The following is a 230,004-nucleotide window of genomic DNA, read 5'->3' on the forward strand; positions in this document are numbered from 1 at the left end:
GAACTACGACCTGGCCGAGGGAATGCTCTTCAACTCGCCCCGGGGCGATGTGGAGACGGGGCTCTGGTGGTTCGATGGGCTGCCCCAGTGCTGCGTGGTGGTGGAGGAGATGCGCCGGGCCCCGGTGGTGGGCCATCTCACCGGCGAGGTGCGCCGCTCCGACGGCCAGGCGAGCAACGCCCTGATGGACAAGCTGCCCGAGGGCACCGAGGCGGTGCTGACCATCGTGGCGACGCCCCAGGAGCCTCTGGAGGACCATATCAACCGCCTGCACAGCAAGGCGGTGGGTGACAGCGTGCTGGCTCGCCAGGTGCGCGAAGACTGCGACACCGCCCGCCGCTACCTGGGTCAGAACCACAAGCTCTACCAGAGCACTCTTGCCTTCACCCTGATGGGCGAGGACGAGCGGGACCTTCAGCAGCGCAGCATGGAGCTGGCGACTCAGCTGCTGCAGGTCAACCTCTCGCCGGTCGACCCGGAGGACGAAGTCGCCGGCCTGAACACCTACCTGCGCTGGCTGCCGATGAACTTTGACCCGGAGCAGGATCGCAAGAACCGCTGGTACACCCAGTTCAATTACGTCCACCACCTGGCCAATCTGGCGCCGGTGTTCGGGCGCGGCCGCGGGACCGGCCACCCCGGCGTGACCTTCTTCAACCGCGGCGGCGAGACCTTCAGCTTCGACCCGCTGAACCTCGAGGACCGCTCGGCCAATGCCCATATGCTGGTGTTCGGCCCCACCGGGGCCGGCAAGTCGGCCACCCTGAACGGCGTGCTGAGCCAGGTCATGGCCATGCACCGCCCACGGCTCTTCATCATCGAGGTGGGCAACAGCTTCGGGCTGCTGTGCCAGTATTTCGAGCGCAAGGGGATGAGCGTCAACCAGGTCAAGCTGTCGCCGGGCTGCGGGGCCCGGCTGCCGCCGTTCGCGGCGGCCACGCGGCTGCTGGAGAACGAGGTGGAGGAGCGGCGCCTGGCTCGAGACGCCGAGGACGCCAACCCCTTCGAGGAGGCGCCCCTGGAGGAGGAAGAGGAGCAGCCCGACGAGGAGCGCGACCTGCTGGGGGAGATGGAGATCACCGCCCGGCTGATGATCACCGGCGGCGATCCCAAGGAGGAGCGGGAGTTTCGCCGCGCCGACCGGCGCATGGTGCGCGACGCCATCTACCGGGCGGCGGAGCGCTGCCGGGCAGAGGGCCGCGACTGCATGACCCAGGACGTGCGTGAGGCGCTCTATGCGATCTCACGCGACACGGGGATCCCCGAGGAACGGCAGCGCCGCGCCTATGATATGGGCGAGGCCATGGGGCTGTTCTGCGACGGCTTCGACGGCGAGGTGTTCAACCGCCCTGGCACTGCCTGGCCCGAGTGCGACGTGACCATCATCGACCTGGCCCACTTCGCCCGGGAGGGGTACGAAGCCCAGCTCGCCCTGGCGGTGATCAGCGTGACCAACATGATCACCAACCTGGCCGAGCGCGATCAGTACAGCGGGCGGCCCATCGTCCAGGTCATCGACGAGTGCCACCTGCTCACCGTCAACCCGTTGCTCAGCCCCTACCTGGTCAAGGTGGGCAAGATGGGCCGTAAGCTCTCCCACTGGATCTGGATGGCCACCCAGAACCTCGAGGACTTCCCGGACGCGGCGCGCAAGCTGCTCAACATGATCGAGTTCTGGCTGTGCCTCTACATGCCGCCGGACGAGATCGAGCAGGTAAGCCGCTTCAAGGAGCTCACCGCCACCCAGCGCAAGCTGATGGCCTCCGCCACCAAGGTCTCCAAGAAATACACCGAGGGGGTGGTGCTGTCAGGTCGTCTGGAAGCGCTGTTCCGGGTGGTGCCCCCCAGCCTCTACCTGGCCCTGGCCGGCACGGAAGGCGAGGAGAAGGCCGAGCGCATGCGGGTGATGCGCGAGCAGTGCTGCTCGGAGCTTGAGGCGGTGCTGCACATCACCCAGCGGTTGGACGAGGCCCGGGGTATGGGGTCCGCGACGTAGGCACGGGTTTAGAAAATTCGCTGAGGTTGGCCTAATATTCCAATTCTGATGCTCAAATTAAACTGCTTTGGTTTATGATGAGCATCACAGTTAGCTGATTGGGCAATCTATGGCGACGAAAGTAAACCGGCTGTGGCAGCAGATCCCCCATGGCGCCGTGGTCACCACGGCGTGGCTGGAGACCCACGGCATCAGCGCCAACCATGCTGCCAAGCTCACAGAGGCCGGCTGGTTGAGGCGCCTTGGGCGCGGCGCTTACTGCCGGGCAGGCGACCCGCTGACCTGGGAGAGCGGGGTCTTTGCGCTGCAGGCACTGAGCGACCCCGCTGCACCGCCGTTCTGGCCGGGCGGCCAGACAGCCCTGGCTCTGCAGGGCTTTGCCCACTACCTGCCCATGGGGCACGACACCACTCACTTGTATGGGGCGGGGCGCCGCTTGCAGCTGCCGCTGTGGCTGAGCTCAGCCGACTGGGCCGGGGCGATCGATCTGCATCAGGACAAGGGGCTGCCGGAGGATCTTTCCGGCAGCCTCATGGACTACAACCCGCCCGGGGTGGGGTTTGCCCTGCGGATCTCGACGCCGGAGCGCGCTATCCTCGAGTGGATCGCCATTACGCCCAACGACCTGCTGTTCAGCAGCGAGCTGGTGGACACCTTCACCGGGCTCAATACGCTGCGCCCGCGCCGGCTGCAGGCGCTGCTGGCAGGGTGCCGCTCGGTGAAGACCAAGCGCGCTTTCCTGGTGCTGGCTCGTCATGCCGGCCACGCCTGGTACCATCGACTTGAAACCCACAGCCTCGACCTGGGGAAGGGCAAGCGGCAGCTCTGCAAGGGAGGGCGGTTGGACAAGGAATATCAGGTCACGGTCCCGGAGGCGTTCACGGATGAGCATTGAGGCCCGCTATCACGAACAGGTGCGCCTGTTGGTCGCGCTGTTGCCCTTTCTGAATGACGAGCCCTGCTTTGCCCTCAAGGGCGGCACGGCCATCAACCTTTTCGTCCAGCCCTTCCCGCGGTTGTCCGTCGATATCGACCTCGCCTACCTGCCGCTGGAGCCGCGTGACGAGGCCCTGCACCGCTGCCGCAAAGCGCTGCAGCGGCTGGCACAGGCCATCGGCACCCAACTGCCCGGGGTAAAGGCCGAGCTCCAGGATAACCGCCGCGATGAGCTGAGAATCCTGGTGCGCCGAGGCCGGAGCCAGGTGAAGGTCGAAGTCTCACCGGTGCTGCGCGGCACCGTGCATCCGCCCCAGTTGCTTGACGTGGTCGAGGCCGTGGAAGACGAGTACGGCTTTGCCTCGGTGCAGGTTGTGTCGCTGCCGGACCTCTACGGCGGCAAGCTCTGTGCCGCGCTGGATCGTCAGCATCCTCGCGATCTCTTCGATGTGAAGCTGTTGCTGGACCAAGGCGGCCTGGATCGCAGTGTCTTCGAGGGCTTTCTGGTCTACCTGCTCGGCCACCCCAGGCCAATAAACGAAGTCATCAACCCAAGGATGAAGCCGCTCGAGCCCATCTACCGCAAGGAGTTTGTCGGCATGGCCATAACCAACATCCCGCTGCCGCAGCTGGAGGAAGTGCGCCCTAGGCTGCTGGAACGGCTGGCCCAGCTGATTACCGACGATGATGCTCGCTTTCTACTTTCGTTCAAGCAAGGTATGCCTGATTGGTCGTTATTCCCTGTTCAGGGTGTTGGCCAGCTGCCCGCTGTGATGTGGAAGCTTGCCAATATCAGTAAGATGGGGGAAAAGAAAAATAATCAAGCACTGAGGGCGCTTAACGAGGCTCTGAGCAGTCTGAGGCCATAGAAGAGCCATCTGTTCTGGACAAACCATTATCTGAACAACTAGGGTTGATTAGATGTTTTTCAAAGGCTGCTGTCGACCCAAAGCAGACATGCCGTCAAAGGCAGCAGGCACGTTCATTGGGGATATGCAGCATGCATGGTGATTGGTATTATGCTGCCGAGTTATGCTTAATCCATAGTTTTTTCAATAGGGTAAGAGGTGAGCGAGCGCGCAGCATAACATTATTGAACGCGCGTGCGCGTTCAAGTGGAATATCAAGCGTGCGGTTTAATACCTGTTCAGCAGTCACGAGCGGAAGTGTGGAAGGAGGTTTGAATGCCAGAGAAATTTGTCAACATCAACGACAGATCACTTTGGAGTGAGTCAGCTGGCTCGAATCAAGCAGACACGATCCTTTTGGTTTCTGGTGCCAACGCATCGGCTCTGATGTGGCCGGGTGAGTTTGTCGAGCTGCTAATTTCGAGGGGTTATCGCGTGATTCGATATGATCATCGGGATACCGGGCGCTCCACCTTCATGGAATTTGATGAGGCTCCTTATACTGTTGAGAATTTGGCAGCAGATGCGATATCCGTCCTTGATGCGTGGCAAGTGGATAAAGCCCATGTTGTCGGCCTGTCGATAGGTGCGACTTTGGGCCAAGTTCTGGCGCTTGATCATCCTGAGCGACTTTATAGTCTCACGCTCATGTGTGGAGCTGCATTGGACGTAGACTTTGTTGGAAATATGAACCGTGCATTTTCAGGTGAGAGTTCTCTCGATGGCTTACCTCTACCCAAAAAGGAAGTGCTAGAAGCACTTTCACAGCGTGCCACGCCATCCAGAACTAAAGAAGAAGAGCTTGATCGACGTGTAAATGAATGGAGGCTGCTGTCAGGAAACAAGTTCGAGTTTGATGAGTCAGATTTCCGACAGCGCGAACAGCGTTGCATAGAGCACGCTGGAACTTGGGCGCAGCCCGGAAATCATGCCATAGCCACCCCGGTGTCGCTGTCGCGGGGCAAGGAGTTAAAAGATGTGTATGTGCCGACTCTGGTGATTCAGGGTTCTGAGGATCCGCTCAACCCGCCACCCCATGGCAAGCATATTGCCGATTTGCTGCCAAATGGCCGATTGGTAGAGATTGACGGGCTTGGGCATTGTCTACCAAAAGCGCTTCTATCTCGGCTAGCAGATGAAATCGGCAACCACGCTGAACAAAGCCATACAGGCGACGCTCGTACCTCGCGCGCCTGATGGCGGCGTTAGGTCATGAGGGCTTGGTCAGTATCATCTTGATTTTAAGGAAATATAATGATTGGATCAATTTGGAATAAATGGGATTTGCATATTCATTCTCCCTATACTCATCAAGCAAATGAGTTTGGCAACACCACTATTGATAATTATGTGGATAAGTTAATCTCATCAGAGATAAGTTTGATTGGCGTCACAAATTATTTCTTTTTTAAAGATGGTGAGCTGGATGAAGTCAGGGAAAAAATAAGAGAAAAGGGCGCCGAAATAACAGTTTTAGGGAATCTTGAATTCCGTATCGATCAGCAAAACAAAGACGGCGAGTGGATCAATATACATTGTATCTTCTCGGAGGAGCTTAGTACCCAGAAGATAAATGATATTCTGTCGACACTACCATTCTCTAATACTACTGCTGACAGGAAGAGTATATATTGCTCTCAACAATCTGTTGCTGATTCTAAAGCTAAGTTGTCTGAAATAGTAGTGAAATTTGATTCTTTGATTGAGCATCTGAACAAAAATCTAAAATTTGGAGTGGACTTTCTAATTGCTGCTTGTCCCAATGGCTATGGCGGATTTAGGCCTGATATGACAGAGGGGCGCTCATACGCTGTTGCTTTAGAAATAGAGAAAAGGTGCCAAATAATACTTGGTAGACCTCAGGACCGAGACTTTTTCTTAAATGAAGATAGATATTCCTTTGCGAAACAAAAACCCGTTTTCTATGCTTCCGACTCTCATGATATAGAAACGGTCGGATCAATATACTCTTGGGTTAAGGCTAAGCCGACTTTCGAGGGGTTGAGGCAATCTATTATTGAGCCAGATCTTAGAGTGCAACAAACAGATGATTTTGTGGAAAAGCAATACATAAAGCCATGGTTTAAATCTGTTGAATTAGGCGGAAAGGTATTTTCAGGAGAGGAGATTACTTTCTTTAGTCAAACGATTCCACTAAACCCAAGCCTAGTCACGATAATTGGCGGGAGAGGAACTGGCAAGAGCCTTTTTTTAGACGCAATGCATTCAAGATTTAATCATAAAGCTGAGCGCTCTAACGCTCGTAAAGTGAGCGGTGAAGGGCTTTGTGTTGAACTGGATCAAGGGGATGGAACAGTATTAAAGTTTAATTCTTCATCTAATACTTATTCATATTTACATGTATCTCAAGGCGATGTTCAACATTTTAGCCAGATTCCTGATGATCTGAGTGACGAAATAAAGAGAATGCTTGGAATTTATGGGGTTGATTTTGACTCTGTTAGTAGCTCGGAAATATCAAGAAATTTGAGCAAGTATCGAGCATTTGTTGAATACTGGGAAGATGTTGATCCTCAAGGGCAGCGTATTAATACGCAGCAATATCAGCAAGATGTTATTGAAAGCAACACCCAGCTAATCGGTACACTTACTAATCCGCAGAACAAGTTGCTAATTGAGCAGTATCAGAATAACTCCAAAAGTATTAACGAGAAAAGTAACTACATTCATGAGGCAAGAGGTTCGTTAGCGCTCATAAATCGTTACGTGAAAGAGATCAATCAAAGCGTCACAAAGTTAAACGAAAATATTTTCTCTCTAGAGAAATCAGCTTTAATTGATGAGTCTGTGCTAAAAGATCCAATTGATAAAAACATAGAATCTTGTAATGTCGAGATTGAAAAATTAAAAGATAGTAATGGTGATATTGCTGGCCAGTTTCGGCAGCAAGGTATCAATCAAGACATATCATCTTTGCTTAATAAAGTGACTGAGTATCAAAAATCTATAGACCAGGCGTCAGCGAAGTTAGAAGAAATAAATAAAAAGACCTCTGACTACCATGAGTATGTCAAAAAGCGTGGTGAGCTGGCCTTGTTATACAAGCAGTATTTGGATATCCAAAAAGAGAATATAGATCAAGCCTTTAAAAACCTTAAAGCTAAGCAGACGGGCTGGAATGATGAGCAGAATGAACTTGTCCAAAGCATGCTTTCTGATATACATATTAATGGGCGTATAATTTTTAATGTAGATCGTTTTTATCAAGGTATCGAAGAATGCGTAAATAGAGGTAAATTCAGGGGTACAAGTGAAAGGTCGACTCTTGAAAGATTACAAGAAACATTTTGCGTAAGTTCAGAGGAAGATTTCTTTAATCTCTTGGCTGGTGAGAAAATAATTAATTATGATGGCGAGCCAATTAACATAGAGGATTTCTTTTGGAAGTCTGAGTTTTTCAATAAGGGTGGGCGGTTCGAGTTATTAAACTACCTCTTTTCACCTGCAAATATTAAAAATTATCTTTATACTAATGCTGATTTTCAGTACAAGGGGAAAGCGGTCAATAAACTGTCAGTTGGTCAGCGAGGTACATTCTACGTCTGTTTGAAGTTAGCGACAGATCCATTTGGTAGTCCTTTTGTGTTTGACCAGCCAGAAGATGATTTAGATAATGATTTCATAATGTCGCAGCTTGTGCCTCTTTTTAGGAAAATAAAAAAGTACCGTCAAGTAATAATTGTAACTCACAATGCTAATTTGGTGGTTAATACAGATGCAGAGCAAGTGATTGTTGCTGTAAATCAAGGGGAGAATATTCATTACATGGCTGGCTCTGTTGAAGATGGTAATGTTAAAACGAATACAGGAATAAGGGCTGATATATGCAACATTTTAGAGGGTGGTAGCTATGCTTTTGAGAAAAGAGAGCGCAAATATGGCATACAGGAATTAGCCTAACAAGTCACTGCACTCGGAAATTTTACTCGCTTAGCTCTCAAAATTCCGGTGAGTGGGGCGTTAGCGACTGGTGCGGCAGCAGTCGCAAATGGGTAGCGCAGACATAATGATTCCAAAAAACCAAATCTCAGTACAAAGGCGAATTGCCGAGGCTGTTGCCGCGAAAATGAACTACGACTTCCTCTGTTTTCGCGGGTCTATAATGGGTGAGGCGTATCTTTGTCACAGTATTTCGGAGATTCTCGCGTCTTTCTTCGACCAGACGGCCTATAGGGCTAGGAATAACTTCGCGCATCCGGTGCTCTCTTCGGTGAAGCGGGGACGAAAACCGGAGATTGACTACGTCGTCGAGGATCTAGCTAAGAATCGGGTTGTGCTTGCAGCAGAAGCGAAGTGGGCTGGTAGCTCTCATTGTTCTGCAGAAAACATCCTCTGGGATCTTGTTCGCCTAAAAGCACTAAAGGATTCAGTCGATCACGAATGTGGAACCTACTTTCTTGTCGCAGGAAATAGGGAAGATGTTGATAAATTGTTTCGGGCGAAGCTGTTTCGGCAGGGGTCACATTCTCCGCTGATTGTCGGTAGTCGGCGAAAAAAAAGCTTTAGCCTTTCAGATAATCGGGATCATCAAAAGCTAATTGATAAGCAAAAGAAGAAGTGGTTGGAAGCTTATTCAAATTTTTCTATCCCCGAATGCTTGGAAACTAAACTAGAAGATGATTCGCGATCGGCGGCCAATAATATGCGATTTGTCGCGCGGGTTTGGGAGGTCCTATGAATCAAAGTATCGTGGCCGCTAACAATAGTGTGAGCTTGGACGCCCAACTGTGGTACGCTCCGTTGGGCTCCGGTTACGCTGTTCGTTAACCAAATTAAAGGATTCTCGTATGTTGCGAAGCCTTCGGAAAGGTAAGTCTAGCGTCTATTTTCAGCATGAGAATACCGGTCACAGCATCGGCGCTGAGAAATTTGAGTCAGCTGTAGACGATGGTGCTGCAGTGTTGAGGTTCATTCTTAAGCCCGTGGACGAAAATCAGCGGCAAGATGAAAGCTACTTACACGAGGAAGATCTCGTATCTATCACCATTGATGATGAAAGGATAGTGGATGGTTTCGTATCTCACGTAAAGGCGAGCGGGTCAAAAATTTCCAACTGTAAAATAGAAGTGCTTTCTCGTAACAAGATGCTTGTCTTTGAGGTCCAGCCGCAGTTTGTAGATCATGGTGCCGTCAAGTATCTGGAATTTCAGGTTGCATCGCAGTATTGTTAATAATTCACGTCACACGGATGTTCTTTACACGGCTTCGCTCTGTACAGGTCACCAGTACGCTCCGCATTATGTGTCGAGAACTCCTAATCAAGAAAAATATGCCGTTTAAGTCATGGGATAGCTTTAGAGGGGTAATCGGGGACGTGCCCCTATTTCTTCTGCTCACCGCGATTTTACTTTCAATTTAAGGCGTTATGCGTTATGAAAGACAGTGCCAAGGGGCGGTTCCTTCGCCGGTACACGGAGCTACCGTTTCTGATCGATTTTCTTGAAACAAAAAAGATCACACTTCTCAATCCGAAGTCTTGGGATGATCGTAATGACTCATATTACTTGCAGCAATATGGGGCAGCTACCGGGCTAAGGTCAATCTATTCACTGTGCCTAACCGAAACTAACGAAACCTATCATCACTGGAGGGTTTTTTCACATGGAGCCAGTGGTGTTTGCATTGAGTTTCATAAAGGAATGTTTTTGGATCGCGTGAAGCGAGTGGAAGGCTTACGAGCAGGACCAGTCATATACAGAACGTTGGATGATATGCGTTCGAAGCCGCCAGAAATCGAGGAGCTGCCATTTATTAAGCGACACGCATTCGGCGACGAAATGGAGTATCGGCTTTTCGTCGCTCGCACCAATCACGAGACGATCACACTCAAGGTTCCAGTTAGTCTCGATACAATCAGTCGAATCATGCTAAGCCCTTGGCTCCCTAAGGAGGTCGCAAACCAGGTCAAGTCGGCCCTTCGAGCCATTCGAGGATGCAGCAAGCTAAAGATCTACAGGTCTACTTTAGTGGAGAATGAAGCTTGGAAGAAGTTCGCTAAAAACGAACTATAATAATTGAAAAGTGGTTATTATTCGATTCGAACTTATATTTCCGTAAAGCTCTATACTTCGTAAAAAGCACCTGGGTATAGCGTTATATTAGAACTGGCTTAAAGACAGCTTCTGGCCGAAAGCAGCCGGCCTGCCAACTACTGTCAGGCCGGCTACGAGAGTATTAGTCCTCAGTCCTGACGAGCCAGCTTTCTACGGTCTCGGCACCATACTCCTCCTTCCACGCCTTCAGCGTCTTCTGATTGCCGCCGCGGGTCTCGATGACCTCGCCGGTGTTGGGGTTCTTGTAGATCTTCAGCTTGCGCTTGGCGCGGCCGGTGCTCGTGGTGCTGGCGGCCTTGGCGGTGGCCGGCTTTGGGTCCAGCAGTTTGATGACGTCAGCGGCTGACTTGTCGAACTCACGCATCAGCGCCTCAAGCTTGTCCTTGAACTCCAACTCGGCCTTGAGGCGGTCGTCGTTCTTCAGCTTGTCGAGCTCTTCCTGGAGCTGCTTGAGCTGCTGTTCCTTCTGGATATAGGTGTTGAGAATGGACATGCGTCTCCTCGCATTGGGTGAGTGTTGGAGGCAAGTATGGTGGCTTCCGTGATTTGAATCAATGGATCTCTTCAATTAACCGTGGCAGTGACGGTTGCCAGCAGGGTAGTGGGTGCGCTGAGATATTGATGGGTGCTGCTTAAGAAAACACCCCGCGGCCGAGTTAACATTTCCTGATGCAGCTCAAAGCTGACTTCGTAATGCTGTGCCAGTTCCTTGTTCTACTGGAGTGGCAAGCATGGAGAGACACCACCCGCGCCGCTGGCTGGCCGCCTTTGGCCTATCTGCCTGCCTGGTAGGCCCCGTACTCGCTGAGCCAGCCATCGAAGTCTTTACCACCGCTGGTGAGCCGGTCGTCAACGTGCCCTCGGGCGTAGCGGTCATCGAACTCGATGTGCCTGGACGACTGGATGCCCTGCTGTCTCAGCAGTTGCCCGCGGATCCTGACGTTGCTGCAGCCTTGATGCGCGAGCGCATGACCACGCCCGCGTGGCAGGAAACTGCTGACCGCTATGCCGATAGCTATCTCGGGCTGGCCAGGGCCTGGCAGCTGGGCGTGGAGAAAGTCCCCGCCGTGGTGATCGATGGCCGCCAGGTGATCTACGGCCAGCCGGACGTAGCCGAGGCGCTGAGAGAAGCCGAGCGGCTAATGGGGCAGGAGGGCCGCCGATGAAGCCCTTCAAGACGGCAGGGGCCGTGCTGGGCGGGGCGCTGCTGAGCCTGGGCGTGGTTCAGAAGCCGGCCCAGGCGCTGACCACGCCGCAGATCGTTGCCTCGTCGCTCTCCACCCAGTGCCTGGACTACCAGGTCATCGGTATCTGTGTCTGGCTCAACTGCTCCTGGTCGGGCTGCTCGATCCGCACTTCGGTGCAGGTGCGCCACTATATTCCCGAGCTGGTGGTCTCCAGCTACGAGAACACCGGTGATAACCCCTGGTGGGAGGTGGCGGCGCTGTCGCCGCCGCTGGGCGAGGCGCTGGCCGGAGGGCAGAGCACGTCCGATGTCAGCCGGGCTCAGCACGAGCACCTGCGCTTCAAGAATGTGGATGCCATCGGCCACCCGGCCGGCGAGGCCTTCAGCAGCTTCGCCAGCGCCTTCGGCATGACCTGCGCCGGGGCAGCGACGCCCTTCCAGCCCTACCACCTCTCGACCCTGGACGCCCTGGCGTGGCGCAGCGGCATTCCCGAGTCGCTCTACCCCGAGGCACTCACGCCCGGCATGCGTGAGCTGGGCCAGCCCGGCGACCTGTGGGGCAACATCTACCCGCGCAGCGGCTTCCTGACTCAGGTACACGACTACAAGACCGCGGCGACCACCGCCCAGCGCTCTGCCGATGTCGTCACCCGCACGGGGCAGCCCCACGTCTACACGCCGCTGGTGGCCGCCAGCCGCGACGGCTACTGGCCGCCCGGGCCGGTCAAGGAGGGCGATGCCTCGACCCACCGCTGGCAGCGCCTCACGCCCGGCATGAGCAAATCCTGTCGGGTGTGGCCGGACCGTGGCGTCACCGACACTTACGGTGACCGCCTGGATACCGGCGGTGACTACGCCTGGTCGTTGTGGCGCCCCTATCGTTGCTGCAAGCGTCGCGGCCAGACCCTGCTGTATGCAGTCCCCTGAAGGAGAGAAGCCGATGAAAGGAATTCGTATGCGACGCTTCGCCCTTGCGCCGCTGGCCGGCGCCCTGGTGGTGGGGCTGCTGTCTACCCATGCTGCCCAGGCTCAGGCGCAATCCGCCGATGCCCTTTACTACCAGATCGGCGGCGCCTCGCCTTTCAGCGTCTCCGCCGGACGGGGCTACAACCCCAACGTTCGCGGTATCGGCATCAGCTGGAACATGAATGCCACATGCGGCAACTTTGATATTGGCGCCACGGTCTCCAACCAGCTCAACGGCGTCACCGACGGCTTCCAGAACCTGATGGGGACGGTGGTTCAGAACGCCCAGGGTGCCGTGGCCTCGCTGCCCGCCATGGTCATCCAGCGGGCCAACCCGGGGCTCTATGACCTGCTAAGCAACGGCGTGCTGCAGGGGCGTGTCGACTTCGACCGGGCGTCGATGTCCTGCCGCCAGATGTCCGAGCGCATGGCCGACATGGTCACCGGGCAGGGGTGGCAGCAGATGGCCGCGGCCGAGAGCTGGCAGAGCGCGGCCCAGTCCAACGCCGACGTCGTCGCGGCTCAGGAGCAGGTCGACCAGTCGGGCGGCAACCAGGGCGTGACCTGGGTGGGAGGCCAGCGCCGCGGCGGCCAGGATCAGGCACCGATTCGCGTGGTGCAGGACACCGCTCGCGCCGGCTACAACCTGCTGCACGGCCGTGACGACACCACCAGCACGGCCCCCATTGCCGGTGGCGGTGGCGGCTGGGGATCGGTAGCCACCAACGAGGGCACCTGGATTGGCGGCGGCGGGCTGGCCGGTGCTTCCGGTGGGAGCGGTGGCGGCGCAGGGTCAGGCAGCGGGGCAGGGAGCTGCCTGGGCGGCATGTGCACGGTCTGGCAGAGCCCGGAGGAGGCCGCCGAGTGGACCCAGACGGTGATCGGTGAGCAGTCGATTCGCACCTGCGACGGCTGCGAGCGCAGCGAGACCCAGGCCGGCAGTGGCCTGGTCCGCGAGCTGGAGCGTGAGCAGCAGGAGGTCTACGGGCTGCTGCAGGGGCTGGTCGACGGCAGCGAGCCGCTGACCCCGGAGAACCTGCGCCAGGTCTCCGCCGGCGACGGCCTGACCGTCTCCAGAGGAGTGATCGAGGCGCTGCGCAGCGACCCCGAAGCCTCGCTGCTGATCCACCGCCTGAGCGGTGAGATGGCCCTGGCCAGGACACTGACCAAGGCGCTGTGGGCGCGCCGGCTGCTGCTGGCCGGCAGCAGTGACCCGGGCATCGCCGACAACGAGCAGGGCATGTCGGCGCTGGATCGCAAGCTGGTGGCTCTGGATCGGGATATCGAGTCGCTGCGCTCCGAGATGGAGATCCGCCAGGCGCTGGGCAACAGCGCTGCCGGCATTGCCCTGGAGCGCGCTTCACGGCGCAGCCAGGGCGCCTCTCAGGGCGAGACCTTCCGGCCGGATGCCGCCCTGGACGGCCGCGGCCGTCCAGCCGGCGAGGAGGGCGGCGACTGATGACGCGACGTGCTTTCTCCTGGATAAATCCGACCCGCTGGCCGTCGCTGCTGGTCGCCATGGCGGTGCTGGTCGTCATGTTCCTGCTGAGCGGCGCCATTCTCGCCGTCAGCGTGCGGCTGCTGGGCGGGCTCGAGGCCCACCATAGCGCCTGGCAGGCCGCCTGGCCGTGGCTGCTGGCCTGCCGGCTGAGCCTCTACGCCGCGCTGGCCCTGGTCTGGTGGCGTAAGGTGCGCCCCCGGGCGGTGGCGCGGCTACGCCGGGACCGCGACGATGGCCAACAGGCGCTCGCCAAGCTCCGCCGGCTCGAGCTGATGGCACTGGGCATCCTGGTCCTGTTGGAAGCCACCAACCTGATCAACCAGCTGGGAGGTGCCTGATGGGAGGCCTGCTGACCGCGCCGCTGGTGGTGTTCGACTACTTCGCCAACGCCATGACGCTATTGGGTTGGATCATCAACAACGCAATCTGGAACGTCATGGTCGGCACCGGCATCGCCGCGGTGCCGTTCATCACACTGGTGCTCTCCGAGTGGTTCAAGGCCCGGCAGGAGGGCGACGAGGCGGGGACCAAGGGCATCCTCACGGTCAACCGTATCGAGACCCGGCTCTACGCCATGATCCTGGCCTACGCCTTCACTTGCCTGCCGCTGCTCCAGGTCCAGCTGGCTACCGCCGATATCGACGAGAGCCGCTCGCTGGAGTGTGGAACCCGCCAGTTTGCCGCTGGCGGCTGGTCCGAGGGGGCGTTCGGCGCGACCGAGAGCTCGATCGGTGGCCAGCAGGCCAGGATTCCGCTGTGGTGGGCGGGGGTGCATGCGGTGTCCCACGGGCTCACCGCCGCAGCAATCCACGCTATTCCCTGCTCGACGGACTTTGAATCCGTCCGCATGGAGCTGGACCTACACAGCGTCGAAGATCCGGGGCTGCAACAGGAGGTCGGCGAGTTCCAGCGCCAGTGCTTCGGGCCGGCGCGCAACCGGCTGCTGCAGGAGGGCGGGACCATCGAGTCCACCCGCGCCATGGATGTGGACTGGATCGGCTCGAACTACTTCCAGGCCACGCCCGGCTACTACGACAGCTTCTACGCCGGGCGGCCCATCGCCGGCTTCCCCTACGATGCCGATCGGGACGTCTCCCGGCCCAATACCGGCCCGGGAATGCCGGGCTACCCCTCCTGTCGGGAGTGGTGGTCCGCCGAGAGCGTTGGACTGCGGGCCCGGCTGCACGAAGAGGTCAGCCCCAGGTTCTGGGACGACTTCCGCAGCATCTTCACCAGCAGCGACGCCGAGGACTACGTGATCCGTCGCCTGGTCAGCCCCCGCTCGGGTGCTGCCAGCGGCAACCTGGATCAGGCGGTGGTGGGCTTTCGTGGGTTGGACGGCGGAGGCTTCTGGGATGCTACCGTCACCGCCGGTGCCATGGTGGGCGGCACCCTGTCGATCCTGCCCTTCCAGGCCGGCATGGATATGCTCAAGCAGGCGCTGCCCATGGTGCAGGGCATCCTGGTGATGGCCATCATCATCTGCCTGCCGTTCGTGATGGTCATCTCCAGCTACAGCTTCAAGGTCGCCGGCATGGCCACCTTCGGGCTCTTCGCCATGTGGTTCCTGACCTTCTGGTGGGAGCTCGCCCGCTGGATCAACGCCAACCTGGTGGATCTGCTCTACCGCAGCGACGCCGCCAAGCTGAGCTGGCTCTCCGCCGCTAACAACCTCTACGACCGCATGGTGCTGCAGTTCGTGGAGGGAATGATGTTCCTGGTGCTGCCGACGATCTGGGTGGCCGTGCTGGGATGGGCTGGCCTGAAGTCTGGTGCTGCTGTGGCCAAGGGCATCGGCGATGGCGGTAATCCATCACGACAGTCGGGAGAGAAAGGCGGCGGGCAGATACAGTCTTCGGGTTCTGGAGGGAGGCTCAAGTGATGAGAGCGAGCCAGCTCAGCTGGCTCGGCTCAGTACATCCACTCGCCATCCTGATCGTAGACGGTGCCATAGCCGTCATCGTTGAGGCTAGCTGAGGCTTCTTGGGCTGCTTTGTCATCTATGCTGGCCGATAGCCCCTGAGCCACACCGCCTGCTACTACGGCCGCTCCTCCGGCTACCTTGCCGGCTCCCCGGGCGATACGCCGCCACCCCTCCTGGGTGGTGGCCGTTTGGGCAGTGGACTTGGCCATGCCAGCGGCGGAGTCGCGCAGCACGCGCAGCGACTCTGTCGTGCTCGCCCGGGTGTGCCAGCCGTCAGACCAGCCTTCCTGCTGTCCACCGTCGAGAGCCTTCCGCGCTGCCTGGCGGCCAGCGCTGGCGGCTCGGGTGAGAAGTGATTTCAGCGCCATGGGCGTCCCTCCCTGGGTACATCAGCCTTTTAGCATAGACGTAGCGCGAGGGAAGCTCCAGTGGGCTTAGCCGAGGGATGCGAGGTGCTCGATGGTCTCGGGGTACTTCTGGACCAGCCGGATGAGGGTCTTGGCTTGGGCGTTGGGCTTGGCGCGGCCCTGTTCCCAGTTCTCCAGCGTCCTGGGGTTGGTGCGCAGGTACATGGCAAACACCGGTCGCGACATATGCAGCTTCTCGCGCAGCGCGATGAGCTCATCGGCAGTGACGTCAGGGACCTCATCCAGAGCGACAGGATGCGAGCGCAGCGTGCGCTTGCCTTGGCGCTCCTCCGCCAAAGCGTCGAAGCCCTCGACGAGCTCGTCAAAGATGTTGCGGTCCATGGTCATGTCCTCGTAACGACACCAAAAAGTATACGCAATTTGCGTATGAATTTCGCTGCTGATCATTGCCGCCTTCGCTCGTTGCCAAGAGCCTTAGCAGGAGCGGAGCGGCAAAGGCTGAAAGGCAAAAAAGCCGGAAGGGAAGGGGGCTCAAGGGGAAGGGGCTTGCCCCTAAAGGCCGGGGAGAGTGCGGACGACAAAGGGAAAGGGCAAAGGCAAAGGGTTGCTGCCGGCGCTGGTCGTTTCTCACCCTGTCGTGGCGCCGCTTGCTTGAAGCGGCGCTGCAGAAAGAAACCGCAGCTTTTGCAGAAAGCCTCCTACCTAACTCACTGATTCTGCTGTTTTTGCACTATGCGCTTCCCCTACGTCGGCGCACCTGTGCAGAATGAAGCGCTGTCTGCATCTACCGACAAGGAGGTCGCCGTGGGATTTCGCTTCCAGCGCCGTATCACCCTCGCGCCGGGTATCCGCCTCAATCTGAGCAAGCGGGGCCTCGGGCTTTCGGTGGGCCCGCGGGGCGCGAGCCTCAGCGTGGGGCCAAGGGGCGTGCACGGCCACGCGGGCATTCCCGGCACCGGGCTCGCCTATCGCCAGAAGCTCAACGCCCGGAGCCGTTCGGCTGGGCGGGGAAGCAGCGGCGCCGGCCGCGCAAGCCCCGCGGGGAGCCTGGAGGCGCTGCTGGCTCAGGGCGAGTCGCTGCCCATCCGGCTGGATATCGACGGTGATGGCGGCATCCACTATGCCCACGGTGACGGCACGCCGATGAGCGACGACGAGGCCCGGGTGCTGCGGCGTCATGCCGGAGACTCTCTGCGCGAGCAGCTGGCTCAGCACTGCGAGCGCCTCAACGCCGACTTGGATCGCCTGGGGCGGCTCCACGAGGAGACGCCCCACCCGGATATCACCGGCTACGTCACCCGAGACTTCGCCGAGGCGCCGCCGGCGCCACCGGCGCTGCGTCAGCCCGCCGTGTGGCAGCGGCTGTGGCCCCCCGCCAGGCGGCGCGTCGAGGAGGAGAACCTGCGCCGGCAAGCGGCCTTTGATGAGGCCTATCGTGACTGGGAGTGGCGCAAGGCGACGCACGACGAAGCGGAGTTCGCACGCCACCTTCGTGAGGGAGAAGGCGTGCTTCACGACCCGGACGCCATGGAGCAGACGCTGCGTGAACGTCTGGAGGAGATCAACTGGCCCCGTGAAACCGCCATCGACTTCGACCTCGGCAGCGACGTTAGCACCATTGCCGTGGATATCGACCTCCCCTGTGAGGACGAGATGCCCGACCGCTACTGGACCATGCCCGCCAAGCAGATCAGGCTCACGCCCCGCCGGCTCAGCGACACCCGGCAGCGTGAGCTCTATCGAGATCACGTCCACGGCATCGCCTTTCGCGTGCTGGGCGCGGTGTTCGCACGCCTGCCCGCCGTGCAGGAGGCGAGAATCTCCGGCTATCGCCAGATCACCGACCAGGCCACCGGCGGTGAGCGCGACCAGTACCTGTTCAGCGTGAAGGTTACTCGCGAGCAGTGGAGCAGGATCCACTTCGACAGACTGGACCAGGTTGATCCGGTAGCGGCCATGGAGGCCTTTACCCTGCGCCGCGACACGACCAAGACCGGCATCTTCCGCGACATCGAGCCCTTCAAGCTGGTGTAGCACCCCGACTCTCAGTTCCCCTTACCCATCCGTCGCGGCTGGCGTAACATGGCGTGCAAAGAGCCATAAACGAGCCGGCCAGGGCTCCAGGCCTCGTGGAGGCAGCTCTGGCGCCACTGCAGGGAGCAACCGATGCGCGACGTTCTATCCACCTGTCAGCCACGCCCCGAGATCCTGGCGGGCACCTTCAACCCTGAGATCTTCACCGCCAGCCTGAGCAAGGTGCTGGGTGACTATCGTAAGGGGGAAGCTCGTGAGGGAGCCGTGTCGCTCTACTCCGATCCGGTGGCCTTTTTCCGCGATGCCACGCACCCGACCCAGGGGTTGTGCACCATCCTGGACAACGCCTTGGCAAGGCTGACCAACGGTGACCTGTCGCGCCCGGCCATGCAGCGTCTCGATACCGCCTTCGGGGGCGGCAAGACCCACACCCTGATCGCTCTGGCCCACGCCGCCATGCAGGGGCAGCCGCTGGCTGAGCACATGACCGGCATCCTCGCTCCCGAGCGCTTGCCGGCACCGGGCCAGGTGCAGGTGGTCGGCATTATCGGCGACACCGTGGATACCCTGCGAGAAACCGCCGGTGGCGCTTCGCCCAAGCCCAACACCCTGTGGTGGATGATCGCCCAGCAGACGCTTTCCACCGAGCAGCAGGCCTCCATCCAGTCGCGCCTGGATGACGCCTCGGCGCCGGCTTCAGATGAGTTCTTCGATACGCTGTTCGGCGACCGGCCGACGCTGATCATCATTGACGAAATCGCCCAGTACCTCTCGCGCATGGAGGCGGCCTTCCCGGGTGTAGGGGCCGAGCAGTCGGCGGCCTTCCTGATGTCGCTCTCCACCTATGCGGCAGGCAGAGCCAATGTCTCGGTAGTGCTGAGCCTGGCCTCTGCCACCAATGCCTTCGGCGATTTCAACAAACTGATCCGCAAGCTGCAGTCCACCCACAGCATGAGCTCGGCCGAGGCCGAGGCTGTGGTGCGCGAGGCGCAGCGTGGCGTGCTGGACGTGGTCAACCGAACCTCGGAGGCCACCACCCCGGTGCAGGAGGGGGATCTCTCTCGCATCATGGCCAAGCGCTTGTTTGTTTCCGTGGATCATGCGGCAGCTAGTGAAGTGGCCTCGGCATTTATCGAGACCTACCGCCAGGCTGGTACCGATCTTCCTGCCGGTGCCAATGACCCGCAGCTGCATGATCGTCTGGTGGCGCACTATCCGTTCCACCCCACGCTGATCGAGTTTCTCTCAGAGGAGCTGGCCCAGGTGGAGAGCTTCCAGGGCACCCGCGGCTTGCTGCGTACCCTGGCGCGCGCCGTGCGCCGTATCTGGGAGGCGAAGCTGGCGATTCCGCTGATCCAGACCGGCCATATCGACCTCTCGGACAGCACCATCCGCAACGAGCTGCTGGGCAAGACCGAGAACAGCGATCTCGTCCCCGTGCTGGATTCCGACATCAGCAAGGCCTCCGGCACCCAAGCCACCAGCCGCACTGTGGCTGGCGAGCTGGATGCCGCCAACCCTCATCCGGATGGCTACCCGGTGCATGAGTGGGCCTGGCGTGCGGTTTTCCTGCACAGCCTGATCGGCCGCGGCGGAGGCCTGCAAGATGAGAAGTTCGGTATCGACATCACCTCGGCGGTCTATGAAATGGCCTCGCCGGCCATCAAGCCCGCTACCGTGCGCTCGGCGCTGGAAACCATCGAGCGAGAGGCTAACTACCTGCGTGAGCGCAATGGGCGCCTCTACGCCGATACCGTGCCGACTCTCAACAACATTCTGCGCCGCATCGAAGGCAACGTCGCTCATGCCGAAGCGATGACGCGGGTCGAGCAGGTGGTGCGCAGCCTGATCAAGGGCTCCTCTGTGTTCGATGTTCACCCCAACATCGATGACAGCGAAGGCATCCCCGACAAGACCCCTAAGCCACAGCTGGGCATCCTCGCCTTCGAGGTGGAAGAGATGGACCCGGCGCGCTTCATCGAGCGGCGCGGTGACGCGGTGCGTCAGTACCAGAACCAGGTCTTCCTGCTGGCCCCCAGCACTACCCACATTGCGGGTACCACCTGGACAGAGTCACGCACCCACCAGGAGCACCGAACCCGGCAGAACATCCTCACCCTGGCGCGCAAGGCGATTTCCCTGGAGCGCCTCAAGGAGAACCCCGAGAACTGGGGCGTCAGCCATGAGCAGCTGCAGAAGGGCGAGTTCAAGGATCGCGCCGCCAAGAGTCCGGCCGAGCTGCGCACCGCCATCGATGAAAGCTACCGCTTCCTGATCTACCCGGGGCGTGAGGGCGGTCGCGTGGTGGTCCGCGATCTCGGTAAGCGGGGCACGGGCCCGACCGCGGGCGGCTCCGGCGGTATGCACCTGGAGGATGCCATTCTTAAGCAGCTGGCTGATGAGGGAGAGCTGATCACCGACGAGCGCGCCTCCACGGCAGAGGCCATCACTCTTTTGGGGAAGCTGTTCTTCGATAGCCTCAAGCAAGTCAACGTCAGCGACTTGATCGAGCGCTTCGCGACTCGCCGGAACTGGCCGATCCTGCAGCGACCGGCGCTATTGGCGACCGTGCTGGTAGAGGGTGCCAAGCGCAGCAGCTGGTGCCTGGGCCATATGCCCGACAAGAACAGTCACAAACCCGATGACCTTTACCACAAGGACAATCAGCCGCCTCTTACGGTGGAGCCGCTGGAGAACGGTGGGGAAGGCTGGATCCTCTGCACCAAGGAGCATGCCAAGCAGCTGGGCTGGCTGGAGAGCATTGTCCGCGACCCCAACACCGTAGGCCCTTGGGTAGAGCAGACCATCGAGAGCCGTGAGCAGGTAGATATCGCTCAATTGGAGCGATATCTGGAGCAGGACCATGACCGAGTCGATGGTCAAGTGCTTCAGCAACAGCTAAATAACCTGCTCGCTACGAAAAAGCTGGTCGCTTTTCCCAAAGAAGCTTTCGATGAAAATGGGGATGCGGACCCAGAGCAGGCAATGACCGGCGATACAGTGCCTCTTGGTGGCGTGTCAGACGGGATTGCTGTCACCTACCGATACGCGCAAGAAAGGGGGTGGTTGCTCCAACCCAAGGTTGAGGTGCGCAACTTTCTGCTGCGTACGCCCGAGAAAATCAAGCAGCTGTTCAACCTGCTCTCCGGCACTGGACTGGCCCAGTCGAAGACCGAGGTGCAGACTGTTCAGATCGGCGCGGAAACCCCTGATAAGGGCCGCTTTCAGCTGATCCTCGGCCCGACCACAGTAGGCGCCCTGGTCGAGAGCCGAGCGCTTTTTTCGGCGTTGAACAGCCGCCTGAAGTTCAACACCGAGCAGCATCAGGTACGCCTGACGCTGGGTGAGCTGGACCCGAACTGCAAGTTCACCAAGATGCTAGAGCAACTGGAAGGATAATCACCGCCGATGGCCACTACCGCAAAGAAGGCGGCCCCCCGCGCGCGCCGCAAGAGTCACCAGGCCGATGAGGCGCAGCTGGCTAAATTGGCCAAACGCTCACCCTATGTGCTGCGCCTGACGCGCCACAAGGACCTGCCGCCGCCGGTGCTGATCATCAAGGAGCGCATCGCCCCGGAGGACCGCGACGACATCGAAGGGCTCACCAACCCGCGCGCCAAGCACGTGGAGCGCGGCACCCTGCATGGTGATAGCGTGCGCGCCTGCCTGCCGGTGCTCAAGCGTATCCTGGAGGAGGTGAAGGATGAGCAAGGAATTCCTCTGGGCCTGGAGAGCTATATGTCTGCCCAGGGGCTCAAACGGAGTGATCTAAACTTCCCCCTGGATGAGGCCGCCGGCGCCCGCCTGGCGCTATTTTTCCGCCTGCAGAGCAAGGTGAAGGACGTCGACCGCATCGAGCTGATCGGCCGCCGGGTAGCGATGTTCTCCCGGGAGGAGGCCGTCTACTGGCTGGCCAACGTCACCACCGCCGACCCCGCGCTGCGCAGCTGGGCCACCAGCGGGCTGCGCATGCTGCTGTGTGGCGAGGCCGGCGACAAGCGGGTGCCACGCATCCTGGAGAAAGTGCGTGCCCGTGGCTGAGCACTGACACAGCAGCTGCTTGGCGGGTGTCGCCAGGCAAGCAAGGTAACTGGGCGCTTTGCGCCGCCGACATCATCAGCCAGGCCAGCCGCCTGGCTGTCGCTTTACAAGGAAGCAGCACCATGGATTTCAGCAACGACCAGCGCCTGATCGAAGCCGGCTTTCCCTGCCACCAGGTGGGGGCGGAGACGCGCCGTGAGCGCGATACTGGTAAGCAACCACCTACTTCTAGACTACATGTCTGGTGGGCGCGTCGTCCTTTAACCCCTAGCCGCGCAGCCATCTTGGCGTCCCTGCTGCCTGCCGATGCTGACCCCGAGCAGTTTATTCGTGATTTGGGGATCGTGCGGTGGCAGGCAAAGTTAGGCGAGCAGCGCTGGACTCTGGCGAGTGAAACCATAACCACGCGCATCCATCAGGAGGATAATGGCAGTTGGGTATTGCCCGTCGACAAGACTGTGCTCAAGGCAGTGGAAAAGGAGCAGCAGCGCCGTGAGGCCTGCCGCGAAATGGTCGATCAGCTGGAGCAGGCTAGCCCCGAATTTCAGCAAGACCCCGTGGTACAGGGCTGGAAATTAGATATCCAGGAGCTGCCCACCATGGGCGTCTATGTTGGAGCCAAGCTTGAAGTTTTGCCAGTTACAGCTGATCCAGCTGGCGTTACTGAAAAGCTTGAATTTGCCAAGCGAGCTGACGTCAAGAAAGCCCTTGGTAAAGCCATTCGCTGGGACCCGGAAGACTCCTACGGCTATTCCCGTGCCTTTGCCACGCCGATTCAGCCGCTGCCAGAGAGTGAGCGCAAGGTGGTGCTGGACCCCACCTCGGGTGGGGGGTCCATTCCCTTCGAGGCACTGCGCCTCGGCCATAAGGTCATCGCCAATGAGCTCAATCCAGTTGCCAGCGTTATTCTCAAGGCTACGTTGGATTACCCTGCTCGCTTTGGTGAAAGCCTGCTCGGTGATCTTGAGAAGTGGGGAGGCGAGCTGAAAAAAATAGTAGAGTCCAAGATGGCTCCATTTACCCCGTTTGGGAAAATTCCTGGCAATGAAATCTCCAAGCTGGAAGTGTGTTTGCAAAAAAACCCAGAACTAGTTGGGGAGTATACGGATGAATATGATCAGCAAGGGCTGCTTTATTGCAGACAGGTAGCCTGTCCTCACTGCGGAGGTGATGCGCCGCTGCTTAATTCCTTATGGCTGTCCAAGAAAGGGGAGTCATGTGGGGTGGCGATCAAGCCTCAGCCCGACAAGACAGTGCGCTTCGAGCCCTTTGAGGTGACAGCAGGCAACCGTGGACCCAACGGAGAAGACCTGGATGCTGGTACCGTAACCCGCGGTGTAGGCCAATGTGTTCACTGTCATCAGGCGATCTCGGGTGATGAAATCAAACGCCAGGCACGTGGCGAGTCTGAACATGGTAAGTGGCAGGATATTCTCTATGCTGTAGTGGGCGTGCGCATTGAACCTAAGCTGGACAAGCATGGCAATTTGCAGCGCTTTGCCTCAGGCGAGCGTAAGGGAGAGATCAAGACCCAGAAAGTACGCTACTTCCGTGCACCGACCGAAATAGATCTACAGGCACTGCAGTCGGCAGAGTGTGAGCTTGAAGAGCGGCGCGTGGATTTTGAGATGAAAGGGCTTGTGCCTAATGAGCCTTTTCCCCAAGGTAACGATATGCGTCCAATTAACTATGGGATGCCAACATGGGCGGATATGTTTACCCCGCGCCAGCTGCTTGGCCATCTGACTGCGATGGAGGCGCTACAGGATGCGAAGCCGAGGATTTTAGAGGAGCTTGGCAAGGAGCGAGGGTGTGCAGTTATTACATATTTGCAGCTCGGTATCGACAAGTTTGTTGATTATAATAGCCGGCAGACACGTTGGATTCAGCAGCGCGGCCAGGTCTCCGGGACTTTTGGGCGTCATGACTTTTCACTAAAGTGGACGTTTGGAGAGATGGTTTTTTCGGGGCCGTCATCGGGTTTTTCTTGGGCGCAGAAATCAGTTTATGAGGCTTTGAGTGAGATAATAAGGCTGGTTGATCCTGTCCATAAAATTCATGGTGGCGATACTGCTGGCGGCCTGATACAGTTTAAGGGAACTGCAGCTGACATTAGTGGATTGGAATGCTCTTCAGTCGATGCTGTTGTAATGGACCCTCCGTATTATGATAATGTCCAGTATAGTGAGCTTTCCGACTTTTATTATGTTTGGCAGAAGCGCTCACTAGCCGATCTCTACCCGGAATGGTTCGATGATGAAGTGACCGATAAAGCTTCTGAAGCTGTAGCCAATCCTGCGCGTGATGGTTCAGCCAAAAGTGCCAAGGCTCGCTACGAGGAGCTGATGCAGGGCATCTTTGCCGAGAGCAAGCGGGTGCTCAAGCAGGATGGCATCATGACGCTGATGTTTACCCACAAGAGCTCCGATGCCTGGGAAACTCTGACCAACTCCCTGATTCAAGCTGGTTGGGATATCACGGGGACTTATCCTGTCGATTCCGAATTCGGCGCGTCTACTCACCAACTCAATCTCGCCGCTGCGGCCTCCACCATCTTTATCGCCTGCCGCCCAGCGGATCGCGGTGATCGTGAACCCTCCAGTTGGGCCTACGAGGTCAAGGGCAAGCTGGAAGCTGCGGTACGTGAAGGTCTGGGCGAATTCGAGCGCCTCAAGCTCAACCCCGTGGACCGTATGATCGCCTCCTGGGGCCGTGCCCTGCGTGTCTACTCCGCCCACTGGCCGGTACAGGATGGCGACGATGAGGTGCCGCCCACCCGCGCCATGCAGGAAGCGGCTCGCGTGGTGGCAGAAGAAGAGGTCAGCCGCCTTTCCGGTGGCTTGGTCACCGTCGACGACCTGGACGCCGAATCTCGCCTGGCTGTGATCGCCCTCGGCATCAACGGCCTCGGCGACTTCGCCTTCGATGACGCGCTGCAGATGAGCCGCTCGCTCAACTTCCGCCTGCAGAATCGCAACGGCAACTACCGCGTCAGCGACGACATGGTGGCCTATGCCAACGTCGGCGAAGACGAGCGTGCCGCCCCGCTGGCCATCCGCGGCAACAAGTTGCGCTTGCTCAAGCCGGAAGAACGCGCCGCGGCCCGCCTGGAGAGCCCACAGACGCTGTGGGACGTGCTCGGTGGGCTGATCGTGACGCATCGTGAAGGTGGCATCGTCGCCGCGCGTAACTACCTCAGCGAGCATGGCAAGCGCGATAGCGACGCCCTGCGCGGCCTGCTCAAGGTGTGGGCCAAGGAGTGCCGCGACGATGAGCTCAAGCGCGAAGCCCAGCTGATCGACTACGAGCTGTAAGGAGAGAGGCCCATGCTCACTGAGCTGCGACTGCAGAACTTCAAGGCCTGGCGGGATACCGGGCCTATGCGCCTGGCGCCGCTGACGGTCATTTTCGGTACCAATAGCTCAGGCAAGTCGAGCTTGGGCCATCTGCTGATGGCTCTTAAGCAGACGGCGCTGCTGACCGATCGCAAGCGCTCCCTGCACCTGGGCGACGACAACTCGCTAATCGATCTGGGCACCTTCGAGGACTGCCTGCATGACCACGATCTGAACCAGGCGCTGGGCTTCTCGCTGAGCTGGAAGAGCCGCAAGCCACTTGAGCTGAACGACATCCTCAATCCTGACCAGACCTTTTGTGGCGATGAGCTCACACTGGAGGCGGAGATCGCGGCCAGCAAGGCACAGCAGCCCGAGACGCGACAGTTCTCCTACTCCCTGGGCCAAGGTGATGACGAGGTGCTCAAGGTTCGGCATGGGCGCCGTGACGGCAAGGCATTTCTCAAGTGCGATCCGCTGCGGCTGGTGCATGCCCAGGGCCGGAACTGGGGCGTCGAATCGCCGGAGAAGTTCTACCGCTTCTCGGACAAGACGCTGTCGCGTTACCAGAACGCGCACTTCCTGACCGACTTCGTGCTGGAAGCCGAGCAGCTGCTGGAGAACTTCTACCACCTCGGTCCACTGCGCAGCCCGCCCAAGCGTGTCTACCCCTGGTCGGGTGATACCCCGCCCGATGTGGGGGCCGAAGGTGAGCTGACCATTCCGGCGATACTGGCCGCCACCCAACAGGGGCGGCAGCTCAACCGCGGGCCCAAGCAGAAGTATCAACCCTTCGACGCCTTTATCGCCGGCTGGCTGAAGAACTTGGGCATCATCCATGAGTTCAAGGTCGAGCCCATTGCGAAAGGGCGCAAGGAGTATGAGGTGCTAATCCAGGCCCATGCCGGTGCGCCCTGGGTGAAGCTGACCGATGTCGGTTTTGGTGTCTCGCAGATCCTGCCGGCCCTGGTGCAGGCCTTCTATGCCCCCCCACACTCGGTGCTGTGGATGGAACAGCCGGAAATCCACCTCCATCCGCGCGTTCAGGCTAATCTGGCTGATGCTTTCATCAGCGCAATCCATGCGCGAGAGAACGGCGAGAACCGTAACACCCAGCTGATCATCGAAAGCCACTCCGAGCACTTCCTCAACCGCCTGCAGCGGCGCATCGCCGAAGGTGAGGTGACGCCCGATGAGGTGGCGGTCTACTTCGTGACGCGCAATCGTCAGGGTGCCCACCTGGAGCCGCTGCGGCTCAACGAGTACGGCGACATCGAGAACTGGCCGGATGACTTCTTCGGCGACGACATGGAGGACATCACCCAGCGGGCGCTGGCTGCGGCACGCAAGCGCAAGGCCAGGAAGGCACAGGAGGCCGGTGCATGAGGCGAGCCGTGGTCGATACCAACGTGCTGTTGGTCGCGAACAGTGACCATGCGGATATCTCCGAGGAGTGCGTGATCACCTGTATCGAGGCGCTCGATAGCCTACGCCAGGGTGGGGTCACGGTGATCGATGACGAGTGGCACATCCTGAGCGAGTACCATCACAAGCTGAACCCGAACCGGGGCCAGCCGGGGCCAGGCGATGTCTTTCTCAAACATCTGCTACGGCAGCAGGCTAACCCCAAGCACGTCGCCGAGGTGTCGGTTACCGAGAGCGCCGATGACTGGTTCGAAGAATTCCCCGACCATGCGCTGCAGCGCGAATTCGACCCGCCGGATCGCAAGTTTATCGCCGTGGCGGCGGCCGATGCTGAGAACCCGCCCATCCTCCAGGCCGCGGACTGCAAATGGCTAAACTGGTGGGAGCCGCTGTCTCAGGCTGGCGTGCACTTTCGCTTCGTCTGTCCCGGTGACGTCGAGCGCTTCTACGCGCAGAAGTTTCCCAACCAGACCATGCCCGAGTTTCCACCAGATGAATGACTTCTTCCGTTTCCCCCACACCCCGCACCTTGCCTGGCTGGGAGAGGGGGAGCCCCGCGACGATAAGCTGCTGGACCCTCCTGAGGCAGAGGCACTGCTCGCGGGCGAGGTGCTAGTGGAGGAGAAGCTGGATGGCGCCAACCTGGGCATCTCCTGGGGGGATAACGGCCTGCTGCGTGCCCAGAACCGCGGGGCCTACTTGGAGGCCCCGTTCCGCGGGCAGTTCTCGCGCCTCAACCAGTGGCTCATGCAGCACCTGGCCAGTTTCCAGGCTCACCTGCCCGAGCATGTCATCCTCTTCGGCGAGTGGTGTGCCGCACGCCACTCCCTCGACTACGCCAGCCTGCCGGACTGGTTCCTGGTCTTCGATGTCTACGACAGCCAGGCCCGGCGCTTCTGGAACCGGGAGCGGCGCAATGAGCTGGCCGCGCGGCTCGGCCTGGCTACCGTGCCCCTGTTGAAGAGCGGGCGCTTTACTGCCAGGGAGCTGGAAGCGCTGGTGCGCAATGGCCGCAGCGGTTACCGGGAAGGCAAGCTGGAAGGCATCGTCATCCGTCAGGATGGCCCCGAGTGGTGCGAGCGCCGCGCGAAGCTGGTGCACCCTGACTTCGTCCAGCAGATCGAGGAGCACTGGCGCTCCCGGGCGCTGGAGTGGAATGAATTGGCAGCACAACAATAGTTAATAATTGGATAAGGAGTACGCAAGGGATGAGCACAATCAAGGGAAGCGACCTAAAGCTGCACAAGGTCTTGTCTAGTGACTATGAGTTTCATATTCCGGAGTATCAGCGACCCTATGCCTGGGAAGTAGAGCAGGCAGAGGAGCTTTTCGAGGACCTATGGACCTTCATGGAACAGGAGGACAAGTCAGAAGAGTACTTCCTGGGTAGCATTGTGCTGGTCAAGGATGACAAGACCAATCGTGCTGATGTTGTCGACGGCCAGCAGCGGCTGACCACGTTGACAATCCTGCTTTCGGCTATTCGGGATCGGCTTCAAGGTAATGGTAAGTGGGGAGCCGCCTTCGACAAGTACATCATGGAGCCTGGCGATATTACATTGGATCTCGAAGAGAAGCCTCGGTTATGCCTGCGTTCCCGGGACAGCGAATTCTTCAGCCGCTATGTGCAAAACCCGGGCGGGATGGCCGAACTGGCCAGTCTTGATGTCAGTCGCTATCAGGATTCTCAGCTGAACATCATTCAGAACGGTAGCTACTATATTGATCGACTTGCCAACCTCGAGGAGGAGCAGGTGGGTCGCTTTGGTCAGTTTATTATAAGAAATTGCATCCTTGTCCTCGTCTCAACGGAGAGCTTCAAGTCAGCCTATCGGATCTTCTCCGTAATGAATGATCGAGGGCTGGACCTCGAGCCATCGGACATCCTCAAAGCCAATATTATCAGCGGTATCGGGGAGCGTGAGAGAACTCAGTATACCGAGCGCTGGGAAGATGCCGAGATCCGTTTGAGCCGCCGAGGCTTCAATGACCTGATAGCTCATATTCGAATGATATTCCGAAAAGAGAAATATCGTCGTTCAGTGCTTGATGAATTCAATGACTATGTGGTGAAGGCGGTTCCTGGCAGCAAGACTCTGATGGATGAAGTCATCCTCCCCTATGCCGATGCTTTCGAGGTGATCAGAAACCAGTCGTTTGTCAGCTCAGAGAGGGCTGAGAGCATCAATGAGCTGTTCAGTTGGCTTCATCGCGTCAACAACATGGACTGGGTTCCAGTTGCCATGGAATTTGTGCGTCGCTATGAGGGTAATACTGAGGCTCTAGAAAAGCACTTGGTCATGCTAGAGCGCTTGGCGGCCAGCATGTTCATTCGCGGCGTTTATGTGACTCCCAGGGTTGAACGCTACGGGCGGGTGCTGACCGAGTTAGAGGCTGGAGTGAACCTCCTAGATGAAGGCTCTTCCCTTGACCTCACCCCTCAGGCGCAGAGGGAGACCCTTGAGCGGCTGAATGGTAACGTCTATGACTACCCGGCACTGTTGCGCATGTACATCATGCTGAGGATGGACTCTTTCCTTGCGGCAACGACCGTCAGCTACAAACACAAGACCACGACGATCGAGCATGTGTTGCCTCAGAATCCGAGCGAAGGTTCCCAATGGTTGGAGAATTGGCCCGAGGAGGAGCGTGAGGAGTGGACGAACAGGCTGGGAAATCTGGTTCTTCTGTCACGTCAGAAGAATTCGGAAGCATCGAATTACGACTTTGATCTCAAGAAGCAGAAGTACTTCCAGACGCGCAATGGGGTCTCACTCTATGCCTGTTCGACGCAGGTCTTGAACCACCAGCGCTGGACTGAAAAAGAAGTGAAGACAAGACAGCACGACTTGCTGAATGTCTTTTCCAGCAACTGGAAGCTCAAAGGTCTGGATCTCGTCACCCGCTAGCGCAAGGAGGCCACCATGCCATTACGCGACTACCCCTGGGAGCCCAGCTACGCCACCTCTGATATCCGAGACGATGGCAAGCAGGTGGATGTGCTGCACGACTTCTATATCCCGGCGCTGAACCGGGCGATGCGCTACGACCGTGTCGCCGGCTACTTCAGCTCTTCGTCACTGGCGGCCGCGTCTCAGGGTTTTTCGCGCTTCATCGAGAACGGTGGGGAGGCGCGCTTCGTGGTCGGGATGCAGCTCGATCCCGATGATGCGGCAGCGATCCTGCAAGGCGACGAGCAGCGTGCCAGCCAGGCCATGCTGGCAGAGCTGGCATCGAGTCAACAGTGGCCTTCTGCCATGCGACATGGTGTCGAGCTGCTGGCGTGGATGGTGGCCAATGGCTACCTCAGCATTCGCGTTGGCCTGCGGGTGCATGCCAAGGATGGATCACCGCAACCTCTGGATTACGCCCAGGATGGCTACCTCCATGAGAAGTGGGCGATTCTCGGCGATGGCCAGGATGAGCTTTACATTTCCGGCTCGCTCAACGAGTCCAGGACGGCGCTGGCTATCAATGCCGAGAACATTAATGTGCATCCGTCATGGGAAGACTGGGGGAGAAAGGCGATCCCTCAGAAGCACCGTAACTTCAAGGCGCTGTGGCAGGGCAACCATCCGGCGATCAGGACCTTTTCACTGCCCGAGGCGGTCGAGGCCGAACTGGTGAAGATTGCCCGCAACGCCGGCAGCCTGTTTGAGATTGATGGCACGCCGATGAGTACTCACCCGAGGCAGGTGAGAGAGAAGGATGAGCTCACACCGAGCTTTGCCGAGAGGCTTCGCTTCGCCATGCTGCGACTCGCGCCCCTGCTGCCGGGCGGGGAGCGTGTCGCCATCGAAACCACGCCCATCGAGCCCTGGCCGCATCAGCGCTTCGTTGCCAATCGCCTGCTGGAGACCTACCCCCGCAACCATCTGCTGTGTGACGAGGTAGGCCTTGGCAAGACCATCGAAGCCGGGCTGGCCTTCCGGGCTCTGTGGCTGAGTGGCCGTGCCAGCACCATCCGGGTGTTTGCGCCGGCCTCGCTGACCTCGCAGTGGCTGGTGGAGATGGCCGAGAAGTTCTATCTGCCTTTTGTCAGGCGCACTAGCCGCAAGGGGCGCTGGGAGCGTATCGACCTGCTGGATGGCGAGCCGGAGCAAGGGCAGGGCCAGATGTTCGATGCACCGCTGGAGATCATCTCGACTGGATTGGTGATCAACCGCCACGGCGGTAGGCTGCTGGCCAATCTTCCCGAGACCGACCTGGTGCTGGTGGACGAGGCCCACAAGGCCCGGCGCCAGACGCCTGACAACCAGACCGTCATGCCGCGCTTCAACAAGCTCTACCAGGAGCTGCAGGGTGCGCTATATGGAAAGTCGCGTACTCTGCTGCTGGCCACCGCCACGCCGATGCAGCTCAACCGCGTGGAAGCCTTCGATCTGCTGAAGCTGATGCCTTCCGCCGGGGCTGTCCAGTTCTCCGAGGATCTGTGTGAAATCTTCTACCGGGTGCGCGACAAGCTGATCCACCAGGAGCCGATGGCTCATTATGAAGGCGAATGGCTGTGTCGCTACCTGAACAATGTGCGGAGCTCTTCTCCGGAGCAGTGGCACTTCGTCAATGAGCATGTGCTGAGCCCGTTCGGTAAAACTGGACTGGAGGACTTCACTGATCGTTCATTGGAGCCGATGATCTGGGATGAGGTGCAGCCGGCGCTGAGCCTGTTGGCACCGCTGGGGCGCAGCATGCTGCGGCACACACGCTCGCTGCTGCGCGCCTATCAGCGTGAGGGGCTGCTTAACGCCAACCTTGCCTGGCGTGAGGTTGCCCCCAGCATCATTCCGCTTGGCGGCGTCGAGCGGGAGGTCTACGACCAGCTGCAGGAGTACTGCGCCGACCTGGCAAGTCATATGGCTGCCAACATGGAGGAGGGCCGGCAGCGCGCCGCCATCGGCTTCTACCTGAGCTTCTTGCGGCTACGCTTCGCCTCGTCCTTCCATGCGCTGCACTGCTCACTGAAGCGACGCCTGGACAAGATCCAGCAGACGCTTGACCACAAGGCGCAGCAGGTCGCGACCACGGATGGCTCACGTGAAGAACTCGAAGAGCTGAGAGACGATGAGGTGGAAGGGTTGGTGCTTAAGCACCGCACAGAGAGTGACCTGACCTGGGAGCAGGGCGCCGTGTCGCGGCTGATTGCCACCATGGACAAGCTACCCGCCACGCCGCGCAAGATGCGTCAGCTGCTGGAGCATATCGACCAGCGGCGCATCAATAGCAGCGACCGAGTCCGTCAGCTGGTGCTGTTCACGCGCTACACCGACACCATGGATTACTTGCACGAGGAGCTGCGCCGGCGGCTGCCCGGCTGCCCGATCGGCACCTTCTCCGGCGCCGGTGGCACATTGCGTCGGCCCGGTGAGTTTCGGCCGGAACGGATGGACCGAACAACCATCAAGCAGCGCTTCGTGGCGGGCAACATCGATATCCTGCTGTGTACTGATGCGGCCGCCGAGGGTCTCAACCTGCAGAGTGCCGATCTGCTGATCAACTTCGACCTGCCCTGGAACCCGATGATGCTGGAACAGCGAATCGGCCGTATCGACCGCATCGGCCAGCATCACACGCAAATCCAGGTGCTGAACTACCTCTATCAGGGCAGCGTGGAGGAGGTGGTTTACTCACGTTTGGTCAAACGCTTCCGCGAGGCGCTGACCGTCTCGGGTGAGTTGCAATTCTCGCTTTTGCCCATCCAGCCCGAGGATTTCGAGGACTACGCCAAGGCCGAGGGGGAAGAGGGCAAGATAGACGAGGAGGAGCTGATTCGCCGCGCGCAGGAGCACGCGAAGCGGATCCAGGAGCGCCAACAGCTCACCGAGTTCAAGGCCGAGGAGCAGAAGGCCGCCTACGAGCACCTGGAGGCACAACAGCGGCGTGAGCCGCTGCCGGCTTCACTGGAAAGTATCTGGCGTATCATCAGCGAGAGTGACTACCTGAAGGCATTGGGTGGTGGGATCGAGAGCTTCGCTCATGGTGATGCCTTCCGTCTGGTGGACGTTCCAGGCGTACCGCGCGACGTGCTGCTGACTACTTCTCGTGAACTATTCGAGCATGGGCTGGGTGCCGACGACCGGCGACGCCTGCATTTCGCCACCTACGGTGACCCCGTCTTCGAGAACTTGCTCGACTACATGTTGCAGCCCTTCGCGGCCGTGCTGGCGGCATGGCATGCGCGCAAGCCACTCTCGGCACTGCAGCTCGGTGGCCAACGCTGGGCGACCACGGATGACCTTCTGGAGGGCGAGCTGCCTGAGAGTGGCGAGATCGAGCTGGTGCCTCGGGCGCAGCGGGTGCCGGGGCGTCAGGATGATCGTGTCGGCCGACAGCAGAAGGTGATGCTTGACGCCGCGGCCGCCAGCCTGGCCGAGCAGAAGCTCAAACCCACCCCGGATACTCCCAATAACCAGATAGCAGAACTGGACCGGTTCCGAGGCGATGTTAGCCAGCGCCATGGCCAACGAGTGCACCTCAAGTTCGATGCACCGGATCGCAATGGCATGCTGGCCTTGAAGGACACGTTGCTATGGCCCGTTCGTGAGAAGGCTGCCGGTCTTCAGGTCGATGCCGACCCTCTGCTGCTCACAGCAACGCGAGACGTGATCTACCGCCAGCTGGGTGATATGAAGAAGGACAGTCGCACGGGACATGAAGTGGCGAGGAGATTGAGAGAGTCGGCTGCCGGCATGCCGTGAGTTGAGGAGCGGTGGCCGATTATGGGTACTAGTATACATGCGAGCTATAGTTCTTCTCAAAATTGAAATATTGGAAGAAATTAATTGGCGTGATGAGCCATTGGAGGGGTGTAAGGTGTGTAGCGCTACTCCTTAGTTTTTAACTTGTGTGAGAAATCGAGGGTTTGGAAAAATGGAGTTATTTCATTATGCACTTTGATATTCCTGATCTTAGGCTTTTTATTTTTGTGGCAGAAGAGCTTAGTCTTACTGGTGGAGCTAGGAAGGCTAGTGTTTCCACTGCCGCTGCAAGTACGCGAATTAAGTCATTAGAAGGCCAGCTTGGTAGCAGGCTTTTTTATAGGGGTAGTCAGGGTGTAGAGCTAACGCCTGCAGGTGAGAAGCTTCTTAAACATGCTCGAACAATTATGCGGCAAGTGGAGTATGTTAAAAGTGACTTTTCGTCCTATTCTAATTCAAATGTTGGCCATATAAAAATATTTGCCAATACAACTGCAGTCACTGATTTTATGCCAGAAGTTTTAGCTAGGTTTTTAGGTGAGCGTCCTGCAATAAGTATCGATCTTCAAGAAAAGCTTACAAATGATATATTTAGAGGGGTTCTTGATGGGGCGGCAGACTTTGGGTTAACCTCGGGGGAGATAAAGATAAAGGGCTTAGAGGTTCTGCCATTTAGTTTTGATAGGCTGGTGGTCGTTGTTCCTTTGGGGCATGAGCTCGCAGGCAATGACATGGTGGATTTTTTTGATACACTCCACCATCCTTATGTGGGCTTGCACGAGGGGAGTACATTGCTTCAATTTATGAAGGCTCAAGTCAAGGAGGTAGGTGTTTCACTTCCATTAAGAATCCAGGTCTATGGATTTGAGCCGGCTTGCCGGATGATTGAGGCTGGTGTGGGCATCGGTATTCTTCCAGAATCAAGCGCAGCTCGCTATCAAAAGACAATGGACGTTCAGATTGTCCACCTAAGCAACGATTGGGCCTCTAGGGAAAGAGCTATTGTGGTTCGTGAGTATGAGACACTTCCAGAAGCTAGCAAAGAGCTAATTAAAGAGATAAAAGATTATTTTTCATGATTTTGGCTGTTTTTTGGCTCTTCGTCGTTTCATGTGGGTTTTGACTGAACGAAAAGGCAGCCCACCGGGCTGCCAGTCAGGTAGATCATAGCGATTAAGTTGGCCTTTCTCCGGTCGGCGCGTGACCTTACCACTTGGAGCAGGGGGTTCATCCCTTTCAGTCGTGCGCTCGTCAGTCCTGGTATCTAGCGCCTGACCACCGGTCGGAGTGACGCACCAGTATCTCGATGGCCTTCCCCATCGGCTTCAGGAGAAGCTTCTTAGAGCCCCCGCCTTCATGACATTGAGGTGGTTTTTGATGCGCCATTAACAAGCGCTCGTGGCTTGTATCCAGTATAGTTTCTCCTTGATCATCCAGGCATCGGAGTTGGCGCTCTGATCGGTCACAAGGTCCCGCGCTCCTTCTTGAGCACCTCCTCCAGACGCTTGGTGAAGGCCTACACGATATGGTGATCACGCCGACGACGGAGGAGAACGAGACCTCACACGCCACTGAACCTGTCCCGACGAATACAGACTGGTGGGTCATTTCTGATGGGCATTTACAGCATTGTCCGGGAGCTAAGGGAAAGATCATTACCAGTAATTCTTGACATTTCATGAGCACGATTTTTGCTTGAATGCAGGGCTTGTGTCTAGAGGCTGGGTGCTGCCATGGGTAAGCCGTCATCGCATAGGTCATTGATCCGTAAGAATAAAAATTAGGTTCATGATTGAGGGCAAGGGGGTTAGGGAAATCGGAAAGCCCCGTTACAAATTTATAAATTTACCTCTGTGAAAACTTTTAGCATTCTATACCTCAAGGTGGTTATAAAAATTGAGGATGTTATGGAATTGGCTGAAAATAAAGCTTATGAGATGTTTGTGGGTAGAAAAGAAGTTAGTTTCGATGATATTTCTCCTTCGCTTGTTAAGCGAGTAGAAAAAACCTTTGGTGAGGGAGGTGTTCGTGAAGGGGAGAGTCTACCTTATCTTTGGCATTGGGCATTTTTCCAGGAGCCTGTAGAAGAAAGCGAATTAAACGTAGATGGTCATCTGTCCAAAGGTCAGCTTTTCCCCGCTGTTACAGGGAAAGTTCGCATGTGGGCAGGCGGAAGAGTGAGTTTTCTAGAGCCGATAAAGGTAGGCCTGGCTGCAAGACGAAGCTCGACAGTTTTGTCAGTTGAGGAGAAGCGGGGAAAATCTGGCGATCTTCTGTTTGTTACAATTGAGCATGTCATATCTCAAGGTGAAAGTGTGTGCGTGCGAGAAGAGCAAGATATTGTTTACAGAAGCCCCAGTCCTCCTAGGTTAAACACCTCTCTTTCGATTCCTGAGATTGAATGGAAAGAAAGTTTTCACCCTTCATCGATCATGCTATTTCGCTATTCTGCAGTAACTTTTAACAGTCACCGGATTCATTATGACTATCCCTATGCAACGCAGCAGGAGAACTATCCAGGCCTTGTGGTTCAGGGGCCCATGGTCGCAACGCTGCTGTTGCGTAGCTTCACTCGCCGATTTCCCAATAGGGAATTAAGGTACTTCTCTTATCGCGGTCTCAGACCGCTCATTGCTGATGTTGACTTCGAGGTTGGAGGTGCAGAACAAGACGGTCAGCGGTGTACGCTTTGGGCTTTTAATGATCATGGGCCAGCGCATCAGGCGGATATTTACTATCAGGAGAGTTTCTAATGTTTTCTCATGACCAAGAGTCTATCGAAGCCATTCGCGATGGTGTGCGAGGACTTTGCGCAAATTTCGATGACGCCTACTGGCGCACCGTAGATGAAAAGAAGGAGTTCCCAGAGGAATTTGTTTCTGCCTTGACTGAGGCGGGGTGGCTAGCTGCTATGATCCCTGAGGAATACGGTGGCTCAGGCCTAGGGCTGACCGAAGCCTCTATAATTTTGGAAGAGGTCAACCGTTGTGGTGGGAACTCTGGCACGGTTCACGGCCAAATGTACAACATGTTTACATTGTTGCGCCACGGTAGTGAGGAACAGAAGAAAAAGTATCTACCCAAGATTGCCGCCGGCGAGCTGCGTCTGCAATCAATGGCGGTAACCGAGCCCACCACGGGAACCGATACCACTAAGATCAAGACTACAGCGGTACGTCAGGGTGATAAGTACGTAATTAATGGGCAAAAAGTTTGGATTTCTCGTATCCAGCACTCTGACTTAATGATTCTTCTGGCCCGTACTACCCCCATCGAACAGGTGACCCGTAAGTCGCTTGGCATGTCGATCTTTCTCGTCGACCTTCACCAGGCCATCGGTAATGGCATGACCGTTCAGCCGATCCCTAACATGGTCAACCATGAGACCAACGAATTATTCTTTGACGACCTAGAAATCACGGCCGATAGCCTGATCGGTGAGGAAGGTATGGGCTTTCGTTACATTCTCGATGGCCTCAACGCCGAACGGGCCCTGATCGCAGCCGAATGCATCGGCGATGGTCGCTGGTTCATCGAGAAGGCAAGCCGCTACGCCCGCGATCGCGAGGTGTTTGGCCGCCCTATTGGCAAGAACCAGGGCGTGCAGTTCCCTATCGCTCAGGCGCATATCGACGTCGAAGCGGCCGACTTGATGCGCTGGCGGGCCTGCTATGAATACGACCATGGTCAGAATGCAGGTGCGAGCGCGAACATGGCCAAGTACCTAGCAGCAGAAGCCTCCTGGAAAGCGGCGAACGTCTGCCTCCAGACACACGGTGGATTCGGTTTTGCTTCAGAATACGATGTTGAGCGAAAGTTCCGGGAAACACGCCTATACCAGGTGGCACCCATCTCCACTAACTTGATTCTCTCCTACGTAGCTGAGCACCTGCTCGAATTACCACGTTCTTTCTGAAGAAAGTTTTACTCCCGTAGGTCAGGGGAACAGCACTTCTGACGGTCATGTGCTTTCAAAGTGATAGGCTCTCTGTGGCCCGCGGGAGACTTTTAGTAATACTAGTAGAATAGCTAGACTAATTGTTTCTAGTGCGACGATATGGTGCCGAGCGTCCTAGGTCGTAGCTCGAGGAGAGTAGTCAGTATGCAACATTTATCATCCCCGTCTCGCCCCCTTGACGGCATCACTGTAGTCAGTCTTGAACATGCCATCGCAGCTCCTTTTTGCACCCGGCAATTGGCCGACCTTGGTGCTCGAGTGATCAAGGTTGAGCGTCCTGAGGTGGGTGATTTCGCCCGCGGTTACGACGAACGCGTCAATGGCCTAGCATCTCATTTCGTATGGACCAATCGTTCGAAAGAGAGCCTGACCTTAAACGTCAAGGCTGAAGAAGCCGACACTATCATGCAGAAGTTACTTGTGCGTGCCGACGTTTTGGTTCAGAACCTCGCCCCTGGCGCCGCGGCCCGTCTAGGCCTGTCATTCGAGGCCCTCCATGAGCGCTTTCCCCAGCTGATTGTCTGTGACATTTCAGGCTACGGTGGCGACGGCCCTTATCGGGACAAAAAGGCTTACGATTTGATGATTCAGAGCGAGGCAGGTTTCCTGTCTACGACGGGCCTGCCTGGTGAAGAGGGCATGGCCAAGGCGGGCTGCTCCATCGCAGATATTTCGGCCGGCATGTACGCTTACTCCAGTGTGCTATCAGCTCTGCTACTTCGAGAACGCACCGGGACCGGAAGCCATATCGATATCTCGATGCTGGAGAGCCTTGTCGAGTGGATGAGTTATCCGATGTACTACGCCTACAATAACGCAGAACCCCCAGCGCGTGCCGGCGCTTCTCATGCCACTATCTATCCGTATGGGCCTTTCCCAGCAGGTGATGGCCATTTCGTGATGCTGGGATTGCAGAATGAACGAGAATGGCAGGCTTTTTGTGAGATCGTCCTGGAAGATGCTGCCTTGGCCAACGATGCTCGCTTCACAAGCAACTCGAAGCGCTCGACCAACCGTGATGAACTGCGCGCGCTGATCTGCACGACCTTTGCAGCCCTCAGTGCCGAACAGGTCATCGCCCGGCTTGAACAGGCCAATATTGCTAATGCCCACATCAATAACATGCAAGGCGTGTGGAAGCACCCTCAGCTTAAGGCACGCCAGCGGTGGGTCGAGGTTGCGACTTCAGTTGGTAGACTCCCGGCGCTGCTTCCCCCGGGGCGGAGCAATGCTTTCACGCCGCAGATGGCCGCTGTACCTGCTCTTGGTGAACATAGCGTGCAGCTCCTTGGGGAGCTGGGCTTCAGTGATGAAGCCATTACTGACCTGAAGACCCGAGGCGTGATTTGAGAAACGAGGGGGATGCCATGCCCATAAAACAGTACCGCTCATTCCTATTCGTGCCAGCGACCCGGCCAGAGCGAATCGCTAAGGCCCACGCCAGCGAAGCGGATGTGGTCATTGTCGACCTAGAGGACGCCGTCGCTCCAAGTGACAAGGATGAGGCCCGCCGGCTATTGCGCGATTATCTTACATCTACGCGTGGTTCAGAGATTCTCGTTCGTGTCAATTCTACGCAGCCAGAGTTCGAGAAAGATCTGGCCATGTGCGCACAGTTCCCGAGTGTCACCGGTATCATGCTGCCTAAGGCTGAGACCAACCAGCAGATCGAACAGGCAGCAGCCTGCGGTAAGCCGGTGTGGCCGATCATCGAATCCGCGAAAGGTTTAGTATCCCTGCAAAGTTTAGCATTCGCCAGAGGTGTTGAGCGACTCACCTTCGGCGCGCTGGATTTAGCTACGGACTTAAATCTTGAACCGAGAACTTCTGGTGCGAATACCTTGCTGGATCAGTGCCGTTATCAATTAGTTGTGTGCTCCCGTGCGGCTAAGCTTCCGCCGCCGATCGAAAGCGTAGTGCCTGAGATCCACGATATAGAGCAGGTGGGGAGTGTGGCGCGAAGGGCAGTTGAAATGGGGTTCGCTGGCATGCTCAGCATTCATCCAAAGCAGATTCCAAGTATCCATAAAGCATTTACCCCTAGTGAGAATCTGGTGTTATGGGCTCGTAGAGTTCTCGAAGCTGCTAAAACTGTCGACGGTGCCTTCCAGCTCGATGGCCAGATGGTGGATGAGCCAGTGATAAGCCGCGCCAAGTCCTTGCTGGCACGCGCTCGTGTCTAACCCATAGTCATCTGTGGCCTAAGGACAAGATATTCGGGCTTGTCATCGTGACCCTGATGGATCTGTCCTGTGTTTACAGGGGGATCCGGAGAGCGATCGCCTAGAGCGTCGAGCACTGACCTTGTCATTAAATATTCACTACCTCGCCAATGATGAGTGCGGGTTCCAGTTAACCGAAGGACGGCTTGTCGGAGGTGGGGGTAGGGCTTTCTTCGATAAAGCAAGGCTGCTATCGGAAACCCATCTCATAGCCACTGCAACAGGATGCTTTTGGAGGCGGCATGTAGGCTCGGCCTCCTTGTCTTAAGTCACTGAAGCATAGATATCACCTCATGGGAGAGTCCAACATGAAAGTCTTCGTCGCGGTCAAACGCGTCATCGACTACAACGTCAAGATCCGGGTCAAGCCGGATCACTCCGACGTCGACCTCACCAGCGTCAAGATGGCCATGAACCCCTTCTGCGAGATCGCCGTGGAAGAGGCGGTGCGCCTGAAGGAGAAGGGCGTGGCGACCGAGATCGTCGCCGTGACCATCGGCCCCAAGGCCGCCCAGGAGCAGCTGCGCACCGCGCTGGCGCTGGGTGCCGACCGCGCCATCCACGTCGAGACCGACGAGCGCGTCGAGTCCCTGGGCGCCGCCAAGGCGCTGGCCAAGCTGGTGGAAGAGGAGCAGCCGGGCCTTGTGATCCTCGGCAAGCAGGCCATCGACACCGACAACAACCAGACCGGCCAGATGCTCGCCGCCCTGACCGGCCTGCCCCAGGGCACCTTCGCCTCCGCCGTGGACGTGGATGGAGAGAAGGTACAGGTGACCCGCGAGGTCGACGGCGGCCTGCAGACCGTCGAGCTGACCCTGCCCGCCATCGTCACCACCGACCTGCGCCTCAACGAGCCGCGCTACGCCAAGCTGCCGGACATCATGAAGGCCAAGAAGAAGCCGCTGGACGTCAAGACTCCGGCGGATCTCGGCGTGTCGGTAGGCAGCCGAGTCAAGCTGGTCAAGGTCGAGCCGCCGGCGGAGCGCCAGGGCGGCGTCAAGGTGGGCTCCGTGGACGAGCTGGTCGACAAACTGAAGAACGAAGCGAAGGTGATCTCATGAGCATCCTGGTACTCGCCGAACATCACGACGGCGCCCTGGCCGGTGCCACCGCCCATGTGGTAGCGGCCGCACAACAGATCGGCGGCGATATCGACGTGCTGGTAGCGGGCGAGAATGTGGCCGCCATCGCCGAGGCCGCCGCCAAGCTCGACGGCGTCAGCAAGGTGCGCGTGGCCGACAATGCCGCCTATGCCCACCTGCTGGCCGAGCCCACCGCGGCGCTGCTCGCGGAGCTTGCCGGCGACTACAGCCACGTGCTGGCCGCGGCCTCCACCACCGGCAAGAACGTGCTGCCCCGGGTCGCCGCGCTCAAGGACGTGGCGCAGATTTCCGAGATCATCGCCGTCGAATCTCCGGATACCTTCAAACGCCCGATCTACGCCGGCAACGCCATCGCCACGGTCCAGAGCGAGGACGCCCTCAAGGTGATCACCGTGCGCTCCACCGGCTTCGATGCGGTGGCCGAGGGTGGCAGCGCCGCCATTGAGGCGGTGGATTTTGTGGCCGACAACGCCCAGTCCACCTTCCTCAAGGAGGAGCTAGCCCAGTCCGACCGCCCCGAGCTGGGGGCGGCCAAGGTGGTAATCTCCGGTGGTCGCGGCATGGGTAACGGCGAAAACTTCAAGCTGCTGGATGGCATCGCCGACAAGCTGGGGGCGGCCATCGGTGCCTCGCGTGCCGCGGTGGACGCCGGCTTCGTGCCCAACGACATGCAGGTGGGGCAGACCGGCAAGATCGTCGCCCCCGAGCTCTACATCGCCGTGGGCATCTCGGGTGCCATCCAGCACCTGGCCGGCATGAAGGACTCCAAGGTGATCGTCGCCATCAACAAGGACGAGGAGGCGCCGATCTTCCAGGTGGCCGACTATGGACTCGTTGCCGACCTCTTCCAGGCGCTACCGGAGCTGGAACAGCGACTCTGATCTCAACTGAAGCTAGCCACATTCATTCCTCACTGAAAGCATGAGACAAAAAGTTCTCTCCTTGCCGGCGCGGCATGGTTGAACCCATGCCCGTCGGCTTTTTTCAGATACAGGGACTCTTCATGACATCAGTAACCGAACGCGATTCGATGGACTTCGACGTGGTCATCGTCGGCGCCGGCCCCTCGGGGCTGGCCGCGGCGTGCCGGCTGATGCAGCAGGCCAATGCCGCCGAGCAGGAGCTGACCGTGTGCGTGGTGGAGAAGGGCTCCGAGGTGGGTGCCCATATCCTCTCCGGCGCCGTCTTCGAGCCCCGCGCCCTGGCCGAGCTCTTCCCCGACTGGGAGGAGCGCGGCGCCCCGCTGACCACGCCGGCGATCCGCGACGAGCTCTACCTGCTCAAGGACGCCGAGAAAGCCCAGAAGCTGCCCAATGCCCTGGTGCCGAAGAGCATGCATAACACCGGCGGCGACATGCCCCGCTATGTGATCAGCGCCGGCAACCTCTGCCGCTGGCTGGCCGAGCAGGCCGAGGGCCTGGGCGTGGAGATCTTCCCGGGCTTCGCCGCCCAGGAGGCGATCATCGAGGAGGGGGTGGTCAAGGGCATCCTGATCGGCGACATGGGCGTGGGCGCCGACGGGGCGCCCAAGGACAGCTACATGCCGGGCATGGAGCTGCGCGCCAAGTACACCCTCTTCGCCGAGGGCGCCCGCGGCCATATCGGCAAGCGCCTGATCCAGAAGTATGACCTGGCGGCCGGCAAGGACCCCCAGCACTACGGCATCGGCCTGAAGGAGCTGTGGGACATCCCCGCCGAGCAGCATGAGCCCGGCCTGGTGCTGCACGGCTCCGGCTGGCCGCTGGACAAGTCCACCCACGGCGGCTGGTTCCTCTACCACGCCGAGAACCAGCAGGTGGTGGTGGGCCTGATCATGGACCTCTCCTACCAGAACCCCTGGCTCTCCCCCTTCGACGAGTTCCAGCGCATGAAGCACCACCCGGTGCTGGCGAAGCACCTGGAGGGCGGCAAGCGCGTCGCCTACGGCGCCCGGGCCATCGTCAAGGGCGGCCTCAACTGCCTGCCGAAGATGACCTTTCCCGGCGGCCTGCTGATCGGCTGCGACGCCGGCACCCTCAACTTCGCCAAGATCAAGGGCCTGCACACCGCCATGAAGTCGGGCCTGGTGGCCGCCGAGGCGGTCTTCGAGGCGATCGCCGGCGGTGACGAAGGGGGCCAGGAGCTTACCGCCTTCACCGAGAAGTGGGAGGCGAGCTGGGCCTACGCCGAGCTCAAGGAGAGCGCGAGCTTCGGCCCGGCGATCCACAAGTACGGCACCGTGGGCGGTGGCGCCTACAACTTCGTCAACCAGCTGCTGGGCGGCAAGCTGCCCAACGTCCACGACACTACCCCGGACCACGCGGCCCTCAAGCCCGCCGCCGAGTGCGAGAAGATCGACTACCCGAAGCCCGACGGCAAGCTCTCCTTCGACAAGCTCTCCTCGGTGTTCCTCTCGAACACCAACCACGAGGAGGACCAGCCCTGCCACCTGCGCCTGGCGGACCCGGAGCTGCCGATCCGCGACAACCTGCCGACCTACGCCGAGCCGGCAAGCCGCTACTGCCCGGCCGGGGTCTACGAAGTGATCGAGGGGGACGACGGCAAGCCGCAGTTCCAGATCAACTTCCAGAACTGCGTGCACTGCAAGACCTGCGACATCAAGGACCCGGCCCAGAACATCACCTGGGTGGCGCCGGAGGGCGGCGGCGGGCCGAACTATCCCAACATGTGAACCTGAGATCAATTGCCACGAGCATGTTCATGTGAGGGATCGTGATGACGCGCAGCATTTTTCTGTTCTCGCCATCGTTGTCAAGTGTTTCCTTCGGCCTGGCGAGGCGTATAAGACTAAGGTCTATTTAGAATGTGTGAAAGGGGGGTTCTGATATTTGAGATTTATTCCTGAGCAAGAATGTTGCAAGAATGGGCATATAAAGTGTAAAAGGGTAGAAACCTTATCGGGTAGAGATCGCACCGCAAAACAAAACATTGGAACCAATAACAAGTTATAGGTGATTTATGACAGTGATAGTGGCGTTTTTTACAAGGCTTGTGCATAAGTACATGCCAGATGCATTCGTAGTGGCAATTGCTCTCACCATCTTAACGGTTGTGCTCGCAGTTGTAGCTGAGGGAACCACGGTCAATGAGGCTACTAAATACTGGGGCGACGGGTTCTGGACGTTGCTCAGTTTTACAATGCAAATGACTGTGATACTTGTTACTGGCTACATTCTTGCAAAAACACCTTTAGTGAATGGTGTTTTAGAAAAGGTCACAAAAAAAGTTAAAACGCCACGTCAGGCAGTGGTTGTGGCGACTGTTGTTGGGATTTTAGGTTGTTGGTTTAACTGGGGGTTTGGGCTAATCGTTGGTAGCCTTGTGGCCAGGAAGCTTGCGATCAACGTTAAAGGACTGCACTACCCGCTGGCTATAGCAGCTGCTTACTCCGGGCTTTCTGTTTATGGAATCGGTCTGTCTGGCACTGTTCCTCTTGTAATCTCAACGGACGGCCACTTTATGGAGTCTGCGATGGGGATTGTGCCGCTAAAAGAAACTATTTTCTCCCCGGTTATGCTCGCCACATCAGTCCTCATTTTGCTTACCCTTCCATTTTTCAATGCACTTATGCACCCTAAAGACAAGGATTCAGTTCATGAAATAGATAGGAGTAAAATTAGCGAAGAAGTTGATTATAAAGCAAGTGACTTCCAAGCCCCTGTGACTTTTTCTCAAAAAATGAATAATAGTAAGGTGCTAGGGGTCTCTATTGGCCTTCTTGGGCTCTACTATATTTATATCTATATCGCAGACGGAGGGGCTCTTAACCTTAATATTTTGAATTTTGGATTCCTTTTCCTTGGCATCATCCTTTTTGCCTCGCCTGCGAAATTTCTTCAAGCCCTAAATGATGCGGTAAAAACTGTTGCGGGAGTGATCATACAGTACCCATTCTACGCAGGGATAATGGGTATCTTGGTTGGGTCAGGACTGATGGTCTCTTTTTCAAATTTCTTCACAGGGTTTGCAACGGCTGAAACACTGCCTTTCTGGTCCTTTGTAAGTGGAGGGATAATTAATGTTCTAGCTCCATCGGGTGGTGGCCAATGGGCTGTGCAAGGACCAGTGATGATCGAAGCTGCACGAGAGCTGGGAGCTTCTTATGCAGCAACTGCTACAGCTGTCCAGATCGGGGATCAGTGGACTAACATGGTACAGCCGTTTTGGCTGCTTCCGGCGCTTGCAATTTCTGGGCTGAAGCTCAAAGAAATTATGGGCTATCTGGTGCTAGTGCTAGTTTATCTTGGTGTTATCTTCGGTGGTGCGGTGCTTATTTGGGGCGGGGCCTGAGTCCAGCATCTTAATACATTGTCATGGAAGTGTTTAAATGAAAAAGCGTAGAGCTGCAATTGTTGCACCAGTCAGAACAGCCGTTGGTGCATTTGGTAAAAGTTTAAAAGATGTGCAAGTTGAGAACCTGGCGTCGGCTGTGGTAAAAGAGACTGTTTCACGGTCAGGTATTGACCCTAATCTTATAGAAGATGTTATATTTGCTCAGTCTTACTCAAATAGTGAAGTTCCCTGTGTTGGCCGGTGGGCGGCCTTGGAGGCAGGGCTATCTGAAGCAGTGCCTGGGATGCACGTTGACAGACGCTGCGGGGGAGGGCTTCAAGCTATTATTAATGCTGTAATGATGGTGGAATCAGGCGCCTGTGACGTTGTTGTTGCTGGCGGAGTAGAAAGTATGAGTAATATTGAGTATTACTCGACAAACATGCGCTGGGGGAAAAAGGCCGGTTCATTCATAATGCATGATCGTCTTGATAGAGGGCGTGAGAGATCACAGCCCGAGAGTCGATTTGGTTATATTTCGGGCATGATAGAAACCGCAGAAAATCTTGCAGAAAAATATAGTATCGGTAGGGAGGAGTCAGATAGGTATGCATTGATGAGCCAGGAAAGAGCTTTCCGCGCATGGGAAAGTGGGAGGTTTAATGAAGAGGTTGTACCTATTCATGTTAGGAAGAAAAATGGGGAAAGCCTTCTTTTTTCAAGGGATGAGGGTGTGCGCGAAAATGCTTCCATGGAGGGGTTGGAAAAGCTAAACCCAATAATTCCTGGCGGGACTGTGACTGCAGGCAATGCGAGCCAGCAGAGTGATGCAGCCGCCGCATGTATTGTTATATCAGAAGATAAACTTAGGGAGATTAAGTGTGATCCCTCAGGGTTCATGGTCGGGTGGGCTGCTTCTGGTTGCCACCCCGCGTACATGGGGATTGGACCTGTTCCTGCTGTAGAAAAGTTATTAAGAAAAATCTCTCTCAAACTAGATGATATTGACTTAATTGAGGTGAATGAAGCATTTGCTTGCCAGGTCCTTGCCGTTTTGAAAGAATGGAAAATCGATGATTTTAGCAAAATAAATGTTAATGGATCAGGTATTTCGCTTGGGCATCCAATAGGTGCTACTGGGTCTAGGATCATGGTTAGTATGCTGCACGAAATGCAGCGTAGGTCTCATTGTCAATTCGGCCTTGAAACAATGTGTGTTGGCGGCGGCCAGGGCGTAGCTGCGATTTTTGAAAAAGCTTGAGGAGTGTCAGTAGCTATGGTTATGCAAAACCACCTTTACAGCCTTGTTGAAACTGCGAGCCAAAAATTCCCTAGAGCTATAGCATTCTATGAAAAAGGCCAGGAATATACTTTTTCAGAATTCGAGGAAATGTGTAAGCGAAAAGTCCAGTGGCTAAGCGAGAAAGGAGTGAGAGAAGGGGACTTTATAGCTCTTTGGCTTGTGAATAGTGTTGAATGGCTGTCATGGTATTTTTCCCTATCTAGGCTTGGTTGCACCGTGGTGCCGATTAATACAAGGTATGGAAAAAAAGAAATTGAAGACATGTTTTGTAAGTCTTCCCCCAAGGCATTGTTAATGCAGAAGAAATTTCGTGCAAAGAGCTTCTTGAAGTTGCTTTCTTCTGTGGATTGCAGTGCTCTTGAAAGTATAGAGTTTATCTACTGCGCCGGGCTTGACCCTTCAGATTTTGACGAATTGAACGGGATGGTGTTTCTATCTGACGATTCGCTTTCGGAACGTTATGGTGAAAGTAAGGTTCCGTGCTATTTACCTGTGCCAAATGGCTCATTAACATCAATTCTTTTTTCGACGTCGGGGACTACTAGTGGGCCAAAGCTCGTAATGCAATCCCAGTCGAACCTAGTGACGCATGCAAATAATTGCGCAAGGTTTTATGGTCTAGATAAGCAGGGAATGACCTTGCTAGCTGTGCTGCCTTTTTGTGGGGCTTTCGGGTTAAATGCAGTGCTAGCTGCATTTTCTGGTGGGGCTTCTACCGTTATCATTGATGCGCTGGACGGTAAAGAAGCTGCTCTTTTGATGAAAAAACTTAAAGTCACACACCTCTTTGGTAGTGACGATATGTACAAAAAAATCATTGACTCATGCGATGAAGAAAAGCCTTTCCCTGATGCCAGGTTTTTTGGTTTTGGAGCATTTAATTCTAGTTTCCATGAGTATGCAATTAATGCGTGGTCTCGAGGAATACCTTTGTTTGGTTTGTATGGATCAAGTGAGGTTATGGCAATTTTTAGTGCCCAGGACGATAGCATGACGTTAGAAGAAAGGATTAAAGGAGGAGGAAAACCCACCGCCGGGGATTCGGCGAAAATAAGAATTAGGGATTTAGCAACAAGTAACATACTTCCAGCAGGAGAGCCTGGGGAGATTGAAATTCAATCTCCGACAAATTTCATCGGCTACCTAAACAATGATGAAGCTACCCGTAACGCTCTTACGGAGGATGGCTTTTTCAAAACTGGAGATCTTGGACATATTCGAGAAGACGGCTCGCTGGTATATGAGTCAAGGATGGGGGATGCTATTAGGCTTGGCGGGTTTCTTGTTAATCCATCTGAAATTGAAGCTGTAATTAAGAAAGTCCCTGATGTGTTGGATGTGTGTGTTGTCGCTATACAGAACCAAGGGGTAAATGTGGCAATTGCTTTTGTGAAAGAGTCTCAAGAGTCGGAAGACTTGGAGAATCAGGTCATAGATGCATGCAAATTGAGCTTGGCTCCTTTTAAAGTTCCTAAGTATGTCTTTAAGGTTTCGGAATTTCCGGCAACTAGCGGTCCTAATGGTTTAAAGATTCAGCGTGGTAGCTTGAGAAACATGGCTGAATCTGCGATAGGTAATTAACTTTACGTTGGAGGAAAAGGTGGGCACTTCTCTTTATTTCGATGACCTTGTGGAAGGTCAGTCCTTTGAGTCAACAGGAAGGACTGTGACAGAAAGTGATTTAACATTTTTCTCGATGCTTTCTGGGGACTGGAATCCAATTCATTGTGATGTTGGATTTAGCTCTAAAACCCGATACGGTGAAAGGCTTGTGCATGGGGCTTTTGGTATTGCACTGGCTACAGGCATGATTCACTCACTAGGGATTTTTGAGAAATCTGCCGTTGCAATGATGTCGCTAAAAGATTGGAAATTCAGGAAGCCTATCACTCTGGGTATGACTCTACGGCTCAAGTTGTTTATATTAGAGAAAGATCCCGGTAAAAGTGAGAGGGTAGGGCGTGTAAACAGGTTGCTACAACTGGTGGATGAGTCAGGCAGCATTATTCAGGAAGGTGAGTCTGATATGCTTATTCTAAAAAGCGGGCGTTAATTTATGGAGCTGTTTATGTCTAAATATATTCCTGAAGTTCTGCAAGGGCTGACGCTTCCTGTGATCTCTGCCCCAATGTTCACTGTGAGCTATCCAGAGCTTGTAAAGGCTCAGTGTAAGAGCGGAATAGTGGGCTCTTTCCCAGCACTAAATGCTAGGCAGCCAGAGATTCTAGATGATTGGTTGTATCAAATAAAGGAGGATCTCGCAGAGTTTTCCTCAAGTAACCCAGGGAAAGCTGTCGGCCCGATTGCAGTTAATCAGATATCCCACTCTTCAAATGTTCGGCTTGAAGAGGATGTTAGGACATGTGTTAAGCATCGAGTCCCAATTATTATTTCGTCACTTCGCGCTCCGGTAAAGGAGATAGTAGATGAGGTCCACTCATATGGGGGGATAATTCTTCATGATGTTATTAACTTGCGTCATGCGATGAAGGCCCTAGAAGCAGGTGTTGATGGCCTGATTTTGGTAGCCGCAGGTGCAGGTGGTCATGCTGGCACCTTGTCTCCGTTTGCTTTGGTAGGAGAAGTTAGGAAATATTTCAATGGGCCGGTAGTGCTATCCGGGTCAATTGCAAATGGAAGCTCTATACTTGCTGCTCAGGCGATGGGAGCTGATTTTGGCTATATGGGTACTCGGTTCATTGCCTCGAAAGAGGCGAATGCATCCGAAGAGTATAAAAGCTCCATCTTGAATGCTGGTGCCTCAGATATTGTTTATAGTAACTATTTCTCAGGTGTTCATGGCAACTACCTTAAAGAAAGTGTGAGGAATGTTGGTCTCGATCCTGATGATCTCCCAGTGGCAGATAAGTCTATTATGAGCTTCAAAGATGGCCGCTCTAAAGCTAAAGCATGGAAAGACATTTGGGGGGCGGGTCAGGGGGCTGCTGTCATTGATGATGTTCCACATGTTGGTGAGATTGTAGATAGACTAAAAGTTGAATATGAAGAAGCTTTGTCTAAAATTTGCGTGAAAAAAAAGTAGATCAGCATATTGCCCAAAAGGAGAGGATTTATGTCAGTCGCGATTAATAGTGGGAAAGTAGCCATTGTAACTGGCGGTGGGAATGGCATCGGGCGTGAAATATCAATTGCACTAGCAGCATCAGGTGCAAAGGTGGTGATTAACGATATTGGGGTGTCTTTAGCCGGCGAAGGAGGATCGGCTACTCCTGCCGAGGAAACCAAAAAAATTATTGAGCAAGCTGGTGGTGAGGCCCATATTAATACCGATAGCGTTGCTGATTGGGAGTCCGCAAAGAAAATAGTGAAATCAGCAATAGATTCTTATGGGAGGTTGGATATTGTAGTAAATAATGCGGGAATACTTAGGGATACTATTTTTCACAAGATGAGTGTCGATGACTGGAAGTCGGTAATTGATGTTCACTTGAATGGTACCTTTTATGTGAGCAGGGCTGCTGCTGAAATATTTCGTAAGCAAGGGTCCGGATCATTTGTTCATATGACAAGCACCTCCGGTCTCATTGGTAACTTTGGTCAATCAAACTATTCGGCAGCAAAGCTGGGTATTGTGGCGTTATCAAAGTCAATTGCTCTTGATATGAACAGGTTTGGCGTCAGGTCGAACTGTATCGCTCCGTTTGCATGGAGCAGAATGACAGATTCCCTTCCAACTGATACTCCAGAGCAAGTAAAGCGTGTTGCTGCAATGAAAGCTATGACGCCCGACAAAAATGCTCATATGGCTGTTTATCTTGGGTCTGACTTGGCAGCAGAAGTAAACGGACAGATCTTTGCAGTCAGGAATAACGAGATTTTTTTGATGGGACAAAGTCGGCCGCTGAGGAGTGTGCATAGGTCAGATGGTTGGACTCCAGATAAAATTCACGAACATGCAATGCCCGCACTTAAGTCGAGCTTCTACTCGCTTGAAAGAAGTGGCGATGTCTTTTCTTGGGATCCCATGTAATTGCTCTAGGAGTTTAATATGGATGCCTTTAGCCGTCATCTCATGACGAGAAAGTTCAAGAAGGTTGTTCATGAGTATTCGTTTAAGGATACTATTTTATATTCCTTGGGTGTGGGAGTGGGGTTTGACCCACGAGATAGTTCGCAGCTTAAGTTTGTATATGAGGATGGATTAAGGCCAATGCCAAGCATGGCTGTTGTTTTAGCCCATCCAGGCTTTTGGGCCAAGGACCCGGACACTGGGATTGATTGGGTTAAACTGCTTCATGTTGGGCAGGAGTTTGAGCTGCATGAGTCATTGCCAGAGGCTGGCAAGGTTTATAGTGTTACACGTGTGGTTGATGTTCTTGATAAGGGTGCGAATAAGGGTGCGATTATAATTACAGAGAGGGTGGTTAAAGATTTTGAGACAGATTCTAAGATATGTACCGTTAGAACAACTTCTTTTGCCAGAGGGAATGGTGGATTTAGTGAGGGCGGGAGAGTTGGTTCTAAAATAAAAAGTGTAATTCCCGATCGAGAGTGTGATATTGAATCAGAGCTATGTACTTTTCCAAATTCGGCTTTGATTTACAGGCTTTCCGGTGATCTTAACCCTTTACATGCTTCACCTGAAGTTGCTAAGTCTGCTGGCTTTGATGGGCCGATTTTGCATGGTCTGTGTACATTTGGTGTTTCCTGTCATGCGGTTTTAAGAGCAGTGCTTAACTATGATGATAAAGCAGTAAAGAAAATGGGGGCTAGCTTTACATCTCCAGTTTATCCCGGTGATACTGTTGTTACGAAAATATGGGAAGTGAGTTATGGCTATTCATTCCAGTGCTATTCTAAAGAAAGTGGGGCGAAGATAATTGATAATGGGTTTGTCGTAGTGCGAGAAGGTGAGATATGAAGCATGTTAAAATCAATGAAAGTGGTGGGGCTCTCTGGATAATTTTAAACCGCCCTGAAGTGAGGAACGCATTTTCCTCTGAAATGAGGGAGTCACTTAAAGAAGCTCTTGCTAAGGCTGATTCTGATGAATCTATACGATGTGTTGTGATTAAAGGTGCGGGAGGGAATTTCATCTCCGGGGGTGACCTGAAAAAATTTTCTGAACTGATTGAGCGCCCCAGTTGTGAAGCTAAGCATGCTTTTTATAATAGAGTTCAGGATCTCAACCAGTTGATTATGATGATCATGAACCTTAAGAAGCCTGTTGTTGCATGTGTAGAAGGGAAAGTGGCTGGTGCAGGCGTAAGCCTTGCACTGGCTTGCGATTTGGTTGTTGCGTCAGATAATTCTAAATTCATTATTTCATACTCAAAGGTCGGTGCAAGCCCAGATGGTGGGCTTTCATTCTCCCTTCCTAGGGCTGTTGGGATTAAAAAATACATGGAGTTAGTGCTGTTGGGAGGATCGATAAGTGCCAGTGAAGCCATGGATTATGGGCTGGTAAATTTTGTCTTTGATGATGCAGAGGTGTCTGGGAAAACTGAGGAGTTGGTGTCAAGGCTTTGCAATGGACCTACATATGCTTTTGGCAAGGTCAAGAGCCTGTCTGCTTATTCTGAAAGCTCCAGCCTGGTGGAACAATTGCATCATGAGGCTATTGCTTTTTCCGAGTGTGCCAGCACAGATGATTTTCGTGAAGGAGTTTCATCTTTTTTAGAAAAAAGAAAGGCCAATTTTTTAGGCTTGTAATCCCATCAGCTTCACATTATTTACCGTCAATCTTGCTGTGTCTTTAAGATGGGTGCCTCCGGTACTTATTTATTATTAAATGAGCTGGCTTGACATGCAGAATAAATGTCGTAAGCTCACCGATGCAAGTGCCGCCCATGGCGGCCCGGTGGTCTCGACCGGCACCAACCGAGGCACCCCGGCACCCAGGCGTTTCAAGGGTGCGCCGCTTGGCGGTACGCCACCTCCCAAGGCCTCGCGCATCCCGAGACGAGGCCGCCCATCCGGGCTGGATGCTGCACCTCTTCCTCGGCACTCATGTGCCATCACCCACCAGGGGATTCACATCCCCGGTGGGGAAGGTGTGTCCCCTGTGTGCATTACCGCAGGAGATCCACCATGAAGTCCTACGATATGTCGTTTCTGGCTCGCGATCACGGCTTTGCGGGCAAGATCCGCCTCAGCGAGCGGGTCATGAATGACTGCATGTTTGTCGCAGAGCACGTGGTCTCGGAGCGTGGGGTCACGCCCATCGAACGCTTCCACCTGCTGCTGCAGAGCCTGGCCGGCCAGCTGTCCGGGTACCCGGCTGGGACCCAGGCGGTGCGGTTGACGCATCATCGCATCCCGCCCAGCGGGAATCCCCACCAGCCTCTGGCTCTCGAGCTCGAGGCGTTGGTCGTGCAAGGCGACCGCCAGCACGGTGACTACCTGCTGGTGGCACGCCACGATGAGCTGAACCACGCGCAGCACTTCGCCGCGTAACCCTTCCTCACTACCCACCCCGACCGGGACATCGCTCCCGGAGGGGGCGGTCTCGGTCATGTCCGGAGGTTCTGGTCATGACACACACTTCAGCAGCTGCCCTCCCGGCAGAGTCTCGCTACTCCCCATCCAATGCGCCTCAGCTGTTCGTGCGCGACAGCGACGGCAACTACCTAGCAGCCCCCGATGACCGTGTCATCGATGCGGCGCGACAGGTGGTGGAGCGTTCCGTCTCCAAAGGCATGAAGCTCAACACGCCCAATCGGGTGCGTGAGTTCCTGTGGCTCAAGCTGGCCGGCTATGACCATGAGGTGTTCGGTGCCATCTTCCTGGACACCCAGCACCGCGTGATCGAGTTCAGCGAGCTATTCCACGGCACCCTCGATTCCGCCTCGGTCTATCCGCGTGAGGTGGTGAAGGCGGCGCTCCACCACAACGCCGGTGCGGTGATCTTCACTCACAACCACCCGAGCGGAGAGCCCGATCCGAGCGATGCGGACCGACGCATCACCCAGCGCCTCCAGGAGGCGCTGGGTCTGATCGAAGTGCGCGTGCTCGACCACATCGTGGTGGGCGGCTCGGACTCGGTCTCCTTCGCGGAGCGGGGTTATCTCTGACACCTCGGGCGCTGGCCCGTGACTTCTTAGACGGGTGCCGGCGCTGCCGGTCCCGTCCGCTCTTTTTCCATCCTGTCGAACAGGAGTCTGGTAATGATCAAGATCCCCGGGCGGCTCACCGTCCGCACCATTCATGGGCGCAACGGCCCCTTCAACGTCGGCCGGCTGGCGGCCTCGATCGGCGAGTTCGTCATCAAGGATCCTCAGCTGGACCAGTTCAGCGAAGGGGTGTTTGAGGGCGAGTTTCTGCTGCTCGAGATCCGCCCGGCGAGCTACTTCGCCGGCGGCCGGCTGGTGGTGGAGGTCCGCGCCAAGGTCGGCGAGATGCTGCTGACCGAGGACGGCATGCTGGTGAATCAGCACGGCCCGCGCTTCGACTCCGCGGAGATGGACCCGCTGGAGGAGGAGGCCACCCCTGTGCCACCCGTGCCTCCAGCCCCTCCTGCGTCTGGGTCGGGGGAGCCGATGGCACCGCCTGCGCCGCAGCCTCAGGTTGATGCTGGTGAGGGACCAGGGCCGCAAGCCCCGGATACCCACACCGCTGGCCATGAGGCCAATCCCGACGCCGAGCTCTTCGGACTGCTCTGGCCCCTGGGGCAGAGCGTCAAGCTCGATCCCACCGTGGACCGAGCGCTGTTCCGCCGTCAGGTGAGTCGACTGAAGGAACTGGGCTACCGATTCCAGGCGCCGACCCAGACCTGGCAAGCCGCTGCCTGAGGCAGCCACTCCCCACCGGGGCATCTCGATGCCCTGGGCTCGGGATGTCCCCATCGCTCTTCGCTAACCGATGGAGGCCATCATGCCCGAGCTCTACACCCTTGATGAGTGCCTGGACCTGTACGCCGACGCGTTCTGCCTTGGCCGGCAGCGTGAGTGCCTGTTTCTCTCCCTTTGGGGGCGGGATACGGCGCTGCAGGAGCTGCTGGCCAGGCTGACGCTGCCAACGGCAGACAACGGTCTGGATACCCTGCATCTCTGCCGGGGCGACACTCGCCACCCCATGGTCTTTGGCGACATGGACCGCTACTCCCGGCGCTCCGCCCGGCTGCGCCAGACGCGCTTCGGCACCCTGGTGCACGTGTGGCTCTTCGACCAGCGCTGCATTACGCCGGATCGGACCAACCTGCACAGCATCGCCCTGCTCGACGACGAGGAGGGCGTCTGCCCGGTGGATGACCAGCTGTGGCCCCGAGTGCGGGAGCTCTGCCCGCTGCCCCTGCTGGATCACTGGCAGGCGCCGGTGATGACGCTGCTGCATGCCCAGCAGGCGGTACTGCCGGCCTCGTTCTCACAGGGGCCGATCCAGGCCTGGGAGATCTCCCTCGATGAGAACGACCTGGCCCCACGCCTCAGCGGCATGATCCGCGCCGGCGTACTCACACCCGAGCCCTGAGCTCTCGCTCCACCCTGGTGCGGCCGTTCTGGCCGCGCCTACCACACCCAACCGACAGGAGGTGTCGCATGGCACTGATGTTTCAGCGCATCGCGCGCAACTTCGCCAGGAATGGCTACTTCCCCACGGATAAGGCGTCGCTTGAGCGGGTGCTTCAGGCGCTCCGCCCAGCCAGCACCGGCCGGATGCGGGTGCTCGACCCCTGTGCGGGGGAGGGCGCTGCCATCGCCGAGCTTGCCCACCACCTGGGGCGCGAACGCGTTCAGGCCTGCGCCGTGGAGTATCACGCCGAGCGGGCCGCCTCGATGCATGGCCTGGTGGATAGAGGCCTACAGGGCGACCTGATGGACACGGTGATCTCACCGCGCAGCGTGGGCTGCCTGTGGCTCAACCCGCCCTATGGCGACCTGCTGGCCGACCACGCCGGCTACGAGAGCTATCAGGGCAAGGGGCGCAGGCGCCTCGAGAAGCTGTTCTACCAGCGCACCGTTGGCACCCTGCAGTACGGGGGTGTGATGGTGCTTATCGTTCCCGACTACGCCCTGGACAAGGAGCTGACCGGCTGGCTGGTCAACCACTTCACCGAGCTGAGGGTCTTCCGCGCCGCCGTGGATGACTTCCAGCAGGTGGTGATCCTGGGCCGCCGGGTGCGACGCCGTGAGGCGCAGCGCAGCCAGGAGGCCAAGGCGATGCGCGCCCAGCTGCTGCGCGTGGGAAGCAAGGAGGTCATACCCGAGGTGATCCCGGAGGTGTGGCCCTTTGAACCCTACGTGGTACCGGCGGCTCAGGGCGAGCTGCGCCACTTCTACCGCGTGTCGCTCGATGCCGAGCAGCTGGCCGATGAGGTCGGGAAGCTGCAGGGGCTCTGGCCCGGGGTGGGCAGCGTGTTCGGGAAGACCGGCCTGTCGCCGCGTCCCCCGGTGCGTCGGCTCTCCTCCTGGCATCTGGCCCTGTCGCTGGCGGCCGGGGCGATCTCCGGCGTGGTCACCGCGCCCAACGGGCGCTGCCTGGTGGTCAAGGGCAACACCCACAAGGATAAGGTCGCCAAGACCGAGTTCACCGAGCGGGAGGATGGCTCCATCACCGAGACCCGCGTGCTCACCGACCGCTTTGTGCCGGTGATCCGCGCCTGGGAGATGACGCCTGACTCGCCTCGCTGTGGGCAGCTGCTGACCATTACCTCGACGCCGGCGGCCAATGATGGCGAGCCGGAAGAGGGTGATCAGATGGCAGACGCCGAGGCAGGCGATGCGCCTGCGCCGCTCAACCGGGTCGCCGAACGTGCCGCGAGGCCGGATCCACGCCGCTTCGAGGTGGGGCGAGTGGTGATGACCCGGGCCGTCAACGAGTTGGTGGAGCAGGGCGAGGTCTCGCCCATGGCGCTGCTCCGACGACACGTCACCGGCGACTGGGGTGACGTGCCTGAGGAGGACCGCCAGAGCAACGAGCAGGCCCTGGTTCACGGTGATAGGCTGCTCTCGTCCTACCGGATCGGTGAGTCGCTCACGGTCTGGATCATCACCGAGGCGGACCGCAGCGCCACCACGCTGTTGCTGCCAGACGACTACTGACCGGCGCCCCGGGCGCCATTCCCCACGGCGGGCCTTTCCAACCCGCCAGGGGAGGGGAGTGTCCGCCGTTTTCTTGTGAACAAGGAGACGGACATGAACGACATCACTCAGCTGCCGGCGCCGGCCGGCATGGCGCAGTCTGGCGAGGTCTTCGGGCCTCAGGTGGACCTCAACGCCTTCGTGGAGGAATTTGGCGATGGCCTTTTGGCCTCGCTCAACCGCTCCCATCCCCCAGTCTATGACGGTGAGGCCAACTCTCGTCGCCAGGCCGTGATGGCGTCCCTCAAGCGGGCGCCTTTCCCCGAGCAGGCTGAGGTGGTCCAGGCTATCTCGGCGCTGCTGCTCGACCGGCACGAGCCGGCGGGCATCATCAACGCCGAGATGGGCACCGGCAAGACCATGATGGCCATCGCCACCGCGGCGGTCTGTCACGGCGAAGGCTATCGGCGTTTCCTGGTGATCGCACCGCCCCACCTGGTCTACAAGTGGCGGCGGGAGATCCTGGAGACCGTCGATCAGGCCAGGGTCTGGGTGCTGAACGGCCCGGATACCCTGGTCAAGCTGCTCAAGCTCCGTGAGGCCCTGGGCCAGCCGTCCGATGGGCGGCCGGAGTTCTTTATCCTGGGGCGTGTGCGCATGCGCATGGGCTTCCACTGGCGACCCGTTGCCGCGCGCAAGCGCGTGCCGGGCGGCGAGCTGGCGGCCTGCCCCCAGTGCGGTGGCACGGTGGTCGACTGCGACAACGAGGTGGTATCGCTGTCGCAGTTTCTCCGTGAGGAGCGGCGCCACAAGTGCCGGCACTGTCACAGCCCTCTCTGGACGCTGATGCGGCCGCAGCGGGCGACGGGCAGCCTGCAGCGCGACCTGGTGCTCAAGGCGCTGCGCAAGCTGCCCACCATCGGCAAGGTCTCCTCGGAGCGCCTGGTGCAGCAGTTTGGCGAGGAGTTCCTGGCCACGCTGCTGGGCGACAACATCCACGAGTTCATCAACCTCATGGATGAGAACGGCGAGCTGGTGTTCTCCGACCGGCAGGCGGCCCGCATGGAGCGCGCCATGGCCACGATGGAGTTCGGCTTCGGTGAAGGCGGCTATCAGCCGAGCGAGTTCATCAAGCGGCAGCTGCCGGATCACACCTTCGATCTGCTGATCGTGGACGAGGGCCATGAGTACAAGAACGCCGGGTCGGCCCAGGGCCAGGCCATGGGCGTGCTGGCAGCCAAGGCGCGCAAGTCGCTGCTGCTGACCGGCACCCTGATGGGCGGCTATGCCGACGACCTGTTCCACCTGCTGTTCCGCATCCTCACGCCGAAGATGCTCGAAGACGGCTATCGCCCCAACGGGCGCGGATCGATGGGGCCTGCGGCCATGTCGTTCCTGCGTGACCACGGGGTGTTGAAGGACATCTACACCGAGCGCGATGGCGATTCGCACAAGACAGCGCGAGGCAAGAAGCTGTCGGTGCGGACCGTCAAGGCCCCGGGCTTCGGCCCCAAGGGGATCATGCGCTACGTGCTGCCCTTCACCGTCTTCCTCAAGCTCAAGGACATCGGTGGCAACGTGTTGCCGCCCTACGATGAAGACTTCATCGAGGTGCCGATGGACGACGAGCAGGCCTTTGCCTACCGGCGGCTCGAGGGTCAACTGACCGCCGAGCTCAGACAGGCGCTGGCACGCAAGGACACCACCCTGCTGGGCGTGGTGCTCAATGCGCTGCTGGCCTGGCCGGACTGCTGCTTCCGACCGGAGACGGTCAAGCATCCGCGTTCGGGCAGCCTGCTGGCGTTCGTGAAGAGCCTATACGGCGAGCAGCAGCCGATGCCCAAGGAGCGGGAACTGGTGGCGATCTGCCGGCGAGAGAAGGCGGAGGGTCGCAAGGTGCTGGTCTACACGACATACACCGGCAAGCGTGATACCAGCAGTCGACTCAAGGCGGTGCTCACCCAGGCCGGCTTCAAGGTCGCGGTGCTGCGCTCGAGCGTGGAGACCCAGCGACGCGAGGACTGGATTGCCGATCAGGTCGACCGCGATGTCGACGTGCTGATCACCAATCCGGACCTGGTGAAGACCGGCCTCGACCTGCTGGACTTCCCCACCATCGTCTTCATGCAGACGGGCTGGAACGTCTACACCCTGCAGCAGGCCGCTCGCCGCTCCTGGCGGATCGGCCAGCGGCAGCCAGTGAAGGTGCTCTACCTCGGCTATGCCGGATCGTCACAGATCGCCTGCCTGTCGCTGATGGCCAAGAAGATTGCCGTGGCCCAAAGCACGTCGGGAGACGTGCCCGAGTCGGGCCTGGATGCCCTCAACACGGATGGAGACTCCGTGGAGATGGTCCTGGCCAGACAACTTGTTGCATGACCTTAGCCCTCCTTCCGCACGGAAGGAGGGCTGATTGGGAGGGATCAGAATATTCTTATCCCAAGCTTGAAAGGTGTGTTATCTCCGCACTTGTAGTCTGAAGAGAGCTGTTGATATTCAGCTTAGGGGCTCGTAATGATTTAATTTTGGCAGCAAGCAGAATGGCGCTACTCTCCTTTGTATGCTGATCTCATGGAGTCAAGTCTTTTTGTAGGCTGCAAGCATAATGGCTGCGATTATAAAAAAAGAACCAAATGCGCGATTCATAAGTTTTATTCTTGATGTGGAGTTGACAAATCGCTTGAGCTGGCTAGCCAGTGCTGCATAGCAGAACATGACGATAATATCTACAGTGAGGAGCGTTCCGCCCATTAGAAAGAGCTGGGGTATATAAGATGACGTGCTGCTGTTGGATAGGAACTGGGGGAAAAGAGCGACCAGAAATACCGTGGCTTTAGGGTTGGTTAGGTTGACGAACGCAGATTGCCAGAACTGCTTCTTCTTTGTGTTCTCGCCATTATCGATGTTGCCCAAGGAGCCAGGTAATCTCCACTTCTGAACGCCTAACCAAACTAGATATGCAACTCCCATCCACTTGATAAGTGAGAAAATTGTGGTGGAAGATGCTAAGATTGCCCCAATCCCAATAGCAACTGCTAGAATCTGTATGCCATACCCAAGTTGCAAGCCCAAGATGGTTGGGAAGGCGGACTTAACACCATTATTAATTCCGCTGTTCATCGTGTTGATAGCTCCTGCCCCTGGAGATATGCTCACCAAAAACGAAGCCATTAGGAAAGTAAGCCAAACGCCAAGACTCATTACTCCCACCCTTATAATAAAAATTCTTAAATTTTCCACTAGGATAATCTGGAGGGTGTGATTATATCAGGATTCTTGTTACAGTTTTTGGTCAGTGTTGCTGGTATCATCTATCCGTATGCATTCAGCTCGGAGATTATTGCGAGAATGGTACTGTGTCAGTTTGGCTTGCTGCCCCTCTAACTTGATCTGGGAAGGTTATGAAAATCTCTCCATCACCTTGGTGAGAATCTCTCCCAATACCACTCTTTACATATAGTGATTATGTGAGGATGGGGTCGTGCTTTCCATAAGATCAGCGAGATACCCCCAGTGCGTCTTTGGATGGCCAAAGTGGCTTTCGCGAGGCTGGAAGTATCGAGCATTAATGGGTTCATGTGGTCAGGTGAAACCTATGTGCCAGTGGGAAGTCGGGATTTTGCTTAAAGTGACGATCACTTTGGATACGGCTTAGAAGGACGGTTTGCATGGTAAAATAAAGAGCCTGTCGACCATCTGCACTAACCCCATCATCTGTCCATATCCGATAAACTCAGGATTTGTTGATGACACGCCTTGCCCCCTCCCTTTCACTTGACCAGTACGCTTAAAAGCTTATCATGTTGCTCTGGCTTAGCTATGAGCAAGCTGTTCCACTCAGCGGGATTGGGGTTGCAAGAAAGGTCGGTGACCTTGCATCCTGCTTCTCGTGCAATGACGATTCCTGCTGCAATGTCCCATAGATCCAGTCGCGCGCCCTGAGACCAAAAAGCGTCAAACCGGCCGAGGCCAGTATATGCAATCTCGAGTGCAGCAGAGCCTGGGCTGCGAATCCCGGCCACGCGGGGCATCAGAGCGGAGAGTTGTCGCTGGCTTGTCGCGCAGTCGCCCTTGTCGTGATAAGGGAAGCAGGTGCCGACCAGCATCTCAGTGAGAGGGCGTGCTGGTAAAACGGGCATTCGCTGTGACCCCTGATAAGCCCCTTGGCCACGGATGGCCCAGAGCATCTCGTCCAGTAGCGGTTGATAGACCACACCGTGGGTCAGGACCTTGCCCTGGCGCACTGCAATAGAGACCGAGAAGTGAGGCACACGGTGCAGGAAGTTGTTGGTGCCGTCGAGTGGGTCGATGATTACAGTGAGGTCGCTGTCGCTGGCCGGAGTGGCGCCGGTTTCTTCGCCGAGAAAGCCCACATCGGGGTGGGCACGTCGGATGGTTTCAATGATGGCGTGTTCAGCCGCCTGGTCGTAGTGGGTCACGAAATCCGAGGCGCCCTTGCACTCAAAGTCGATGACTCCGACGTCATGGTAACCTTCGTGGAGGAGTTTACCGGCCGCCCGGGCAGCCTGCTGCAGGGTGTCGATCAGGATAGTGGTGGTCGATTTGGTCATGTTAGGGCTCCTGGAGGGGCGCGCACTACGTGCTTCGCGTAAGAACCACCCTGAGGGTGTGGTGTTGCAGGTCTATGACGCCCGGGGTGGAGCGTCGCAAGTAAGGCAGCGGGTGGCGACGCCAACCGCTGCACTTCCGCTCATCATATGATGGCGTGACGCACTCGGGCGGAGATCCACTCCGAGGCCAGCACGGTGGCGAAGATCATCACGAAGATCACGCTGACCTGGTTCCAGGCCAGGCTGTTGATGGCGGCGTTGAGCTGCAGTCCGATGCCACCGGCGCCCACCAGCCCCAGCACCGTGGACTCGCGGATATTGATGTCCCAGCGGTAGACGCTGATGCCGGCGAAGGCGGGCATCACCTGGGGCAGTACGCCGTAGCTCATCACCTGCAGGCGGCCGGCACCGGTGGCGCTGATCGCCTCCACCGGCGTGGGGTGGATCTCCTCGATGGCCTCATAGAGCAGCTTGCCGACGAAGCCGATGGAGCGCAGGGCGATGGCGATGATGCCGGCCAGCACTCCGGGGCCCAGGATGGTGACCAGCAGCATGGCCCAGATCAGCGAGTTGATGGAGCGGGACGAGACGATGACTACCAGGGCGGCGCTGCGCACCAGCGGATGGGGCGTGGTGTTGCGGGCGGCCAGGAAGGCCACCGGAAAGGCCATGGCGATGCCCAGCAGGGTGCCCAGGGTGGCGATGTTGAGGGTGTCCCACATGGGCTGCCAGAGCCGGTGGGCGATCTCCCACCGGGGTGGCAGCATGCGGCTGATGAGATCGCTGCCCTGGCGGCCGGCGTCCTCCACGAAGACCCACATGGTGTTGTCGGAGATCAGCTTCCAGCAGAGCAGGAAGAGGCAGGCGCCGGCCAGCCAGGCCAGATAGCCCAGCCACTGGGCGCGGGTGGTGCGCAGGCGCCAGGTAGGCGTGCCCTGCGGCGTCGTCGAAACGGGCATGGGGGTGTCCTATTGGGTCCAGCGGCGGATATGGCTCGAGCTGTATTCGCAGAGCAGCACGATGGCGATGATGATCAGCAGGATCGCCGCCGCGGTGTCGTACTCGTAGCGGCTGATGGAGGTGTTCAGGGTGGCGCCGATGCCGCCGGCCCCGACGATGCCGATCACCGCCGACTCCCGGAAGTTGATGTCGAGGCGATACATGGAGAGGCCGATCAGCCGCGGCATCACCTGGGGCTGCACGGCGTGGTTCATTGTCTGCCACCAGCTCGCCCCGGTGGCACGAACCGCCTCCACCTGGCGCCAGTCCAGGTCCTCGATGTCCTCGGCCAGCAGCTTGGCCATGAAGCCGATGGTGGCGAAGGCCAGAGTGATCATGCCGGCCAGGGGGCCGAAGCCGAACATCACCACGAAGAGGATGGCGATGATGATCTCCTGGAAGGTGCGCGACACCGTAATGATGCCCCGGCACAGGTAGTAGATCGGCCAGGGCGCGATGTTGCGCGCCGCCCCCAGGCCCACCGGAACGGCCAGGGCCACGCCGATCACCGTGGAGGTGAGCGTCATGGTGAGGCTTTCCAGGATGCCATCGAGGATGTCGCCGCGGCGGCTGACGAAGTCCGGCTGGGTGAAGGCGGCCAGGAAGTTCAGCCCGCGGCTGGCGCCCTCGGCGACCCGTGCCCAGTTGACGTCGATGGTGGAGAGGGCCAGCACCAGATAGACGGCCAGGCCCGCCGCCAGCCCCCAGCGCAGCCGGGGGGTCTCGATCAGCGGCAGGCGCCGCCAGCGGCCCGCCTGGGCCAGGGCCTGACGGCTCATCGGGCACCTCCGGTGGCCAATGTGAGCGGGGTGGCGGGCGCCGGGGCTGCGCTCGCGGCGGCGCTGGGTGCCTCCTCTTCCTGGACGCGGGTGTCCCACTCTTCCTCGCCATAGATGGTGGTGAGCGTCTCGGCGTCGAGCTCGCCGGGCTTGCCGTCGAAGACGATCTCGCCGGCGCGCAGTCCGACGATGCGGTCGGCGAACTGCTGGGCCAGGGCCACATCGTGGATATTGATGATGGCGGCCAGCTCCCGCTCGGCGCACAGCTCGCGGATCAGGCGCATGATCTGCCGGGAGGTCTTGGGGTCGAGGCTCGCGGTGGGCTCGTCCACCAGCAGCAGCCGGGGGCGCTGGATCAGTGCCCGGGCGATGCCCACCCGCTGGCGCTGGCCGCCGGAGAGCGCGTCGGCTCGCTTGTCCATGGCGTGGGGCAGACCCACCCGCTCCAGCAGTCGAAAGGCCTCGGCGATGTCGTCGGCGGGGTAGCGGCGCAGGAAGCTGCGCCAGAAGCCCACGTAGCCGAGCCGCCCGGAGAGCACGTTCTCCATCACCGTGAGGCGATCTACCAGGGCGTACTCCTGGAAGATCATCGCCATGGCGCGGCGCGCCCGGCGCAGGGCATTTCCGGAAAGCCGGGTCAGCTCGGTCTCCTCCAGGCGGATGCTGCCGCTGGTGGGTTCCACCAGGCGATTGACGCAGCGGATCAGGGTGCTCTTGCCGGCCCCGGAGGGGCCGATCAGCGCCATGACCTGGCCCCGCGGCAGGGTCAGGTCGATATCGGTCAGGGCGCGATCCCCGGTGGGATAGCGCTTGGTGACCTGGGAAAGCGTCAGCATGGTCAGTCTCCCTTCACGCACACGGGCCCGGAGAGCGAGGCCCTCCTGGCCCGTGCCTGGTCATGGTCGGTGGTATGAGGTGGAGGTCAGTCGCAGTCGTAGGTGACGCCGTTGGCTTCGGCGATGGTGCGGATTATCTCCCAGCGCTCAGCGTAATCGATGGGAATGAACTGGCTCTCACCATTGTTGGAAAACTCCGCCTGCAGTTGCGTGCCTTCCCAGTCGAAGCTAAAGAACGCTTCCTGGACCTTCTTCTGGAGATCAGGGTGCAAGTTATGAGTAGTGCCGTAGGGGGTCGTGGGGAATGTGGCGGAGGTGTAAATCACCTCGTAGTCATCTTCGCTGATTACTTCTCTTGCCTTCATCCTTGTGATAACAGAGTTGGCAATTGCTGCAGCCTCGTAATCTTTGTGAATTACGCCTAGAATTGAGTTTTCATGTGTGCCAGCGAAAGGGGTTTCAAAATCCACTCCAGCTTCCAGGCCGAACTCTGACTTTATAATTGCTGAGGGGGCTCTGTAACCAGAGTTTGACGTCTGAGAAGTAAAGGCGAGCTCTCTTCCGGCCAGGTCTGCTACAGAATTGATACCGCTTCCCGGGTAGGTGATGATTTCCATTTCGTAGCCGAAGCTGCCGTCCTCTCCTGCCATCATGGCGAAAGGACGGAACCCTCCACAGTTAACCGCCATAGGTACGCCGCCGGTATTAAATCCTGCTACATGAACTCGCCCGGCTCGCAGCGCCTCCTGTTGAGCAGCGTTTGACTGAACGGGGAAAAAACGAACGTCTTTCCCAGTCACTTGGCCTAGATGATCGAGAAAATCAGACCAAACATCGGCATAGACAGCAGGATCTTCGACAGGAGTGTAGGCGAAAACCAGAGTGTCAGGATCTATCCATTGGGTCTCATCTGAAGGGATATCAGCAATCATGTCGCCATCTGCATCAGAAAAACGATCAGAAAGATCGGCACTGGCTTGAAAAGAAAGCACAGAAAATATTCCAGCAAGAGCAGTGGCTGCTGTCTTTTGATATATGCTAGACATAAAGGCCTCGGTCTATAGTTGAAAAGTGATTCTTGGTTGAGGTCAGTATGCTTGCATGCTGTAGGTTGCATTTCCGTTGCATTGTTAATAAGGTTTTCTTTCACTAATTTTGCAGCATTATAAAGTCCTGGTTTGTTTGATGGGTGGAAAAAGGCGGGAAGTGAAAGATCCGGAAAAACCAAGCCTTTTCCGAAACTGTGTTGGTCAGGCTTCGGTATCCTGGGCTACACAGGAAACTGGCTCCCTCGGCCATTGATGAATGGGCCTCGCGGTGAGGTGGTGGTGCTCAAATTGAATACTCAAGGCCCCTGAAGATCGCTGTGATTCAGAACACGTCGCGAGATATCTCAGAGTCTGGACAGGATGCCCTCAATACGGACGGAGACTCCGTGGAGATGGCTCTGGCAAGGCAGCTGGTTAGCTGACCGTTACCCAGCGTACGCCCCCTCTCGGAGGGGGCATTCTTTTCAGTCTGGCAAGATTTTATCTTGCAATTGCGACTTTGGTCGTAAGTCATGTCTTCTTTGAAAATAAGAGTTTTCTTAGAAAAATATGAGAATGTTCTCAGTGTAATATTTTGCATGTTAAGTAAATTTGTTCGCGCTTGGGTTGCATTCCATAGCTATTGCACTAGGGCAAGGAGCGCTCAAGGGTAAACCTCTCACATCGCATTTAACGTTTCTGCTGGTGCCCGTCAGGGTCCACCGTTGTGATGCACGGACTGCATCCAGAGGAGCGAACATTGCGGATTCTCAACATTCTACGTGGCCGCCGCAGCGCGACCGACAGCGACAACGTCCAGGATGACGCCGGCTGGGAAAGCCCGCGTACCGGCGCGGAGCTTCTAGCTACGCCCTATCGACAGCAGCTGCTCAGGGCGATCCAGGAAAGCACCTCGCTGACAGCGCCGGTGTTCGAGGCCTACGTCAAGGAGCCGCTGCAACGATACGCTGAGCGTGTCCAACTGCTGCCGGCTTCGGAATCCCACCATCACAGCTATCCGGGCGGGATGCTGGATCACGGCCTCGAGACCTGCGTGTTCGGTCTCCGGCTCCGACGACAGCACCTGCTCCCGCCGAAAGAGTCCCCGGAACGGCAGTCCTCTACCGGGGAGCTGTGGAGCGTGGCGGTCATCTATGCCTGCTTGCTGCACGATATCGCCAAGGTCATCGTCGACGTCGATATACACCTGAAATCCGGCCGAAGGTGGTGCCTGTGGGAGGGCATCATTCCCGACCAGTATCGCGTTCGCTATATCAAGGGGCGAGACTACTTCCTTCACGCTGCGGCCAACCCCCTCTTGTGCAAGGAGGTGATGGGCAATGCCGGCCTCGAGTGGCTGAAAAGCCAGCCGGAGCTGTTTGGACTGGTGATGTACGCCATCAGTGGGCACGCGGAGCGCTCCGGGGTGATAGGGGAAATCGTCAGCCAGGCCGACAGGGCCAGCGTCGCCAAGTCGCTGGGTGGCAAGGTCTCGAATATCGACAAGGCGCCCAGGGAATCTCTACAGAGCAAGCTCAAAGGTGCTATTCGCCACATCGTCACAGAAAAGATCCGCCTGAATGAAAAAGGGGCTCAGGGGTTTGTCACCTCCGAGGCGCTGTGGCTGGTGACGCCGCTGGTACCCCGAGAGATCAAGAGCTACCTGCTTTCCCATGGTATCGAGGGCGTGCCATCCAATGAGTCTCGCCTCTATGACGAAATGCAGTCCCATGGCCTGATCATGGAGAACTCGGAGGGTCGATCGGTCTGGAAGTGCAGCGTCGAGGTGGGAGAGTGGCGGACCGAACTCTTCATGCTCAAGGTTCACAAGTCCCTCGTGTGGAGCGGCGAAGAAGCGCCAGAGGTTTTTTCGGGAAGCGTGGAGGTCTTGGGCGCTGACCAAGGTGGCGATAGAGGTGAGCAAGATAGTAAAGAGGTTGCCAGGTCGGCTCCTGAGGTGAGGCATTCGACTGTGGAAGCCGCCGGTGAGGTGAAGGATTCAATTAGTGACAAAAAATCCCAAGAGGACCTGGAGGCTTCCATCATCAACATCGCTATGGGTGGTGCTGAAAAGGCATCGGAAAGTCAGGCCGTCCAGCAGGATAATCGGACTGAAGAGAGTCCAGATAGCCTGCCGGATCATGTGTCGGACAAGCAGCATGAGCCCGGTGGAGCGTTTTTAGCCTGGCTGCGAGACGGGCTGAAGACCCACAAGATATTGATGAACGACTCCAAGGCCCTGGTGCATGCCGTGGATGGCATGCTGCTGGTGGTCAGTCCCAAGGTATTCAAGCGCTATTGTCAGGAGGTGAAAGGAGAAGAGAGAAGCTGGAAACAGGTTCAGGATTCATTCCAGAAGCTGAAGCTGAACAAGAAAAACAAGGATGGTGGAAGTTTTCACAAGGTAAAGGTGGTCGGTCCAAACAAGAAGTCGAGCACGCTTTCTGGGTATCTTGTGGGTAAGGATGACCTGATACAGCGGGGAGGGGAGGTGTTGGATAACCCCTTCATTGAACTGATTGATGGGAAGGAAGAAGAATGAAAACATTTACCTTTGACGACTTGCTTCAATCCTATTTTTCTGAGCGGTGGCTGACTGAAAGGAGCCGTATTTCCTACAGCGTGCCGGTGAAGCTGTTTCGGCGATTCGCGGGGCAGGATAAACTGCCTGAAGAAGTGACTCGTGACGATGTCAGAGAGTGGAGAGAGTTCTGCTTCTCCGAGGAGGGGCGAAACCTGGCACATTCAAGCTGGAACAACTACTGCAGGCATAACCGGATCCTCTTCAAGCATGCGATTGACCATGCGCTGATCGATATCTCCTTCAACCCCTTCGCCAAGATGGAGGTTAGCTCTCCCAAAAAACGCAAAAAGACGCTGAGCAAGCGGCAGGTCGAGATGGCACGCGAGGCCATCAGCCTGTATAAAAGGATAGAGGTTCACCAAGGAAAGCCCTCCATGCTGCATCCCGTCTGGTTCTGGGAAGCCGTGTTCGAAACGTTCTACCATACCGGTATTCGACTGACTCAACTGCTGCTGATGAAGCCCGAAGATGTCAACCTAAAGAGCCGCGTTCTCACCGCCGCCTGGCAGGGCGCAAAGAATAACCGGGAGCACTTTGTTCCCATCTCCAATGCCCTCTATCCGCATTTGGAAAACCTGCTGAATTCTGCCAGAGCGGTGGGTATCCAACGGGGCGAGCAGCTTTTCAACGTGAACCGATTCAGCGTTCGCCACCGAATGGAGACGATGGACTCCTGGCAGGTAGAGGGCTTCTACCAGAAGCTGTCCAAGATCTGTGGCTACCAGATGAGCCCGCACCGATTCCGTCATACCCTGGGCACTGAGTTGATGAAGGAGCCAGACCGCAACCTGCACATCGTCAAGGCGCTGCTTGGCCATAGCAACATCAGCACGACGCTCGAGTATGTCGAGGTCGATATCGGCAGCCTGCGCAGCGCCATCGAGGGGCGCCTCTAAACTCGGGCGCCCTCTGGCAATTCCAGTCACGACGCAGGCGGTGCCGGGCTGACTCATCAGCCCGGCACCGCTTTTTGCTTCCCTCGAGAGCCGCTCCGCGCCCACCTGCCTTAGACGATCGTCTGAATTAGTCCGCCCTGATGCAGGTTGACAGCTGGGGCCTCGTCCTCTTCAATAGCTACTCGATGATGCCGTGTGATGCTGGTGGTAACTCCTGATCCCTCAGGCTGTCCCTATACGCATTTCACGAGGCCTTGTGCTAGGCGTAATGCACTGATTTTTCTACTATTTTTGGTGGTGTGACTTGTAATCAGTAGGTCCCGGGTTCGACTCCTGGTGCCGGCACCATTGCAAACAGTATGATACAGCGATATTTCAGCCGCCCTCGAGGCGGTTTTTTGTGCTTGCCGGACGGCAGTCGGCGAGCCTTGAAAAGTGCCAGGCCCATCCCGATATGACTTTCGCGGCTCCTTGCCAGGGGTCGCCCGCGGCTGTCTCGCCGTCGGAATGCTTGCTGAAACTGATCACGGACACACAGGAGGTGATTGGATGTCAGTCAAGACGTCTGACCGTATGCTGCATGAAACCGTTTCCCATCAGGCCGTTGTCGACTCGCCCGACCCGCAGAGTCGGGTCAGGAGCGCCCCGCGCCCCGGCCAGGACCCTTACCCCACGCGCCTTGCCGAACCTCTCGACATGCCCTGGCTCAACCGCCGCGAAGAGGTGGTGAAGGGGCGCGCCGAGGAGGGCCCCCTGAGCCAGGCGCAGCTCGACGAGTTCGATCGTAAGGGCTTTCTCTTCGAGCCGAACTTTATCAGCGGCGAGGAGCTCGACGAGCTGCGCCGGGAGCTTGCCGCGCTGCTGGAGCGCGATGACTTCCGGGGGCGCGACTTCGCCATCACCGAGCCTTCCGGCAACGAGATCCGCTCGCTCTTCGCGGTGCACTTCCTCTCCGAGCGGCTCGGCCGGCTGGCTCGGGACGCGCGCCTGGTGGGGCGTGCCCGTCAGATCCTCGGCGGCGAGCCCTATGTGCACCAGTCGCGCATCAACTACAAGCCCGGCTTCGAGGGCAAGGGCTTCAACTGGCACTCCGACTTCGAGACCTGGCACGCCGAGGACGGCATGCCCGCCATGCATGCGGTGAGCGCCTCCATCGTGCTCACCGACAACCACCACTTCAACGGCCCCCTGATGCTGATTCCCGGTTCCCACCGGGTCTTCGTGCCCTGCCTGGGCGAGACACCGGATGGCAACCATCGCCAGTCGCTGAAGCAGCAGGAGCTCGGCGTGCCGAGCCGAGAGGCGCTCACTGCCCTGGTGGAGCGCCACGGTATCGAGGCGCCCACCGGGGCCGCCGGCGGCCTGCTGCTGTTCGACTGCAACGTGCTGCACGGCTCCAATGCCAATATGTCCCCGGACCCGCGCAGCAACGTCTTCTTCGTCTACAACCGGCGTGACAACCGCTGCGTGGCGCCCTTCGCGGCGCGTCGGCGCCGCCCGGAGTTCCTGGCCCATGAGCCTGACGAGGCCTGGGCGCCGGCGGGCTGAGGCAATCTGCCCGGCCGCCGGAGGTGGTACGGGGCGCATGGTGCGGTAGACTGTGTGGCTTGTCGCCGAGATGCGGCACGCAAAACGAGAAGGAGAAGACCCGCCATGCGCTTTGTTCCACGTTTTACCGATGGCCAGGAGTTTCCCCACGCGCTCGGCAAGATCGTCTGCGTCGGCCGCAACTATGCCGATCATGCCAGGGAGCTCGACAATCCGGTGCCCAGCGAGCCGCTGCTGTTCATCAAGCCGGCCACCTGCGCCGTCCCGCTGGAGGAGCCCATCGACGCCCCCTTCACCCGGGGCGAGGTGCACTACGAGACCGAGCTGGCGCTGCTGATCGGCGAGGAGCTCTCCCATGCCACCGCGGACGAGGCCGAGCGCGCCATCGTCGGCATCGGCCTGGGGCTGGACCTGACCCTGCGCGACCTGCAGACCCGCCTCAAGGAGAAGGGGCACCCCTGGGAGACCTCCAAGGCCTTCGACGGTGCCTGTCCGCTGTCGGTCTTCCTGGCGCTCTCCCAGGTGCCCAACTGGAGCGCGCTGGCCTTCACCCTGGAGATCGACGGTGAGCCGCATCAGCGCGGCGAGGGCGCCGACATGCTCTTCTCCGTGCCGACCCTGGTGGCGGAGATGAGCCGCCACTTCACCCTGCAGCCGGGCGACGTGGTGCTGACCGGCACGCCGGCGGGCGTGGGGCCGTTGCCCCGCGGTGCCCAGCTGCACTTCACCCTGACCGGCGGACTCGAGGTCACCACCCGCGTGGTGGAGTAGCGCGCAGGCTCCGAATGCTAGACGCCCCGCTCGATGCGGGGCGTCTTGCGTTCAGGATGCCGGGCAGGCTACTCCAGGTAGGTGTAGCCGGAGAGCCCCTCCGAAAGGTCGTCGAGGAAGCGCTGCTGTTCGGCCTCCTCCAGGCCGCTGGCGGCCAGCTGCTCGGCCAGGTTGTTGCGCAGCACCTCGGCGTCGAAGTTGACGTAGCTGAGCACGTCGGCCACCCGGTCGCCCTGCTGGATATGGCTGAAGGTCCAGTTGCCCTGCTCGTCGAGCATTGCATCCACCGAGTCGGTGTCACCGAAGAGGTTGTGCAGGTCGCCGAGGATCTCCTGGTAGGCGCCCACCAGGAAAAAGCCCAGCAGCTGCTCGTCGCCCTCCTGCCACTCCGGCAGCGGGAGGGTGGTCTCCACCCCCTGGCCGTCCACGTAGCCGTCGATGCGCCCGTCGCTGTCGCAGGTGATGTCCTGGATCACCCCGCGGCGTACCGGCTCCTGGTCGAGGCCGGTCAGGGGCAGCACCGGGAAGATCTGCTGGATGCCCCAGACGTCGGGTACCGACTGGAACAGCGAGAAGTTGACGAACAGCTTGTCGGCGAGCTTCTCGGCCAGCTCGTCATCGATCTCCCGATGGACCCGGTTGCGGGTGTCCAGGCGCGCGCGCAGCCGAGCGCAGGCGGCGAAGTAGACCGCCTCGCCCTCGGCTCGGGCGGTGATGTTGGTGAGTCCCATCACGAAGCGCTCATGGAGGTCGCCCATGGCCTGCACCAGGTCGTGCCACGCCTCCACCAGGCCGCGCTGGTCGGGGGAGTTGCCCAGCAGCTCGTGGACACGCCACAGCTCGTCCACCTGGGGGTCGCCCTCGACCCGCCGCTCAGGGGCGGCGTCGCTGACTCGCTCCTCGCCGATCACGTTGGTGATCAACACCGCATGGTGGGCGGTCAGGGCCCGGCCGGACTCGCTGATCAGGTGGGGCTCCGGCAGGTCCTGCTCCCGACAGGCCAGGCGGAAGGCGTAGACCACGTTGCGGGCATACTCGAGCATGGAGTAGTTGGCCGAACAGAAGCTGCGCGAACGGGTGCCCTCGTAGTCGACCCCCAGGCCGCCGCCCACGTCCACGGTATCCACCGGCGCCCCCAGCTCCACCAGGCTCTGGTAGAAGCGGGCGCACTCGCGCAGGCCGCGCTGGATATCGCGAATATTGGCGATCTGGGAGCCCAGGTGAAAGTGCACCAGCTGCAGGCTGCCCAGGGCGTCGGCCTCGCGCAGCTGCTCCACCACGGCCAGGATCTGGCTGGCGGTGAGGCCGAACTTGGACTTCTCGCCGCCGGTGTTCTGCCAGCGCCCGCGGCCCACGCTGGCCAGGCGGGCGCGCAGGCCGATGCGCGGCTTGACGCCGAGCTCGGCGGCCTCCTCGAGGATCAGCGGCAGCTCCGAGAGCTTCTCCACCACCAGGTAGACCCGGTGGCCGAGCTTCTCGCCCATCAGCGCCAGGCGCACGTACTCGCGGTCCTTGTAGCCGTTGCAGACGATCAGCGAGGGGCCGTCGCCGGAGAGCGCCAGCACGGCGAGCAGCTCCGGCTTGCTGCCGGCCTCCAGGCCCACCCGGTCGCGGCCGCGCTCGGGGGTGGCCAGGATCTCCTCCACCACGCGGCGCTGCTGGTTGACCTTGATGGGGTAGACCGCCGTATAGCCGCCGCCGAACTCCTCTTCCGCCATGGCGGTGTCGAAGGCGGCGCAGAGCTGCTCGACCCGGTCGTGGAGAATGTCGATGAAGCGCACCAGCACCGGCAGGCGCAGGCCGGCACGCTTGAGGTCGGCCACCAGGTCGTCCAGCGGCAGGGCGGGGCCCTCGATCTCGCTGCCCAGGGGGCGCACCAGGGCGTGCCCGGAGTCGTCCACGTCGTAGTAGCCGCTGCCCCACTGGTCGATGTTCCAGATGCGCCGCGCGCGCTTGGCGGGACTGCCGGCACTGGCCATGGAGAGACTCATGCATTCACCTCCGGAAGGGGTAGGGCGCCGTGTTCGAGGCGTGCCCTGAGAATGGTGCGGAACTGCTCGGGATCATGGGGCGTGAGGTCGTGGGCCGGCGGGTCCACGTAGACCACCAGAAGCCGCGAGAGCCAGTAGCGCAGGGCGGTCATGCGCAGCATCATCGGCCATACCTGGCGCTCGGCGTCGGTCAGGGGGCGGCGCGCCTGGTAGGCGGTGAGGATGGCGTCGTGGCGCTCGGCGTTCAGGCGGCCGTCGGGTTCGGTGGCCCAGTCGTTGATGACGATGGCCAGGTCGAACAGCAGATCACCGGTGCAGCCGTTGTAGAAGTCGATGATACCGCCGAGCCGGTCACCCTCGTAGAGGGTGTTGTCGCGGAAGAGGTCGCCGTGCAGGGTGCCCTGGGGCAGCTCGAGGCTGCCGCCGAAGACCTCCTGGTAGATCTCCACCTCGTCCTTCATCAGGGTCTGGTCCTGCGGTGAGAGGTAGACCAGCACCTTGTGGTGCATCGGCAGCAGCCAGTTGATATCCCGGGGGTTGGGGCGGTGTCCGGGGAAGTGCTTCGAGACCTTGTGCATATGGCCCAGGGCGTCGCCCAGGGCGCGACACTGGGCCAGGTTGGGATCCCTGGGGTGCCGGCCCGGCAGGCGCGGGAAGAGCAGCGCCGGCTTGCCCGCCAGGCGGTGCAGCGCCACGCCTTCACGGTCGTGCAGCGGCCCGGGCACCGGCAGGCGGTGCTCCTCGAGGTAGTCGAGCAGGTCGACGAAGAAGGGCAGCTCGCCGAACTCGCCCTGCTCGAACAGCGTCAGCACCAGGGCGCGCTGGTCGGTGGTGACGAAGAAGGTGCTGTTCTCGGTGCCGGCGGGCACCCCTTCCAGGGAGACCAGCGAGCCAGCGTCGAAGCGTGCCAGAAAGTCCGCGACCTGGGTCTCGGTAAGCGGTGTGAATACGGCCATGTGTCTCTCACCCGGGAATGCCAAGCCGCCTATTGTAGCGACTTGACAGTGCGATGCACGCGTCCGGATTCGGGGCAGGGCGATTGATGAGGATCGAGGGCCCGGGGTGCTGGCTCAGAAGGTCCGCAGGATCCACTGGGGCACGGCGATACGGTCGCCTTCCTGGCGCTCGAAGTTGCCGTCGCCGTCGTGGTCGACCAGGTAGTAGGCGGGGCCACGGGAGGGGCGGATCTCGATGGCATAGAGCTCGCCGTTGATGCGGTACTCGCGGATGGTGCGATCCTCCTCCTGGCGGATGGTGATATCCGGTTCCAGGTCGGCGGAGGACTGGGCCAGGGCGGGGCCAGTGGCGACCAGGGCAAGCCCCAGCAGCAGGGCGGTCAGGGTGCGGCGTGGCATGATGGCCTCCAGGCTGCCTATGGCAGGGTCGATGGGGATATCCGCAGTGTAAGGCGGCGGGCCGCTCCTTGCCCACTGCCGCGGCAAAACCCGTCGGCAATGCGTATCATGGATGACCAGAATCACGCTTCCCCGCACCTTCCGGGTGCCCAGACCCAATGGATGCCCCCATGGCCGATACTCCCATCGTACTCGTCGACGGTTCCTCCTATCTCTACCGCGCCTTCCATGCCCTCCCGCCGCTGACCACCTCCAAGGGCCAGCCTACCGGGGCCATCAAGGGTGTGCTCAACATGCTCAAGCGGCTGATCAAGGACTATCCGGACAGCCCCATGGCGGTGGTCTTCGACGCGCCGGGCAAGACCTTCCGCGACGAGCTTTTCGAGGAGTACAAGTCCCACCGGCCCCCCATGCCCGACGACCTGCGCTCCCAGGTGGCGCCGCTGCACGCCTGCGTGAAGGCGCTGGGCCTGCCGCTGCTCTGCATCGAGGGGGTGGAGGCCGACGACGTCATCGGCACCCTGGCCCGCCAGGCCACCGAGGCGGGGCGTGACGCCGTGATCTCCACCGGCGACAAGGACATGGCCCAGCTGGTCAACGAGCACATCACCCTAGTCAACACCATGAAGGACGAGACCCTGGACGTCGAGGGCGTGAAGGGGAAGTTCGGGCTGCCGCCCGAGCTGATCATCGACTTCCTGGCGCTGATGGGCGACAAGGTGGATAACATTCCCGGTGTGCCCGGCGTCGGGGAGAAGACGGCGCTTGGCCTGCTGCAGGGCATGGGGGGCGGCCTCGAGGCGATCTACGCCGATCTGGAGCGGGTCAAGACGCTGGAGTTCCGCGGTGCCAAGACGCTGCCGAAGAAGCTCGAGGCGCATCGCGACCAGGCGTTTCTCTCGTATCGGCTGGCCACCATCAAGACCGACTGCGAGCTGCCGGTGGGCCTCGACGACCTCGATATCGCTCACCCGGATCGCGAGGCGCTCCTCGAGCTCTACCGCGAGTTCGAGTTCAAGGCCTGGCTTGCCGAACTCCTGGAGGGCAGGGACGAAGGGGTGGATGACGTGGCCGGGGGCAGTGCGGCCACGGAGGCCGTCGAGGAGGCACCAGGCGCCGGCAGCCCTCCCCGCGAGGACCAGGTGATCCTCGACCAGGAGGCGCTGGATGCCTGGCTCGAACGCCTTCAGGCGGCCGAGGCCTTCTGCTTCGATCTGGAGACCACCAGCCTCGACTACATGGAGGCCCGGATCGTCGGCGTGGGGCTTTCCCTCGAGCCGGGGGAGGCGGCCTATATCCCGCTCGCCCACGACTACCTGGACGCTCCCGATCAGCTCGACCGCGACACCGTGCTGGCTGCCCTCAAGCCGCTGCTGGAGGATGCCGACAAGACCAAGATCGGCCAGAACCTCAAGTACGACATCTCGGTGCTGGCGAGCCACGGCATCGCGGTGGCCGGCCCCCTGGAGGACACCATGCTGGAGTCCTATGTGCTGGACTCCACCGCCACCCGCCACGACATGGACTCCCTGGCGCTCAAGTACCTGGGCGAGAAGACCGTCTCCTTCGAGGAGATCGCCGGCAAGGGGGCCAAGCGGCTCACCTTCAACCAGATCGCACTCGAGCAGGCGGCCCCCTACGCCTGTGAGGACGTCGACATCACCCTGCGCCTGCACGGCGAGCTGCGCCCGCGGTTGGCCAAGGAGGGGCGCCTGGTCGAGGTGCTGGAAGAGATCGAGCTGCCCCTGGTGCCGGTGCTGTCGCGCATGGAGCGCACCGGCGTGGCCCTGGACCCGGCTCGCCTCCACGACCAGAGCCGGGAGCTGGAGGTAAGGATCGGCGAGCTGGAGGCCCGCGCCCATGAGCTTGCCGGGCGCGAGTTCAACCTGGGCTCCCCCAAGCAGCTCGGCCAGATCCTCTTCGAGGAGCAGGGCATTCCGGTGCTCAAGAAGACCCCCAAGGGGGCCCCCTCCACCGCGGAGGCCGTGCTCGAGGAGCTGGCGCTGGACTACCCCCTGCCCAAGGTGATCATGGAGCACCGGGGGCTCGCCAAGCTCAAGTCCACCTACACCGACAAGCTGCCGCGGCTGGTCAACAAGGCCACCGGCAGGCTGCACACCAGCTACCACCAGGCGGTCACCGCCACAGGACGCCTCTCCTCCTCCGATCCCAACCTGCAGAACATCCCGATCCGCACCGAGGAGGGGCGCAAGATCCGCCAGGCCTTTATTGCCCGGCCGGGCTACCGCATCGTCGCCGCCGACTACTCCCAGATCGAGCTGCGCATCATGGCGCACCTCTCCGAGGACAGGGGGCTGCTCGACGCCTTCGCCGAGAGACAGGACATCCACGCCGCTACCGCGGCGGAGGTGTTCGGCGTGCCCCTGGAGAAGGTGTCCCCTGACCAGCGGCGCAGCGCCAAGGCGATCAACTTCGGGCTGATCTACGGCATGAGCGCCTGGGGCCTGGGCCGCCAGCTGCATATCGAGCGCAACCAGGCCCAGACCTGGATCGAGCGCTACTTCGACCGCTACCCCGGGGTGGCCCGCTACATGGAGCGCATCCGCGCCCAGGCCGCCGAGGATGGCTTCGTCGAGACGGTGTTCGGACGGCGTCTCTACCTGCCGGAGATCCACTCCCAGAACCGCGCCCGCCGCCAGGGAGCCGAGCGCACGGCGATCAACGCCCCCATGCAGGGCACCGCGGCGGACATCATCAAGCGGGCCATGATCGACGTCGACGCCTGGCTGCAGGCCGGCGAGATGGACGCCTGGATGGTGATGCAGGTCCACGACGAACTGGTCTTCGAGGTGGCGGAAGCCCAGGTGGAGGCCTTCATCGAGCAGGTGAAGGAGCGCATGCAGGGCGCCGCCGAGCTCAGCGTGCCGCTGATCGTCGAGGCGGAGAGTGGGGCGAACTGGGACGAGGCCCACTGACTCTCCCTCATAACACAAATCTCTCCTTTTCCTATCTACTGAGTGGAATCCATAGTAAGAACGCCACCGTCCTGTCTACTGGCTGAAAGCCGAAACAGGAACGCCACCGCAGCTGCGGTGGCGTTCCTGTTTGCGCGGTAGGTGCCGCTGGCTAGTCCCTGAGCACCGTGGCGGTGCGCTGGGGCTCCAGGCTGACCTGCTCGCCCACCTTCCACAGGCTGTGGCTGGGGGTGATGGCGCAGAACTGCTGGCCGTGCTGCTCCAGCAGGTAGAAGCAGTCGTGGCCGCGGAACTCGCGCTCCACGATGGTGGCGCCCTGGCCCTCGGGGGCCGAGGAGAGGGAGAGGTATTCCGGGCGCAGCGAGAGGCGTACCGGGCCGCGGCGGTGGCTGTCGATGGCCACCGGGCCGAGGGCGGTGCGGGCGATCTCGCCGTCGGCCTCGCCCTCCAGCAGGTTGGTGTGGCCCAGGAACTCCGCCACGAAGGAGGTGGCCGGTGCCTGATAGATACGCTCGGGGCGGTCCACCTGGATCAGCTGGCCATAGTGCATCACCCCCACCTTGTCGGCGAAGGAGAGCGCCTCTGCCTGGTCATGGGTGACCAGGATCACCGAGGTGCCGGCGGCCTTGAAGAGGCGGCGCACCTCCTTGCGGGTCGACTCGCGCAGGGCGGCGTCCAGGTTGGAGAAGGGCTCGTCGAGCAGCACCAGCTCGGGTTCGGCGGCGAGCGTGCGGGCCAGGGCCACGCGCTGCTGCTGGCCGCCGGAGAGCTGATCGGGCATGCGGGCGGCAAGGTCCGCCAGGCCCACCAGGTCGAGCCACTCCCGGGCGCGGGCCGCGCGCTTGGCCTTGGGCACATGGCGCATGGCGAAGGCGACGTTCTCGCCCAGACTCATGTGCGGGAAGAGGGCGTAGTCCTGGAAGACGATGCCGATGCGGCGCTGCTGGGGCGGCAGGCGGGTCACGTCCTGGCCGCGCAGCATGATCTCGCCCGCATCGGGGCGCTCGAAGCCGGCGATCATGCGCAGGGTAGTGGTCTTGCCGCAGCCGCTGGGCCCGAGCAGGGCGAGGATCTCGCCGTTGTCCAGGGAGAAGCTCACGTCCTCCACCGCCAGCGGATCCTGGTGGCGATAGCGCTTGTGCAGCCCGCCCACCGAGAGCAGGGGTTCCGGCAGCCGGGTCGGCACGCCCTGGGGGGCGGCCTTGAGGTTGAGGTTGGACATCATTTGCCCTCCTTGGTGAGCAAGAGGCCCACGGACAGGCTGGAGAACACCACGATGGCGGCGGCAAAGGGAGCCGCTTCGGCCAGCATGCCTTCCGAGGTGCGAGTGAAGACGGTCACGGCCAGGGTCGTGTAGCCGGTGGGGGCCAGCAGGAAGGTGATCGGCAGCTCCTTCATGCACAGCACGAAGACCAGCACCACGCCGGCCAGGATGCCGCGGCGCAGGCGCGGGAAGATCACGTGGGTGAAGGTGCTGATGGGGCCGTGGCCCAGGGAGTGGGCGGCCTCCTCCATGCTCGGCCGGGTCTGCAGAAGGGCGCTGCGGATCGGGCCCAGCGCCAGCGCCAGGGAGGCCATGGCCCAGGCGATGATCAGCATCGCCAGGGTCTGGTAGAGGAAGGGCGCGGTACGCAGGGAGAAGAACACCATGGCCAGCGCCAGGGCCAGCGGCGGAATCGCATAGCCGATATAGGCGGAGCGCTCCACCAGGGTGGCAAAGGGTGAACGGTAGCGCACCGTCAGGAAGGCGATGGGCAGGGCAAAGGCCGCGGCCAGCAGGGCCGCCGGCAGGGCCGCGCCGGCGGAGCGCAGCAGGGTGCCGGGCACCCTGGCGAAGAAGCTGAGGTCAGGCGGTGCCAGCAGCAGCCAGTAGGCCAGGATCATCACCGGCAGGCCGATGGAGGCGGTAAACAGCGCCACCAGGTAGGGCCAGGCCAGGAAGCGTGCCCGGCCGAGCGGCTGGGGCGTCAGCGGGCGGGCCACGCCGGTGCCGATGCGCGCCAGCTTGCGCTTCACCACCAGGCTGTCGAGCATCACGAAGCAGGTGGCCAGCGCCAGCAGCATCAGCGCCAGCCAGGCGGCGTAGACGCGGTCGAAGGCGCCGGAGTACTGGGTGTAGATGGCGTAGCTGAAGGCCTCGTAGCGCATCAGCGCCACGGCGCCGAAGTCGCCCAGCACGTAGAGGGTGATCACCAGCCAGCCGGCCATCAGCGCCGGCATCAGGTGGGGCAGGGTCACCCGGCGGAAGATCTCGCCGCGGGAGTAGCCCAGGCTCCGCGCGCTCTCCTCGAGGTTGCCGTCCAGGCCGCCCAGGGCAGCGCGCAGGTTCAGAAACAGGTAGGGGAAGGTATAGAGGGCCAGGGCCAGGGTGGCGCCCCAGTAGCCCTGGAGGCGTGGCAGCTGGAAGCCGGTCAGCTGGGCCAGCACTCCGTAGTTGCCGCCCAGCCCGATCAGCGCATAGGCCATCACATAGCCGGGCACCGCCAGAGGCATCACCCCCAGCACGGTCAGGGTCCTCTTGAAGCGGATATCGGTGCGGGTGACCAGCCAGGCCAGCGGAAAGGCCATCAGGGTGGTCAGCGCCACCACCCCGGCGGCCAGGGCCAGGGTGTTGATCAGCAGCTGCAGGTTGCGGGGGCGGAACACCAGGTCGACCAGGGTGGCGCTGTCGGCCTCGAAGGCCCGCAGTCCCAGATAGACCAGAGGCACCAGCATGGCCCCTGCCGCGATCAGCGAGGGCAGCAGGATATGCAGCGGAACGCCGCGCGGCAGCAGCCGGGGAAAGCCCGGTGCGCGGCGCGGCGAAGTGGTCGGGTGCGTCTGGTTCATGATGTCTCGTCAGTCAGGACCTGCCGCCCATGGGCGGCAGGTCGCGGCAGGGCTTACAGCAGGCCGGCCTCGCGCAGCAGGTTGAGGGTGCCCTCGAGGTCCTCGAGGTCGTCCAGGTCGATCTGCGGGGAGACCTCCAGCAGGCGGTCGAAGTCCTCGAGCACCGGGTTCTGAATCACGTCGCGGGTGACCGGGTACTCATAGACGTTGCCGGTGAAGTACTGCTGGGCGGCGGGGGAGAGCAGGAAGCGCACGAACTCCACGGCGGCCTCCTGGTTGCTGCTGCTCTCCAGCACCGCGATGCCGGCCACGTTCACCAGGTTGCCGATGTCGCCGTCGGCGAAGAAGGCCTGTTCCACCGGGAACTCGGCGTCGGAGCCCAGGAAGCGGGGCAGGTAGTAGCTGTTGACCAGGGCGAAGTCCACTTCACCGTCGGCGATGCCCTGGACCTGGGTGGTGTTGTTGCGGAAGGTCACGGCGCCGTTGTCCTTCATGCCCTCGAGCCATTCGAGGGTGCGCTCGTCACCGTGCTCCACGCGCATGGCGGTGATAAAGGACTGGAAGGAGCCGTTGGTGGGCGCCCAGCCCACGCGGCCCTCAAAGCGCTCGTCGGTGAGGTCGAAGACGCTCTCGGGCAGCTCATCCTCGCTGGTCCGCTCCGGGGAGTAGGCGACTACCCGGGCGCGGCCGCTGGCGGCGACCCAGTTGCCGGTTTCGCTGGTATAGATGCCGGGCAGGCCTTCGTAGATGTCCTCGGGCAGCGCGGCCAGCAGGCCGGCCTTGCTCAGGGCCCCCATGGCGCCGGCGTCCTGGCCCCAGTAGAGGTCGGCGGGAGAGCGGCTGCCCTCCTCCTGCAGCAGCACCGCCAGCTGGGCGGTGTCGCCGTAGCGCACGGCGACGCTGATGCCGGTGTTCTTCTCGAACTGGGAGATGATCGGTTCGACCATGGACTCGCCGCGGCCGGAGTAGAGGGTCAGGTCGGCGGCGGATGCCAGGGGCGCGGCCAGCAGGGTGGCGGCAACGGCGGCGGAGGCGAACAGAGACTTCTGCATGTCTGGATGATCCTGTCGTTGGCGATTTTGGATCCGCTCTGCGGCGGTTAAGGTTCCACTGCCAGTCTTGGTCTATCGGCACGATAGCAAAATTCTTGTCTGCTGCAAATGATAATGATACGCAAAAGGGTTTTCATGACATGCGTCAACACTTCTTGCTGCCGACTCGTTCCCTGCAACAAAGGGCGCCCGCCGTGCATGGCACGGCGGGCGCCCTTATCGACGGCAGTGAGCGGCCTCAGTAGCCGAGCAGCGCCGACGGCAGGCCGGTGACCAGCACCGGGAAGAAGGCCATCAGCAGGCAGGCGAGCACGATCAGCGCCACGAAGGGCAGCACCGCCTTGTAGAGATCGACGATCTCCACCCCCTTGGGCGAGACCCCCTTCATGTAGAAGAGCGCATAGCCGAACGGCGGCGTCAGGAAGGAGGTCTGCAGCACCACCGCCACCATCACCACGAACCACAGCACGTCGACGCCCATGTCGGCGACGATCGGCAGCATGATCGGGAAGCTCAGCAGCACGATGCCGGTCCAGTCCAGGAACATGCCCAGCAGGAACACCAGGAACAGCATGAAGATCAGCGCCCCCACGGTGCCGCCGGGCATCGCCATGACCAGGTCGTTGATCACCGTCATGCCGCCGCCCCGGGAGAAGACCCCGGTGAAGGCGGTGGCCCCCACCAGCACCAGCATCACCATGGTGGTGGTCTTGCCCGCCTCGATCAGGGTGCGAAAGCAGGTCGTGAGCTTGCGGTCGCCGAAGATCAGGAACAGCAGGAAGGCGATACCGACGCCGATGGCCGAGGCCTCGGTGGCGGTGGCGATACCGGTGAACAGCGAGCCCAGCACGCCGAGGATCAGCGCCATGGGGGGCAGCACGTACTTGGCCAGCATGACCAGCAGCTGCCCGGTCGAGGTCTCGGCACGCTCCTCGGCGGGCACCGGCGGGCCGTAGCTCGGCTTGATAAAGCAGATCGTCAGCACATAGAGGGCGTACATGGTGCCCAGCATCACCCCCGGCACCAGGGCGCCGGCGAACAGCGCGCCCACCGAGACCGGCGAGTAGCTGGCCATCAGGATCAGCATGATGCTCGGCGGAATCAGGATGCCCAGGCAGCCGCTGGCCATGATCACCCCGGTGCTGAGCTCCTTGTTGTAGCCGTGTTTGAGCATCGGGACCAGCGCGATCATGCCCATCACCGCGATGGAGGCGCCGACGATGCCGGTGGTGGCGGCCAGCAGCACCGAGACGATGACCACGGTGAGCGCCAGGCCGCCGCGCAGGTTGGCCAGCAGCAGGCGCATCACCGCGAACATCTTCTCGGTGACCCCGGAGTCGTTGAGGAAGCGCGCCATCAGCACGAAGAGGGGAATGGCCACCAGGACATAGTTGTCCATGGCGTTGCCATAGATGTTGTTGATGATGGTGCCGAGCACGCGCTCGCCGGGGCCCAGGTAGGCGCCGATGACGGCGACGCCGCCCAGCACGAAGGCCAGCGGGTGGCCCATGAACAGGCCGATCAGCAGCCCGCCGAACATCACCAGGGTGAGCAGTTCGGGACTCAGGTTCATGCGCTCTCCTCCCGCAGCTGCTGGATGGCACGGATGACGATGGCAATGGCCTGCAGGCAGATCAGGAAGGCCGCCACCACGATGACGCCCTTGATCGGGTAGACCGGAATCGACACCACCCCGTAGGTGGTCTCGCCGCGGCTGTAGGAGCGCATGAAGAAGCTCCAGCCGAGCGTCAGCAGCATGTAGATGAAGGGCACGAAGAAGATCAGGTAGCCGAGGATCTCGACGACGGCCTGCTTCTTGCGCGAGAGCAGGCGCTTGAGCACGTCGACCTCGACGTGGGCGTGATGGCGCAGGCCGTAGGCGGCCAGCAGCATGAAGTGGGCGCCGAACAGCATCTTGGTGATGTCGAAGGCCCAGTCGCTGGGCCGCCCGGTAAAGAAACGCAGGGCGATATCGTAGAGCACCACCAGGGTGATGACGGCGATCAGCGGCGCGATGATCCGCCCGAACACCTCGTTGAGCGTATCGATCGCCTTGGCAATCGCATTCATGGGAACAGTCTCCGGCGTCGGAACGCAGGCCGCCCCGGGCGGGGCCGGGGCGGCGGCAGGGGCCTTACAGGCAGGCTTCGATCTCTTCCAGGGACGGCAGGTCGTCCATGACGCGGCTCATGTTGAACGGCGCGGAGATATCACGCCAGGTCGCGTAGTGCTCCAGATAGCTGATCATGGAGTGGTAGACCTTGGCGTGATCCGGGTGCTCGCAGGCGCCGCGCAGGATCACTTCGTTGGTGATCCCCTGGATGCGCTCGAGCTCCTCCTCGGAGAGCGGATGGATCTGCACGCCCGCCTCGATGAAGTTCTCGGTGCCCTCGGTGGAGCCGCGCTCGGACCAGGCCAGCGACCAGGCCATGGTGGCGTCGGCGGCGATCTTCAGCTTCTCCTGGGTCTCCTCGGAGAGGGCGTCCCAGGCGTCCTTGTTGATCATTACCCCGAAGACGCTGGCGGACTGGTGCCAGCCGGGCACCGACCAGTGCTCGACCACTTCGGCGAAGCCGGCATTGTAGTCCACGCCCGGGGTAGAGAACTCGGCGGCGTCGACCACGCCGCGCTCCACCGCCTGGTAGATCTCGCCGCCGGCCAGGTTGACCTGGGAGCCGCCGAGCTGCTCGAGCACGCGACCCTGGTCACGGCCGGAGAGGCGCAGACGCTTGCCGTCCAGGTCGGCCAGGCTCTCGATGGGGGTGCGGCCCATGAAGCCGGATTCGTTGTTGGTGATGCCGTAGGGCAGGTAGACCATGTTGTACTGGCCGTAGATCTCCTGGTAGAGGTCCCAGCCGCCCCACTGCTGGATCCAGTTCAGGTAGTCCACGCCGTTGAAGAGCATGGTGGTGGTCGCCAGCGGCGAGAAGGCCGGGTTGCGGCCCGCCCAGTAGCCGGGCCAGTCGCCCGCGGCCTCGATGCTGCCGGTCTCGGTGGCGTCGAACACCTCGGTGCCGGGCATCAGGGTGCCGCCGGCGCGGAATTCGATCGTCAGCTCGTCACCGGCCAGCTTGTTGACCATGTCGGCCCAGTGGCGGTCGATCTGGATCAGGTCCAGGCTGTCCGGCCAGGTGGTGGTCATGGTCCAGCGTTCCTGGGCCTGGGCGGTAGTGGAGAGGGCGGCCAGGGCCACGCCGGCGGCCAGGCCGGTGAGGGCGAACTGGGTCATCTTCTTCATGTGGTGCTCCCTGTGCGGGCTATTGGTGTTGGTCGAGAAGACGTTGCGGGTGCCGGGCCACCCCCTGTTGTGTCACCTTGGTGGGGCGGCGGCGCCTGCGTCCGGCAGTTGACCGGTCGGGCAGGCGTGGCAGCCTAGCCAAGCTAGCACGCTGCCACTGTCATAATCGATAGCCTGCTGGAGACGCCTCCTGGGGTGCCAATACGGTGGGGGCGATGCCTCGGGGAGTGCTGATTATCATTTTTTATCAGTGTGTTAAGAGCTTGCTGGGGTGCCGGAGATGAGGCCGGCAGCGTTGAATGAGGCGAGCATTGCGACCATGGTCGTAGATGCTGTCGGGAGGAATGCATGGGGAAAGCCGCTGAGGGTGAGCCTCTCCTGAGGGAGCGGGTAGCAGCGCTCGTTGATCGGGCCGGCGCGCTGGCGCGTCAGCGCTGGCGCGGCCTGATATGGCTGACCGGCGAGGCCCCGGCCTGCCGCGCCGCGGCCCTGGCGCTGTGGCAGGCCGGGGTCTGGCGAGCTCCGCTCTGGGTGGCCCCCGAAGCGCCGCCGGGGCTGGCCGACGGGGAGCGCCTGGCACCGGGCAGGGCTCGCACTCGCCTGGGCGGCGAGCAGGACCTGCTGGTGGTGGATGCGGTGTCCGAGGGTGCCGGCTTCGACCCCGACGCCTTCGGTGCCCTGGCAGGCACCCTGCGCGCCGGCGGGCTGCTGGTGCTGATGACCCCGCCGGACTGGGGCGCGCGCCCCGATGCCGACTACGCCCGCCTGGCCGAGCACCCGTTTCTGCCGGAGCGGCTCAGCGCCCGCTACCTGGCGCGCCTGGCGCGTCTGCTGGGCGATGCTGCCGAGGTGATCCGCTGGCGGGCGGGGGAGGCACCTCTCCTGCCGCCCCTGTGCGAGGCGGCCCCGGCGGTGCTGGCCCCCGCTGGGGATCCCGACTGCCTGACCGCCGATCAGGCCGAGGCGGTGGCGCGGCTGGTGGGGCAGCGTCGGCGGCGCCCGTTGGTTATTACCGCCGACCGCGGTCGCGGCAAGAGCGCGGCCCTGGGCATTGCCTGTGCCCGCCTGCTGGCCGCCGGCGAGCGCGAGGTGCTGGTCACCGCCCCGCGCCCCTCGGCGGTGGAGAGCCTGTTCGAGCGCCTGGCGGCGCTCTGCCCCGAAGGGCAGCGCCAGGGCACCCAGTTCTGCCTGGCAGAGCGGCGGGTGCGCTTCGTGGCGCCTGATGAGCTCACCCGCCAGGCTCGCCTGGGCGAGGTCGGCGGTGCCGGCGCCCGGCTGCTGGTGGACGAGGCGGCGGCGATCCCCGCCGCTCTGCTCGGCGAGTGGCTGGGCGCCTTCCCGCGCATCGCCTTCGCCACCACGCTGCACGGCTATGAGGGCTCCGGGCGCGGCTTCGCGGTGCGCTTTCTACCGCGGCTTACGCGGGAGGCGCCCGGCTGGCAGGGCGTGCACCTGGGCGAACCGATCCGCTGGGCGGCGGATGATCCCCTGGAGAGGCTGATCAACCGGCTGCTGCTGCTGGACGCCGAGCCGTTGGCGCCGCCGCCGGAGGCTGAGGCGGTCTGGCAACGGGTGACGCCCGCCGAGCTGGCGGAAGATGAACCCCTGCTGCGCTCGCTCTTCGGCCTGCTGGTGCAGGCCCACTACCGCACCACGCCTTCGGACCTGCGCCGCCTGCTGGATGGCCCCGGCGCCGGCATCGGGGCGCTGATGGCCGATCGCTCCCCGCTGGGTGTGGTACTCACCGGCGACGAGGGGGGCTTCGATGCCGAGCTGGCCGAACGGGTGGCCCGCGGCGAGCGCCGCCCCCGCGGGCACCTGATGGCCCAGTCGTTGGCCGCCCACGCCGGCAGCCGGGAGGCGCTGACGGCCAGGCTGCGTCGCGTGGTGCGTATCGCCGTGGCGGAGCCCCAACGACGCGCCGGGCTTGGCTGGCGGCTGATCGAGGCGGAGGCGGAGCGGTCTGGCCGGGAGGGCATCGACCTGCTGGGCTCGAGCTTCGGCGCCGAACCCGGGCTGCTTGCCTTCTGGCGCTCCCTGGGATTTGTCACCCTGCGCCTGGGGCTGACCCGGGAGACCGCCACCGGAGAGCATGCGGTGATGGTGGCGCGCCCGCTGACCGAGCAGGGCGAGGCGCTGGTGGCAGGGCTCGCCGCGCGCTTCCAGCGAGCCCTGCCGGGGCTCTTGGCCTTCGAGCTGTGCGAGCTGGAACCTGAGGTTGCTGCCGCCCTGCTGGCGGAAGGGGCGGGCTCGGCGCCGGGCGCCGATGACCGCCGCGACGCCGAGGATGTGGCCTTCGCGCAGCGAGAGCCGGCCTTGGCCCGTCCGGCACTGCAGGCGCTGGTGCGCCACGCTCTGGCCCGCGGCGTGCCGGCAAGCGATGCCTCGCTCTGCCTGCTGGTGGCCTGGGGGTTCCAGGGCTCGAGCGCCGAGCGGCTGGCCGCCCGGCTCGGCGTCTCCGGGCGCCGGGAGGTCACCGCCCGGCTGCGCCAGGCCGTGGCGGCGCTGGTTGAGGCCACTTCCCCTGCCAGCATGGGCTGAGTAAGGTAGGCCGGTTATCGTGGAGCAGACATCTCATGAACGAACATCTCGAACGGCTCGAGCCGCAGCCGCTGTGGCGTCACTTCCGCACCCTTTGCAACACGCCGCGCCCCTCCGGGCACGAGGCGGCGCTGGTGGCGATTCTCGAGCAGTGGGCCGACGAACAGGGGCTCACCCACGACCGTGACGCCTTCGGTAACCTGCGCCTGTGCAAGCCGGCCACGCCGGGGTGCGAGGGCGCCCCCGGGGTGATCCTCCAGGCCCACCTGGATATGGTACCCCAGGCCAATGCCGGCTCCAGCCACGACTTCACCCGGGACCCGATCCGCACCCGCATCGGCGACGACGGCTGGCTGCGTGGCACCGACACCACCCTGGGCGCCGACAACGGCCTGGGTGTGGCCGCGGCGCTGGCCATCCTCGAGGATGACACCCTGACCCACGGCCCGTTGGAGGCGCTCTTCACCCTGGAGGAGGAGACCTCCATGGGCGGGGCCCTGAACCTGGCCGAGGGGTGGCTTGCGGGACAGTTGCTGCTCAACCTGGACTCCGAGGACCGCGGCGAGGTCTATATCGGCTGCGCCGGCGGGGCCGATGTGGTGGTGGAGGCCCAGCTGCCTACCGCTCCTGTCGCCGAGGAGGAGGTCGTGATGCGGCTCGCTCTGACCGGACTGAAGGGCGGTCATTCGGGCATGGATATCCACAAGGGACTGGGCAGCGCCAACCGCCTGCTGGTGCGGGTGCTGCGCGCCCTGGAGGGCTGCGAGGTGCGCCTGGTGGACTATCATGGCGGTACCCTGCGCAACGCCCTGCCCCGGGAGGCCTTCGCCGTGCTGGCCCTGCCCGTCGACCAGCGCGAGGCGGCGTTGGCGCGGGTGGCGGCCCTGGAGGCGGAGCTGCGCGCCGAGCTGGCCGGGGTCGACGAGGGCCTGACGCTGGCGCTCGAGCCGTCGGGGCAGGCCGCCGAGGAGGCGCTTACCGCCCAGGCGAGCCACCTGCTGGTGGCGGCGCTGCACGCCGCGCCCTGCGGGGTGGAGCGCATGAGCAGCGAGGTCCCTGGGGTGGTGGAGACCTCCAACAACCTCGGGGTGGTCAACCTGGAGGCGGGCCGTTTCTACCTCTGTGCCCTGGTGCGCTCCCTGCGTGACAGCGCCACCGCCGACCTGGCCGAGCGCCTCAAGGCGCTCTTCGAGCTGATCGGCGCCCGGGTGCGGGTGGAGAACGCCTACCCGGGCTGGACGCCCCAGCCGGACAGCGAGCTGCTGGGGCGCTTCTGTCGCCTGCACCGCGAGCGGCTGGGCAGTGACCCGGCGGTCAAGGTGATCCACGCGGGTCTCGAGTGCGGCATCCTCGGCGGCAAGTACCCGCACCTGGAGATGATCTCCTTCGGCCCGCTGATCCGCGGCGCCCACTCCCCCGACGAGCGCGTTGAGATCGCCTCGGTGGCGGAGTTCTGGGACCTGCTGCGGGCCCTGGTCGGGGACCTGGCCCGCTGAAGGGGCCGCCGTCGAGGCATGAACGACGACACCGCCCGAAGGCGGTGTCACGCGGTGCCGGATACTGCCGGCTGCTGCAGTGGCTCAGCCGAGGTAGGCGTTGAGCATCCAGACGGTCTTCTCCTGCTCGCGGATATAGTCCCCGGCCTGGGCGGCGGTGCCCTCGTCGTCGGCGTCGGAGGCCAGCGAGAGCAGCTCGCGCTGCAGTTCGATCAGGGTCTGGAAACCCTGCAGGGTGCCGCGCACGCAGGCCTCGCCGTCGGTGACATTCTTCTCCTCGGCGATGCGTGACATGGTCACGTAGTCGCTGTAGGCGTGCACCGGCTGATGGCCCAGGGTCAGGATGCGCTCGGCCACCTCGTCCACCTTGGTCAGCAGGTCGGTGTAGAGCTCCTCGAACTTGGCGTGCAGCTCGAAGAACTGCGGGCCCTTCACGTTCCAGTGGTAGCCGCGCACGTTCATGTAGAAGATCTGGTAGTTGGCCAGCAGCTCGTTGAGCTTCTCGGCCAGCTGGCTGGCGCTGCCTTCGTGCAGGCCGATGGTATTGGTGTTGCTCATGCGGATACCTCCTTGATCGCGATGGGAAAAGTGTACTCCGGCGCCCATACTTCGGTGGAGTCACTGGTGAACATGACCACCATAGCCGATTTTGATGAGATGCAGGTGAGCGAGGCGGATTTCAAGTGAGCTGGGTCAGGGCTTGCCCGCGGTGAAGAGTCGCACCGTGCTCTCGGCTCTGTCGGCGAGCAGCTCGGCGCAGCGCGCCAGCGCCTCCTCCAGTGGCATGGGGCCGTCGGCCAGGGCGAAGGCGGCGGTGATGCCTTCCTCGTAGGACGCCTGCCAGCCCGGCGCCAGGCGGCCGGCCAGCACCGCCACGGGTACGCCCTGGGCGCGGGCCGCCCGCGCGACCCCGATCGGCGTCTTGCCGGCCAGGCTCTGGCCGTCCAGCTGTCCTTCGCCGGTGATCACCAGGTCGGCATCGGCCAGCAGCGCCTCGAAGCCCGCCTGAGCCATGATCAGCTCGATGCCGGGAGTGAGCTCGGCGCCCAGGAAGGCCCGAGCAGCAAAGCCCATGCCGCCGGCGGCGCCCGCGCCGGGAAGGTCGCGATGGTCCTGGCCCAGGGCGGCGGCGCTGACGTCGGCGTAGCGTGCCAGGGCGGCGTCCAGTCGTCGGACATCCTCGGGACCGGCGCCCTTCTGGGGGCCGAACACCGCGCTGGCGCCGCGCTCTCCCAGCAGCGGGTTGTCCACGTCCACGGCGGCTTCCACCCGAAGATGGGACAGTCGCGGGTCCAGCCCCGAGAGGTCGAGCTCGGCCAGCTCGACCAGGGCCGCCCCGCCGGGGGGCAGGTCGCGGCCGGCGCCGTCACGCAGCCGGGCGCCCAGGGCCACCAGCATGCCGGCGCCGCCGTCATTGGTGGCGCTGCCGCCCAGGGTCAGCAGCAGCCGCTCGGCGCCGGCGTCCAGCGCCGCGCGGATCAGCTCGCCCACGCCATGGGTCGTGCTGTGCAGGGCGGTGCGCTCCTCCGGGGCCAGGGCCTGGATGCCGCTGGCCTCGGCCAGCTCCACGAAGGCGATGCGCCGCTTGGGCAGCCAGCCCCAGTCGGCGCGAGTGGGGCGGCCCAGGGCGTCCTGTACGGTGATGCTGCGGCGTTCGGCGCCGGTGGCGGCCAGCAGGGCGTCCAGGCTGCCCTCGCCGCCGTCGGCCAGAGGGCACTCGATGAGCTGGAGGCCGTCTCCCAGGCGGCGAATGCCGCAGGCGATGGCGCGAGCGGCGGCGGCGGCGGGAAGGGCGTCCTTGAAACTATCCGGGCAGATGAGAATCTTCATGGAAGGCTCGCGGCAGGGGGTTGCCCCCAGCTTAGCGCCGAGGTGCGACGAGCTGAAGCAGCGGCGTTCCCAGCGGCGGGTCGTCTGCGTACACTGCACGCCAGTGCACCCACAGGAGAGAGACCATGCGCCTCAGGCTGTGGCCCCCCGTATGGAACAAGGTGAGGGGCAAGGCCCTGGTCGGCGGCCTCGCAGCGCTGCTGCTGGCCGGTTGCCAGACCACCCCCTCCACGCTGCCGGTGGCGGAGCCCCGGCCCGCGGCGGCGTGCACCTGGCCGCTCGGTGACCAGGAGCCCAGGGCGCTGTTGCGTGCCTCCGTGGATGCGCTGGAGGCCGAGGGCTTCCTGATCCGCCATACCGACCTGGCCCTGGGCCTGGTGAGCGCCGAGCGCACTCGCATCCTGCCGGGCTACGGCGACCGCCATGATCGCTGGGACAGGGGCGGGATGTTCGGCGGCATCGGCATCGGCGGTGGCCGCGGCGGGGTGAGCAGCGGCGTGATGATCGGCTTCGGCGGCGTGGGCAGCCTGACCCGGGATGCCACCCAGCTGGAGCGCGTCTCGCTGCTGGCCGGTGACGGCGAGGTGCGGATCAGCCGCGATATCCAGGTGATCGACTGGCGCGGCGAGCTCGCCGAGGCGCGCAGCGCCAGCAGCGCCGACTTCTGTCAGCGGCTGCGCGATGCCATCGAGGCCGGAGGTCGGCCATGAGTCGCTGGCTTGCCATGTCGCTGCTGGCTCTGCTGCTGACCGGCTGTGCGGCGCCTGCGGTGCAGGAGCCCCCTCGGGAGCTGGACTTCGCCTATGCCCCGGAGGCGACGCTGCGGGCGTCGGCCCAGGTGCTGATGGCCAACGGCTATGTGGTGCGCCACGCCGACGCCGAGCTGGGCCGCCTCGAGGCGGTATTCTCCCGCTGGCCCGGCTACCGGGTGCTGGTGGAGGTCTCCGGTGAGGGTGAGCAGAGCCGGGTGAGCCTGACGGCCAGTCGCGGCGGGAGGCCCCTGCCCCCCCAGACCCTGGACCTGCTGCTGGTGGAGATGCAGGAGCAGCTGGGCATGTGGCGCTGATGCCGTCAGCACATCCTGATGAGAAGAACCTTGAGAGATGCTGAAATGATGGACGACCTGCGACGCTATTGCCGCACGGCCGCCTTGGCCCTGCTCTGCCTGACCGCCAGCGGCCTGGCCCAGGCGCACCCCCACGGCTGGATCGATCTGCGCATGCGCCTGGTGGTGGACGACGAAGGGCAGCTGACCGGGCTGCATCAGTCCTGGCTGATGGACCCTTTCTACAGCCTGGTGGTCATGGAGGAGCTGGGCCGAGCGGGGGGAGAGGGCGGGCTGGACGCCGCCCTGGATCAGCTCGGCAGCGAGATCCGCGACAACCTGGTGCCCTACGGCTACTACACCGAGCTGCGCCTGGGCGATGACAAGCTGACCTTTGACCCGGTCAACGACTATACCGTGCTGGAGCGCGGCGGCCGGGTGGAGTTCATCTTCCTGCTGCCGCTGGCGGAACCCCAGCCGCTGGCCGGCCAGGCGCTGAGCTACCAGGTCTTCGACCCCACCTACTACATCGAGATGGTGCACGAGGACGAGAACGGCGTACCGGCCGAGGACTCGCTGCGGGTGGGCGGCGAACTCGACTGCGAGACCCGCATCCATCAGGCCGACCCCGACCCCGAGATGGTGATGCGCGCCGCCATGCTCGACGTCACCGACGAGGCCGAGCCGGGGCTGGGCCGCCACTTTGCAGAGACCGGGGAGGTGGTATGCCGGTAACGTTCAAGCGGCTGCTATGGCTGGCAGGCGCCCTGCTGCTCACCCTGCTGGCCTGGCAGCTAGTGCTCCAGGAGGCGCTGCAGAGCCTCAGCTTCCAGCTGGTGGCCTGGCAGCGGGACTTTCACCGCGCCCTGACCCTAGCCATCAGCGAGTTCTCGGGCACGCCCTCCTCCACCGCCTGGTGGGGGCTGCTCGGTATCAGCTTCGGCTACGGGGTCTTTCACGCCGCGGGGCCCGGCCACGGCAAGGCAGTGCTCGCTACCTACCTGGTCACCCAGGGCGGTGCGCGGCGCCGGGCGCTGGGGCTCTCCTTCGCGGCGTCGCTGCTGCAGGGGCTGGTCGCCATCGCCCTGGTGGTGGTGCTGGTGCACGGCCTGGGCTGGCTGACCCGCCAGGCCATGGGCAGCGTGGTATGGGTGGAACAGGCCAGCTTCATCATGGTGGCGCTGCTGGGGCTGTGGCTCTGCCTGCGGGCGGTTCGGCAGCTGCGGCGGCGACCGGCGCTTGCCGGGCATGCCCATGCCGTCGATTCCCATGCTTTCCATGCTCATGGCCATGAGTCCTCCCACGGTGAGGGGCGCCAGCATCACGATCATCGCCATGGTCATCAACACGACCATCAACACGGCCATGACTGCTGTGGCGGCCAGCACCATGTGGACCCGGCGCAGGCCGCCGACTGGCGCACCGCCCTGGCCACGGTGGTGGCCATCGGCATCCGCCCCTGCAGCGGCGCGGTGCTGCTGCTGGGAGCGGCGACCCTGCTCGGCCACTTCCTGGTGGGTGTCGCCGCGGTGCTGGTGATGTCCCTGGGCACGGCGCTCACCGTCTCGGCGCTGGCGCTGGCCAGCGTCTATGCCAGGGATTGGGCGGAGCGCCGCCTGGCCCGCCAGGAGCGGGCGGCACGGGCCGGACGGCTGCTGCACTGGGCGTCGCTTGCCGGCGGTATTGCCATCCTGGCGCTGGGGATATCGCTCAGCGTGACCGGCGCAAGCCAGCCGTCCGGGGTGCCCCTGCTGGGGGACCCCGCGTCCCGCGGCGCCCCGGCGGCAAGCCCTTCCAGCGAGGGAGCGCCTCCTCGCCACCCCCTGGGCGGCTAGTCGAGGTCGAGCCCCTCCACCATGGCCAGCACCCGGTCACGCATGGCGGCCAGGGAGTCGAGATCGTGGCGGCGGGGCTCTCCCTGGCCCCATACCGGCCCGGGCCAGGCTTCGTCGTCCTGGTGACGTAGCACCAGGTGAACATGGAGCTGGGGCACCACATTGCCAAGGCTCGCCACGTTGAGCTTGTCGGCACCCAGCATCGCCTTGAAGGCGCATCCGATGCGGCTCGTCTCCCGCCACAGCTGTTGCTGGTCGGCCTCGTCCAGGTCGAAGACCTCGCTGACGCCCGGGCGTCGCGGAATCAGCAGCAGCCAGGGGTAGCGGGTATCGTCCATCAGGCGCAGCTGACACAGCGGCAGCTCGGTGATCGGGTAGCTGTCGTTTTCCAGGCGTTCATCGAGTCTGAGATCGGCCATGTCCTTTCCTCATGCCGGGTCGTGGACCTCCATCATGACACAGCGGCACGGCTCGAGTTCTACCCTGACACCGGCTATGCTGGCGCTTCTGCCCGGGCATCGTGACAAGGAGGTCCCATGACCCTGCTCGAAGCGCTGGCCCTGCTCGCCATCGGCGTAGTGGCCGGCTTCATCAATGTGCTCTCGGCGGGGGGCTCGATGCTGACCCTGCCGCTGCTGATGTTTCTGGGACTCTCCCCCCAGGCGGCCAACGGCACCAACCGGGTCTCCATCGTGTTGCAGAGCGTCGCCGCGGTGGCCAGCTTTTTCCGCGCCGGTGCCCGCCATGTGGGGCTCTCGCTGCGTCTTGCGGCGCCGGCGGTGGTGGGCTCGCTGCTCGGCGCCTGGCTGTCGCTGCAGGTCAGCGATGCGCTCTTCGAGGCGATCCTGATCAGCGTCATGGCGGGGTCGGCGGTGCTGATGCTGCTGCCCCAGCCCCGGCTCGATACCCGGCCGCTTACCGCGGAGCGCCTGACGCCGGCGATCTATCTGGCGATGTTTGTCATCGGGCTCTACGGCGGCTTTATCCAGGTCGGGGTGGGGATCCTCTTTATCGTGGTGCTCTACCGCATGCTGAAGATCGACCTGGGCCAGGTGAACGCCTTCAAGGTGCTGATCGTGCTGCTCTACACCCTGCCGGCGCTGCTGGTCTTCGTCTTCAACGACCAGGTGCGCTGGGGCTATGGCCTGGTGCTGGCGGCGGGCAGCATGCTGGGGGCCTGGCTTGGGGTAAAGGTCAATGTGAGCCCGCGGGGGGCGCTCTGGGTCAAGTGGCTGACCATCGGGGTGATCGGCGCCATCATCCTGCGGCTGCTGCTGGGGTAGCGCGGCAGAGCCCGGCCGGCAGTGCTAGATTGCAGAAGGGCATTTCCTGAAAAGAGGCACGGAGGCAAGTCATGAAACGCACGATTGCGATACTGCTGCTGTCGCTGTTCGCTCTCTCGCTGCTGGCCGGCTGCAACACCATTCGCGGCGCCGGCGAGGATATCGAGGCGGGCGGCGAAGCGATCCAGCGCTCCACCTACTGAGCAACATCATGCTGTTATAGCGTCCGGAGTGGCCAGGCCGCTCCGGCATTTCGTCATGGAAAGATATGCAAAGATCAGGAGACAATATGCCTTTCAAGGCACTTTTTCCGGCCCTGGCCGGCCTGCTGCTGGCCGGCTGCGCCGGAATGACTTCCCCGCCGGCTCATGAATCGGCGCCCCCTCCGCCCCGGGTGGAGGCCCGCGCCGAGTGCGGCGCCGCCCAGGTCCAGGACCGCGTGGGGCGCGAGTACAGCGAGGCGCTGGGGGAGTCCATTCGCGCCGAGAGCGGTGCGGCGCCCATGCGGGTGATCCGCCCCGGCGAAGCCGTCACCCTCGACTACCGCCCCGACCGCCTCAATGTGCGCCTGGATGACGATGACGTTATCAGCGAGATCGGCTGCGGTTAGCAGCCAGGCCACCGTCATTCAGGTGACAGCGGGATAGGAAAAGGCCCCGGCAGCACAAGGTGCCGGGGCCTTCTGTCGAGGCGGTGGGATCAGCCGTAGGTGACCGAACTCGCGCCGGAATCGTCCTCCTCGGAAGTGGAGAAGCCGTCCATCGGCAGGCCGATATCCTCCATCGGCTCGGCGGCGAGAGGATCATCGTTCTCTTCTGTCTCTGCTTCGGTTTCCAGCAGGTCGTCTTCACCTGTCAGCAAGATTTCGTCATCTTCTGCCTGGGCGAAGAGGCTGGTGACTTCTCCGAACTCTTCCTCCTCGGTTGAGCTGTCCCCGCTGTCGATATCGATCGTGTCGTCGGCAAACATGGCCATTATGAACTCGGCATCCGCGCTGCTCGCCGATTCGCTATCGACGCCGGCACCGGAGGGCCGCACAAACACCGTCAGCTCGGCCTCCTCCACGCGGCCGTCCGGGTACGCTACCTGATAGGTAAAGGTCTCGGACAGCAGCGTGGTGAAGTGATCCAGCTCATTCGGCGTATAGAGATAGCTGCCGTTGGCCTCGACCACCAGGGTGCCATGCTCGCCATCCAGGGTGACCGGGCCGCCATCGGTGCTCTCGAAGTTCGCACCATCGGTGGAGACGCTCAGTTCGAAGTCGCTGCCGCGCAGCACATCGTTCTCAAGCAGGTTACCCTCGGCGGTGGATACGCTATCCACCGCAAATTCATCCAGCAGGGTCACGGTGGAGCTAAGGTCGATGCTGTAGCCACCAGCCACACTCAGACCCGTCACTTCGACCTCAAGGCGGTATTCTCCCTCCTGCAGGCCCGGGATCGTGAATTCCCCGCCTCCGCCCAGACCCAGCAGCCCAACCAGCTGGTTGGCCGAGAAGTCCTGAACTGTCTCCCAGTCCGAATCGGGGGCATCACGGGATTGCAGGGAAATGGTAGTTCCATCCAGCAGCCCGAGCAGATTCCCCGAAGAGAGATCCAGCGTCACATCCTGAGTAGTGCCCGGCTCTACCGTAAAGGGATCGCTGGTTGCCGTGCGCGATGTCACACCCAGCAGCCAGCTATCGCTGACAAAGCCTTGCTCATCGAGGCCCGGCTCGGTGGCAAAGTCATACTCCACGCCGGCGAAGGCGATATCCCCCGCCGTACCCTGGCCATCGATCTCGATGGTCAGGGTCGCCTCCGAGGTTACGCGGGAACCGTCAGGGTTGAAGGTGCCGTTGGTCACCGTATAGGTGAACACCTCCTCCTGACCCAGGCCGGCACGGGCGCCGGTGGTGTCATAGCTGTAGCTGCCGTTCTCGAAGATCGTCAGCACGCCGTAGAGTCCGGCAATGGTGACGCCCTCACTGCCGCTGCCCAGCACCTCGACCATCTCGCCGTTGGCGTTCTCGACCCGGGTGACCACGCCACCCTGGGCGATACCGTCCTCGACGTTGCCGTCGCCCTCGCCGGTAATCACATTGCCGCTGAACGAGAGATCGCCATCGAAGGCATACTCGGTCAGGGTGGTGGTGATGTCGGTAAACTCCAGCACTGACAGGGTGTTATCGACAAGGGCGGCGGCCACGTCGTCCAGCACATCGTCCAAGAGAGAGGTAAGACCAAGGACGTCGAGCGCGTCTGTCAGAACGCCGACCAGGCTATCCACACCCAGCCCGTTTACGGTATTCAGTAGCGGCTCGACAACGGTACGCACCAGCAGTGGACCAACCAGCGGCCCCAGAGCGGACTCCAGTGTATCGAGCACGACTGCCTGGTTCTCCGGCCCCAGAACGAAGCCCTGATCCCCCAGCTCTTGCAGGCTAAGCCCCGTCAACAGGCTTTCAAGCGCGCTGCCGTCGCTGCGCACCACGACCGTATAGTTCCCGCTCTCCAGGCCTTCGGCAGTGGTGGTCAGACTGTTGGGCCCGGTAGCACCCAGGACTCCGATGCCGGCGATATCCGCCAGTAGCGGGTTGTCCTCATCGGTGGCGGCCGCAAAGACAACCTCCCCGCTCTCGTCCAGCACTTCGACAACAAAGCCGCTGGCTACCGCAGCGAGGTTGGTCTGGCTGACCTCGATCTGAACGTCTCCGATGAAATCGTCCGTTACACTCAGCGGTACGCTAGCATCGGGGTCGCTACCGACCAGCGCGTCTGCCTCCAGCACCGACACATTACTCTCCGTCTGCGGCTCATTGACCACAGCGGACTGATTGCCCATATCCAGTGCGACGCTATCCGGCTGAGCATCAAGCTCCGGCAGCGACTCGCCGTCGATTTCGATGGTCAGGTTGGCGGTCGCTTCGTTGAGGCCATCGGATACCGTATAGGTAAAGGTATCGGACTCGCCCAGGGAGTCACGGTCGCCGTTGGCGGCGTAGCTGTAGCTGCCGTCGGCGGCAATGGTCAGCACGCCGTAGAGGCCGGCGATCTCCACCGAGCCGCTCTCGGGCACCATGACCGGATCGCCGGAGGGGTTGCCCTCGGCATCGAGGAGCTGAACCTGGGAGATCTCGCTTCCCGGCACCAGCTGGTCGGCTTCGTTGCCCTCGCCTTCTCCAGTGATCACATTGCCCTCGACCGGCTGATTGGCAGCGAAGCTGTACTCGGTCAGCGTGGTGGTGATGTCGGTGAACTGGAAAGCCGTCAGCGTATTGCTAAGCAGTGCCTCGGCTAGGGTGTCGACCACGGTATCGAGGGCGGCAGAAAGCCCCAGCGTGTTCAGGACATCCGACAGGACTCCGACCACCTCTCCGACGCCGAGTCCGTCGACTGTGCCGAGCAAGGGTTCCAGCAGGGCCCTGACGCCGCTACCCAGCCCAAGATCAAGTCCTTCTGCCAGTAAATACTCGTTGAGGCCATCCTCCACGGCGTCGAGTATCAGTTCCTGGTTTTCCGGGCCCAGCACCACGCCAGCATCGCCCAGTTCCTCCAGAACAAGGCCGCCATCCTCCGGGTCGCTGACCAGCAGGTTCTCCAGTGCGCTCTGCTCATTGCGCACGACCACGCTGTACTCGCCCGGCACAAGGCCGATCAGCACCGCGGTCAGGGTGTCATCACCGGTCAGGCCGAGGATTTCCAGGCCGCCGACATCCCCCACCATGGAATCGTCGGTGCCCCCCTCATAGACCAGGTTGCCACCTTCGTCATAGACCTCGACGCGGAAGGCATCGGCCACTGCCACCAGCGCCGTCTGCTGGACCTGCAGTGCCACCTCGCCGGTCTGCCCTTCTGCCACGGTAAAGGTGGTGCCGGAGAGTTCGCCACCTTCGCCCTCGGCGACACCCAGCACCTGAACGTTTTCCTCGGTTTCAGAGGGGTAGACGGTGACGGACTGCTCGCCCAGATCCAGCGCGGCGGCATCGTCGACGGCATTCAGCTCGACGATCTCGACGGCGCCCAGCGCGCCCGGCGGGCTGGTCAGCTCACCCACTGTCTGACGGGCGATCACGGCGCCGTCGGCATATTCGTCAGCGGAAAGCTCGAAGCTGTCGCCGTCGCCTTCGATCCAGTTATTGCCACCGTCGATGGAGTACTCCCAGGTGGCGCCGGCTATCAGGCCGCCCACCTCGACGGTGCCGTCGCTGGTGATGCCATCGCCATCGATACCGGTATCGTTGGCCAGCGTCAGGGAGAGTACCGGAGGGGCCTGGGGCGCAGTGGCCTCCGTGGGCGCCGACTCGTTGCCCGCTTCGTCGGTGGCGGTAACGGTCACCTCTTCCCCATCGGTCAGCGGCTCGTCCAGCTCGATGGTGTAGCTACCGTCTTCATCGGCCGTAGTACGGCCCAGCTCGTTGCCGTCGTCATCACGCACGATCACGGTGCTGCCCGGTTCGGCCTCGCCACTCACGGCATCGCCGGCGTCATTGAACGCCGCCGTCGGAGCGTCCGGGGCGGTGGTGTCCACGCTCACCGCGCCCAGCTCGCCGTTGTCACTGGTGTTGCCGGCTTCGTCGGTCTGGCGGGCCAGGACCTCGCCGTCGGCGTAGTCGCCTTCCGGCAACTCAAAGCTGTCGCCTGTGCCCTCGGTCCAGCTGGCACCGCCATCGGTGGAGTATTCCCAGGTGGCGTTCTCTTCCAGGCCGCCCACATTGACGGTGCCATCGCTGGTCACGCCGTCGACGTCACCGGTGTCGTTAGCCAGCGCCAGGGTCGGAGCGTCCGGGGCGACAGTGTCGATGGTCAGCGTAAAGCCGGTGCTGTCCGCGGAGACGTTGCCGGCGGCATCGGTGGCCGTGGCGGTAAACGTGACGGTGTCATCCGCCAGCGCCGGCACCTCGAAGCTCCAGTGGCCGTCTGCATCGGCCGTAGTGGTACCGATCTCGGTACCGTCCTGGAACACGGTCACGGTGCTGTCTGCCTCGGCGGTCCCTTCCAGGGTCGGGGTGTTGTCGTTGGTGACATCGCCGTCGGCCAGATCGCCGGCCGGCTCTACATCATCCACGGCGCCTGTGATGACCGGAGCGTCCGGGGCGGTGGTGTCCGGCGCGGTGGCGGTGGTCGGGTCGGACTCGTTGCCGGCCGCGTCGGTGGCGGTGACCTCGACTTCCTCGCCGTTGGTCAGCGGCTCGTCCAGCGTGACGGTGTAGCTGCCGTCCTCGTCGGCGGTGGTGCGGCCCAGCTCATTGCCCTCGTCATCGCGCACGATCACGGTGCTGCCCGGCTCGGCCTCGCCACTCACGGCATCGCCGGCATCATTGAACGCCGCCGTCGGAGCGTCCGGGGCGGTCAGATCGAGCTCGACGCTGGTGCTGGCGGTCAGCTCGTTGCCGTTATTATCGGTCGCCACGGCTTCGATGGTCAGCGGACCATCGGTCAGCGTGCTGACGTCGATATCCGTCACGCTGAAGTCACCGTTTTCATCCACGGTGGCCGTTGCGGTGACGCTGTCACCGTTCTGGTCGGTGATGGTGATCGCCACCTCACCGCCTTCAGCCACATCGGCGCTGGTACCGTCGATGTCTACGCTGGCGGCGTCGTTATCCACGCTCGCATTGACGGTCAGGTCCGCGTCCAGCGCATCCAGTTCAGCGGTGACCGTGGCGGTCAGCTCGTTGCCGTTGTTATCGGTGGCCACGGCCTCGATGGTCAGCGGACCATCGGTCAGCGTGCTGACGTCGATATCCGTCACGCTGAAGTCACCGTTTTCATCCACGGTGGCCGTTGCGGTGACGCTGTCACCGTTCTGGTCGGTGATGGTGATCGCCACCTCACCGCCTTCGGCCACATCGGCGCTGGTACCGTCGACGTCTACGCTGGCGGCGTCGTTATCGACCTGAGCGTTGACGGTCAGGTCCGCGTCCACCGCATCCAGCTCGGCGGTGACCGTGGCGGTCAGCTCGTTGCCGTTGTTATCGGTGGCCACGGCCTCGATGGTCAGCGGACCATCGGTCAGGCCGCTGACGTCGATATCCGCGGCGCTGAAGTCACCGTTTTCATCCACGGTGGCCGTTGCGGTGACGCTGTCGCCGTTCTGGTCGGTGATGGTGATCGCCACCTCACTGCCTTCGGCGACAGCGGTGCTGGTACCGCTAATGCTGATAGTTGCCGCATCATTATCGACTTCGGCTTCCACGGTCAGATCGCCATCAGCATCGGCGTCGGCGTCCGCATCGGCATCCGCATCGGCGTCGGCATCCGCGTCGGCGTCTGCATCCGCATCCGCGTCGGCATCGGCGTCGGCATCCGCATCGGCGTCCGCGTCGGCATCCGCATCGGCGTCCGCGTCGGCATCCGCGTCGGCGTCCGCATCGGCGTCCGCATCGGCATCCGCGTCGGCATCGGCGTCGGCGTCTGCATCCGCATCCGCATCCGCATCCGCATCCGCATCGGCGTCTGCGTCGGCATCGGCGTCCGCGTCGGCATCCGCATCGGCGTCCGCATCGGCGTCGGCATCGGCATCGGCATCGGCATCGGCATCCGCATCGGCGTCGGCATCGGCATCGGCATCGGCATCGGCATCGGCGTCGGCGTCGGCGTCTGCATCCGCATCCGCATCCGCATCCGCATCCGCGTCGGCATCCGCGTCGGCGTCTGCATCCGCGTCGGCATCCGCGTCGGCGTCGGCATCCGCGTCGGCGTCCGCGTCTGCATCGGCATCCGCGTCGGCATCGGCATCCGCGTCGGCATCCGCATCGGCATCGGCATCCGCATCCGCATCGGCATCCGCATCGGCATCCGCGTCGGCGTCTGCATCCGCATCCGCGTCGGCGTCCGCATCGGCGTCTGCGTCGGCATCGGCGTCCGCGTCGGCGTCGGCGTCAGCATCAGCGTCCGCATCCGCATCAGCATCGGCATCAGCATCAGCATCAGCATCAGCATCGGCGTCGGCATCGGCGTCGGCATCGGCGTCCGCATCCGCATCGGCATCCGCGTCGGCGTCGGCATCCGCGTCGGCATCGGCATCCGCGTCGGCATCCGCGTCGGCGTCTGCGTCTGCATCGGCATCCGCGTCGGCGTCCGCGTCTGCATCGGCATCCGCGTCGGCATCCGCATCGGCGTCCGCATCGGCGTCGGCATCCGCATCGGCGTCGGCATCGGCATCGGCATCCGCGTCGGCATCCGCATCGGCGTCCGCATCGGCGTCGGCATCCGCATCGGCGTCGGCATCGGCATCCGCATCCGCATCCGCATCGGCATCGGCATCCGCATCGGCGTCGGCATCCGCATCGGCATCCGCATCGGCGTCCGCATCCGCATCGGCATCCGCGTCGGCGTCGGCATCCGCGTCGGCATCGGCATCCGCGTCGGCATCCGCGTCGGCGTCGGCATCGGCATCGGCATCGGCATCCGCGTCGGCATCCGCGTCGGCATCAGCATCGGCATCGGCATCCGCATCGGCGTCCGCATCCGCATCCGCGTCGGCATCGGCATCGGCATCCGCATCGGCATCCGCGTCGGCGTCTGCATCCGCGTCGGCATCGGCATCGGCATCGGCATCGGCATCCGCGTCGGCATCGGCGTCTGCATCCGCATCATCCGCTGCAGAGCTGCTGCTGCTGGCGACTGCTGCTATAGCAGCGGCGCCTAGGCCTGCTGCTGCAACCGCGAAGGGTAGGGGGATCGGGGCGGCACTGCTGTCAGCTGTCTCATCAAGGAATATGTACTCAACCGGCTGAAGGCCGTTGCTCATCGGCTGTGGGAAGGTGGCTGCGACTAAGCGGTCGTTGTCATCCAGGAAGTAGAGCTCGCTGGCTTCTTCGTCCTCCAGGTAAAAGTTCAGAACCCTGAAGGTTTTGCCTGACTTGGTCTCGACCAGGAGGTCCTGGCCCTCCCTCACGATGACATGCACTTCACGAAAGGAGAGCTCCAGCAGCACCTTGCTTGGTTCGCTCAGGGGAAGGGCTTCGCTGAACTCATGGAGCCGCCCATGCGCTGAGGGGTCGCTCTGCAGGGGGCTGATGCTGGCGCGAATGGACATGGTGGACTCCTTGAGCTGGGGATCTTCGTATCCCGATGGTAACTGCTTTATTGTTAAATGTAATGCTCGGGTTGGGCAAAATTGCTGCCCTTTCAAGCTAGCACAGCCAGCACAAGGCTCTAGGCACCTTCATTCTCTTCAGGAGCGTCATGCGGCTCTAAGAGCAGGGTGAGTGGCGGCGAAGCTGCGGTGATTGTTCTGGTGCCAGATAAAGTCATTAAATTGCTTGAAATTGTTAAAAGATTTATTTTTTGGTTATTTTAGATCGCAATTTATGTTTCTATGTAATATTACTTTGTTGCTGGTGTTGTTTGGCAGAGCCTTTCAGTTCAATACTATGCGCTTTAATGTTCCATGTTACGTTACATTTATGAGAGGTGTTCCTTTTCGCATGAAACATGGCTTGGTTGAAAAGATGGCCCATGGTTATTAGACAGTGGGCAAGGCAATGAGGATGTTTTGTTTTTTATAATAAAAACAATGTCTTGCCACTTCTCATTCAAGCTTTTGGCGCATTACAACCCTGTTGATAAGGTGATGCCCTGATTTTTTTCTTTTTGGCATGAAGCTTGCTTGCTTATGAGTGGGGTTGGTGAAAAACTTCTCCTTGCCCCAAACGGTAATTAAACGAAACGATCGAGGATTTAGACATCATGGCGATTTCGACTCTGACCGGTCTGGTTGATGGTCTGGTAGGCGGCGGCGAAGAAGGTGGCCTGCTGGGCGGGCTTGTAGGTGGAGAAAGTGGTCTGCTGGGCGGCCTGCTTGACCTGGGCGGACTGGGCGGTGGCTCCAGCGTTGATGCCGTGGCGGTTGGTAACGCTGCTGCACTTAACGCGGACGGCCTGGTCAACAGCGTGATTGATGGCATGAATGGCCTTGTCAACACCACGCTCAACACCACCTTCGACGGCGTGCAGGGGCTGGCCGAGAGCACCATCGTCAGCAGCGCCGGCGCCATGAACTCCGTTGCAGAGAGCGCCATTGCCTTTACCGAGCAGAGCAGCACCAAGGCTTTTGACTCTGCAGGCAACCTGGTCTCTGAAAGCGCTACTCTGAGCACAGCGCCCGGCGCCGAGATCATGCAGAGCTATGCTGCCGAGACACTCGGTCCGCTGACTGCCGGCGTTGGCAATGGCATCGACGGCATGCTGAGCGGCGTTGGTGAAGGGGCCGGCCAGGCCATGGCTAACCTGGGCAGCGGCATTCCGGAAATGCTGCCGGGCACCGTGTCTGCGCTGGGTGCCGACATTGTCAGTGCATCCGACAGCGGTGGTCTGCTGACCAACCTGCTGAACGTTCTGATCTAAGCCAGACAGGGCTCTCTCGGTTTACGAGAGAGCCCTGATTTAACAATGGCTTATAGCTAAAAGCCGTTATTTAATTTAATCATTTTCAAAAAATGCTGAGGCATTACGGTGGCCAAAACTGCCCAGCCAGACATTTTTACAGCTAATTCTTGACGTTCCTGGTTAGCGACTCTCCTCACCCACTCAGCCTCCAGCTCAACGGCTTCCATATTGCTGCCAAAACCATGCCTGGCTCTGGCTCGGTGTAGCTCCATCGCTTCACGAGCACTGGCTTCAGAGTTTTTTATAATTTCAAGCTCTTGCCGGTTCGCGCGCAAGTCGCTCAATGCCTCTTGAGCTAAATCGATAAGTTCGTGCTGTAGCTCATCATACCGCAACTGGGCCATGCGTAATGCTGATTGCGAAGAATCGATGTTTGCTCGTTCTGATGTAAAAGGCCCTAATGGCTGTTTCAAGGATAGCCCAATAATAAAGTTGTCTCGCCCCATGTCATCTATAGCATTCATTGCGCTTTGCGAGTCAACACCGATAAAGGAGTAGTTTGCAATCAGAGAGACCTTGGGGAGGATGGTTCCCCGCGCAGAATCCAGTTGCCGATGCGCAGAGTCTATGCGATTTTTTGCTGCTTTAAGCGACGGATGTTCTGCAATATGAGCCTTAGGTTGAACAAGGTGCATTACAGGAGGTGTGGGTATGGTGCCTATGTCTGCATAAATTGTATTTCTTGCTGTTCCGATGCCGGGAGTGCCAAGATGGCGCAGGAGGCGGGCAGAAATATGCTCTTGTTGCATCTGGCCTTGAAGAAGCTCTGACTGTGCGTCAAGCCAATCCGCTTCCGCTGATTGTACGACAGTCTTGGCTAAGCGGCCTTCTTTGAAACCCTCTTTTGCAAGTGACAGCCTTTTTTCAAAGAGAGCTGCCCGATGTCTACTGGAGCGTGTGAAAACTTCTGCACTAGCCAGATCAACATATAGCTTTAGTGCTTGTAAAAACTCGTTTACTACAATGGCGTCTAACTCTGCTTCGTTGGCGGCAAGATCCGAGGTGGCCGCGCGAAAACTGGCTTGATGCTGCCCTCCATTGAAGAGGCTAAGCTCAGCGGAAAGCGCAGCATAGCTGTTGTAGAAGCTCTCGCTGGCGTCAATGACGCTGCCGCCAACAATAGTGCTGCCACTGCCGGAATAGTTTTGTGACCTGAGTGTTTGAAGCGACAGATCCAGTTGTGGAAGGAAGGCACCCCTAGCTTGGCTTTTGCGAGACTCTGCCTGAATGATTAGCTCTTGCTGCTTCAGCATTGCCGGGGTGCTAGACGCTACCTTATCAAGCACTTCTTGCAGCGCTATACGATGAGCCGGTTGCACCTGTGCCTGAAGTGTAGTGTTCGCACTAGCACTGATCGCACTGGCTACGGCCGGGGCTGAGTAAAGCGGAAAAAACGCCAGCAACAGGGCTGTAAATCTTGGCTTGATGCCTTGTGTCATACGAAAGAAACGTCCAAGTCCGCAGGGGAAGTCATTTCTAACAATGATAGTGTCTGTAGAGGTATCTGATTAGCGAAAGCAGGCATTTCGGTTGAAATCAGGTTTCCTGTGTCTTGAAGAAGTGCTTGAATGTCATTTGCAGACTGTTGTGCATCAAGGCCAATTCGATTGTCCAAGCCGTTGTTGATTCTGTCGATGGCATGATCATAATGGAATCGTTCTTCAATAATGACTCCACCATCTTCCTGAGGAGTGATGCTTGTCTCCATGGTGCCCCGCTGCATGTTCGCACCTAGCAGAGCATGTAATGAGACTGCACTACTTGAAATTCCGCCTAGGCTGATGAGGTTGGCCTCCAATAAGCTTTCGCTTATGTCTTGATTGAACTGCATAGCCATGCGGTCAATGGTGGAGTTAATTGTTTGAGTAGTCAGTGAGGTCAGGCTGTTGCCAAAACCATGTGAAATAAGTATTGACATGGAAGCTCCTCGGTAAAGCAGAATTGGTCGGCGCCAATTGATGGCGCCGACCTCGTTGGGAAGCCCGTGTTGGGAAGCCCGTTAGATCAGAACGTTCAGCAGATTAGTCACCAGGCCACCGCTGTCGGATGCACCGACAATGTCGGCACCCAGCGCAGACACGGTGCCCGGCAGCATTTCCGGAATGCCGCTGCCCAGGTTAGCCATGGCCTGGCCGGCCCCTTCACCAACGCCGCTCAGCATGCCGTCGATGCCATTGCCAACGCCGGCAGTCAGCGGACCGAGGGTCTCGGCAGCATAAGTTTGCATGATTTCGGCGCCGGGCGCTGTGCTCAGAGTAGCGCTTTCAGAGATCAGGTTTCCGTTGCTGTCAAAAACCTTGGTAGCGCTCTGCTCGGTAAAGGCAATGGCGCTCCCTGCAACGGAGTTCATGGCGCCGGCGCTGCTGACGATGGTGCTTTCCACTAGCCCCTGCACGCCGTCGAAGGTGGTGTTGAGCGTGGTATTGATCAAGCCGTTCATGCCATCAATCACGCTGTTGACCAAGGTGTCTGCGTTAAGTGCAGCAGCGTTGCTGACGTTAACGGCTTCACTGGTGCCTTGGCCGCTATTTCCGCCGAGCAGGCCACCGAGAAGACCATCAAGATTAAGAAGACCACCGAGAAGTGCCATGTTTTATTTCTCCTGGAAATAAATTAAGCTTAGCTATTCTAGCTTTTTTGATGCTGGTTTTTTGATGCATGGCAAAGGCCGTGCTTTGCCGGTTTTTCCTGATTTTTCCCCGAAGGCAGCAGCTGCACACCACAGGGTCCTGTCATCATTTTAAACCGGTACAAAAGCAATTGAAATATAGCAACAAAGCCATTGAGATAAACCCTTTCATTTGTGAATAATTGATGCATGTGTTATGAGATCAAGCCTCTGATGTTCTGTTTTGTTTCAAAGTTTTTTTAAACGTTTATCTCACGCTTATGCCTTCGCTGATGTTGCGCGAGAGGGGTGAGAGGAAAAACTCAAGAATCCTTCTCTCTCCTGTGTTGACATCGACTGACGCAGTCATGCCAGGGCGTACCGTGACGCGCTCGTTACCCCGCTCAAGGTAGTGTTTGGTAGGTTCAACCCACGCCCGATAGTAGCCTTCCTGGCCGCTGGCTTGCGCGTCTGCGCTGATCCATACCAGTTTGCCTGGCAATACGCCATACTGGGTGAAAGGAAAAGCTTCAACCTTTATTTCTACATGCTGGCCTACTCTAACAAACCCAGAATCCCTATCAGAAAGCTCTAGCTCAACAAGCAGTGGCGCCTCATCAGGGACAATCTCGATAATGCTGGATCCGGCTGTAACAACCTCACCAGGCGTTGAAACATTGATGGATTTTACTGTGCCAGCAACAGGGGCATGAAGGTTTCTGCTCTCTAGAGCGTGGACCGTATGAGATTGCTGTTCAGTTAGCTGATATGACTCACTGATGGCCCTTTCCAAGCTGGCCAGTAGATCAAGGCGCCGCTCAGCTTCAATCTGTTCGAGCGCCTCATGTGCGTTAACTAGGCGTTCTCGCAAGATTTTTATCTTTTCTCTAGATGAGTCTATATCACTCTGCAGAGCGATGCTGTCTTCGCGAAGCATGATATATTCATTTCGAGCGATAGCGCCAATTTCAGCCAGTCGGCGAGCACTTTCTGTCCTCTGGTCAACCAATTCCTGCCGCTCCAGTTGGCGGTGAAGCCGCGACTCACTGGATCGTAGCTCAGCCTGAACTTCACGGATGCTGGAGTTCATCGTCTTGCGAAGGCTGGCATGGCGAGCTTCTTCGGTTTTCCATATGTCCTGGTTCAGTGAATATATTTCGTCTGCTTGATGACTATTAGGAGCGTTGCCGCTCAGGCTGCTTTTAAGTCTGTGCTGCCGGGCCATGTTAAGCCTTGCTGCCTTTTCAATTGACTCGTTACTTGCTGCTGCCAGCGTTTCGTCGAGCCTCACCAGGAGCTGGCCGGCCTCAACGCGCTGCCCGACCTCGACCAACACTTCCTCGATAGCGCTAAGCTCCATATTTTGTACCACCTTGTTGCGGCCGTCAGGTATAAATCGACCATTGGCAGTGGCTACAACATCAATGCGTGAAAACCAGGACCATACAAGTGCCAGTAGCAATAAAATCAGTAGTGCCCATAGCACTCGTCTCCTTCCGGCCGGAGGCTCGGTTTCTTGAATGGACCTCAGCGGGTCAAGAAACTCTCGCTCAAGCTCATTAAGTTTCTCGATTCTGCGTCGCTTTGTGTTCTCGCTATGCCGTGAAGATAAAATGCGGGCCAAGCGAGAGAGCAAGCTCATGGTTTTAGCCAAGCCTATACCTCCTGGAAAAGGTTATAAAACATACCTTTTCTTTCCATGAGTTCTCTGTGACTTCCCGACTCGACGATCCTTCCATTATCCATGACTAGTATCGTGTCGGCATGCTGAATGGCTTCCAATGAATGTGCAACCATGAAAACGGTTCTACCTTGGCGGACCTTTTGAATGCTAGCCTCAATGGTGCGCTGCGCAGCTTTATCAAGTGCGCTAGTTGCCTCGTCGAATATTAGTATCCGGGGATTTGCCAGCAGGGCGCGCGCGATAGCTAGACGCTGCCGTTGGCCTCCGGAAAGTATGGCGCCACGTTCGCCAATCGGTGTGTCATAACCTGCTGGCAGATTTTCTATGAATTCTTCCGCTCCTGCAAGTCTTGCAGCGGCGATAACGCTGCTCATGGGGGCGTCAGGAAGGTGAATTGAAATGTTTTCGCGAACAGTGCCTGCGAAAAGGCTACCCTCTTGTGGCACGACTCCTATCTGGCGCCTGAGCCAGCGAGGATCTACTTCGTTAAGATCTATATTGTCAAAGCGTATTTTCCCAGAGCTAGGAAGGTAAAGGCGCTGCAGTAGCTTTGCCAGAGTACTTTTTCCCGACCCGCTGCGCCCCACAATACCGACAAAGCTTCCTGGTTGAATGGTAAAGCTGACGCCCTTTATTACAGGCTCTAGGTCAGGGCGGTAGCGGTACTCGACACCTTCCATCTCCACTTTTCCCTGCAGCGGCTTGAGGTTTTGCCGGCCAGTGTTAAGTATGGGCTCTTTGGGGGTGTTCATTAAGTCACCCAGCCTTTCAATCGACAGCCCAACCTGCTGAAGTCCTTGCCAGGTTTGCACCATGCGAAGTACTGGGCTAGTGACTTGACTTGCAATCATGTTGAATGCAATTAGCTGGCCGGCAGTAATGGATCCATCAAGCGCAAGATTTACACCGTACCATAGAATGGACAGTGTTATTAGCCTTTGCATGACTTGTCCGATAGAGCCGACAATGCCAGAAAGAGAGTCGCTTCGATATGAGGCAGTAGCGTAGCTGGCGAGCAGGGAGTCCCACCGTCTTGCCATCTGTTTTTCAGCAGCAAGGGACTTAATGGTCTGTATGCTGCTTATGGTTTCTGTAAGAAACGACTGATATTCCGCGCTTTTCTCAAGGCGGTCGACCATGCGCTTTCTTATGGTAGGGTAGGTGATGACAGATAGCCCAACCAGCAGTGGCAGCATAGCAATAACCAATAGCGTGAGCTGATAGCTGATCAAGAACATGACAAGCAGAAAAACACCTACAAAAAGTAGATCAATTATCGCCATCATGCTGGAGCCAGTAAGGAATTGGCGTATTGTTTCCATTTCCTTGACTCTGGCAACTGTGTCACCCACTTTGCGCTGTTCAAAGTATCGCAGTGGGACGCTGAGAAGGTGTTCGTAAACCTTCATTCCTAGTGTTGCATCTACGCGATATGTCGTGCGCGTCATCAACTGAGCGCGAAGCACGCCTAAAACTGCCTCGAAAAGAAGAATAGCCAGCATGGCGCCAGCTAATACGTTAAGAGTAGAGATAGAACGGTGGACCAGTACCTTGTCAATGATAAGCAAGGTAAAAAGGGGGGTGGCCAGAGCGAATATCTGAATAACAAAGGCAGCTATTCCCACTTCTGTCAGGCTGGACCTGTACCGTTTCAGCATGGGAAGGAACCAGGCAAATCCAAATCGTGGATTTTCTGTACTCCACCCGATCTTAGGGCGCATCAGTACCAGGTTTCCGGTCCAGATTTCTTCCAGCTGACTACGCGTTGCAATAAGTGGCTTCCCTTGGCGGGGCTCCACCAGAACAGCTTGCTCTGACTCAACGCGGGCAATTACCAAGAATTGCCCATTTTTCAGTTCCACTATTGCAGGAAAACTTTGTCGTTCAAGGTCTTCCCATGTGAGATTTACCTGCTTTGCCTTGAAGCGGTGCCTAGATGCTAAATTTATAAGGTCTTCCGTTCCGACTGTTCCTCTATTGATTCCCTCTGTGATTGCGAGTTGCTCAGGATCTAGTGGAGAGTTATGAAATGCCGATACAAGGCAAAAAGCATAAACTGCTGAATGTGACTTTTCAGCATTGGCATTGCCCATTCCAGAGCCTTGCTCCTGAGGTTGAGCTTCTATTGCGCTCACTTTGCCCTCCGTTGCCTGGGGCGTTTTCCTACGTGATCGGGGTGGTCATATAGTTGATGCTTGTGCATTTTTTCCCATAATACCTTTCGGCTTATACCAAGGTCCATGGCAGTCTTTTTGCGAACCCAGTTATTTCGCTGTAGTGCATCCAGTATTTCATCTCTCTCCATAGATAGGCTATGGTTGGTTAAGTTCGAAGCTTCTGGTGCCTGTGCTTCTGATTCCTTTTCTATAATTGGAAGGACTGCTTTTTTGCTCCAAGTTCCACTTACGCGATACTTGAGGAATACTCTCTCTGCGGTGTTCATCATTTCCCTTATGTTTCCTTTGAACACCCTGTTGCCGACTGCGTTCATCAGCCAGTCAGGTAAGGTTGCAAGGTTTATTCCCTCTTTTTTTGCAATAGAGGATAGGAGGTGGAAGAATAGCTGGCGTTTTTCCATCCTCCCTCTTGCTTCCAAGTCGGGAAGATCGAGTACGGCGACTGCGATCCTATAGTATAAATCGGAGCGAAATTTTCCTTCACGCACCATGGTATATAAGTGGCGGTTAGTTGCGGCAACTAGCCTGAAGTCAAGCGGTATTCTTCGCCGTGATCCCAGCGGAGTAATGGATTGCTGTTCTATGACACGTAGTAACTTGACCTGCTGATATAGGGGTAGGTCACCAATTTCATCCAGAAAAATGGTTCCACCGTTTGCCTGCTCAAAATATCCAGCATGGCTGCGAGAGGCGCCAGTGAATGCCCCTGGGGAGTAGCCAAAAAATTCTGCTTCAAAAAGGCCTTCAGGAATAGCTCCACAGTTTACGCATACAAATGGTCCGCTGCTTCGCTGATTGTTGTAATGGTGAAGTAGTCTGGCTACCATCTCCTTTCCGGTTCCAGTTTCACCTAGGATGAGCGTATTTACTTCAGAGTTTGCATATAGTAGTGCCTCTCTATAGAACTCGCGCATTATTTTCGAAGAAAAATAGATGTGCCCATTGTTACAGCCCATCTTGATACATGTGCCAAGTGAAGCCGCTTTTTTTATCCCCTGTTCCAGTTCCTCAGTAGAGAATGGTATGTCAAGGTGTAGTGAGGCATCTGAACACGAGCTGCCCCCTAGCCGAAGGGTTGGTATTTTTATGCCGTGTGGTTGGGGAATAGGGTCTTCCTGCATGACTATCAGGCAGTCAGGCAGTATAGAGGTACGTGAATGTATGCAGCGTGAGCTGTTATACGAGATCAGGTTTTCAACTCCAGCCTTTCGGACTTGGGTCTCAAGCCATTTTTCGTTCTCACTGCATTTGCTGAAAATAGCGACATTGATGTCGTTTGGCTCAAGGCTCATTCCTGACTGACCAAGAGGGTGATTTTGTGTGCGTAGGTAGGATCATGAATAAGGTGTGGCAATTTTGGCTCCATGCCTAGCTGTTGACAATGAGCAGTCCTTCAGCGGCTGCTATGCCAGCATGAAACCATACTGGCATATGCGCTCATAAACAGAGAGCCCGGAATGCAGCCTCACGCGGTGCTTTCCGGACTCTGTTTTCATACCGTTGTGATTAGCCGTGGACCATGTGGCTCATTGCGTCATTTGCTAGCTCATCTTGATGCACAGCCAGTACCGAGCCTACATCCATGTGTAAGTCCGTTGCCATTGTGCCGACGCCCTCCATCTCGGCCTTGTCAAATGCGTCTCCTGATTCATCAATCAAGACGTCATCGGCGCTGGATAGTGAAAGCGTTTCATCTTCTCCAGCATCAAAGGTCGAGCTGTACTGGCTTTCTTTCAGCTCGTTATGCTCAGTGTCTGCTTCCATAAGGTCGAAGCTGTCACTGAGGTCATCAAAGCTGAACATTTGCCGGGCGGCCATCTCGTTAATGCTGGGAGCCGCGTCCTTCAGCTCAACTTGTAGGCTGATAATTTCGCTGCGACCATTAGCATCCTCAAGCCTATAGCTAAGGCTGTCTCTCTGGCCAATATTGTCAACGTTAGCATCAGGCTCATAGCGGTAACTGCCATCGCTTTGGACAAGGAAGGTGCCAAATTGTCCCGCAATGCTGGTCTCGCCATCCACTTGAACCCAACTGCCACCTTGGCTGACAAATATGTCAGTTGCGTCAGGATCAATAGCCATGAGCTCTCCCTTGCTGTCCAGCAGCAGGTTGCCTTGGGCAGCACCTGTCGTGGGGTCCCCAGCATCAGGAATGGAGACAGTTTTTACATTGATGTCACTGACTTCAATCCTCTGCAGGGCCCCTACAGCGCCTGGGCGGTAGCTGATGGCCAGCTGATAATTTCCCGGCTCAAGGCCTTCGAAGCTGGCTTCTGCTCTGTTTTGAGACAGCAAGGCAATAGACAGAAGCTGAGAGCTGCCGTCAACAGTGCTATCGACCACTTCAAACTGACCATTGCTGCCTTGTTTGAGAAGGCTGATGTTCAGCTTAGGCTGTGCGCCAAGCAAACCGACGTCTGCCAGCTGCGTACCTTTCAAGGAAAAGCTGACCTCCCCAACGCCTTCTTCTATGGAGAAGGAGCGACTCAGCGAGGTGCTGCCTAATGTAATCCCGAGTAGGCCAAGCAGAATATTCACTGAGCCGTCATCCAGGGTCTCAACACTTTCCTGGGGCTCGCCGAGTTCTGCAGGGGTAATTTGTGCCTGAGCTTTTCCGTCCTGGCCTACGATGGAAACTTGTGCTTTTGCCGGCTCCGAAACATTACCGCCGGTATCCCGCTGTGTAACATTCAGCGTTGTGCCCAAGGCCTGAGCAGGAACCAGGCTGATTGCAAATTCACCATTTGCATTGGCGTGACCAGCACCGGCGAATACGCCTGCTTCAGTCTCTACATGAACTGTCGAGAAGGGCTCTGCTTCACCGGTAATTATCTTGCCGTCAATAACGGCGAGGCTGCCCGGAGCATCGGGAACGTCGGCATCCGCATCCGCATCCGCATCTGCGTCCGCATCGGCATCGGCATCGGCATCCGCGTCTGCATCGGCATCCGCGTCTGCATCCGCATCGGCATCCGCATCTGCGTCGGCGTCCGCATCTGCGTCGGCATCCGCATCTGCGTCGGCATCCGCATCTGCGTCGGCATCAGCGTCCGCGTCGGCATCGGCGTCCGCATCAGCGTCTGCATCGGCATCGGCGTCCGCGTCAGCGTCGGCATCGGCATCTGCATCCGCATCGGCATCCGCATCGGCGTCCGCATCAGCGTCGGCATCCGCATCGGCATCTGCGTCGGCATCTGCGTCGGCATCTGCGTCGGCATCCGCATCTGCGTCGGCATCAGCGTCCGCATCCGCATCGGCGTCCGCATCGGCATCCGCATCGGCATCTGCGTCGGCATCTGCGTCGGCATCCGCATCTGCGTCGGCATCAGCGTCCGCATCCGCATCTGCGTCGGCATCGGCGTCCGCATCAGCGTCTGCATCGGCGTCCGCATCTGCGTCGGCATCGGCGTCCGCATCAGCGTCTGCATCGGCATCGGCGTCCGCATCCGCATCTGCATCGGCGTCCGCATCAGCGTCTGCATCGGCATCGGCATCGGCGTCCGCGTCAGCGTCGGCATCGGCATCCGCATCGGCGTCGGCATCCGCATCGGCGTCCGCGTCCGCATCGGCGTCCGCATCGGCGTCGGCGTCGGCGTCTGCATCCGCATCCGCGTCGGCGTCCGCATCGGCGTCCGCATCGGCATCGGCGTCCGCATCGGCGTCGGCATCCGCGTCTGCATCGGCATCGGCGTCTGCATCTGCATCGGCGTCGGCATCCGCATCGGCATCCGCGTCGGCGTCCGCATCGGCGTCGGCATCGGCATCGGCGTCCGCATCTGCGTCGGCATCGGCATCGGCATCTGCATCCGCATCGGCGTCTGCATCCGCATCGGCGTCGGCATCCGCGTCGGCATCCGCGTCGGCGTCCGCATCCGCATCCGCATCGGCGTCCGCATCCGCATCCGCATCGGCGTCGGCGTCGGCGTCCGCATCGGAATCGGCGTCCGCATCGGCATCAGCGTCCGCATCGGCGTCGGCGTCCGCATCGGCATCCGCGTCGGCATCGGCATCGGCGTCGGCATCCGCATCGGCATCTGCATCCGCATCGGCGTCGGCATCCGCATCGGCGTCGGCATCCGCGTCGGCGTCCGCATCCGCATCCGCATCCGCATCCGCATCGGCGTCCGCATCGGCGTCGGCGTCCGCATCGGCATCGGCGTCCGCATCGGCATCAGCGTCCGCATCGGCGTCGGCGTCCGCATCGGCATCCGCGTCGGCGTCGGCATCCGCATCGGCGTCGGCATCTGCGTCGGCATCGGCATCCGCATCAGCGTCGGCATCCGCATCTGCGTCGGCATCCGCATCCGCGTCAGCATCGGCGTCCGCGTCCGCGTCTGCGTCCGCATCGGCATCCGCATCCGCATCGGCGTCGGCGTCGGCGTCCGCATCGTCTGCAGGGGTGTCGCTACTGCTACTACTACTGCTGTTGGCGATGGCAGCAATGGCTGCTGCCCCGAGGCCGGCAGCCGCAAGAGCGGGAAGGATATCTGATGCGCCATCGCTTGCCGCCACGAATCCGGCTGGTTCGTGCAGCAGGGTATATTCGACCGGCTGCAGGCCGTTGCTCATCGGCGGCGGGAAGGTGGCAGATACCATGTTGCCATTGTCATCGACGAAGAAAAGCTCGCTGGCTTCCTCATCATCCAGATAGAAGTTCAGGATGCGTATTGCCTGGCCATCGCGCGTCTCCATGATCAGGTCACTGCCTTCGCGCACGATGACGTGGACTTCTCGGAAAGAGAGGTCAAGGAGTATCTGGCTTGGCTCACTCAAGGGGATGGTGCTGCCTATTTCGAACAGCTGCCCCTGTTGAGGCGCGCCTGCTGAAAGCGGACTGATCTTGGCTATCGTGGACATGAGGTGTTCCCTTCCCGGCACTGAATAATAAGAAAAGATGCTTGGTAACGTTCCGTCGGCCTGACAAGAGGCCCAGAGTTTTTTTCACTGTGGATCTTAATGCTCTGGTGAGGTCTAAAGGGTGTGTTTTGGTTTTTCTTGTCTGCGTTTTGGTTAGTGTCTGGGGTTTCGGGTGGCTTTGGTTTGGTTTTTTATGGTCTTTTGTTGTTTTTTTTGGGCCATATGAAACGAGTGGCGTCGGACTGTTTCGGTCGTTCACAGTGGTTGGAAGGGGTTTTTTTGTTTTTCCGAAAGTTGCTGTTTTGTTTTTTTGATCTTATTGTTTGTTTTTGAAATATTTGCGCGATTTATTGTTCTGGGTTTGGCAGGCAAGGTTCAACTGGACAAGCGCTTGAGCTACTCGACGACCTGAAAGGCATCGCATGTGACCCATGAGACCCCTTGACGGCTATCCGGTCCCTGTCCTTGAGCCGGCCGATCAGCTGCTCCGAGAGCTGCTGAGGTTCTTCGAAGGTGTGGGCGCTGATACCGTGCTTCTGAAGGCGCGGTATCAGCTTCGGCATTTGCGACCCTAGGGGGACTGTTGGGTTTCATGGCTTCTTTCTGCTAGAGCCACCTCTCTGCCTCGTTCCACATAGCGCAGATACGCCACGTAACCCGAGAGGTAGTGCTCCACATCGTCGATACGAACCCGGAAGGCGTGGTGGCGGATATAGAAACTGCCCAGAATGCGCGCGGGGTTCTGGAAGTACATGGCGACCTCGGGGAAGAAGTGGCCGTTGAGCAGGTAGTGGGCGCGGAATTCCAGTGCCTGGTAGAAACGTTCCAGGTCCAGGCCTTCCAGTAGATGGGCTTGCTCCGCTGAGGCCTTGAGTCGCTGCACCATCTGCTCGGCGGCCATCATCAGCTCGAGCAGGGTGGGGAAGGTGGTAATTCGGCTGGCCACGAACCCCAGGTGGTCAGCCACGTTCTGCAGGCCGAATCGGTAGTAGCGCTCATCGTCGCGGTAGCGGGTTAGCTCGTTGACACAGTAGCTGAGCCAGTGATCGTGTGCCTTCCAGTGCTCGGCATCGATGAAGTGGTCGAAGGCGCGCTCGACCATGGCGAGCCAGCGTGGGTCGCCGGTCAGGCCATACAGCCGCATCAGGCCGAAGGCGGCCTCGCCGTCGTAGTAGATGATGCGGAAGGGCTCCTTGACCGAGAGGTCCGGGTAGTTCAATACATGCACGAAACGACCACTCTGCGGATCCTGCATATGGGCGATGCCCAGCGCCAGCTTCTCCAGAAGCGGCAGATGCTCTCGGGAGCCGGTGGCTTGGCTGTACTGCACCAGGGCAAGCAGGCAGACCGCGTTGCCGCCAAGCTTGATCTCGTCCTGAGCGTCGATCAGGAAGGCCGCCGGCTGGCCGTCGGGCAGCGTCACCTCCTGGATCAGGCTATCGGTCAGCAAGCGTAGTGAGCGGTCGATGGCGGCCTTGAGGTCGGCATCGCCGGTGACCTCCCACGCCTCCACCATGGCGTAGGTGGTGCTGGCGTGGCGCAGGCTGTTGTAGGTGCGGATGGGACGATCGAAACAGGCGTGCCAGCCGTAGTGAAACCGGCCGGAGGCCTGAACCTGGCTGGCCAGGTAGCGGCTGCTGGAGGCGACCAGGCCATGCACGTCGGCTGGGGTCAGTCGTTCGATGACGCGCCGGCCGGCATTGCGCCCAGCGCCATGCAGAGCCAACGGGGAGCTGCCGGTGGTGCAGAACACGCCGGCCGTCGCCAGCTGGATGACCTGAGCATCGTCGGAGAAGTCCAGCGCCGGGTTGCGATAGCGCAGCCCGGCGTAGCGCCGAAAGTTCTTTCCATTGAGGATGGCGTGAGCCACCTGGTTGCCGCCATACAGCATGGCGTTGGCATTCAGCTCCTGTTCCAGAAAGGCGTGCTTCAATTGGCTGTCCAGGGCCAGGCCAAACCGGAAGTAGTTTCTTTTTGTGTTTTTCAGTATCTCTTTGAGCGTCTTCCAGTCTCTTTGCGTGGCGCTGGTAGGCCAGTCGGCCCTTAGCCAGCGCACCTGGAGCTTCTCACGTTCCACCAGGCGCCGACAGCGGGCAGCAGCGGTCTTCCAGGCTTCATCGAAGGTGGCGTGGCTGGCGTGTACCACCCGGGCTCGCTGGTTGCCGTCGCTGACGGAGAGAAAGATCGTATGAGCCGGATAGGGCGCCTCTAGCGGCGCGACCTTCTCGAGTGCGTATCGTCTGGCCTGTACCAGTAGTTCGGATAGCGACATGAAACGACTTCCCTGGCGGTAGCGCAGTGCCTTGCGATTTAGCGGATCTGCCGGTGCCGGCTTGGCGCTGACGCTCTGGCTCTCTAGAATGCGGAGTTCCGCATAATATCGCATAATTGCGCGAGTCGCTGCGCTGCACCGTTGGCGGGCCGGCCTCTCCGCAGACGGACACCAAGGGATAATATATGAGCATTACCGTACAGGTCGCTGGCATGCGGCAGAGCCTGGAGACTGCCGAGCCTCAGCAGGTCTCTGACTTCATTGCCCTTACCACCCCCAGCAAGGTGCTGGTCGATATCACCCCCGATGAGATCGCAGGGCTTAGCCGGGAGGGCACGAGCCTGATGGTCGAGCAGATGGGGGGAGGCTCTCTGGAGGTTCTCGGGTTCTTCAACGGCTCGGGGCAGAGTCAGCTCTACCTGCCGAGCGGAGATGGCCCGCTGCTGATGGCCTCGATAACTACGGCACCCGGTAGCAACAGCCTCAGCACCATCTTCGTGGCCGCCACGGACGAAGCGCTGCGCTTCGACCCCGACGCCCTGCTGGCCGAGGCCGAGCAGGCCTCTCCGTCTGAGGCTCCCGCTGCGCTGGATTGGTGGGAAGACGACGAGGTTGCCGAGGAGGACGTCACCGCAGGGAGCATCGCCGCCGAGCCTGAAGCCGTTGCCATGGCCGATGGCATCAACATCGAGGAGGTCTTCCTTGCCGAAGAGGTGCCTGTCCGGGAGGCCGCGCCCGCCGAGGAGGTCATGCGGGGCTCTACCGCTGCTGAAGGCAGCTGGCTGGATGGCATAGGTCCCGACCTGATGGGCTTTCTGGCGTTCGGGGCGGCGCTCGGTGCTCGGGCGGCTCATAACCAATCCTCCTCCTCATCGAGCGGCAGACGTTCCGAAGATGTCGAAGGCGACGAAGAAGCTCTTGACGACGGCGCTCAGGTCGCCGCGGCGGACGAGGAGCTTTCGCAGGAGGAGGGCGAAGCGTTGCTGCTGCAGGAAGACGAAAGCATGCTCGTGCTGGACGGCGATGAGGAAACCTGGGAAGCCGCCATGGCCGCTGCGCCCATGCCTGAAGAGATTACCGATATGCCGGAGTTTGCCAGCATTTCCGACGCCTTCGGCAACGCCGATGAGCTGGCAGCGGCCGGGCCCGAGGTCATGGCATGATGATGGCTCGCGCTGGATATCGCTGGATCGCCTGGCTGGGCGTGGCAGGGCTGCTGCTGCCCGGCCTGGCCAAGGCTACCTCCCTGGAGGAGGCGGTCATGGCGGGTCTGGCTATCGATCCGGCGCTACGTTCGGCGGAGTCCGAGATCGCCAGGGCAGATCAGGGAGTCAAGGTGGCGCGCAGCGGCTATCTGCCCAATGTTCAGGTTTCGGTGGGTCCCGAAAACAGCTTCGTCGGTGATCTGGGCTACGAGATTCGAGCCTCTCAAGTGCTCTACGACTGGGGACGCGTCGGCAGTGATATCGACTCCGCTACGGCCGAGCAGCGCCGCCGCATGCACGACCTGCGCCAGGTGCGCGAAGACTCGGCGCTGGATATCGCCGAGCTCTATCTAGACATGCTGGCGTCCCGGCAGCGCGTGCGCGCTGCCGGAGAGCACCTGCGGCGCATCGGCGGCGTCCAGGACCTTGCCGAGGAGCGCAGCGCCGCCGGCTTTGCCGACCGTGCCGATACCGATCGTGCCGCTCTGGAGGTGGATCGCGCCCTGGAGCAGCGCGCCATCGAGCAGGGCTCGCTGCGCGACCTGGCCATGCAGTATCAGCAGGTCGTCGGCCGCTTGCCACACGACCTGGCCTCACCCGAACCGCTGGGCCTGCTCGCCGAGCTGCGTGATATCGAGCGCCGTGCCATATTGCTGAGCGCCGCGCCGGAAATGCTCAAGCTGCAGGAGGATATCTCGGTGGCGCGGGCCGAGCTTGACGGTAACCGCGCCTCCTTCTGGCCTCAGCTCAACCTCGAGGGCTCCATGCTGCGCCGCGAGATCGGCGGCGACCTTGAAGACGATGCGACCATCGGCCTTCGCCTGCGCATGGATGCTTTCCAGGGGCTCTCCAACTTCCAGCGTGCCGAGGGCTCCCGTCAACGGGTAGAGGCTGCCGAGTGGAGCCTGCGCTCCGGGCGCCGCGATCTGGAGCGTCAGATTGTATCGCTGCTCGACCAGGATGAGGTCATGGCGTGGCGCGAGGAGTCGCTGCAGCAGCAGCTGGCTCGCACCGGTGAGCTGGCCGAACTCTATCGCGACCAGTTTCAGGCCGGTCAGCGCGATATCACCGACCTGCTCTCCATCGCAGTCGAACATTTCGAGGCGCAGCGTCAGCTGATCGATCTGCGCCTCAATCGAGAAAAGCTTAGCTATCGTGCCGCCTCCCAGGCTGGTGTGCTGAGCGAACTGATCTTGCGCCGCCTGGAGCAGGGAGAGCAGGGCAGCCAGCCGCCACTCGGAGAGTTGATTGATGACATCATCGAATAGCCAGGAGCAGGACCCTCTCCGGCATGGGTTGGTGGCGCTGTGCCACCGCCTGGGCAAGACCGTCGGGGTCGCCGAGCTGGGCGATGGCCTGGCGTTGGAGCAGGGGCGCCTGCCTCTGGAGCTGGTGCCCAGGTCCCTGCGTCGCGCCGGCATTGCCTCCAGCGTTGTCAACAAGCCCCTCGGTCAGCTGCCCGAGCGCCTGCTGCCGGCGCTGATGCTGCTGCGTGACGGTGGCAGCATGGTAGTGGTGCGTCGTGACGGTAAAAGCGTCACCGTGGCGCTGCCGGAAACCGGCGGCACCCGGGAGCTCCCGCTGCAGGAAGTCGAAGCGCTGCAGGATGAGGCCGGTACGCTGATCCTGGCGGCCCACCGCGACCACGTCGATGGCCGTGCCGAAGGCTTTGCCGTACCCCGCGAGGAGCATTGGCTGCTCGGGCCGGTCAAGCGTGCCTGGCGCGCCTACACCGAGGTGGGCGTGGCGGCGATGATGGCCAACCTGCTGGCCATTTCCGTGGCACTGTTCGCCATGCAGACTTACGACCGCGTCGTGCCCAACGCCGCCTTCGACACCCTGTGGATCCTGGCCAGCGGCGTCTTTATTGCGGTGCTCTTCGAGTTCGTGCTGCGCACCCTGCGCGCTCACCTGCTGGATGTGACCGGCAAGCGTCTCGATCTGCAGCTCTCCTCGCTGCTCTTTTCTCGTGTGGCGCAGATGAAGCTGGGTGCGCGCCCCGGCTCCACCGGTGCCTTCAGCAGCCAGATACGCGAGTTCGACTCGGTGCGCGAGTTCTTCACCTCCTCCACCGCCGGCGCCATCAGCGATATTCCCTTCGTGCTGCTCTTTCTGGCCATCATCGCCTATGTGGGCGGGCCGGTGGTCTGGGTGCCGGTGGCCGCCATCGTGCTGATCGTGCTGCCGGGCATCCTGATGCAGGGCACGCTGGCCCGGCTGTCGCGGCAGAACCTGCGCGAAGCCGCGGTGCGCAACGGCGTCCTGCTGGAGACCATCGAGAACCTGGAGACCGTCAAGGCGACCCGCGCCGAAGGGCGCCACCTGCGCCTCTGGGAGGGGCTGTCGGCTCAGTTGGCCGAGGCGGGCGTCAAGTCGCGCAGCATCTCGGCCATGCTCGCCAACGGCGCTACCCTCGTGCAGCAGCTCGGCTATGTAGGCGTGGTTACCGTGGGCGTCTACCAGATCAGCGCCGGCAACATGACCATCGGCGCCCTGATCGCCTGTACCATCCTGACATCGCGCACCATCGCCCCCATGGGGCAGGTCGCCGGCCTGCTGGCCCGCTGGCAGCACGTCAAGGTGGCCGTCGAGGCGCTGGATGAGCTGATGAAGGCGCCGCTGGAGCGCGAGCCGGGTCGCAAGTACGTGCGCTGCCCGCGGCTCAGGGGGCACTACCGCCTGGAAGAGGTCAAGGTGCAGTACTCCGAAGATGCGCCGCCCTCGCTGGACATCAAGGCGCTGGAGATTCAGGCCGGCGAGCGCATTGCGCTGCTGGGCGGCAACGGCGCCGGCAAGACCACTCTGCTGCGTCTGCTCAGCGGCCTGGGGACACCCAGCAGCGGCAGCCTGCAGGTGGACGGCATCAACCTGGCCCAGGTGGACCCTTCCGACCGGCGCCGGGATATCGGCTATCTGCCTCAGGATATCGCGCTGTTTTACGGCACTCTGCGCGACAACCTGACCCTGGACGGCGAGGCGCACAGCGACGAGGAGCTGATCGAAGCGCTGGAGGCCGTGGGGCTTGGCAACTTCGTGCGCCGCCACGCTCGGGGCCTCGACATGCAGCTGACGGGCAACCGCAGCGTCTCCGGCGGCCAACGTCAGGCCATTGGCCTGGCCCGCCTGCTGCTGCAGGACCCTGCCGTGGTGCTGATGGACGAGCCTACCGCCGCCTTCGACCAGAATAACGAGGTGCGGGTGATCCGCTATCTCCAGGAGTGGCTCAAGGGGCGCACCGTGCTGATCTCCACCCACAAGAAGGCTGTGCTGGCGCTGGCCGAGCGGGCCCTGGTCCTAAAGGATGGCCGCCTCTCCCTGGATGGCCCCTGCGAAAGCATCGTCAGCGGCAACCGTGTCAAGACCACGCCGAAAGCCTCCAGCGGAGAAGCGCGTCATGGCTGAACCGAGCAGCTGGGAGTGGCGCATTCGTCGCCAGCTCCGCAATCCCGAACACACCATGCATCACCCCGCGGCGCGCCCCATTCTCTGGGTCATTCTGCTGGTGATCCTCACCTTCGTGGCCTGGGCCGCCTGGGCCGAGATCGACGAGATCACCCGCGGTGAAGGGCGGGTCGTGCCGGCCAGCCGCATGCAGACCATCCAGAGCCTGGAGGGCGGCATCATCGAGGAGCTGCTGGTCAACCGCGGTGACCGCGTGGAGGCCGGCCAGCCGCTGGTGCGTCTGGACGACACCCGCTTCCGCAGCGCCTTCCTGGAGGCGGACAGCCAGGCGCGGGTGCTGCGTGCCTCCATCGCCCGCCTGGAGGCCGAGGTGCTGGAGCGGCCGGAGATCGAATTCCCCGACGGCATCGATCCCGACGGCGAGCTGGCGCGCTCCGAGCGCTCCCTGTTTCAAGCCCGCCGCAGCAGCCTGCGCGAGGCGGAGCAGTCGATCAACGAGGAGATGCGCCTGGCGCGCCGCCAGATCGAGCTGACCGAGCCTCTGGTTCAGCGCCGCGCCGTCAGCGAGATGGAGCTGCTCAAGCTCAGCCAGAGCACGGCCTCCCTGGCGGGGCGCCTGGCGGATATTCGCAACAGCTACGTGCAGGACGCCTACACCGAGCTGACCCAGAAACAGGCCGAGCTGGTGGCTCTGGAGCAGTCTCTGCTGCAGCGACAGGACCAGCTGCGCCGCACCGTCATCACCTCGCCGGTCAACGGCCGCGTCAACAATGTCCTGGTCACGACGCGCGGCGGGGTGGTGCAGCCCGGCGAGCCGATCATGGAGGTCAGCCCGGTGGAGGATCAGCTGCTGATCGAAGCCAGGGTCAGTCCCCGCGACGTCGCCTTCATCGCCCCCGGCATGCCCGCCAGCGTCAAGATCACCGCCTACGACTACACCATCTACGGCGACATCAAGGGCGAGGTGGAGCAGATCAGCGAGGACACCATCGAGGAGGAGACGCCCAGAGGCAAGGAGGCCTTTTACCTGGTGACCATTCGCACCGACCAGGCCTACCTGGAGCGCGAAGGCGAGATCCTGCCGATCCGCACCGGCATGGTGGCTCAGGTGGATATCATGAGCGGCAAGCGCACCCTGCTCAGCTATCTGCTCAAGCCGATCATCAAGGCGCGCCTCTACTAGTCAGCAGACCCGCGCCGCGGCGAAGGCGCCTCGCGGGGCGCCTTCGACAGCAACTTCCTAACAGCAACTTCCTAGGCGCCGTGCTCGTCCTGAGTGCGGCGCTCCTCTTCCTCGGCCTGCTTGCGCAGCTTCTTGCGCAGCGCCGCCTTCTCGAAGCGCAGCCGCTGCAGCCTGGTGTCAAGTTTCAGCGGGGGTACCCGGGCGGGCTGACCCGCGTCGTCCACCGCGACCATGGTCAGGTAGCAGCTGTTGGTGTGGCGGATCAGCTTCTTGCGGATATCCTCCGCCACCACCTTGATGCCGATCTCCATGGAGGAGCGCCCCACGTGGTTGACGCTGGCCAGAAAGGTGACCAGCTCCCCCACGTGGATCGGCTGCTTGAACAGCACCTGATCCACCGAGAGGGTTACCACGTAGTGGCCGGAGTAGCGGCTGGCGCAGGCGTAGGCCACCTCGTCGAGCTTCTTGAGGATGGCGCCGCCATGCACCTTGCCGCTGAAGTTGGCCATGTCGGGGGTCATCAGCACGGTCATGGAGAGCTCGTGCTGACCGGGCAGGTCGGTGTGTTCCATATCAGTCTCCGTGGCGATGGGGCAGGTCCGGTTCGCCGTTCTTCATGTGGTGGTCGCGCCGCTGGGGCGGGTGGGGCGGTTGCCAGGGCCAGTGACCCTCCACCTCCACGTGCAGGGTGAAACCCAGGAAGGCGCGAATCAGCACCACGGCGGCCAGTGTCACCACGCTCTCGCCGCTGTTGAGCACGATCACCGTCTTGATCAGGTCGCCGGCGATCAGGAAGTCGAGCCCCAGCAGGATGGAGCGGCCGATGCCGTGGCGGTACTCCAGATAGGCGTGGCGGCTGTCGTAGAAGTTGCGATGCTGCAGGAAGCGCCGGGTCGCCATGGCAAAGCCGGCGACGATGATCATCACGCCCAGGCCCTCGATGATCAAGGCGACGGTGTCGATCAGCTGCAGGAACCAGTTCACTCGCTTCGCTCCATGAAGGCAAAAGCATGAAAGAAAGAGCGCCCCCGAGTCCGGGGGCGCAGGTGGTTCAGAACCAGGTCAGGCCGATGGCGATGACCGCCCCGGTGATGAACAGCTGGATCAGGCAGAAGCCCATGATGTCCTTGGCCTTGAGGCCAGCGATGGCGAGCACCGGCAGGGCCCAGAAGGGCTGCAGCAGGTTGGTCCAGGCGTCACCCCAGGCCACGGCCATGGCCACCCGGGAGACATCCACGCCCAGCGCCTCGGCGGCGGGCAGCATGACCGGCGCCTGCACGGCCCACTGGCCGCCGCCGGAGGGCACGAAGAGGTTGACGATGCCGGCGCTGATAAAGGACCAGAAGGGCAGAGAGGTCTCGGTGGCGAACGACACCAGCGCCTCGGACATGCTGGCGGCCAGTCCCGACTGCACCATGATCGCCATGATGCCGGCATAGAAGGGGAACTGAATGACGATGCCGGCGCCGCCCTTGATCGCCTCGTTGAGGCTGGTCAGCAGGCTGCGCGGGGTGCGATGCAGCACGATGGCCAGGAACAGGAACAGGAAGTTGACGATGTTCAGGTTCAGGCCGCCGCCGCGCAGCAGGAAATGGTCGAGCAGGAAGAGCAGCCCGGGGATGCCCACCAGCCAGGCCAGAGTCGTGCTGTTCTCCAGGCGGTCGGCGGGGCGGTGGATGCGCACCCGGGTCTCCTCGTCATCGGCTAGCAGCTTGGGGTCCACGTAGACGCTCTCCTTGTCGTCGGGAAGCATCAGGCGGTTGACCAGCGGGATGACGATGAACAGGCAAACCACGATGGCCAGGTTGAAGAAGGCGAAGATGGTGGAGCCGGTACCCACCACGCCGATCTGGTCGGCGCTGAAGTGGCCGTCGGTGGCGATGGTCAGGGGGATGGAGCCGGCCAGGCCGCCGTGCCACACCACGAAGCCGGAGTAGGCGCTGGCCACCAGCAGGCGGTAGTCCACCTTCACCAGGCGGGCGAGCTCCTTGGCGAACAGGGCCCCTACCACCAGGCCGAAGCCCCAGTTGATCCAGCTGGCCGCCAGCGACACATAGGTGACCAGCAGGATGGCCCCCCCGGGCCCCTTGGCCAGGGCGGCCAGGCGCTGCAGCAGCTTCTTCACCGGCGGGGAGCTCGCCAGCATGAAGCCGGTGACCAGCACCAGCAGCATCTGCATGGAGAAGGTCAGCAGTCCCCAGAAGCCGTCGCCCCACATGCGCATCACCGCCAGCGGCGTCTGGCGCTCCACGGCGATGGCCGCCACGGCGGCGATCACCGTCAGCAGCAGTACGAAGATATAGGGGTCGGGCAGGTAGCGTTCGACCAGCTTGACGGCCGGTCTCGAGAGGGCCTTGAGCATGTGAGTTCCCTTCTTCTGTTGTCGATCTTCTTATGGATGGCGTGCCACAAGGAAAGTAGCGCAGCCTCAGGGGGTTGCGCTAGCCGGCTCGCCAACGCGCCGGCCCGGCCGGGTCGCACTCGCACCAGCGGGTGCGGCGATAGCGCAGGTAGTAGGCGGCCAGCACGCCGGAGCGCACCGCGGCAAAGAGCGTAAAGGCGAACCACAGGCCGTGGTTGGTCAGCGCCTCGGGCAGCAGCGTCTGGGTGAGCCACCAGGCCGGCAAGTAGGCCGCCAGGGCGATGAAGATGCTGTTGCGCATCTCGCGGATCGCCGTGGCGCCGATAAAGACCCCGTCCAGCAGGTAGCTCCACGCCGCGATCAGCGGCATGGCGACCATCCAGGGCAGGTAGGCGCCCGCCGTGGCGCGCACCTCCGGCAGGCCGGTGAGCAGGGCGATCAGCCACTGGCCGCCTAGGGCGAAGGCCAGGGACGCTGCCCCGGCGGTGGCAAGCGAAAACCAGGCGGCGCTCTTCACCGCCTGGCCGAACTCGTCCCAGCGCCGGCGCCCCACGGCGCGGCCGGTGATCGCCTCGGCGGCGTGGGCGAAGCCGTCCAGGGCGTAGCTGGTCAGCATGATGAACTGCAGCAGCACGGCGTTGGCGGCCAGCACGGTATCGCCCTGTGCCGCCCCCCGGGAGGTAAAGAAGGCCATGGCGAAGAGCAGCCCCAGGGTGCGCACGAAGAGATTGGCGTTGACCGCGAAGAGCTCGCCGTAGGCGGCAAGGGCCAGCAGCCGGCTGCGCAGGAAGCGTCCATCCAGCAGCCTGAGCTGGCGCGAGACCAGCCAGAGCCCGAAGGCCAGCGCCGTGTAGTCGGCGATCACCGTGGCCCAGGCCACGCCGTCGCTGGTCATGCCGAGCCCCACCACGAAGAGCAGGTCCAGGACGATATTGACGCTGTTGGTGAGCACCAGGATGGCGAGCGTCACCCGGGAGTTCTGCTGGCCCAGGAACCAGCCCAGGATGGCGTAGTTGGCCAGTACCGCTGGCGCCGAAAGAATGCGGATGGCGGCGTACTCCGCGGCCAGCGCTGTGGCCGCCTCGCTGCCGTCCAGCAGCCAGAGGCCCAGCGCGATCATCGGCCCCGAGAAGAGGATCAGCAGGGTGCCGATCACGCCCGCCAGCAGCAGCGACTGGCCGAGCAGGTTGCGCACCTCGCCGTCGCTTTCGCGGCCCACCGCCTGGGAGGTGAGCCCGGTGGTGCCCATGCGCAGAAAGCCGAAGCCCCAGTAGAGAAAACTGAAAAGCGTGGCGCCCAGGGTCACGCCGGCCAGGTAGCGGGAGTCCGGCAGATGGCCCATCACGGCGGTATCCACCAGCCCCAGCAGCGGCACGGTGATATTGGAGAGGATGATTGGCCAGGCCAGCGCCCAGAGGCGCGGGCTGGGGTCTTGGCGTGATGCCCCGGCCTGGCGGGGTGTGCGGGGAGCGGGGCGGGGTGGCGTCACATCGGACCTGGCTGCTGGCGGTGAAGGGCGAGAGGGTGAATGGGTGAAAGCGGCCTATCCTCGCCGCGCCGTGGCGATAACGCAACCGCGGCCCGCGACCCGGTGCGACACCGCACCGCATGAGTCGCATAGGGGCGAAGTGTAAAGGGCGGAGGCCGATATCATGTAAACAAGAGCGCTCAATGACCCTTTTTCCTTATCAATGTCCCGATTTTTGTTGGCTGGAAGTCCTGCTTTGTTTCAATGATTTTTAATCGTTGTTTTTGTGTGAATATTTGCGGTCGCCCGCTTTAAAGGCGCACAGCGGGAACCTTGATATACATCATCATTGCGACGCCAAGCCTTACCTATAGTGCTGAAAGCAGCGCCTGCCATGTCCCGTCTCTGGCTGCCTGCTGTGATATCCGCCCATTTCACGGAGTCGCACATGGACATCGTTGAACTATCCAGGTTGCAGTTCGCCTTCACGGCGATGGTGCATTTCCTGTTTGTACCACTCACGCTGGGTCTCTCGATCCTGCTGGCGATGATGGAGACGGTCTACGTGATGACCGGCAAGACCATCTATCGCGAAATGACCAAGTTCTGGGGCAAGCTGTTCGGCATCAACTTTGCCCTGGGGGTCACCACCGGCATCGCCATGGAGTTTCAGTTCGGGACCAACTGGTCCTACTACTCCCACTATGTCGGCGACATCTTCGGGGCGCCGCTGGCCATCGAGGCGCTGATGGCCTTCTTCCTGGAGTCGACCCTGGTGGGGCTCTTCTTCTTCGGCTGGGACCGCATGTCGAAGCAGAAGCACCTCGCCGTCACCTGGCTGATGGCCCTGGCCACCAACCTCTCCGCGCTCTGGATCCTGGTCGCCAACGGCTGGATGCAGTACCCCATCGGCTCCGAGTTCAACCTCGAGACCATGCGCATGGAGCTGACCAGCTTCAGCGAGGTGCTGCTCAGCCCGGTGGCCCAGGTCAAGTTCGTGCACACCGTCTCCGCCGGCTACGTCACCGGTGCCGTCTTCGTGCTGGCCATCTCCAGCTGGTACCTGCTCAAGGGCCGCGAGGTCGCCTTCGCTCGGCGCAGCTTCGCCATTGCCTCCGCCTTTGGCCTGGCCGCCGTGCTGTCGGTGATCGTGCTGGGCGACGAGTCCGGCTATGAGCTGGGCGACGTGCAGAAGGTCAAGCTGGCCGCCATCGAGGCGGAGTGGGAGACCCAGCCGGCGCCTGCCGCCTTCACCCTGGTGGGGCTGCCCAACGAGGCGGAGCAGCGCACCGACTTCGCCATCCATATTCCCGCCGCCCTGGGGCTGATCGCCACTCGCTCCCTGGACCAGGAGGTGACCGGTATTCGCGAGCTCAAGGAGCAGCACCGCGAGCGCATCATCACCGGCCAGGAGGCCTACGAGCTGCTCTACCGCCTGCGTCGCGGCGAAGGCAGCGAGGCCGACGAGGCCCGCTTCGAGGAGGTGCGCGGCGACCTGGGCTATGGCCTGCTGCTCAGCGCCTATACCGACGACGTGCCCAATGCCACCGCCGCCGAGATCGAGCGCGCCGTGGAAGCCTCGGTGCCCAAGGTGTGGCCGCTGTTCTGGACCTTCCGCATCATGGTGGCCGCCGGCTTCATCATGCTGGTGCTCTTCGTGCTGGCCTTCTGGCACAGCGTGCGTCGCCAGCCCGAGAAGTCCCCCTGGCTGCTGCGCTTCGCTCTCTACAGCCTGCCGCTGCCCTGGATCGCCTCCGAGGCCGGCTGGTTCGTGGCCGAGTATGGCCGCCAGCCCTGGGCCATCGGCGAGATCCTGCCGATCCATATCGCCGTCTCCCACCTGACGGTCAACCAGGTGCTCTTCACCCTGATCGCCATCGCCGTGCTCTACACCATCTTCGTGATCATCGAGATCTGGCTGATGCAGCACTTCGCTCGCAAGGGGCCCTCCGGCAGCGGCTATCACGCCGGCCCGGACGACCTCGATGCGCCCGACACCGCGCTGGCAAGCAAGCCTCAGGAGGCATGACATGGACTACGAAACGCTCAGATTCATCTGGTGGGTGCTGATCGGCGTGCTGCTGATCGGGTTCGCGGTCACCGACGGCTTCGACATGGGGGTGGCCAGCCTGCTCAAGGTGGTGGGCCACAACGACGAGGAGCGCCGGGTGATGATCAACTCCATGGCGCCCCACTGGGACGGCAACCAGGTGTGGCTGATCACCGCCGGCGGCGCGCTCTTCGCCGCCTGGCCGCCGGTCTACGCCGCCGCCTTCAACGGCTTCTACCTGGCGCTGATGCTGACCCTGTTCGCGCTCTTCCTGCGCCCGCTGGCCTTCGACTACCGCTCCAAGCTCGACAGCCCCGTGTGGCGCAGCCGCTGGGACTGGATGCTGACCATCGGCTCGGCGGTGCCGGCGCTGATCTTCGGCGTCGCCTTCGGCAACCTGCTGCAGGGCGTGCCCTTCCAGTTCGACGACATCCTGCGCCTGGACTACCAGGGCGGACTGCTCGGCCTGCTCAACCCCTTCGCGCTGCTGGCCGGGCTGCTCAGCCTGCTGATGTTTGTCACCCATGGCGCCGCCTGGCTGCAGATGAAGACCGAGGGCGAGCTGCGCGCCCGCAGCGCCGCCATCGGCACCCTGACCGCCCTGGTCTGCGCGGGGCTCTTCCTGGTGGCGGGGGTCTGGCTGATGTTCGGCGTGGACGGCTACCAGGTGACCAGCGTCATCGACACCCAGGGCCACAACGCCACCACCGCCAAGCTGGTGGAGGCGAGCGCCGGCGGCTGGATGGCCAACTATGCGCGCTTCCCGGCGCTCTGGCTGCTGCCGCTGCTGGGCCTTGCGGGCTTCTTGCTCTGCTCGCTGACCATGAAGGCGGGACGCCACGTGCTGGCCTTCGTCAGCTCTTCGCTGGCCATGGCCATGGTGATCGTCACCACCGGCGTCACCATGTTCCCCTTCGTGATGCCCTCGTCGCTCAACCCGGCCCACAGCCTGACCATGTGGGACGCCACCGCCAGCTACATGACGCTGATGATCATGTTCGTGGTGGTCTGCATCTTCGTGCCGCTGGTGCTCGCCTACACCGCCTGGAGCTACTGGGTGATGCGCGGCCGGCTCAACGAGCAGTACATCCGCGACAACGACAAGGCGCTCTACTGAGCCCGGCCTGAAAGGAGATTACGACGATGTGGTACTTCGCCTGGATTCTCGGCGTCACCCTGGCCGCCGCCCTCGGCATCCTCAACGCCATGTGGCTGGAGCTCAACGGCTATGAAGGCGAAAGCGCCGGAGAGGACCATGAGCGCGACGGCTGAGTCGCCCACCCCGCGGCAGCGGCTAGCCCGCTGCCTCGCCCCTCAGCGCCACTGGCTGCGCGGTGCGCTGCTGCTGGCGCTGTCGGGCGCCGTGCTGCTGGTGGCCCAGAGCTGGCTGATGGCGGCCCTCTTTTCCTACTGGCTGCTGGCCTGGCAGGGGCTGGCACCCGCCGAGGCGCCGGCGGCCTGGTGGCTTCCCGCCCTGGCCGCCTGCCTGGCCCTGCGCCCGCTGCTGCACGCCGGCCGCGAGGCGCTCTCGCGCCGGGCCAGCCGCGACGCCCGGGCCGCGCTGCGCCGCACGCTGCTCGAGCGGCTGGGCGCGCTGGGCCCGGCGCGGCGGCGCTACGGCAGCGACGGCGCCCTGGGCGCCAAGGTGCTGGAGCAGGTGGACGCCCTGGACGGCTATATCGCCCGCTACCGGGTGCAGAGCCGCCTGGCGGTGCTGGTGCCGCTGCTGCTGGGCGGCATGGTCGCCCTGCACAGCCCCCTGGCCGCCGGCCTGATGCTGCTCACGGCCCCCCTGGTGCCGCTCTTCATGGTGCTGGTGGGGCGCGCCGCCGCCGGCGCCAGCCGCCGTCAGCTCGAGACCCTGGCGCGGCTGGGCGGCCACTTTCTCGACCTGGCCCGGGGCATGGGCACCCTGCAGCGCCTGGGCGCCACCGCCCAGGCGGGGCGGCGCATCGCCGCCGCCAGCGAGGCCTACCGCGGCCGCACCATGGGGGTGCTGCGCCTGGCCTTCCTCTCCAGCGCCGTGCTGGAGTTCTTCTCCGCCCTGGCCATCGCCCTGGTGGCGCTCTACCTGGGGCTTGGCCTGCTCGGCATCCTGCCCTGGGCCAAGGGCGAGGTGCCGGTGATCTATCAGTCGGCGCTCTTCATCCTGCTGCTGGCCCCGGAGTTCTACGCGCCGCTGCGCCAGCTGGGCGCCGACTACCACGCCCGGGCCGAGGCCGAGGGCGCCATGGACGAGCTGGCGCCGCTGCTCGACGCGACCCCCTGGCGCCCCGAAGCGCGCCGGGCGCCCGCCTTGGGCGCCAGCCCGCCCCGGCTCGACTGCCGCGAGCTGGCCCTGTTCGGCGACGGCGGCCGCTGCCGCCTGGCACCGCTCACCCTGAGCCTGGCGCCCGGCGAGCGGCTGCTGGTGCAGGGAGAGAGCGGCAGCGGCAAGTCGAGCCTGCTGGAGGCGCTGCTCGGCTTCTCTCCCTACGCGGGCTCGCTGCGCGTCGACGGCGTTGAGCTGGCCGAGCTCGACCGGCAGGCCTGGCACCGCCGCCTGGGCTACCTGGGCCAGCAGCCGCCGGTGCTGCGCGGCAGCGTGGCCGACAACCTGCGCCTGGCCGCCCCCGCCGCCGGCGATGCCGAGCTGGTGGCCGTGCTCGAGCGGGTCGAGCTCTGGCCGCTGCTGGCGAAGCGCCAGGGCCTGGCCACGGTCCTGGGCGAGCGCGGCCGCGGGCTCTCCGGCGGCCAGCTGCAGCGCCTGGCCCTGGCCCAGCTGCTGCTGAGCGAGGCGCCGCTGTGGCTCTTCGACGAGCCCACCGCCCACCTCGACCCGGACGCCGCCCAGCGCCTCCACGGCCTGATCGAACGGCTCAGCCGCGGGCGCAGCGTGCTGCTGGTCAGCCACGAGGCCGACGGCCTCGACTGGGTGGATCGCCGCCTGGCGCTGGCCGCTCCCGCCGCCGCCCGCGATCCATCCGCCGCGTTTGATCTGCCCGCCGCGGCGCTCGATACCGCTGCCGCCGCCCCGGCCGTTGCCGCCCCGGCGGTCGCCACCCATCGTCAGGAGACGCCGGCATGTCAGAGCTGAAGCCCGCCATCCGCCTGGTCGACCTGCTGCGCCTGCGCCGCGGCGGCTGGGCGCTCGCCTTTACCATCGGCGCCGCCACTCTGCTGGCGGTGGTGGCCCTGCTGGCCATCTCCGGCTGGTTTATCACCGCGGCGGCCGCCGCCGGGGTGGCCACTGTGGCGCTGCTGGGCTTCGACTACTTCCGCCCCGCGGCGCTGATCCGGCTCTGCGCCATCGTGCGCACCGCCGGGCGCTACGGCGAGCGCCTGGCCTCCCACCACGCCGCCCTGGGGCTGCTCAAGGACCTGCGCTGCCGGCTCTTCGACGCCCTGGGGCGCCGCGCCCCCAGCGCCGCCCGCCCGGGCCCGGGCAGCGCCGCCGCCATGCATCGCCTGGTCACCGATATCGACCAGCTCGACCGCTTCGCCCTCAGCGCCCTGCTGCCCTGGGCCTGGGCGGGGCTGCTCTCGCTTGTGGTCATGGGGCTGCTGGCCTGGCTCGATCTCACCCTGCTGCTGGTGGCGCTGCCCGGCCTGCTGCTGGCCTGGCTGGGGCTGCCGCTGCTCACCCTCTGGCAGGGCAGCCGCCTGGCGCGGCGCGACGCCGCGCTGGCCGAGGCCCGCCGGGAGGCCCTGGTGGAGCCCCTGAGTGCCATCACCCCGCTGCTGCTCTGGGGGCGCTGGGGGCAGATGCAGCGCGAGGTGGTCGGCCGCGACGAGCGCTGCCTGGCCAACCAGGAGCGCCAGCAGCGCCTGGCGAGCCTGGTGGGAGCGCTCCAGCAGGGGGCCCTGGGGCTCGCTATCGTGGCGGTACTCTGGTGGGGGGCGCCGCTGCTGCTGGCCCCCGAGGCGGCGGACTCACGGCTGACGGTGGCGCTGCTGCTGGCCGCGGTGCTGGCGCTGCTGGGCCTCGGCGAGATCCTCGCCCCCCTGGCGGGCAGCTTTGTGTCGCTGGGCGCCAGCCTGGCCGCCCGGGATCGTCTCAACGCCCTGGTGGCGGGCACCCCCGGCGAGCCGGCGTCGGCATGGGCGCCGGCAGAGGTTGGGGGAGAAGCAGGGGGAGAGTTAAAGGCCGAGGCCCCCGCGGCGCCCTGGTCCCTGGAGCTCTCTGGCGTCGGCGCCCGGCTGCCGGGGGCCCTCAACGGCCCCGAGGGGGTCTCCTTTACCCTGGCGGGCGGCGAGGTGCTCTGCCTGAGCGGACCCTCAGGCTGCGGCAAATCGACGCTGCTGCAGGTGCTGGCCGGGGAGCTTGCCCCTTCGGCGGGGGAGTGCCGCCTCAACGGCCGACCCCTCGAGGCGTGGCGCCTCGACGAGACCATCGGCTACCTGCCCCAGCAGTGGGACCTCTTCGACATGAGCCTGGCCGCCAACCTGCGCCTGGGCGACGCCGGCGCCAGCGACGAGGCGCTCTGGGCGCTGCTCGATGAGCTGGCCCTGGGCGACTGGGCCCGGGCGCTGCCTCGGGGGCTGGACACCCCCCTGGGGGAGTATGGCGCCGCGGTCTCCGGGGGCCAGGCCCGGCGCATCGCCCTGGCCCGGCTGCTGCTGGCGCGCCGGCCCGTGCTGCTGCTGGATGAGCCCCTGGCGGGGCTGGACGCCGCCACCCGGGCGCGGGTGGTCGAGTGCCTGCTGCGCCGCCAGGGGCAGGGGCTGCTGGTGGTCGCCAGCCACGTGCCGCTGGGCGCGGCGGCGCAGGCCCGGGCGGGGCGGGTCAGGATGCTGCGGCTGGGTGAGGAGGGCGAGACGCTGCCTTGATAGGGAACAAGGTGTTGCGGGTTAGATTGTGTCTTTTCGTAATTTGTGTGTTACATTTTGGGTGTGGGGCCGGTGCTAACCCCTTGGAGGGAGGGTGCTCCTCCCACTTTGTGGGTAGCTGCTTACACCTTGTAAGTATGAATCTACAACGCCGTTGGCTATCATGCCGACAAGGCCCTGCGCCATGGAGTGAGCCCTCAGGCGCCGCCTGAGCTCTCCCACCCTGTTTGACGCCGCCGCCGGGTGGCGGTCGCAACCTAACGCCCACCGGGCAAGGAGTCACACATGTCCCCGATCCAGCGCATGACACAGCTGATCCAGCGCGGCCACGCCGAGGCCAGCGCCACCCTTAACACCGCCGCCTCCCGCCGCCAGCGCGGGGCTAGTGCCATCGAGTATGTGATTATCGCCGCGGTGATTGCCTTTGCGATCTTTGCAGTTGCGGGTATAGGTGATGACAGTCTGATTGGTTCAGCATTCAAAACATTCTTTGATCAAATCGCTGACATCGTTACAGACTCAACTGGCGGCGAGGCGGGGGGCACCTGAGGTTAATCCGGAGCTGCCTAGCTCCTAGCTTTTCCGTCCAGCTTTCCGGCCCGATGCCCTTCATCGGGCCGGAACTCCCGGTTACCGACAATCCAACGGAGACACCTTAATGTCCCCCACTCTACTGCGCCTGCTGGCCGGCCTGCTGGTGATCGTGGCCGCCGTGCTGGCGGTAATCGGCTGGCGCATCAGCCAGCAGCCCGAACCCGCCCCGGCGGTTCAGACGCCTGTCTCTCCTGAGGCGCTCGCCCCCCGGGAGCCTGAGGAGAGGCAGGCGCCCAGCCACGCCGTGGTGGTGGCCGCCAGGGATCTCGCTCTTGGCCAGCGCCTCGACCCCGAGGCCGAGCCCGGCGCCCTGCGCCTGGTAGCCTACCCCGAGCCGGTGCCGGGAAGCTTCGCTGAACTCGAGGAGCTGGCCGGGCGCCGCCTGACTCGCCCGGTGCCCGAGGGCGAGATCTTGCGCCCCCGCCACTTTTCCGCCGGCGGCGTAATGGCCCAGGCGGTGCCCGCGGGCAAGCGCGCCGTGGCGGTGGGTGTGGACGAGGTGATCGGCGGCGGCGGCTTCCTGGCCCCGGGCGACCGGGTCGATATCCTCTACCAGGCCCGCGCCGGCGACGGCGACCAGCCCCAGCTGGCCCGTCGGCTGTTCGCGAACGTGCAGGTGGTGAGCTATGGCGAGTCGCTGCAGGGCGCCGAGGAGGAAGAGGAGACGGTTCGCCGCAGCGGCCGCACCGCCGTGCTGGCCCTGGAGGGCGAGCAGGCCGCGGCGCTGATGCTGGCCGAGACCACCGGGCGCCTGCGCTTGGCGCTGATCGGCGCCGAGGAGCACCGCGGATTGATCGAACGCGAGGCCCAGGCCCGGGAGGCCGCCGCTCCGCAAGCGGCTCCGGATGGCGTGATTCCGGCCATGGCCGGGCTGCCCCAGCCGGCCCCCGCCGAGGCCGAGCCGGCGGCCCCGGCCTCGCCCCTGCCCGCCCTGGGGCCGGCGGTGCTCTTCAACGAGCTGACCGTGCTGGACGCTGCCACGGCCAGCGGCGGCGAGCCCGCCCCTCGCCGCCCGCGGAGCGAAGAGGCGCCGACGCGCCGGGTCATTCAGCACGTGGGGGGCGAAGTGCGCGTGGTGGAGCTGCCCCAGAGCCGGTAGCATGAAGAGCGCCGGCGCGGCCGGCCATAACGCATAACAGTATCAGCGCGTGGGGAAGCGGCATGAGACGAAACGCAAGGGAGTGGGCGCCGGGCGCCCGGGCATTCGGGTGGTTCGCCGGCCTGCTGCTGGGCATGACGCTGGCGCTTGGCGCCGCGGCCGACGACGGCGTGCTCGAGATCGTGGTGGGCGACCAGGAGCTGCTGGGGCTGCCCGGCGAGGTTGCGCGCACCGCCATCGGCCGCGGCGACGTGGCCAGCGTGCAGGTAGTCGACGAGCGCTCGCTGCTGATCACCGGCCAGAGCGCCGGCAGCACCTCGCTGCGCATCTGGTTGGAGGGGCGCTCGCGCCCTCAGGAGCTGCGCCTGCGGGTGCTGCCTGACGGCTCCGTGGGGCTGGAGGAGGAGTACCTCTACAGCCAGCTCTCCGCCGTGCCGCGTATCTCCGGCGACACCGAGTCCCTGGAGCGCCACGCCCAGGCCCGCCAGCGCTTCGGCGACGGCGTGATCGACGCCACCCGCCAGGTGGGGGCGGTGCAGGTCCAGGCCGATATCCGCGTGGTGGAGGTCAACCGCCGCAAGCTGCAGGCTTCTGGCTTCTTTATCGGTCGCGATGGCGGCAGCTCTTCCGGCAGCTTTGCAGTGGGCAACCGCAGCAACGCGCTCTCCTTTCTGGGCGGCAGCAACGTGGCCCCTGGCAGCGAAGGCTTCTCGATTATCCGCGCCAATACTAGCGGCGTTTTCTCGGCGCTCACCGCTCTGAGCAGCAACGGCTTCGCCTATACCCTGGCCGAGCCGAGCCTGGTCACCCTCTCCGGTCAGACCGCCACCTTTCTGGCCGGCGGCGAGTTTCCCTTCCCCTCCAGCAGCAATGACGGCGGCGATATCTCCATCGACTATCGGGAGTTCGGGGTGCGCCTCAAGCTGACCCCCACGGTGCTCGACGAGAACCGCATCATGATGAAGGTGGCGCCCGAGGTGAGCGAGCTGGACTTCTCCCAGGGGGTGACCACCGGCGGCGTCTCGGTGCCGGCGCTCAACGTGCGGCGCACCGATACCACCGTGCAGCTGGGCCATGGCGAGAGCTTTATCATCAGCGGCCTGGTCAGCCACAACGTGATCCAGAACGTCGACCGCATCCCCGGCCTTGGCGATATTCCGGTGCTGGGCGCCTTCTTCCGTAACACTCGGCTGGAGCGCGACGAGAAGGAGCTGGTGATGATCGTGACCCCGCACCTGGTCTGGCCCATGGCCGCCGGTACCGAGCTGGAGCTGCCCGGCGAGGCGCTGCGCCGCCACCGCCCCAGCTACCTCGAGCTGCTGCTCGACCCGCGGGATGTCTCGGCCATCGAGCGTGACACCGAGGTGGGCTTTGCTCGCTGATGCCGGGAGGCGCTGATGGTCTTTCGCCCCCGGCGCCGTGAGGGGAGCGCCGCCGAGCGTGCGCCGCCCCCGGACGATGCGGAGTTTATCGGCCAGCTGCATCGCGCCCTGATCGACCGCCTGGAGGATGACCAGGCGCTGCTGGGTGACGACCCCACCCTGATGCGCCGGCGCGTGGAGACCATGGTGGAGGAGTATCTCGACCTGCGCGGCTACGCCGCGCCGCCGGCTCGGGTGGCGAGCCTGGCCGGGGAGGTGATCAACGAGCTGCACGGCTACGGGCCTCTGGAGCCGCTGCTGGCCGACGATGACATCACCGATATTCTGGTCAACGGCCCCCGGCGGGTCTTTATCGAGCGCGGCGGTCGGCTGGAGCGCGCCGAGGTGCGCTTTCTCAACGACGCCCATGTGCTGCGGGTGGTGCGCCGCATGCTGTCGCCCCTGGGGCGGCGCCTGGACGAGGCCAGCCCCATGGTAGACGCGCGCCTCCCCGACGGCTCCCGGGTCAACGCCATCATCCCGCCCCTGGCCCTGGATGGCCCCTGCGTCTCCATCCGCAAGTTCCGCGAGGATGCGCTGACCGCCGAGGACCTGATCGCGTTCGACTCGGCCCCCGCCGAGCTGATGGCGGTGCTGCAGCGGGCCGTGGTGGAGCGGCGCAATATCCTGATCAGCGGCGGCACCGGCACCGGCAAGACCACCCTGCTCAACGTGCTGAGCGCGGCGATTCCCGAAGCGGAGCGGGTGGTGACCATCGAGGACTCCGCCGAGCTGCAGCTGGGCAGCCAGCACGTGGTGCGCCTGGAGACCCGCGCCCCCAACACCGAGGGGGAGGGCGAGGTCACCGCCCGCCAGCTGGTCAAGAACTCCCTGCGCATGCGCCCGGACCGCATCATCCTGGGCGAGAGCCGCGGCGACGAGGTGCTGGATATGCTCCAGGCCATGAACACCGGCCATATGGGCTCCATGAGCACGGTGCACGCCAACTCGGCCCGGGACTCCCTGGTGCGCCTGCAGATGATGGTGCGCCTCTCCAGCTTTCAGGGCACCGATGCGCTGGTCAACCAGATCATCGCCACGGCGCTGGACATGATCATCCAGGTGGACCGCGACGCCAGCGGCCACCGCCACGTGGGCGAGGTGCTGCGGGTGACCGGCCTGCGCCGCGGGGCCATTACCCTGGCGCCGCTCTATCGGCGCCACGAGGCCCTGGCGGACGTGGAGAGCATCGACTGGAGCAAGAGCGTGGAGGAGATCTCATGACAGAGTGGCAGCTGTGGTCCCTGACCATGCTGGTGCTGGCCCTGGCGGTGTGGCTGCTGATGAAGGGGGCCCGCCAGCAGACCGAGCAGGCCATCGGCGGCGACCCCGCCCTGGCCGCGCCGCGCCGGCGGCGCGCCCTGACGCCCCGGGAGTCCCTGGTGGAGTGGCTCTATGACAGCCTGGTGGCGGCGGGGGTTTCCACCACGCCCAAGGCGATTACCCTCTGGGGCGGCGCGCTGGTGATGCTGGTGATGCTGGCGCTGACCCTTGCCGGCTCGCGCTTCGGACCGCTCTTGATCGTGGCCGGCCTGGTGCTGATCAACGCCCTGCTGCGCCTGCGCGCCGGGCGACTGCGCGTGCAGGCGCGCAGCCAGCTGGCCCCCTTCATGGAGAGCGTGATGCGCGACCTGGGCGGCGGCCAGAGCCTGGAGCTGGCCTTTCGCCACGCCGCCCGGCGGGTGCCCGCCCCTCTGGGCGATGCCCTGCAGCGCATCCTGATGCGCCGCGACCTTGGCCTCGAGCTTCACGAGGGGCTGGCCCGGGAGGCGCGCCTGCTCAAGCTCTTCGAGCTGCAGCTGCTGGCCACGGCGGTGCAGATCAGCCAGGTACACGGCGGGAGCCTGCGCGACATGCTGGCCAGCTTCGTGACCCTGCTGCATCAGCAGGAGCGCGGCAGGCGCGAACTCAGCGCCATGACCGGCGAGACCCGGGTCACGGCGTTCGTGCTCGGGGCTATGCCGTTGCTGATGGCGGGCTACATGTTTTTCTTCAACCGCGAATTCATGCAGCCGATGCTGGAGAGCAGCGGCGGCCAGCTGGCCCTCGGGGTGGCGGCGGCCATGCAGGTGGCGGGCGCCCTGGCGCTGTGGCGCATGCTCAAGTCGGTATAGGAGAAGCGAATGTCACCTGCGGTCTTGATGGTTCTCTCGGCAGTGATGATGGCGGCGGCGGCGGCGGTCCTGCTGGCTTCGGTCATGGCCGAGCGCCTGATGCCGGAGCCGTTGCCCGGCGACCCAGACCCCCGGCGCCAGGAGACGCGGCTGCTGCGCGGCGGGCGCAAGCTGTGGCGGCGCCAGGCCCAGCAGCGAAAGCGCGTCGCCAGCCTGGCCCTGATGCTGCGCCAGGCCGGCTACGTGGGCTCCCGGGCTCAGGTCTCGGTGCTGCTTTCGCTGGGGCTGGTGGCCCTGGGGGTAGCCTCGGCGGGCGCCCTGCACGGCCTGCGCGAGGGCGGCGGCCTGGCCGGCGCCCTGGGCAACGGCCTGGCCGGGCTGCTGCTGGGGGCGGTGCTGGTCTGGTTCTGGCTCAAGCGGCGCATCGCCGCCCGCCGGGAACAGCTCGAGGAGGAGGTGGAGCTGCTGATTCAGGTCACCCGCATGCTCTGGGAGACCGGCATGACCCTGGAGGGCGTGCTGCGCAGCCTGATCGTCAACCTGGGCGAGGTGGTGCCCGCCTCCAGCCTGGAGCTGCGGGTGGCCCTGGCGCGCATCGAGGCGGGCCAGGAGCGCAGCGAGGTGCTGGAGACGCTGGCCGACCTGCAGCCGAGCCCCGCCAGCGAGTCCTACTTCAACCTGCTGGCTCAGGTGGCGGCGACCGGCGGCGGCGCGCGTAGCGCCCTGCAGTCGCTCAGCGAGCTGCTCAACGACCGCCGGCGCACTACGCTACAGGAGAAGGTCACCAAGATGTCGGGCAAGATGTCGCTGGTGATGATGGTCTTTCTCTTTCCGGTGCTGCTGATCATTGTGGCGGGGCCTGCGGTGGTGAATCTGGGGGGGCTGCTGCAGTCCCTCTCCGGCGCTGGCCCATAGGAGTTTGACGATGCGCATGATGACAAGATGGCCAGGTGCGCTGCTGGTGGGGCTGCTGCTGTCGGGCCTGGCCGGCTGCACCACCACCCGCGAAAACCTCGGCAGCGACGTGACCGGCACCCTGCAGCCCTTCGAGCAGGAGAGCCGCCGAGGCCCCTGCGGCGAGCGCTACAGCGCCGACGAGGGGATGGAGCTCTCCATGGTGCGGCGGATGCTGGACGAGGAGCGGCCGCGTTCTGCGCTGGCCTACCTGGAGGAGCTCGACTACGCCTACCCCGAGGCGAAGCTGATGCAGGCCGAGGCGCTGCGCGAGATCGGCCACCTGGAGGGCAGCAGCCTGATCTACCAGGGGCTGGTGGATGGCTGCCTGGCCGCCGACGCCCTGCGCGGGCTGGGGCGCAACGCCTTCGAACAGCAGCGCCATGACGACGCCCTCGGCTATATGCGCCTGGCGCGGCGCGCCAGCCCCTCGGACCCGCGCATCCGCAACGACCTGGGCTACCTGCTGATGCTGCGGGGCCACCACGGCGATGCCATCGAGGAGTTCATGACCGCCCTGGAGCTGGACGACGGCCTGGGCAACGCCGCCAGCAACCTGGTGCTGGCGCTGCTCCAGGACGGCCAGGCCCACCGCGCCGAAGCCGCGGCACGGCGCTATCGCGTCAGCCCCGAGGCCTTCTCGGCCCTGCAGGCGGCGGTGGAACGCCGAGCGGCGCCGCTGCCCATCCCCGAAGACCCCGCCCTGGAGATCGACGATGAAACGACCTGAGCGCCTTTTCGCCCTGCCGCCTCTGCTGCTTGCGGCCGCCCTGCTGGCGCCTTCCGCCGCCCTGGCAGGCGACATGCCCACGCCCGAGCGGCCCGCCGCCGAGCCTGTCGGCGCCCCGCAGGCGGCGTCACCCGCCCAGCAGCGCCAGGCGCCCCCGCCCGGCGGCACCACCCGCCGCTTGCTGGAGCAGCAGCGCGCCGGCCACCACGCCTCGTCCAACGACCAGTGGCTCTCCGGCGACGTGCAGCGGGAGGTCTACCGCCGCTATGTGAACAGCTTCTCGCGGCCGATTCCCGAGACCTTTATCGACGACGACTTCAGCAACTGATCCGGCCGGCCGCTCAGGGCCGGCGAGGAGAGCGCCATGCGCCTGCCACGCTTTGACTATCCGCTACCGCCGCGACAGCGCGGTGTTTTTGGCCTGATGGCGGCTGGCCTGATGCTGTTGATGGTGATCAGCGTCGCACTTGCGGTGGATACCGGGCGGCTCTTTCTGGAGCAGCGGCATATGCAGCGGGTGGCGGACCTGGCCGCCCTGGAAGCCGCCGGCGCCGTAACGCTGATCAGTCAGGCTTCAGATGCAGACCTTGCCTCGGCAGCTCAGGATTCAGCCAAGCGAAACGGTCACGATATCGGAGACAGTGAAGAGAGCAAGCGGGCATTGAGTGCAGTGGGAGGCGGCGTCTGCCGTGCGCCCGAGGATGACGGTTGGGCTCGCGTCTTCTTTGCCCACGCTCTTGGTGAAGGAACGGTGGAGTGCAGCACACTGGACGGCAGCTACAGCGGCACTCTGGAGCGCCATGCGGTGGAGGTAACGGCCAGCCATCAGGTCCGCCCCAGCCTGTTCGGCAGCCTGCTGGGCGAAGATGAGATCACCATCTCTGCCACGGCCATGGCGCAGCGCAGCCAGGCGGAAACGGTGGGTGTGCTGGAGATTCGGAATACGCTTGCATCCGCTAACCTACTGAGCCAGCTTTTCGGTGATGATCTAGGGGTGACGGCCATTGGCTATGAGGGGCTTGCCGATCTATCTATTGGCCTTCTGGGTCTTGTGGATCTCGCAGGGGGAGTCGGTGCCACAGACGGTTTGCTCAAGGACGTCACCCTAGATGTGGCGTCTCTGGTCAGCGCCGATCTGGAAGGTTTGGTACAGGGTGAAAGTTCCAGCCTTATATCGACGGGCCTGGAAGTGTTTCAGGATACGCTAGAAGTTATGCTGGACTTGGGGCTAGGTACTATACAGCTGGGCGATATTCTGGCGGTAGATCCAGAGGCACCAGCGAGCTCGCTGGATGTGAGCGTCAATCTTCTTTCACTTCTAGATGCCTCTGTTTTTCTGAATGATGGGAACTTTATTAATGTGGAAAAACTCGGCCTTTCCCTGGGGCAATTGGGGGGGGTAGAGGTTGAGCTGGGGGTGATCGAGCCGCCACAGATTGCTGTTGGGCCAGTGGGTTGTGCAGACGGCTCCTTCGTTGACTGCAAAGGAGATTGGAAAACCGAAGCGCGTACCGCTCAGGTTAGGCTAGGTTTGGGGGTAGATTTACGCATTCCGGTGATTGCTGACCTAGGCGTCAAGCTTGGCCTAGTGGCTGGCGGTGCTAGAGCCGGCATCGAAGGTGCACGGCCCGCGGGTCATGAGGAGAGTCATGAATGGGATGTCGATGTGGCGGCCTACCAGTATCCACTTGCCACAAAGCTTGATCTGAAACTTGCCCTTCTCGACTCTCACCTTCCATGGTTGGATGAGGATGAGCCATCATCACGAGTTGGTGAGATTATAGGTTTTCTTCAGGGTACTCTTGGCATAGTCGCTAGTATCGTGAATGGCTTGGTCGATGTACTTTCGACAGTGGTTGGGGGGCTCCTCAATTTTCTTATAGGTGGTATTCTTGGTACGGGGCATGAAATTAGCGAAGATGGTACGGAGGTGTGCTGGAAGGTCTTGCATATCCCTGCTGGTTGCAAGGCAACTGATACTTTGAAAGACGATTTAGAAACTGACGGGGGGGAGACTTCAGGCTGGGATGAAGATCTGGGTAGCTGGATGGAAGGGTTTGAGTCTGAAACCACTGGAGAAGCCATGAGTCCGGGCGTACACTCCCTTCAGTGGTCTTCCTCTATGGAATCACTCCCATTTACAGGCTCGGTTAGAAATACAGTCTCTGGGCTTTCGAAAAATTTGCAGAATGATATCAATTTGAGGGTGGAGCTTTTTGGCGTTCCTTTGAGTGTTAGTGATCTTTTGGAGCCTGTTCTCGACATTGTGGACGTAGTAGTGATGGGTGTAGTTGCAAACCTGGCAGGTACGGTTGTGGACCCACTGCTTCAGGCTTTGGGGGTGAAAGTTAATGAGGCAGTCGTACGAGTCGAGGCCATCGACCACCGCACCGGCCCCCCGGAGCTGCTCTAGTCATGGCTTTTTTCGCCAGGCAACGCATGCATGGCATGGCGCCCCGCCAGCGCGGTGGGGCGGCCATCGAGATGATTCTGATCTTCCCGATTCTGCTCCTGCTGCTCTATACCGCCGTTAGCTACGCCATTCTATTCTGGGCCTACCAGGGGTTGAACGGTATGACTTCAGAGCTGGCAGGGCAGATTATTCGCCAGGAGTGGTATGAGGAGGATAGCGGCAGCCATACGCTGGATATTGATGAGATAAATCTCGCGCTGGCTGCTTTGCGAGATAATGCCACCGGGCCGGCGGCAACCGCGGGCTGGTGCAGTGGCTCTCCCAGTATCAGCAGCGATGGTGACATCGATAGGCTATCGGTGTGCCTGGTCGCCGAGGAGAGCTTGCTGCCGCAAATTTCTCTGCTGGGCGTCAAGCTGCCCCATGAAACCAGCGTCAGCGTGACCGCGACGCTCAGGGTGCCTCAGTGATGAACCGTAGAGCGAGAGCAGCAGCCAGGGCGCGACAGCGAGGAGGCATCTCCATCGAATTCGTGCTGCTGTTCCCCCTGTTTCTGGTGGTCTTCTACGCCATTCTCAGCTACGGCGTCAGCTTTGCCCAGCTGCATGCCCTCAACGGCCTGGCGGCGGAGGCAGCCCAGGCCACCAGGGCGGTGGTCATCGAGGGAGACGAAAGTGATATTCGCAGCGCGCTCGACAAGCGGGTAGACGCCGCCGTAGACCGCTATGGAGGAGTGCTGAGCGTCCGGGGCTGCGCCAACGGCAGTAATCGCTATGCCTATAGCGCCAGCGAAGGTGAGCTGACGGTCTGCCTGGAGGCAGACTTGCTGCTGCCTAGTCTGACAATCTTCGGGCTGCGAGTGCCCGATATCGAGGGCCCCTTGAGAAGCCGTTCAAGAGTGCGCCTGGCCGTGCTTGAAGAGGATGAGACGTAGTTGAGCGCCTGATAGCGCAAGCCACAACGCCTGGCGGCGTCATATGGTTGATTAGGCCTCACACTGTGGCAATCCACCTCGCATCAGCCACGCCCGGTTAGCGTATACTGTCGAGTAGTCATGATAGACATGACGGTCCTCCGCCCGCCGAGGCGGTAGAACACTCTCTACTTTGCTTTATTCCTGCCGCCTTGCATGGCGGTCAATTCCGTGTGCGCGGAACACTGATACATGAGATTACGCAACTTTCATTCAAGTTACGTTAGGCGCAGTGAGTCAGGTGCCGTTGCGATTTCGTTCGTTATTATATCCAGCCTGGTGCTTTTATGTATTGTGATCGGCCTGGATACCGGGCGGCTCTTTCTGGAACAGCGGCGCCTGCAGACGGTGGCCGACAATGCCGCCATGGAGGCAGTCGCGCGCAGCGGGTCGGGGGGTGGGGGCGATGCGGGTGCCCTCGCGCAGCTTGCCGAGGAGAGCGCGGCCCGCAACGGCTTCGTCGTCGGCGACCGCAGAAGCCTGCAGGTCGAGCGCGGCAGCGTAAGCCAGCAGGATGGCCTGCGCGTCTTTGCTGCCGACGCTGAAGGCGGCGCGGTGCGCGTGGTGGCGAGGCACGAGGTCCGCACCAGCCTGCTGGCCAACCTGGCGGCCCTGATGCCGGGCAGCGAGGTGCCCGCCTGGACGCCGCTGCGCGCCGAGGCGGTGGCCAGTCGCGGTGCCTTTGCCGCCTTCAGCGCCGGCACGCGCCTGCTGGGCCTGGATACCGAAAGCTCGCCGCTGCTGGGGCCGCTGCTGGGCGGCCTGCTGGGCACCCATCTCGACCTCGACGTGCTGAGCCCCGGCGGGCTGCTGGATGTCGGGCTGTCGCTGCTGGAGCTGGTGGAGGGTATGGCCCTGGTGGGGGTCGATCTGACCGCCGTGGGGCTGGACGGCGTGCTTCAGGCCGGTGTAACGGTCGCCGAGCTGCTGGATGTCTCTGTGGCGGTGCTGCAGCAGCGGGTGGAGAGCGGAGAGCTGGGCAGTGCCGACCTGGCGCTGTTGCGCGACCTGCAGAGTGCGGCCCGCAACGGCTCGACGGAGCTGCAGCAGATCTCTCTGGAACAGCTGCTGCGCCTGCGCAACGCGGAGGGTGAGGTGCCGAGAGGGGCGCTGGATGTCGACCTGCGGCTGGGCGACCTGCTGGGGGTGGCGCTGATGGCGGCCAACCGCGGCAACGGTCTGTCTCTGGAGCTGGGGGCGGGGCGGGTGCTGAACAGCCTCGGCAGCCAGGCCGACAACATCGACTCCATGGGGCTGGTGGTGCGCCTGGGCATTATCGAGCCGCCGCAGATCGCCATCGGCCCGGCAGGCCGCCTGCAGGTGCCTGAGGGCGACCGGCACTGGAAGACCGAGGTCACATCCCCCCAGTTGAGTCTGGTGGTGGGCGCCAGGCTCAACCTGGTGCTTGCCGAGCTGGACCTGGGCCTGAGGGTAGATGCCGGCTCCGGCAAGGCGGTGCTGGAGAGCCTGCAGATGGGCGCGGATGGCCAGCAGCAGGCCAGCCTGCTGGCCAAGCCGGCCCTGGCGGCGGTGCATCTGGGCTCTCTGCAGTCGCTGCAGGCGCCGTTTTACGCCGGCGGCAGCCTCGATGCTGCAGGCATCGAGAGCGCCCCCATCGAGCCCATCGCCGTGCGCCTGCTGGGCAGTGAGAGTACCGGCTCCCTGGTCGCCGTGACCATTGCCGCCAGCAGCGTGGCCGGTCAGGGCGGCGACATGGTGGTGCGAGAGAGCGATCCGCAGGCGCTGTTCGAAGGCCCCCCCTGGCCCGCCTCGCCTACCACCGTGACCGGCGCTTCCGGCGATGCGCTGGGGGGCCTGATCAGCAGCCTGCTGGGCAACCTGGATATTCGCATTCATCTGCTGGGCGGCGACAGGCAGGGTAGCTGCGGCCTGCTGGGGCTTGGCTGCGTGCTGGACTGGGTGGTCAACGAAGTGGTGCTTGGCGTGCTCGACCCGGTGGTCAACCTGCTGAGTGCGCTGCTGGCGCCGCTGGTAACGGCGCTCGGCAACCTGGTGGTCGACCCGCTGCTGCGACTGCTGGGTATCCAGCTGGGCAGCATGGAGCTGCAGGTGCTGGATGTGCAAATGACGGAAGTGGAGCTGGTACTGTGAAGACGATGATGATGGCCGGCGCGCTGGCCCTGCTGTTGGCCGTGGCGCCTGCGCAGGGGCAGGACGCCTGTGACGAAGCGCGCCTGCAGGTATTGCAGCAGACCATGGAGCAGCGGCTCCGGCAGTGGTCGGCACAGCAGCCCGGTGAGGCGCTGGCGTGGGCCGAGCAGCTGCAGGAGCGGCGTGGGGAGTATCTGCTGGGAGGGCATCACGGCTGCAGCCTGCTGGAGTCCCTGCATGAGGATCTGGATACCCGAGGGGTGGCGCGATGAACCGTGAACAACTGAGTACTCGACAGCTGAACCGCAGACGACAGAGCCGTGGACAACAGAGGGGCGCCGTCTCTATCGAGTTCGTGCTGCTCTTCCCGCTGCTGCTTGCCATCTTCTATGCGATCATCAGCTATGCGATCAGTTTCGCTCAGCTGCACGTGCTCAACGGCATGGCGGCAGAGTCCACCCGAGCCGCGGTAGCGGTGGTGACCACAGGGGGCGGCGCTCAGGAGCGCATCGATGGGCGCATCGAGTCGGTGGTCGAGCGCTATAATGGCATCCTGCAGGTGGCGGGCTGTGGCGTCGATGGCGACAAGTTCGACTTCGACACCGACACCGCGGAGCTGACGGTCTGCCTGGAAACCGCGGCGCTGCTGCCCAGCCTGAACATCTTCGGGATTCGGATTCCGCAGATCGACGGGCCGCTGAAGAGCCAGTCCAGCATCCGGCTGGGGCAGCTGGACATCTAGCGGGATGGCAAGGGCTTCTCGCATCGTAGGCAATCAAGCAACTCAAGGAGAAACAGGGATGACTTTCTACAAGCGCATGGCAACCTGCAAGCGCCTGGCAGCAGGTACGGTGGCGGCACTGCTGATGAGCGGCGCGGCTCAGGCGGCTGGCCCCTATGCCGGGTTTAGCGTGGGCTATCAGGATATCGACGTGGGTTTCAGCGAGTCCAGCGCGGAGTTCGGTGATGTGCGCGTCGATGGCCTGGGCGGCAGCGGCGCGCTGTTTCGTGCCGTGGTGGGCTATGACTCCATGAACGTGGCGGCGCCCTACCTGATCGGCGTGGAAGCCAATATCGCCCAGGGCGGCGCCGATGCCCAGGTGGATGCCGACGGGCTGCGCACCACGCTCTCCGCGGAAGAGAGCTACGGCATCGCGGCGCGCTTCGGTGGCCATGTCAGTGATGAGGTGGCGGCTTTCGGCCTGCTGGGCTATCAGCGCACCAGCTTCGAGGCGCGCACCGGCGTGTTCAGCGAGGATCGCAACTTCGATGGCCTGCGCCTCGGCGCCGGCGCCGACTTCCGGGTGGCGCCGCAGCTCGATCTGCGCGCCCAGTATGCCCGCACCTGGTACAACAGCCGCACCTTCAATGATGTGAAGTTCGATCCGGAAGAGTCGACCTTCGAGGTAGGCGTGATCTATCGTTTCTGAGCTGAGCCCGCGCGAGGTGGTGCCGAGTGGATAGCCTGACCCTGTTGCTCAAGGATCTTCCCGTGCTGCTGTGGCTGGTGCTGGCGGCGCTGGTGCTGGTCGGCCTGCTGGCCGCCCTGCTGCTGCGGGAGCTGCACCTGCTGAAGAAGGTGCAGGTCTGCGAGGAAGCGTCGCTCGGCCGTGATGCCACCGCAGGCGGGAGGGCCGGCGATGGCGATATCTCGCTGCCGATGTTCAGTCCCCGGGAGCAGCAGCTCTGGGAGGCCCTGGGAGAGGCGCTGGCGGTGCGCGGTACGGAGCCATTCTTTCAGGTGTACGTACAGCCTCTCTATCGGCTGGGTGACGGCCGCCTGCTGGGCGGCGAGGCGCTGATCCGCTGGCAGCACGCAGAGCTGGGCCCCATCTCTCCGGGGGAGTTCATCCCCGTGGCCGAGATGACCGGCCAGATCCTTCAGCTTGACCGCCTGGTGCTGGCCGAGGTGATCGAGTCCCTGTCGCAGGCGCCGCGGGGGCTGTTGGGGGCGCTACGGCTGAGCGTCAACGCCTCCATCCAGCACTTCTACAGCGTCTCGCTGGTGCACTATATCCGCGAGCTCTGCGACCGACACGGCGTGCCGATCTCCTGCCTGGAGCTGGAGGTGACCGAGCATGCCAGCTGCGATGACCTGGAGCGCATCCAGGCCAGCATGCGCCTGGTGCGCTCCTACGGCATGGGGCTGGCGCTGGATGACTTCGGGACCGGCTACACCTCGCTGCGTTTCCTGCAGAGCCTGCCCTTCGACCGGGTCAAGCTCGACCGCAGCTACGTCAGCCGCATCGATCACGACCAGCAGACCCGGCGGCTGCTCTCCTGCCTGGTGGAGATGGCTCATACGCTGGAGATGAGCTGCGTGGCCGAGGGCATCGAGCGGCGCGAGGAGCTGGAGCAGCTGCGCCGCATGGGCTGCGATGCCGCTCAGGGCTATCTGCTGGGTCGTCCCATGCCCTGGTCGGAGTTCATCGCCCTGGCCGAGCGCAGCCTGCTGATCAACGGCGAGCCGCTACGGGACCCGCTCAAGGCGATGGCGCGCTAGCCTACCGTTTTTCCTGAAAGCATTTCACGCCGCGGTGATGATGCGGTACTTCGCCATCAGCTCGTCGCGGCTCTCTTCATGCTCCGGGTCCAGGGGGATGCAGTCCACCGGGCAGACCTGCTGGCACTGGGGCTCGTCGTAGTGGCCGACGCACTCGGTGCACAGGTTGGGGTCGATGACGTAGATCTCCTCGCCGGGCGAGATGGCCCCGTTGGGGCACTCGGGCTCGCACACGTCGCAGTTGATGCACTCGTCGGTGATCATCAGGGCCATGGGGGTACCTCGCGGAAGTCGCTGGCCGTGGCCGCGGGTGAGCGCCTGGCGCAAACCCGAGACGGCGGGTCAGGTATTGTAATGGCTCTTCAGCGCCGCGGCGACCCTGGGGTGCACGTGCTGCGAGACGTCGCCGCCCAGCTTGGCGATCTCGCGGATCAGGGTGGAGGAGATATAGGAGTTCTCCACCGCGGGGGTCAGGAAGACGGTCTCGAGCTCGGGCATCTGGGCGCGGTTCATGTTGGCCAGCTGCAGCTCGTACTCGAAGTCCGAGACCGCGCGCAGGCCGCGCAGCAGGATGCGTGCCTCCTGCTGCTTCATGAACTCGGTCATCAGCCCCGAGAAGCCGACGACCTTCACGTTGTCCAGACCGGCGACCACGTCCCGGGCCAGGGCGATCCGCATATCGAGCTCGAAGGCGGGCCCCTTGCCGGGGCTCGAGGCGATGGCGACCACCACCTTGTCGAAGAGTCGGGCGGCGCGCTCGATCAGGTCGAAGTGACCGTTGGTGATGGGATCGAAGGTGCCTGGGTATACCGCAATGTTCATCTGTCAGCGTCCGAGAGTCGTCCGTAGGGATTGTTCACCGCCAGCGAGACGGAGCGCGCATAGCCGGGAATCTGCAGCTCGGTATCGCTCATGCTGAGCTCGGGGCCTTCCAGCACGCCTTCGCCGAAGCGGTAGCGCGCATCGAACTGGCCGCGGTCGGCCCGGCGGTGGTAGCCGGCGGCGACCTCGCGGGTCGCCTCGCGGCGTGCCTGCCAGGCGGCCACCGCGGTTTCGCCGTGGCGCGCCGTCAGCAGCCGTTCGGTAACGGCGGGGGAGAGCACCACCCCGGTGGCGTTGTTGCCGCCGAAGCCCTTGGCGTTGATAAAGGCGGCATCCGCGTCGAAGGGCTGCGCCTCTCGGGAGAGCCGCAGGCGCTCGCCGTGGACGTCGTCGGCCACGGTATCAAGCGTGGGGATGCCGGGCAGCAGACCGTGAGCGAAGCTGCCCAGAGCGCTGGCGAGCTGGTCGCCGGCGGCGCTGCCCTGGGAGTGTCCGATGAAGGCCTTCACCGCGACCACCGGCCAGGCGGTGATGCCGTAGGCGCGCGCCACCAGGTCGAAGACATGGGACTCGGTGGTGCGGTTCTTGGGGGTGCTGGTGCCGTGGGCGTGGAGGAAGGTGCGCTGGCGCAGCGCTTCCTCGCCGAGTATCTCCCGCACCAGGGAGGCGGCCTTGCCAAGGGTGATGTAGTTGCCGATGCCGGGGGCAGAGATGGAGCGTTTCCAGCCGTCGGCGTTGACGAAGACGCCGGGCACGCTGCCGAGGATCTCGGCGCCCACTTCCATGGCCAGGCTGTCGTCCATCAGCATCACGAACTGGCTGGATTCGGCGATGGTGAAGCCGCAGTTGCGGGCGAAGGGGCGGCAGGCGCGCTGATAGTCGGCGTCGGTGAGCAGGCTGAGGGCGTCCAGGGCCTTGAGGCTGTCGTCGTCGGCGAGCGCCCCCATGGCGCGAAAGCCCTCGATGATCTCCGGGGTGACCGGCGCATCCGCGGTGCCCACCATGACCACCCGGCGGCGACCGGCCTGGATGTCGTCGACTCCCAGGCGCAGGTTGTAGAGGAAGCTGGCGCAGGCGCCCAGCGCTGCGCCGGTGCCGCCCACGCTGCCCAGCACATAGGCGTTGAGGAAGTCGGCGGGCATCTGGCCGTAGCCCAGCGGCATCTGCTTGGAGGTGGCGCGGTTGCCGGAGACGAAGCTCTTGAGCAGGCCGCCCCAGCCCTCGTCGTCGAGCTGGCCGATGGAGTTGCCGGCATAGACGGCTACCTCGTCGGGGTCGAGGCGGTCGCGGAGGCTATCCCACTCCAGGCCGCTGTCGCCCAGGCAGTCGCTGGCGGCGAAGATCGCCATGGAGAGCCCGCGGGGGTGGTGCACGCTGCGGTAGAGCTGGCTCGGCTCGAAGCCCGTGGGCAGCTGGCCTGCGGCACGCACCTGGGCCGGGCGGCGTTCCGGTAGCATCACCTCCATCTCGCCGGCCGGTACCGTGACCTCCAGGGTCTGGCGATCGAGTTCGCTTACCTGCCAGGTGGGCGGCAGCGCTTCCGGCAGCTGGCGGCGGCGAATGCGGAAGGTCAGGGGAGCGTCCAGGGCCAGGTTGGCCCGACGGTTAGCGGGCAGGCCAGCCTCGTTGAAGCGCGGGTCCTCGATACGCCGGACCAGGGTGTGGTCGAGCACCTGCTGGCGGGTCAGGGCAACGATCTCGGTGGCGTCCAGGGCGTTGCCCTCGGCGTCGTGCCAGCTGCCGTCGTTGCCGACGCTGGCCAGGCGCATCATGGCCGCCAGCCCGAGCAGGGTGCGGGCCTGATCGTCGTCGGGCAGGGTGTCGAGCACGGTGCGTCGAAACGCCTGGTGGCCCGAGGTTCTGCCGGCAGGGTTCACGCCGCCCATGCCGACGATCACCGGTAAATGTGACAAGCCGGGTTCCTCGTTGTGCTGTTGGTGTCTACGAGTGGTGTCGAGTCGTTATAGGTATCAGGGCATGGATCATAGCACCCGCCCTGCGGCGGCGTCATGCGGCCGCCGCGGCTTGTCGAACGAGCCGGAATAAAACATTTGTTTGAATGTGCCGTCTGGCTATGCCAGGATAAAACGGCTGTTTGAGTCATACGAGTGGTCATGGGCGTGCCTCGCTGGGGGCGCGCCCTTTTTTTTCGAGTCTGCTTCGAGTTTCCGGACGTTACATGGGGTTTCAGCTTCCAGTGGCGGACGGCCGGCGTCGCGGCTAGGGTAAGGAGTGGGTCGCCCCTGGCGGCTATTGATCGGAACCTTTCTCAGGAGGAGAAGAGATGACCCATGACGTGCTGAAGAAACTCGGACTGGCGCTGCTGGTGGGGCTGCTGACGGCGGGACTGGTGGGCTGCCAGGATGATCCTGGTCCCGCCGAAGAGGCCGGCCAGGAGATCGACGAGGCCATGGAAGACGCCGGCGAGGGCGTGGAGGAGATGGGCGAGTCGATCCAGGATGCCGCCGAAGGCGACTGATCCTCGGTGTCCGCTCAAGGACCCATGACAAGAGAGGCCGGGCGCCAGCGCCCGGCCTCTCTGCGTTCACCCGTTCTGCTCGATGCCCTGGACGTACCAGGGGGCGCCGTCGCGCAGGTCGCGCACCAGGTGCCAGGTCTCGTTGAACTCGTTGTGCTCGCCGTTCTCGTCGAGGATGCCGTGGAAGATCACGGTGGCCTCGGCCTGCTTGCCGACCTCCTGAACCATGCCCAGCTCGGCAAACAGGCGCACCACTTCGGTGCGGTTGTTGGCCGGGTGCTTGTCACGCTCGGCGCGCAGCAGGTTGTAGAGCTCCGGCGTCACGTACTCCTGGATGCCGGAGAAGTCGTTGTTGTCCCAGGCCCGCTGCAGGGTCATGAAGTGCTCCTTGGCACCGCCCAGGAAGCGTTCGCGGTCGAACCACTCCGGCTCGCTGGCGAAGGCGGCACCGCCTCCGACGGGAGCGTCGGCCTGGAAGGCCTGGGCAGTGGCGGCGGTCTCATGCTGGGGAGGCTGCTCGGTGCGCGCCTGGGGCGCCGCGCCACCGGCACCTGCGCCAGCACCGGCCATGGCGGCGCGGCGGCGCAGGAACCAGATCACCGCGAAGGCCAGGCCGGCGATCAGCAGGATATCCATCATGCGCAGCTCGTCGAAGGCGCCGCCGAAGAAGAGCGCGGCGAGCAGGCCGCCGGCGAGCAGGCCGCCCAGCATGCCACCCATGCCGCCGCGGCGGGCGCCGGCAGCAGCGCCCTGCTGCTGGCCCTGGCTGGGGGTGGCCTGCTGCTGGCTGGGTGAAGAGGAGGGCCGGTCGGCGGAGCGGGAGAAGCTGCCGACGTTACCGCCGCCGCCCATGCGGCGGGCTTCGGCGAATTCGAGGGCCGGGCCGAGGGTAAAGAGGCCGACGACCAGCATGACCAGGAGGTGTCGCATCAGAGGGTCTCCAATGGTGAGTGATTCATTGTGATTGAGTGGTGAGGAGTCGAGTCGGTTCATTCTACCGGCTATGCTGGTGGCCACCACTACAAACCGACGTTGATAGCCGAAAACCGACAACGATAACGAAAGGAGTAACGCCATGCGCCTGACGCGAGAAGAGAGTCTGCTGCTGATCGTCGACCTGCAGGCGGGGCTGCTGCCGCTGATTGAACACGGCGACCAGGCGGTGACCGAGGCGGCCTGGCTGGGCGGCCTGGCCGAGTTCCTCGAGGTGCCGGTCTGGCTCACCGAGCAGTACCCGGAAGGGCTCGGCGGCAGCGAGCCGCGCCTGCTGGAGGCGCTGCCCGGCCACCGGCTGTGGCAGAAGCTGACCTTCGACGCCTGCGCCAACCCCGAGTTCTCGGCCGCCCTGGCCGAGGGCGGCCGGCGCCAGGTGGTGCTGTGCGGCACCGAGGCGCATATCTGCGTGATGCAGACGGGGCTCGGGCTGCTGGCGGCGGGCTATGAGGTCTACTGGCTGGTCGAGGCCTGCGCCAGCCGCCGTGCCGGCGAGGCGCGCCTGGCCCGAGAGCGCATGGTGCAGGCGGGGGCCGTACCGGTCAGCGCCGACATGGTGGCCTACGAGTGGCTGCACCGCTGCGATGACGAGCGCTTCAAGCAGGCCCATCGCCGTTTTCTCAAGGGCCGCTCGGCGCGGCCGCTGGTGTTTGCCTAGGCTCTGGCGGCGGTAGGCGTGGCATCTATCGCCGGATAAATCCGGCTCCTACGGGGTGATGGCGTCGGCCGTGGGCGTGGCATCTATCGCCGGATAAATCCGGCTCCTACGCCTCGGTGTGGGAGCCCGAGTGGTCGGCGATGGAGGGCGCGCTCTGTGCTCCTGAAGCGAGTCAGGCGGCGCCTTCCGGGCGGGTAAAGACCAGGGTGTCGCCCTCGCTCATGGCCGGGCTGTAGGCGTAGCCGGCGACGTTGAAGTCCTTGAGGTCCTCCGGGTCGTCCAGGCGCTCGCGGATCATCCAGGCCGCCATCAGGCCCCGGGCCTTCTTGGCGTAGAAGCTGATGATCTTGAGCTTGCCGTTCTTCTCGTCCTTGAAGACCGGAGTGATCACCCTGGCCTTGAGTGCCTTGGCGTCGATGGCCTTGAAGTACTCGTTGGAGGCGAGGTTGACCAGCACCGGGCTGCCGCTCTCGGCCACGGCGTCGTCCAGGGCCTGGGTCAGGGCGCCCTTCCAGAAGGCGTAGAGATCCTTGCCCGCCGGGTTGGGCAGCTTGGTGCCCATCTCCAGGCGGTAGGGCTGGATCAGGTCCAGGGGGCGCAGCAGGCCGTAGAGGCCGGAGAGGATGCGCAGGTGCGCCTGGGCGAAGGCGTTGTCGTCGTCGCTGAAGGTTTCGGCGGCGAGCCCTACATAGACGTCGCCCTGGAAGGCCTGGACGGCGGGCTTGGCGTTGTCGGCGGTGAAGGGCGTCTGCCATTCGCCGAAGCGGGCGGCGTTGAGGGCGGCCAGCTTGTCGCTGATGCCCATCAGCTCGCTGAGCCGCTGAGGGGAGTAGTCGCGCAGGATCTCGATCAGCTCGCGGCTGCGGTCGAGGTAGTCCGGCTGGGTGTGGATGGCGGTGGTGGCCGGGGTCTCGAAGTCCAGCGACTTGGCGGGCGAGATCACGCTCAGCATGGGGGCGCTCCTGATCCGAGGTAAGTGCTGCCGAGTATATCAAGAGCGCGGTACTCCCGGGGCTATGGCGGCGATAGCCCCGGGGCGAGGGGGCCGGACCTCAGGGGGCCGGGTTGGGCTGGCGCCGATGCACCGCCTCGATGGCCTCGAGCACCTCGCTGTCAAGCCGGAGCCCCTCGCTCTCCAGGTTGCTCTCGAGCTGCTCCATGCTGGTGGCGCCAATGATGTTGCTGGTCAGGAAGGGGCGCGAGTTGACGTAGGCGAGCGCCATCTGAGCCGGGGCCAGGCCGGCATCCCGGGCGATCTGCACGTACTCGGCGGCGGCGGCCTCGGCCTCGGGGTTGGTGTAGCGCTGGAAGCGCTCGTAGAGGGTCAGGCGCGCCCCCTCGGGTCGAGCGCCGCCCAGGTACTTGCCGGAGAGCACCCCGAAGGCCAGCGGCGAGTAGGCCAGCAGGCCCACCTGCTCGCGGTGGGCAATCTCGGCCATCCCCACCTCGAAGGTGCGGTTGAGCAGGCTGTAGGGGTTCTGCACCGAGGCGACCCGGGGCAGACCCAGGGTCTCGGCCAGGTGCAGGGCGCGCATCACCCCCCAGGGGGTCTCGTTGGAGAGCCCGATGGCGCGCACCTTGCCGGCGTCCACCAGCTCCTTGAGGGCGGATAGGCTCTCCTCCAGGTCGGTGCTCTGCTCCTCCTCGTCATGCTCGTAGCCGAGGCGGCCGAAGTAGTTGGTCTTGCGGTCGGGCCAGTGCAGCTGATAGAGGTCGACGTAGTCGGTCTGCAGGCGCTCGAGGCTCGCGTCGACGGCCTGGTGCAGCTGCTCGCGGCTCAGTCGCGGACCGCCGCGGATATGGTCGAGGCCCGGCCCCGCCGCCTTGGTGGCAATGATCACGTCGTCGCGGCTGCCGCGCTGCTTCAGCCAGCTGCCGATATAGGCCTCGGTGCGGCCCTGGGTCTCTGCCTTCGGCGGGACCGGGTACATCTCGGCGGTATCGATGAAGTTGATGCCGAAAGCCACGGCGCGGTCGAGCTGCTCATGGGCCTCGGCTTCGCTGTTCTGTTCGCCGAAGGTCATGGTGCCAAGGCACAGGCGGCTGACTTCGATGCCGGTGGTGCCCAGCGGACGCGTCTGCATTCTCTCTTTCCTCTTGCCGGGTGCCCTGAAGGGTAGGGGCATGGGGTAAATGCATGGAGTAAAGGCATGGTAGGGGAGGCCGGCGGGGGCGGCAAATCCCCCCGGGGTTGAGTCCCGGGCGGGGCGGGCGTATGCTGGCCGCCGCTTGCGCGCCCCAGGATCTCGGGGCGTTTTGCTTTCGCAGATGACAGACGCCGTGCACAGGGTGGTGCCGGGTGTCTCCACCTTGCGTCAACAGGACTCGGTTACTGGCCATGACACAGGCATCATCACTGTTCACCCGGCTCGAATACCGCCTGGCGGAGCAGCTCTTTCATACTCGTTGGCTGCCGCGCTCTCCGCGCACCCAGCGGCTGACCATGCATCTCTTCCAGCGCTGCGCCGAGGCCGGCCATCCGGTGGCGCTCTCGGTCTATGGCCATATGCTCTTCCACCGCGGCCTGACCCCCCAGGACAAGGCCCGCGGCGCCCGCTACGTGCTGGAGGCGGCCCAGGCCGGCGACCTGCGCGCCCAGTACCAGGCGGGCCAGATCCACGAGCACGGCTGCGCCCTCTATCCGCGTCGCGACGACCATGCGGTGACCTGGTATGCGCGGGCCGGGGAGGCGGGACATCCCCTGGCGGCCCAGCGCCTGGCCCGCGCCTACCGCGAGGGGCAGCTGGGGCTGCCGGTGGACGCCGAGCGCGCCGCCCACTGGCAGCGCCGGGCCGATCAGGCCCTCGATCTCGGCGAGGCGCTGGACAGCGGCGAAGCCGAGACGCGACACTAGCCCCTGGCCGCCGGCTGGCGGCTGGCGGCGTCCCCTTTTCCCGTAACGGCCTCGAGGAGCCGCGCTCTCGTGACGCTACCGACACTGCTCGACATCGAGGCGTCCGGGTTCGGGCGCGGCAGCTATCCCATCGAGGTCGGCCTGGCCCGTCCCGACGGCAGCCATTGCGCCTTCCTGATCCAGCCCCTCGAGGAGTGGACCCACTGGGATCCCAAGGCGGAGCTGCTGCACGGCATCAGCCGTGCGCGGCTCCGGCGCGAGGGGCATCCGGTGGTTCAGGTGGCGCGCTGGCTCAACGACGAGCTGGGCGAGATCGGCATCTGCTACAGCGACAGCTGGGGGTATGACAACACCTGGCTGTCGCTGCTCTTCCATCACGCCGGCATGCTGCCGGCCTTTCGGCTCGAGGCGCTGCGCCTGCTGCTCAGCGAGAGCCAGCTGGCGCTCTGGAAGCAGACCAAGGAGGCGCTGATCGAGGAGCTGGGCATCTGCCGGCATCGCGCCGGGGAGGATGCCCGGCTGCTGCAGCTCACCTATCAGCGTACCCGGGAGCTGACCGGCCAGGCGTGACTCATCGGCCCAGCCGGGCCTCCAGCAGGTCCAGCAGCTCCGCCGGCTCGGCGGCATCCAGCAGCTCGTCGCGGGTATGGGCGTTGAGGAAGCCGTGTTCCACGGTGCTGTCGAGGAACTCCAGCAGCGGGCGGTAGAAGCCGTCACAGTCGAGCACGCCGATGGGCTTGTCGTGCAGCCCCAGGTAGTGCCAGGTCCAGGCCTCGAAGAACTCCTCCAGGGTGCCGATGCCGCCCGGCAGCACGATAAAGGCGTCGGCGTGGGCGGCCAGGCTGGACTTGCGCTCGTGCATGTTACGCACCCGAATCAGCTCGGTCAGCCCGTGGTGGGCCTGCTCCCTTGCCACCAGGTGGTCCGGCATCACGCCGATCACCTCGCCCCCCGCGGCCATGGCGGCATCCGCCATGGCCCCCATCAGGCCGATACGGGCGCCACCGTAGACCAGGGTATGGCCGCGGCCGGCCAGCTCGCGGCCCAGGCAACGGGCCGTTTCGATGAAGCGCGGGTCGTTGCCTTCCCTCGCCCCCAGATAGACACAGAATCTCGGCATGCTCTTCTCCTTGGCGGGTGCCCTATCCTCGCCTCGCGAGGGGGTGGTCGCAAGTCCTGCGGGGCGCTCCAGAACGCCGAAGGGCGCCATGATGGCGCCCTTCGTGGCGGTCTGCCGCGGCGGCTCAGCGTGCGCCTTCGGCGTCGCGCTTGATGGCCTGGCGCAGCAGCTTGATGCCGACGCCGGTGATCACGATCATGCTGGCGATCAGGACGAGACTGGCAACCACATGGGTATCAAGGTACATCGGGGGCTCCTTGGTCGGTGCATTGTGGGTCAGGGGGGGAAAGGGGTCGGGCACCGCCGGGCAGGCAGTCGGCCACGCCGTACTCGGCGTCCATCCACCGGCCGATGACGTTGTCACCGCACAGGTGGTGGGCGTACTGGGTGTGCAGGCAGCGCACCTGATCCCAGTTGGCGATACCGCCGATGCCGCGCTCGGTCAGCACGCCATCATAGCCCAGCCGCATTACCTCAGCCTTTTGTGCCTCGCTCATATGGCGCCAGCGGGCGGCCACATAGTCGCGGTGGCTGGCATGGTAGGCGGCGAGAAACTCGGGCTCCTCCTGCAGGCGGGCCTCGAGCCGCTTGATCACGCCGACCGCCTCTATGCGCGAGATCTCCACCTTGAGCCGCTCCGAGCAGAGCCAGTAGAGGGTCGGAAAGGGCCTGCCGTCGACGATGGGCGCCATGCGCAGCACCAGCGGGGTGCCCTCGCTGTCGGTGGCCGCCACGGCCTCGAGGCCGCGAGGCGCACGCCCCAGCTGGGCGGTGATGATCGCCAGCTGGCGCTCGTCAGGAGTCTGATCGGTGCGGATCACCATCGTCGGGGTCCCGTAGAAACTTGTTGGACTGGCCGACGGCCAGGAAGAAGGCGCGGTTGAGCTGCTCGGGGGTGGGCACATAGCGCCACTCCCGCTCGCAGTACTCCGCGGCCCGGGCCATCAGCACATCGTGGAGTCGATTGAACGGGGCATCATAATCGTAGGGGTCGGCGCCGAACAAGCGGATGTGGGGATAGTCGGCGAAGCGCTCGACGAAGTAGCGGATCAGGTCGGCCTCCACGGCGCGGTGGCGGGCGACGTTGTCGGGGTCCAGCCAGAGGGTGTAGCGAATGGCCATGCCGGGCTCCTTCGGGGTGGGTGGCCGGCGCTGCCGGAAAGGGGGTGCCTGGGGCTGAGACAGGTGCGGCGGCCATTCGGCTCAGCGCCGGGCCAGCGGCGTCAGTCGGGCGCCGGTGAGGCGCACCAGGTCGGCGGGGGCCAGGCGGATCTCCAGGCCGCGACGGCCGCCGCTGACGTGGATCGCGGGCAGGGGCTCGGCGCTGGCGTCCAGGAAGGTGGCCAGCCGGCGCTTCTGCCCCAGCGGGCTGATGCCGCCCACCAGGTAGCCGGTGGCGCGCTGGGCCTCATCGGCCTCGGCCATGGCGGCCCGGCGGGCACCGGCGGCCCGGGCCAGGGCCTTGAGGTCGAGCCGGCCCGAGACCGGCACGATGGCTACCGCCAGGCGGCCGTCGTCGAGCCTCGCGAGCAGGGTCTTGAACACCTCGTCGGGAGAGAGCCCAAGCGCCCGCGCCGCCTCCTCGCCGTAGGCGGGGCTGCGCGGGTCATGGGCGTACTCGGCCAGGGTGAAGGCGATACCGGCCTTCTCCAGCTGCTTGATGGCAGGGGTCATGCGGTGGCGGGCTCCTCGCGGACGTGGGCTTCCAGCGCCTCGCGCAGCTCGCCCTCGATGGGTACGGCCCTCTTGGCCTGGTGGTCGAAGTGGACCATCACGGTGCGGCCGATGTTGGTCATCCGGCCCTCCTGGTGGGCCTCCTGGGTGACGGTGAAGGAGCTGTTGCCGAGCCGGGAGACGTAGGTGCGGATCTCGATCTCGCTACCGTACTGGAGTTCGGCGAGGTACTCCACCTCCATGCGGGCCATGATCAGCCGCCACTGGCGCGGGTCCAGGTCCGGGGTGAAGAGCCGGAAGAGGTCGTTGCGGGCCAGTTCGAACCAGGCGGGCAGCCGGGTGTTGTTGATATGGCCCAGGGCATCGGTGTCGTAGAAGGCGGGCTCGACGGTGCGGGTGAACATGGCGGGGGCTCCTTGTTGTCGTTTCGGTTGTTGTGATCCGGGCAGGACAGCTTTGCCCCAAGCAAGTGCTTGGTCAAGTTCGCGCGGTGCGCCTGCCCTGCTGCCATGCCTGCAGGCGGGTCCAGCCCAGCAGCCAGAGGGTGGCCACGGCGAAGCCGGCCAGGGTGCCGAGGCCCAGCCCCAGCACCGGGTAGGCCAGCGACACGCAGAGGGTGTAGCTGAGCAGGGAGCCGAGACCCGCCGGGTAGTGCTTGATCACCGTGGCCACCGGGCCGGGGCCGTGGGTCAGATGCAGGATCACCAGGAAGGGGAACATGGTGACCGGGAAGGCCGCCATGACGCCTGCCCAGGCCGCCGGCAGGACGTGGGCGAGGCCGGTGATCACGAAGATGATGGCGGCGGCGAGCAGGGCGCGCACGCCCAGTGCCGCCCAGGAGAAGCGCCCGCCGGGGCGCGCGGCGCTGTCGGGCACCCGCCGGTAGAGCCAGGTGAAGAGCAGGATGGCCGCCAGGGTGGTGAGGGTGCCGGTGAGGCGGTCGAACCCCACCCGGGTGAGCAGCAGGCTCACCGCCAGGAAGGCGGCCAGGCCCGCGGCGGTACCGGCCAGCACCCCGGGCAGGCCCGGGCGGCGCCCCGCCAGCAGGTAGCCGCCGCCCAGCGCCAGGGTGGCGGTGAAGCCGGCCAGGGTGTGCACCGCGCTCTCGGCGGCAAACCCGGTGGAGAGCTCCAGGCCGATGAAGAAGAGCGCGATGGCGGTGCCCAGCGGATAGCCGGCCAGCAGCCCGGCGACCCGGGGGCTGACGCGCACGGCGATGGCGCCGAGGCCCAGCACCATGCCGATCGAGACCAGAAGCTTGGCCAGCTGCCAGCTCAGGGGAACGTCCATCCTGTCTTCCTTGTGTGGTCGTGTAGGGCCGGGAGTCAGATCAGCCGCAGGCCCTGGCGGTCGTGCCAGGCGGCCTTGAGAGCGGCGGCCAGGGGCTCGCGCAGGTGGTCCGGCAGAGCGGCGTGTGCGCTCTGGTGGTCGGCGAAGTCGCGGTTGCGCAGCCAGCAGTAGGCCCAGGCGCAGGCCTCGTCGTCGCCTCGGGGCTTGGGCCGTGCCGGCATCTGGATCAGCAGGAAGGCGGCGGTGCGGGCCGCCCAGAGCGGCACGTCGTCGCCGGCCTCCGGGGCGCTCCAGGCGTCAAGGGTCGCCCCCTCCGGGGTCGCCGCCGGCTGCCCCAGGCCGGCCACGCGGGCGGTCTCGGCCAGGATCAGCGCCAGGCGGTCGGGCTCGCCCTGGCCCAGGGCGAGCCACTGGCCGATCAGGGCGGGCAGGCCGCGGCGTACCTTGGCATAGAAGTCATCCTGGGGCATCGTCTTGGTCATCAGTGATCCCGATCATCGAGGAGTAAGCGCATGGCCTTCGATTTTGCCACGCCCGTGGAGCGGCGGCACCCCGGCGCTGGCCTGCAACACGGTGGGCCGTCCAACAGGCCGTCCAACTGGCCGTCCCAGAAGTGGCACCGCTACGGCGAGGAGGTGCTGCCGCTGTGGGTCGCCGACATGGACTTCATCTCGCCCCCGGCGGTGCTCGAGGCGCTGCGCGCCCGGGTCGATCACGGGGTGTTCGGCTACGGCCTGGTGCCGGACTCCCTGCGCGAGACCCTCTGCGCCTGGAGCGAGCGCCACTACGGCTGGCCCATCGAGCCTGACTGGCAGCTGTGGCTGCCCGGCGTGGTGCCGGCGCTGCATCTGGCCAGCCTGGCGCTGACCGAGCCGGGCGACGGGGTGCTCACCGTGACGCCGATCTATCCGCCCTTCCTGCAGGTGGCCGAGCGTACCGGGCGCACGCCCCAGCAGGCGGCGATGGCCGAACCCGCGGCCCCGGGCGAGCCCTGGCGGCTCGACCTCGCGGCACTGGAGGCGGCGATCACCCCGCGCACCCGGCTGCTGCTCTGGTGCCATCCCCACAACCCCACCGGCCGGGTCTGGCGTCGCGACGAGCTGGCCGGCCTGGCCGAGCTGGTCGAGCGCCACGGCCTGTACGTGGTCTCCGATGAGCTGCACTGCGACCTGCTGCTGGAGGAGGGGGCGCGCCATGTGCCGCTGGCGGTGGCCTTTCCGGAGCTTGCCGCGCGCACCCTGACCCTCTGGGCCCCCTCCAAGACCTTCAACCTGGCCGGGCTCACCACCGCCTGCGCGGTGATTCCCGACGCGACCCTGCGGCGGCGCTTTGCCGCCGCGATCAAGGGGCTGGTGCCGGACGGCAACGTGCTGGGGCTGGTGGCGGCCGAGGCGGCCTACGGCCAGGGAGACCCCTGGCGCCAGGCGCTGCTCGAGGTGCTGCGCAACCATCGCCGGGCCCTGGCGGAGCGGGTGGCCCGCTGGCCGGGCGTCACGATGAGCGCGCCCGAGTCCACCTACCTGGCCTGGCTCGACCTGCGGGAATCCCCGGCGCTGGCCGGGGAGGACTCGCCCCAGCGTGCGCTGCTGGAGCGTGCCGGAGTGGCGCTCTCCGACGGCGCCGACTTCGGCTGGCCGGGGTTCGCCCGGCTCAACTTCGGCACCACGGCGACCCAGCTGGAAGCGGCGCTGGCGCGGCTGGATGGGGTGCTGGGCGGGTAGCTCAGTAGAGCAGGGCGAACAGCTTGCGGCGGTAGGTGACCGTCAGCGGGTGGTCGGCGCCCAGGGCGTCGAAGACCCGCAGCAGGGTCTTGCGGGCGGCATCGTCGCCCCAGGCGCGGTCGGCCTTCATCAGCGCCAGCAGGGCCTCGAGGCCCGTCTCGTAGTCGCCGTCGGCGACGCTGCGCAGGGCGCGCAGGTACTGAGCCTCGCTGTCGTCGCGATCGCCCAGGGCGGCCAGCGCCTCGGCGTCGGGGGCCTCCTCGCCGAACTCGATGCTGGCGCGCACCCCGCGGGCCGGCGCGGCGTCGCGCTCCTCCGGGGGCAGATTGTCGAGCAGGGCGCGGGCGTCGGCGGCGCGACCCTCGGCCACCAGGGCCCGGGCCAGCTCCACCTGGTAGGGGTAGTGCTGGGGGTTCTGCTGCGCGAGCTCTTCGTAGAGGGCCCGGGCCGTGGCGGCATCGCCGGCGGCCAGCGCCTCGGCGGCCTGCTCCTCGGGGCTGGCCGGGGCATCTTCGGGGGCCGGGAAATAGCGGCTCAGCCATTCGCGGATCTGCTTCTCGGGCAGGGCGCCCTGGAAGTGGTCGACCAGCCCGCCCTGGCTGATCAGCTTGACGTCCGGGACCGAGCGCACGCCGAGCTGGGCGGCGATCTCCTGATTCTCGTCGATGTTGAGCTTGGCCAGCAGGAAGGTCCCGCGATATTCACGGGCCAGCTTCTCCAGCACCGGCATCAGGTTCTTGCAGGGCTCGCACCAGGGCGCCCAGCAGTCGAGCAGCACCGGCACCTGCATGGAGAGCTCCAGCACCTGCTGGATATTGCCGGCGTCGACGTCGAAGATCACCTCGGGCATCGAGGCGTCGGCGGCTTGGGCGGCTTCGCTGGTGGGGGTGTCGGCGGCGAGAGGCTCGCCGGTGCGCGGATCGACGATGGGCATGGTCGGGGTTCCCGGGATCGAGTGGATGTGTCCAAGAGATGCGGGTGACGAGGGCGGGATTCAAGGGGACGTGTGGAAAACGGGAGGGAGTCGGCGAGGGGGGATCGCCCACGAAAAAGCCGGCTCCCTGAGGAACCGGCTTCTTGCGATGTTTGGTAGCGGGGACCGGATTTGAACCGATGACCTTCGGGTTATGAGCCCGACGAGCTACCAGACTGCTCCACCCCGCATCAACGTGAGGCATATTCTACAGGGATTACCCCTTTAGTCAAGAGGCGTGTTCAAACGCTCGTCCCGGCAGCGGTTCCTGGTCCATACTCGGTCGGGTTGTCATCAAACTGGCAACGTTCCACAGAACAATTGGTGACCCGGCCCAGCCGGCCGGGCACAGCGTCATGACAATCAGGGAGGTTACAATGGCCAACAACGCAATCGTTGCTTGGGTGACCGGGGGAACCGGCGGGATCGGCAGTGCAATCTGCCGCTCACTGGCCGATGAGGGCTATCAGGTGGTCGCCGGCTACCATAACCCGGAGAAAGCCAAGAGCTGGCTCGAAGCCCAGAAGGCGGATGGCTACAGCAACATCGATATCGCCGGCGTCGACCTGGTGGACTACGAGGCCTGCGTCAGCGGTGTCAAGGAGATCGAGGCGAAGCACGGCCCGATCGGGGTGCTGGTCAACTGTGCGGGCATCACCCGCGACGGCACCATGAAGAAGATGACGCCCGAGCAGTGGCACGAGGTCATCGACACCAACCTCAACAGCGTCTTCAACACCTGCCGCAGCGTGCTCGATTCCATGCTGGAGAAGCAGTACGGCCGGATCATCAACATCTCCTCCATCAACGGCCGCAAGGGCCAGTTCGGCCAGGTGAACTACTCGGCCGCCAAGGCGGGCATGCACGGCCTGACCATGGCGCTGGCCCAGGAGACCGCCACCAAGGGCATCACCGTGAACACGGTGTCGCCGGGCTACATTGCCACCGATATGATCATGAAGATCCCCGAGAAGGTGCGCGAGTCCATCCGCGAGACCATCCCGGTCAAGCGCTACGGCAAGCCGGAGGAGATCGGTCGCCTGGTGGCCTACCTGGCCCACGAGGAGTCCGGTTTCATCACCGGTGCCAACATCGACATCAACGGCGGCCAGTTCATGGGCTGATCGTCCGGCTCTCTGCCTCCCTGGCCACCGATCGGCCAGGGAGCAGCCGCCATCCCGGAAGCGCGAGGTGACCCCTCGCGCTTCTGTTGTTCTGGCCTAAGGGTTCTGGCCTCAGGGCGGCGGCAGGCGGGTCAGGCGCTCCAGCATGCGGTCGAGCTCGCCCACCTCACGGCTCCACAGTTCGGGGGGCACCGGCCCCGTGGCCAGCAGGTCACGCAGTACGCCATGCACCTCCTCGGCCCGGGAGAGCTCGCGGCCGAGGTTCTCGTTGAGGCGCTCTACCTGGATCGCCAGGCGAAGCGGCTCGTCTCGATGGCTGACGCTGCCCACCGCCAGCAGCGAGAGGTGCACGCGTACCCGGGCCAGGCGCTCTTCCACCTCCTCAACGCCCGGTGGATCCTGGCGGGCCGCATTGCGCCTCCGGTGGGCGCTACGCATGTCGTCGTCCAGGGCGAGGCCTTCCGGCAGCGGCACCTCGCCCGGGGGGCCTCCACCCAGTCGCTCGGCATCGGCCTTGAGGTGGGCGAGCAGCAGCGGCTGGGTATCGCGCCAGGCCCGGACCTCCTCGATCACGGCGAGGCGCTCTAGGCGTTCGCGACGCGCACGAATGATGCCCGACCAGCGGCGCCGCATGCCCTCGGTGCGGCGGCCGCCGGGGAGTGGCTCCAGCGAGGCCGCTTCGGCGATGGCGGCATCCAGGGTCCCTTCGTCACTGCTGCCGGCCGGCTGCCAGGCATCCAGGCGGTCGATCAGCGCCTGCATGGCGTCGAGGCGCTCCCGAGCCTGTCGGGCACGGCTGTCTCGCTCGGCCTCGCGGGAGGCGAAGACCTGGTCGCACAGGTGGCGAAACTCTCGCCATAGCGCCTGCTCCTCCCCCCTGGGTGCCCGGCCCAGCTCGCGCCATTGGCGCTGCAGGGCCTTGACCTGCTCGGCGCGGCGCGCCGGTGGCCCCTCCTGGGCGAGCAGGCCGCGGGCCTGCTCGATAAGCTCGCGTTTGGCTTCGGCGATCTCCCGGGCGCGGCCGTCGATCAGCGCCTGGAGGGCGTGGCGGATGCGCCCGAAGCGGCGGCCGATGGCCTCGGCCCGGTCACGGGGTACCGGTGAGGCGCGTCGCCACTGGTCCCGGGCGCGGTCGCGGATCTCGCGCAGGGCATCGGGGTCGGCGCTTTCCGCCGGCTGGGCAAGCAGGGTCTCGAGCTGCTCGCAGAGGGCTTCTCGGGTGGCCAGGTTGGCCTGGCGCTCCTCGTCGAGCCGGGTGCGCCAGGGAGCCAGGCGTTCGTGAATACGGTCGGAGGCGGCGCGGAAGCGGGTCGCCAGCTCGCGGTTGGCGGCGGCGTCGCCCAGAGCCTTCCACTCCTTGATCAGCTGGCGGTGGCGGCGGTCCAGCGGCGCATCGGCCACGCTCTGGTCGTCGGCGAGGGCCTCGATGGCCTGAAGCAGCTGGTCGCGCTTGGGGCCGGCGACAAAGCTGCGCCAGTCGCGCAGCTCGGCCAGCCTGGCACCGAGCTGCCTGAGGCGCGCTTCGTGGGGGCGGCGGCTGGCGGGGGCGAGCGACTCGGCGGCCTGGCGCAGGCGCTGATGGAGACGGCTGGCGCCCTTGAAGGCGCCTCGCTCCAGCAGCTGCTCCAGTTCGTCCAGCTCCTTGCCCAGGCGAGCGGCCTGCTCTCCCTCGTCCTCGCTGCGGGTCGCGCGTCGCTCCAGCTGCTGTCGTGCCCGCTGCAGCAGCGGCGCCGGTGGGAGCTCCTCAGGCCACTCCAGAGTCTCTACCAGGGCGCTGAGGCGTTCGTCGTCGCCGTCGGTCAGGGCGCGCTGAAGCTCCGTGCTGCGCTCATCGAAACGTACCCAGCTCTGGCTGACCCGGTCGAAGCGTTGACGAGCCGTATCGTAGCGATGGCGCAGCTGCTCATCGGCCAGGTGGTGGTCGGAGAAGGCCTGCCAGCGGTGCGCCAGCAGCTGCTTCTGGGCGCGCAGGCTGGCGATATCCTGAGCCGTGACAACTTCGCTGCGGGCCAGGGCGTCGAGGCCCTCCTCGAGGGCCTCGATCAGGGCCTCACGGGCCTGGTCGGCGCTCTCGCGGCGTGCCTCGGCGGCCTCGCTGGCGCGCTGCTGAGCTTCATGGTCGCCGACCACCTTGCGACAGCGCAGGCAGGCGTCCTGGTAGCGCCGCTCCTGGGTGGCGTCGGGCTGGTCCTTGAGGGAGGCCCACTCCCGCATCAGGTGGCGAAAGCGGCCGGCATAGAGGGGCTCCCAGGGGGCGGCAGCATGCCGTTCCAGGTCGCTCAGCAGCGCCTCGCGCTGCTCTCGGGCGGCGGCCAGCTCCGCGGCATCGGCGCGCAGCCGGTTCAGGCGCTCCCGGGCCTGGCGCATCACCTGGCGGTCGCGGCGGGCCTCCTGGGCCAGCCGGGCCAGCCCCTCCTCGCTCTCTACCCTGGCAGCGGCGGCATGGCGCACCGCGGCGATGCCGTTGTCGCAGGCCTGGCGGATCAGCGCCTGTTCGTCCTGGAGCCTGGCCAGGGCGGCCAGGCGCAGCTGCTGGTTGTCGCCGTTCAGGCAGAGCTCGGCCAGCAGGGCGGGGGCCTCGATTCGCTCGACCAGGGCGATTCGCTGGTCCAGCTCCGTGCTTCCCTCCCGTCCGGCCAGCAGGGCCACCAGGCGCTGGGTAAGCTCACGGGAGGCGCCGCCGCTCTGGTAGAGCCCCAGCAGGGTTTCGGGGCTATCCAGATGGCTCAGGGCGGCGGCGCGCACCTCGGGGGCCTCGTCATGGGCGAGCCGCTCCAGGGCCTGGCGGTGGTCGTCACGGCTGGCGTCGAGGCGCGCAGCGGCCTGGCAGCGTACTCGAGGGTCGGGGTGCTGCCAGCGGGGAGCGAAGAGGCGACGAAAGAGTCCGGACATGGGCGATCCTGATAAAGGGCGCATCACGCACCGGGACGCGCCGGCCTGTTGTTGTCGTGCAGTCTAGCCTGGCAAGGGCCTTGGACGAAGGTCGTGCCGAGGCTCAACCGGTATCTAAGCATGCGCTGCCGCTGGGGAAAAGTCCGGACTGTGGCCAACTGGAGACACTGACAGGGGCGTGCCGCTGGGCGTATCATCAGTTGCAGGGGGAGTGGGACTCGCTTAGCTTTGATTTCTACCCCGACCAACACCGAGTGGAGTTCGGCAATGAGCCTCAACGTGGACAGGGATAGCCTGGCCTTTACCTTCAAGGGCGGCATGCTGCCGATGATGGTCATGGAACTGACCAGCGCCGACCCGGAGCAGATTCGCGACCAGCTCGCCGGCAAGCTCAGCCAGTCGCCGGCCTTCTTCCAGCACACGCCGGTGGTACTCAGCGTCGAGAGGCTCGATGAGCCCCACCTGGCCCTGGAGCGGATCTGCGCGGTATGTCGCGCCCACAAGCTGCTGCCCGTCGCGGTGCGCGGCGGGGCCGACCCGGTCAAGCAGTCCGCCTGGGCGCTGGGGCTGGGCTGGTTCCCGCCTCTCGATGCGGGTCGCCCCCGCTCCCTGGAGAGCGTGGCCCCGGTGGAGCCCGACGCCTCGATCGAGGAGGGGCCGCTGGCCTCCCCCCCCGGGGTCGGCAGCGGCGGCAGGATCTTCCGCGGCACGGTGCGTTCCGGCCAGCAGGTGACCGCCCCCGAGGGCGACCTGGTGGTGGTAGGGGCCGTCAATGCCGGCGCCGAGGTGCTGGCCGCGGGCAGCGTGCACGTCTACGGCGCCCTGCGCGGCCGCGCCCTGGCCGGTATCCACGGCGATCCCCTGGCGAGCATCTTCTGCCGTGAGCTCCACGCCGAACTGCTCTCGGTGGCCGGCAACTACAAGCGTCTCGAGGATGTCGACCCCTGCCTGCTGGGCAGTGCGGTGCAGGTACGCCTCGACGGGGATCAGCTCGGCATCACCGCGCTCTCCTGAGTCCTCGGCGGACCGGGCGCTACCCCAATACCATTCAACGACAGACAGGAAGCGACTCTTGGCCAAGATCATCGTTGTGACCTCCGGGAAGGGAGGCGTCGGCAAGACAACCAGCGCGGCAGCCATCGCCACCGGTCTGGCGCTGCGCGGCAACAAGACTGCGGTCATCGACTTCGACGTGGGGCTGCGCAACCTCGACCTGATCATGGGCTGCGAGCGCCGGGTGGTCTATGACCTGGTCAACGTGATCCAGGGCGAGGCGGGGCTCAGCCAGGCGCTGATTCGCGACAAGCGGGTCGACAACCTGCATATCCTTCCGGCTTCCCAGACCCGCGACAAGGATGCCCTGACCCTGGAGGGCGTGGAGAAGGTGCTCGAGACCCTGGCCAAGGATTTCGACTTCATCCTCTGCGACTCCCCGGCGGGGATCGAGCGCGGCGCCCAGCTGGCCATGTACTTCGCCGACGAGGCGATCGTGGTCACCAACCCCGAGGTCTCCTCGGTGCGCGACTCCGACCGCATCCTCGGCCTGCTCGCCTCCAAGACCCGGCGCGCCGAGCGCGGCGAGGAGCCGATCAAGGAGCACCTGCTGATCACTCGCTACAACGCCTCGCGAGTCGACAGCGGCGATATGCTCAACCTCGAGGATATTCGCGAGATCCTGGCCATCGACCTGATCGGCCTGATCCCGGAGTCCGAGGCGGTGCTGCGGGCTTCCAACCAGGGGATTCCGGTCACACATGACGCGAACAGCGATGCCGGCCAGGCCTATAACGATACGGTAGCGCGCCTGCTGGGTGAGGAGGTGCCCCTGCGCTTCCACGAGTATCAGAAGAAGGGCCTGCTGAGCCGCATGTTCGGAGGAGGTCGTCGGTGAAACTGCTTGAATTCCTGAAGCGAGAGCGCAAGAAGTCTGCGTCGGTCGCCAAGGAGCGGCTGCAGATCATCGTGGCTCACCAGCGCAGCCAGCGGGGGCAGCCCGACTACATGCCCCTGCTCGAGAAGGAGCTGCTGGAGGTGATCCGCCGCTACGTTCAGGTGGATGATGATGCCATCAACATCAGCCTGGACAGCGAGGACAACTGCTCGGTGCTGGAGCTCAACGTGACCCTGCCCAAGGGGTCCCCCGGCTGAGTGCAGCGCGGGGCTGTGCTAGGCTGTGGCCTCCATGCTGATTCGCCGGAGAGACCTTGCCCATGGCGCCGCCTGACGCCCCGCAGACCTTCCTGTGGCACGACTACGAGACCTTCGGTGCCGACCCGCGCCGGGACCGCCCGGCCCAGTTCGCCGCGATTCGCACCGACGCCGACTTCAACGAGGTGGGCGAGCCGGTGGAGTGGTTCTGCAAGCCCGCCGATGACTTTCTGCCCCATCCCCAGGCCTGTCTGATCACCGGCATCACGCCCCAGCAGGCCCGCCGTCGCGGCCTGCCCGAGGCGGAGTTCGCCGGCCAGATCGAGGCGCTGATGCGCGCGCCCGGCACCTGCGCGGTGGGCTACAACAGCCTGCGCTTCGATGACGAGGTAACGCGTCACCTCTTCTATCGCAACCTCATCGACCCCTACGCCCGGGAGTGGCAGAACGGCAACTCCCGCTGGGACCTGATCGACGTGGTGCGCGCCTTCCACGCCCTGCGCCCCGCCGGCATCGAGTGGCCGACCCGCGATGACGGCGCCCCCAGCTTTCGCCTCGAAGACCTGACCGCGGCCAACGGGATCGCCCACCAGGGCGCCCATGACGCCCTGGCCGACGTGCGCGCCACCATCGCCCTGGCCAGGCGCCTGCGCGAGGCCAACCCGAGGCTCTTCGACTACCTGCTGGGCCTGCGCGGCAAGCGCGCGGTCGGCAAGCTGATCGACGTGGCGGGGCGCAAGCCGCTGCTGCATATCTCGCGGCGCTATCCGGCCAGCCGCGGCTGCGCCGCCCTGGTGGTGCCCCTGGCCGAGCACCCCACCAACCCCAACGGGGTGATCGTCTACGACCTCTCCGTGGATCCGACACCGCTGTTCGACCTCTCCGCCGAGCAGATCCGCCAGCGGGTCTTCGTCAGCAACGACGACCTGGCCGAGGGGGAGACGCGAATCCCTCTGAAGGTCGTTCACATCAACAAGTGCCCGGCCCTCTTCCCCGCCTCGGCGCTCAAGGACGTGGAGGGGCCCCACCGGGGCGAGCATGGCGAGATCGTGGCGCGGCTGGGGCTCGATATGGCCGCCTGCCGCGAGCACTGGAAGCGGCTGCGGGAGCATCCGGAGGTGGCGGCCCGGGTGGCGGAGGTGTTTGCCGCCCCGCCGCCGGCCGGGCCCGAGGACCCGGACCTGATGCTCTATGCCGGCGGCTTCTTCTCGCCGGCGGACCGCCAGCAGATGCAGCGGGTGCGCGACAGCGACCCCTGGGATCTGGTGGGAGCGCGCTTCGCCTTTCAGGATCCGCGTCTGGAGGAGATGCTCTACCGCTATCGGGCGCGCAGCTATCCGGAGACCCTGGAGGGCGAGGAGCGTGCCCAGTGGGAGGCCTATCGCTGGGCGCGCATGAACGACGGTGCCGTGGCCGGCCTGACCCTCAAGGGGTTCGCCCGGGAGATCGAGCGGCTCAACCAGGTGGCGCTCGGCGATCGTGAGCGCCAGATCCTCGAGGAGCTGGTGATGCATGTGGAAGCGATCATGCCCGCCCAGGCCTTCGATTGATCCCCGTCCGCCGCCCCCGAGATGAAAGCGCCCGGCCATAGGCCGGGCGCTTTCGCTGTGGCGCTGTCTCGAGGGCTGTGGCGCTGTCTCGAGGGCTGTGGCGCTGTCTCGAGGGCTGTGGCGCTGTCTCGAGGGCTGTGGCACTGCCTCGAGGGCTACTCCTCGGCTTCCGGCATCGGCTCCAGGTGCTGGGCGAGGGCCAGGACGTCGTCCGGCTCGGCGCCCGGGTCGAAGGCGACCCTGGCCACCGCCGCCCGACGCAGCTCGGGCCACAGCGCACGCAGCTCGTCGGCGCCGACCGCCAGGGCCCGTTCGGCGAGCCGCTCGCGGCGGTCGAACTCCACGTCACCGAAGGACATCGCCTGCCAGAGGCGGCCGGCGCGGCCGGACAGGCTGGTGTCGCGCCGGGTCAGGCGGTCGTGGACCGCCTGGCGATAGGGCGCCAGGGCCTCGTCCTCCAGGCCGGCCAGGGTGGCCTCGAAGTCGTCGAGGAAGGCGTCGATGCGCGCCTCGATGGCGTCGCTTTCGGTGTCCGGTGACTGCACCAGCAGGGCCAGCCCCGGCGCGTCGAGCATCGGCGAATAGCCGGCGTGGACCACGTAGCCGAGCTGCTCCTCGGTGCGCAGGCGCTGATAGAAGGGGGTGTCGATCAGCTGGCCGAGCACCGCCAGCCGTGCCTGGCTCTCCAGCGTCCGGTCGGGCCCCTGCAGGTAGCGCAGCACCACCGACTCCTCGCGGCTGGTGTGGGGAGTCAGGCTCGGCAGGTCGGCGTCGGCGCGCAGCGGGGTGAGGTCTGGAATGGCCGCTGCCGCAAGGCTCGGCGCCAGGCGGTCGGCCACCTGCCTGCCCAGCGTCTCGGCCTGCTCGGCCGCGAGGTTGCCCACCGCCATGGCCTCCAGGCGCAGCTCGGCCAGCAGGGTGTCGCGGAAGTCGCGCAGGTCCTCCAGGGTCAGCTCGCGACTGGCGTCCAGCAGGGCGGCGCTGGGCCACTGGGGACGCACCAGGGCCTCGGCAAGGGTGCGGCCGGCCTGGCGGTGCAGGGCGGCCTGGGGGGCGTTGCGCCACTCTCGCTGCAGGCGATAGCGCACCCGCTCGAAGCTGGCGGGCTCGATCTCGCCGCTCTGCAGCTGCTCCAGCACCCGCTCCACCATGCGCTCCTGGCGGTCCCGCCAGCCGGAAAAGGAGAGCGTGATGCCCCGGGCGTGGGCGTAGGCCTCGAAGTGCTGGCCGGCCAGGCGCGCGGGGTAGAAGGCCTCGTTGAGGCTGTCATCCAGCCAGCCGGCGAGCAGGCGGGCCAGGGCGGCGTCCCGGGCGGAGCTGGCCGCGCCCGGGTTCTGCAGGCTGAAGCGCCACTCCACCTTGGGGGTGCTGAAGCTGGCGTCTGCCATGTGCCAGAGGTCGAAGGCGGACTCCTCCACCAGCCGCCGCGGGCGCTCGTCCTGGGTGTCGAGCAGCTCGAGGTCGTCGGCGATATAGGGGTTGGCCGGCGGCAGGGCCAGGCCGGCGAGCGCGGGGGCCTCGCCGCCGTGGTGATCTTCCCGCTTCCCAGCCTTGTCTTCAGCCCAGGGGGCGTGGAACCAGGGGGAGCTCTCTTCGCCCTCCACGTCCGGTGCGCTGTAGAGACGGATCAGGTTGTCGGGGACGAGGGCGTCGAGGTAGGCCTCGCTGCGCTCGCGGTCGAAGCCCTCCATGCGGTAGGCGGCGTACTGGACGTCCTCCACCGGGAAGCGCGAGAGGTTCATGGCGAGCCGCATGGCGCCCTGCAGCGGGGAGCCGTGCTGCTGGAAGCGGAACTCCTGCTCGGCGAGGCTCGCCTTCTCGTCGTAGCGCCACGCCTCCAGCCCTGCGTCGCGGATCAGCTCGATGGCGGCGAAGAGGGTCGCCTCGATGGCATCGCGGGCCTCGGCGCCATCCGGCGTCAGGCTGACGTTCACGCTGAACAGGGCGTGCTGGCCGTCGCCCCGGGAGACGCCGGCGGAGAGGCCGTCGGCCCAGCCCGCCTCGCGCAGCAGCGCCAGCAGGCTGCCGTCCCCCTCGTGGCCCAGCAGGTGGGCGATCAGGTCCGCGGGCTTGTGGCGATACTCGGCGATGGGGTCGGGGATCGGGAAGAGGAAACGCAGCTGGCGGCTGTCGCGCACGGACTGCAGGGCGACCCGCCGGGGCAGCGTCTCGGACCGCGCCAGGGGCGCGGAGATCTCCGGTATTGTCAGTCCGCGGTCGGGGATGGCGGCGAAGCGCTCGGCCACCAGCGCCTCCAGTTCGTCCAGGTCCTGCGGGCCGATCAGCGCCAGGTGCATGACGTTGGCGTCGTAGTGGCGCTCATAGAAATCGATCACCCGCTCGCGCAGGCTGGGTTCGCCCTCCGGGCGGTCGGCCAGGGTCTCGCGGCTGCCCACCGAAAAGCCGGTGGTGGGGTTCTCGGGGTTGAGCAGCAGGTTGAGCACGTCGTTCTCGCGGCGGGCGTCGTCGCGGATACGCGCCATGTACTCGGAGTGGACGATATTGCGCTCGCTCTCCAGCTGGTCGGCGTTGAACAGCGGCGAGATGAAGAACTGGCTGAAGCGGTCCAGGGCCCCTTCCAGGGCGGCCGGGTCGATATCGAAGAAGTAGTTGGTGTCCTGGGGGGCGGTGAAGGCGTTGTGGCTGCCCCCGTGGCGCGAGATGTAGCCCTGGTAGGCGTCGGCCTCCGGGAAGGGCTCGGTGCCAAGGAACAGCATATGCTCCAGGAAGTGGGCCAGGCCGGCGAGGTCCTCCGGGTCCTGGGCGCTGCCCACCGAGACGTTCATGGAGGCGGCCGCCTTGTCGGCCTCGGGGTCGCTGACCAGCAGGACGGTGAGGCCGTTCTCCAGGCCCAGCACCCGATAGTCTCGAGTGTCGTGGGGGCTGACCAGCGGCGTGGTCACCTCGGCGACGGGGTCGGGGCGTGCCTCGGCCAGGGCGGGGCCGGCCATCAGCAGGCCGGCGGCCGCGACCAGGCCGCAGCGGTGTGTGATCGGGGTGCGGGACATCCTTTCTCCTGATGGGGCTGGGCCCAGGTCAGGCGCATCGGCGTCACTCCGGCTGACGCAGCATGGGGCCGACCGGATGGGCGCAGGTGGCGTCCTGATGCGCGGGGTTGTTCACTCGTCTTGATACCGGGAAAGCGCCCAACAGTTCCCCGGGTGCCGGTTTCAGCAGGGCACGTACCTCTGTCAGGGGCGTCTGAGGGTCGAGCCAGCGGCGTGCCTGGTCCGGGGCGATCACCGCCGGCAGGCGGTCGGTCAGCGGCGCCAGCAGGGCGCTGGTGGGCACCGTGATCAGCGCCAGGGAGTCGGTGTGTTGCGCCAGGGTGGTATGGAAGCGGCACCAGAGGCCGGCCAGCAGCAGCGGGCCACGATCGACCCGGGTGATCAGGAAGGGCTGCTTGAAGCGCGGCTGTGCCTTCCAGGCGTAGATGCCGCTGGCGGGGACCAGGCAGCGCCGCGCCTGGAAGGCCTCCCGGAACATCGGGCGCTCCTCAAGGGATTCGGCCCGTGCGCAGTGGGGGGCGTGGTCGAGCACCTCCAGCCAGGGCGGCGTCAGCCCCCAGAACAGCCGGCCCAGCCGTGGCCTGCCCGCCTCCAGACGGATCGCCGAGAGCATCTGCCGCGGTGCCAGGTTGGGGCTGGTCAGCAGGGGGGCGTCGATGGCCAGCTCCGGCAGCAGGTGCGGCAGGTCGATGGGGGCGATATGGAGTCGTCCGGCCATGGGGGCTCCGCAGGCGCAGGCAGTGGGTCGCTCAGGGTACCCAAGGGGAGCGGGCGAGGAAAGGGGTATCGAAAACAGTGTTCGATCTGCGCTATCCTAGTGCATCAGATTGGCGCCACTCTGCGCCGACCCTGCCTTTGCAACCGCCCGCTCGAGGCTCGTGAGGAATCGATGGCCCGTCCCAGACAGCATGCCCCCGAGGCGCTCCATGCCCAGGTGATGGCCGCCTGCGATGCCTGGCTGCAGGACAATCCGGTGCATACCCTCTCCCTGCGCGCCTTGGCTCGGGAGGTGGGCTGTGCCCCAAGCACCCTGCTCAAGCTCTACGGCAGCTTCAACAATCTGCTTCAGCACGTCAATATCGAGACCCTGGCGCGACTGCGCGAGGTGATCGAGCCGTTGACCAGCCAGGCCACGCCGAAGGAGCGGCTGCGCGCCCTGGCCCGGGCCTACTGGCAGTTTGCACAGCGCGACGCCTACCGCTGGCAGCTGCTGTTCGACTACCCCCTGGCCCAGGAGGGTGAGCTGGACCAGCGCCAGACGGATATGATCGAAGGGCTCTTCCTGCGGGTGGAGGCGACGCTCAAGGAGTACCAGCCGGCGCTGGGGGATCTCGAGGCGCGCCGCCTGGGGCGCACCCTCTGGGGCAGCGTCCATGGCCTGGTGCTGCTGGGGCTCAACGAGCGCCTGGGCTACTGGCAGGGCCAGCAGCTGGAGGTGGGCGAGCTCCTCGACCAGCTGCTCTGCACCATCCTGGCCGGGCTCGAAGCGAGGCCTGACGCCACGTGAGCGCGCTGCTGTGGGGGGCGCTGGCCGGCCTGGGGCTGGCGCTGATTGGGTCGGTGGCTCGCCGTCCGCGTCCGGTGGTGCGCTGCCTGGTGCACCTGCTGGTGCGCCTGCTCTATCGGCTGCGGCTGAGCGGTACCGAACACCTTCCCTCCCGCGGGGCCGCGCTGGTGGTCTGCAATCACGTCAGCTTCATGGATGCCCTGGTGATCGGCGGCGCCAGCCGCCGCCCGCTGCGCTTCCTGATGGACAAGCCCATCTACGATTCGCCCTGGCTCAACTGGCTGTTTCGGCTGGTGGGTGCCATTCCGGTGGAGTCGGAGCGCCGTGATCCGGCCAGCGTGCGCCGAGCCCTGAACGAGGTAAGCCGTGCCCTGCGCGAGGGGGAGGTGGTGATGCTCTTCCCCGAGGGGCGCCTGACGCCGGATGGCGATATCCATGCCTTCCGCCGGGGCATCGAGTCGATCCTGGCCCGGGACCCGGTGCCGGTGATCCCGGCCGGGCTCTCGGGGCTCTGGGGCTCCTGGACCTCGCACAGTCACGGGCCGGCGCTCAGCCGTCCGCCGCGGCGCTTCCGGGCGCGGGTGGCGCTCTACTTCGGTGAGCCGCTTGCCCCGCAGCAGGCTCGTCGTCAGGTGCTGGAGTCTCGCGTCAGGGAGCTCAAGGCCGACGCCGACCGCTTTGCCGAGCCGGCGGTGGCCACGGCGCTGCCGCGGCGCTGAGCGTCAGCGCCGCCGCGACACCTGCCAGCAGCGCGCGGCGGTGATCAGGTTGTCACGCACCTCGAGGATCTCCATGCGCACGCTGCCTACCTGCAGGCAGGCGGGGCCGTCGGGGAAGGCCTCCAGGTGCTCCAGGATCAGCCCGTTGAGGGTCTTGGGGCCATCGGTGGGCAGCTGCCAGCCCAGCGTCTTGTTGATGTCGCGAATATTGGCGGTCCCGTCGATGAGGTGGCTGCCGTCCTCCTGGCGGTGGATCTCCTGCTCCATGCCCGCCACGTCGGTGGTGAACTCGCCGACGATCTCCTCGAGGATATCCTCCAGGGTCACCAGGCCCTCCACGTCGCCGTACTCGTCCACCACGATGCCGATGCGCCGCTTCTGCTTCTGGAAGTTGAGCAGCTGGGTGTGCAGCGGGGTCGACTCGGGAATGAAGTAGGGCTCCCTCGCCTCCTGGACGATGGCGGCCTTGGTCACCTCGCTGCGGGAGAGGAAACGCGCCGCATTGCGCAGGTGCAGCATGCCGATGATGTTGTTGATGTCGCCCTTGTAGACCGGCAGCCGGGTGTGCTGGCTGGTGCGGATCTGGGTCAGGATCTCTTCCAGGCTGTCATCCAGGTCGATGCCCACCACCTCGTGGCGGGGCACCATGATGTCGTTCACGGTGACGTTCTCCAGGTCGAGGATCGACAGCAGCATCGCCTGGTGGCGCTGGGGAATCAGGGTGCCCGCCTCGTGCACCACGGTGCGCAGCTCGTCCCGGGTCAGGTGGTCGCCGCTGCCGTCGATGCTCTTCACGCCGAGCAGCCTGAGCAGGCCGTTGGAGATGACGTTGACCAGCCACACCAGCGGGTAGAGCAGCTTGAGCAGCGGCTCCAGCACCCGGGAGGCGGGGTAGGCGATGCGCTCGGGCGTTACCGCGGCATAGGTCTTGGGCGTGACCTCGGCGAAGATCAGGATGGTGATGGTCAGCAGTGCCGTGGCCACCGCGGGGCCGGTCACCTCGCCGAAGTAGTGGATGGCGATGATGGTGGCGATGGAGGCGGCCAGGTTGTTGATGAAGTTGTTGCCGATCAGGATCACGCCGATCAGGCGGTCCGGGCGGGCAAGCAGGCGTACGACGCGCTGGGCGCGGCGCTCTCCGCTGTTGGCCTGATGGCTCAACCGGTAGCGGTTGATCGACATCATGCCGGTCTCGGAACTGGAGAAGAAGGCGGAAAGGCAGATGAGCAGGAAGAGCAGGCTGAACAGCAATCCCAGCGGGAAGTCGTCGCTCAAGTCGAAGGGTCCTCGTTGCGTGTCAGGCCCGATTTGACGGGAGAGGCGCGCGCGCTGTCAAGGCGCCGGGGATGGCGGCCTCAGCCGCGGGCCAGCAGGACCTCCAGCACGAACTTGCTGCCGAAGTAGGCGATCAGCAGCACGGCGCAGCCGCCCAGGGTCCAGCGTACGGCGCGCATCCCGCGCCAGCCCAGCCGGTGGTGGCTGAACAGCAGGACCGAGAAGATCACCCAGGCCGCCAGGGAGAGGATGGTCTTGTGGGCCAGATGCTGGGCGAACATGCTGTCGAGGAACAGGAAGCCGCTGAGGATCGACAGGGTGAGGAGCCCTACGCCTGCCCAGATCAGTTCGAAGAGCACGCGCTCCATGGTGGTCAAGGGCGGCAGCGCCTGGACCAGGCCGCGGATATGGTGCTGGCGAAGGGCGCGGTTCTGCAGGCCCAGCAGCACCGCCTGCATCGCGGCGATGGCCAGCACGGCGAAGGCCAGCAGCGAGCTCAGGGCGTGCACGGCGATGCCGGGCGTCAGGCCGTCGACCCGCTCCGGGCTCGGCAGTCCGGCGGCCAGCACCAGGGCCAGGCCGGCCAGCGGCAGGATGCCCACGGCGGCGTTGAGGATCGGTTTGAACAGGCTGACCAGCAGCAGGACCGCCACCGCGGCGGCGCTGATCAGGATGATGCTGGTGGAAAGCCCCGGCAGGACCGGTTCGCCGTGGCCGAACAGGCCGATGGCCAGGGGAAGCTGGCAGAGCAGGCCGAGGGTGGCCATGCCGCGGACCAGCAGCGGCTGCGGAGAGGCCCGGCGCAGCAGCACCAGGGCCTGCCAGGAAGCGGCGGCCAGATAGAGAACGAAGGCCAGAGTGGCCAGAGCGAGCGCCTGCATCGATTGCGTTCCGTGCGCCGGTTGGAAATGACGGACCTACTATACCCAATCCCCCCGGCCGCGCACAGCGGTGCGCCTCGGGTGCGGCAGCGTGCCGCCGGGGCGGGTCGCATGGAGACTGCCGGCCACAGCGCGTATAATCGTTTCCACTTTCGGGCCGTCGTCACTGGAGAGGCCAATGTTTCAGAATCTCAGCGAGCGTCTGTCGCAGACGCTCAAGTCCATCAAGGGTCAGGCGCGCCTGACCGAGGACAACATCAAGGACACCCTGCGCGAGGTGCGCCGGGCGCTGCTCGAGGCGGACGTCGCCCTGCCGGTGGTCAAGGACTTCATCGAGCGGGTGCGCGAGCGTGCGGTGGGCCAGGAGGTCTCCAAGAGCCTCTCGCCGGGCCAGCAGTTCGTCAAGATCGTCCAGCAGGAGCTCGAGGCGACCATGGGCGAGGCCAACGAGGGCCTCTCCCTCAAGGGTTCGCCGGCGGTGGTGCTGATGGCGGGCCTGCAGGGGGCGGGCAAGACCACCTCCCTGGCCAAGCTGGCGCGCTACCTGCGTGAGCGCGAGAAGAAGAAGGTGCTGGTGGTCTCCGCCGACGTCTACCGTCCGGCGGCCATCGACCAGCTCGAGACCCTGGCGAAAGAGGTCGGCGTCGACTTCTTCCCGTCGCGCTCCGATGAAAAGCCCGTCGCCATCGCCGAGGCGGCGATCAAGCACGCCAGGATCCAGTTTCACGACGTGGTGCTGGTGGATACCGCCGGCCGCCTGGCCATCGACGAGGCGATGATGGCCGAGATCCAGGCGCTGCATCAGGCCGTCTCGCCCCAGGAGACCCTGTTCGTCGTCGACGCCATGACCGGCCAGGACGCCGCCAATACCGCCAAGGCCTTCCACGAGGCGCTGCCGCTGACCGGGGTGATCCTCACCAAGGCCGACGGTGACGCCCGCGGCGGCGCGGCGCTGTCGGTGCGCCATATCACCGGCAAGCCGATCAAGTTCATGGGCGTGGGCGAGAAGGTCGACGCCCTGGAGCCCTTCCACCCTGACCGCATCGCCTCGCGGATCCTCGGCATGGGCGACATGCTGTCGCTGATCGAGGAGGCCGAGCGCACCGTCGACAAGAAGAAAGCGGAGCAGCTGGCCAAGAAGGTCAAGAAGGGGGAGGGCTTCGACCTCGAGGACTTCCGCGACCAGCTCCAGCAGCTCAAGAAGATGGGCGGCATGGGTGGCCTGCTCGGCAAGCTGCCCGGCATGGGGCAGATGGCCGAGATGGCCCAGGGCCCCGGCCCGGAGAAGGAGCTGGGCAAGCTCGAGGCGCTGATCAACTCCATGACCCCCCAGGAGCGCCGCCGCCCCGAGATCATCAACGGCTCGCGCAAGCGGCGCATCGCCGCCGGTGCCGGCCTGCAGGTGCCGGACCTGAACCGCCTGCTCAAGCAGCACAAGCAGATGCAGAAGATGATGAAGAAGGCCGGCAAGAAGGGCGGCATGCAGAAGATGATGCGCGGGATGTCCGGCATGATGGGCGGCGGCGGCCCGGGTGGCCCCGGCGGCATGGGGGGAATGGGCGGCCCCGGCGGCATGCCCTGGCGCTAACCCCGAAAAAGGTTCCCAAGCGGGGCTGTTTTCCGTAGAATGCTGCCTCTTCACTGGCAGGACCGCGCGTTCGCGGCGCCTGTCGTGACCGAATCCAACTCAACCGAAGGACTGACTAGGCCATGGTTACCATTCGTCTGGCTCGTGGTGGCGCCAAGAAGCGTCCCTTCTACCACCTGACCGTTTCCGATTCCCGCAACTCCCGCGACGGCCGCTTCATCGAGCGTCTGGGCTTCTTCAACCCGATCGCTCGCGGTCAGGAAGAGCGCCTGCGCGTCGACCTCGAGCGCGTTGCCCACTGGCAGAGCCAGGGCGCCCAGCTCTCCGACCGCGTTGCCGAGCTGGTCAAGGAAGCCCGCAAGCAGGCCTGAGCCTGACTTGCCGTACCATCAGCGATCATGAGGTCGTCAATGAGCGAACGCGCCAACGTGCAGCCTGCTGACGATCATGTGGTGCTGGGCAAGCTGACCAGCCCCTACGGTGTCAAGGGCTGGCTCAAGGTGTATTCGTACACCGGCCCCATGGAGGGCATCCTCGACTACCCCGAGTGGGTGCTGCGCCGTGGCGAAAGCCTCGAGCGTCGGCGTCTGCTGCAGGGGCGTCGTCATGGCAAGGGCCTGGTGGCGCAGCTCGAGGGATGCACCAGCCGCGAGACGGCCGAAGCGCTGGCCGGGGCGGAGATCCTGCTGCCCAAGGTCGAGCTGCCGGCCCTCGAGGCCGACGAGCTCTACTGGCACCAGCTGGAAGGCCTGCGCGTGGTAACGCGCGAAGGCAGCGTGCTGGGTCGCGTCGACCACCTCTTCGAGACCGGCGCCAACGACGTCATGGTGGTCAAGGGGAGCCTCGAGGCCGACGCCATCGACGCCCGGGAGCGTCTGCTGCCCTTCCTCCCCGAGGAGGTGATCCTCGAGGTGGATCTCGAGGGGGGAGTGATGACCGTCGACTGGGATCCGGACTTCTGATGGAGCCCGACGCGCTGGAGCAGGCTGCGGCGGAAGCGCCCGCGGCCGATATGTGGATCGGGGTCGTGTCGCTGTTCCCGGAGATGTTCGAGGCGATCACCCGTCACGGCGTTACCGGCAGGGCGGTGGAGCGAGGCCGTATCGCGCTGGAGTTCTGGAACCCCCGCGACTACGCCACCGACCGGCACCGCACCGTGGACGACCGCCCCTATGGCGGCGGCCCCGGGATGCTGATGAAGGTCGACACCCTGCGTGCCGCTATCTTCGCCGCTCGCGAGCGGGCCGAGCAGGCCACCGGGCAGCGCCCGAAGGTGGTCTACCTCTCGCCCCAGGGGCGACGGCTCGACCAGGACGGCGCGCAGGAGCTGGCGTCGGGACCGCCGCTGGTGGTGGTGGCCGGACGCTATGAAGGCATCGATGAGCGGGTCGTGGAGACCGACATCGATGAGGAGTGGTCGATCGGCGACTATGTGCTGAGCGGCGGCGAGCTGCCGGCCATGGTGCTGATCGACGCCGCGGCAAGGCTGGTGCCCGGGGTGCTGGGTCATCAGGACTCCGCGGTCGAGGACTCCTTCAACGACGGGCTGCTGGACTGCCCGCACTATACGCGCCCGGAAGAGATCGACGGGCGGCGAGTGCCGGATGTCCTGCTCAGCGGCAATCACGGCGCCATCCGGCGCTGGCGGCTGAAGCAGTCCCTGGGGCGCACCTGGCAGCGGCGTCCCGACCTGCTGGAAGGCAGGACGTTGAGCAAGGAGCAGCGCAAGCTGCTCGAGGAGTACCTCGAGGAACGCGCCCTGACGGCCCGGTAGGCAGGGCGGAGGTGCGGAGGCGTCGAGACGCCGGCCCGCGTCACCCATCATCTCCCGCGCTCTCGAGCTCGCTCGGGCGCCGGGATCACGATTCATCGGCATCCCAAGCCGACCGGTGGATCAACATTTTGAGGAGTTATCCGTCATGAGCAGCAAGAACAAGGTGATCCAGGCGCTCGAAGCCGAGCAGATGAGCAAGGAAGTCCCGGCCTTCGCCCCCGGCGATACCGTGGTCGTCCAGGTCAAGGTCAAGGAAGGCACCCGCGAGCGTCTGCAGGCCTTCGAAGGCGTGGTGATCGGCAAGCGCAACCGCGGCCTGAACTCCGCCTTCACCGTGCGCAAGATCTCCCACGGCGTCGGCGTCGAGCGTACCTTCCAGACCTACAGCCCGCTGGTCGACTCCATCAGCGTCAAGCGTCGCGGTGACGTGCGCCAGGCCAAGCTCTACTACCTCCGCGAGCGCAGCGGCAAGTCTGCCCGCATCAAGGAAAAGCTGGCCTGAGGCTGACGCCTCGGTCGCTTTCGGGTCGGGCCTCGGCCCGGCCCACCGGGACCCCGTCACCGCTTGCGCGGGGCGGGGTCCCGGCGCATCTGGGGCCTGCTGCCTGGCGTCTACCATGAACCAGACCGACGACGGTGCCCGCATCGACGCCTTCCTCGATGCCCTCTGGCTGGAGCAGGGGGTAAGCGAGCACACCCTGGCCGCCTATCGTCGCGACCTCACCGCCTGGTCGGCGCGGCTGGCCGAGCGTGGGGAGGCGCTGCTGACGCCTGCGCCGGACGCCCTGCCGGCCTGGCTCGACGAGCGCCGCGAGGCGGGGTACCGGTTGACCAGCAACGCTCGGCTGCTCGCCGCTCTTCGACGCTTCTATCGCTGGTGCCTGGAGTCCGGGACTCTCGCTCGGGACCCCCTGGCCGAGGTGCGGCTGCCGCGGGTGCGGCCGAGCCTGCCCAACACCCTGGAGGAGCACGAGGTGGAGCGGCTGATCGTCGCACCCGACGTGACCACGGCACTGGGGCTGCGCGACCGGGCCATGCTGGAGCTGCTCTACGCCACGGGGCTGCGGGTCTCGGAGCTGGTGGGGCTGAGCGTGGAGGCGGTCAACCTGCGCCAGGGGGTGGTGCGGGTGCGCGGCAAGGGCGACAAGGATCGCCTGGTGCCCCTGGGGGAGGAGGCGGTAGAGTGGCTGACACGCTACCTGGGTGGCGCCCGGGGCGGCCTGATGCGCGATGCGACGCGACCGGCGCTGTTTCCGGGCCGCCACGACCGGGCCATGACGCGCCAGACCTTCTGGTATCGCATCAAGGCCCATGCGCGCACGGCGGGTATCGAGCGGCCGCTGTCGCCCCATACGCTGCGCCACGCCTTTGCCACCCATCTGTTGAATCATGGGGCCAACCTGCGTGTCGTACAGCTGCTGCTGGGCCACAGTGACCTGTCGACCACGCAGATCTATACCCATGTGGCGCAGGCGCGACTGGAGCGTCTGCACGCCGACCATCACCCGCGAGGTTGAAGAGACACATGAAGAATTCGTTTGGGATGCTGCTGAGCGGCCTGCTGGCTGTGACCCTTGCCACTCCCCTGCTGGCCCAGGCCGACTCCCGGGAGGCGGCGGCCGAGCGCCTGGCCGAGCGCCTGGCGGTGAACGGGCAGCCGATGCCGGTGGAGGGCGTGCGCGCCACGCCGCTGGAGGGCTTCTTCGAGGTGCGCCTGGCCACCGGCGAGCGCTTCTACAGCGATGCCGAGGGTGAATATTTTCTGGTCGGTGACCTCTACGAGAATGCCTCCGGCGGGCTGGTGAATCTCACCGAGCAGGGGCGCAACGGCGAGCGGGCCGAGCGCCTGGCCGAGGTTCCCGAGAGCGAGCGGGTGATCTTCCGCGGCGCCGGCGAGAGCCGCGCCGAGGTGCTGGTCTTCACCGACCCCACCTGCCCCTACTGCCGCCAGCTCCACGAGGAGGTGCCTCGCCTCAACGAGCTGGGCATCGAGGTGCACTACCTGGCCTTCCCGCGCACCGGCATGAACGCCCAGGGCGCGCGGAGCATGCAGCAGATCTGGTGCGCCGACAATGCCGCCGAGGCGATGAGCGCCGCCAAGCGGCAGGAGACGCTTTCCGGCAGCGCCAACTGCGACAATCCGGTCGAGTCACAGTATCATCTGGGGCTGGAGCTCGGGGTGCAGGGTACGCCGGCCATCGTGCTGCCCGATGGCCGCCTGGTGCCTGGCTACGTGCCGGCCGAGCGCCTGGCCGCCATGCTCGGCCTCGACGGCTGAGCTCGGCCTCGATGGCTGACGGCTCCCGAGCCACGACATCATAGCCCCGGCCGACGAGCCGGGGCCTGGCCTGCCCGCAGGCAGGCCGCCACGCTGAGACACAACCCGACACGCGAGCAGGAGCGAGACATTGAAACCGGTGAGAGTAGGAATCTGTGGGCTGGGTACCGTCGGCGGCGGTACCTTCAACGTGCTGACGCGTAACGCCGATGATATTGCGCGGCGTGCGGGCCGGCCCATCGTCATCGAGCAGGTCGCCTATCGCACTCCCAACCCCGAGTGCGACCTCACCGGCCTCAAGACCACCGCCGATGTCTTCGAGGTGGCCACCAACCCCGACGTGGACGTGCTGGTGGAGCTGATCGGCGGCTATGACGTGGCCCGGGAGCTGGTGCTGACCGCCATCGAGCACGGCAAGCACGTGGTCACCGCCAACAAGGCGCTGATCGCGGTGCACGGCAACGAGATCTTCGAGGCGGCCCACGCCAAGGGCGTGATTGTCGCCTTCGAGGCCGCCGTGGCCGGCGGCATCCCGGTGATCAAGTCCCTGCGCGAGGGCCTCGGCGCCAACCGCATCGAGTGGGTGGCCGGCATCATCAACGGCACCGGCAACTACATCCTGACCCATATGCGGGATGAGGGGCGCGCCTTCGAGGACGTGCTGGCCGAGGCCCAGGCGCTGGGCTACGCCGAGGCCGACCCCACCTTCGACGTCGAGGGCATCGACGCCGCCCACAAGCTCACCATCCTGGCCTCCATCGCCTACGGGGTGCCGCTGCAGTTCGAGAAGGCCTACACCGAGGGCATCTCCCGGATCACCGCCGAGGACGTGGAGCAGGCCGACAACCTGGGCTATGTGATCAAGCACCTGGGGATCTCCAAGCGCACCGATCTCGGCCTCGAGCTGCGGGTGCACCCGACCCTGATTCCCAAGGAGCGGCTGCTGGCCAATGTGCACGGCGTCAAGAACGCCATCGCCGTGATGGGCGACGCCGTGGGCCCGACCCTCTACTACGGCGCCGGCGCCGGCGCCGAGCCCACCGCCTCCTCGGTGGTGGCCGATATCCTCGACGTGGCCCGCGATATCGCCACCGACCACCACTACCGGGTGCCCTACCTGGCCTTCAGCGGCATCAGCGAGGACGTCAGCCAGCTGCCGATCATGCCCATGGAAGAGATTCACTCCGCCTACTACCTGCGGCTGCTGGCGGTGGACCGCCCCGGCGTGCTGGCCCGGGTGGCCACCATCCTCTCCGAGCAGGGCATCTCCATCGAGGCGCTGATCCAGAAGGAGGCCACCGAGGGCGAGCTGGTGCCGATCATCCTGATGACCCACCGCACCGTCGAGAAGCAGATGAACGAGGCGATCCGTCAGATCGAGGCCATGGCCGACATCGCCGGGCCGGTGACCCGGATCCGCGTGGAATCACTGGACGAGCAGGAGTAAGCCATGCGCTACATCAGCACCCGCGGGCAGGCGCCCGCGCTCTCCTTCGAGGAGGTCGTGCTCACCGGCATGGCCAGCGACGGCGGTCTCTATGTGCCGGAGACCATTCCCCAGCTCTCGGCCGACGACCTGACCGAGATGGCGGGTCTCTCCTATGCCGAGATCGCCTTTCGGGTGATGCGGCCCTTCGTCAACGGCGAGATCGATGACGAAACCTTCCGTCGTCTGGTGACAGAAGCCTATGCCACCTTCAGCCATGACGCCGTGGTGCCGCTCAACCAGCTCGACGCCAACCACTTCCTGCTCGAGCTCTTCCACGGCCCCACGCTCGCCTTCAAGGACGTGGCCCTGCAGCTGCTGGGGCGCCTGCTCGACCACTTCCTGAAGAAGCGCGGCGAGCGGGCGGTGATCATGGGGGCTACCTCCGGGGACACCGGTTCCGCGGCCATCGAGGGGTGCCGCCACTGCGACAACCTCGATATCTTCATCCTCCACCCCTACCAGCGGGTGTCGGAGGTGCAGCGCCGCCAGATGACCTCGGTGCTGGCCGACAACGTCTTCAACGTCGCCATCGAGGGCAACTTCGACGACGCCCAGGCCATGGTCAAGGCGAGCTTCGCCGACCAGTCCTTCCTGAACGGCACCCGGCTGGTGGCGGTGAACTCCATCAACTGGGCGCGCATCATGGCCCAGATCGTCTACTACGTGGCCTCCGCCGTGGCCCTGGGTGCGCCGCACCGCAAGGTGAGCTTCTGCGTCCCCTCGGCCAACTTCGGCAACGTCTTCGCCGGCTACATGGCCTACCGCATGGGGCTGCCGGTGGAGCGCTTCGTGATCGCCACCAACGCCAACGACATCCTGCACCGCACCCTGGCCGCCAACGACTTCTCCAAGCAGGAGCTCAAGGCGACCCTGGCGCCCTCCATGGATATCGTGGTCTCCTCCAACTTCGAGCGGCTGCTGTTCGAGGCCTATGACCGCGACGGCGCCGCCGTGGCGGCGCTGCTGGAGCGCTTCCAGGCCGAGCCCACCGCCCTGGCGGACGCGCCCCTGGCCCAGCTGCGCGAGCGCTTCGCCAGCCACAGCGTGGATGACGCCACCATCCTCGAGGTGATCCGCGAGGCGCACCACCGCACCCAGGAGATCCTCGACCCCCACACCGCCACCGGCTACCGCGCCGCCGAGCGCGAGCGGGGCGAGGCGAGCGTGCCGATGATCACCCTGGCCACCGCCCACCCGGCCAAGTTCGCCGAGGCGGTGGTCAAGGCGGGCTTCCCGGGCGTGCCGCTGCCGCCGCACATGGACGACCTGCTGGAACGCGAGGAGCGCTACACCGTGCTGCCCGCCGAGCTCGCCGCGGTGCAGCAGTTCGTGGTCGAGAATCGCCGCTAGTGGAGGGCGTCTTGAACGCCGCAAGCGACCCCATCGACCTGAATGAGCGCCTGAGGCCGCGCATCCTGCCGCGGCCTCGGGACGCTGCCCTCTACGCCCGCGCCCAGCGCGAGGGGCTCTCCGAGCTCCAGGCGCGGGTGCTGGCCGGGCGCCTGAAAGGCTTCACGGGCGAGCTCGCTCCCCTGGTGAGGCCCAGCCTGCGCCATCTGGCCCATCCCGAGCGGCTCGCCGACGGCCGCCGCGCCGCGGAGCGCATCGCCCAGGCGGTGGTCGACGGTGAGCATATCGGCATCCTCACCGACTACGATGTGGACGGCATCACTTCCCACGTGGTGATTCGGCGCACCCTGGTGGAGCTCTTCGGCGTGCCGGAGGCGAAGCTCCACAGCCTGATCGGCCACCGCATCCACGACGGCTACGGCATCAGCCTGCCGCTGGTGGAGCGCACCCTGGCGCTGTCGCCGCGCCCGACCCTGGTGATCACCGCCGACTGCGGAAGCAGCGATGAGCCGCGCATCGCGCGGCTGGCCGCAGAGGGCATCGAGGTGGTGGTCAGCGACCACCACGCCCTGCCGGTGGAGGGGCCGCCGCCCTCGGCCCACGCCGTGGTCAACCCCACTCGGGACGACTGCGACTACCCCGACCCCACCATCGCCGGCTGCATGGTGGCCTGGCTGGTCATGTCCCTGAGTCGTTCGGTGCTGATCGAGTGGGGCGCGCTGCCCGAGGCGACGCCCAAGCTCTCGCCCTGGCTCTCCTATGTGGCCCTGGGCACGGTGGCGGACTGCGTCTCCCTGGGCGGCAGCCCCGCCAACCGCGCCGTGGTCACCCACGGCCTGGCGCTGATCAACCGTATGGAGGCCGCCTGCTGGCGGGCCATGGCCGAGCGCCTGGGCGCCGATAGCGTGCCCTTCGACGCCGAGACCCTGGGCTTCCAGATGGGGCCGCGGATCAACGCCCGCTCGCGGCTCGACGACCCCTATGCGGCGCTGCACTTTATGCTCGCCGAGCAGGATCATGTGGCGAGCCGCTATCTGGACGTGCTGGATCAGGATAACCAGTCGCGCAAGGCGATCGAGGCCGACATGGCCGAGGAGGCCAAGGCCCTGGCCATGCCGTCCCTGGTCGCCGACGCGCCCGCCGTGGTGGTCTTTCTGGAGAGCGGCCACCCCGGCGTGCAGGGCATCGTGGCCTCGCGGCTGGTGCAGGCCTACGGGCGCCCGGCCCTGGTGCTGACCCCGGCCGCTGCGCCGGGGATGCTCACCGGCTCCGGACGCTCCATCGAGGGGCTGCATCTGCGTGACGCCCTGCAGCGCACCTTCGAGCTGGCCCCCGAGGCGCTGCCTCGCTTCGGGGGGCATCGCGGTGCCGCCGGCGTCGGCGTGCCCGCCGAGCGGCTCGACGCCTTCAAGGCGGCCTTCCTGCAGGCGGTGGGCGAGCAGCTGGGCGGGGCCGAACTCTATCCGAAGATCCTGACCGACGGCGACCTGGCCCCCGAGGCGCTCAGCCTGGAGACGCTGGCGAGTCTGGAGGCCCTGGGTCCCTACGGCCGCGAGTTCGAGGCGCCGCTCTTTCAGGGGGACTTCATCGTCGAGCGGCTGCGGCCGGTGGGCGCCGACGGTACCCACCTGATGCTGGAGCTCTCCCTGGGAGCGGCAAGCCACCGGGCGATCTGGTTCCGGGCGCTGACCCCCGGCGAGGTGCCGGCCTTCGGGGTGGGCGACCGGCTGCGCTGCGCCTACCGTCTCAACCGCAATCGCTGGCGGGGGCGCGAGAGCCTCCAGCTGATGGTCGAACACGCGGAGCCTCAGGCGCAAGGATAGCCCCATGGACCCTCAGGAACTGCCCACCGACCCCCACCGCCTTCACGAGGATGCGATGGCGATGCTGGTCGGGACCCTCTTCGTCGCCCTCGGCGTCACCTTCTACACCCAGGCCACGCTGCTCACCGGCAGCACCGCGGGCCTGGCCTTCCTGCTGCAGTACGCCACCGGCTGGGCCTTCGGCGTCTGGTTCTTCCTGATCAACCTGCCCTTCTACTGGCTGGCGATCCGCCGCATGGGCTGGAGCTTCACCCTGCGCACCTTCGTCACCATCGCCCTGGTGTCGCTCTTCTCGGAGCTGACCGGGCGCTGGGTCACCCTCGAGGGGCTCAATCCCCTCTATGCGGCACTGATGGGCGGCTCCCTCATCGGCATCGGCATGCTGATCCTGTTTCGCCACCGCTCCAGCCTCGGCGGGGTCAATATCCTGGTGCTCTACCTCCAGGACCGCTACGGCTGGCGCGCCGGCTACGTGCAGCTCGGCATCGATGGCGTCATCATGCTGGTGGCGCTGATGACGCTGCCCGTGGAGCGTGTGGGGCTCTCGGTGCTGGGGGCCGTGGCCCTCAACCTGATCATCGCGCTCAACCACAAGCCCGGGCGCTATATGGGGGTCAGCTGAGTGGTGGACGGACGAGAGGGTCGGCAATCACGCATGGGGGAGGGCGTTCAGCGCATGGCAGGAACCGAGTTCGTGGTGGTAGGGGGCGGCGTCATCGGCATGATGACGACGCTGCAGCTGGCCGAGGCCGGCCATACGGTAACCCTGGTGGAGCGCGGCCTGTGCGGCCGGGAGTCCTCCTGGGCCGGCGGCGGCATCGTCTCGCCGCTCTATCCCTGGCGCTACGGGCCGGCGGTGTCGCAGCTGTCGCGCTGGTCGGAGGGGTTCTACCCGGAGCTGGCCCGGCGTCTGAAGGAGGAGAGCGGCATCGACCCGGAGTATCGCCAGGAGGGGCTGCTCTACCTCAGGGTCGACGACGCCGATGCGGCGCTGGCATGGGCGGACGAGCTGGGCAAGCCCCTGGAACGGGTCGGCGGCGACTTCCTCTATGCCCGGGAACCCGAGGCGGCGCCGGGCTTCGAGGAGGCGCTGTGGATGCCGACGCTAGGCAGCATCCGCAACCCGCGCCTGGTGCGGGCGCTGCAGGCCAGGCTGGCGGCGATGCCCGAGGTGACCCTGAGGGAGGGGACCGAGGTGACCGGCTTCGAGGTGGCCGGCGGGCGAGCGCTGGCGGTAAAGACGGACGCCGGGCCGATCGCCGCTGGCCAGGTGATCGTCTGCGGCGGGGCCTGGGCGGCGGGGCTGCTCGAGACGCTGGGCGTTGCCCTGCCGGTGCGTCCGGTCAAGGGGCAGATGATCCTGTTCAAGGCGCCGCCGGGGCTGGTACAGCGGGTGGTGCTGATGGACGGCCGCTACGTGATTCCCCGCGCCGACGGGCGCGTGCTGGCCGGCTCGACCCTGGAGGAGTGTGGCTTCGACAAGGCGACCGACGCCCGGGCGCGTGAGTCGCTCTGGGCCAGCGCCACGGCGATCATCCCGGCCCTGGCCGACTGCGAGGTGGAGCACCACTGGGCCGGGCTGCGGCCGGGCTCGCCGGACGGCGTACCCTTTATCGGTGGGGTGCCGGGCATCGACAACCTGCACGTCAATGCCGGCCACTACCGCAACGGCCTGGTGCTGGCGCCGGCCTCGACGCGACTGCTGGTGGACCGACTGCTGGGCCGCGAGCCGATCCTCGACCCGGCCCCCTACTCCCTGGCGGGGCGCTTGTAGAAGGCGCTACTCCTTCTCCTCCGGCCCCTGCTCCTTCTGCTCCTGAAGGTAGCGGTCGAGGTGGGCGCTGGAGCAGAACCACTCGCCCTGGTCGCGCAGGGCGTCGCTTTCGGGCACGTGCACCTTGCACCAGCTGCAGCGCACCATCTGGCCGCCTTCCTGGCGGGTGTCGTCACTTTCCAGCAGCTCCTCGCGGTCAAGCTTCCACTCTCGGTACATACGGTAGAGCTTGAGGCCGGCGAAGAAGAGCACGGCGAAGATGATCAGGCGGATGATCAAGAGGTTCATTCCGGTAGGGACTCCCAGGTGAGGGCGGGTCGGCTTTGCCAGTCGGCGGCCCTTGCGGGACAATGGGTGTATTCATCGATTCTCGAGAGATTTCCAAGCCCATGCAAGACCTGACGCTGGTGATGGCTCAGCTGGACCCCCTGGTGGGGGATATTCCCGGCAATACCGAACGCGCCATCGAGTCGGTGCGCGAGGCGCGCATCGAGCATGGCGCCGACATCGTGGTGCTGCCCGAACTCTTCCTGACCGGCTATCCGCCGGAAGACCTGCTGCTGCGCCCCTCCATGGAGAGCCGACTGCGCGCGGCGCGCACCCGCATGGCCGAGAAGGTGGTCCGCGACGTGCTGGTGATCGTCGGCTACCCAGGCCGCCGCGAGGGGCAGCTCTGGAACCTGGCCGGCGCCCTCTACAACGGCGAGTGGCTGGGTGAGTATGCCAAGCAGGCGCTGCCCAACTACGAAGTGTTCGACGAGCAGCGCTATTTCGCCGCCGGCAGCGAGCCGCTGGTGCTGACGCACAAGGGCCTGAAGCTGGGCCTGCTGATCTGCGAAGACCTCTGGGACGAGGCGCCGGCGCGCCAGGCCAGGGAGGCCGGCGCCCAGCTGCTGGTCAGCCTCAACGCCTCCCCCTTCCACCAGGACAAGCCCGCCGAACGGCTGCGCCTGCTCGAGCAGCGGGCCGCCGAGGTGGCGCTGCCCATCGTCTACGTCAACATGATCGGCGGCCAGGACGAGCTGGTCTTCGACGGCGGCTCCGCCTGCGTGGATGCCGAAGGAAAGCTGATGCTCCAGGCGCCCCACTGGCAGGTGGGGCTGATGCCGGTGGCGCTGGTCCAGGAGAAGGGGAGGTGGGTCCCCCGCCCCGGCGAGACCGAACCCGACGTCGAGCCCGAGGAGAACCTCTACTGCGCGCTGGTCACGGGGCTTCGCGACTACGTCAACAAGAGCGGCTTCGAGGGCGTGGTGCTGGGGCTCTCCGGCGGGATCGACTCGGCGCTGTCGCTGGCTATCGCCGTGGATGCCCTGGGCCCCCAGCGGGTGCAGGCGGTGATGATGCCCTATCACTACACCGCGGATATCTCGAAGCAGGACGCCGCCGAGCAGGCCGACCTGCTCGGCGTCCACTATGAGGTGCTGCCCATCGAGCCCATGGTGGAGGCCTTCATGGGAACCCTCTCCGGGGTCTTCGAGGGCACCGAGCGCGATACCACCGAGGAGAACCTGCAGTCGCGCTGTCGCGGCGTGCTGCTGATGGCGATCTCCAACAAGAAGGGCCTGATGGTGCTGACCACCGGCAACAAGAGCGAGATGGCGGTGGGCTACGCCACCCTCTACGGCGACATGGTGGGCGGCTACAACGCCCTGAAGGACGTCTACAAGACCTGGGTCTACCGCCTGGCCCGCTGGCGCAACACCCAGTCGCCGGCGATCCCCGAGCGGGTCATCGAGCGCCCGCCCACCGCGGAGCTCGCCCCCGGCCAGCAGGACAGCGACTCCCTGCCCGACTACGACGTGCTCGATGCCATCCTGGTGCGCTATATCGAGGGGGACATGAGCGCCGAGGCGATCATCGAGGCCGGTTTCGACCGCGACGACGTCTACCGGGTGGTGCGGCTGGTGGACCGCTGCGAGTACAAGCGCCGCCAGGCGCCGGTGGGGGTCAGGGTGACCCGCCGCGGCTTCGGCCGCGACCGCCGCTACCCCATCGTCAACGGCTGGCAGCCCGGCGACTGAGCTCAAGCAACCAAGCTCGAAAGTACCGACGCCGCCCCTAGGGGCGGCGTCGGCTTGTTTCTGGTGCAGCAGAGAACGTCTCTGACGGCTTGTCAGGTCGAGAGCGACTGGGCACGCACGTGCCTGGGCTCGAAGGTGCGGCCGCGCAGCTGCTCGTGGCGCGGGTCGTTCTCGATCAGCACTTCCAGCACCTCACGGGCGCGATCACGCATCTCCAGGCCCAGGTAGCCCTCGACCATCACCGCCAGAGCATCTCGGGTCGCCTCGCTCTCCGGATAGTTCTCGATCACCCAGCGGCCACGCTCAACGGCGGCCAGGTAGGCCCCGCGGCGCAGATAGTAGTCGGCCACGTGCAGCTCGTGGCGGGACATCAGGTTGCGCAGGTAGACGATGCGCTGCTGGGCGTCCGGGGCGTACTGGCTGTTGGGGTAGAGCCGCACCAGTTCGCTGAAGTCGGTGTAGGCGTCCCGGGAGGCGCCCAGGTCACGCCGGGAGATGTCGATCAGCTTCAGGCGCTCCAGGCTGAAGCGCCCGGCCTGCCAGGAGGCCAGGCCGCGCATGTAGAGGGCGTAGTCGGCCTGGGGGTGGCTCGGGTGCAGGCGGATGAAGCGGCTGGCGGCGGCGCGGGCGGCCTCCCAGTCGCCGAGTTCATAGTGGGCGTAGATCAGCTCCAGCTGCACCTGCTCGGCGTGGCTGCCGAAGGGGAAGCGGGTGTCCAGCGCCTCCAGCCGAGTGATGGCCGCGGTAAAGTTGCGGCGCTCCAGGGAGCCGCGTGCCTCTTCATAGAGCTCGCGTTCGGCAACGCCGGCGAACTCGTCCTGTTCTTCTTCGCTGGAGCCGCTGCTGGCACAGCCCACCAGCAGGCTGGAGGCCACCAGCAGGGCCGCAAGTCGGGCGGTAGGGCGGAATACGCGCATCGTGATCCTCGTGGCAAACAACGCGGACTGGCCGTGGTAGAATCGACCGAAACCCGCTCACTATAAAGCACTGCGCGGCAAAACGCAGTCACCGCGCGCTGCTCTGACCCACTCTCCTGCTGACAGGCCGCCCCGCACCCATGCCACAGACCCTGGAAGCCCAGCAACGCGTTCCCGACGCCATGGCCGGCCTGCGCCTCGACCAGGCCGCCGCCGAGCTCTTCGCCGACCACTCCCGCGAGCGCCTCAAGGCCTGGATCAAGGCCGGGGCGCTGACCCTGGACGGTCGGCCTGCCAAGCCCAGGGACAAGGTCTACGGCGGCGAGTGGCTGCGCCTCGACGCCGAGATCGAGGATGACACCCGCTTCGAGCCGGAGGACATCCCCCTGGCGGTGGTGCACGAGGACGACGAGGTGCTGGTGATCGACAAGCCCGCGGGGCTGGTGGTGCATCCGGCGGCAGGCAATCCCGATGGCACCCTGCTCAATGCGCTGCTGCACCACTGCCCCGCCCTTGCCGGCGTGCCGCGAGCCGGCATCGTCCATCGCCTCGACAAGGACACCACCGGCCTGATGGTGGTGGCCAAGACCCTGGCCGCCCAGACCTCCCTGGTGGAGCAGCTCCAGGCGCGCACGGTGTCGCGGGAGTACGATGCGATCTGCGTGGGCGTGATGACGGCCGGCGGCAGCGTGAATGCCCCCATCGGTCGGCACCCCAAGGACCGCAAGCGCCAGGCGGTGACCGCCTCCGGCAAGCCGGCGGTGACCCACTATCGGGTGGTGGAGCGCTTTCGTGCCCATACCCATGTGCGCTGCCGCCTGGAGACCGGGCGTACCCACCAGATCCGCGTGCACCTGGCCCACCTGCGCTATCCCCTGATCGGCGATCCGGTCTATGGCGGTCGACTCAAGCTGCCGCCGGGTGCCGCTGAGCCCCTCAAGGAGATCCTGCGCGAGTTTCCCCGCCAGGCGCTGCACGCCCGCAAGCTGGCCTTCGTGCATCCCGGCAGTGGCGAGACGGTGACCTTTCGCGCGCCGCTGCCGGATGACCTGCTGATGCTGCTGGACTACCTGCGCGACGATCACGAAACCATGCGTTGAAGCGACTGCGCCGAGGACCCTGACATGAGCGACGCTCCCGACCTGCGCCCGACCCTGATCCTGCCCGACTGGCCGGCGCCCACCTCCGTGGGGGCCTTCGTGACCACCCGCGAGACCGGCCCCAGCCAGGGGGAGTTCGCCTGCTTCAACCCGGCGGAGCACGTGGGCGACAACCCCGATCACGTGGCGCTCTGTCGGCGGCTGCTGGAAAAGCAGGTCGACGGCGAGCGACCGCTGCTGTGGCTCAACCAGGTGCACGGGGCGCGGGTGCAGCAGCACTTCGAGGCCACGCCACCGGAGGCCGACGCGGCGGTGGCGCTGAACCACGACTATGCCTGCGTGGTGATGACCGCCGACTGCCTGCCGGTCTTCTTCAGCGACCTTCGCGGGACCCGGGTGGCGGTGGCCCATGCCGGCTGGCGCGGCCTGGCCGGCGGCGTGCTCGAGGCGACCGTGGCGGCGCTGGGCGTGCCGCCGGAGGAGCAGCTTGCCTGGCTCGGGCCGGCGATCTCCAACGCCCAGTTCGAGGTGGGACCCGAGGTGCAGCAGGCCTTCGTCGGCGTCCACCCCGAGGCGGCCGACGCCTTCGACCCCAGCCCCTATCGCCTCGGCCACTATATGGCCGATCTCTATCGCCTGGCGCGCCTGCGCCTGGAGCGGCTCGGCGTCGCCCATATCAGCGGCGGCCACTTCTGCACCGCCTGCGAGCCGCGCTTCTACTCCCACCGCCGCGACAGCGGCCGCACCGGACGCATGGCCAGCGTGATCTGGCTGCGCTAGCCCCTTCGGGGAGCTGTAAGCTTTAAGCTATAAGAAACCCTTGTCGAAAGTCCTGGTGTTTACGCCCTGGCTTACGGCTTACCGGCTTACGGCCTTGACCCTTGTCAGCTTCCCAGGCGCTTCCCCTGGCGGCCGACTTGAAACCGGGCCAGCCTGACTCCATTGAGTGTGTCAAGACGAATTGACAGGGCCGAGCGGGGCGTCCGAACGCCTCGCTACCCCGATGGAGGAAGTGTTTCATGCGTTTCGACAAGTTCACTGCCAAGCTGCAGAACGCCGTGGCCGACGCCCAGTCCCTGGCCGTGGGCCGCGGCCACAATCAGCTGGAGCCCGGCCACCTGCTGCTGGCGCTGCTCGAGGCCACCGATACCGGCGTCAAGGCGCTGGTGCAGAAGGCCGGCGGCGACGCCGCCCGGCTGCGCGACGGCCTGGCGGGGCATCTCGATGACCTGCCGAAGGTGGCCCACTTCGACGGCGAGGTGCAGCCCTCCCGCGACCTCATCAAGCTCTTCAACCTGACGGACCGTGAGGCCCAGAAGCGCGGCGATCAGTTCATCGCCAGCGAGCTGGTGCTGCTGGCCGCGCTGGAGATGGGCCATGCGGTGAGCAAGCTGATGACCCAGGCCGGGCTCTCCCGCCAGACCCTGGAGAGCGCCATTGCCGGCGTGCGCGGCGGGGCGAGGGTCGATGACCCCAACGCCGAGGATCAGCGCGAGGCCCTGGAGAAGTACACCCTGGATCTCACCGAGCGGGCCGCCAGCGGCAAGCTCGACCCGGTGATCGGCCGCGACGATGAGATCCGCCGCACTATCCAGGTGCTGCAGCGGCGCACCAAGAACAACCCGGTGCTGATCGGCGAGCCCGGTGTGGGCAAGACCGCCATCGTCGAGGGGCTGGCCCAGCGCATCATTAACGGCGAGGTGCCCGAAGGCCTCAAGGAGAAGCGCGTGCTCTCCCTGGACATGGGCGCCCTGCTGGCCGGCGCCAAGTTCCGCGGCGAGTTCGAGGAGCGCCTGAAGTCGGTGCTCAAGGAGCTGGCCCAGGAGGAGGGCCGGGTGATCCTCTTCATCGACGAGCTGCATACCATGGTCGGCGCCGGCAAGGCCGAAGGCGCCATGGACGCCGGCAACATGCTCAAGCCGGCTCTGGCCCGGGGGGAGCTGCACTGCGTGGGCGCCACCACCCTGGACGAGTATCGCCAGTACATCGAGAAGGACGCCGCCCTCGAGCGCCGCTTCCAGAAGGTGCTGGTGGATGAGCCCAGCGAGGAGGACACCGTGGCGATCCTGCGCGGCCTCAAGGAGCGCTACGAGGTGCACCACAAGGTGGATATCACCGACGGTGCCATCATCGCCGCGGCCAAGCTCTCCACTCGCTATATCACCGACCGCCAGCTGCCCGACAAGGCCATCGACCTGATCGACGAGGCCTCCTCGCGGATCCGCATGGAGCTCGACTCCAAGCCGGAGGAGATGGACCGCCTGGACCGCCGCCTGATCCAGCTGAAGATGGAGCGCGAGCACCTCAAGAAGGAGACCGACGAAGCCTCCAGGAAGCGCCTTGAGAGCCTCGAGGAGCAGATCCACGAGCTGGAGCGCGAGTATGCCGACCTGGACGAGATCTGGAAGGCCGAGAAGGCCAGCATCCAGGGGGCGGGGCAGTTCAAGGAGGAGCTCGAGCGCGCCCGCATCGATCTGGAACAGGCGCGCCGCCAGGGCGACCTCGCCCGCATGTCGGAGCTGCAGTACGGCGTGATCCCGGCGCTGGAGAAGAAGATCGCCGAATCCAGCGAGGCGGAAGCCGATACCTCCGGACACAAGCTGCTGCGCTCCAACGTCACCGAGGAGGAGATCGCCGAGGTGGTCTCCCGCTGGACCGGGATCCCGGTGGCCAAGATGCTCGAGGGCGAGCGCGACAAGCTGCTGCGCATGGAGGAGGCGCTGCACCAGCGGGTGATCGGCCAGGAGGAGGCGGTGGCCGCGGTGGCCAACGCCGTGCGTCGCTCCCGGGCCGGACTCGCCGACCCCAATCGTCCCAACGGCTCCTTCCTGTTCCTCGGCCCCACCGGCGTGGGCAAGACCGAACTGTGCAAGGCGCTGGCCCATTTCCTCTTCGATACCGAGGAGGCCATGGTACGCATCGACATGTCGGAGTTCATGGAGAAGCACTCGGTGGCGCGGCTGATCGGGGCGCCCCCCGGCTATGTGGGCTACGAGGAGGGCGGCTACCTGACCGAGGCGGTGCGCCGCAAGCCCTACTCGGTGCTGCTGCTCGACGAGGTGGAGAAGGCCCACCCGGATGTCTTCAATATCCTGCTGCAGGTGCTGGAGGATGGCCGCCTCACCGACGGCCAGGGCCGCACCGTGGACTTCCGCAACACCGTCATCGTGATGACCTCCAACCTGGGCTCCGAGATCATCCAGCGCCTGGGCGGCGATGACGCCGACTATGCGCAGATGAAGGAGATGGTGATGGAGGTGGTAGGCAGCCATTTCCGCCCCGAGCTGATCAACCGCATCGACGAGGTGGTGGTCTTCCATGCCCTCGGCCAGGCGCAGATCCAGTCCATCGCCGAGATCCAGCTCGACCGCCTGAGGGCGCGGCTCGCCGAGCACGATCTCGCCCTTGAGGTCAGCGACGCGGCGCTGGCGCAGCTGGCCGTGGTGGGCTTCGACCCGGTCTACGGCGCCCGTCCTCTCAAGCGGGCGATCCAGGCCCGACTCGAGAATCCGCTGGCCCAGGACCTGCTGGCCGGGCGCTTCGCGCCGGGCGATGTCATCCACGTGGAGGCGGAGGGCGACCAGCTGGTGTTCCAGAGCTGAGGCCAACAAAGCGTTACGCACTCGGCCAGGCGCCGGGTCGATAGCCGACTACACTAGTATCAGGTTGCGTCCTGTAACCCCCCTTGCCCGCCTGGCGCCCGCCCGGCGGGCTCTTTTACACCACACCCCGCCGAGGGCCCTTGCATGTCCCGCTGAGGGCTCTTTTACGCCCCGCGGCGGCTCTCACACTTTTTATGCGGTTGACACCATTGCGCCGCTAATGGAATCTTGGGCCTTCCTGATTTGCGGGCGCGGAACTCTGCGGGTAACCCCCCATCCCCGCGCGAAGGGTAGGCCAGAGGGCCTCTACCCGCCGAAGGACTTCCGAGTGCGGGTCAACCGCCCGGCTCGGCCAACGCCCCGACGCGGCGATCCGCCGCGATGAGAGTGCAGGCCCCATCCGGGTCTATCAACGCCAGGGTTTGGCATCAGGTGCCGGCGCGTCCGGCAGCGGCATACCGCCGCACTCGACCCCGCGTGCCCCATTCGGCACGCGGATCGCACTCGAGACCTCCAGGGGAGAGACATCAAGTGGAACTGCTTTCCGGCGCAGACATGATCGCCCGCTTCCTTCAGGATGAGGGCGTCGAATACATCTATGGTTATCCGGGCGGTGCGGCGCTGCACATCTACGACGCCCTCTTCCGTCAGGACAAGGTCAAGCACATCCTGGTGCGCCACGAACAGGCCGCCACCCATGCCGCCGACGGCTATGCGCGGGCCTCGGGCAAGCCCGGCGTGGTGCTGGTCACGTCCGGCCCCGGCGCCACCAACGCCGTGACCGGCATCGCCACCGCCTACATGGACTCCATTCCCATGGTGGTGCTGTGTGGCCAGGTGATGAGCCACCTGATCGGCGATGACGCCTTTCAGGAGACCGACATCATCGGCGTGACTCGGCCCATCGTGAAGCACAGCTTTACCATCAAGCACCCGACCGAGATTCCCGAAGTCCTCAAGAAGGCCTTCTATCTGGCCTCCACCGGCCGCCCCGGCCCGGTGGTGGTGGACATTCCCAAGGACATGACGGCGCCCACCGAGCGCTACGAGTACGTCTATCCGAAGAAGGTCAAGCTGCGCTCCTACAACCCGGTCACTCGCGGCCATACCGGCCAGATCAAGAAGGCCGTGGAGATGATGCTCAAGGCCAAGCGGCCGGTCTTCTATACCGGTGGCGGCGTGGTCACCGGCCGTGCCAGCGAAGGGCTGACCGATCTGGTCAAGCGCCTGGGCTATCCCATCACTACCACCCTGATGGGTATCGGCGCCTACCCGCAGAGTGACCGCCAGTGCCTCGGCTGGCTGGGCATGCACGGCTCCTATGAGTCCAACATGGCCATGCATCACGCGGACCTGATCATCGCCATCGGGGCGCGCTTCGACGACCGGGTCACCAACAACACCTCCAAGTTCTGCCCCACCGCCAAGATCATCCACGTGGATGTCGACCCGAGTTCCGTCTCCAAGACGGTGCGCGCCGACGTGCCCATCGTGGGGCCGGCGGGCAGCGTGATCAGCGAGATGATCAGCCTGGTGCAGGGCAAGGAGATCGCCCATCCCGAGGCCCTGGCCGAGTGGTGGCAGAAGATCGACGGCTGGCGCGAGGAGCGCGTGGGCAAGCTCTACGAGCCCTCCAAGGCCGGTGAGACGATCAAGCCCCAGGAGGTGATCGAGGCGCTGTGCCGGGTGACTCGCGGTGAGGCCTATGTGACCACCGACGTGGGCCAGCACCAGATGTTCGCGGCCCAGTACTACAAGTTCGACAAGCCCAACCGCTTCATCACCTCGGGCGGCCTTGGCACCATGGGCTTCGGCTTCCCGGCCGCCATGGGCATCAAGCAGAACTTCCCGGAGGAGCAGGTGGTCTGCGTCACCGGCGAGGGTAGCTTCCAGATGATGATGCAGGAGCTCTCCACCTGTAAGCAGTTCGGGGGCGGCGTGAAGATCGTCAACCTGAACAATGCCTCGCTGGGCATGGTTCGCCAGTGGCAGGACCTCAACTACAAGTCCCGCCACGCCCACTCCTACATGGAGTCGCTGCCCGACTTCCAGAAGTTGATCGAGTCCTATGGCTTCACCGCCCTGAAGGTCGAGACCCTCGACGAGCTTGAGTCGGCGCTGGAACGTGTCTTTGCCGACAAGCACGAGCTGGTGTTCCTCGACGTTGCGGTCGACCCGCACGAGCACGTCTATCCGATGCAGGTGCCCCTGGGCTCCATGCGTGACATGCTGCTTTCCAAGACGGAGCGGACCTGATGCGCCATATCATCTCGATTCTGATGGAAAACGAACCGGGCGCCCTGTCTCGCGTGGTGGGGCTCTTCTCTCAGCGCAATTTCAACATCGAGACGCTGAACGTGGCGCCCACCGAGGACGAGACCCTGTCGCGCCTCACCGTCACCACCGTGGGTGATGACCGGGTGATCGAGCAGATCACCAAGCACCTCAACAAGCTGATCGACGTGGTCAAGCTGGTGGACCTCACCGAGGGCAACCACATCGAGCGCGAGCTGATGCTGGTGAAGGTCAAGGCGCTCGGCGCGGCTCGCGACGAGGTCAAGCGCACCGTGGATATCTTCCGTGCGCAGATCGTCGATGTGACGCCGAGCCTCTACACCGTGCAGATCACCGGCGACGCCGGCAAGCTGGATGCCTTCCTGCAGGCCATGGCGCCGGTGGGGATCCTGGAGGTGGCGCGCACCGGGGTGTCGGGCATTGCCCGCGGCGACAAGGTGCTCGCACTCTGATCGATGGCTGCGCTCGCGCTGCATCACAGGGCCGCCCTTCGGGGCGGCCTTCTCGATGTTGGGGAGGCCGTTCGGTAGCGGGCGTCCGCGGTCAGCGCGCCTGCACCTCGTCCCAGAGGGCGCGGATCAGCGGGCTCTTCAGGCGGCGCTCCAGCACGCAGAGCCCGACATCGTAGTGGGGCAGCTCCGGTTTCACCGCGAGCACCCGCACGCGCTCCTGCAGGGGGCTGTTGTCGAGCACGATCTTCGGCACCACGCCGATGCCGAACCCCAGTCCCACCATGCTGACGATGGCCTCGTGGCCGGCCACCTGGGCGTAGATCTGCGGCGTGACTCCCAGCGCCTTGAACCAGGTGTCGGCAAACTCCCGGGAGAGGCCCGCCTCGGAGAGGATCATCGGCACTTCGCGCCACTGGTCGGCGCTGGGGGACTCCGGCGTGGCGGGAATCCAGGCGGCGGATGCCTGGGGGGCGATGAACACCAGGGGGGCGCGGGTCAGCGACTTGAAGGCCAGGGCCTCCGGCGTGCGCCGCGGCCGCGGGGTGATCGCCATGTCCTCCTCACCGGCCAGCACCCGGGCCATGGCCTCGGCGGGGTCGCCGGTGTGCAGCTTGAGTTCGATGCCGGGGTGGTGGGTGCGAAACTTGCTGAGCAGGGCGTAGAGAAAGCTGTAGCTGGCGGTGACCGAGCAGTAGACGCTGATCTCGCCGGTAAGGCGCTGGGCCTCGCTCTGCAGCGACAGGCGCAGCTGCTCCCACTGCTCCAGCGCCTCCCGGGCGTAGGCGAGAAAGGTGATGCCGTGGGGTGTCATCACCACATGGCGGTTGTCGCGTTCGAAGAGCACCACGCCCAGGGTCTCCTCCAGCTGACGGATGGAGCGAGAGAGCGTAGAGGGGCTGACGTGGCAGGCGTTGCTGGCGCGGCCGAAGTGCAGGGACTCGGCGAGAGCCAGAAAGTGCTTGAGGGGTCGCATGTCCATGGGCGTCATTATTTCATATCCCGGCACGTCACGTTGCAAATATCGCGTTTTACGCAATGGTGGGGCTGGCGTATGGTGAGTCCATCGGATGCCGCGAGCCCAGTCCCGCGTCAGACGGGGCGGGTGGCCATCAGCGCTGACACCCTCTTTCATCGACGTTCCAGGAGTACGACCATGCACGTGTATTACGACAAGGATTGCGACCTCTCCCTCATCCAGGGCAAGAAGGTCACCATCGTGGGCTACGGCTCCCAGGGCCATGCCCATGCCAATAACCTGAAGGAATCCGGCGTCGACGTCACCGTCGCTCTGCGTGAAGGTTCCTCCTCCGCCGCCAAGGCCGAGGCTGCCGGCCTCAAGGTTGCCAGCGTGCCCGAGGCGTGCAAGAACGCCGACGTGGTCATGATCCTGGCCCCGGACGAGAACCAGAAGGCGATCTACGAGAACGAGGTCGAGCCGAACCTGAAGCAGGGCGCCACCCTGGCCTTCGCTCACGGCTTCAACATCCACTATAACCAGATCGAGCCGCGCAAGGACCTGGACGTGATCATGATCGCGCCCAAGGCCCCGGGCCACACCGTGCGCTCCGAGTTCGTCAAGGGCGGCGGCATCCCCGACCTGATCGCCATCCACCAGGACGCCTCCGGTACCGCCAAGGAGCTGGCGCTCTCCTACGCCGCCGGCGTCGGCGGTGGCCGTAGCGGCATCATCGAGACCACCTTCAAGGACGAGACCGAGACCGACCTGTTCGGTGAGCAGGCCGTGCTGTGCGGCGGCGCCGTGGAGCTGGTCAAGGCCGGCTTCGAGACCCTGACCGAGGCGGGCTATGCTCCCGAGATGGCCTACTTCGAGTGTCTGCACGAACTCAAGCTGATCGTCGACCTGATGTACGAGGGCGGCATCGCCAACATGAACTACTCCATCTCCAACAACGCGGAGTATGGCGAGTATGTCACCGGCCCCGAGGTGATCAACGACGAGTCTCGTGCCGCCATGCGCAACGCTCTCAAGCGCATCCAGACCGGCGAGTACGCCAAGATGTTCATTCAGGAAGGCAACACCAACTACCCCTCCATGACCGCGCGTCGCCGCCTGAACGCCGAGCATGAGATCGAGGTCGTGGGTGCCAAGCTGCGCGGCATGATGCCGTGGATCGCTGCCAACCAGCTGGTCGACAAGTCCAAGAACTGATCGCTATCGGTTCACGGGACCTTCAGGGGGCGCGGATATCCGCGCCCCCTGCGCGTTTATGGGACGGTCGGACGAGGCGGGGCGGCGTTGTGAGAGCGCAGCGGGCGTGTAGAATGAAGCCAGTGCCTGCGGGCACCCTCATTTCGGCAATGGACGAAACGCATGAGTCAGGACTCCCGCAATACCGAACACCCTTCTTCCCGCCCCGGTGCCGAGCCCGTCGACAAGGCCGCGCCCGACGCCGAGGCGCCGGCCGAGGAGGATCTGGCCGCGGCCTTCGTGCGCGAGACCGAGGTGATCGAGGAGGCCGTCGAGAACGGCAAAAAGGTACGCCGCAAGGGGATCTACCTGCTGCCCAACCTCTTCACCACCTCGGCGCTGTTCGCGGGTTTCTTCGCTATCGTGGCCGGTATCAACGGCGACTTCACCGCGGCGGCGGTAGCCATCTTCATCGCCATGGTGCTCGACGGCCTGGATGGCCGGGTGGCCCGCATGACCAATACCCAGAGCGCCTTCGGCGCCGAGTACGACAGCCTCTCGGACATGCTCTCCTTCGGGGCGGCGCCGGCGCTGGTGGCCTTCACCTGGATCCTCCAGGATATCGGCAAGACCGGCTGGGTGGTGGCCTTTCTCTATGTGGCCTGTGCCGCCCTGCGCCTGGCGCGCTTCAACGTGCAGATCGGCAGCGTCGACAAGAAGTGGTTCATCGGCCTGCCGAGCCCCTCCGCGGCGGCCCTGGTGGCGGCCAGCGTCTGGACCTTCCACAGCTTCGATGCCGAGGCCTTCGGCTTCAAGCTGCTGATGCTGGTGATCGTCGGCGCTGCCGGCGTCCTGATGGTCAGCAATATCCGCTACTACAGCTTCAAGGATATCGACCTCAAGGGGCCGGTGCCCTTCGTGGTGCTGCTGGCCATCGTGTTGGGCTTCGTGGTGATCTCGGTACAGCCCTCGGTGATGCTGCTGCTGCTGTTCGGTGCCTATGTGGCTTCCGGGCCCGTCATGGCAGCGATGCGCAAGGTGAAGCATGCGCCTCCCGGGGCCTGATGCTCGCCCGGTGGACCGCCTTCGGATGAACCAGGATCAGCAGCGCCCGCCCCGTGCGGGCGCCGTCGCGTCTGCCCTCTGAGATATCCACAAGGGGGCCGGCCTGCACGCCTGTGGGCAAGGTCTGAAACTTTTTTACCGGAAGGGCTTGCAGGGCCCCGGGGAAAACCGTAAAGTACGCATCCGCTGCCGGTGACCAGCAAGGTTGCAGGCGGTAATAAGTGGCAGAAGTGATTGATCTGTCTGAGTTTTTTGAAACGCTTCGAAAAACTTTCAGTTGACAATCACCGCAGATTCGCTAGGATGTGCGCCACTGGATTCGCAGTCGCCTCGGCAGGATGAGGCGGGCAGTCAGCGGAAATCGGTCGGGATGCAGCGCATCGCCAACCACCGCTTGACACGCTGAAGCGAATCGGTAGAATACGCCTTCCTCGCAGGGCGCTGACGACAGGCGGAGAGCTCAAGAGAGCCTGCTCCGGTCGACAGCACAGCGAGACGCTTCACTCCACAGGGTTCGCCCGAGAGTTCGAAGCCGCTCTTTAACAATCGATCAGGTAATTCATGTGGGCGCTTGTCGATGAGTTCGGTGACCAGTCACAGAACCATCAAGGCAAGCGACTCGTCAAGACCTTCGGGTCTTTTGAGAAACGTTTGAACCTTGAGCCAAGTTTGGTGCACTTAATGCACTATATGATCTTAAACTGAAGAGTTTGATCATGGCTCAGATTGAACGCTGGCGGCAGGCCTAACACATGCAAGTCGAGCGGAAACGATGGAAGCTTGCTTCCAGGCGTCGAGCGGCGGACGGGTGAGTAATGCATGGGAATCTGCCCGATAGTGGGGGATAACCTGGGGAAACCCAGGCTAATACCGCATACGTCCTACGGGAGAAAGCAGGGGATCTTCGGACCTTGCGCTATCGGATGAGCCCATGTCGGATTAGCTTGTTGGTGAGGTAATGGCTCACCAAGGCGACGATCCGTAGCTGGTCTGAGAGGATGATCAGCCACATCGGGACTGAGACACGGCCCGAACTCCTACGGGAGGCAGCAGTGGGGAATATTGGACAATGGGCGAAAGCCTGATCCAGCCATGCCGCGTGTGTGAAGAAGGCCCTCGGGTTGTAAAGCACTTTCAGTGGGGAAGAAAGCCTTGGGATTAATACTCCCGAGGAAGGACATCACCCACAGAAGAAGCACCGGCTAACTCCGTGCCAGCAGCCGCGGTAATACGGAGGGTGCGAGCGTTAATCGGAATTACTGGGCGTAAAGCGCGCGTAGGCGGTCTGATAAGCCGGTTGTGAAAGCCCCGGGCTCAACCTGGGAACGGCATCCGGAACTGTCAGGCTAGAGTGCAGGAGAGGAAGGTAGAATTCCCGGTGTAGCGGTGAAATGCGTAGAGATCGGGAGGAATACCAGTGGCGAAGGCGGCCTTCTGGACTGACACTGACGCTGAGGTGCGAAAGCGTGGGTAGCAAACAGGATTAGATACCCTGGTAGTCCACGCCGTAAACGATGTCGACTAGCCGTTGGGGTCCTTGAGACCTTTGTGGCGCAGTTAACGCGATAAGTCGACCGCCTGGGGAGTACGGCCGCAAGGTTAAAACTCAAATGAATTGACGGGGGCCCGCACAAGCGGTGGAGCATGTGGTTTAATTCGATGCAACGCGAAGAACCTTACCTACCCTTGACATCGAGAGAACTTGGCAGAGATGCCTTGGTGCCTTCGGGAACTCTCAGACAGGTGCTGCATGGCTGTCGTCAGCTCGTGTTGTGAAATGTTGGGTTAAGTCCCGTAACGAGCGCAACCCTTGTCCTTATTTGCCAGCGCGTAATGGCGGGAACTCTAAGGAGACTGCCGGTGACAAACCGGAGGAAGGTGGGGACGACGTCAAGTCATCATGGCCCTTACGGGTAGGGCTACACACGTGCTACAATGGACGGTACAAAGGGTTGCAAAGCCGCGAGGTGGAGCTAATCCCATAAAGCTGTTCTCAGTCCGGATCGGAGTCTGCAACTCGACTCCGTGAAGTCGGAATCGCTAGTAATCGTGAATCAGAATGTCACGGTGAATACGTTCCCGGGCCTTGTACACACCGCCCGTCACACCATGGGAGTGGACTGCACCAGAAGTGGTTAGCCTAACTTCGGAGGGCGATCACCACGGTGTGGTTCATGACTGGGGTGAAGTCGTAACAAGGTAGCCGTAGGGGAACCTGCGGCTGGATCACCTCCTTATCGACGACGTCACCGACTCGCGACAAGTGCTCACAATGAATTACCTGATCGACCAGAGCAAAGACTGTTTGGGTCGCGGACCCAGTGGTTGGAAGCCGGGTCTGTAGCTCAGTTGGTTAGAGCGCACCCCTGATAAGGGTGAGGTCGGCAGTTCAAATCTGCCCAGACCCACCAAATTTTATCCAGTCCTGCGTTATTTTGTGACTCGCATAGCAGGCTATGCGTCGCCACAAAATGCCTTGGCCTGAATAAAATTACCCAGAAGTATCGGGTATCAGTGGGGCCATAGCTCAGCTGGGAGAGCGCCTGCCTTGCACGCAGGAGGTCAGCGGTTCGATCCCGCTTGGCTCCACCATCGTCTCCTCTGCAACAGTCTTACCTGATCGGATCCGCAGTCATAAGCCAGCATCGCAGCAAAAGATGTCAGGTTTATGACTGTCGATTGACAGTCGCTCTTTAACAATGTGAATCATGCTGACAAACGTTCCTTCTGGAGTGATCCAGAAGAAACAAGTGATACGTCTCAAGCGTATCCGGCAATGTCGTACGTTATCGCAGACCAGACCCTTTGGGGTTATATGGTCAAGCGATTAAGCGCACACGGTGGATGCCTAGGCAGCCAGAGGCGATGAAAGACGTGGAAGCCTGCGATAAGGCTCGGCGAGGTGGCAAACAACCTGTGACCCGGGCATCTCTGAATGGGGAAACCCACCCAGCACAAGCTGGGTATCCCGCACTGAATACATAGGTGTCGGGAGGCGAACCAGGGGAACTGAAACATCTAAGTACCCTGAGGAAAAGAAATCAACCGAGATTCCCCCAGTAGCGGCGAGCGAACGGGGACCAGCCCTTAAGCATGTGACTGATTAGGCGAACGCGCTGGGAAGCGCGGCCATAGTGGGTGATAGCCCCGTAGTCGAAAATCTGATCATGTGAAATCGAGTAGGTCGGGGCACGTGAAACCTTGACTGAACATGGGGGGACCATCCTCCAAGGCTAAATACTCCTGGCTGACCGATAGTGAACCAGTACCGTGAGGGAAAGGCGAAAAGAACCCCGGAGAGGGGAGTGAAATAGATCCTGAAACCGTGTGCGTACAAGCAGTGGGAGCAGACTCGTTCTGTGACCGCGTACCTTTTGTATAATGGGTCAGCGACTTATTTTCAGTGGCGAGCTTAACCGTATAGGGGAGGCGTAGGGAAACCGAGTCTTAACTGGGCGACCAGTCGCTGGGAATAGACCCGAAACCGGGCGATCTATCCATGAGCAGGTTGAAGGTTGAGTAACATCAACTGGAGGACCGAACCAGGATCTGTTGAAAAAGATTTGGATGACTTGTGGATCGGAGTGAAAGGCTAATCAAGCCCGGAGATAGCTGGTTCTCCTCGAAAGCTATTTAGGTAGCGCCTCACGTATCACCGCCGGGGGTAGAGCACTGTTTCGGCTAGGGGGTCATCCCGACTTACCAACCCGAGGCAAACTCCGAATACCGGTGAGTGCAAGCGTGGGAGACACACAGCGGGTGCTAACGTCCGTTGTGAAAAGGGAAACAACCCAGACCGTCAGCTAAGGTCCCCAAATCCTGGTTAAGTGGGAAACGATGTGGGAAGGCTCAGACAGCTAGGAGGTTGGCTTAGAAGCAGCCATCCTTTAAAGAAAGCGTAATAGCTCACTAGTCGAGTCGGCCTGCGCGGAAGATGTAACGGGGCTCAAACCAGGTACCGAAGCTACGGGTTCGTCGAATGACGAGCGGTAGAGGAGCGTCGTGTAAGCCGATGAAGGTGAGTCGAGAGGCTTGCTGGAGGTATCACGAGTGCGAATGCTGACATGAGTAACGACAAGGGGAGTGAAAAACTCCCCCGCCGGAAGACCAAGGGTTTCTGTTCGACGCTAATCGGAGCAGAGTGAGTCGGCCCCTAAGGCGAGGCCGAAAGGCGTAGTCGATGGGAAACGGGTCAATATTCCCGTACCTCACTGTATTGCGATGGGGGGACGAAGAAGGCTAGGTGAGCCAGGCGTTGGTTGTCCTGGTGAAAGCCAGTAGGCTGGGATCTCAGGCAAATCCGGGATCCTAAGGCCGAGAGGCGAGACGAACTGACTACGGTCAGGAAGTCATCGATGCCACGCTTCCAGGAAAAGCCTCTAAGCTTCAGATACAGTGAGACCGTACCCCAAACCGACACAGGTGGTCAGGTAGAGAATACCAAGGCGCTTGAGAGAACTCGGGTGAAGGAACTAGGCAAAATGGTGCCGTAACTTCGGGAGAAGGCACGCCGCATTAGTGTGAAGGCCCTCGCGGTCGGAGCACGAAGCGGTCGAAGATACCAGGTGGCTGCAACTGTTTATTAAAAACACAGCACTCTGCAAACGCGTAAGCGGACGTATAGGGTGTGACGCCTGCCCGGTGCCGGAAGGTTAATTGATGGTGTTAGCGCAAGCGAAGCTCCTGATCGAAGCCCCGGTAAACGGCGGCCGTAACTATAACGGTCCTAAGGTAGCGAAATTCCTTGTCGGGTAAGTTCCGACCTGCACGAATGGCGTAATGATGGCCACGCTGTCTCCACCCGAGACTCAGTGAAATTGAAATCGCAGTGAAGATGCTGTGTACCCGCGGCTAGACGGAAAGACCCCGTGAACCTTTACTATAGCTTCACACTGGACGCTGATGTTGCTTGTGTAGGATAGCTGGGAGGCTTTGAAACCCGGACGCCAGTTCGGGTGGAGCCAACCTTGAAATACCAGCCTGGCATCATTGGCGTTCTAACTCAGGTCCGTTATCCGGATCGAGGACCGTGTGTGGTGGGTAGTTTGACTGGGGCGGTCTCCTCCCAAAGCGTAACGGAGGAGCACGAAGGTACCCTCAGCACGGTTGGAAATCGTGCATTGAGTGCAAGAGCATAAGGGTGCTTGACTGCGAGACAGACACGTCGAGCAGGTACGAAAGTAGGTTCTAGTGATCCGGTGGTTCTGTATGGAAGGGCCATCGCTCAACGGATAAAAGGTACTCCGGGGATAACAGGCTGATACCGCCCAAGAGTTCACATCGACGGCGGTGTTTGGCACCTCGATGTCGGCTCATCACATCCTGGGGCTGAAGTCGGTCCCAAGGGTATGGCTGTTCGCCATTTAAAGTGGTACGCGAGCTGGGTTTAGAACGTCGTGAGACAGTTCGGTCCCTATCTGCCGTGGGCGTTGGAAGTTTGAGAAGAGCTGCTCCTAGTACGAGAGGACCGGAGTGGACGCACCTCTGGTGTTCCGGTTGTCACGCCAGTGGCATTGCCGGGTAGCTATGTGCGGACAGGATAACCGCTGAAAGCATCTAAGCGGGAAGCCCCCTTCAAGATGAGACTTCCCTGAGGCCTCGAGCCTCCTGAAGGGCCCAGCGAGACCAGCTGGTTGATAGGTCGGATGTGGAAGCGCTGCAAGGCGTTGAGCTAACCGATACTAATGGCCCGTGAGGCTTGACCATATAACACCCAAGGGGTCTGTCGATGACAGACGACGCCGGGTACGCGAGACGTATCTCAGCATGATTCACCCCCTTTTCGCCTGACGACCATAGCGTGCGTGAACCACCTGATCCCATGCCGAACTCAGCAGTGAAACCGCTCAGCGCCGATGGTAGTGTGGGGTCTCCCCATGTGAGAGTAGGTCATCGTCAGGCACCTTTTCAGAAACCCCAGCCCTATGGCTGGGGTTTCGTCGTTCTGGGGGGCTTCCCATGGACCCGTTTGTCGGGAACAAACGGGAACCGCTTTAGCGGGCCCGAAGGGCGAGTCTCAGAATGAGACGAGTAGAGTCCCGGAGCCCGGCGCGATCATCGTCAGGCACTTATACAGAAAAACCCCGATCATCGTGAGATGGTCGGGGTTTTTCGCTTTTCGGGCATCCTGTTCGCGCGCCATGCGGTGGAGCGGTGGGGCTGCTAGAATCGTCGCTCCTTCGCTTTTCGGTATCGCCATGCATGCCAGCTCTCGCTCCATCGTTACCAATCAGTCCGGCCCCCACGAGGATCTGAGCCGGCGGGTGGCCCGTGCCCTGGCGAACCCCCTGCGCAAGCCGGTGGCGGAACATACCCGCACGGCCTTCGAGGCGGCCAGTGAATGGCTCGAGGCGCGTTCTCATATGCCTCTGGTGCTGGACGCCGGCTGCGGGGTGGGGCTCTCCACTCGTCGCCTGGCGGCGCACTTTCCCGATAGCGCGGTGATCGGCGTGGACCGCAGCGAGAGCCGTCTGAACCGGGAGCACGGGACCCTGCCCGACAACGCCCTGCTGGTCCGCGCCGATCTGGTCGACTTCTGGCGCCTGGCACTGGCCGATGGCTGGAAGCCGGCAAGGCACTACCTGCTCTACCCCAACCCCTATCCCAAGGCGTCCCATCTCAAGATGCGCTGGCAGGGGCATCCGGTCCTCCCGGTGATCCTGGCCCTGGGCGGGCGCCTGGAGCTGCGCTCCAACTGGAAGCTCTATGTGGAGGAGTTCGCCCTGGCCGTGACCCAGGCCACCGGCCGTGAGGCCGAGGTGCTGCGCCATGAGCCTGGAGACGACTTCCTGACCCCCTTCGAGCAGAAGTACCATGAGAGCGGTCAGCCGCTGTGGAAGCTGGTGGTAGAGCTGCCCCATGCCCCCGGCCTTGTGCGGCTTGCCGCTTCGATCGCCAGCCGCTGACCCTTCTTCGTCCTGACCCAACCCCTGGTGTTGCCATGCGTCGTCCTCTGTCGAGACTCTGCCTCTTCCTGTTCTGCCTGCTGCCGGTGATCGCCCTGGCCTCGGGTTTTCCCCAGCTGGGCCGCCTGGCCGACAAGGGTTTTCTGATCAGCGCCGAGGCGCGGCTGATCGATGAGAGCAAGGTGCTGGGGGCCATCGAGCCCGATCGCCAGCTCTCGCCGGCCTCGGTGACCAAGAGTTACCTGGCGGCGGCGGCGCTGGATCGCTGGGGACCCCAGCATCGCTTCGCCACCCGGCTGGTCAGCGAGGCGCGTCCGACCAGTGACGGCCTGCTCTCCGGCGATCTGATCCTCGACGGCGGTGGAGATCCGGCCCTGACCACCGAGGACCTCTGGCGACTGGCCCAGCGCCTGCACCAGGCCGGGGTGCGCGAGGTGGAGGGGCGGCTCCTGATCAGCCAGTGGCGATTCGGCCCGGTGGAGTGCATTACCACCGATCGCTGCCAGGCCCGGGAGCGCTCGGCCAACGCCTACAGCGCGCTGCTCTCCTCGGCAGGGGTCAACTATGGCAGCTGGTGCGTCAGCGTGGCACCGGGTGACGCGCCGGGGCAGCCGGCCCGGGTGACCGGCTGTGACAGCCAGGCGGCGGTTCTCGAGATCGATAACCGAGTGGAAACGCGCCCGGACAACAGCGGCACCGAGCTGCGCGCCGAGCGGGTCACCCGGGACGACCGGGACATCATGGTGCTGAGCGGCCAGATCTCCACCAGTGCGCGGCCCCGCGACATCTATCGGGCGAGCTCCGACCCCGCCGAGCAGATGGCCGTCACCCTTCTGGCGATGCTCGAGCAGGCCGGTATCCAGGTGCGGGGTGGCGCCGAGACCACCCTGGCCGAGCCGCCGGCCGTTTCCCGGACTCTCGCGGAGGTGGAGAGCAAGCCGCTGCAGGAGCTGCTGCTGCGAGTGATGAACTACTCCAACAACTTCATGGCCGACGTGCTGGCCCTGAACCTGGTGGAGACGCCCCGGGCGGACCTGCGCCAGGGCGGCGCGGCCATCGAGACCTTCGTGGCCGGGATCCCTGACCATGGCCCGTTGACGCTGTTCAGCGGCAGCGGCCTGACCACCGAGAATCGCACCTCCGCCCGGGGGGCCAATGCGCTGCTGGAGAGCATCTACTATCGTCCGTCGCTCTTTCCGAGCTTCGTAGCGACCCTGCAGTCCCCCGGCAACGGCGTGATGCGCTTCATCCGCCGCGGCTCGCCCACCTTCCAGCATCATGTGATGCTCAAGACCGGCACCCTCAACCAGCCGGTGGCGGTGAGGGCGGTCAGCGGCTATTTCCGTACCCGCAGCGGCCGCTGGGGCGTGTTCACGGTGCTGGTCAACGGCACTGGCAGCACGCCCTATCTCAGCTGGCCCGAGGTGCTGGACCCACTGTCGGTGGACCTGGAGCGGATCATCGACACTCACTGAGCCGCCTGGCATTCAAGGAAACCCTGCGATGAAACCCGGACATACCGGCTGGCGCCACCTGGTGCACTCTACCCGCTACTCCCTCAAGGGTCTCAAGGCCGCCTGGCGCCACGAGTCGGCCTTTCGCCAGGAGCTGGCCCTCTGCGTGCTGCTGCTGCCCCTGGCCTGGTGGCTCGGCCAGGGCCCGGTGGAGTGGATCCTGCTGGTGGGCAGCTGCCTGCTGGTGCTGGTGGTGGAGCTGGTCAACAGTGCCATCGAGAGCGTGGTGGACCGCATCGGCCCCGAGCACCATGAACTCTCCGGGCGCGCCAAGGATCTGGGCTCCGCCGCGGTGATGGTGTCGCTGGCCCTGGCCGGCCTCACCTGGCTGCTGCTGGCCGGCCAGAAGCTGCTCGGGTGAGTCGGTCGCCGCTCCGGGTGCCCATGGCGTCCGGGCTTCGCTATGCTGGGGGCATTCGCCACCCGGATGCGAGATACCCATGCCCCTGCCCGATGACTTCCTGCCGCTGATCGATATTCCTGAGCCGCTCAAGGCCCCCCTGGGGCGCACCCATGAGCGCCTGGCCGAGGCGCTGGCCCGGGCCGATAATCTGGCCGGCATGACGGGCCGGGAATCCCCCCTCGAGGATTGGCTGGGACTCTCGCCAGGGCGCCGTGAGCAGCTGGCCCGGGTGCTGGCGATCTCCGAGTTCGTGGCCGAGACCCTGGTGCGCTACCCCGAGTGGCTGCTGCATCTGGATGCCAGCGGCGAGCTGGATGAGGCTCCCTCGGCCGAGGCGCTGGGCAGCTGGCTCGAGGAGCGCCTGGAGGCGGCCGAGGACGAGGCGGCCATGCAGGCCGCCATCCGCCGCTTTCGCCGTGCGCGGATGGCCGGCATCGTCTGGCGCGACCTGACGCGCCCTGCCGGCGTCGACATGTGGGCCACGGCGGCGGCGGTATCGCGCCTGGCCGAGGTGTGCCTGGAAGGAGCGCTCACCTGGCTCGAGCGCTTCCTCGAGCCCCGCTGGGGGCGGCCGGCGCCGCGCCGTGACGGCAGCGAGCAGCGCCTGGTGGTGCTGGGCATGGGCAAGCTCGGGGCCGGGGAGCTCAACCTCTCCTCCGATATCGACCTGATCTTCGCCTTCCCCGAGGGGGGCGAGACCGAGGGCGGGCGCAAGGCCCTGGAACACCAGGAGTACTTTACCAAGCTGGGGCAGCGACTGATCGGCGCCCTGGATGCGGTGACCGCCGACGGCTTCGCCTTCCGGGTCGACATGCGCCTGCGTCCCCTGGGCGACGGCGGACCCCTGGTGGGCAGCTTCAACTCCCTCTCCAGCTACTACCAGGACCAGGGGCGTGAGTGGGAGCGCTACGCCATGCTCAAGGCGCGCCCGGTGGCCGGCGACCTGGACGCCGGGGACGAGCTGCTGGCCGGGCTGCGCCCCTTCGTCTACCGCCGCTACCTGGATTTCGGCGCCATCGAGTCGCTGCGCGAGCTCAAGGGGATGATCAATCGCGAGGTGCGCCGCAAGGGCATGGAGGGCAACATCAAGCTCGGCCCCGGCGGTATCCGCGAGGTGGAGTTCGTGGTCCAGGCCTTCCAGCTGATCCGGGGCGGGCGGGATACCGAGCTTCAGGTCACCTCCCTGAAGAGCGCCCTGGAGCGGCTGCCGGCGCTGGGGCTGCTGCCCGCCGAGGTGGTGGAGGAGCTCACCCCCGACTACGTCTTCCTGCGCGACCTCGAACACGCCCTGCAGGCGCTGGAGGATCGCCAGACCCAGAGCCTGCCCGTGGAGGACCTGGATCGTGAGCGGGTCGCCCTGGCCCTGGACATGGAGGACTGGCCGGCCCTGATGGCGCGCCTCGACGAGGTGCGGGCCCGGGTTCGCCAGCATTTCGATGCGGTGATCGCCGACCCCGAGGAGGAGGTCCAGGAGAGCGAGGAGAGCACCGCTGGGGGGATCTCTCTGGAGCAGTGGCGGGCCCTGTGGCGCGGTGAGCTCGACGAGGAGGAGGGCGCGCAGCTGCTGGACGAAGCCGGCTTCGAGGAGAGCGCCACCGCGGCACGGCGGATCGCCTCCCTCTATCACTCCCGTGCGGTGCAGGGCATGCAGCGCATCGGCTTCGAGCGCCTCGAGGCGCTGATGCCGCTGCTGCTCGATGCCGTGGCCGAGAGCGAGGCGCCGGACACGGCCCTGGAACGGGTGCTGCCGCTGATCGAGGCGGTGCTGCGGCGCACCGCCTACCTGGCGCTGCTGCGCGAGAACCCCGAGGCGCTGAGCCACCTGATGACCCTCTGCGCGGCGAGCCCCTGGATCGCCGAGCAGCTGGCTCGCTACCCCATCCTGCTCGACGAGCTGCTGACTCCCGAGACCCTCTATACCCCCGCCGACAAGGCGCGCCTGGCCGACGAGCTGCGCCAGGCCCTGGCGCGGATTCCGGAGGAGGACGAGGAGGCCCAGCTCGAGGCGCTGCGGGTCTTCAAGCATGCCCAGATCCTGCACGTGGCGGCCTCGGATATCGCCGGCACCCGGCACCTGATGAAGGTGAGCGACTACCTGACCTATATCGCCGAGGTGATCCTCGAGGCGGTGCTGGCCATGGCCTGGAAGCACCTGACCCGCAAGCACGGCGTCCCGGAGCTGGCCGACGGCAGCCGCGCAGGTGCCGAGCCCGCCTTCCTGATCGTCGGCTACGGCAAGCTGGGCGGCATCGAGCTGGGCTACGGCTCGGACCTGGACCTGGTGTTCATCCACGACGGCGCCACCCAGGGCAGCACCGACGGCCCTCGCCCCCTGGACAACGCCGTCTTCTATACCCGATTGGGGCAGCGCATCATCCACCTGCTTACCGCGGTGACGCCGGCGGGGACCCTCTACGAGGTGGACATGCGCCTGCGCCCCTCCGGCAACTCGGGGCTGCTGGTCACGTCGCTTGCCGCCTTCGGCGACTACCAGCGTCGCGACGCCTGGACCTGGGAGCATCAGGCCCTGGTGCGGGCTCGGGTGGTGGCCGGCCATGAGCGTCTGGGTGAGGCCTTCGATGCGGTGCGTGCCGAGATCCTCGGTCGTGAATGCGACGCCGAGGCGCTGCGCGAGGAGGTGGTCAAGATGCGCCACAAGATGCGCGACCACCTGGGCGGCAAGAGCGGAGAGGGAGAGTTCGACCTCAAGCATGACCCCGGCGGCATGGTGGATATCGAGTTCCTCTGCCAGTATGCGGTGCTGGCCATGGGGCACGAGACCCCCGAGCTGCTGCGCTGGAGCGACAACATGCGCCTCCTCGAGACCCTGGAGGCCACCGAGCGGCTCCCGGCCCGAGAGTGCCAGCGCCTGCGCGACGCCTACCTGGCCCTGCGCAGCGCCGCCCACCGCGCCTCCCTGACCCGGGAGCTCGCCCGGGGGCGCAGCGACGCCTTCCAGGACCACCGCCGGGTGGTGATCGAGGCGTGGCAGCGACTGCTGGAGCCCGCAGAGGGCGAGCCCGACGAGAGCGGCATCGACAAGGACTGATGGAGCAAGGATCCCGATGAAGAAGGTACTGGTACTGCACGGCCCCAACCTCAACCTGCTGGGCACCCGCCAGCCGGAGATCTACGGCCACGAGACCTTGGAGGACATCAACAACGGCCTCTTCGAACAGGCCGCCCTGGCGGGCTGGGAGATTGCCTGCCGGCAGAGCAATCATGAGGGAGAGCTGATCGACTGGATCCAGGGGGCACGGCTCGACGGCACCGCCGCCATCATCATCAACCCCGCCGCCTATACCCACACTTCGGTGGCGATCCTCGACGCCCTCAACGCCTTCGAGGGGCGCGTGATCGAGGTGCACCTTTCCAACGTTCATCAGCGCGAGAGCTTCCGCCACCGCTCCTATGTCTCGCTGCGTGCCGACGGCGTGATCGCCGGCCTCGGCAGCCAGGGCTACCGCGCCGCCCTGGACGCGGTGATGGCCGCGGAGCGCTGAGGGCCGGCTGGCGGGGTCAGGTCGGCAGCAGGCCGAAGAGGGTCAGCGCCCAGAGCATCAGGCTCAAGGTCACGAAGGCGGAGAGTGTGCCCACCATAAGGGCCGCCGCGCTGGTCTCGCCCTGGCCGTAGGTCTGCCCGAAGAGGGGGTAGAGGCTGATCATGGGGGCGCTGGCAAACAGCAGGCCGCCGGCGATCATGAGCGGGCTTGGGTCGGACAGCAGGAGCAGGAAGAGCAGCACGGCCAGGGGGTGCAGGATCAGCTTGCCGAGCACCACCTGGCCCATGCTGGCCGCCATGCCCCGAACCCGAAGGCCGTGCAGCATGGCGCCGATGGTGAACAGCGCCGCGGGCCCCGCCGCATCCGCCAGCATCTCGATGACCTGCTGAAGCGGGCCCGGCAGACGCAGGCCGCTCAGCGCCAGGGAGAGACCGATCAGCAGCCCGATCAGCACCGGGTTGCGGGAGAGCCTGGCGAAGGTCTGGCGCGCCACCTGGCCCAGGTTACCGCCGTTCTGGCGGCTGGCCTCGGCGAGGATCAGGGCGGCGGGAATGATCAGCAGCGTCTCGATCACCATGTTCAGGGCCATGAAGATCGCCGCCGGGGGGCCGATGGCCATCAGGGCTACCGGATAGCCGATGAAGCCGCTGTTGGCGGCCGACATGCCCAGCGCCTCGATGGCGCCGGCGTCCAGGCGCTGGCCCCGGGCGCGAGAGAGGGCGATGCCGATGACAAAGACGAGCGCCGACCCCAGGCCGTAGGCCACCAGGTAGCCGACGTTGAGCACCTCGGCCAGGGGGTAGTCGCTCAGGGCGCGGATGATCAGCGAGGGCAGCGCCAGGTACATCACGAAGGTGGCGACGCCCTGCATGTTGTCGCGGCTGATCAGGCCGCTGCGGGCGGCGACGAAGCCGGTGCCGATCAGCAGGAAGATCGGCAGGGTGATGGCCAGTATCTCGAGCATGGGGGCCTTCCTTCCTTGGTGCGGTGGGCGCTCAGCTGACGAGGGAGCGGATCAGTCGCGCCTTGGCCTGCAGCAGCGGGAGATACTCCTCGAGCAGGGTGTCATGGTCGATGCGGGCGGCGTTGGTGCTGATGTTGAGGGCGCCCAGCAGTTTGCCGTTGGCGTCGAAGGCCGGCACGGCGATGGAGCGCAGCCCGGAGTCGAGCTCCTGGTCGGCGATGGCGTAGCCCTGCTGGCGCACCTCCATGATGCACCTGCGAAGCTCGGCCTTGTCGGTGATGGACTTCTCGGTATACCGCTCCAGCACGGCACGCTCGAGCCAGGCGTCGAGCTCCCTGTCGGGCAGCTGGGCCAGCAGCACGCGGCCCATGGAGGTGTAGGCGGCCGGCAGGCGCGTACCCACCGAGAGGGTGATCGCCATCAGGCGGTGGCGCGAGGAGGAGCGGGCCACGTAGGTGACCTCCTCGCCGTCCAGCACGCCCAGCGACGAGGACTCGCCGCAGGCGGCGGTGATATCCTCCAGCACCTGCTGGATCACGCTGCGGTAGTTGTTGGCCGACAGGAAGGAGTAGCCGAGCTTCAGCACCTTGGGCGCCAGCTCGAAGACGCGCTGCTCCTTGCGCACATAGCCCAGGGCGTGCAGGGTCAGCAGGAAGCGTCTGGCCCGGGCGCGGTTCATGCCGGTGCGCGCCGCCACCTCGCTGAGGGTCATGCGCGGGTGCTCCTCGTCGAAGGCCAGTATCACCTCCAGGCCGCTCGCCAGGGCGGTCACGAAGTCGCGATCCTCGGGGCTCAGTACCTCATCCTGCTCTGCGCTTGCCATCCTTACATGTCCTTGGTCGTGTTGCTCGAATCCACGCATCAATCTAGCATAGTGTTCGAATTGCGAACACTTGTACGGGCTTGGGCTTTAGTCGGTCCGTCAGGCCCTTTCAGCCCCTGGTTTCAGCCCCTGGAGAGATCATCATGCCTGCCCTCCTGCTGCAGCACCCCTTCATGAGCGCATCGGCCCTGGCCGAGTGCAACGGTCAGGCCATGGTCGCCGCCATGCTGGCCTTCGAGCTGGCCCTGGCCGAGGTCCAGGAGGCCCGTGGTGCGCTGCCGGAGGGCGCCAGCGGGCAGATGCGTCGCCTGCTCGAGGCCCACGAGTTCGACCTGGAGGCCATCGCCGCGGGAATCGCCAGCGGCGGCAACGCGGCGATTCCCTTCGTCAAGCAGGGCAGGGCGGCCCTGCCCGCCGAGCTCAAGCGCTACTTCCATCAGGGGGCCACCAGCCAGGACGTGGTGGACTCCGCCCTGATGCTGCTGCTCAAGCCGCGCCTGGCGGCCCTGGATGCCCTGCTGCAGCGCTGTCGCGCTGCCGCGCTGCCCCTGATGGAGGCCCATGGCGAGACGGTCATGGTGGGGCGCACCCTGATGCAGCAGGCGCTGCCGATCACCTTCGGGGTCAAGGTGGCCCACTGGGCCATCGGCCTTGAGCAGGCGCGCCGTCGCCTGGCCGGGGTCGAGCTGCCGGTGCAGTTCGGCGGTGCCGTGGGCGTGCACTCTGGTTTGGAAGGGCCGGGTTGGGACAACCTGGGCCTCGACTTCATGGATGCCCTGGCCGAGCGGCTGGGGCTCGATGCCCCTGTGCTGCCCTGGCATACCGACCGCCAGCCGATTCACGCCCTGGGCACGGCCCTGGACGCGGCGGCGGGCGCCGCCGAGAAGCTGGCCCTGGACGTGGCGCTGCTGACCCAGACCGAGGTGGGCGAAGTGGCCGAGCCTTCGGCTCCCGGCATGGGCGAGTCCTCCTCCATGCCCCACAAGCGCAACCCGGTGCGCTGCGCGCTGATCCGCGGCGCGGCCCGCCAGGTGCACGGCCACACCACGGTACTGCTCAACGCCGCCGCCCAGCCCCTGGAGCGGGGGCTGGGGGAGTGGCACGCCGAGTGGGCGCCGCTGATCGACGGCGCCCTGCTGCTGGAGGGGGCCTTGGAGCAGGCCGCGGTGCTGCTGGAGGGGCTGGAGGTGCACCCCGAGGCGATGAAGCGAAATCTGGCCGTGACCGGGGGCGGCATCATGGCCGAGCCGGTGGCGAAGCTGCTGGCGCCGACCCTGGGGCCGGACGCCGCCAAGCGCATCAGCGCCGAGGCGGCCGAGACGGCGCGTCTTCAGGGGGTGCCCTATGCGGAAGCCCTCGCGGCCCATGGCGAGGTGCAGGGGAGGCTGACGGACGCTGCCCTGGCCCGCGCCACCGATCCATCATTATACATTGGTAGTAGTCGGGCCCAGGTGGCGCGCGCCGCCGACTGGCTGAAGTCCATATAACCGATTGTTCAAAAAAGCGTTATGGCATGCATGAGGGGAAGGCCTGGCCTTCCCCTTGACGTTTCCGGGCGCCGGAAAGTTGACGCTGGCCGACGGCGGGAGTAATTTGTTCGCATCACAAAACAAAGTTCGCTATTCGAACTTTGCGAGAGTCACCGCCAGGAGGAGATCCCATGGCCGAGTTCCTTAGCCTGCATGACGCGGTTGCGCGCTACGTTGAAGATGGCGCCACCGTGGCCATGGAGGGCTTCACCCACCTGATTCCCTTCGCCGCGGGTCACGAGGTGATTCGCCAGAAGAAGCGCGACCTGACCCTGATCCGCATGACCCCCGACCTGGTCTATGACCAGCTGATCGGCGCCGGCTGCGCGAAGAAGGTGATCTTCTCCTGGGGCGGCAACCCCGGCGTGGGCTCCCTGCATCGCCTGCGCGACGCCGTGGAGAAGGGCTGGCCCCACAGGGTCGAGATCCTCGAGCACAGCCACGCCGCCATGGCCTGCGCCTTCGAGGCCGGCGCGGCGGGCCTGCCGCTGGCGGTGCTGCGCGGCTATGTGGGCAGCGAGCTGCCCAGCGTCAACGATCAGATCAAGTTCATCGAGTGCCCCTTCACCGGCGAGCGCCTGGCCGCGGTGCCTTCGGTGCGCCCGGATGTCTCCATCGTCCACGCCCAGAAGGCCGACCGCGCCGGCAACGTGCTGGTGGAAGGCATCGTCGGCGTGCAGAAGGAGGCGGTGCTGGCGGCCAAGCAGAGCATCGTCACCGTCGAGGAGATCGTCGAGGACCTGCGCAGCGAGCCGGGCTACCACCCCAACGCCTGTATCATCCCGGGCTGGGCCATCAGCGCCATCGCCGTGGCCGAGAAGGGCTCGCTGCCCTCCTATGCCCACGGCTACTACCCGCGCAACAACGCCTTCTACAAGGAGTGGGATGCCATCGCGCGGGATCGCGACACCTTCACGGCCTGGATCGAAGAGAACGTCATGAACGCAGGGGGGAACGCCTGATGAGCCTCGAATACACTTCCTCGGAGATGATGACCGTCACCGCGGCCCGCGCCCTGGAGAACGGCACCACCTGCTTCGTCGGCATCGGCCTGCCCTCCGAGGCGGCCAACCTGGCGCGCCTGACCCACGCCCCCGACGTGGTGCTGATCTACGAATCCGGCACCCTGCAGACCAAGCCCGACGTGCTGCCGCTCTCCATCGGTGACGGCGAGCTGGCCGAGACGGCGCTCACCACCGTGGCGGTGCCGGAGATGTTCCGTTACTGGCTGCAGGGCGGAAAGATCGACGTGGGCTTTCTGGGCACCGCCCAGATCGACCGCTACTGCAACCTCAACACCACCCTGATCGGCGACTACCGCGAGCCCAAGGTGCGCCTGCCGGGCGGCGGCGGCGCGCCGGAGATCGCGACCAATGCAGGAGAGGTCTTCATCACCCTGAAGCACTCCAAGCGCGCCTTCGTCGACCGGGTCGACTTCGTCACCACCCTGGGCTTCGGCCGTGACGGCAAGGGTCGCGACGGCGTGCCCAATATCGGCAAGGGCCCGACCCGTGTGATCACCGACCTCTGCGTGATGAAGCCGGACCCCGAGACCAAGGAGCTCGTCGTGGTGTCGCTCCATCCGGGCGTGACCCGCGAGGACGTGATCGAGGCCACCGGCTGGGAGATCCGCTTCGCCGAGCGGCTCGAGACCACCCCCGAGCCCAGCGGGCAGGAGCTCGAGATCCTGCGGGATCTCAAGGACCGCACCGCCCGTGCCCACGCCGGCGAGTGACGCCGCGACCGCAGCGACTTTCAGGAGATAAGGCAATGACCGACGTATTCCTCTGCCATCCGCGGCGCAGCGCCGTGGGCCGCTTCGGCGGCACGCTGTCCAGCGTGCGCCCCGACGACCTGGCGGCCGCCATCTTCAAGGCGGTGCTCGCCGAGGCGCCGGGTCTCGACCCGGCCGCCATCGAGGATGTGTTCATGGGCTGCGCCAACCAGGCCGGCGAGGACAACCGCAGCGTGGCGCGCATGTCCGCGCTGCTGGCCGGCCTGCCGACCTCGGTGCCTGGCACCACCCTGAACCGCCTGTGCGGCTCCGGCATGGATGCGGTGGGCACCGCCTTCCGCGCCATCAAGGCCGGCGAGATGGACCTGGCGCTGGCCGGCGGCGTGGAGTCCATGTCCCGGGCGCCCTATGTGCTGGGCAAGGCCGACAGCGCCTTCTCCCGGGGCCAGCAGATCGAGGACACCACCATCGGCTGGCGCTTCATCAACCCGCTGATGAAGAAGGCCTACGGCGTCGACTCGATGCCGGAGACCGCCGAGAACGTGGCCGAGCAGTTCAAGATCTCCCGGGAGGACCAGGACGCCTTCGCCCTGCGCTCCCAGCAGAAGGCCGCCGCCGCACAAAAAGCCGGCCGCTTCGCGCGTGAGATCACCGCCATCGAGATCCCGCGGCGCAAGCAAGAGCCGCTGCGCTTCGACCAGGACGAGCACCTCCGCGAGACCACCCTCGAGAAGCTTGCCGGCCTGCCGACGCCCTTCCGCGAGGGCGGCAGCGTCACCGCTGGCAACGCCTCCGGGGTCAATGACGGCGCCGCCGCCATGCTGGTGGCAAGCGCCGCCGCGGTGGAGCAGCACGGTCTCGTCCCCATGGCGAAGATCCTCGGCATGGCCACCGCCGGCGTCGAGCCGCGCATCATGGGCATCGGTCCGGTGCCCGCGGTGCAGAAGCTGCTCGCGCGTACCGGGGTGACCCTCGACGAGATCGAGGTGATCGAGCTCAACGAGGCCTTCGCCGCCCAGGCGCTCGCCTGTATGCGCGAGCTGGGGATCGCCGACGACGACCCGCGGGTCAACCCCAACGGTGGCGCCATCGCGCTCGGCCACCCGCTGGGCATGTCCGGCGCCCGCCTGCTGCTGAGCGCGGCTCATGAGCTGCAGCAGAGCGGCAAGCGCTACGCTCTCTGCACCATGTGCGTGGGCGTGGGCCAGGGCATTGCGACCCTGATCGAGCGGGTTTAACAGGAGAGTTTCCATGGCATTTCTGAACATCAAGGGGCGCAGCGTCGCCTATCGTCTGCTCGGCGCCGAGGCCAACCCCCTGGTGGTGCTGGCGCACCCCCTGGGGATGAGCCAGGCGGTGTGGGACGACGTCCTGCCGGCGCTGCTGCAGCGTTACCGGGTGCTGACCTGGGACCTGCCCGGCCATGGCGCCAGCCAGGCCTGGGGCGAGGCGGCCATCGCCCCGTCCGACCTGGCCGCCGAGGCCCTGGCCCTGGCTGATCGCGCCGGCGCCGAGCGCTTCCACTTCGCCGGCACCTCCATCGGCGGCGTGGTGGGCCAGCAGCTGATTGCCGAGCACGCCGAGCGCCTGCTCTCCGCCACCCTGACCAACACCGGGGCGGTGATCGGCACTGCCGAGCTGTGGAGCACCCGCGCCGGCCGCATCCGCGAGGAGGGCCTGGCGGCGATGGCCGAGGAGATCGTGCCGCGCTGGTTCGCCCCGGCCTGCTTCGAGGCCGAGCCGGCTCTGAAGGCGGGCTGGTGCACCCAGATGGGCCGCGGCGACGATGACGCCTACGCCAGGCTCTGCGAGATGCTGGGCAGCCACGCCTTTACCGGCAAGCTCAGCGGGAAGGGCGTCAAGGTGCAGCTGCTGGGCGGCAGCGAGGACCTGGCCACCCCGCCGGCGACTCTCGAGGCCCTGGCCGCGGAGCTCGACGACGCGCCCCTGGAGATCCTCGAGGGCGTGGGCCACGTGCCCTCCGTGGAGGTGCCTGGCCTCTTCGCCGAGAAGCTGCTGGCGGTGATGGCGGTGGACCTGGGCGATGTCGGCAACCAGGGCGTCGACTACGCCACGGGCCTTGCGACCCGCAAGCAGGTGCTGGGCGAGGCCCATGTGGCGCGCTCCACCGAGAACGCCACCAGCCTGGACGCCCCCTTCCAGCAGATGATCACCCGCCTGGCCTGGGGCGAGCTGTGGAGCAACGAGGATCTGACCCGGCGCGAGCGCAGCATGATCACCACCGGCATCCTGGCCGCCCTGGGCCGCGAGGAGCTCACGCTCCACCTCAAGACGGCGAAACGCATCGGCCTGAGCGAGGCGGAGCTTCGCCAGGTGCTGATGCACGTGGCCATCTACGGCGGCGTGCCGGCGGCCAACCACGCCTTCGCCCTGGCCAAGGAGCTGGGCTGGGGAGAGGCTGCCCGCTAAGTGACGGTCGGCCCCGCGTTCGGCGGGGCGGCTTCGGTGCCCCCTGAGGGCGCCGGCAGGAGGTGGAGATGCTCAATGCCCGGATCAAGCTGCGTCACCTGCAGGCCTTCCTCGAGGTGGCGCGGCAGCGCAGCTTTGCGCGTGCCGCGGAGCGCCTGGCGATCACCCAGCCGGGGATCTCCAAGACCATCCGCGAGCTCGAGGAGACGCTGGGCACCAGCCTCTTCGATCGCACGCCCAAGGGGGTAGCCCTGAACCAGGCCGGCCTGACGCTGCTGCGCCATGCCGGGCCGGCGCTGCGGGCTCTGGAGGAGGGGGTCCAGGCCATCGGCGATACCGGTGGCGTGCGTCAGCTGCGGGTGGGGGCGCTCTCCACCGTGGAGAGCCGACTGCTCCCTGACGCGCTGCGGGGCTGGCACGCCGAGGGAACCCCCCATGCCGACGTTGGCGTCAGCGTGGTGACAGGCCCCAGCGCCTTCCTGCTCTCGCGGCTGAGGCGGGGCGAGCTGGATCTGGTGGTGGGGCGCATGACCGAGGCGCGCGAGATCCAGGACCTGGCCTTCGAGCATCTCTACTACGAGCGGCTTCTGCTGGTGGTGCGTGCCGGCCACCCCCTGGCCGGCATGAGCTCGCTGCCCCCCGAGGCGCTGAGTGCCTACCCCTGGGTGCTGCCGCCGCCCCGGACCACCCTGCGCCAGCAGGTGGACAGCTTCTGCGTGCGCCACTCCCTGGCCCTGCCGGCGCGGCGCCTGGAGACGCTGTCGCTGCCGCTGAGCCGGGGCTACACCCTGGGCAGCGAGGCGATCTGGGTGGCGCCCGAGGAGGCCGTGGCCGAGAGCCTGGTGGCGGGAGAGCTCTGCGAGCTGTCGCTGTCGCTGGAGCAGCAGGGCGGCTCGGTGGGGCTCTGCACCAATGCCACGCTGCAGCCGTCCCTGGCCCTGGAGGCCTTCTGCGAGCGTCTCCGCGAGGTGGCGTCCCGGCTGGGACGCGGCGCGCCCTCGCCATAACCCCTGGGTTATGGGGGCGGGGCGAGACGTCAATAGGCAAGCGGCCAGCAGGCAGCGACACTGCCTCAGGTCAATAACATCCACCCCGGAGACGATCGTCATGCCGCAAGACAACAAGCGCTTCGTCGAGCGCGACCGCAACTGGCATCCGCCGGCCTATGCGCCCGGCTACAAGACCTCCGTGGCCCGCTCCCCGCAGCAGGCCCTGGTCAGCATGCAGAAGCCCACCGTATCGGAGCTCTCCGGCCCCGATTTCCGGCATCTGCGCATGGGGCCCCATGACAACGACCTGCTGCTCAACTTCAGCCAGGGCCAGGGGCTGCCCCAGGGCGAGCGCATCATCATGTTTGGCCGCGTGGTCGATCAGTTCGGCAAGCCGGTGCCCCACACCCTGGTGGAGATGTGGCAGGCCAACGCCGGTGGCCGCTATCGCCACAAGAACGATCGCTACCTGGCGCCCCTGGATCCCAACTTCGGTGGCGTAGGCCGCTGCCTGACCGATGACCAGGGCTGGTACCGCTTCCGCACCATCAAGCCGGGCCCCTACCCCTGGCCCAACGACATGAACAGCTGGCGTCCGTCCCACATCCACGTCTCGGTGATGGGCCCGTCGATCTCCACCCGCCTGATCACCCAGATGTACTTCGAGGGCGATCCGCTGATTCCGCTGTGCCCCATCGTCAATACCATCAAGGATCGCGACGCCGTCGAGACCATGATCGGTCGCCTGGACATGGCCCGCAGCAATCCCATGGACTGCCTGGCCTATCGCTTCGACCTGGTGGTACGCGGCGAGCTGCAGACCTATTTCGAAAACCAGTAATCGGTTCGAGAACCAGTGACAGGATGGGGTAACCAGACAATGAACCAGCCGAATTCCCGACCCAGCAGCGAACTGATGCTGCGCGAGACCGCCTCCCAGACCGCCGGGCCCTACGTGCATATCGGCCTGGCCCTGGCCGCCGCCGGCAACCCGACCCGGGACGAGGAGATCTGGAACGAGATGGCCCGTGAAGGGGCAGAGGGCGAGCAGATCGAGGTCGTCGGCACCGTCATCGACGGCAACGGCGACCTAGTGCGCGACGCCTTTATCGAGGCCTGGCAGGCCGATGCCAAGGGCGAGTACCAGCGCGAGTTCGACCTGAAGAAGCCGTTCAACAGCTTCGGTCGCACCGCCACCACCTTCGACCACGGCAGCGAATGGTCGCTCAAGACCATCAAGCCGGGCCCGGTGGCCCACGCCAGCGGCCAGCCCCAGGCGCCGCACATCAACCTGTCGATCTTCGCCCGCGGGGTCAATATCCACCTGCAGACGCGTCTCTACTTCGAGGACGAGGCCGAGGCCAACGCGGCCTGCCCGGTGCTGACCCGCATCGAGTCGCCGACCCGCCGCCAGACCCTGATCGCCCGCCGCGAGGAGGTCGACGGCAAGGTGCGCTATCGCCTCGATATTCGCCTGCAGGGCGAAGGCGAGACGGTCTTCTTCGATTTCTGACGGACGCCCTGGCCTCCAGGGCTCCTGTCAGCTGCGCCGCCCTTCGGGGCGGCGTTCGGCGTTTGATGCCGAACCACAGCCGTAGGGGGCACTCCCCCAATGATAACGAGCCATGGCACCGCCGAGGTGCCCAGAGAGAGGTCACGATGTCCAACCCCTGCATCATCTGCGTCGCCATTACCGGCAGCCTGCCGCGCAAGGAGAACAACCCGGCCGTTCCCATCACCGTGGAGGAGCAGGTCGAGAGCACCCAGGCGGCCTTCGAGGCCGGTGCCACCATCGCCCACTGCCATGTGCGCAATGACGACCAGACCCCCAGCTCAGATCCGGAGAAGTTCGCGCGCCTGGTGGAAGGCCTGAAGAAGCACTGCCCGGGCATGATCATCCAGCTCTCCACCGGCGGCCGCTCCGGAGCCGGCGAAGAGCGTGGCGGCATGCTGCCGCTCAGGCCCGACATGGCGAGCCTCTCGGTGGGTTCCAACAACTTCCCCAACCGCGTCTACGAGAACTCCCCCCAGCTGGTCGACTGGCTGGCCGAGGAGATGCTCAAGTACGACGTCAAGCCCGAGATCGAGGCCTTCGACCTGTCGCACATCCACCAGGCGGTGAACCTGTCGAAGCAGGGCAAGCTCAAGGCGCCGCTCTACGTGCAGTTCGTGATGGGCGTGAAGAACGCCATGCCGGCCGACAAGCCGACCTTCGACTTCTACATCGAGACCCTCAAGCGCCTGGCGCCGGATGCCCAGTGGTGCGGCGCCGGCGTCGGTTCCAACCAGCTCAAGCTCAACGAGTGGTCCATCGCTGCCGGCGGCCATACCCGCACCGGCCTCGAGGACAACGTGCGCCTCGACCGCGACACCCTGGCCCCCTCCAACGCGGCCCTGGTCGAGCGCGCCGTGGCGCTGTGCGAGAAGTACGAGCGCCCGGTGGCCAGCTGGCAGCAGGCCCGCGAGATCCTCGGCCTCGGCCAGCCCGCCTGAGTCACCCGCTCGAGTGACATGCCGCCTGCCGTCTCACGGCGGGCGGCGCTGGCATGAATTCGATACCAAGAGGGGAAGCGCATGAACACGACAATCGACGAACGCACGCCCGATCATGACGAGATCGTCCGTGTGGTAGAGCGCTATGTGGAGGGCTTTCAGGGCCGTCGGGACAAGCTAGAAGAGGCCTTCCACGAGGACGCCTGGATCCTGGCGGTGGACGCCGAGGGCGGCTTCAGCAAGGATCTGATCAGCGATCGCTTCGAGCGCTGGGCGGCGAGCCACCGTCCGGTAAAGAGCCGCTTCATTTCGGTGACCCAGGCCGGCGAGGTGGCCAGCGTGCTGCTGGGCTTCGACAACACCGAGACCCCGGCGGACTCCTGGGTGGACGTGCTGGCGCTGCTCAAGCTCGACGGCCGCTGGCAGATCACCCACAAGAGCGCCGTGCACAGCACCCGAGCGGCCTGGGCCAGCCCGGTCGCGTCCTGAATCAGGCCTGAGGCGGGCGCCGAGCGAGCGCCCGCCTTCAGCGCAGCCCGTACTTCTTGAGCCGGTAGGCGTAGGCGGGGCGGGTCATCCCCAGGCGGCGGGCGGCGGCGGCGATATTGCCCTCGCTCGCCGCCTGGGACGCAATCAGCATCTCCCTCTCGATATCCTCCAGCGTCAGGCCGGCCTCGAACAGCGCCTGGATCTGCTGCTGCGCCGAGCCGGCGGCATCGTACCCCCGAGGAGCGGTCAGTCGGCCCTGCTCATCCAGCCCCTGACTCTTCTCCCGCTTGAGTGTCGGCACCTGGTAGTCGCCGAACAGCGCCCGCTCGGTGATGTGCTTGTGATCCGCGGTCAGGATCACCCCACGTTCGATGGTGTTCTTGAGCTCGCGAACGTTGCCGGGCCAGGCGTACTGGGTCAGGGCCGAGCGGGCCTGGTCGGAGAGGCCGAGGGTGCGGCGCTGGTAGTGGTGCTCGCAGCGGGTAAGGAAGTGCTCGGCCAGGGCGTGAATGTCCTCGCGTCGCTCGCGCAGGGGCGGCACGGTGAGGGTGAAGGCGTTGAGGCGAAAGAAGAGGTCGCGGCGAAAGCGCCCCTCCTCGACGCGCTGGTGAAGGTCGGTGTGGGTGGCGGCCACCACCCGCACATCCACCTCCCTGACCGCCTGACCGCCGACGCGTTCGATCTGCTGCTCCTGCAGGGCGCGCAGCAGGGCCGCCTGGGCGCGGGGCGAGAGCTCGGAGAGCTCATCCAGGAAGAGGGTGCCCCCGTGGGCGCGCTCGAAGCGCCCCAGGCGGGACTGGGTGGCGCCGGTGTAGGCGCCCTTCTCCACGCCGAACAGCTCCGACTCGATCAGCTCCGGCGGAATGGCGGCGCAGTTGACGGCGATAAAGGGGCCCTCGGCGCGCTGGCTCTGCTCGTGGAGCCGCCGGGCCAGGATCTCCTTGCCGGTGCCGGTCTCGCCCAGCAGCAGCACCGGCACCTCGGCGGCCGCGGCGCTGTCGAGCATGGCGAGCATCTCGCGAAATGCCGGGGCCGAGCCGATGGGGCTCCAGTCCTCGTCCCGGGAGCGTCGGGCGAGGTCCCCTTCCAGGGTCGCCACCCGGGCCTGGAGGTCATAGAGCTCGTCGATCAGCGGCGCTTCGCGCAGCAGGGCGGAGAAGGCCTCATGATCCGGCCACTCCTCGGCGAACCGGCCCACGATGCGGCACTGGACATCGCCGCAGCCCATGCACTCCACCTCCCGATACTGCACCTCGCGCTCCAGCAGCTGTGTCGCATAGCCGGAGGCGTAGCCCAGCAGGGTCCAGCAGACCGGGTCCTCCTGCACGCCCCGGGAGCGCCACACCTCCACCTCGAAGGAGCCCTTCCAGATGAACTCGCTGTAGAAGCGGTTGCGCTCGGGGTCGATATCGACGCTGACCGGGATCGCCTGCACGTGCCCCTGTAGCGCATGCAGCTGGGGGCCGGCAAGGAAGCTGTCGCGCAGCCCCAGCTGCTTGCCCCGCAGGGCCTCGCCCAGCTCGGCATCCTGCAGCCCCGAGTAGTAGCCCAGGCGGATAAACACGCCCCGGGCGCGCTCGATGCCCAGGGTGGTCACCAGCTCGTTGCGGAAGAAGGCCGAGGCCTGCAGCGACATCAGCAGCATGCGCTGCTCTCCCAGCCAGATCTGCCCCTCTTCCGGCAGGAAGCGCAGGGCATCCATCAGGTCGCGGGCACTGGGATAGTCATGGGGCTTGGCAGGCATGGCGATCTCGCTGAACACCGGGAAGTAAGCCGGCACAGGATAGCATTCCGGCCCGCCTCACGGTGCGCCGCGGGCTGGGAGAGGCGCTGCGGACGGGGTGCTGATTTGCTCATGGGGTTACCAAATGGTTAAGCGAAAATATCGAACAGATGTCCGCATGCCGCACGGAAGGCGGGGGAAAGCCTCTGCAGGTCGTTGATGCCCGGCATCTTTTCGAATCCGGCACGGTTCTTGACAGGGTAATGGCGTGGAGCAGGGCGCTAACCTCTTGTTTTATACGAAAGTATAAGACTGCTGATGGGCCCGCTCTGCTGACGACATGCCCTTGACGACAAGACGGGTGACACTGACATGCAACACACAACAACGCTGCCTCCCCGGCATCTCTCCGCCTACCGGCTCGGGGCTCTGGCCCTGTTCGGTGCCTTGCTGCTGCCCACCATGGCCTCGGCCAGCGAGCCTGAAGCTCGCGAGCCCGCCGAGGTCTACCGCCAGGTCTGTGCGCACTGCCATGCGACGGACAAGGCGGTCGGTCCGGTGATCACCAACGCCTTTCCCGAAGCGGCCCAGGAGAGCTGGGGAACCTATATCCAGCTGACGGCGCGCAATGGTCGCGCGGCGATGCCGGCCTTTCGTCACAGCGAGATCAGCGACGCCGAGCTGAAGGCGCTGAGTGCGGCCCTGGCCCGGGGCGAGCTGGCCGAGGACGACGGCGGTGAGGAGTGATGCCATGAAACTGACACGTCGACAGCTGCTCCGGAACGGCCTGCTGCTGGGCTCGGCGGCGCCGCTGACCATGGCCGCCGCCTGGGCCGGCCAGGCGACCCCGAGCGGGTCGCCCGTCCATGGCGCTATCTCTCTCTATGGCGTGGACCGCTCGACCACCGAGCTGGGCCTGGGGCTGCGCCAGAAAGGCTGGACGCCGCACTACGAAGGGCGCCTCGACCCCCTGGCGCTCAATGCGCTGCCGGCGGGAACGCTGGCGGCCGGCTTTACCGATGAGGCGGGCCTGGTGCTGCTGACCAGCCTGCTGAAGGGGCGCGGCAGGATACTGGCGCTGGGGCGTCATGAGGCGGGCCGTCACCAC

The 230,004-nt window shown here is 63.8% G+C and carries 195 protein-coding genes, 3 tRNA genes, 3 rRNA genes and 1 pseudogene (2 of these 202 cut by a window edge); 141 read left to right on the top strand and 61 right to left on the bottom strand.

Annotated features, from left to right (window positions below):
• The 8 genes from NHL60_RS01410 to NHL60_RS01445 all read left to right on the top strand — a co-directional run.
• Window positions 1-1,996, top strand: the 3' portion of a protein-coding gene (locus tag NHL60_RS01410; RefSeq protein WP_253447994.1) for a conjugative transfer ATPase. The gene continues 932 nt to the left of window position 1, outside the view; only the last 1,996 of its 2,928 coding nucleotides appear in the window; the start codon falls outside the window, past its left edge; its stop codon occupies window positions 1,994-1,996.
• 109 nt (window positions 1,997-2,105) lie between these two features.
• The gene (locus NHL60_RS01415; protein ID WP_253447997.1) at window positions 2,106-2,891 is read left to right on the top strand and encodes a type IV toxin-antitoxin system AbiEi family antitoxin domain-containing protein; all 786 of its coding nucleotides are present in this window, start codon (window positions 2,106-2,108) and stop codon (window positions 2,889-2,891) included.
• The gene (locus tag NHL60_RS01420; protein ID WP_253448000.1) at window positions 2,881-3,801 is read left to right on the top strand and encodes a nucleotidyl transferase AbiEii/AbiGii toxin family protein; all 921 of its coding nucleotides are present in this window, start codon (window positions 2,881-2,883) and stop codon (window positions 3,799-3,801) included. Before NHL60_RS01415 ends, NHL60_RS01420 begins: the two co-directional genes overlap by 11 nt.
• Before the next feature lie 315 nt (window positions 3,802-4,116).
• Window positions 4,117-5,037, top strand: a complete 921-nt coding sequence (locus NHL60_RS01425; RefSeq protein ID WP_253448003.1) for an alpha/beta fold hydrolase — start codon at window positions 4,117-4,119, stop codon at window positions 5,035-5,037.
• Window positions 5,038-5,094: 57 nt separating this feature from the next.
• On the top strand, window positions 5,095-7,761 hold the full coding sequence (locus NHL60_RS01430) for a TrlF family AAA-like ATPase (protein WP_253448006.1): 2,667 nt from the start codon (window positions 5,095-5,097) through the stop codon (window positions 7,759-7,761).
• 88 nt (window positions 7,762-7,849) lie between these two features.
• Window positions 7,850-8,539, top strand: a complete 690-nt coding sequence (locus NHL60_RS01435) for a hypothetical protein (protein ID WP_253448009.1) — start codon at window positions 7,850-7,852, stop codon at window positions 8,537-8,539.
• 109 nt (window positions 8,540-8,648) lie between these two features.
• Window positions 8,649-9,032 carry a hypothetical protein gene (locus NHL60_RS01440; protein ID WP_253448011.1) on the top strand — a complete coding sequence of 128 codons (384 nt, stop codon included), beginning with the start codon at window positions 8,649-8,651 and terminating at the stop codon, window positions 9,030-9,032.
• Window positions 9,033-9,233: 201 nt separating this feature from the next.
• Entirely contained in the window at window positions 9,234-9,872 is a 639-nt protein-coding gene (locus NHL60_RS01445) for a hypothetical protein (RefSeq protein WP_253448014.1), read from the top strand.
• Between the two features lie 163 nt (window positions 9,873-10,035).
• Here the strand turns inward: NHL60_RS01445 and NHL60_RS01450 are convergent, their stop codons facing one another.
• Complete coding sequence (locus NHL60_RS01450) at window positions 10,036-10,407, bottom strand: histone-like nucleoid-structuring protein, MvaT/MvaU family (protein WP_253448017.1); 372 nt, start codon at window positions 10,405-10,407, stop codon at window positions 10,036-10,038.
• Between the two features lie 238 nt (window positions 10,408-10,645).
• On the opposite strand from NHL60_RS01450, the gene NHL60_RS01455 reads away from it, so the two are divergent.
• Genes NHL60_RS01455 through NHL60_RS01475 form a run of 5 tightly spaced genes read left to right on the top strand, consistent with a single transcriptional unit; the run spans window position 10,646 to window position 15,449 of the window.
• Window positions 10,646-11,080, top strand: coding sequence for a TIGR03757 family integrating conjugative element protein (locus NHL60_RS01455; RefSeq protein WP_253448020.1), 435 nt, complete (start codon window positions 10,646-10,648; stop codon window positions 11,078-11,080).
• Window positions 11,077-12,027: a TIGR03756 family integrating conjugative element protein gene (locus tag NHL60_RS01460; protein ID WP_253448023.1), complete on the top strand. Its 951-nt coding sequence runs from the start codon at window positions 11,077-11,079 to the stop codon at window positions 12,025-12,027. The genes NHL60_RS01455 and NHL60_RS01460 overlap by 4 nt, the downstream gene beginning before the upstream one ends.
• A gap of 13 nt (window positions 12,028-12,040) precedes the next feature.
• The gene (locus NHL60_RS01465; protein ID WP_253448026.1) at window positions 12,041-13,525 is read left to right on the top strand and encodes an integrating conjugative element protein; all 1,485 of its coding nucleotides are present in this window, start codon (window positions 12,041-12,043) and stop codon (window positions 13,523-13,525) included.
• Window positions 13,525-13,905, top strand: a complete 381-nt coding sequence (locus NHL60_RS01470) for a hypothetical protein (RefSeq protein ID WP_253448029.1) — start codon at window positions 13,525-13,527, stop codon at window positions 13,903-13,905. The genes NHL60_RS01465 and NHL60_RS01470 overlap by 1 nt, the downstream gene beginning before the upstream one ends.
• On the top strand, window positions 13,905-15,449 hold the full coding sequence (locus NHL60_RS01475; protein WP_253448032.1) for a conjugal transfer protein TraG N-terminal domain-containing protein: 1,545 nt from the start codon (window positions 13,905-13,907) through the stop codon (window positions 15,447-15,449). Before NHL60_RS01470 ends, NHL60_RS01475 begins: the two co-directional genes overlap by 1 nt.
• A gap of 29 nt (window positions 15,450-15,478) precedes the next feature.
• Here the strand turns inward: NHL60_RS01475 and NHL60_RS01480 are convergent, their stop codons facing one another.
• Window positions 15,479-15,859 (bottom strand): hypothetical protein, encoded by a 381-nt coding sequence (locus NHL60_RS01480; RefSeq protein ID WP_133483949.1) that lies wholly within the window; start codon window positions 15,857-15,859, stop codon window positions 15,479-15,481.
• A gap of 66 nt (window positions 15,860-15,925) precedes the next feature.
• Window positions 15,926-16,240, bottom strand: a complete 315-nt coding sequence (locus NHL60_RS01485; RefSeq protein WP_133483950.1) for a DNA-binding transcriptional regulator — start codon at window positions 16,238-16,240, stop codon at window positions 15,926-15,928.
• A gap of 423 nt (window positions 16,241-16,663) precedes the next feature.
• On the opposite strand from NHL60_RS01485, the gene NHL60_RS01490 reads away from it, so the two are divergent.
• From NHL60_RS01490 to NHL60_RS01645, 32 genes and pseudogenes are all read left to right on the top strand, one after another.
• Window positions 16,664-17,893 (top strand): DUF4236 domain-containing protein, encoded by a 1,230-nt coding sequence (locus NHL60_RS01490; RefSeq protein ID WP_253448035.1) that lies wholly within the window; start codon window positions 16,664-16,666, stop codon window positions 17,891-17,893.
• A 132-nt stretch (window positions 17,894-18,025) separates the two neighbouring features.
• Entirely contained in the window at window positions 18,026-21,292 is a 3,267-nt protein-coding gene (locus NHL60_RS01495) for a DUF499 domain-containing protein (RefSeq protein WP_133483952.1), read from the top strand.
• A 9-nt stretch (window positions 21,293-21,301) separates the two neighbouring features.
• Window positions 21,302-21,934 carry a hypothetical protein gene (locus tag NHL60_RS01500; protein ID WP_133483953.1) on the top strand — a complete coding sequence of 211 codons (633 nt, stop codon included), beginning with the start codon at window positions 21,302-21,304 and terminating at the stop codon, window positions 21,932-21,934.
• A gap of 122 nt (window positions 21,935-22,056) precedes the next feature.
• Window positions 22,057-25,248: a DUF1156 domain-containing protein gene (locus NHL60_RS01505; RefSeq protein ID WP_133483954.1), complete on the top strand. Its 3,192-nt coding sequence runs from the start codon at window positions 22,057-22,059 to the stop codon at window positions 25,246-25,248.
• A gap of 12 nt (window positions 25,249-25,260) precedes the next feature.
• The gene (locus tag NHL60_RS01510; RefSeq protein WP_253448038.1) at window positions 25,261-26,655 is read left to right on the top strand and encodes a DUF3696 domain-containing protein; all 1,395 of its coding nucleotides are present in this window, start codon (window positions 25,261-25,263) and stop codon (window positions 26,653-26,655) included.
• On the top strand, window positions 26,652-27,194 hold the full coding sequence (locus tag NHL60_RS01515) for a hypothetical protein (protein ID WP_253448040.1): 543 nt from the start codon (window positions 26,652-26,654) through the stop codon (window positions 27,192-27,194). The genes NHL60_RS01510 and NHL60_RS01515 overlap by 4 nt, the downstream gene beginning before the upstream one ends.
• Entirely contained in the window at window positions 27,187-27,873 is a 687-nt protein-coding gene (locus tag NHL60_RS01520) for an RNA ligase family protein (protein ID WP_253448043.1), read from the top strand. Before NHL60_RS01515 ends, NHL60_RS01520 begins: the two co-directional genes overlap by 8 nt.
• A 29-nt stretch (window positions 27,874-27,902) precedes the next feature.
• On the top strand, window positions 27,903-29,603 hold the full coding sequence (locus NHL60_RS01525; protein ID WP_253448046.1) for a DUF262 domain-containing protein: 1,701 nt from the start codon (window positions 27,903-27,905) through the stop codon (window positions 29,601-29,603).
• 15 nt (window positions 29,604-29,618) lie between these two features.
• Window positions 29,619-33,389 carry a helicase-related protein gene (locus tag NHL60_RS01530; protein WP_253448049.1) on the top strand — a complete coding sequence of 1,257 codons (3,771 nt, stop codon included), beginning with the start codon at window positions 29,619-29,621 and terminating at the stop codon, window positions 33,387-33,389.
• A 188-nt stretch (window positions 33,390-33,577) separates the two neighbouring features.
• Window positions 33,578-34,468 carry a LysR family transcriptional regulator gene (locus NHL60_RS01535; protein ID WP_253448052.1) on the top strand — a complete coding sequence of 297 codons (891 nt, stop codon included), beginning with the start codon at window positions 33,578-33,580 and terminating at the stop codon, window positions 34,466-34,468.
• An 828-nt stretch (window positions 34,469-35,296) separates the two neighbouring features.
• A complete protein-coding gene (locus tag NHL60_RS01540) occupies window positions 35,297-36,142 on the top strand; it encodes an itaconyl-CoA hydratase (protein WP_253448055.1) in 846 nt (281 codons plus the stop codon).
• A complete protein-coding gene (locus NHL60_RS01545; protein WP_253448059.1) occupies window positions 36,142-37,305 on the top strand; it encodes an acyl-CoA dehydrogenase family protein in 1,164 nt (387 codons plus the stop codon). Before NHL60_RS01540 ends, NHL60_RS01545 begins: the two co-directional genes overlap by 1 nt.
• A 186-nt stretch (window positions 37,306-37,491) precedes the next feature.
• Complete coding sequence (locus NHL60_RS01550) at window positions 37,492-38,697, top strand: CaiB/BaiF CoA-transferase family protein (RefSeq protein WP_253448062.1); 1,206 nt, start codon at window positions 37,492-37,494, stop codon at window positions 38,695-38,697.
• A 17-nt stretch (window positions 38,698-38,714) separates the two neighbouring features.
• Window positions 38,715-39,530 (top strand): CoA ester lyase, encoded by an 816-nt coding sequence (locus NHL60_RS01555; RefSeq protein WP_253448065.1) that lies wholly within the window; start codon window positions 38,715-38,717, stop codon window positions 39,528-39,530.
• A gap of 347 nt (window positions 39,531-39,877) precedes the next feature.
• Window positions 39,878-40,630: an electron transfer flavoprotein subunit beta/FixA family protein gene (locus NHL60_RS01560; RefSeq protein ID WP_253448068.1), complete on the top strand. Its 753-nt coding sequence runs from the start codon at window positions 39,878-39,880 to the stop codon at window positions 40,628-40,630.
• The gene (locus tag NHL60_RS01565) at window positions 40,627-41,553 is read left to right on the top strand and encodes an electron transfer flavoprotein subunit alpha/FixB family protein (protein WP_253448071.1); all 927 of its coding nucleotides are present in this window, start codon (window positions 40,627-40,629) and stop codon (window positions 41,551-41,553) included. Before NHL60_RS01560 ends, NHL60_RS01565 begins: the two co-directional genes overlap by 4 nt.
• 122 nt (window positions 41,554-41,675) lie before the next feature.
• Window positions 41,676-43,343, top strand: a complete 1,668-nt coding sequence (locus NHL60_RS01570) for an electron transfer flavoprotein-ubiquinone oxidoreductase (protein WP_253448074.1) — start codon at window positions 41,676-41,678, stop codon at window positions 43,341-43,343.
• A 287-nt stretch (window positions 43,344-43,630) separates the two neighbouring features.
• A complete protein-coding gene (locus NHL60_RS01575) occupies window positions 43,631-44,962 on the top strand; it encodes a short-chain fatty acid transporter (RefSeq protein WP_301271083.1) in 1,332 nt (443 codons plus the stop codon).
• Window positions 44,963-44,999: 37 nt separating this feature from the next.
• A complete protein-coding gene (locus NHL60_RS01580) occupies window positions 45,000-46,205 on the top strand; it encodes an acetyl-CoA C-acetyltransferase (protein ID WP_253448078.1) in 1,206 nt (401 codons plus the stop codon).
• A gap of 15 nt (window positions 46,206-46,220) precedes the next feature.
• Window positions 46,221-47,828, top strand: a complete 1,608-nt coding sequence (locus tag NHL60_RS01585; protein ID WP_253448081.1) for an AMP-binding protein — start codon at window positions 46,221-46,223, stop codon at window positions 47,826-47,828.
• A gap of 19 nt (window positions 47,829-47,847) precedes the next feature.
• Entirely contained in the window at window positions 47,848-48,300 is a 453-nt protein-coding gene (locus NHL60_RS01590) for a MaoC/PaaZ C-terminal domain-containing protein (protein WP_253448083.1), read from the top strand.
• Between the two features lie 15 nt (window positions 48,301-48,315).
• A complete protein-coding gene (locus NHL60_RS01595) occupies window positions 48,316-49,290 on the top strand; it encodes a nitronate monooxygenase family protein (protein ID WP_253448087.1) in 975 nt (324 codons plus the stop codon).
• Between the two features lie 30 nt (window positions 49,291-49,320).
• Complete coding sequence (locus NHL60_RS01600) at window positions 49,321-50,238, top strand: SDR family NAD(P)-dependent oxidoreductase (protein WP_253448090.1); 918 nt, start codon at window positions 49,321-49,323, stop codon at window positions 50,236-50,238.
• An 18-nt stretch (window positions 50,239-50,256) separates the two neighbouring features.
• On the top strand, window positions 50,257-51,129 hold the full coding sequence (locus NHL60_RS01605; RefSeq protein ID WP_253448093.1) for a MaoC/PaaZ C-terminal domain-containing protein: 873 nt from the start codon (window positions 50,257-50,259) through the stop codon (window positions 51,127-51,129).
• Window positions 51,126-51,920, top strand: a complete 795-nt coding sequence (locus NHL60_RS01610) for an enoyl-CoA hydratase/isomerase family protein (RefSeq protein WP_253448096.1) — start codon at window positions 51,126-51,128, stop codon at window positions 51,918-51,920. Before NHL60_RS01605 ends, NHL60_RS01610 begins: the two co-directional genes overlap by 4 nt.
• Before the next feature lie 378 nt (window positions 51,921-52,298).
• Window positions 52,299-52,664, top strand: coding sequence for a hypothetical protein (locus NHL60_RS01615; RefSeq protein ID WP_253448099.1), 366 nt, complete (start codon window positions 52,299-52,301; stop codon window positions 52,662-52,664).
• Window positions 52,665-52,741: 77 nt separating this feature from the next.
• On the top strand, window positions 52,742-53,281 hold the full coding sequence (radC, locus tag NHL60_RS01620; protein WP_253448101.1) for a DNA repair protein RadC: 540 nt from the start codon (window positions 52,742-52,744) through the stop codon (window positions 53,279-53,281).
• Window positions 53,282-53,374: 93 nt separating this feature from the next.
• Complete coding sequence (locus tag NHL60_RS01625) at window positions 53,375-53,998, top strand: DUF3275 family protein (protein ID WP_253448104.1); 624 nt, start codon at window positions 53,375-53,377, stop codon at window positions 53,996-53,998.
• Window positions 53,999-54,080: 82 nt separating this feature from the next.
• Window positions 54,081-54,674 carry a hypothetical protein gene (locus tag NHL60_RS01630; protein WP_253448108.1) on the top strand — a complete coding sequence of 198 codons (594 nt, stop codon included), beginning with the start codon at window positions 54,081-54,083 and terminating at the stop codon, window positions 54,672-54,674.
• 68 nt (window positions 54,675-54,742) lie between these two features.
• Window positions 54,743-55,852: pseudogene (locus tag NHL60_RS01635) on the top strand (DUF6094 domain-containing protein); the annotation flags it as partial.
• A gap of 150 nt (window positions 55,853-56,002) precedes the next feature.
• On the top strand, window positions 56,003-56,245 hold the full coding sequence (locus tag NHL60_RS01640) for a plasmid related protein (protein WP_204248990.1): 243 nt from the start codon (window positions 56,003-56,005) through the stop codon (window positions 56,243-56,245).
• A 129-nt stretch (window positions 56,246-56,374) separates the two neighbouring features.
• Window positions 56,375-58,603, top strand: a complete 2,229-nt coding sequence (locus NHL60_RS01645; RefSeq protein WP_367399351.1) for an SNF2-related protein — start codon at window positions 56,375-56,377, stop codon at window positions 58,601-58,603.
• 198 nt (window positions 58,604-58,801) lie between these two features.
• On the opposite strand, the gene rhtB is transcribed toward NHL60_RS01645, so the two are convergent.
• From rhtB to phnD, 6 genes are all read right to left on the bottom strand, one after another.
• On the bottom strand, window positions 58,802-59,425 hold the full coding sequence (gene rhtB, locus NHL60_RS01650; RefSeq protein ID WP_133484227.1) for a homoserine/homoserine lactone efflux protein: 624 nt from the start codon (window positions 59,423-59,425) through the stop codon (window positions 58,802-58,804).
• 569 nt (window positions 59,426-59,994) lie between these two features.
• Entirely contained in the window at window positions 59,995-60,795 is an 801-nt protein-coding gene (locus tag NHL60_RS01655; RefSeq protein WP_133484212.1) for an inositol monophosphatase family protein, read from the bottom strand.
• Window positions 60,796-60,938: 143 nt separating this feature from the next.
• The gene (phnE, locus tag NHL60_RS01660) at window positions 60,939-61,754 is read right to left on the bottom strand and encodes a phosphonate ABC transporter, permease protein PhnE (RefSeq protein ID WP_253448111.1); all 816 of its coding nucleotides are present in this window, start codon (window positions 61,752-61,754) and stop codon (window positions 60,939-60,941) included.
• A gap of 9 nt (window positions 61,755-61,763) precedes the next feature.
• A complete protein-coding gene (phnE, locus tag NHL60_RS01665) occupies window positions 61,764-62,573 on the bottom strand; it encodes a phosphonate ABC transporter, permease protein PhnE (protein ID WP_133484210.1) in 810 nt (269 codons plus the stop codon).
• Window positions 62,570-63,409 (bottom strand): phosphonate ABC transporter ATP-binding protein, encoded by an 840-nt coding sequence (phnC, locus tag NHL60_RS01670; RefSeq protein ID WP_253448114.1) that lies wholly within the window; start codon window positions 63,407-63,409, stop codon window positions 62,570-62,572. The genes phnE (NHL60_RS01665) and phnC overlap by 4 nt, the downstream gene beginning before the upstream one ends.
• Before the next feature lie 86 nt (window positions 63,410-63,495).
• A complete protein-coding gene (gene phnD / locus NHL60_RS01675) occupies window positions 63,496-64,455 on the bottom strand; it encodes a phosphate/phosphite/phosphonate ABC transporter substrate-binding protein (RefSeq protein ID WP_133484208.1) in 960 nt (319 codons plus the stop codon).
• 742 nt (window positions 64,456-65,197) lie between these two features.
• On the opposite strand from phnD, the gene mobH reads away from it, so the two are divergent.
• The 4 genes from mobH to NHL60_RS01695 all read left to right on the top strand — a co-directional run bounded on the left by mobH (window position 65,198) and on the right by NHL60_RS01695 (window position 70,236).
• Window positions 65,198-66,979 (top strand): MobH family relaxase, encoded by a 1,782-nt coding sequence (gene mobH / locus NHL60_RS01680; protein WP_253448117.1) that lies wholly within the window; start codon window positions 65,198-65,200, stop codon window positions 66,977-66,979.
• Window positions 66,976-67,917, top strand: a complete 942-nt coding sequence (locus NHL60_RS01685; protein WP_253448120.1) for a site-specific integrase — start codon at window positions 66,976-66,978, stop codon at window positions 67,915-67,917. Before mobH ends, NHL60_RS01685 begins: the two co-directional genes overlap by 4 nt.
• A gap of 549 nt (window positions 67,918-68,466) precedes the next feature.
• Window positions 68,467-69,465 carry an ectoine hydroxylase gene (thpD, locus tag NHL60_RS01690; protein WP_253448124.1) on the top strand — a complete coding sequence of 333 codons (999 nt, stop codon included), beginning with the start codon at window positions 68,467-68,469 and terminating at the stop codon, window positions 69,463-69,465.
• A 105-nt stretch (window positions 69,466-69,570) separates the two neighbouring features.
• Complete coding sequence (locus NHL60_RS01695; RefSeq protein WP_253448126.1) at window positions 69,571-70,236, top strand: fumarylacetoacetate hydrolase family protein; 666 nt, start codon at window positions 69,571-69,573, stop codon at window positions 70,234-70,236.
• A 68-nt stretch (window positions 70,237-70,304) separates the two neighbouring features.
• Here NHL60_RS01695 and speA read toward each other — a convergent pair whose 3' ends face one another.
• The 3 genes from speA to NHL60_RS01710 all read right to left on the bottom strand — a co-directional run bounded on the left by speA (window position 70,305) and on the right by NHL60_RS01710 (window position 73,582).
• Window positions 70,305-72,227, bottom strand: coding sequence for a biosynthetic arginine decarboxylase (speA, locus tag NHL60_RS01700; RefSeq protein WP_253448128.1), 1,923 nt, complete (start codon window positions 72,225-72,227; stop codon window positions 70,305-70,307).
• Window positions 72,224-73,183, bottom strand: coding sequence for a homoserine kinase (locus NHL60_RS01705; protein WP_253448131.1), 960 nt, complete (start codon window positions 73,181-73,183; stop codon window positions 72,224-72,226). Before NHL60_RS01705 ends, speA begins: the two co-directional genes overlap by 4 nt.
• A gap of 114 nt (window positions 73,184-73,297) precedes the next feature.
• A complete protein-coding gene (locus NHL60_RS01710; protein WP_253448134.1) occupies window positions 73,298-73,582 on the bottom strand; it encodes a DUF2782 domain-containing protein in 285 nt (94 codons plus the stop codon).
• 170 nt (window positions 73,583-73,752) lie between these two features.
• Between NHL60_RS01710 and polA the strand changes: the two genes are divergently transcribed.
• The gene (polA, locus tag NHL60_RS01715; protein ID WP_253448137.1) at window positions 73,753-76,518 is read left to right on the top strand and encodes a DNA polymerase I; all 2,766 of its coding nucleotides are present in this window, start codon (window positions 73,753-73,755) and stop codon (window positions 76,516-76,518) included.
• 151 nt (window positions 76,519-76,669) lie between these two features.
• Here the strand turns inward: polA and NHL60_RS01720 are convergent, their stop codons facing one another.
• The 6 genes from NHL60_RS01720 to dctP form a co-directional block, all read right to left on the bottom strand.
• Window positions 76,670-77,740 carry an ABC transporter ATP-binding protein gene (locus tag NHL60_RS01720; RefSeq protein WP_253448140.1) on the bottom strand — a complete coding sequence of 357 codons (1,071 nt, stop codon included), beginning with the start codon at window positions 77,738-77,740 and terminating at the stop codon, window positions 76,670-76,672.
• Window positions 77,740-79,347, bottom strand: a complete 1,608-nt coding sequence (locus NHL60_RS01725; RefSeq protein WP_253448143.1) for an iron ABC transporter permease — start codon at window positions 79,345-79,347, stop codon at window positions 77,740-77,742. The genes NHL60_RS01720 and NHL60_RS01725 overlap by 1 nt, the downstream gene beginning before the upstream one ends.
• A 53-nt stretch (window positions 79,348-79,400) precedes the next feature.
• Entirely contained in the window at window positions 79,401-80,399 is a 999-nt protein-coding gene (locus NHL60_RS01730) for an iron ABC transporter substrate-binding protein (protein ID WP_253448146.1), read from the bottom strand.
• Between the two features lie 238 nt (window positions 80,400-80,637).
• On the bottom strand, window positions 80,638-81,972 hold the full coding sequence (locus NHL60_RS01735) for a TRAP transporter large permease subunit (protein WP_253448149.1): 1,335 nt from the start codon (window positions 81,970-81,972) through the stop codon (window positions 80,638-80,640).
• Entirely contained in the window at window positions 81,969-82,469 is a 501-nt protein-coding gene (locus tag NHL60_RS01740) for a TRAP transporter small permease subunit (protein ID WP_253448152.1), read from the bottom strand. Before NHL60_RS01740 ends, NHL60_RS01735 begins: the two co-directional genes overlap by 4 nt.
• Window positions 82,470-82,533: 64 nt before the next feature.
• Window positions 82,534-83,637 carry a TRAP transporter substrate-binding protein DctP gene (dctP, locus tag NHL60_RS01745; RefSeq protein WP_253448155.1) on the bottom strand — a complete coding sequence of 368 codons (1,104 nt, stop codon included), beginning with the start codon at window positions 83,635-83,637 and terminating at the stop codon, window positions 82,534-82,536.
• A gap of 348 nt (window positions 83,638-83,985) precedes the next feature.
• On the opposite strand from dctP, the gene NHL60_RS01750 reads away from it, so the two are divergent.
• On the top strand, window positions 83,986-86,178 hold the full coding sequence (locus NHL60_RS01750; protein ID WP_253448158.1) for a tRNA(Met) cytidine acetyltransferase TmcA: 2,193 nt from the start codon (window positions 83,986-83,988) through the stop codon (window positions 86,176-86,178).
• Window positions 86,179-86,213: 35 nt separating this feature from the next.
• Window positions 86,214-87,674 carry an aminoacyl-histidine dipeptidase gene (locus tag NHL60_RS01755; RefSeq protein WP_253448162.1) on the top strand — a complete coding sequence of 487 codons (1,461 nt, stop codon included), beginning with the start codon at window positions 86,214-86,216 and terminating at the stop codon, window positions 87,672-87,674.
• Window positions 87,675-87,758: 84 nt separating this feature from the next.
• On the opposite strand, the gene NHL60_RS01760 is transcribed toward NHL60_RS01755, so the two are convergent.
• Together NHL60_RS01760 and NHL60_RS01765 are read right to left on the bottom strand one after the other, a co-directional pair.
• Window positions 87,759-88,232 (bottom strand): Dps family protein, encoded by a 474-nt coding sequence (locus tag NHL60_RS01760; RefSeq protein WP_253448165.1) that lies wholly within the window; start codon window positions 88,230-88,232, stop codon window positions 87,759-87,761.
• 135 nt (window positions 88,233-88,367) lie between these two features.
• Window positions 88,368-89,504: a glycerate kinase gene (locus NHL60_RS01765; RefSeq protein ID WP_253448168.1), complete on the bottom strand. Its 1,137-nt coding sequence runs from the start codon at window positions 89,502-89,504 to the stop codon at window positions 88,368-88,370.
• 125 nt (window positions 89,505-89,629) lie between these two features.
• Between NHL60_RS01765 and NHL60_RS01770 the strand changes: the two genes are divergently transcribed.
• The 4 genes from NHL60_RS01770 to NHL60_RS01785 are packed head-to-tail and all read left to right on the top strand — an operon-like array spanning window position 89,630 to window position 92,384.
• Entirely contained in the window at window positions 89,630-90,214 is a 585-nt protein-coding gene (locus NHL60_RS01770; protein ID WP_253448171.1) for a hypothetical protein, read from the top strand.
• On the top strand, window positions 90,211-90,570 hold the full coding sequence (locus tag NHL60_RS01775; RefSeq protein ID WP_253448173.1) for a hypothetical protein: 360 nt from the start codon (window positions 90,211-90,213) through the stop codon (window positions 90,568-90,570). Before NHL60_RS01770 ends, NHL60_RS01775 begins: the two co-directional genes overlap by 4 nt.
• A gap of 30 nt (window positions 90,571-90,600) precedes the next feature.
• Window positions 90,601-91,284 (top strand): DUF1007 family protein, encoded by a 684-nt coding sequence (locus NHL60_RS01780; protein WP_253448175.1) that lies wholly within the window; start codon window positions 90,601-90,603, stop codon window positions 91,282-91,284.
• Entirely contained in the window at window positions 91,275-92,384 is a 1,110-nt protein-coding gene (locus NHL60_RS01785) for a nickel/cobalt transporter (protein ID WP_253448177.1), read from the top strand. The genes NHL60_RS01780 and NHL60_RS01785 overlap by 10 nt, the downstream gene beginning before the upstream one ends.
• On the opposite strand, the gene NHL60_RS01790 is transcribed toward NHL60_RS01785, so the two are convergent.
• Window positions 92,381-92,803 (bottom strand): HIT domain-containing protein, encoded by a 423-nt coding sequence (locus NHL60_RS01790; protein WP_253448179.1) that lies wholly within the window; start codon window positions 92,801-92,803, stop codon window positions 92,381-92,383. The two genes, NHL60_RS01785 and NHL60_RS01790, sit on opposite strands and share 4 nt — an antisense overlap.
• Window positions 92,804-92,920: 117 nt before the next feature.
• Here NHL60_RS01790 and NHL60_RS01795 point away from each other — a divergent pair, with 117 nt between their 5' ends.
• The 3 genes from NHL60_RS01795 (at window position 92,921) to NHL60_RS01805 (ending at window position 94,277) form a co-directional block, all read left to right on the top strand.
• Window positions 92,921-93,667, top strand: a complete 747-nt coding sequence (locus tag NHL60_RS01795; RefSeq protein ID WP_253448181.1) for a sulfite exporter TauE/SafE family protein — start codon at window positions 92,921-92,923, stop codon at window positions 93,665-93,667.
• Window positions 93,668-93,738: 71 nt separating this feature from the next.
• Entirely contained in the window at window positions 93,739-93,870 is a 132-nt protein-coding gene (locus NHL60_RS01800; RefSeq protein ID WP_253448183.1) for an entericidin A/B family lipoprotein, read from the top strand.
• Window positions 93,871-93,956: 86 nt separating this feature from the next.
• The gene (locus tag NHL60_RS01805; protein WP_253448186.1) at window positions 93,957-94,277 is read left to right on the top strand and encodes an I78 family peptidase inhibitor; all 321 of its coding nucleotides are present in this window, start codon (window positions 93,957-93,959) and stop codon (window positions 94,275-94,277) included.
• Between the two features lie 89 nt (window positions 94,278-94,366).
• Here NHL60_RS01805 and NHL60_RS01810 read toward each other — a convergent pair whose 3' ends face one another.
• Window positions 94,367-101,689 carry a BapA/Bap/LapF family large adhesin gene (locus tag NHL60_RS01810; RefSeq protein ID WP_253448189.1) on the bottom strand — a complete coding sequence of 2,441 codons (7,323 nt, stop codon included), beginning with the start codon at window positions 101,687-101,689 and terminating at the stop codon, window positions 94,367-94,369.
• A gap of 653 nt (window positions 101,690-102,342) precedes the next feature.
• Between NHL60_RS01810 and NHL60_RS01815 the strand changes: the two genes are divergently transcribed.
• On the top strand, window positions 102,343-102,999 hold the full coding sequence (locus NHL60_RS01815; protein ID WP_253448192.1) for a hypothetical protein: 657 nt from the start codon (window positions 102,343-102,345) through the stop codon (window positions 102,997-102,999).
• A 56-nt stretch (window positions 103,000-103,055) separates the two neighbouring features.
• On the opposite strand, the gene NHL60_RS01820 is transcribed toward NHL60_RS01815, so the two are convergent.
• The 7 genes from NHL60_RS01820 to NHL60_RS01850 form a co-directional block, all read right to left on the bottom strand.
• Window positions 103,056-104,480: a TolC family protein gene (locus tag NHL60_RS01820; RefSeq protein WP_253448196.1), complete on the bottom strand. Its 1,425-nt coding sequence runs from the start codon at window positions 104,478-104,480 to the stop codon at window positions 103,056-103,058.
• Window positions 104,477-104,959, bottom strand: a complete 483-nt coding sequence (locus NHL60_RS01825; protein ID WP_253448200.1) for a hypothetical protein — start codon at window positions 104,957-104,959, stop codon at window positions 104,477-104,479. Before NHL60_RS01825 ends, NHL60_RS01820 begins: the two co-directional genes overlap by 4 nt.
• Window positions 104,960-105,040: 81 nt before the next feature.
• Window positions 105,041-105,631 (bottom strand): hypothetical protein, encoded by a 591-nt coding sequence (locus NHL60_RS01830; protein WP_253448203.1) that lies wholly within the window; start codon window positions 105,629-105,631, stop codon window positions 105,041-105,043.
• Window positions 105,632-105,917: 286 nt separating this feature from the next.
• Complete coding sequence (locus tag NHL60_RS01835) at window positions 105,918-107,303, bottom strand: HlyD family type I secretion periplasmic adaptor subunit (protein ID WP_253448206.1); 1,386 nt, start codon at window positions 107,301-107,303, stop codon at window positions 105,918-105,920.
• Window positions 107,304-107,305: 2 nt separating this feature from the next.
• The gene (locus tag NHL60_RS01840) at window positions 107,306-109,468 is read right to left on the bottom strand and encodes a peptidase domain-containing ABC transporter (protein ID WP_253448209.1); all 2,163 of its coding nucleotides are present in this window, start codon (window positions 109,466-109,468) and stop codon (window positions 107,306-107,308) included.
• Complete coding sequence (locus NHL60_RS01845) at window positions 109,465-110,802, bottom strand: sigma 54-interacting transcriptional regulator (RefSeq protein WP_253448212.1); 1,338 nt, start codon at window positions 110,800-110,802, stop codon at window positions 109,465-109,467. Before NHL60_RS01845 ends, NHL60_RS01840 begins: the two co-directional genes overlap by 4 nt.
• 214 nt (window positions 110,803-111,016) lie before the next feature.
• Complete coding sequence (locus NHL60_RS01850) at window positions 111,017-112,216, bottom strand: Ig-like domain-containing protein (RefSeq protein WP_253448215.1); 1,200 nt, start codon at window positions 112,214-112,216, stop codon at window positions 111,017-111,019.
• A gap of 87 nt (window positions 112,217-112,303) precedes the next feature.
• Here NHL60_RS01850 and NHL60_RS01855 point away from each other — a divergent pair, with 87 nt between their 5' ends.
• Window positions 112,304-114,001, top strand: coding sequence for a hypothetical protein (locus NHL60_RS01855; protein WP_253448218.1), 1,698 nt, complete (start codon window positions 112,304-112,306; stop codon window positions 113,999-114,001).
• Window positions 114,002-114,037: 36 nt separating this feature from the next.
• Window positions 114,038-114,337: a hypothetical protein gene (locus NHL60_RS01860; protein WP_253448222.1), complete on the top strand. Its 300-nt coding sequence runs from the start codon at window positions 114,038-114,040 to the stop codon at window positions 114,335-114,337.
• A 601-nt stretch (window positions 114,338-114,938) separates the two neighbouring features.
• Here the strand turns inward: NHL60_RS01860 and NHL60_RS01865 are convergent.
• Entirely contained in the window at window positions 114,939-116,639 is a 1,701-nt protein-coding gene (locus NHL60_RS01865) for a glycoside hydrolase family 127 protein (protein WP_253448225.1), read from the bottom strand.
• A gap of 185 nt (window positions 116,640-116,824) precedes the next feature.
• Here NHL60_RS01865 and NHL60_RS01870 point away from each other — a divergent pair, with 185 nt between their 5' ends.
• From NHL60_RS01870 to NHL60_RS01885, 4 genes are read left to right on the top strand one after another with little or no spacing between them, the layout of a single operon-like run.
• The gene (locus NHL60_RS01870) at window positions 116,825-117,802 is read left to right on the top strand and encodes a hypothetical protein (protein WP_253448228.1); all 978 of its coding nucleotides are present in this window, start codon (window positions 116,825-116,827) and stop codon (window positions 117,800-117,802) included.
• A gap of 2 nt (window positions 117,803-117,804) precedes the next feature.
• Complete coding sequence (locus tag NHL60_RS01875; RefSeq protein WP_253448231.1) at window positions 117,805-119,112, top strand: TolC family protein; 1,308 nt, start codon at window positions 117,805-117,807, stop codon at window positions 119,110-119,112.
• Window positions 119,096-121,246, top strand: a complete 2,151-nt coding sequence (locus tag NHL60_RS01880; RefSeq protein WP_253448234.1) for a type I secretion system permease/ATPase — start codon at window positions 119,096-119,098, stop codon at window positions 121,244-121,246. Before NHL60_RS01875 ends, NHL60_RS01880 begins: the two co-directional genes overlap by 17 nt.
• Window positions 121,239-122,429, top strand: coding sequence for an HlyD family efflux transporter periplasmic adaptor subunit (locus NHL60_RS01885; RefSeq protein ID WP_253448237.1), 1,191 nt, complete (start codon window positions 121,239-121,241; stop codon window positions 122,427-122,429). The genes NHL60_RS01880 and NHL60_RS01885 overlap by 8 nt, the downstream gene beginning before the upstream one ends.
• Window positions 122,430-122,500: 71 nt before the next feature.
• Here the strand turns inward: NHL60_RS01885 and NHL60_RS01890 are convergent, their stop codons facing one another.
• The 4 genes from NHL60_RS01890 to NHL60_RS01905 form a co-directional block, all read right to left on the bottom strand.
• The gene (locus tag NHL60_RS01890; protein WP_253448240.1) at window positions 122,501-123,001 is read right to left on the bottom strand and encodes an acyl-CoA thioesterase; all 501 of its coding nucleotides are present in this window, start codon (window positions 122,999-123,001) and stop codon (window positions 122,501-122,503) included.
• Between the two features lies 1 nt (window position 123,002).
• Window positions 123,003-123,413: a DUF1622 domain-containing protein gene (locus NHL60_RS01895; RefSeq protein WP_253448243.1), complete on the bottom strand. Its 411-nt coding sequence runs from the start codon at window positions 123,411-123,413 to the stop codon at window positions 123,003-123,005.
• Window positions 123,414-123,480: 67 nt separating this feature from the next.
• Window positions 123,481-124,791, bottom strand: a complete 1,311-nt coding sequence (locus NHL60_RS01900; RefSeq protein ID WP_253448246.1) for a short-chain fatty acid transporter — start codon at window positions 124,789-124,791, stop codon at window positions 123,481-123,483.
• A gap of 79 nt (window positions 124,792-124,870) precedes the next feature.
• Window positions 124,871-126,199 carry an MATE family efflux transporter gene (locus NHL60_RS01905; protein WP_253451936.1) on the bottom strand — a complete coding sequence of 443 codons (1,329 nt, stop codon included), beginning with the start codon at window positions 126,197-126,199 and terminating at the stop codon, window positions 124,871-124,873.
• A gap of 508 nt (window positions 126,200-126,707) precedes the next feature.
• Here NHL60_RS01905 and NHL60_RS01910 point away from each other — a divergent pair.
• The 21 genes from NHL60_RS01910 to NHL60_RS02010 all read left to right on the top strand — a co-directional run bounded on the left by NHL60_RS01910 (window position 126,708) and on the right by NHL60_RS02010 (window position 148,031).
• On the top strand, window positions 126,708-128,288 hold the full coding sequence (locus tag NHL60_RS01910) for a cytochrome ubiquinol oxidase subunit I (RefSeq protein WP_253448249.1): 1,581 nt from the start codon (window positions 126,708-126,710) through the stop codon (window positions 128,286-128,288).
• 1 nt (window position 128,289) lies between these two features.
• Window positions 128,290-129,426, top strand: coding sequence for a cytochrome d ubiquinol oxidase subunit II (cydB, locus tag NHL60_RS01915; RefSeq protein ID WP_253448252.1), 1,137 nt, complete (start codon window positions 128,290-128,292; stop codon window positions 129,424-129,426).
• 26 nt (window positions 129,427-129,452) lie between these two features.
• Complete coding sequence (gene cydX, locus NHL60_RS01920; protein WP_253448255.1) at window positions 129,453-129,581, top strand: cytochrome bd-I oxidase subunit CydX; 129 nt, start codon at window positions 129,453-129,455, stop codon at window positions 129,579-129,581.
• Window positions 129,565-131,385 carry a thiol reductant ABC exporter subunit CydD gene (gene cydD / locus NHL60_RS01925; protein WP_253448258.1) on the top strand — a complete coding sequence of 607 codons (1,821 nt, stop codon included), beginning with the start codon at window positions 129,565-129,567 and terminating at the stop codon, window positions 131,383-131,385. Before cydX ends, cydD begins: the two co-directional genes overlap by 17 nt.
• Window positions 131,373-133,118, top strand: coding sequence for a thiol reductant ABC exporter subunit CydC (gene cydC / locus NHL60_RS01930; protein ID WP_253448261.1), 1,746 nt, complete (start codon window positions 131,373-131,375; stop codon window positions 133,116-133,118). Before cydD ends, cydC begins: the two co-directional genes overlap by 13 nt.
• A gap of 285 nt (window positions 133,119-133,403) precedes the next feature.
• Window positions 133,404-133,667 (top strand): Flp family type IVb pilin, encoded by a 264-nt coding sequence (locus tag NHL60_RS01935; RefSeq protein WP_253448264.1) that lies wholly within the window; start codon window positions 133,404-133,406, stop codon window positions 133,665-133,667.
• Between the two features lie 109 nt (window positions 133,668-133,776).
• On the top strand, window positions 133,777-134,811 hold the full coding sequence (gene cpaB / locus NHL60_RS01940) for a Flp pilus assembly protein CpaB (protein ID WP_253448267.1): 1,035 nt from the start codon (window positions 133,777-133,779) through the stop codon (window positions 134,809-134,811).
• Between the two features lie 62 nt (window positions 134,812-134,873).
• A complete protein-coding gene (locus NHL60_RS01945; protein ID WP_253448270.1) occupies window positions 134,874-136,193 on the top strand; it encodes a type II and III secretion system protein family protein in 1,320 nt (439 codons plus the stop codon).
• A 15-nt stretch (window positions 136,194-136,208) separates the two neighbouring features.
• Entirely contained in the window at window positions 136,209-137,456 is a 1,248-nt protein-coding gene (locus NHL60_RS01950; RefSeq protein WP_299311427.1) for a CpaF family protein, read from the top strand.
• Complete coding sequence (locus NHL60_RS01955; RefSeq protein ID WP_253448273.1) at window positions 137,453-138,346, top strand: type II secretion system F family protein; 894 nt, start codon at window positions 137,453-137,455, stop codon at window positions 138,344-138,346. The genes NHL60_RS01950 and NHL60_RS01955 overlap by 4 nt, the downstream gene beginning before the upstream one ends.
• Before the next feature lie 9 nt (window positions 138,347-138,355).
• Window positions 138,356-139,261: a type II secretion system F family protein gene (locus NHL60_RS01960; RefSeq protein WP_253448276.1), complete on the top strand. Its 906-nt coding sequence runs from the start codon at window positions 138,356-138,358 to the stop codon at window positions 139,259-139,261.
• 19 nt (window positions 139,262-139,280) lie between these two features.
• Entirely contained in the window at window positions 139,281-140,030 is a 750-nt protein-coding gene (locus tag NHL60_RS01965; protein ID WP_253448279.1) for a tetratricopeptide repeat protein, read from the top strand.
• Complete coding sequence (locus NHL60_RS01970) at window positions 140,017-140,358, top strand: DUF3613 domain-containing protein (RefSeq protein ID WP_253448282.1); 342 nt, start codon at window positions 140,017-140,019, stop codon at window positions 140,356-140,358. The genes NHL60_RS01965 and NHL60_RS01970 overlap by 14 nt, the downstream gene beginning before the upstream one ends.
• Window positions 140,359-140,394: 36 nt before the next feature.
• Complete coding sequence (locus tag NHL60_RS01975) at window positions 140,395-142,443, top strand: pilus assembly protein TadG-related protein (RefSeq protein ID WP_253448286.1); 2,049 nt, start codon at window positions 140,395-140,397, stop codon at window positions 142,441-142,443.
• A 2-nt stretch (window positions 142,444-142,445) separates the two neighbouring features.
• Window positions 142,446-142,913 (top strand): TadE/TadG family type IV pilus assembly protein, encoded by a 468-nt coding sequence (locus NHL60_RS01980; RefSeq protein ID WP_253448289.1) that lies wholly within the window; start codon window positions 142,446-142,448, stop codon window positions 142,911-142,913.
• Window positions 142,913-143,377 (top strand): TadE family protein, encoded by a 465-nt coding sequence (locus NHL60_RS01985; RefSeq protein WP_253448292.1) that lies wholly within the window; start codon window positions 142,913-142,915, stop codon window positions 143,375-143,377. The genes NHL60_RS01980 and NHL60_RS01985 overlap by 1 nt, the downstream gene beginning before the upstream one ends.
• A gap of 231 nt (window positions 143,378-143,608) precedes the next feature.
• Window positions 143,609-145,528 (top strand): TadG family pilus assembly protein, encoded by a 1,920-nt coding sequence (locus NHL60_RS01990; protein WP_301271084.1) that lies wholly within the window; start codon window positions 143,609-143,611, stop codon window positions 145,526-145,528.
• A complete protein-coding gene (locus NHL60_RS01995; RefSeq protein WP_253448297.1) occupies window positions 145,525-145,800 on the top strand; it encodes a hypothetical protein in 276 nt (91 codons plus the stop codon). Before NHL60_RS01990 ends, NHL60_RS01995 begins: the two co-directional genes overlap by 4 nt.
• A complete protein-coding gene (locus tag NHL60_RS02000) occupies window positions 145,797-146,270 on the top strand; it encodes a TadE family protein (RefSeq protein WP_253448300.1) in 474 nt (157 codons plus the stop codon). The genes NHL60_RS01995 and NHL60_RS02000 overlap by 4 nt, the downstream gene beginning before the upstream one ends.
• Window positions 146,271-146,328: 58 nt before the next feature.
• Complete coding sequence (locus NHL60_RS02005) at window positions 146,329-146,958, top strand: porin family protein (protein WP_253448303.1); 630 nt, start codon at window positions 146,329-146,331, stop codon at window positions 146,956-146,958.
• Between the two features lie 26 nt (window positions 146,959-146,984).
• Complete coding sequence (locus NHL60_RS02010; RefSeq protein ID WP_253448306.1) at window positions 146,985-148,031, top strand: EAL domain-containing protein; 1,047 nt, start codon at window positions 146,985-146,987, stop codon at window positions 148,029-148,031.
• Window positions 148,032-148,055: 24 nt separating this feature from the next.
• On the opposite strand, the gene NHL60_RS02015 is transcribed toward NHL60_RS02010, so the two are convergent.
• From NHL60_RS02015 to NHL60_RS02025, 3 genes are all read right to left on the bottom strand, one after another.
• Complete coding sequence (locus NHL60_RS02015; protein ID WP_253448309.1) at window positions 148,056-148,304, bottom strand: YfhL family 4Fe-4S dicluster ferredoxin; 249 nt, start codon at window positions 148,302-148,304, stop codon at window positions 148,056-148,058.
• Between the two features lie 69 nt (window positions 148,305-148,373).
• Complete coding sequence (gene coaD / locus NHL60_RS02020; protein WP_253448312.1) at window positions 148,374-148,853, bottom strand: pantetheine-phosphate adenylyltransferase; 480 nt, start codon at window positions 148,851-148,853, stop codon at window positions 148,374-148,376.
• A complete protein-coding gene (locus NHL60_RS02025) occupies window positions 148,850-150,739 on the bottom strand; it encodes a beta-ketoacyl synthase (protein ID WP_253451938.1) in 1,890 nt (629 codons plus the stop codon). The genes coaD and NHL60_RS02025 overlap by 4 nt, the downstream gene beginning before the upstream one ends.
• Window positions 150,740-151,137: 398 nt before the next feature.
• Between NHL60_RS02025 and NHL60_RS02030 the strand changes: the two genes are divergently transcribed.
• Window positions 151,138-151,332 carry a hypothetical protein gene (locus NHL60_RS02030; RefSeq protein ID WP_253448315.1) on the top strand — a complete coding sequence of 65 codons (195 nt, stop codon included), beginning with the start codon at window positions 151,138-151,140 and terminating at the stop codon, window positions 151,330-151,332.
• 66 nt (window positions 151,333-151,398) lie between these two features.
• On the opposite strand, the gene NHL60_RS02035 is transcribed toward NHL60_RS02030, so the two are convergent.
• Window positions 151,399-152,262 carry a Tim44 domain-containing protein gene (locus tag NHL60_RS02035; RefSeq protein WP_253448318.1) on the bottom strand — a complete coding sequence of 288 codons (864 nt, stop codon included), beginning with the start codon at window positions 152,260-152,262 and terminating at the stop codon, window positions 151,399-151,401.
• 145 nt (window positions 152,263-152,407) lie between these two features.
• Between NHL60_RS02035 and NHL60_RS02040 the strand changes: the two genes are divergently transcribed.
• Window positions 152,408-152,983, top strand: a complete 576-nt coding sequence (locus tag NHL60_RS02040) for an isochorismatase family protein (RefSeq protein WP_253448321.1) — start codon at window positions 152,408-152,410, stop codon at window positions 152,981-152,983.
• Window positions 152,984-153,155: 172 nt separating this feature from the next.
• Here NHL60_RS02040 and yaaA read toward each other — a convergent pair whose 3' ends face one another.
• A complete protein-coding gene (gene yaaA, locus NHL60_RS02045) occupies window positions 153,156-153,935 on the bottom strand; it encodes a peroxide stress protein YaaA (protein WP_253448324.1) in 780 nt (259 codons plus the stop codon).
• A gap of 100 nt (window positions 153,936-154,035) precedes the next feature.
• Window positions 154,036-155,067, bottom strand: a complete 1,032-nt coding sequence (locus tag NHL60_RS02050; protein WP_253448327.1) for an NADP(H)-dependent aldo-keto reductase — start codon at window positions 155,065-155,067, stop codon at window positions 154,036-154,038.
• A gap of 254 nt (window positions 155,068-155,321) precedes the next feature.
• Here NHL60_RS02050 and NHL60_RS02055 point away from each other — a divergent pair, with 254 nt between their 5' ends.
• Window positions 155,322-155,837 (top strand): tetratricopeptide repeat protein, encoded by a 516-nt coding sequence (locus tag NHL60_RS02055; RefSeq protein WP_253448330.1) that lies wholly within the window; start codon window positions 155,322-155,324, stop codon window positions 155,835-155,837.
• 69 nt (window positions 155,838-155,906) lie between these two features.
• The gene (locus NHL60_RS02060) at window positions 155,907-156,407 is read left to right on the top strand and encodes a hypothetical protein (RefSeq protein ID WP_253448333.1); all 501 of its coding nucleotides are present in this window, start codon (window positions 155,907-155,909) and stop codon (window positions 156,405-156,407) included.
• A gap of 1 nt (window position 156,408) precedes the next feature.
• Here the strand turns inward: NHL60_RS02060 and NHL60_RS02065 are convergent, their stop codons facing one another.
• From NHL60_RS02065 to NHL60_RS02095, 8 genes are all read right to left on the bottom strand, one after another.
• Window positions 156,409-156,957: a TIGR00730 family Rossman fold protein gene (locus NHL60_RS02065; RefSeq protein WP_253448336.1), complete on the bottom strand. Its 549-nt coding sequence runs from the start codon at window positions 156,955-156,957 to the stop codon at window positions 156,409-156,411.
• Window positions 156,958-157,081: 124 nt separating this feature from the next.
• Window positions 157,082-157,204 (bottom strand): hypothetical protein, encoded by a 123-nt coding sequence (locus tag NHL60_RS19545; protein ID WP_301271085.1) that lies wholly within the window; start codon window positions 157,202-157,204, stop codon window positions 157,082-157,084.
• Complete coding sequence (locus tag NHL60_RS02070; protein WP_253448339.1) at window positions 157,194-157,781, bottom strand: DUF501 domain-containing protein; 588 nt, start codon at window positions 157,779-157,781, stop codon at window positions 157,194-157,196. The genes NHL60_RS19545 and NHL60_RS02070 overlap by 11 nt, the downstream gene beginning before the upstream one ends.
• Window positions 157,753-158,079, bottom strand: a complete 327-nt coding sequence (locus NHL60_RS02075; RefSeq protein ID WP_253448342.1) for a hypothetical protein — start codon at window positions 158,077-158,079, stop codon at window positions 157,753-157,755. The genes NHL60_RS02070 and NHL60_RS02075 overlap by 29 nt, the downstream gene beginning before the upstream one ends.
• A gap of 81 nt (window positions 158,080-158,160) precedes the next feature.
• A complete protein-coding gene (gene ybaK, locus NHL60_RS02080; protein WP_253448345.1) occupies window positions 158,161-158,631 on the bottom strand; it encodes a Cys-tRNA(Pro) deacylase in 471 nt (156 codons plus the stop codon).
• Entirely contained in the window at window positions 158,628-159,035 is a 408-nt protein-coding gene (locus tag NHL60_RS02085) for a thioesterase family protein (RefSeq protein ID WP_253448349.1), read from the bottom strand. The genes ybaK and NHL60_RS02085 overlap by 4 nt, the downstream gene beginning before the upstream one ends.
• A 73-nt stretch (window positions 159,036-159,108) precedes the next feature.
• Window positions 159,109-159,921 (bottom strand): hypothetical protein, encoded by an 813-nt coding sequence (locus NHL60_RS02090; RefSeq protein ID WP_253448352.1) that lies wholly within the window; start codon window positions 159,919-159,921, stop codon window positions 159,109-159,111.
• A 35-nt stretch (window positions 159,922-159,956) separates the two neighbouring features.
• Window positions 159,957-160,391 (bottom strand): hypothetical protein, encoded by a 435-nt coding sequence (locus tag NHL60_RS02095; RefSeq protein ID WP_253451941.1) that lies wholly within the window; start codon window positions 160,389-160,391, stop codon window positions 159,957-159,959.
• Window positions 160,392-160,433: 42 nt separating this feature from the next.
• Between NHL60_RS02095 and NHL60_RS02100 the strand changes: the two genes are divergently transcribed.
• Window positions 160,434-161,642 carry a MalY/PatB family protein gene (locus tag NHL60_RS02100; RefSeq protein WP_253448355.1) on the top strand — a complete coding sequence of 403 codons (1,209 nt, stop codon included), beginning with the start codon at window positions 160,434-160,436 and terminating at the stop codon, window positions 161,640-161,642.
• Window position 161,643: 1 nt separating this feature from the next.
• On the opposite strand, the gene NHL60_RS02105 is transcribed toward NHL60_RS02100, so the two are convergent.
• Together NHL60_RS02105 and NHL60_RS02110 are read right to left on the bottom strand one after the other, a co-directional pair.
• Entirely contained in the window at window positions 161,644-162,576 is a 933-nt protein-coding gene (locus NHL60_RS02105) for a tetratricopeptide repeat protein (RefSeq protein WP_253448358.1), read from the bottom strand.
• Between the two features lie 153 nt (window positions 162,577-162,729).
• Window positions 162,730-162,806 (bottom strand) — tRNA-Met (locus tag NHL60_RS02110).
• A gap of 186 nt (window positions 162,807-162,992) precedes the next feature.
• On the opposite strand from NHL60_RS02110, the gene phbB reads away from it, so the two are divergent.
• Window positions 162,993-163,739, top strand: coding sequence for an acetoacetyl-CoA reductase (gene phbB, locus NHL60_RS02115; protein ID WP_253448361.1), 747 nt, complete (start codon window positions 162,993-162,995; stop codon window positions 163,737-163,739).
• Between the two features lie 111 nt (window positions 163,740-163,850).
• Here phbB and NHL60_RS02120 read toward each other — a convergent pair whose 3' ends face one another.
• A complete protein-coding gene (locus NHL60_RS02120) occupies window positions 163,851-166,631 on the bottom strand; it encodes a DUF349 domain-containing protein (protein WP_253448364.1) in 2,781 nt (926 codons plus the stop codon).
• A gap of 267 nt (window positions 166,632-166,898) precedes the next feature.
• Here NHL60_RS02120 and minC point away from each other — a divergent pair, with 267 nt between their 5' ends.
• From minC to sbcB, 4 genes are all read left to right on the top strand, one after another.
• Window positions 166,899-167,645: a septum site-determining protein MinC gene (gene minC, locus NHL60_RS02125; RefSeq protein WP_253448367.1), complete on the top strand. Its 747-nt coding sequence runs from the start codon at window positions 166,899-166,901 to the stop codon at window positions 167,643-167,645.
• Between the two features lie 58 nt (window positions 167,646-167,703).
• Window positions 167,704-168,522 (top strand): septum site-determining protein MinD, encoded by an 819-nt coding sequence (minD, locus tag NHL60_RS02130; RefSeq protein WP_253448370.1) that lies wholly within the window; start codon window positions 167,704-167,706, stop codon window positions 168,520-168,522.
• Window positions 168,519-168,779, top strand: coding sequence for a cell division topological specificity factor MinE (gene minE / locus NHL60_RS02135; RefSeq protein WP_253448374.1), 261 nt, complete (start codon window positions 168,519-168,521; stop codon window positions 168,777-168,779). The genes minD and minE overlap by 4 nt, the downstream gene beginning before the upstream one ends.
• A gap of 62 nt (window positions 168,780-168,841) precedes the next feature.
• Window positions 168,842-170,329: an exodeoxyribonuclease I gene (gene sbcB, locus NHL60_RS02140; protein WP_253448377.1), complete on the top strand. Its 1,488-nt coding sequence runs from the start codon at window positions 168,842-168,844 to the stop codon at window positions 170,327-170,329.
• A gap of 155 nt (window positions 170,330-170,484) precedes the next feature.
• Here the strand turns inward: sbcB and NHL60_RS02145 are convergent, their stop codons facing one another.
• Both NHL60_RS02145 and NHL60_RS02150 read right to left on the bottom strand, forming a co-directional pair.
• Window positions 170,485-173,280 (bottom strand): insulinase family protein, encoded by a 2,796-nt coding sequence (locus NHL60_RS02145; RefSeq protein WP_253451944.1) that lies wholly within the window; start codon window positions 173,278-173,280, stop codon window positions 170,485-170,487.
• A gap of 100 nt (window positions 173,281-173,380) precedes the next feature.
• Complete coding sequence (locus tag NHL60_RS02150) at window positions 173,381-174,055, bottom strand: SOS response-associated peptidase (protein WP_253448380.1); 675 nt, start codon at window positions 174,053-174,055, stop codon at window positions 173,381-173,383.
• A 171-nt stretch (window positions 174,056-174,226) separates the two neighbouring features.
• Between NHL60_RS02150 and NHL60_RS02155 the strand changes: the two genes are divergently transcribed.
• Window positions 174,227-174,844 carry a TetR/AcrR family transcriptional regulator gene (locus tag NHL60_RS02155; RefSeq protein WP_253448383.1) on the top strand — a complete coding sequence of 206 codons (618 nt, stop codon included), beginning with the start codon at window positions 174,227-174,229 and terminating at the stop codon, window positions 174,842-174,844.
• Window positions 174,841-175,563, top strand: coding sequence for a 1-acyl-sn-glycerol-3-phosphate acyltransferase (locus tag NHL60_RS02160; protein ID WP_253448386.1), 723 nt, complete (start codon window positions 174,841-174,843; stop codon window positions 175,561-175,563). The genes NHL60_RS02155 and NHL60_RS02160 overlap by 4 nt, the downstream gene beginning before the upstream one ends.
• Before the next feature lie 3 nt (window positions 175,564-175,566).
• Here NHL60_RS02160 and NHL60_RS02165 read toward each other — a convergent pair whose 3' ends face one another.
• Together NHL60_RS02165 and NHL60_RS02170 are read right to left on the bottom strand one after the other, a co-directional pair.
• Window positions 175,567-176,838: an HlyC/CorC family transporter gene (locus tag NHL60_RS02165; RefSeq protein WP_253448388.1), complete on the bottom strand. Its 1,272-nt coding sequence runs from the start codon at window positions 176,836-176,838 to the stop codon at window positions 175,567-175,569.
• An 80-nt stretch (window positions 176,839-176,918) separates the two neighbouring features.
• Window positions 176,919-177,719, bottom strand: coding sequence for an inner membrane protein YpjD (locus tag NHL60_RS02170; RefSeq protein ID WP_253448391.1), 801 nt, complete (start codon window positions 177,717-177,719; stop codon window positions 176,919-176,921).
• A gap of 178 nt (window positions 177,720-177,897) precedes the next feature.
• Between NHL60_RS02170 and ffh the strand changes: the two genes are divergently transcribed.
• From ffh to thiO, 12 genes are all read left to right on the top strand, one after another.
• On the top strand, window positions 177,898-179,307 hold the full coding sequence (gene ffh, locus NHL60_RS02175; protein WP_253448394.1) for a signal recognition particle protein: 1,410 nt from the start codon (window positions 177,898-177,900) through the stop codon (window positions 179,305-179,307).
• 122 nt (window positions 179,308-179,429) lie between these two features.
• Window positions 179,430-179,678 carry a 30S ribosomal protein S16 gene (gene rpsP, locus NHL60_RS02180; protein ID WP_253448397.1) on the top strand — a complete coding sequence of 83 codons (249 nt, stop codon included), beginning with the start codon at window positions 179,430-179,432 and terminating at the stop codon, window positions 179,676-179,678.
• A 39-nt stretch (window positions 179,679-179,717) separates the two neighbouring features.
• Window positions 179,718-180,269 (top strand): ribosome maturation factor RimM, encoded by a 552-nt coding sequence (rimM, locus tag NHL60_RS02185; protein ID WP_253448400.1) that lies wholly within the window; start codon window positions 179,718-179,720, stop codon window positions 180,267-180,269.
• A gap of 50 nt (window positions 180,270-180,319) precedes the next feature.
• Complete coding sequence (trmD, locus tag NHL60_RS02190) at window positions 180,320-181,081, top strand: tRNA (guanosine(37)-N1)-methyltransferase TrmD (protein ID WP_253451947.1); 762 nt, start codon at window positions 180,320-180,322, stop codon at window positions 181,079-181,081.
• Between the two features lie 145 nt (window positions 181,082-181,226).
• The gene (gene rplS / locus NHL60_RS02195; RefSeq protein WP_253448403.1) at window positions 181,227-181,583 is read left to right on the top strand and encodes a 50S ribosomal protein L19; all 357 of its coding nucleotides are present in this window, start codon (window positions 181,227-181,229) and stop codon (window positions 181,581-181,583) included.
• 115 nt (window positions 181,584-181,698) lie between these two features.
• Window positions 181,699-182,598, top strand: a complete 900-nt coding sequence (gene xerD / locus NHL60_RS02200; protein WP_253448408.1) for a site-specific tyrosine recombinase XerD — start codon at window positions 181,699-181,701, stop codon at window positions 182,596-182,598.
• Between the two features lie 8 nt (window positions 182,599-182,606).
• Window positions 182,607-183,359, top strand: coding sequence for a DsbC family protein (locus tag NHL60_RS02205; RefSeq protein ID WP_253448411.1), 753 nt, complete (start codon window positions 182,607-182,609; stop codon window positions 183,357-183,359).
• A 130-nt stretch (window positions 183,360-183,489) separates the two neighbouring features.
• Window positions 183,490-184,806, top strand: a complete 1,317-nt coding sequence (locus NHL60_RS02210; protein ID WP_253448414.1) for a homoserine dehydrogenase — start codon at window positions 183,490-183,492, stop codon at window positions 184,804-184,806.
• Window positions 184,807-184,809: 3 nt separating this feature from the next.
• Window positions 184,810-186,198: a threonine synthase gene (thrC, locus tag NHL60_RS02215; RefSeq protein ID WP_253448417.1), complete on the top strand. Its 1,389-nt coding sequence runs from the start codon at window positions 184,810-184,812 to the stop codon at window positions 186,196-186,198.
• 11 nt (window positions 186,199-186,209) lie between these two features.
• Window positions 186,210-188,021: a DHH family phosphoesterase gene (locus tag NHL60_RS02220; protein ID WP_253448420.1), complete on the top strand. Its 1,812-nt coding sequence runs from the start codon at window positions 186,210-186,212 to the stop codon at window positions 188,019-188,021.
• Between the two features lie 4 nt (window positions 188,022-188,025).
• Entirely contained in the window at window positions 188,026-188,643 is a 618-nt protein-coding gene (locus NHL60_RS02225) for a YitT family protein (protein WP_253448422.1), read from the top strand.
• A gap of 54 nt (window positions 188,644-188,697) precedes the next feature.
• On the top strand, window positions 188,698-189,795 hold the full coding sequence (thiO, locus tag NHL60_RS02230; protein WP_253448424.1) for a glycine oxidase ThiO: 1,098 nt from the start codon (window positions 188,698-188,700) through the stop codon (window positions 189,793-189,795).
• Between the two features lie 6 nt (window positions 189,796-189,801).
• Here the strand turns inward: thiO and NHL60_RS02235 are convergent, their stop codons facing one another.
• Complete coding sequence (locus NHL60_RS02235) at window positions 189,802-190,083, bottom strand: PP0621 family protein (RefSeq protein WP_253448426.1); 282 nt, start codon at window positions 190,081-190,083, stop codon at window positions 189,802-189,804.
• 101 nt (window positions 190,084-190,184) lie between these two features.
• On the opposite strand from NHL60_RS02235, the gene NHL60_RS02240 reads away from it, so the two are divergent.
• A complete protein-coding gene (locus NHL60_RS02240; protein WP_253448429.1) occupies window positions 190,185-191,816 on the top strand; it encodes an NAD+ synthase in 1,632 nt (543 codons plus the stop codon).
• A gap of 92 nt (window positions 191,817-191,908) precedes the next feature.
• On the opposite strand, the gene NHL60_RS02245 is transcribed toward NHL60_RS02240, so the two are convergent.
• Entirely contained in the window at window positions 191,909-192,733 is an 825-nt protein-coding gene (locus NHL60_RS02245; protein ID WP_253448432.1) for an outer membrane protein assembly factor BamD, read from the bottom strand.
• Window positions 192,734-192,873: 140 nt separating this feature from the next.
• Here NHL60_RS02245 and rluD point away from each other — a divergent pair, with 140 nt between their 5' ends.
• The 5 genes from rluD to ilvN all read left to right on the top strand — a co-directional run bounded on the left by rluD (window position 192,874) and on the right by ilvN (window position 200,182).
• On the top strand, window positions 192,874-193,833 hold the full coding sequence (gene rluD / locus NHL60_RS02250; protein ID WP_253448435.1) for a 23S rRNA pseudouridine(1911/1915/1917) synthase RluD: 960 nt from the start codon (window positions 192,874-192,876) through the stop codon (window positions 193,831-193,833).
• Window positions 193,834-193,857: 24 nt separating this feature from the next.
• Window positions 193,858-194,613, top strand: a complete 756-nt coding sequence (gene pgeF / locus NHL60_RS02255) for a peptidoglycan editing factor PgeF (RefSeq protein WP_253448438.1) — start codon at window positions 193,858-193,860, stop codon at window positions 194,611-194,613.
• Window positions 194,614-194,852: 239 nt separating this feature from the next.
• Window positions 194,853-197,435, top strand: a complete 2,583-nt coding sequence (gene clpB / locus NHL60_RS02260; protein WP_253448441.1) for an ATP-dependent chaperone ClpB — start codon at window positions 194,853-194,855, stop codon at window positions 197,433-197,435.
• Between the two features lie 531 nt (window positions 197,436-197,966).
• Entirely contained in the window at window positions 197,967-199,691 is a 1,725-nt protein-coding gene (locus NHL60_RS02265; protein ID WP_253448444.1) for an acetolactate synthase 3 large subunit, read from the top strand.
• The gene (gene ilvN, locus NHL60_RS02270; RefSeq protein WP_253448446.1) at window positions 199,691-200,182 is read left to right on the top strand and encodes an acetolactate synthase small subunit; all 492 of its coding nucleotides are present in this window, start codon (window positions 199,691-199,693) and stop codon (window positions 200,180-200,182) included. Before NHL60_RS02265 ends, ilvN begins: the two co-directional genes overlap by 1 nt.
• Before the next feature lie 91 nt (window positions 200,183-200,273).
• Here the strand turns inward: ilvN and ilvY are convergent, their stop codons facing one another.
• On the bottom strand, window positions 200,274-201,161 hold the full coding sequence (gene ilvY, locus NHL60_RS02275) for an HTH-type transcriptional activator IlvY (RefSeq protein ID WP_253448449.1): 888 nt from the start codon (window positions 201,159-201,161) through the stop codon (window positions 200,274-200,276).
• 174 nt (window positions 201,162-201,335) lie between these two features.
• Here ilvY and ilvC point away from each other — a divergent pair, with 174 nt between their 5' ends.
• The 12 genes from ilvC to aroQ all read left to right on the top strand — a co-directional run bounded on the left by ilvC (window position 201,336) and on the right by aroQ (window position 215,721).
• On the top strand, window positions 201,336-202,352 hold the full coding sequence (ilvC, locus tag NHL60_RS02280) for a ketol-acid reductoisomerase (protein WP_253448452.1): 1,017 nt from the start codon (window positions 201,336-201,338) through the stop codon (window positions 202,350-202,352).
• Between the two features lie 162 nt (window positions 202,353-202,514).
• A complete protein-coding gene (gene pssA, locus NHL60_RS02285; RefSeq protein ID WP_253448454.1) occupies window positions 202,515-203,396 on the top strand; it encodes a CDP-diacylglycerol--serine O-phosphatidyltransferase in 882 nt (293 codons plus the stop codon).
• Between the two features lie 698 nt (window positions 203,397-204,094).
• A 16S ribosomal RNA gene (locus NHL60_RS02290) occupies window positions 204,095-205,633 on the top strand.
• Between the two features lie 97 nt (window positions 205,634-205,730).
• Window positions 205,731-205,807 (top strand) — tRNA-Ile (locus NHL60_RS02295).
• Window positions 205,808-205,912: 105 nt separating this feature from the next.
• A tRNA-Ala gene (locus tag NHL60_RS02300) sits at window positions 205,913-205,988 on the top strand.
• A 225-nt stretch (window positions 205,989-206,213) separates the two neighbouring features.
• A 23S ribosomal RNA gene (locus tag NHL60_RS02305) occupies window positions 206,214-209,102 on the top strand.
• Window positions 209,103-209,181: 79 nt separating this feature from the next.
• Window positions 209,182-209,297 (top strand): 5S ribosomal RNA (gene rrf, locus NHL60_RS02310).
• Together the 16S, 23S and 5S rRNA genes with 2 tRNA genes alongside form the textbook arrangement of a ribosomal RNA operon.
• Before the next feature lie 296 nt (window positions 209,298-209,593).
• A complete protein-coding gene (locus tag NHL60_RS02315) occupies window positions 209,594-210,301 on the top strand; it encodes a tRNA (guanosine(46)-N(7))-methyltransferase TrmB (RefSeq protein ID WP_253448457.1) in 708 nt (235 codons plus the stop codon).
• A gap of 35 nt (window positions 210,302-210,336) precedes the next feature.
• Window positions 210,337-211,776 (top strand): D-alanyl-D-alanine carboxypeptidase/D-alanyl-D-alanine-endopeptidase, encoded by a 1,440-nt coding sequence (gene dacB / locus NHL60_RS02320; protein WP_253448460.1) that lies wholly within the window; start codon window positions 210,337-210,339, stop codon window positions 211,774-211,776.
• 28 nt (window positions 211,777-211,804) lie between these two features.
• On the top strand, window positions 211,805-212,176 hold the full coding sequence (locus NHL60_RS02325) for a diacylglycerol kinase (protein WP_253448463.1): 372 nt from the start codon (window positions 211,805-211,807) through the stop codon (window positions 212,174-212,176).
• Between the two features lie 79 nt (window positions 212,177-212,255).
• Window positions 212,256-215,267: a bifunctional [glutamate--ammonia ligase]-adenylyl-L-tyrosine phosphorylase/[glutamate--ammonia-ligase] adenylyltransferase gene (glnE, locus tag NHL60_RS02330; protein ID WP_253448466.1), complete on the top strand. Its 3,012-nt coding sequence runs from the start codon at window positions 212,256-212,258 to the stop codon at window positions 215,265-215,267.
• Between the two features lie 16 nt (window positions 215,268-215,283).
• Window positions 215,284-215,721 (top strand): type II 3-dehydroquinate dehydratase, encoded by a 438-nt coding sequence (aroQ, locus tag NHL60_RS02335; protein ID WP_253448468.1) that lies wholly within the window; start codon window positions 215,284-215,286, stop codon window positions 215,719-215,721.
• 16 nt (window positions 215,722-215,737) lie between these two features.
• Here the strand turns inward: aroQ and NHL60_RS02340 are convergent, their stop codons facing one another.
• Together NHL60_RS02340 and NHL60_RS02345 are read right to left on the bottom strand one after the other, a co-directional pair.
• A complete protein-coding gene (locus NHL60_RS02340) occupies window positions 215,738-216,685 on the bottom strand; it encodes an AEC family transporter (RefSeq protein WP_253448471.1) in 948 nt (315 codons plus the stop codon).
• A gap of 31 nt (window positions 216,686-216,716) precedes the next feature.
• Window positions 216,717-217,508 carry an IclR family transcriptional regulator C-terminal domain-containing protein gene (locus NHL60_RS02345; RefSeq protein WP_253448474.1) on the bottom strand — a complete coding sequence of 264 codons (792 nt, stop codon included), beginning with the start codon at window positions 217,506-217,508 and terminating at the stop codon, window positions 216,717-216,719.
• Window positions 217,509-217,651: 143 nt separating this feature from the next.
• On the opposite strand from NHL60_RS02345, the gene NHL60_RS02350 reads away from it, so the two are divergent.
• The 10 genes from NHL60_RS02350 to NHL60_RS02395 all read left to right on the top strand — a co-directional run bounded on the left by NHL60_RS02350 (window position 217,652) and on the right by NHL60_RS02395 (window position 227,173).
• A complete protein-coding gene (locus NHL60_RS02350; protein WP_253448477.1) occupies window positions 217,652-218,995 on the top strand; it encodes an adenylosuccinate lyase family protein in 1,344 nt (447 codons plus the stop codon).
• 173 nt (window positions 218,996-219,168) lie between these two features.
• Window positions 219,169-219,999 carry a CoA transferase subunit A gene (locus NHL60_RS02355; protein ID WP_253448480.1) on the top strand — a complete coding sequence of 277 codons (831 nt, stop codon included), beginning with the start codon at window positions 219,169-219,171 and terminating at the stop codon, window positions 219,997-219,999.
• Entirely contained in the window at window positions 219,999-220,772 is a 774-nt protein-coding gene (locus tag NHL60_RS02360) for a CoA-transferase subunit beta (RefSeq protein ID WP_253448483.1), read from the top strand. The genes NHL60_RS02355 and NHL60_RS02360 overlap by 1 nt, the downstream gene beginning before the upstream one ends.
• Before the next feature lie 35 nt (window positions 220,773-220,807).
• A complete protein-coding gene (gene pcaF / locus NHL60_RS02365) occupies window positions 220,808-222,010 on the top strand; it encodes a 3-oxoadipyl-CoA thiolase (protein ID WP_253448485.1) in 1,203 nt (400 codons plus the stop codon).
• A 13-nt stretch (window positions 222,011-222,023) separates the two neighbouring features.
• Window positions 222,024-223,202 (top strand): alpha/beta fold hydrolase, encoded by a 1,179-nt coding sequence (locus tag NHL60_RS02370; protein ID WP_253448488.1) that lies wholly within the window; start codon window positions 222,024-222,026, stop codon window positions 223,200-223,202.
• A 68-nt stretch (window positions 223,203-223,270) separates the two neighbouring features.
• Window positions 223,271-224,209, top strand: a complete 939-nt coding sequence (gene pcaQ / locus NHL60_RS02375) for a pca operon transcription factor PcaQ (RefSeq protein WP_253448491.1) — start codon at window positions 223,271-223,273, stop codon at window positions 224,207-224,209.
• A gap of 100 nt (window positions 224,210-224,309) precedes the next feature.
• Window positions 224,310-225,032 carry a protocatechuate 3,4-dioxygenase subunit beta gene (pcaH, locus tag NHL60_RS02380; RefSeq protein WP_253448494.1) on the top strand — a complete coding sequence of 241 codons (723 nt, stop codon included), beginning with the start codon at window positions 224,310-224,312 and terminating at the stop codon, window positions 225,030-225,032.
• A gap of 39 nt (window positions 225,033-225,071) precedes the next feature.
• Window positions 225,072-225,704, top strand: a complete 633-nt coding sequence (pcaG, locus tag NHL60_RS02385) for a protocatechuate 3,4-dioxygenase subunit alpha (RefSeq protein ID WP_253448496.1) — start codon at window positions 225,072-225,074, stop codon at window positions 225,702-225,704.
• A gap of 146 nt (window positions 225,705-225,850) precedes the next feature.
• Window positions 225,851-226,684: a 3-keto-5-aminohexanoate cleavage protein gene (locus NHL60_RS02390; protein WP_253448499.1), complete on the top strand. Its 834-nt coding sequence runs from the start codon at window positions 225,851-225,853 to the stop codon at window positions 226,682-226,684.
• 81 nt (window positions 226,685-226,765) lie between these two features.
• Complete coding sequence (locus NHL60_RS02395; RefSeq protein ID WP_253448502.1) at window positions 226,766-227,173, top strand: nuclear transport factor 2 family protein; 408 nt, start codon at window positions 226,766-226,768, stop codon at window positions 227,171-227,173.
• Window positions 227,174-227,210: 37 nt separating this feature from the next.
• On the opposite strand, the gene NHL60_RS02400 is transcribed toward NHL60_RS02395, so the two are convergent.
• Entirely contained in the window at window positions 227,211-228,917 is a 1,707-nt protein-coding gene (locus tag NHL60_RS02400) for a sigma-54-dependent Fis family transcriptional regulator (protein WP_253448505.1), read from the bottom strand.
• Window positions 228,918-229,268: 351 nt separating this feature from the next.
• On the opposite strand from NHL60_RS02400, the gene NHL60_RS02405 reads away from it, so the two are divergent.
• The gene (locus NHL60_RS02405; protein WP_253448508.1) at window positions 229,269-229,643 is read left to right on the top strand and encodes a cytochrome c; all 375 of its coding nucleotides are present in this window, start codon (window positions 229,269-229,271) and stop codon (window positions 229,641-229,643) included.
• Window positions 229,644-229,647: 4 nt separating this feature from the next.
• On the top strand, window positions 229,648-230,004 hold the 5' portion of the coding sequence (locus NHL60_RS02410) for a hypothetical protein (RefSeq protein WP_253448511.1). It continues 183 nt past the right edge of the window; only the first 357 of its 540 coding nucleotides appear in the window; it begins with the start codon at window positions 229,648-229,650; its stop codon lies beyond the right edge, outside the window.

The organism is Halomonas sp. Y3 (assembly GCF_024137965.1).
Taxonomy (GTDB): domain Bacteria; phylum Pseudomonadota; class Gammaproteobacteria; order Pseudomonadales; family Halomonadaceae; genus Halomonas; species Halomonas mongoliensis.

Bases quoted from the DNA above. Each gene is read 5' to 3' on its own strand.
- NHL60_RS01415 (WP_253447997.1), top strand. From the start codon at position 2,106: ATGGCGACGAAAGTAAACCGGCTGTGGCAGCAGATCCCCCATGGCGCC.
- NHL60_RS01420 (WP_253448000.1), top strand. From the start codon at position 2,881: ATGAGCATTGAGGCCCGCTATCACGAACAGGTGCGCCTGTTGGTCGCG.
- NHL60_RS01425 (WP_253448003.1), top strand. From the start codon at position 4,117: ATGCCAGAGAAATTTGTCAACATCAACGACAGATCACTTTGGAGTGAG.
- NHL60_RS01430 (WP_253448006.1), top strand. From the start codon at position 5,095: ATGATTGGATCAATTTGGAATAAATGGGATTTGCATATTCATTCTCCC.
- NHL60_RS01435 (WP_253448009.1), top strand. From the start codon at position 7,850: ATGGGTAGCGCAGACATAATGATTCCAAAAAACCAAATCTCAGTACAA.
- NHL60_RS01440 (WP_253448011.1), top strand. From the start codon at position 8,649: ATGTTGCGAAGCCTTCGGAAAGGTAAGTCTAGCGTCTATTTTCAGCAT.
- NHL60_RS01445 (WP_253448014.1), top strand. From the start codon at position 9,234: ATGAAAGACAGTGCCAAGGGGCGGTTCCTTCGCCGGTACACGGAGCTA.
- NHL60_RS01450 (WP_253448017.1), bottom strand. From the start codon at position 10,407: ATGTCCATTCTCAACACCTATATCCAGAAGGAACAGCAGCTCAAGCAG.
- NHL60_RS01455 (WP_253448020.1), top strand. From the start codon at position 10,646: ATGGAGAGACACCACCCGCGCCGCTGGCTGGCCGCCTTTGGCCTATCT.
- NHL60_RS01460 (WP_253448023.1), top strand. From the start codon at position 11,077: ATGAAGCCCTTCAAGACGGCAGGGGCCGTGCTGGGCGGGGCGCTGCTG.
- NHL60_RS01465 (WP_253448026.1), top strand. From the start codon at position 12,041: ATGAAAGGAATTCGTATGCGACGCTTCGCCCTTGCGCCGCTGGCCGGC.
- NHL60_RS01470 (WP_253448029.1), top strand. From the start codon at position 13,525: ATGACGCGACGTGCTTTCTCCTGGATAAATCCGACCCGCTGGCCGTCG.
- NHL60_RS01475 (WP_253448032.1), top strand. From the start codon at position 13,905: ATGGGAGGCCTGCTGACCGCGCCGCTGGTGGTGTTCGACTACTTCGCC.
- NHL60_RS01480 (WP_133483949.1), bottom strand. From the start codon at position 15,859: ATGGCGCTGAAATCACTTCTCACCCGAGCCGCCAGCGCTGGCCGCCAG.
- NHL60_RS01485 (WP_133483950.1), bottom strand. From the start codon at position 16,240: ATGGACCGCAACATCTTTGACGAGCTCGTCGAGGGCTTCGACGCTTTG.
- NHL60_RS01495 (WP_133483952.1), top strand. From the start codon at position 18,026: ATGCGCGACGTTCTATCCACCTGTCAGCCACGCCCCGAGATCCTGGCG.
- NHL60_RS01500 (WP_133483953.1), top strand. From the start codon at position 21,302: ATGGCCACTACCGCAAAGAAGGCGGCCCCCCGCGCGCGCCGCAAGAGT.
- NHL60_RS01505 (WP_133483954.1), top strand. From the start codon at position 22,057: ATGGATTTCAGCAACGACCAGCGCCTGATCGAAGCCGGCTTTCCCTGC.
- NHL60_RS01510 (WP_253448038.1), top strand. From the start codon at position 25,261: ATGCTCACTGAGCTGCGACTGCAGAACTTCAAGGCCTGGCGGGATACC.
- NHL60_RS01515 (WP_253448040.1), top strand. From the start codon at position 26,652: ATGAGGCGAGCCGTGGTCGATACCAACGTGCTGTTGGTCGCGAACAGT.
- NHL60_RS01520 (WP_253448043.1), top strand. From the start codon at position 27,187: ATGAATGACTTCTTCCGTTTCCCCCACACCCCGCACCTTGCCTGGCTG.
- NHL60_RS01525 (WP_253448046.1), top strand. From the start codon at position 27,903: ATGAGCACAATCAAGGGAAGCGACCTAAAGCTGCACAAGGTCTTGTCT.
- NHL60_RS01530 (WP_253448049.1), top strand. From the start codon at position 29,619: ATGCCATTACGCGACTACCCCTGGGAGCCCAGCTACGCCACCTCTGAT.
- NHL60_RS01535 (WP_253448052.1), top strand. From the start codon at position 33,578: ATGCACTTTGATATTCCTGATCTTAGGCTTTTTATTTTTGTGGCAGAA.
- NHL60_RS01540 (WP_253448055.1), top strand. From the start codon at position 35,297: ATGGAATTGGCTGAAAATAAAGCTTATGAGATGTTTGTGGGTAGAAAA.
- NHL60_RS01545 (WP_253448059.1), top strand. From the start codon at position 36,142: ATGTTTTCTCATGACCAAGAGTCTATCGAAGCCATTCGCGATGGTGTG.
- NHL60_RS01550 (WP_253448062.1), top strand. From the start codon at position 37,492: ATGCAACATTTATCATCCCCGTCTCGCCCCCTTGACGGCATCACTGTA.
- NHL60_RS01555 (WP_253448065.1), top strand. From the start codon at position 38,715: ATGCCCATAAAACAGTACCGCTCATTCCTATTCGTGCCAGCGACCCGG.
- NHL60_RS01560 (WP_253448068.1), top strand. From the start codon at position 39,878: ATGAAAGTCTTCGTCGCGGTCAAACGCGTCATCGACTACAACGTCAAG.
- NHL60_RS01565 (WP_253448071.1), top strand. From the start codon at position 40,627: ATGAGCATCCTGGTACTCGCCGAACATCACGACGGCGCCCTGGCCGGT.
- NHL60_RS01570 (WP_253448074.1), top strand. From the start codon at position 41,676: ATGACATCAGTAACCGAACGCGATTCGATGGACTTCGACGTGGTCATC.
- NHL60_RS01575 (WP_301271083.1), top strand. From the start codon at position 43,631: ATGACAGTGATAGTGGCGTTTTTTACAAGGCTTGTGCATAAGTACATG.
- NHL60_RS01580 (WP_253448078.1), top strand. From the start codon at position 45,000: ATGAAAAAGCGTAGAGCTGCAATTGTTGCACCAGTCAGAACAGCCGTT.
- NHL60_RS01585 (WP_253448081.1), top strand. From the start codon at position 46,221: ATGGTTATGCAAAACCACCTTTACAGCCTTGTTGAAACTGCGAGCCAA.
- NHL60_RS01595 (WP_253448087.1), top strand. From the start codon at position 48,316: ATGTCTAAATATATTCCTGAAGTTCTGCAAGGGCTGACGCTTCCTGTG.
- NHL60_RS01600 (WP_253448090.1), top strand. From the start codon at position 49,321: ATGTCAGTCGCGATTAATAGTGGGAAAGTAGCCATTGTAACTGGCGGT.
- NHL60_RS01605 (WP_253448093.1), top strand. From the start codon at position 50,257: ATGGATGCCTTTAGCCGTCATCTCATGACGAGAAAGTTCAAGAAGGTT.
- NHL60_RS01610 (WP_253448096.1), top strand. From the start codon at position 51,126: ATGAAGCATGTTAAAATCAATGAAAGTGGTGGGGCTCTCTGGATAATT.
- NHL60_RS01615 (WP_253448099.1), top strand. From the start codon at position 52,299: ATGAAGTCCTACGATATGTCGTTTCTGGCTCGCGATCACGGCTTTGCG.
- radC (WP_253448101.1), top strand. From the start codon at position 52,742: ATGACACACACTTCAGCAGCTGCCCTCCCGGCAGAGTCTCGCTACTCC.
- NHL60_RS01625 (WP_253448104.1), top strand. From the start codon at position 53,375: ATGATCAAGATCCCCGGGCGGCTCACCGTCCGCACCATTCATGGGCGC.
- NHL60_RS01630 (WP_253448108.1), top strand. From the start codon at position 54,081: ATGCCCGAGCTCTACACCCTTGATGAGTGCCTGGACCTGTACGCCGAC.
- NHL60_RS01640 (WP_204248990.1), top strand. From the start codon at position 56,003: ATGACCCGGGCCGTCAACGAGTTGGTGGAGCAGGGCGAGGTCTCGCCC.
- NHL60_RS01645 (WP_367399351.1), top strand. From the start codon at position 56,375: ATGGCGCAGTCTGGCGAGGTCTTCGGGCCTCAGGTGGACCTCAACGCC.
- rhtB (WP_133484227.1), bottom strand. From the start codon at position 59,425: ATGAGTCTTGGCGTTTGGCTTACTTTCCTAATGGCTTCGTTTTTGGTG.
- NHL60_RS01655 (WP_133484212.1), bottom strand. From the start codon at position 60,795: ATGACCAAATCGACCACCACTATCCTGATCGACACCCTGCAGCAGGCT.
- phnE (WP_253448111.1), bottom strand. From the start codon at position 61,754: ATGCCCGTTTCGACGACGCCGCAGGGCACGCCTACCTGGCGCCTGCGC.
- phnE (WP_133484210.1), bottom strand. From the start codon at position 62,573: ATGAGCCGTCAGGCCCTGGCCCAGGCGGGCCGCTGGCGGCGCCTGCCG.
- phnC (WP_253448114.1), bottom strand. From the start codon at position 63,409: ATGCTGACGCTTTCCCAGGTCACCAAGCGCTATCCCACCGGGGATCGC.
- phnD (WP_133484208.1), bottom strand. From the start codon at position 64,455: ATGTCTAGCATATATCAAAAGACAGCAGCCACTGCTCTTGCTGGAATA.
- NHL60_RS01685 (WP_253448120.1), top strand. From the start codon at position 66,976: ATGAAAACATTTACCTTTGACGACTTGCTTCAATCCTATTTTTCTGAG.
- thpD (WP_253448124.1), top strand. From the start codon at position 68,467: ATGTCAGTCAAGACGTCTGACCGTATGCTGCATGAAACCGTTTCCCAT.
- NHL60_RS01695 (WP_253448126.1), top strand. From the start codon at position 69,571: ATGCGCTTTGTTCCACGTTTTACCGATGGCCAGGAGTTTCCCCACGCG.
- speA (WP_253448128.1), bottom strand. From the start codon at position 72,227: ATGAGTCTCTCCATGGCCAGTGCCGGCAGTCCCGCCAAGCGCGCGCGG.
- NHL60_RS01705 (WP_253448131.1), bottom strand. From the start codon at position 73,183: ATGGCCGTATTCACACCGCTTACCGAGACCCAGGTCGCGGACTTTCTG.
- NHL60_RS01710 (WP_253448134.1), bottom strand. From the start codon at position 73,582: ATGCCACGCCGCACCCTGACCGCCCTGCTGCTGGGGCTTGCCCTGGTC.
- polA (WP_253448137.1), top strand. From the start codon at position 73,753: ATGGCCGATACTCCCATCGTACTCGTCGACGGTTCCTCCTATCTCTAC.
- NHL60_RS01720 (WP_253448140.1), bottom strand. From the start codon at position 77,740: ATGTCCAACCTCAACCTCAAGGCCGCCCCCCAGGGCGTGCCGACCCGG.
- NHL60_RS01725 (WP_253448143.1), bottom strand. From the start codon at position 79,347: ATGAACCAGACGCACCCGACCACTTCGCCGCGCCGCGCACCGGGCTTT.
- NHL60_RS01730 (WP_253448146.1), bottom strand. From the start codon at position 80,399: ATGCAGAAGTCTCTGTTCGCCTCCGCCGCCGTTGCCGCCACCCTGCTG.
- NHL60_RS01735 (WP_253448149.1), bottom strand. From the start codon at position 81,972: ATGAACCTGAGTCCCGAACTGCTCACCCTGGTGATGTTCGGCGGGCTG.
- NHL60_RS01740 (WP_253448152.1), bottom strand. From the start codon at position 82,469: ATGAATGCGATTGCCAAGGCGATCGATACGCTCAACGAGGTGTTCGGG.
- dctP (WP_253448155.1), bottom strand. From the start codon at position 83,637: ATGAAGAAGATGACCCAGTTCGCCCTCACCGGCCTGGCCGCCGGCGTG.
- NHL60_RS01750 (WP_253448158.1), top strand. From the start codon at position 83,986: ATGGGGAAAGCCGCTGAGGGTGAGCCTCTCCTGAGGGAGCGGGTAGCA.
- NHL60_RS01755 (WP_253448162.1), top strand. From the start codon at position 86,214: ATGAACGAACATCTCGAACGGCTCGAGCCGCAGCCGCTGTGGCGTCAC.
- NHL60_RS01760 (WP_253448165.1), bottom strand. From the start codon at position 88,232: ATGAGCAACACCAATACCATCGGCCTGCACGAAGGCAGCGCCAGCCAG.
- NHL60_RS01765 (WP_253448168.1), bottom strand. From the start codon at position 89,504: ATGAAGATTCTCATCTGCCCGGATAGTTTCAAGGACGCCCTTCCCGCC.
- NHL60_RS01770 (WP_253448171.1), top strand. From the start codon at position 89,630: ATGCGCCTCAGGCTGTGGCCCCCCGTATGGAACAAGGTGAGGGGCAAG.
- NHL60_RS01775 (WP_253448173.1), top strand. From the start codon at position 90,211: ATGAGTCGCTGGCTTGCCATGTCGCTGCTGGCTCTGCTGCTGACCGGC.
- NHL60_RS01785 (WP_253448177.1), top strand. From the start codon at position 91,275: ATGCCGGTAACGTTCAAGCGGCTGCTATGGCTGGCAGGCGCCCTGCTG.
- NHL60_RS01790 (WP_253448179.1), bottom strand. From the start codon at position 92,803: ATGGCCGATCTCAGACTCGATGAACGCCTGGAAAACGACAGCTACCCG.
- NHL60_RS01795 (WP_253448181.1), top strand. From the start codon at position 92,921: ATGACCCTGCTCGAAGCGCTGGCCCTGCTCGCCATCGGCGTAGTGGCC.
- NHL60_RS01800 (WP_253448183.1), top strand. From the start codon at position 93,739: ATGAAACGCACGATTGCGATACTGCTGCTGTCGCTGTTCGCTCTCTCG.
- NHL60_RS01805 (WP_253448186.1), top strand. From the start codon at position 93,957: ATGCCTTTCAAGGCACTTTTTCCGGCCCTGGCCGGCCTGCTGCTGGCC.
- NHL60_RS01810 (WP_253448189.1), bottom strand. From the start codon at position 101,689: ATGTCCATTCGCGCCAGCATCAGCCCCCTGCAGAGCGACCCCTCAGCG.
- NHL60_RS01815 (WP_253448192.1), top strand. From the start codon at position 102,343: ATGGCGATTTCGACTCTGACCGGTCTGGTTGATGGTCTGGTAGGCGGC.
- NHL60_RS01820 (WP_253448196.1), bottom strand. From the start codon at position 104,480: ATGACACAAGGCATCAAGCCAAGATTTACAGCCCTGTTGCTGGCGTTT.
- NHL60_RS01825 (WP_253448200.1), bottom strand. From the start codon at position 104,959: ATGTCAATACTTATTTCACATGGTTTTGGCAACAGCCTGACCTCACTG.
- NHL60_RS01830 (WP_253448203.1), bottom strand. From the start codon at position 105,631: ATGGCACTTCTCGGTGGTCTTCTTAATCTTGATGGTCTTCTCGGTGGC.
- NHL60_RS01845 (WP_253448212.1), bottom strand. From the start codon at position 110,802: ATGAGCCTTGAGCCAAACGACATCAATGTCGCTATTTTCAGCAAATGC.
- NHL60_RS01855 (WP_253448218.1), top strand. From the start codon at position 112,304: ATGAACTGTCGAGAAGGGCTCTGCTTCACCGGTAATTATCTTGCCGTC.
- NHL60_RS01865 (WP_253448225.1), bottom strand. From the start codon at position 116,639: ATGTCGCTATCCGAACTACTGGTACAGGCCAGACGATACGCACTCGAG.
- NHL60_RS01870 (WP_253448228.1), top strand. From the start codon at position 116,825: ATGAGCATTACCGTACAGGTCGCTGGCATGCGGCAGAGCCTGGAGACT.
- NHL60_RS01875 (WP_253448231.1), top strand. From the start codon at position 117,805: ATGGCTCGCGCTGGATATCGCTGGATCGCCTGGCTGGGCGTGGCAGGG.
- NHL60_RS01880 (WP_253448234.1), top strand. From the start codon at position 119,096: ATGACATCATCGAATAGCCAGGAGCAGGACCCTCTCCGGCATGGGTTG.
- NHL60_RS01885 (WP_253448237.1), top strand. From the start codon at position 121,239: ATGGCTGAACCGAGCAGCTGGGAGTGGCGCATTCGTCGCCAGCTCCGC.
- NHL60_RS01890 (WP_253448240.1), bottom strand. From the start codon at position 123,001: ATGGAACACACCGACCTGCCCGGTCAGCACGAGCTCTCCATGACCGTG.
- NHL60_RS01900 (WP_253448246.1), bottom strand. From the start codon at position 124,791: ATGCTCAAGGCCCTCTCGAGACCGGCCGTCAAGCTGGTCGAACGCTAC.
- NHL60_RS01910 (WP_253448249.1), top strand. From the start codon at position 126,708: ATGGACATCGTTGAACTATCCAGGTTGCAGTTCGCCTTCACGGCGATG.
- cydB (WP_253448252.1), top strand. From the start codon at position 128,290: ATGGACTACGAAACGCTCAGATTCATCTGGTGGGTGCTGATCGGCGTG.
- cydX (WP_253448255.1), top strand. From the start codon at position 129,453: ATGTGGTACTTCGCCTGGATTCTCGGCGTCACCCTGGCCGCCGCCCTC.
- cydD (WP_253448258.1), top strand. From the start codon at position 129,565: ATGAGCGCGACGGCTGAGTCGCCCACCCCGCGGCAGCGGCTAGCCCGC.
- cydC (WP_253448261.1), top strand. From the start codon at position 131,373: ATGTCAGAGCTGAAGCCCGCCATCCGCCTGGTCGACCTGCTGCGCCTG.
- NHL60_RS01935 (WP_253448264.1), top strand. From the start codon at position 133,404: ATGTCCCCGATCCAGCGCATGACACAGCTGATCCAGCGCGGCCACGCC.
- cpaB (WP_253448267.1), top strand. From the start codon at position 133,777: ATGTCCCCCACTCTACTGCGCCTGCTGGCCGGCCTGCTGGTGATCGTG.
- NHL60_RS01945 (WP_253448270.1), top strand. From the start codon at position 134,874: ATGAGACGAAACGCAAGGGAGTGGGCGCCGGGCGCCCGGGCATTCGGG.
- NHL60_RS01950 (WP_299311427.1), top strand. From the start codon at position 136,209: ATGGTCTTTCGCCCCCGGCGCCGTGAGGGGAGCGCCGCCGAGCGTGCG.
- NHL60_RS01955 (WP_253448273.1), top strand. From the start codon at position 137,453: ATGACAGAGTGGCAGCTGTGGTCCCTGACCATGCTGGTGCTGGCCCTG.
- NHL60_RS01960 (WP_253448276.1), top strand. From the start codon at position 138,356: ATGTCACCTGCGGTCTTGATGGTTCTCTCGGCAGTGATGATGGCGGCG.
- NHL60_RS01965 (WP_253448279.1), top strand. From the start codon at position 139,281: ATGACAAGATGGCCAGGTGCGCTGCTGGTGGGGCTGCTGCTGTCGGGC.
- NHL60_RS01970 (WP_253448282.1), top strand. From the start codon at position 140,017: ATGAAACGACCTGAGCGCCTTTTCGCCCTGCCGCCTCTGCTGCTTGCG.
- NHL60_RS01975 (WP_253448286.1), top strand. From the start codon at position 140,395: ATGCGCCTGCCACGCTTTGACTATCCGCTACCGCCGCGACAGCGCGGT.
- NHL60_RS01980 (WP_253448289.1), top strand. From the start codon at position 142,446: ATGGCTTTTTTCGCCAGGCAACGCATGCATGGCATGGCGCCCCGCCAG.
- NHL60_RS01985 (WP_253448292.1), top strand. From the start codon at position 142,913: ATGAACCGTAGAGCGAGAGCAGCAGCCAGGGCGCGACAGCGAGGAGGC.
- NHL60_RS01990 (WP_301271084.1), top strand. From the start codon at position 143,609: ATGAGATTACGCAACTTTCATTCAAGTTACGTTAGGCGCAGTGAGTCA.
- NHL60_RS02000 (WP_253448300.1), top strand. From the start codon at position 145,797: ATGAACCGTGAACAACTGAGTACTCGACAGCTGAACCGCAGACGACAG.
- NHL60_RS02005 (WP_253448303.1), top strand. From the start codon at position 146,329: ATGACTTTCTACAAGCGCATGGCAACCTGCAAGCGCCTGGCAGCAGGT.
- NHL60_RS02015 (WP_253448309.1), bottom strand. From the start codon at position 148,304: ATGGCCCTGATGATCACCGACGAGTGCATCAACTGCGACGTGTGCGAG.
- coaD (WP_253448312.1), bottom strand. From the start codon at position 148,853: ATGAACATTGCGGTATACCCAGGCACCTTCGATCCCATCACCAACGGT.
- NHL60_RS02025 (WP_253451938.1), bottom strand. From the start codon at position 150,739: ATGGGCGGCGTGAACCCTGCCGGCAGAACCTCGGGCCACCAGGCGTTT.
- NHL60_RS02030 (WP_253448315.1), top strand. From the start codon at position 151,138: ATGACCCATGACGTGCTGAAGAAACTCGGACTGGCGCTGCTGGTGGGG.
- NHL60_RS02035 (WP_253448318.1), bottom strand. From the start codon at position 152,262: ATGCGACACCTCCTGGTCATGCTGGTCGTCGGCCTCTTTACCCTCGGC.
- NHL60_RS02040 (WP_253448321.1), top strand. From the start codon at position 152,408: ATGCGCCTGACGCGAGAAGAGAGTCTGCTGCTGATCGTCGACCTGCAG.
- yaaA (WP_253448324.1), bottom strand. From the start codon at position 153,935: ATGCTGAGCGTGATCTCGCCCGCCAAGTCGCTGGACTTCGAGACCCCG.
- NHL60_RS02050 (WP_253448327.1), bottom strand. From the start codon at position 155,067: ATGCAGACGCGTCCGCTGGGCACCACCGGCATCGAAGTCAGCCGCCTG.
- NHL60_RS02055 (WP_253448330.1), top strand. From the start codon at position 155,322: ATGACACAGGCATCATCACTGTTCACCCGGCTCGAATACCGCCTGGCG.
- NHL60_RS02065 (WP_253448336.1), bottom strand. From the start codon at position 156,957: ATGCCGAGATTCTGTGTCTATCTGGGGGCGAGGGAAGGCAACGACCCG.
- NHL60_RS19545 (WP_301271085.1), bottom strand. From the start codon at position 157,204: ATGTACCTTGATACCCATGTGGTTGCCAGTCTCGTCCTGATCGCCAGC.
- NHL60_RS02070 (WP_253448339.1), bottom strand. From the start codon at position 157,781: ATGGTGATCCGCACCGATCAGACTCCTGACGAGCGCCAGCTGGCGATC.
- NHL60_RS02075 (WP_253448342.1), bottom strand. From the start codon at position 158,079: ATGGCCATTCGCTACACCCTCTGGCTGGACCCCGACAACGTCGCCCGC.
- ybaK (WP_253448345.1), bottom strand. From the start codon at position 158,631: ATGACCCCTGCCATCAAGCAGCTGGAGAAGGCCGGTATCGCCTTCACC.
- NHL60_RS02085 (WP_253448349.1), bottom strand. From the start codon at position 159,035: ATGTTCACCCGCACCGTCGAGCCCGCCTTCTACGACACCGATGCCCTG.
- NHL60_RS02090 (WP_253448352.1), bottom strand. From the start codon at position 159,921: ATGGACGTTCCCCTGAGCTGGCAGCTGGCCAAGCTTCTGGTCTCGATC.
- NHL60_RS02095 (WP_253451941.1), bottom strand. From the start codon at position 160,391: ATGCCCCAGGATGACTTCTATGCCAAGGTACGCCGCGGCCTGCCCGCC.
- NHL60_RS02100 (WP_253448355.1), top strand. From the start codon at position 160,434: ATGGCCTTCGATTTTGCCACGCCCGTGGAGCGGCGGCACCCCGGCGCT.
- NHL60_RS02105 (WP_253448358.1), bottom strand. From the start codon at position 162,576: ATGCCCATCGTCGATCCGCGCACCGGCGAGCCTCTCGCCGCCGACACC.
- phbB (WP_253448361.1), top strand. From the start codon at position 162,993: ATGGCCAACAACGCAATCGTTGCTTGGGTGACCGGGGGAACCGGCGGG.
- NHL60_RS02120 (WP_253448364.1), bottom strand. From the start codon at position 166,631: ATGTCCGGACTCTTTCGTCGCCTCTTCGCTCCCCGCTGGCAGCACCCC.
- minC (WP_253448367.1), top strand. From the start codon at position 166,899: ATGAGCCTCAACGTGGACAGGGATAGCCTGGCCTTTACCTTCAAGGGC.
- sbcB (WP_253448377.1), top strand. From the start codon at position 168,842: ATGGCGCCGCCTGACGCCCCGCAGACCTTCCTGTGGCACGACTACGAG.
- NHL60_RS02145 (WP_253451944.1), bottom strand. From the start codon at position 173,280: ATGGCCGGCCCCGCCCTGGCCGAGGCACGCCCCGACCCCGTCGCCGAG.
- NHL60_RS02150 (WP_253448380.1), bottom strand. From the start codon at position 174,055: ATGGCCGGACGACTCCATATCGCCCCCATCGACCTGCCGCACCTGCTG.
- NHL60_RS02155 (WP_253448383.1), top strand. From the start codon at position 174,227: ATGGCCCGTCCCAGACAGCATGCCCCCGAGGCGCTCCATGCCCAGGTG.
- NHL60_RS02170 (WP_253448391.1), bottom strand. From the start codon at position 177,719: ATGCAGGCGCTCGCTCTGGCCACTCTGGCCTTCGTTCTCTATCTGGCC.
- ffh (WP_253448394.1), top strand. From the start codon at position 177,898: ATGTTTCAGAATCTCAGCGAGCGTCTGTCGCAGACGCTCAAGTCCATC.
- rpsP (WP_253448397.1), top strand. From the start codon at position 179,430: ATGGTTACCATTCGTCTGGCTCGTGGTGGCGCCAAGAAGCGTCCCTTC.
- rimM (WP_253448400.1), top strand. From the start codon at position 179,718: ATGAGCGAACGCGCCAACGTGCAGCCTGCTGACGATCATGTGGTGCTG.
- trmD (WP_253451947.1), top strand. From the start codon at position 180,320: ATGTGGATCGGGGTCGTGTCGCTGTTCCCGGAGATGTTCGAGGCGATC.
- rplS (WP_253448403.1), top strand. From the start codon at position 181,227: ATGAGCAGCAAGAACAAGGTGATCCAGGCGCTCGAAGCCGAGCAGATG.
- xerD (WP_253448408.1), top strand. From the start codon at position 181,699: ATGAACCAGACCGACGACGGTGCCCGCATCGACGCCTTCCTCGATGCC.
- NHL60_RS02205 (WP_253448411.1), top strand. From the start codon at position 182,607: ATGAAGAATTCGTTTGGGATGCTGCTGAGCGGCCTGCTGGCTGTGACC.
- thrC (WP_253448417.1), top strand. From the start codon at position 184,810: ATGCGCTACATCAGCACCCGCGGGCAGGCGCCCGCGCTCTCCTTCGAG.
- NHL60_RS02225 (WP_253448422.1), top strand. From the start codon at position 188,026: ATGGACCCTCAGGAACTGCCCACCGACCCCCACCGCCTTCACGAGGAT.
- thiO (WP_253448424.1), top strand. From the start codon at position 188,698: ATGGCAGGAACCGAGTTCGTGGTGGTAGGGGGCGGCGTCATCGGCATG.
- NHL60_RS02235 (WP_253448426.1), bottom strand. From the start codon at position 190,083: ATGAACCTCTTGATCATCCGCCTGATCATCTTCGCCGTGCTCTTCTTC.
- NHL60_RS02240 (WP_253448429.1), top strand. From the start codon at position 190,185: ATGCAAGACCTGACGCTGGTGATGGCTCAGCTGGACCCCCTGGTGGGG.
- NHL60_RS02245 (WP_253448432.1), bottom strand. From the start codon at position 192,733: ATGCGCGTATTCCGCCCTACCGCCCGACTTGCGGCCCTGCTGGTGGCC.
- rluD (WP_253448435.1), top strand. From the start codon at position 192,874: ATGCCACAGACCCTGGAAGCCCAGCAACGCGTTCCCGACGCCATGGCC.
- pgeF (WP_253448438.1), top strand. From the start codon at position 193,858: ATGAGCGACGCTCCCGACCTGCGCCCGACCCTGATCCTGCCCGACTGG.
- clpB (WP_253448441.1), top strand. From the start codon at position 194,853: ATGCGTTTCGACAAGTTCACTGCCAAGCTGCAGAACGCCGTGGCCGAC.
- ilvN (WP_253448446.1), top strand. From the start codon at position 199,691: ATGCGCCATATCATCTCGATTCTGATGGAAAACGAACCGGGCGCCCTG.
- ilvY (WP_253448449.1), bottom strand. From the start codon at position 201,161: ATGGACATGCGACCCCTCAAGCACTTTCTGGCTCTCGCCGAGTCCCTG.
- ilvC (WP_253448452.1), top strand. From the start codon at position 201,336: ATGCACGTGTATTACGACAAGGATTGCGACCTCTCCCTCATCCAGGGC.
- pssA (WP_253448454.1), top strand. From the start codon at position 202,515: ATGAGTCAGGACTCCCGCAATACCGAACACCCTTCTTCCCGCCCCGGT.
- NHL60_RS02315 (WP_253448457.1), top strand. From the start codon at position 209,594: ATGCATGCCAGCTCTCGCTCCATCGTTACCAATCAGTCCGGCCCCCAC.
- dacB (WP_253448460.1), top strand. From the start codon at position 210,337: ATGCGTCGTCCTCTGTCGAGACTCTGCCTCTTCCTGTTCTGCCTGCTG.
- NHL60_RS02325 (WP_253448463.1), top strand. From the start codon at position 211,805: ATGAAACCCGGACATACCGGCTGGCGCCACCTGGTGCACTCTACCCGC.
- glnE (WP_253448466.1), top strand. From the start codon at position 212,256: ATGCCCCTGCCCGATGACTTCCTGCCGCTGATCGATATTCCTGAGCCG.
- aroQ (WP_253448468.1), top strand. From the start codon at position 215,284: ATGAAGAAGGTACTGGTACTGCACGGCCCCAACCTCAACCTGCTGGGC.
- NHL60_RS02340 (WP_253448471.1), bottom strand. From the start codon at position 216,685: ATGCTCGAGATACTGGCCATCACCCTGCCGATCTTCCTGCTGATCGGC.
- NHL60_RS02345 (WP_253448474.1), bottom strand. From the start codon at position 217,508: ATGGCAAGCGCAGAGCAGGATGAGGTACTGAGCCCCGAGGATCGCGAC.
- NHL60_RS02350 (WP_253448477.1), top strand. From the start codon at position 217,652: ATGCCTGCCCTCCTGCTGCAGCACCCCTTCATGAGCGCATCGGCCCTG.
- NHL60_RS02355 (WP_253448480.1), top strand. From the start codon at position 219,169: ATGGCCGAGTTCCTTAGCCTGCATGACGCGGTTGCGCGCTACGTTGAA.
- NHL60_RS02360 (WP_253448483.1), top strand. From the start codon at position 219,999: ATGAGCCTCGAATACACTTCCTCGGAGATGATGACCGTCACCGCGGCC.
- pcaF (WP_253448485.1), top strand. From the start codon at position 220,808: ATGACCGACGTATTCCTCTGCCATCCGCGGCGCAGCGCCGTGGGCCGC.
- NHL60_RS02370 (WP_253448488.1), top strand. From the start codon at position 222,024: ATGGCATTTCTGAACATCAAGGGGCGCAGCGTCGCCTATCGTCTGCTC.
- pcaQ (WP_253448491.1), top strand. From the start codon at position 223,271: ATGCTCAATGCCCGGATCAAGCTGCGTCACCTGCAGGCCTTCCTCGAG.
- pcaH (WP_253448494.1), top strand. From the start codon at position 224,310: ATGCCGCAAGACAACAAGCGCTTCGTCGAGCGCGACCGCAACTGGCAT.
- pcaG (WP_253448496.1), top strand. From the start codon at position 225,072: ATGAACCAGCCGAATTCCCGACCCAGCAGCGAACTGATGCTGCGCGAG.
- NHL60_RS02390 (WP_253448499.1), top strand. From the start codon at position 225,851: ATGTCCAACCCCTGCATCATCTGCGTCGCCATTACCGGCAGCCTGCCG.
- NHL60_RS02395 (WP_253448502.1), top strand. From the start codon at position 226,766: ATGAACACGACAATCGACGAACGCACGCCCGATCATGACGAGATCGTC.
- NHL60_RS02400 (WP_253448505.1), bottom strand. From the start codon at position 228,917: ATGCCTGCCAAGCCCCATGACTATCCCAGTGCCCGCGACCTGATGGAT.
- NHL60_RS02405 (WP_253448508.1), top strand. From the start codon at position 229,269: ATGCAACACACAACAACGCTGCCTCCCCGGCATCTCTCCGCCTACCGG.